This is a genomic window from Paraglaciecola sp. L1A13 (assembly GCF_009796745.1).
Lineage (GTDB): Bacteria > Pseudomonadota > Gammaproteobacteria > Enterobacterales > Alteromonadaceae > Paraglaciecola.
The window spans coordinates 1,844,583-2,075,268 of the sequence record NZ_CP047024.1 but is presented as its reverse complement, the minus strand read 5'-3'; the positions used below and the strand labels follow the sequence as shown (position 1 = coordinate 2,075,268).

Here is a 230,686-nt window from a genome sequence, read left to right as displayed (position 1 = left end):
CTCACACTATCGCTTTGAGCTGGTTGATAAAGTCGTTCGTATGTTTGGGTCATGGCCACTTCAAGTTGTGCTTGCTGTTGCACACTCAAATCATCGCCCACCGCATCCCTGTACTCTATAAGAACGTTTTCCACTACTTCTCTACTAAGGGGCAAAGAGGCAAGATCTCGAGCGAGTTTTTGGCCAACGTCCGTCCAACACGTCAGAGGTTCAATACACTTGCCAAATTCAATATCTTTGGCAACATTTCTGGTTTCAAGCAGATACTTAGCCGTTAAACCAATTAGGGCCAAATCTTCTGTGTTATCTAGTGTGAAGTCGCGAATTTCGCCCTCTTCGACCAACTGTGAACGAACTTGCTGATTTTTATCGGGAGTATTGAGGACACTCTGGATAAATTCAATGCCTTTCGATGCAATCAAAAATACCAATATGGCAGTAATAAACCTTAATGAGATGCGGGCTAAATTAAAACGCTTCTTTTGCTTGAGCCGATTACCTGCTCTAAAAAATGTAATTGCGGCGACTAACGCAAGAAGCACATCGCTGGCCTGACTAAGTAAACTGATTAAGGCTACATCGATTAAAAGCGCGATGCCACGCTTGAGCGGGCGAGCCAGTGGTGTTCCAAACAGAGATTTCGACACATGGAAGGCATAGGGTGTAACGATATTACGCGTTTCGTGTTGGCTTAATTGTGGCTGGTCATTGGGCACGTGTTCTGCTGATGATATTGTTGGTTCGCTCACGCGCCCACCTTTGTTTATTTTTTATGTAGCGCTTTTATTGCATCCCCGAGGCCGTCAATCGTCAACGGGAACATACGCTGTTCCATTATTTCCTGCATAATACCGATAGACGCATAGTAATTCCAATATTGTTGCGGCTGGGGGTTTAACCAAATACCGTGTTTAAAATGTTGCAAAATACGCCCCATCCATACAGCACCAGGCTCTTCATTCCAGTGCTCTACGCTGCCACCCGGATACGTTATCTCATAAGGACCCATAGTGGCATCGCCCACAAAAATAACTTTGTAGTCAGTGCCATACTTATGAATAACGTCAAACACTGACATGGTTTCTTTGCCACGACGCTTGTTGTCTTTCCAAACGCCTTCGTACAAACAGTTATGAAAATAAAAATATTCTAAATGTTTGAACTCCGTATGGGCGGCAGAAAATAACTCTTCACATTCTTTTATATGAGCATCCATTGAGCCACCCACATCAAAAAACATCAACACTTTAATAGCATTTCGCCGAATTGGCATCATCTGGATATCAAGCAATCCAGCATTTTTGGCCGTGCCTTCAATAGTATGAGGCATATCAAGTTCTTCACTGGTGCCGCTGCGAGCAAATTTACGCAATTTTCTAAGGGCGACTTTAATGTTCCGCGTACCCAACTCGACATTACCCGCTAAGTCTTTAAATTCCCGTTTATCCCACACTTTAGCTGCGGAAAAGTTACGATTGTTTTCTTGACCTATACGAACACCCTCAGGATTATAACCATTGGCGCCAAAGGGCGATGTGCCGCCCGTGCCTATCCATTTGTTGCCCCCTTGATGGCGCTTTTCCTGCTCAGCAAGACGCTCCTTCAAGGTTTTCATCAACTCATCTAGCCCGCCAAGAGCCTTGATCTTCGCTTTTTCTTCTTCGCTAAAATGACGTTCAATTTCTTTGCGAAGCCACTCTTCAGGTATGTCTTTACCGAACAAATCAATTTGCTGCACACCTTCGAAATAATCTGCAAAGGCACGATCGAACTTATCGTACTGGCTTTCATCTTTTACCAAACACAAGCGTGCTAAGTAGTAGAAAGCTTCAACGTCCGCGAAAACCACACCTTTTTGCAACGCACTAAGCAGATCCATCAATTCGCTCAAACTGACTTTAAGTTGGTGTTCCCTCAATTTAAAAAAGAAATCTACCAACATTAGCGACGCGCCATGAATACCAGTTTTTCAAAAAGATGAATGTCTTGCTCATTTTTCAAAAGCGCACCGTATAGCGGAGGAATGGATTTTTTATTGTCTTTTTCACGCAGTGCTTCTGGTGAGATATCTTCGGCGACCAAAAGTTTCAACCAATCTAATAGCTCGGAGGTAGAAGGCTTCTTCTTAAGACCAGGAATATCGCGCAGGTTGAAAAATGACTCTAACGCTTGATTCAACAAGTCTTTTTTAATGGTAGGGAAATGTACATCAACGATTCGACGCATCTCTTGCTGATCAGGAAACTGAATATAATGGAAGAAACATCGGCGTAAGAACGCATCGGGTAATTCTTTTTCATTATTGGAAGTAATAATCACAATGGGTCGCTGAATCGCTTTTATCGTTTCGCGGGTTTCGTACACAAAAAACTCCATTTTATCGAGCTCTTGCAACAAGTCATTTGGAAACTCAATGTCAGCTTTATCAATCTCATCAATCAATAAAACAGGACGATTGCCATTTTCAAACGCGTGCCAAAGTTTGCCCTTGACTATGTAGTTTTTAATATCGTGGACTTTATCGTCACCTAACTGTGAATCCCGTAAACGCGATACCGCATCATATTCATATAGACCTTGTTGCGCTTTTGTGGTCGATTTTATATGCCATTGGATTAACTCCGTGCCTAAACTCCCCGCTAACTCTTCGGCCAGCATGGTTTTACCCGTACCGGGCTCACCTTTTATTAATAGGGGACGTTCTAGGGTGATCGCAGCATTTACGGCAAGTCGCAGCTCATCGCTAGCAATATAATTACTCGTTCCATTAAAAGACATCAATACCTCAGTATATAATTTAGGTTAAAAGACGGCATAATCGCCTAGACATTGTTTGTTACTTTGAATAGCGCTCAAGACTGAACCAGCAACGCTCACAACTGTCATTAATTATGCAATAGTTAACCCTGTGATAAGGTCAATTACCAATGAATAATTCTTAGTGTTAACTATTTCCATAAGATATAGCGAAATAGCACTTTGAATTTGGCCAACTCGCCTTAACCTTAGTAACCTTATGCAGAAGGTAATCGACAGACCTACGGTATTAGACAATAAGTGCCATTAACTAAAATGTACAAATTTACGTTTGAGCTATAAAGGCGTATCCAATTAGGCACCATCACGACACCAGAAAGGAAAATATATGCAAGTTTATGACGACAATTCCCTCACTATCGGTAGAACACCACTGGTTAAATTAAACCGTGTTACTGGCGGCAACGTCTATGCAAAAATCGAATCCCGCAATCCAAGTTTCAGTGTAAAATGTCGTATCGGCGCCAATATGATTTGGGATGCTGAAAAACGCGGCATATTAACCAAAGACAAAGAATTAATCGAAGCAACCAGCGGTAACACGGGTATCGCATTGGCGTTTGTGGCCGCAGCACGGGGTTATAAAATCACCTTGACCATGCCAAGTTCAATGAGTTTAGAACGTCGTAAATTGCTTAAAGCATTAGGCGCCAACCTAGTATTGACCGAAGCAGCAAAAGGTATGAAAGGCGCTATCGCAGCCACAGAAGAACTAATGGCATCAGCCCCTGGTAAATACGTTCCGCTTGAGCAATTCGAAAACCCAGCAAATCCTGAAATTCATGAGAAAACCACTGGTCCAGAAATCTGGAATGACACAGACGGCACAGTAGATGTTTTTGTTGCTGGTGTAGGCACTGGTGGTACCATCACCGGTGTTAGCCGTTACCTTAAAAGCAAAGGTAAAACCATTACTTCAGTTGCTGTTGAACCGACTGATTCACCTGTAATTACTCAGGCCAAAGCGGGACTACCACTCACTCCGGGACCGCATAAAATCCAAGGGATCGGTGCCGGCTTCATTCCCGGTAACCTAGATCTAGACATCGTTGATGCCGTCGAGCAAGTAACTAACGACGAAAGTATGGAGATGGCGCATCGACTGATGAAAGAAGAAGGGATCTTAGTAGGAATTTCTTCTGGTGCAGCAGTAGTAGCAGCCAAGCGCTGGGCAGAAAAACCAGAAAACGCCGACAAAGTTATCGTTGTATTACTCGCAAGCGCCGCTGAGCGTTATTTGAGTAGTCCATTGTTCGCCGGTGAATTTGGCGATTCAGAAGAAGTTCAATAGGCATATTTAAGTCTGCTTGAATTTCTGTAAAGGGAGGCATTTTGCCTCTCTTTTACTTTGTACCGAACGCAGGTACACTTGCCTCTGCCATACCTTTATCTGCAGAGCCTTCATGACATTACTTCATCCGCTACATTTGCTTGTCTTATTGTTTTCCCTATTCCTTATTAGCGCCTGTGATGGCCCTAAAAGTACCGGTGCTGGTAAATATGGCATGATGGACAATAATATTCCTGAATACGCAGCCGTGGAATTTTTCTCTCATATATACGAAGATAAAAATTTGAATGGTGCATTGAAATTTGCTAGTCCGAAGCTATCCCGATTAATGAAATCGTACCGAATCAATCGTAACGTGCAGCGTCACGTATTAAACATGCCATACGATAAAGTCGAAATTAAACCTAAAGCTGCTAATGCTGGGCGAAATGAATTTGCTAAAGAAGCCACGGTTTCATTGTTTTTTGAGGGCACCTTAAACGGTCAAATTATCAAAGATTTACGTGTGGTGAAACTAATACGTACCAAAGATGGCTGGAAAGTTGACGAAGTCAGCGTTGAATAACATTAGGTTCTCGACCCCTGCCTAACGTAACAATCCTTTAATCTGGTTCTACAAACTGCTGTACAGTTTTATTACATTAATAATTGTGCATAGGCATTTATATCCAGTGACCATATAGAGTGAACATGGCTGAATCATTATCCCTACAACAAGCCAGAAAATTAGTCTTACACGCCCAGCGGCTCCCTACTACGCCCCCTAAAGGTAATGCAATCACTGCAACTTTAAATGCACTTGAAGCGATGAGTTATGTGCAAATAGATACCATCAGTGCGATTGAGCGTGCTCATCACCACACATTATGGAATCGTAACCCCAAATATCAGCCGCATCATCTTGAACAACTCGTCGAACAAAAACAGGTATTTGAATATTGGTCTCACGCAGCTGCCTATTTACCGATGCGCGACTATCGATTTACGCTTGTGCGCAAAACCGCCTTGAAATCAGGAGAGCTGGATCACTGGTATCCGCGCAATCCAAAACTGATGGCTCAAGTACTCTCGCGCATAAGCAATGAAGGGCCCTTAAAAGCAAAAGACTTCGATAATGCCCCTAGTAGTTTAAAAAAAACCAAACCAGCTGATTGGTCGAGTAAACCTGCTAAGCAAGCATTAGAGTACCTGTTCATGCAGGGTGATTTGATGATAATAAGACGAGAAAATTTTCATAAAGTTTACGAGCTTACTCAACGCGTATTACCTGATAGCGCCAATACGTTACTGCCAAGCCAAGAAGAATACTCACGTTTTTTAATCACCCGTTTTTTACAAGCTAATGGAATAGGTCAAGCCTCTGAAATCGCTTATTTACGTAAGAATACTAAAATAAGCATTCAGCACCATCTGAATGTTATGCAAGAGGAAGGTGCATTAATCGCACTCGATGTTGCCGGTAAACGCTACTTTTGCCTTTCTGAGCATCTCGATTCGTTGAATATGCCCCTAAGACGCAAAAAGTTGCATATTCTATCGCCGTTTGACAACTTGCTAATACAACGTAAACGTATGCAGGCCCTATTCAACTTTGATTATTTGCTCGAGTGTTATTTACCTGAAACAAAAAGGCAGTATGGCTATTTTTCATTGCCGATACTGTGGGATGCACAATTGGTCGCTAGAATGGACTGCCGTGTAGACCGAAAACGTAAGATATTGCATATTCACCATCTAGTTTTAGAACTTTCATTGAGAAAAAAAGTAAAGGCATTTCATTTAGCTTTAACAACAGGTTTGAAAGCGTTCCTAACACTTAATCAGTGTCAAGATTTTGTCTTGCACAAAACGACCCAATTATCGTAACGTACTTTTCAGGTAACGTGCAAAAGGTGGCATAAATGAATGGACGATTTAACGAGAATATTCGGTTTAGTATTTTGAAAGAACTTGTTTTGTCCCATAAATTTCGAAGTAATTCAGACTTTCAACAAGAGTTTATCCATTTAGAAAACGCTCACATACTAGGTCAGCAGTCAACGTACTGACATACGAAGGTGCATGTCTTAATGTTACTTTGGGCTAGGCGCCAAGCGAATAAAAAAGAGTTTATCGGCCAAATTATACGTATAGCCGAGGCGTTTACAAAAACGGCCGTCGGTTAGGTTCCCGAAGGCAACACGGGAGGCACTAATATTAGCCTCTTCAAGGTACTGCATGTAAATCCTAAGCACGCCAAAGCTATTGCCCGCGCAAAAGATCTGCGTTAAGGCTATTCATTGAACTTTAGACCCTGTTTAATATACATACTATTCAATTTCTTTTAGGTCGCCGTATACCTGTGTCGAAAAATGATATTAGGCATGCTTATTTAATTGGTTACTTTCAATAAATTTGAATATATCGCGCCAACTCAAGATACCAACAGGACGGTTGTCTTCATCAACAATAGGTAAACACGACACAGCGTATTGATTAAAGGTTTTAATCGCTAACAACAGGCCACTTTCAGCGGATAAGGTTACCGGATTACGGGTCATCACTTGGTGTACTCGCTTGTGCAAACACGCTACGTCTTTGGCAGTTTCTGCAGAGGTGCCCAGTGTAGGACTGATGGCTTTTAAGAGATCTCTATCCGATAGTACACCCACTAACTTGAGCTCTTCCACAACTAACAAATGATGGAAATTATGGTGCTCAAACAAACCTATGACTTGCGCTAATGTGTCATCCATTTTTATCGTGACTATATCTGCTGACATCATGTATTTAATTTGCATAACTTGCGCCCCTTCGTTGCTCATCAGTCGTTGCTATAATGAAAAATACGCTTGGCATACATTGCCTCTATCAAACTTTGAGTATACGTAAAATGGACATTTAGTGATCTGTAACTACCCTCAACTTCTTGTGTGGGTACCACACACCACTTTACCATTTTAATTTAAACAACGTGTAATCCACTAATTCGATCATCCATCTTAACCACATCCCCCTTCTTTGTTCGAGGTCGTTTTGCGATGTTAGGCAACAAATCAATCGATTATTACCTAATCAGCTAAAGAGTAATTTTTAACAGATGAAGGTTCGCGAACAGATCATAGTATGATCATGAAACAAATTATGTCATTCGTCGTTCCTTTAAGGCATATACATCAATTATTTATATGCGCAAATCCTATTTCATGTAGTGTCCTAGCCACACTCATGACATGGCCAACACATCTGGGTAAGATGACGTCTTTCAAACCCTTAATATTTCATCCCGATCTGAGAGTCCCTTTAATATGTTAAGACTGCCCTACGCATGGACACATTCCCTCGGCCCCATACTCGTATGCGTGATAGCCACTATGCTATATATTGCTGAGCCTACCAGTAACATGTGGCTTGCCTTTGACCGAGACTCAATTGGACAAGGTGAATGGTGGCGATTACTGACCGGGAATTTTTTACATACTAATCTGAATCACTTATTACTCAACCTTGCCGCTGTCGTTCTTTTATGGACCCTTCACGGTCAGTATTACCAAACCTTGCACTACTTAATGATGATCTGTATCTGTGGAATTGCCGTCAGTACCGGCATTTATTATTTAGACCCTCAATTGCAATGGTACGTAGGGCTTTCAGGCGTGTTGCACGGCATATTTGTATGGGGCGCATATCAAGATATAAAACACGGACTCGTAAGCGGATGGATATTAATGGCCGGGGTCTGGGCGAAAATAGCCAACGAACAGATAGCAGGAGCAAGTAATAGTGTAGCGGTTTTAATCGACGCGAATGTTGCAATTAATGCTCATTTGTTTGGCGCATTTTGTGGATTAGTAATGATCATATGTGCACTTATCAAGCAGCAAAAAAATAACTAAGTTAATCGAGTTATCACTTGCCATTTAAATTATCTTGCCCTCAACCAGGGGCCTATTTTTCTCAACCTAATAGGTTTGCAGCTTCACTTAGCATACAAAAAAGCCGCTCAATTGAGCGGCTACATTAATTTCATTTAATAAACGAAATGGACTAGGTTAAATCCATTTCTTGAATAATTTCGTGGGCTATATCAGGTGTAGTACATTCAGGTTTTTTATGTAAATCACCTTTCAACTGACCTTTGCGATGTTTCAGTGCCGCATCCAACTTTTTGGCTGCCTTAGAAATTGCGGGATACATCACAGAATTTTCAGCTGATGCAGAGATCCGAGTGCCTTCATATTGAGTGGTTATCTCAATAACATACTCGCCATGTTCTTTTGAAATAATGATATCCAAAGCAATTAGCGTTGGGAAATGAGATGCTAACTTAGAAAATTTTTCGTCGACGTGTTCTTTTACGGTATCGCTTAAATCTACATGGTGACCTGAAAGATTTATTTTCATAGGTTTTCCTTTTGAATTAACGTTACTTCTTTTCTTAACTGTACTTATTACGGTACATCTTCTTGGCACTAATAATAGAGCTTGGGGCAGCGTATTAAAAAACAAGTATTTCGCATGGGAATTTGCGTTTACTTACTACTACATAAACTATCTGCTTATTTAAAGCGCAAAATGTGTATTAACCACCCGATTAAATTATTTTCCTCTTCCCTATGTTCTTTATCGCATATATCAGCGTACAAACGCTAATAACCTCTTTATCATTGAAATGAAATTATAAGACCCCAGTGTTATTAGCCAATGAGCAAAAATATGTTCAGCCCAATAAAATCATACCGTCAGCATAAGCGGTTTGTTTACACGAGGAATATTAGACTTTAGGAGAATGACAAATGAATAAGACTTTAATCATAGGTGCAAGTGGACAAATTGGCAAAATGACCACTCAAAAAATGCTTAATAATGGTCAAAAAGTAGTGGCCTTAGTACGAGATAAGTCTAAGTTAGCAGACATTATCGACGATAAGTTGACTATCGTTGAGGGTGATTTAGAGCAAGATTTTAGTCACGCATTCAAAGACTGCGATCAGGTTATTTTCAGTGCAGGTTCCGGCGGCAGCACAGGCGCAGACAAAACCATGCTCATCGACTTATGGGCAGCATGCAAAGCCGCAGATTACGCCAAAAATGCCGGTGTATCTCATTTTGTTATGGTTAGTTCAATTGGTGCTGACAACCCTGCGCAAGGCTCGGACAAAATGAAACCGTATTTGGTAGCGAAGCATATGGCAGATGAACACCTTATTCAAAGCGGCCTGACTTACACCATCATACGCCCTGGCAGTTTAACCGATGATGACGCAAAGAGCGGCTTTCAATCGGCAAAGCCTGATAGCAAAGATAAAATGACCATTACCCGAGAAGATGTGGCAAGTGCCCTCGCCTACGTAGTAGGCAACAGTACCCTTAACAATAAAATATTTGAATTATTTAACGGTGATAAAACGTTGGAAAAAACATTAGTTTAAATTGGATAAACCATTTATGTCTTTATAAGGTTCGGTTGGCTTATCAACCGTAACCGCTAAACTTTTGGACCCTCGTAATTAGCGAGGGTTTTCTTTTTCATTTATCTATAACATGCCGGATTAATTTACGTTCTTAATTATTCACGTATTGGATTAGGTTGAAGTAATACACCTATCAACCAGCAAGGTTGCAAATACTGATGACGAGAATGTTAACCGGAGGAATGTAATCGTTAAGTTTACGGGTATTCCCTCCTCCTCTATTTCTGCCCTCACGCCCCCTATAGACCTAGTTATTACTTCTAAAGTATGAGTTTTTCTGTGCAAAGGGAGCATAGCGCCCATGCACTCGTTACCTCTATTCTAGCAACAAGAATAACGCATTGGCTTTCACCCTTTTGGGTCTGATGTTCAACCAAGCTAATCGCAGAACTTTTCAGTCAATGATACGAGGTACACTATGATTTATGCAAACCCCGGCAGCGCTGATGCTGTAATAAATTTTAAAGCACGGTATGAAAATTTTATCGGTGGTGAATGGGTAGCCCCAGTAAAAGGCGTTTATTTTAAAAACCTAACGCCGGTAACAGGTAAAGATTTTTGTGAAATTCCCCGCTCGAGCGCAGAAGATATCGAATTAGCATTGGACGCAGCCCATGCAGCCAAAGTAGCTTGGGGCAAAACATCGGTTCAAGATCGCTCTAACATGTTGCTTAAAATAGCCGACAGATTAGAAGAAAATCTCACTATGTTAGCGGTAGCTGAAACATGGGATAACGGTAAACCAATCCGTGAAACATTAAATGCCGATGTACCGTTAGCCGTCGATCATTTCCGTTATTACGCTGGTTGTATTCGAGCACAGGAAGGCACGCTCTCACAAATTGATGACGACACAGTTGCATATCACTTTCATGAACCGCTTGGCGTAGTTGGTCAAATTATTCCATGGAACTTTCCTATTCTAATGGCTGCTTGGAAACTCGCGCCGGCGTTAGCTGCGGGCAATTGTATTATCCTTAAGCCAGCGGAACAAACTCCTGCCAGTATATTGGTATTGGCTGAACTCATTGCTGATTTAATTCCACCCGGCGTATTAAACATTGTTAATGGTTTCGGTAAAGAAGCAGGTGAAGCGTTAGCAACAAGTACCCGGATTGCAAAAATTGCGTTTACTGGTTCAACCGCTGTAGGTGGACATATTTTAAAATGTGCTGCTGAAAATTTGATCCCCTCAACAGTTGAGCTAGGTGGTAAATCACCTAATATCTTCTTTAAAGATATTACCAATTACGAAGATGACTACCTTGAGAAATGTGCTGAAGGCTTCGCCCTAGGCTTTTTTAACCAAGGTGAAGTCTGCACCTGCCCTTCGCGAGCGTTAGTGCAGGAAGATATTTTCGATGAATTTATGGAATTGGTTTTAGAGAAAACCAAAAAAATCGTCCGGGGTAATCCGTTAGATGATTCTATTATGGTCGGTGCGCAAGTCTCTAAGTTACAGTTCGATAAAATCATGGGCTATATCGACATAGGCCGTAACGAAGGCGCGAAAGTGCTTACTGGTGGTTTTACTGAAAAACTAAACGAATCAATCGACAATGGTTTCTATGTTCAACCTACTATTCTAAAAGGTGACAATTCGATGCGGGTATTCCAAGAAGAAATTTTTGGCCCCGTAATCTCGGTCACCACGTTTAAAACACCAGAAGAAGCCTTAGCGATAGCAAATGACAGTGCATATGGTTTAGGTGCAGGTGTTTGGACGCGAGATGCAAACTTAGCGCATAGAATGGGCCGTGGGATAGAGTCTGGTAGAGTATGGACAAACTGTTATCACCTGTACCCTGCTCATGCAGCTTTCGGTGGCTATAAAAAATCAGGTATTGGACGTGAAACGCACAAGATGATGCTTGACCATTACCAACAAACTAAAAACTTGTTAGTAAGTTACAGCACTTCACCGCTAGGCTTCTTTTAAGCTGAACTTGTATCAGCCGCTTGTATATCTGCAAGCGGCTTAAAGAACAAGATCCGAGAGTATTATGTGGTTAGCCAAGCAACTTATATTTTCAAGCTACAAAGTTAGTATTTTGTTGCTTTGGCTTTTCTCTTTTCACGTTAGTGCAGATGACACTGCAGTCAGTGTTCCTGCTGATATCGCTCAGCTATTCCCCAGTGCGACACGCATCGGTACCCAAGACGCAGATATAGCAATTACCCCCGTATATCAACTCAACGAACTACTTGGTTATACCTTTGAGTCGGATGATTTCACGCATTTTATCGGCTTTTCAGGTCAGACTATCAACTTGCTTATTGGGCTAGACACACAAGGCGTCATTAGCGGCATAAAAGTCCTCAGACACCATGAACCTATTTTCTTACACGGTTTAGGTGAAGACGCCATGTTTGGCTTTATTGAACAGTATGTAGGCCACTCAATAAAAGAGCGCTTTATTATCAACAGTCGGGATAAACAGTCTTTTGAAGGAACCTACTTTGATGGTGTAACCCGCGCCACTATTTCAATTTTGATCATCAACGATACCATTATTGCCTCAGCATTAAAGGTGGCAAGACAGAAGTTAGACGGCTTTATAGCGGCGCAACCCAATCAGATCAATCCAACATTTTTTGAACCATTGACGTTCGAAAAACTCATTTCCAAAGGCTACATTTATCATTGGGTTGTCAGCACAGAAAGTGCCTCTGGGATAACGAATAGGCTATCCGACGCAGTTAAAGAAATCGCTCAGGATCAAGATGACTTTATCGATATCTATTTTGGTTTTGTTAATATACCTATCATCGGTAAAAATCTTTTAGGAGAAGGTGAGTATCAACGTTTACTAGAAGAGTTATCTCCTGGTGAGCACGCCTTGATGTTTTTTAATAAAGGGCAATATTCATTCGTAAGCGAGCAATTTGTACCACAAACTATCTCAAGTAGATTAAGCGCAGAACAAGGAGGGTTTCCGGTTGATGTACGAGATATCGATTTCTACAGTTATTACGATCCTAGTTTTGCTATCACTATGCCTGAGTTCAATGACCAACGAGTTTTTCGTATAAAGTCCCAATCCGGGTTCGATATCAGCCGCCCCCTTACTCTACAGCTATCAGTTGCCTATAATTCATCATTTTTAAGTAAAAAAGAACACGCATTTAAATATAATACAGCCCCAAAAGAAGCACTTTTTGAAGCCTCTCCACTTGATAGCAATCTAACAAACAGCCAACCTTTGTGGCAAAAAATTTGGTTGCAACGGCAAATAGAAATTGCGCTAGTTAGTCTGTATCTGGTATTCGTACTTTGGATATTCATCACCCAAAAAACGTTGGCCCGTAACCAAAGTCGAGTGCATAAAATCCGCTTATTCAGCCTAACATTTGTGATATTTTTCATTGGCTTTCATGCCCAAGGTCAACTCTCAGTAGTAAATATTTATACGTTATTATTAGCGCTGAAAAGTGGATTTAACATATCGGTTTTCCTACTCGATCCTGTTATTTTCATTCTTTGGGTATTTGTCTTTGCGACCTTATTTTTGTGGGGAAGAGGTGTATTTTGTGGTTGGCTATGCCCTTTTGGCGCGCTGCAAGAATTCGCGGGTCTGCTAGCCACCAAGCTGCGTATACGCCAAATTAAGGTATCTCATAAACACCATAAATTGGCGCAAAAATTAAAATATCTCATTTTGATAGCGTTAGTAGCTTGTTCGTTTTATTCACTCACTTTAGCGGAAAAGTTAGCTGAAATTGAGCCTTTCAAAACCAGTATCACCCTTAACTTTGTTCGCTACTGGCCATATGTTTTATATGCCACTTTGCTGCTGGGAATAAGCCTCAAAATCCATAAATTTTACTGTCGTTATGTCTGCCCGTTAGGTGCAGGTTTGGCTATACTCGGACGCTATCCTTTTTTTAAGTGGTTAACTAGGCGCAAAGAATGTGGCTCGCCCTGTCAGCTTTGTCACAGTAAAAAATGTGCCATTGATGCCATCAAGCCCACAGGTGAAATTGAATATCAAGAATGCATCCAATGTCTAGAGTGCTTAGTTACGATTGAGAACCCAACGCTTTGCGTAGTCGATAAATACAACAAGAAGCCCATACGCGTACGTGCTGTTAAATGACAGGAAAGATGTAAAAACCATTTAATTATCGCGTGAAGATAAGCAAGTACAGTGAATCGCTTTGGAATAAACTTTTAACACTATATGATTAGGCTAGTATCGGTCGAACACCACATTATTTTGTCCCGTATAACGATAAAAAGAACAAGGTTAACAAATGTCAGATGTAAAAACAGTCACAGCTATTAGCAGATCAGAAGATCCGTCCATAGCGAGCCATGAATTACGTCAGCAGTTGTGCGATTCTGACATCAGCTTTGTTTTATTTTACTGCTCTTCTATTTATCCTTTAGATGATCTCGCCCTACAAATGACATCCGCATTTACAGGTATTGATGTTGTGGGTTGTACCACAGCTGGCGAAATAACACCTAATGGCTATGAGCAGCACTCAATTATTGCGATTGGATTCTCGTCTAAATACTTTGCCATTAGTGCTCAAATTGTCGAGTCGATGGAGAAGTTTAGCCTTATTGATGCGCAAGAAACCGTAAATAAATTGACTGAAGCCTGTTACTTAAAAAAGCTTACACCGATTAAAAGTAACTCATTTATCTTGACCCTGTTGGATGGCTTATCATCTGACGAAGAACAATTTTTAGTAACGCTCAACTCTGCTTCTGCTGGCATACCCCATTTTGGCGGCTCAGCTGGGGACGACATTCATTTAGCAAAAACCCATGTATTTTATCAAGGCTCGTTTTTTCAAAACGCCGCCATCGTTATCATGGTCAATACAAAATGTGCATTCGAAGTGTTTAGTTGTAATCATATTAAAGAACCCATCAGTAAAGTGGTTGTCACCGCCGCCCATGCAGAAAGTAGAACCGTGTATGAATTAAACGCTGAACCTGCCGCCCTTGAGTACGCCAGACTATTAAATGTGAAAGTTGAAGATCTCAGTCCCGCAGTATTTGCACTGAATCCTCTGGCCGTCAAAGTCGGAAGCCAATATTACATTCGCGCCATACAAAAAGTGAATGAAGTAGATCATAGCTTAACGTTTTACTGCGCAGTGGATGTGGGCATTGTACTGAGCACAGTTGAAATGGATGATATATTCTCCACTCTCAATGGAGCGTTGAGCCGGATGGTCTCAATATATGGCGAGCCAGATTTAGTATTAACCTGTGATTGTTTTTTGCGTCGTTTGGAAATTGAGCAAAGGGGCCTGCTCAGCCAAGCAAAAACCCTACAAGAACGCTATAACATCAGTGGTTTTAATACCTATGGCGAACACATTGATGGCACCCATCTTAATCAAACCTTTACTGGGGTATTTATTGCTCGAGGTGACGGATGACTGAACGGGATATTGCGCTAGAATTACAGCAGTTAAAGGCTGAAAACAGCAAACTAAAAAAAATTAACGAAGCATTAATTTCTCGGGTCGAACAAGGTGGAGGTAATCAATACGCTCCTTACGCAGCGTTCGAGCATTCAGTCCATTTGGCTGAACAAGTCCGCGAAAAAACACAAATTCTTAATGAAACCCTCGCAGAGGTCGAGCATAGCCATCGGGCCCTGAAACAAGCGAATGAGCAAGCCAATATTTTCAGGCAACGATTTATTGATGCCATCGAGAGCATTTCAGAGGCATTTGTGCTGCTTGATCGTGATGGGTTAATCTTGTTGCAAAACTCAAATTTCGCTAATTTCTGGGGCAAAACTGGCATTTCAATTCAAGAAGGTGCCAACTTTAATGATTTAAAAGAGCGCGCTAAAGCGAGCGGTTTTATCAAACGAGCCACCCCTGGTAGCGAACAGAATAGTCCCGTATACCAGTTATCTGATGGAAGATGGTTTCAGCTCAACGAAAGGCGTACCAGTGAAGGTGGTTGGGTGATGTTATACACCGACATCACAGAAATAAAACAAGCCGAATCAGCCCGCTACGAACAAGGCATGACTCAGAAGTCACTGTTGTTACAAAGCTTAATTGATAATTTATCCCAAGGGGTTGTCTTAATCAGTAGCACGAACCAAATCGAAGTATGGAACAATCGATTTGCACAAATGAGCCAATTATCCCCTAACCAGCTGCGTTCAATGCCCTATTTCCAACATTTAACCAATCTAACCGAACTAGATTTAGGCGTTCACCCACGCAATAAAGATGGTTTTGATGTGCAGATATTATCTAACGGCACGGTACTGGAGATCCGCGATCATCGGCTTATCAACGGTAAGCTTATTAAAACCTATACCGATATTACCGTACGCCACCGCTATGCTGAATCTTTGGAGAAAAGTGAGCGCTGGTTAAGATTGATCACCGATAATGTACCAGCAATGATCGCCTATATTGGCAGTGATTTAAAATTTCAGTTTACCAACCAAGTGTATGTGAACTGGTATGGCTGGCCTCAAGGAAGCTTAGACGGTAAATCTATTAAAGACAGTCGCGTTGATTCCGATTACGAGCAGCTAAGGCCCTACATAAAACGCGCCTTACAAGGTGAAAGTCTCAGTTTTGAAATAGCCGAAAACGACAACGCCGGAGATGCGCGCTATTTATTGAAATCTTATGTGCCTAATCGCAGTAGCGACGGCGCAGTACAAGGTTTTTTTGTATTGGTAAGAGATATTACCGAGCGAAAACGTAACGCGGTAGCCTTGCAAAAAGCCCACGACCAACTAGAAGTGAGGGTTGCCGAACGTACATCTGAGCTTAAACTGTTGAACGACAAATTGTTGGTAGAAGCAGAAGAAAGACGACTCGCCCAAGTCAACCTGACCAATGCAAAACGAGAAGCTGAGTTTGCAAACGTCTCTAAAACAAAATTTCTAGCAGCCGTAAGTCATGATTTATTGCAACCGTTGAATGCAGCGCAACTCTTTACCAGTTCACTGGCTGAAGAAGTGCTAGAAGACCAATCAAAATCAGTTGTCAATTCGATTATTAACTCATTAGACGATTTAGAAAACCTGATTTGTACCCTAGTGGATATTTCCAAGTTAGACGCGGGTGTCGTGCACGCCGACAAAGGCATATTCAAGTTATCAGAATTACTCGGCAATCTAACCAATGAATACCAGCAAATAACTCAGCAGTATGGCGTTGAGCTGCGATATGTTCCATCGGACGTAATGGTTTTTAGTGACAGTGTTTTGTTAGCTCGTATATTACGCAATTTTTTATCTAACGCGTTTCGGTACACGGAAAATGGCAAAGTATTGTTAGGCTGTAAACGCCGCGGAGATCATATTGCTATTGAAGTATGGGACACAGGAGCAGGTATTGCTCAAGACCAGTTAAAAGAAATATTCAAAGAATTCAAACGCTTAAAAACCTCCCATACAGCCTTTAGAAATGGTCTTGGCTTAGGATTGGCTATTGTTGATAAAATAGCCGGTGTATTAAAACACGAGATTACCGTTAGTTCCGATCTAGGTCGAGGTTCTGTATTTTCGGTCATTGTGCCGATCGGTGCGCCAAATAACGTCTCACTGCCGCTAAAAGTTCAGCATAACGAGCAAAACCATAATGACTTTCCTGATTGTAAAGTATGGTTAGTGGATAATGATTTAAGTGTTTGTGCGGGCATGTCCCGTTTACTTGAAGGCTGGGGTTGCAGCATTGTAACCGCAGTAAGTCTCGATGACTTACGCACCAAAGTCGATATCAAGCATAGCAAAGTCGATATATTAATGGTTGATTACCATTTAGACTTCGATGAAACGGGTGTAGATGTTGCCCGTGACATTAATGGTCAGCGTGATACACCACTGCCGACCATTATGATTACTGCTAACTACAGCCAATCACTCAAAAATGAAATTAAAAGCAGTAAAATATTATTGTTGAACAAGCCAGTTAAACCGATGAAGTTAAAAACCTCTATGCTTTATCTGTTGCGCAATATTTAGCGTTTTAAGTATTGATTAAAGTCGATGTCGCCGCAACCTACAACTACCTTGACACGATTAGTCGCACCGAGCTTTTTAAGAATTGACGATACATGAGACTTAATGGTCGTCTCTGAGATATGCAAGTTATATGCGATTTGCTTGTTGGCTTCCCCCTTGGTTAAGTGCTTAAGTACAATTAACTCCCGACGGGTTAATGAAGATATTTTTTCAGGGGAAATTTCACATTCATTCGATGGGGTGGACACCGCTTGGGAACGCATAATATTGGGGGGTAAATAGACATTGCCTGCAAAAACACTTTGAATCGCCTCACCAATCACTTTTTTAGAAGACGACTTAGCAATAAACCCCACCGCACCATAGGAGAGCGTTTGAAGTATTTTTTGTTTCTCGGTTTCCGCTGAAACAATCACTACAGGGGTAGTTGGGCATTCATTTCTTACATCAAGCAAACCGTTAAGGCCGGTCATACCTGGCATATTCAAATCAAGCAATATCAAATCAACATCGTCATTGTCTTTCACAAGGGCGAGCGTCGACTCAATATCTTCAGTTTCATAAGTAGTAGAACCAGGAAAGGCTGTACTAATAGTATTGATTATCGCTTCACGGAATAAAGGATGATCATCAGCAACAAGAATTTTATACATGATGTGTAACGCCATGTTTTGAATAGCTTATTCTACCCTAATTATGACCTGCACGACCAGTTTTTTAACGCTTTTTTAACACTTGAAAATACGGCAAAATTTAAACCTTATTCGTGCCAACATGTGAGCTGTTTCTATTAATCTTCTCCTGGTAAAATACACGGGGCATCACCAGAGGAGATACGTCCAGCATCCATTGCTACTTCTTACATTTCGCTACTAATTAAGATCTTTTGCAATGCGTTCACAGATGAAAATTCCATCGTAAACATCTGATAATAGTTAGGGATTTCATCTCCTACCGATGTAAATCGCGTAACGGTATAGGGCACGTCAGCCCCATCTGAAATCCCCATTTTCTGGTGAAAAAATTTAAGGTGTTACCGATAATCCTCTTCGAAAGCGTCCGCGTCTGTGGATTAATACAACACTGTGAGTTCAACGTTTGTCATTATGTGTCCTTGTCATAAGTGGTAAAACTACGCCTATAAGAAAAGTCCCACTAAAAGGTCACCACGGCGCCGATAGATATAGTGTCGTTATCTTCTTTTGTCAGAGCGTCTGTAACATCCGCTTGAGTATGGTTATATTCCACGACCGCGGTCAGGCCTGAACGTATGGTGTTGAAATAAGCAACGCCAGTATTTCTATGTTTGGCATCAAGAATACTGTTGGTGTTTTCAACTTTCGTTTGTCCGTGGGTTAATACAAATCTGTGAGACTCCATTGTATAAGACGCCTGAACCAAGAATCCATCAGTCTCAATGGTTTCATCCCCGACAAATTGATCCAGCCCTGCCACAAACCCCAGTCCTTTGCTACTGTAACCTGATGCCGTCAATGCGATTCCGGCAAATTTAACATTGGCTCCATACCCGACGCCTGACTGATTATCATCTACTCCATCAAGTTCACTCGATTGACTCACACCACTTAACCATGCTTTAAAAGAACCGTCATCAAAGGTTGTGTTGTAAGTTAATTCCGCCTCAAAACGCGGAAGGTCTTCAGATGAATCAGCCGCAGATTTATTCGGATCCATCAAGCCAAGGGCAATTTTGAACCCGTTAATCTCTGGAGAGCGATAAGTAATTTGAGCTTTTGGAAACGGATAGGTATAGCCCGTACTAATATTTCCGAACGATACATTTCCACCGTCGACTAAGCCGAAAAAATCCGATGTTTGACCGAATCCCAGTAACAATTCGTCATTAAGAATATTCGAGCGGTTAAAAAGACCGAAATCTTTACCGAGTAATACTTCCCCCCAGTCTGCGCTGATTGTGGCATAAAATTGGCGAACATCGATAAGTGAACCCGTTCCTAAATCAGCCGGTGAAGCATCACGAAAGTTATCAGAATCATTGATTGATACCCAAAAAGATGAACGCATTTCAATTTTCATATCTGACATTTGATTAGCGAAATTAAAACCCACATTATTGGGTAAAAAACCCATGCGTACCCGAGATTGGTCTCTATCACTCGTCGCGCCAGTTGCATCTGTGTGCTCAATGGAGCTATTGGAGTAAAAGGCATTGACTAAACCGTCGGCACTAAAGCTAAAGCCTTCGTTTTCGTAAACTTCAATCTTTGCATGGCTACTGATACTACATGCGATTGCTGCTGATATGAGTCCGTATTTGATGATGTTTTTCATATTTGTGTTTCCCGTTTTTTTATTATCTTTCAGGGAAATAATATAAAGACGAGCGACATAGCAATATTCGTCAAGCTAACGAAATATCGTGTTATTTAGGATGATAAGAGAGGCGTAGTACTTAAGGAGGGAATCGATTCCCAGATACGAAATTAACATCAATATCGAACAGCTTTGCCCAAGTGATCAATGTGAATAAAATGATTTATTTAATACAAGCTTAGATAGAAGGGTGTTGGTATCAAGGCGCCACAATGACTGGGCAAGGACAACGCGAGAAGGAATGTATTTTATTTCACGCTACTGGCTGTTTCTTAATAACTTTCACCACGAAACGCATGATTAACCAAGTGAAAAGTAAAAATATTGGTACAGCTGCGCCTTTTACAATGGTTTTGTTTGTTGGCAACCCTGTAGAATTAAGTGCATCAAGTAAGTAATCCAGCAGCCCCATCGAATAGTAAACGATGGCCACTATTGATACGCCTTCAACCATTTGCTGCAGGCGCAACTGCACTGCCCCTCTTTGATTAATAGCCTGTAAAAGTTTTTGATTTTGCTGCTCAATGGATAAATCCACACGGGTTCGAAGTAGAGCACTGGCTCGTTCTATGCGGCAAGTAAGGTCGTTCAGTCGATGCGTCAACGCTTGGCATGTCCTGATCCCTGGACTTAACCTGCGTGTTACAAACTCACCAATACCTTCGACTCCACAAATATCTTCTTCTTTTAGCTGCTCGAGACGGGTACACACCAACTCATAATAGGCATTGGTCGCGCTAAATCGATAACTGATATCAGCAATCAGTTGTTCTGTTTGACTGGCTAAACTCGACAAGCTTTCCAACATTTGTCCGTCGTCGTGATGACATACTTGAGCCATTTTTTGATTAATACTAACTAGGCGCTGTTCCATGTCTGCCACTTTAGGCGCTAACCCTCGGGCGATCGGCAGACTAAGCAGCGCCATCATTTGATAGGTTTCAATTTCGAGTAAGCGCTGTATTAGTCGTCCAGCCTGGTATTTGTTTAACGCATGTGACTGAATGTATAAGCGGCCAAACCCGTCACTGTGCAAGCGAAAAGACGTGAACACACTCGCTCGGCCTTTAGCAACGTGACTACCGAGTACTTGGCTACCTTCAAACATTTTCTTGCGTTGCTGCTCGCTCAAAGCTGAATCACAAATAACAACATTAACGGCGCTGACCAACTCGCCAACTAATTCATCAAACCATTGCTGAGGTACGTATTCAATGGCATAACCATCAAATAACCCAGGACTCACACCCGCTCGAATAAAGGTATAACTTGAGAATTCAAGATGACGCTCCCAGCGTATATCAAATCCTTTGAAATGTTGGTAATAACAGCAGGCATCATGTGCTGGGGGGATCACATTGTAACTGGCGCATAATGCACAGAGCTTTACAAACTCTTGATGACGCTCAAGCTGAGAAACTCGCAGAGCAAGATGGCTAATTGAGGTCGAAATAGCAATTTTCGCGCAGGGTCTATTGTGTAATTCCTGGCCAATTTTTTGCCGAAGTTTCGATACGCAAAGCCGAGGTTGGCTAGATTTAACTGCTTGGTTGAATGAGTCTTTGCTAAGTTCAATGGACACTATTGGTTCACAACATTTTCATTGTCATATTAGCTAACCCGCCCAGCAAGCAATTGTGGATGGGATGCCATAAGTTGTGCTTGCCATTTGAGCTCATTAAGGCCAGATTCATTGCGCGGACGGGCAATACTCACAAGCTCTTGATGCACGATACGACTCGGCGATGGACTTAGAAACAGGATGCGATCGGCTAAGTAAATGGCTTCATTCAGATCATGGGTTACAAACACTACAGTGCATCCCTGACGTTGGCAGAATTCAATCAATAACAAACGTAAACGGGCGGCTGTTGGCGCATCCAGTGAGTTAAACGGTTCGTCAAGTAAAAGTAGTTGCGGATTAATTAAAAAAGCTCGGGCAATACTGACTCTGCGCTGCATTCCGCCAGACAGTTGCCGAGGATAATAATGGTCTTTATCGCCTAGTCCTACACTGTGCAGCAGGGCCCCTATTTCTTCAGACGTTGCTGATTCAGCAACAAGCTGCAGGTTTTGACGAACCGTTAACCACGGCATCAAACGTGGTTGTTGGAATATATAGCCAATATGAGGCTTGTTCTCTACCTCAAGCGGTTGTCCGTTTAGCATTATGCTGCCCGCAGAGGATGATTCAAGACCACTGATCATATTTAGCAGTGTGGTCTTACCGCAGCCCGAAGGGCCGACGATCGCCACAAACTCACCTGAGCCTAAAGTGAATTTAATATTTTCAATTACCGTTGTACAGTGAGAAAATTGTTTATCTTCAATGCGCACCTGCAACTCAATCATGGGCAATGCCTCTTGCAATCCACGTATCAAGTGGCCGGAATATCAATGCTTCAATGCACAGGATAATACTGATAAATGCACAGGTGTAGGCCAGTATTCCGCTAATATCAAAAAACTGAAATTGGGTATTAAGTGCAAACCCTACCCCATCGCTGCGACCAAGCAATTCGACAACGAGTACTATTTTCCATATCAGTGATAATCCAGAGCGAGCAGAGGCCATAATGTAGGGATAAAGCTGTGGTAGAAACACTCGAAAAAAGGTCGTTTTAGGTGAAAGGCGATAAACTTTGGCGACGGCGAGTAGATCTTGATCTACCACTCGCGCACCCTCTCGTATCATCACCACAACTGTTGGTACTTTATTCAAAATAACGGCTGCTATTGCAGCACTTTCTACCAAGCCAAACCATATATAACATAACAAAATAGTCACCAAGGCCGGTATATTCAATGCAATGATCAGGGCAGAATCAGCCAGTTTGTTGACGCGAGAATGGGTTCCCATCACCACACCTAGCAACACACCTAACAACATTGAGATAATAAAACTAATAATCACGCGATTTAGCGTAATCAGCAGATTAGCTGCCATATCCCCTTCACTCAGATGAAAATAGATGCTTTGAAGTACCGCTAAACAGCTTGGAAAATCGGGACTCGCTATTAGCAACGCAGCGAATTGCCACACTAATCCTAGACATGCGATGCCAAGTATTTGTTTAACCAACCAGCTTAAACAGGTATTTGTTATAGCCCATGCTTTCACTAAGGTACCCACCCAGAAAAGATGATGAGTTTTTTGACTTGAGCAACAATCGAAGTTACTGGCTTGGTGCAAATCACGGCTGACTTTCATAATCGACTGCTGGTATTAACGTCAGTTTGCTTTCATCCATGGTCCAAAACGTACCCATATCTAATGATGTCGCTTTTCCTACCAGATTTTGTCCGCCTTGTTCTGCTAAAACCGTAAATATCTGTTGGGTGGCATTACGCTCTTTTTCGCCAAACTGATGAAGCAATCCCGCGCGGTAATCACTTTTTAAAGTTGAAAATACAGAGTCATTCTCGACCTTGGTTAATTTTCGTATTTGTTGCCACTGTTCATCTGATGAATATAAAATTTGTTTCGCTTCAAGAGACGCCAACAAAAAACTCTGAATAAGCTGTGGATGCTGCTTCGCCCAATTTTCATCGAATACCCAACCTAACAGCGGAACATCATTAGCAATATTCAACTCTGCTAACATTTGCGGTACCGTAATAAGCAACTTGTAGCCTTGTGTTTTTAATCTAGTTCCGTAGTGCCAGAAGTTAATACCACCATCAAGTTCGCCTCTGCGCATCAATACATTAAGCAAGGCTGGAGATGTAAAGCTTGGAAGGGTTTCTTGCTTAATATCAAAACCATATTTCTTGCGTGAATAGGCTTGTAAGAGCAACCAATTTTTATCAACTTCACCACCGGCAATACCTATTTTAAGCCCGCGCAATCCAGTCACATTGTCAATTTTTGAGTCGCTAGGGACGTATAAACCGCCGGTGGCGATCGAGGTAGGAAATAACGTATAGCTTTTGTGGTTGAAACGTTGGCGATTAACCCACAACCAATCTGTTAAAATGATATCAACGGCATTGCTTTGTAACGCCACAGCAGAGGCGTTCTTACTGGCAAGTGATAGAACATGTAAATTAAAGCCATATTTTTCATCGAGTTTGTTTTGTTTAATAACCTCGACTTCCCAGTTCACTGTACCGTATTTCAATACACCTAAACGCACATTCTGCACGTTGTCCGCCACACTAAAAAAACTGGTGAAAAAAAGTAGAACAGCAAAAAATTTATACATCTTTTTTCTCTGCGTCGCATTAGAATTTTGCCGGATGTTCAATACTGGTGACTGACTACCAGTGACCCGGTTCATAATATTTTATCGGTTATCATCAAGTTAGGTATCTGTTTGGTGGAGCTAACAATCATCACATCAGCTCCACCGGCGATTGTCACTTCAACATCGTCTTCGATATCTGGTTCATTGTGGGCGATTTCAGCAAGCGGTGATAATGTAAATATAGGACGTAGATTTCGTATAGATCGTCGCAACATCGATTAACCCTCAACTTATCCAGTAATGAAGGCTTTATCCTATTGCTAGCCTCACGTTAATTCTTTCCTCCTTTAGTATGACTACCCTCGTCAATTATGGCGGCATCCCTGCCTTTGGTTGGAAAATAGCCGCCTAATGGCGAATAATTAAGCGTTAAAATGCAATGTGCATATTGACCGATACACTTCTAGGGGCGGCAGGTCCAATGAAATAAGGTTCGTCGATTTCGGGATGCACCTCACCTAATACTTCATCCGGTTCACCATAAGTGCCAAAGGTATGGTATTGGCGATCCAATACATTATCGACCCGGGCAGACAACGTTGTAGCCTGATTAAATTGATAGTTCACATACATATTTGCCACCGCATAGGAGGGTACTTTTTTGTGCTCATTCGCTTCATCACCACGGTAATATGATGATGACGAAAATATCCACTCGCCCCCTAAGCTCATCGCGTCGGTAATATCCCAGTTACTGTGGATTTTCACCTGATGTTTGGGTTGTCCAGGAATGTTATCACCCACCTCAACCTGACGATCACCACCAAACGGGTTATTAGGGCTAAACGATACAAAGGGCGATTCAAATGTTGCGTCCAAGTAGCTGTAATTCGCACCATAGGTAATGGTTTCTGCAATGCGTAAAAAAGACATTTCCGCCCCCTGACGATTCGTTTCATCAACATTGATAAAGTAGCCTTGGGATTGGGTCACACCCGCCTGTTGAAAAATAATATCGTCGGTGCTTTTTGTGCGATAAAGTGCTGCACTAATGGTGTTGCCGTTTGCTTCATAACCGAGTGTTGCTTCGATTGTTTTGGCGACAACTTTATTTAAAGGTGGATCGGCCACAAAGCCATTTGGCAACTTACATGGATCATCTTCATCGGCACAGCTAAGTTCTGCTGGGCTGGGCATACGCGATGATTCACTGTAGCTTAACGAAGCTAACCAGTGGGAATTAATGGTATATTGCAAGCCAATTGCAGGATTAAATCGATTAAAATGATGCTCGCCATTTAATGAGCCCTCACCCACATCAATACGATCATGCATGTCTATTTTACTGTCGTTGTAGCGCCCCGACAAGCTCAGTAACCAGCGTTCATCTAAGCGCGCAGAATATCCTGCATACAAATAATGTCCGTAGGTTTTCACGCCTAGTCTAACTTGTGAGTCGCTATCGAAAAATCCTGTAGCTGAAACCGAACGGTCGTCCTCAGGCGTGCTGTTATGTAAAATGCCAAATTCCGTATCACTGGCAAAATCAATATCCGCTCGATCAATTCCCCCACCTAACAACCACTCGTGTTCAGTTTTGGCAATTTTTTTGTTGTACAACAACTGCATGGCTAAGCCATAGCTTTCGTTTTCAGTCGCACTTTGATTAAGTGTGCCGTCAATTAAATCGGCATCGAGAGTAGAAATCTCACTAAAGAATGTATCGGGTGAATACCCAACAAAACTAACCTTCTCAAGATCGTCATCTTCCTCTTCACACAACGTAACTCTGTTGCCAAATTCACATTCTTCAAAGTCGCTATCGTCACCATTGGTGGTATCAATGTCATTGCGCCGATAGTAACTGTTGCTTTGAAATTTCAAGCCATCACCCAAGATTGACTCTGTATTTAAGGCAACCATTTGATAATCATTTTTGGTTTTATCTGGGTAGGTATAAATGGCTGCATTTCCCTCTACCGATGGCAGTTGTTGTGGGATCGCCCCATTACCAGTTAATTCGTTATCATTCGCCGAAAACAACATTTCCACATGATGTGTTTCCCCGCGGTAGGTAATCGTCGACAGAAATTGTGTTAAATCGCTGGTCGAAAAATCTCGCCAGCCGTCTTCGTTTAAACGATTTAGTAACACGTAGTATCCCCAGCGACCTTGACTACCGCCGCTTTGCACGGTGAGTTGCTTTTGACCGAAACTTCCAACTTGTAAGTCCACAGCATTTTGCGCATATTCGAAGCCATTTTTCACCCGCATGCTTAGCGCGCCGCCCAAAGTATTCTGCCCAAAACTAGGGTTTGAGCCAGAATACAATGCAACATTATCTAGGGCAGCTAATGGAATAAGATCCCAGTTAACCGTATCGCCAAACGGCTCATTAAACCTTACACCATTTAAGTAAACAGAAAGCCCTTGAGGCAAACCTAGCAATGGCGATGCGGTGAAACCGCGATATTGCACATCAGGTTGAAATGGATTGTTCTGTACGTCGTTGATATGAACGCTGGACAGACGATTTTTCATATGTTGTGACAGCGAGGTAACGTTACTTTCTCTTATTTCTTCGCCCGTGATTGATTGGATGCTACCAATTATACTCGTGGTAGTATGTTCACTAAAAAGTGGATTCTGACCCACGACACTGATGGTTTCTAAACTCGCAATTTCATTCGCTAGGGCATCAACACTAAATAACACACCTACTGCCACTAAATATTTCATTATCTTTACCGCTCCTTTATCTCTGTAGGCAGTGTAATGATATTAAAGAATAATTTAAGCGCCCCCAAATTGAGCATCGTTTAATAAATAGGAATAAGTTTAAATAAATCAATAGATTAAAAATAGAAGAAAGAATAGATAATACTAAAGTATGAGTAATATCCTGCCAAAGATATTGTTGAAAAACAGCGCTGTTTTTATATTTACTGTATCGCGTTTATCATCCTAGCCTTTACAAACATCGCAAACTAACTTTTTACACGCTATCGACGCCCGCGAAAAGTCGCAAGGGCAATGATTGCTGACACGATAGAAGCCAGTAACACGACACCAAGCGCTGGCAAATTAACTTGCCCATAAAGCGCAAAGCGCAGTAATTCGACGCAGTGGGTGAATGGATTGACTTGGCATATCCAATACAGTATCAAACTCGCTTCCTGCATTTTCCATAGAGGATACAAAGCGCTAGACAGGAAAAACATTGGGAAAATCACAAAATTCATCACCCCAGCAAAATTCTCTAATTGGGTAATTAAATTAGCTAACATCAACCCCAATGCACTGAGGAAGAACGATATTAAGAAAATCGCAGGTATTGCGGTGAAAAAACCCCATGGTTCAATTTCAACTCCGACAATTCGGGTAACAAATAAGAAAATAAGTACCTGCAAGGTCGACAAAATAGCCCCAGCTACCAGCTTGCTAAACAATAAAAATGTTCGAGGGATAGGACTCATCAATAAAACTTTCATGCTGCCCATTTCACGGTCATATACCATAGACAACGAGCTTTGCATGCAGTTGAAAAGGATGATCATCCCCCCTAATCCTGGGGTGATGTATTCTTGATATGTTATATACGTACCGTAGGGCTCCATTATAGATACCCCTAATGCTGAGCGGAAGCCAGCAGCAAAGACCACCAGCCATAACAATGGCCGCACTAACACACTAATTAAACGCGTTCGCTGTTGTAAAAAGCGTAAAATTTCACGTTTCACGATGCCGTTAAAACAATATAGGTAAGCAGATGAATTCATATTGCTTCCGTGCTCCCCGTCAACTTCCGATACAGTTGGCTCACAGTATCGACCTGATTTTCTTGGCATAGTGGCTCCGTAACGCCCTGCGCTTTTATTTTGCCTGAATGGATAACAACTAATGAATCGCTTGGCCTTATTTCATCGATAAGGTGCGTAGCCCACAATACGCATAGACTATCGCGGTCACCCAGTGCTCTAACATGTTTGAGGATCAGCGCCCGACTCTCAATATCCAACCCTACAGTGGGTTCATCAAGCAAGAGTACTTGCGGTTGATGGATAAGCGCTCTAACGATTTCAACCCGTCTGCGATGGCCTCCATTAAGCGTTCTAACCTTATCTTGTAACCTATCGTTTAACGCTAGTTCGACAAGCATAGATTCAATATTTTTTAATGCTTTGTCAGGTGCAATACCGTGCAACGAGGCAAAATAAAGCAAATTTTGCTGTACGGTTAAGTCCAGATCAAGGGTGCTTTGCTGGAACACCACTCCCATACTTTGCATTATGCTCGAGTGCTGTTTGTCAAAACTAAGCCCATTGACGTCAATTGCGCCACACGATGGGCAAAGCAGACCGGTAAGTAAGGAAAATAGCGTACTTTTACCCGCACCGTTTGGCCCAAGTATTATATTAATTCCTGACGTTACCTGCAGATTAATTGAATCAAGCGCCACCTTCGGGCCATAACGAAAGGAGACATCTTTAACTGTAATACTTGCTGAACGGGGGTTATTCATTCTTTAGCGTACTCTTTTTTGGGTGCATACAAGATTTGCTAGGTGACACAATAAGCCTTTACCAGCGATTCAGTGCTGACAACGTTTTGTTTATCACTGGGATTGACGCACGACCACTCCCCAAGGGTAACGCCCTACCTTAATCGAGCGGGTAACCTTCATTTTTGCCATATCAATCATAGACACATCACCGCTCACGCCGTTTGTTGTGAGTAAAATACTCTGATCATGATTAAACGCCAACTGCCATACTCTGCGACCAACCAATATGTATTTTTCTATGGTCATATTGGCAATATCGATTACCGCAACATGATTCGCTGGCCCTAACGCTACAAATGCATATCGGCCATCTTCACTCAATTCCACGCCAACTGGCTGCACCCTATCCCGGTGCACACCGGCAATTTTAAAACGAAAATCATGTATGACCTTTCGACTTTTAACATCGAATACGCTAAGGGTGCCTCCAATCTCAGAACTCACCCACAATAGCTTACCGTCTTGCGAAAATTTAGCTGAACGAGGCCTTGCTCCCACTAATGAATTATCGATATTTTGATAGGTTTGTGTGTCAATCCAGTGCACCATATTTGTGGTTTCTGACGTCACAACCGCTAATTTACCATCCGGACTGATTGCCAATCCTTCGGGCTCTACGCCCACATCTATTTGCGCAATCACGGAACGCGACGCGATATCGATTATTGTTAGTAAGGCATCGTCTTCATTAGACGTATAGATGGTTTTCCCGTTAGGGTGCAAGGCAATGGTTTCAGGGTCCTCTCCAGAGGGCAGTTCACCGATTACTTTCTCGGTTGCTAAGTCCACTACTTGAATGCTGTCTGACTCACTGGCACAAATGTATGCGGTTGAGCCATTGTGGCTTAATACAATACCTCTGGGTCGCTGGCCTACATCAAATTGACGCAATACTTTGTGTTCAGCCACATCAATGACAGAAACAGTGTTATCTTTTTCATTGGTTACATAGGCAAGTTCTGTCGCTTTCGCTGCCCCGCAAAATGCCCAGACACTGAGTATCGCTAACCCGCTTATTATTCGCTTATTCATATGTCACCTTAGTTCACAGTTATCTTCTATTATTGACACTTCATTTCAGGGGCATCGTACCCTAACGTGTCTAATTCATTTTCGGGGTGTAACATGCCTTCTTGGGGGGACTGTGAAACCAACGCATTGGGCTGTACCAACGCCATTGGCATTCTTAATTGCCCATTCCATTGGCGATAACTCAACTTACGACCTTTATAAGCAGCTAATTCAAATTGACTAGAATGAATATAATCAGTCAGTATTTGCGGTTGATTCGATTTAAGGTGCTGAGCGGCTTGCGCAACTGTTCGCAGCGCTAAATAGCCACTGAAATCCAACTCATTCATATTACGCGACGCCAATTGCACAAAACGGCTTTGTAGCTGAGCTGCGCCCCATTGCTCGATGACACGATGCCACGCGAGTGCCTCAAGCCCAGCCGAACCGATTACAGGTCGAGGTAGATAAGTATTAAAGGGTAAAAACTCGGCAAAATCTTTAGCTGGATCCGCCACGTATACAACGTCATATTCCGAAGAGGTTTGCGTGAACAGTGGTATTTCTTGCTGGGTTGTCCGGCGTAAATCAGTGGAAAAGTCCCATATTTTTTCATCGACAACCTTCAACCCAAATCGTTTTACTGAACGTTTAAAAGCGTTAGCGACTTGCTTGTCTTCATCTGATTTACCTCTGATCATTAATACTTTTTGTAAACGACGTGCTACCAGCCACTGAGCCAACGCATCAGATTTCATCGCATAACTCGGAATGGTATGTAACATCGACGATAAACACTGTTTATAACGTAACCCATCGGCGGGTTCACTTATATTAAACAGCAACACCGCTTTGTCTTTGGCCCAAGTATTAGCTGCAATAAGTAAATCGGCAGGTGCCTGTAATAAGAAAATCGTTTGGCCGTCTAAATAACGCTCATTTAAACCAGCCAATAGTCCATTTGCATGTTCGAATTGGGCGTATCGCAATGAAAATGTTTGATTGATGAATTTACCGGTGGAATTAGAATCATCAACGGCTAATTTAGCGCCGAGATAACCACTGTCTTCTGGCAATTGATTGATATTGGTAAAAGTCGCTCGTGCTTTTTGCGTTAATTTAAAATAGTTAATATCATATTTTAACGGCAATGATTGCGCCGAAACCTGCATAACGGAACCACTAATAAAAGCACTATAAAAAAGCAAAGCAATAACAAACCTACCCCACTTATGTTTGATGGATCTCTTCATCATCATCCTATTACCAACGTCTAAAACCAGCTTAGGGATTAGCATATAGAAGTATAAGAAAATTTGAAATTACAGCAGATAGAACCTAATCATTTGATATTGTTAAGATAATTGCAATTTTACGGAAAATAACCGCTAAAAATCATCCTAAAGGATGACTTATTATCTAGCTAAAGTGCAATGTGTACTTAGTGCTGACATCGGTAAGCTGATTCTCGTTGACTAATGACTAACGAGTTTCATAGAAAGAGGATTATCGGTGATGATTAAACATATATTAAGCCGCAGTATTTTTATAGCAGCCATAACAACCTGTTCTTTTGGTTTGTCTGCACATGGTTCAGTAACCCCACAAGCGATGGACACTTCAACTTTACCCGTGCTTGGCGAAGAATGGGCCGATACCAACCCATACCGTGAAATAGAAGGCCACGACCGCGAAGAGATACTTCGAGTTGGCTCGTCTGCGTATAACCAAAACTGTGCACGGTGCCATGGCTTAGGTGGTGTTTCTGGCGGTATCGCACCCGATTTACGCACGCTTCCTGCGGATTTCGATGGAGATGAGTGGTATGTGTATCGGGTTAAAAATGGCGCGGTTCGCAACGGCGCAGTCTATATGCCTAAAATGTCAGAATATCTAAATCAAGAAGCGTTATGGTCTATCCGTACTTGGTTAGAGTCAGTCAGTGAAGATCAATAAGCACGTACTTCATATCTTATGGGCTAGTTACTTGCTGGTTATCAGTCATGGAACCAGTGCCCTGAGCTTTGACGATATCATTGAGAAGAATGAAATTGTGGTGGCGGTATATCGGAATTTTCCGCCCTTTTCATTTCAACAAGATGGTAAAAGCAAAGGTATTGATGTAGCAGTCGCCCATCATATTGCTGACGCGTTAGGCGTTAACCTTAAGCTGAAATGGATGACTGCTGACGAAAATGTGGAAGATGACTTACGCAATAATATTTGGAAAGGTCATTACTTAACCCGCACCGTAGCTGACCTTATGCTAAGAGTCCCCTACGATAAAGCTTATGCTTTATTACGCGACGACATTGGTGAATTAGTGCACGCTAATGTGCATATGTTCGCCCCTTATCACGTCGAATCGTGGCAAATTATGTTTGATTCAACGGCTATCAAATCTGTTCCTACCATGGCTATTTTCCAATATCACGATATAGGTGTTGAGAATGATTCTATTCCTCAATTTTATCTTATGTCTGCGTTTTCCGGTCGAATGCGCGAAAAAAGTAAACAGTTCACCACTATTCCACTAGCCGTATCGGCCATGCAAGCAAACAAGGTGGATGCGGTTATGGGTATGCGCAGTCAAATCAGTTATTACCGCGGAAAATTAGATAAAGAACGCTATCTCCTTGCAGAAAATGCCTTCCCCATGATCGGCAAACAGAAGTGGGATATAGGTATGGCCGTTAAAAGTGACCATCGACAATTAGCCTATGCTGTCGGCGATGTTGTAGGGCAAATGATCAGTAATGGAACCATGGCCAACATATTTGACCAGTATCAGGTTACTTATGAAACCCCAGACTATTACGCTCCATGATTATTGCTACGCACTCTCATACTAAGTGATGAATTAAAATCCTTCCCCAGTGTTATAGAGGGGATTGACAACAAATATTAGTATATTTGCATCCTAATAGAACATTCATTTTTAGGGTGCGAAATTAATTAACCGCCGATAAACGGATGGTTTACACACAGCTAAAAAAGCAAAATTTCATGAGGAAATTACAATGTCCAGAAAAGCTATAACGAAAATATTGTCATTATCAGTGCTTATTGCACTGTCCACTGGAGTCAATGCAAAGGTCACCGATAAAGATATTTTGAACGACCAAGCCACCACAGACGACGTAGTTTCCTATGGAATGGGTCTTAAAGGGCAACGCTACAGCCCTCTGGGGAAAATCAGTACCGATACAGTAAAAGATATCCGTCCTGTTTGGGCGTTCTCCCTAGGTGGCGAAAAACAGCGCGGCCAAGAATCACAACCCATGATTAAAGACGGCGTAATGTATGTCACGGGCTCCTATTCCCGTGTATACGCCATTGACGCAATGACGGGGGATGAAATTTGGCAATATGACGCAAGACTACCTGATGGCATCATGCCATGCTGCGATGTGGTAAACCGTGGTGCCGCCTTGTACGACGACCTCGTTATTTTCGCCACCCTAGACGCAAAACTGGTCGCCCTAAACAAAGACACTGGCAAAGTAGTTTGGAAAAAAACCGTAGAAGATTATAAAGCAGGCTATTCCATTACAGCCGCGCCAATTATCGTTAAAGGTAAAGTCATTACCGGCGTGGCTGGTGGTGAGTTCGGCGTTGTCGGAAACGTTCGTGCCTATGACGCTAAGAATGGTCAAATAGTATGGGAGCGCCCCACCGTTGAAGGTCATATGGGCTACATCTGGAAGGACGGAAAAAAAGTTGAAAACGGCATTTCTGGCGGCGAAGCAGGTAAAACCTGGCCTGGTGACTTATGGAAAACCGGCGGCGCTGCGCCTTGGTTAGGCGGAACGTATGATCCTGATGTTGATTTATTATTTTTCGGTACCGGTAACCCATCACCATGGAACTCTCATTTGCGTCCAGGGGATAACCTCTTTTCATCCTCGCGTTTAGGTATCGACCCAGATACCGGAAAAATAGTTTGGAGCTTTCAATCTACTCCCCATGACGGATGGGATTTTGACGGTGTTAACGAACTCGTTTCATTTGACTATAAAGAGAAAGGTAAAACTATTAAAGCGGCTGGCTCAGCTGATAGAAATGGTTTCTTTTACGTTCTTAATAGAGAAAACGGAAAATTCATTAAGGGCTTCCCATTCGCCGATAAAATCACATGGGCCACAGGCTTAGATAAGAATGGCCGCCCTATTTACGATGACAGTAATCGACCTGGTGATCCAAGCAAGTCAGAAACCGGCAACCAAGGTAGTTCAGTTGTTTCAGCGCCTGCTTTCTTAGGTGCCAAAAATTGGATGCCTATGGCATATAGTCAAGATACGAAACTGTTCTATGTACCTTCGAATGAATGGCAAATGGACATTTGGAATGAACCTACCGCTTACAAAAAAGGCGCGGCCTACTTAGGTGCAGGTTTTACGATTAAGCCGATTAACGAAGAATACATTGGCGTATTAAAAGCGATTAACCCTGAGACAGGTAAAGAAGTGTGGCGTTATGAAAATTATGCTCCGTTATGGGGTGGAGTTTTGGCCACTGCCGGAAACCTAGTATTCATGGGTAATCCAGAGGGATATTTACTCGCATTCGATGCAAAGACAGGCGAAATTAAATATAAATTTAATACTGGTTCTGGCATCGTTGGCTCACCTGTTACATGGGAAATGGGCGGAGAGCAGTATATATCTGTATTGTCAGGCTGGGGCGGCGCCGTCCCGTTATGGGGTGGCGATGTAGCCAAGCGCATTAAGCATTTCAATCAAGGTGGTTCAGTTTGGACATTCAAGCTACCTAAATAAACTAACGCTTATATTGATAACAACAAAGGCCAGCAATGCTGGTCTTTTTTTTGACCTACGTTAATTGGTTTCTACCAACAAAAATGTAATATCCATTAAATTTAAGCACGAAATACCCGACTGTGGGACACTTAGGATATTCGGTATAATAAGATATGATTTAACAGTCATAAGCCTTTTTTGCTTAATCATGTGTACAATTGGGCTCTAAAATAGAGCCCAACTTCGAAATTCCATTCTGTCAGAGATGTCTTTTGCTAGACGTTAACACAACCGCTTAACCAAACTACGCATCATTGTGAAAGCAGTTATTAACACCGTGGCCAATATGCGTCACCGCTAAAAATAGGAAACCTAGATGTACTATTTATTGACCTACGACGTTGTGCAAGGATATTTGCAAAAGCGCGAAGCGTACCGTGAAGAACACCTGAAATTAGCAATATCTGCGGCTGACCGAGGGGAGTTAAGGTTAGGTGGAGCACTGACCGAGCCGACTATTGGTGCTGCGTTATTATTTGAAGGGAGCTCCTCAAAAGTAGCAGAAGAATTTGCTACACAAGACCCCTATGTGTTAAATGGTTTGGTGAAAAGTTGGCATGTAAATGAGTGGTCTATAGTTTTGGGGGCAGGTGTAGAATCAAAAAAAAACCATAACGCGCAACGATTTACTTAGCCCATAAGCGTGATTTTTAGCCTACCCATAGTGCTATATTTCAAAATGCAGTTTCCCCATCTCTCTCCCCTTTTTCTATTTCATTGATTACAATCACTATTATTTTTGAATTCGGTTATCAATTGAGCGGATTAACACTCGACAAAATAAAAACAATGATGTTACATTATAACAATCATGCAAAAAAATTCATTCCACTCACTAAGAAAACAGTCCACGATGTTGAAATACACACTCGTGCTTGTGCTGCTGCTTTGTGTTGCGGCCAGTGTTCTTTACGATTGGCATGATAATTCCCATAAATCACAGAGCGAAAATCATTGTGCTCTATGCTTAACGGTTCATAACCTTGATCATTCCATACCTGTTGGTTTCCCACCGGTATTAGCTTTGCCTCTTGCAGGGTTTACGATTGAAATAACGATTAAACGCTATATTCCGCTGTTTGTGCGCACAGCAGGAAATCGTGATCCCCCCTCAGTATTTTAGTTCGTATAAAACCCATTATTTTTCCGGTTATTTAACTATATACCGGCTGTTATTTAATATGCATGCAAGAGACAACACGATGAAAACTAAGCACTCAACCCTTTTATTGGCAGTATTAGCGGCTTTTACAGCTAACGCACACGCACAAGAGCACGATAAAAATATCCAAAAAGATGAGCAGGATATTGAAACCCTGCAGATCACCGCATCCCCCCTAAACAGGACAGTACTTCAATCAAGTACCCCCGTTAGCATTCTTAGTGGCGAAGAACTGGATCAAAATCAGGCAGCCACCTTAGGTGAAACCTTAAAAAATATGCCCGGTGTGCACAGTTCTTTTTTCGGACCTGTAGCAAGTAGCCCAATTATCAGAGGCTTGGATGGCCCGCGTATCAAAGTGGTACAAAATGGATTAGATGCCTCAGATGCCTCTCGGGTCGGCCCTGATCATCAAGTAGCAACAGAGACCTCAACAGCAACTCAAATTGAAGTGCTTAGAGGACCAGCAACCTTATTGTACGGCAGCGGCGCCATAGGTGGTGTTGTTAACGTGGTTGATAATCGTTTACCCGCCCAACGACAAGAAGGACTCACTGGAGAAGTTTTTGCCCAGTACGATAACGTCGCTGACGCAAAAACACTTTCAACCGATTTAAATGTGGGAAGTGGCGATTTTGTCTTCCATGTTGATGGCTATAATCGTAAAACCGGTGACTATAAAATTCCAGTACCGGCTGATATCAATGAATCAGGCGGTAGTGGCGAGCTTGCAAACTCATCTATCAGTGCTCACGGGTATAATTTTGGCGGAGGCTGGATCACCGATGATACACGCGTTGCACTTTCTTACGGTCGTATGGACTCTGAATATGGCTTACCTGTAGAAGAAGATGTGTATATCAAATTAAAACAAAATCGGTACCAGGGTGTGGTCGATTGGAACAAACTAAGTGGCTTTTTCAAGGCCGTTCATTTACAAAGTGCTTATACCGATTACCAACATACTGAATTTGAAGGTGCAGAAGCGGGTACAACATTCAAAAATGAAACCATAGAATCACGATTATGGGCTGAACATGAAGTCGTCGCAGGTTGGAAAGGCGTAATGGGACTTCACTATAACTATTTAGATTTTTCAGCCTTAGGTGAAGAAGCCTTTACCCCACCGACTAAAACCAACACGACCGCCGTATTTCTAATGGAAGAACATGAAATGGGGGCATTGTTGTGGCAGTTAGGCGCGAGAGCAGAAAACCTTAAACACAAGGTAAACAATGATTTCTATGCTGATTTAGAACAGCTAAGCAATCTCTCTTTTGATAATAAAGATTATACCGCAGTATCAGGTTCCGCTGGTGTTGTATGGAATCTTGATGATCATCACTCATTGGCCTTTAACTACGCCTATTCCCAACGAGCCCCCTCAGCTTCAGAGATATTTTCCTATGGTCCACATATAGGTTCAGGGGTCTATGAAATTGGTGGCGGCTTTACGATTGATGAACAAGATGGCGTGTATACCCTTAGCCAAGCCTCACAAGATATGGATAAAGAGGAATCTAACAATCTAGACTTTACCTATCGCTACCATGCCGATATTTGGAATGCGTCCGTGAGCTTGTTCCACAATCAGGTCGGCAATTATATATTTGAACAACGTACGGGCTTAGTGTCTGTTGACGGGCAGTTAATAACACAAGCGAGTTTTGATGCAGATGTCGCGCTAAATGGTGAACCTGAAGAAGAAACAGACGGTTTACCCGTGGTGCTTTTCCAACAGCAAGATGCCACTCTTTATGGATTTGAAGCCCAATTAGACTTACATATAACCGACGAACTGCGCTGGGAAATTTTCAGCGATTATACCCGCGCTAAATTGGATGAAGGTGGAAATGTTCCGCGTATTCCACCGATGAGAGTGGGCAGTTCCATACATTATGAACAAGGTAATTGGCACAGTGAAATTGAAGTCGTGCGCAATAATAAACAAGACAAGATTGCTTCAAATGAAACCGACACAGATGGTTATACCATGCTATCAGCCTCGGCTAATTATTATTTAGATCTCGATAAGATGGATATGACTATCTATTTGAAGGGTAATAACTTAACAAATAAAGAGGGTCGCGTACATTCTTCCTATATTAAGGATCAGGTACCGCTTTCGGGTCGCTCTGTTAGCCTTGGCGTAAGAGCTAAGTTTTAAAACAGTGTGCAAAAAAAAGCGGATGTCATAAGACATCCGCTTTTTATGGTGTGCCCAGCAGCTCAGTAACCGACAGATAAATCAACACATTTAGCCCGATTGTGGATCATATATCTGACAGTCTAAATGAATCGCCCTTAGCAGTAAAAACTCTTACACACTGCGCAGATTTCCCCCATAATATATCCTCTTCAATATTTGTACTCACGCAGGTATGCAGTCTATTAATGGTTGTTATGGAGTGGTCATGCGCAGATTATTATTCATAGGGATGCTTTGGTTAATGAGTGCTTTTCAGACACACGCGATATCGCTCTCTCCTTTATTTTCAAATCACATGGTATTACAGCGAGATAAACCGCTGAGGATCTGGGGGCAAGGCCCAGAAAATCACCCTGTTACCATAGCCTTGTTAGACCAAATTTATACTACTCAAACCGATACCAATGGTCATTGGCAAGTCATATTACCTGCGCATGCTGCAGCGGGTCCATTTTCGTTAACCATCAGCGCCGATGAAACCATTGCCATCAATGACGTATACTACGGAGAAGTATGGATAGCTGGTGGTCAGTCAAACATGGAATGGAAGCTTAAGGGGGACGTTATCGGCAACGAGCAAGCGATTGCCTCTGCGCAGCAACCCTTAATCCGTTTTTTTGAGGTACCCGATACACTGTCCCCTGTCCTTCAAAGTCAGTTGCCGGCCAGTAAATGGCAAGTTGCCACGCCAAGCACCGCTGGGCGATTTTCAGCCGTAGCTTGGTTCTTCGCCCTACAGCTTCAAAAAACAGAGGATGTAGCCGTTGGCATAATTGAAAGTAACTGGGGTGGTACACCAGCTGAGGCCTGGACAGATATCGATATCGTTGCCGCTACGCCAGGCTACGAAAAGGAAGCTGCCAAGGTTAAAGCAAAAACTGACTGGCCTGAATTACTGGCGGCGAATGAGAAACAACAACAGCTAAAATGGCAGCGTATCAATTCTCCCGATAAGACTATGATTAGCCATGCAGCCGCAGTAGATTATGATGATGAGCATTGGCAAGAGATTGACTTGCCAAATATGGGCCCGTTACATCATTTTGTATGGCTAAGAAAGACTTTTACTCTCGAATCAGTACCAACGGCGTCGATTACGATCAACTTGGGGACTATCCGACACAGTGCCCTTATCTTTATTAACGGCCAACTTATCGCCAAAACGCATGATGATAACGCAGCCCCCAGCACTGACTCCATTCACGAAATTGCCACACAATTGTTGAGAACGGGTAAAAATGTAATTGTTATTCGTGCAGCAAATGGCAATAGTAATCAGGTTTTTATCGGCAAAAAACAGCAAATGTGGGTCGATATTGATGGTCATAAGCAGCCAATCGAAAAAAAATGGCGTTTCAGTAATTCCGTTGAAATGCCCATGCCAAAAGTCGTGAACTATAGCTACACTCCCAGCTTTTTATACAACGCTATGATATACCCTTTGCTACCCTACACTGCCCAAGGCGTGATTTGGTATCAAGGAGAAAGCAACATTAATAAGCACACTTATTATCAAACGCTCTTTAGCAATTTAATTACCAATTGGCGTACTCGGGCACAATCTCCGAACATGCCGTTTTTATTTGTACAATTGGCGGCATACTTGCCTCAACAACGCTTGCAACCCGAAAGTGCATGGGCCTACCTACGCGATGCTCAACGTCAAACCTTAACCTTAGGCAATACAAGTATGGCCGTTGCTATCGATGTTGGTGATGCAGATGATCTTCACCCCAAGAATAAACGTGATGTAGGTGAGCGTTTATGGCACTTAGCCGCTAACAAAATATACGGTATACCAACAGTCCCCACAGGCCCAGACTTTACCCATATCGAATTAAAACAAAACGAAATAAAAATATACTTTGATAACGCAGAAGGTTTAAAAACCACCGATAATCAAGCAGTAGAAGGCTTTATTATCGCAGGGCAAGACAAAGTATTTCGAGTGGCGCAAGCATTTATCCAAGGTCAAACAGTGGTCGTCTCACACCCAGATATAAGCGAGCCGGTAGCCGTACGGTATGCATGGGCTGATAATCCTCTGGCTAACGTAATTAATAACGTTAGACTGCCGGCGGTGCCCTTTAGAACTGACGCTTGGTCCGCCAGCGACGTGCGTAAAAAATAAAGCACTGGCCTTGTGGAGGTTGATCTATGTGTATGCTGAGTTTTTTCGCAGCAAGGCTAACCTGAATGACGTTAACCGTTGCTGGAATAAAATGTTCTAATTAAACACGCTTTAACCAACTGATTTACTTCGTTATAAGTGCATCTATAGGCTCATCTAACATTCTAATCTGGATATTGCGATAAAACACCTCCGCGCCTTCAGATTGAAATTGGATCTTGCCCTTGGTTAACGGCACTATTTGCTCATCAATTTTTTGCCGAGAATTGGAAGCTCGGAACACTTCTTTACCGTTAATTTTATGTATGATGGTATTGTCATCGGCGAGAACTTCCATAGTGTCCCATTGTCCTATCGGTTTCTCAAAATCACCCCGTTTTAATACACGATTGGCAATATTTAGGCATAGGGGCATATCAGGTGCGTAACGATAAAAATGCCAGTCACCTTGATTAGCGGCGCCGCAATGTGCATCTATAATAACCCCGTCTAAACTGTGATAGTCACCACTGTCACCCACTTGAATTTGCATTTCGTGACTGCGCAACCAATGATTCATAGACGCCCCGGGCTTACCCGTAGCAAAATATAATACCCCGCTGTCTCGTGGTTGACGCTCTCTAGGTGGCCATTTTAGATCTCCCCATTTCACCTCGAATTTCAGATGAAATTTGCCGTACTCTTCAATCGTGCTAATACCACCCCACTCCTCTCCAGAAATGCGCATTAATCCGTCTTGCACACTAAATACATTTTTGGGGTCAATATTTAAGCCGCGTACTGGGACGTCCGCAGGATCCTGATACTTACTGTCTTTCGGTTGATAGCTCACATAAGTTTCCCAACCAGTAAAATCGTTACCATTGAAAAGTGAAGTCCATTGCTGTTTATGAAGTGGATGCTGTAATGATTGTTCTGCTTTGTCTTGAGCAAACGCTGAGCTACTTATGCTTAGAGTCATACAAGCTGCCAGCACCTTTTTTGGGATTACCATTTTTAATATCGCCCTCTTTGCTAAATGCTCAGTAATTTAAGCAGCAGCCAATTGTTGTTTTTTTGTAAACGAGCAATAAGTGTAGAGATAATCCTACTTAAATCGATAGTCAAAATTCGTAAAGGGTTTGTGTTATTAGCTATCAGGCCCAAATATTAAATTCAGTTGTCACCCAACAATTCACTGAGTGAAGCATTGGGGTGGATTAACAGGGTATATCAGCAGTATTTTTAGCGGAATAAATTGCTCTTGTGGCTTTGGAAATTGAGAGCACAGCCGTGGACAAATTGCGCAATATTTTGCTCTTGGTATAAATCGCCTTTTCCGGGTTGATTAGCCGCCAAGGGCGGAAACGCGCCGTAACCCGCTAATAGGCAATTCCAAGAGACTGCGTTAAAGTGCGTAGTAAGATCTTGACGTTTTATTTCGTTGTCAAGATCGCCACATTTGTACCACACATCGAGTATTTGCTTTAGAGACTCCGACAAATGAACGTTAGACCGATTTGCTCGCCAATAATCACTGTCGTCTCGGGTATTTAATTTATAGTGTGCAACAATGTAATCGCGTGTTCGTTCCAAACGTTTGTGCATCTTGTGGTTAAATTCATCTTGCAAGCGATTACTAAATTCACCCTCTTCAAATGCCATAATGAATTGTTCTATGGCGATCTGGGTTATGTGCAAGGCTGTTGCCTCAAGCGGTTCGATAAATCCTGCAGACAAACCCACCGCCAAACAATTGTTTTGCCATTGCTTCTCAAGTGCGCCCACGCGCATGGATAAATGCCGGCACTCTTGGTTATCCTCCAGTTGTAAATGCTGTTTGAGTTCACTCTCAGCCTGGTTTGCGTCGATAAAATCCGAACTATATACATAACCATTACCAAAGCGGTTAGTCAGGGGGATTTTCCAGCACCACCCTGCAGAAAGGGCCGTGGAAATCGTCTCGACGGGAATGTGTTCGCCCATAGGAGTCGGCACAACGACCGCTGCGTCGTTAAAAAGGTTGTCTTTGTAACTGATGAATTTAACACCAAGTGTTTTATGCATAAGTACACTGGCAAACCCGCTGCAATCTACAAAAAAGTGGCCATTGATGTCTCGTCCGTCCTTACATTGCAGACTCGCAATATCTCCATTTGGGTGACGCGTCACCGCCTCTACATTAGCTTGAACATGCATCACTCCTAGGGAAATAGCATGATCCTGTAAATATGCCCCCAACAGATGGGAGTCAAAATGGTAACCATATTCAATGCTAAATGGGAAATTATCAGGGGTCTGCGGCCCTTTCACCTGCTTGGCTAATGTACCATTTAGTAAGAAGTCTTCTGAGGCCGTATGGGTATCTAATCCCATGCGCCGGGTGCGACTATTAACCATAAACGCACGTTGGGTAAACGTATCAATTTGCGATATAAATGGGTGGCTATATCGCTCGATACCTGATGCTGGACTAAACCCAGTAAAGGCGATGTTCATTTTGTAAGTCGCATTACACTTCGCCATCCAATCTTTATCGGGAATGTTGAGCATTTCGAAAAAACGTTTCAAGGTGGGTGTTGAGCCCTCACCCACCCCAACTATTCCTATATCGGGTGACTCAATCAAACTGATCTGCAATGCTTTGCTTGCCACTTTATCCGCCCATTTATGGGCGAACAAATTTGCGGCCATCCAACCTGCTGTGCCGCCGCCGAGGATCACAATTTGAAAAGGGATTGACATATTAAACCTTACAATAGCGGGCTAAAAACTCATCATGAGACAGCATCTGGCTAAGAGGCTGCTGCTTGGCCGCTGCGATTTTGTCCATCATCGTGCGTAACTCAGCGACACCGGCTACCTTCGCCGCTGGGTGAAAATCCTTTGGCTCGATGCCTTGTCCTAACATCACCTGTAACCAAGAGGCATCCCGAAAGATGTCGTGGGCATCATTAAATATGGCGCCATTGCTGCGAAACAGCGCGATTTTGTGTTGCAAACGTGGGGGAATAGCCATGTTTCGTCTGTCTTTCCAAAAATCAGAGTCTTGGCGCGCATTGACGTGGTAGTGCAAAATAATAAAATCGGCGATGGTTTCAAACTCGATTTTTGACTCAGCATTGTAGGCATCGATGGTACTTTGCGCCATCCCATCATTGGGGAACATTTTCAGCAGGCGTACCACAGCTGACTGAATAAGATGAATGCTGGTGGACTCTAAAGGCTCTAAAAAGCCACTCGCTAAGCCCACCGATACCACATTTTTATGCCATTGCTGAGCCGTTCTGCCTGTTTGGAAACTGATCTTACGGGGCTCATCCAAAGCTTTAGTTTCTAGATTACCCATCAAAGTTTGATGGGCATCGTCATCTGATAAATACGCTGAGCTGTAAACCAAGCCATTACCGTTACGGTGAGTCAGTGGAATGCGCCATTGCCAGCCTGCAGCTTGGGCGATACTGCGAGTGTAAGGCAAGGTATGCTCGAAACGTTCGCTGGGCACCGCTAACGCGGTATCCGCCGGTAGATACTCATGCCAACTCTCAAAATCAACACCGAGCGTTTGTTTAATCAACAAACCTCTTTGCCCTGTGCAGTCAATAAACAAGTCTCCCTCTATTTGCTGACCGCTTTGTAATTGCAAGGCGGTGATATAGCCAGACTCTGCGTCACGCTGCACATGCTCTATCTTTCCTTCCGTTCGAACCACGCCGGCTTTTTCAGCCAGTTTACGTAAGAATTGACCATATAAACCTGAGTCAAAATGATATGCATAAGGCATGTCATATATGGGATTAGGGGTATTAATCTTATTGAATTTCTGCTGCTGACAAGCAAGGTAATTTAAATCGAAGTCCCACAAAGAAGCAGACATGCCGTCTTTTTTTGCTCGGAGCCAATAATGCTGAAAACTGCAAAAGCCCATGTTAGTACCAGGGGCACCGAACGTATGGAAATAGCTTTCGTCTTTAACTCGCCAATTCTCAAACTTAATACCTAGCTTGATAGTAGCCTTAGTTTCCCGCAAGAATTCCTTTTCATCTAAGCCTAAATACGTGTTGAACGTATGAATGGGCGGTATCGTTGCCTCCCCCACTCCTATGATGCCAATCTCTTGGGACTCAACCAACTGTATCTCAATTTGTCCCTGTAACACCTTGCTTAGCATGGCTGCGGTCATCCAACCTGCGGTACCCCCACCGGCAATGACGACTTTGCGTATTGGTTTCATCATTTGTTCAATACCTTGCATGTACTATTACCTTTAATACAGTCTATATCTGCCATCATACCCATTCTGTCTGCAAAGACGCACATTCAATCATAAAAAAGGCCTCTGCAGCGAAAACGCTGAGAGGCCCATTGCCCACGACTAATTAATAAAAGGCGTAATTAACATTAACCATATAAGACGGCCCGAATTGACGACGTGTGGTCACTATGCCATTGCCATCAACGGTTTCCTCATCCACATCGGTCAAGTTAGTGCCTTGCAGTGAAACACGTAAGCCTTGAAGATAATCGATGTCAGAATCTTCAAAGTCATAACTGATTTGCGCATCGAGTAAGGTCACAGCATTACGGGTAGACGTTTCAATTTTGTTTGAACCACCACGTTGATAAGTGCTGAATTCAGATCGGTCTGTCCCGGCCAAACGCACTTCAAAGCCACCCATCGCGTAATATGCTGTTACCGAGTAAGTGCGATCGGATTGCCCTGGAATAGCAGTGCCGTCATCTAGCTCAGCATCAATCAAGGTAGCCGAAGCTGCAATACCAAAGCCTTCTAAAGCATCTGCTAACATATTTAAAGGTACGTTTGCTGTTAGCTCCAAACCTTTTACTTCGCCGCTCAAACCATCTTCAAAGAAAGAGTAACTTCCGAAATCAGGCGGAGTGATCACATCTCCTGCTGAATAGAATGTTCCCGCAGGACCGTATTCACCATCTTCTGGCGCAATACGGTCATGGAATCCTGGAATGAAATAATCAGCCCCATCGTTGGTAATATCATTACGGAAATTAATACCTAAGTCACCGTCGCGCGTCCAGTTAACTAGGTCCTTGTAAAAGATAGCCGCCGAGACATAACCTTCATCTTCAAAGTAGTTTTCAAAAGACAAATCGAAGTTGTTGGACTCAAATGGTTCCAATAGCGGGTTGCCGGCAAACTTAGACCAAGGTGAACCGTACGTATCGACTGCTGCTTGGGTATTCTCTACCGCGATTTGATCGATGTTTTGATCAAATTTCACATAACCAGACGCTTTCATTTGATCAATTCGTGCCCGGCTAATGGTTTTATTAGCCGCAAAACGTACAAATTTATTGTCCGCCACTTCCACACTGACGTTTAAGCTAGGTAGTACATGACTGTAATCTGTACTTACAGATAAGGCGCAATCGGCATCGATTTGCTGATCGCTATCGGCATCACACACGGCAAAGTTAGCACCAACAACACCCGTATACCCTGATGAGGACTGATCGGTTTGCACATATTGCAGACCAATATTACCCATCACCGGAAAGCCGCCTAGCTCGGTATTAAAGTCGACTTTAGCGTATAGCGTGGTGACTTCTTCTTCTACCACGTAAGTGTCTCCTAAACGGTCAGGCTCAAGTAGGCCCGCATCATTAAGGGTGTATTCACCATCTTGGTAGGGTGCAAAACCATCATAAGCCACTACCTGGCCCAAACCAGCCCACGTTAAGTCGGTTAGGCCGCTATAAAGATATTCCTGAGGTATAGCGCTAGAGGATGGATACGATGAAGACGTGGCAAAAAAGCCTTTATTGACTTTGTCTTTGTATCTGTCGCTGTAATTCACACCCGCCGTCACTTTGGTGAACAGATCACCGTCGAGCAGACCAACGACTTCAAATTTATAGGTCGTAAGTTCTTCGCTAAAATCGGCGTAGTTTAAGAAACCATCTTGCGCATTAAGATAGCTATACGGCGTGCCATTAGCCGTTAATTCGGTACTGGTAAATTGGTCGGCTAAGTTGGCTAAACCACCGCCCCATCCCTGGGGGCCAGTCAACTGCAGCGCAGAGGGATCTGAAAATGCTTCTAATCCTGATGAATTAGTGAACGTCACGCCATCTGAGCTCATTTGGAATTCACGAGAGCCCAGCTCTGATGAATCCAATGCACCTGAACGCGCTAGACCCGCATAAGACTCACCACGCAAATCCCGCTTAGTAGATTCACTGTTGGCGATATCTAATTCAACTGACCAGTTGTCATTAATGTGATAACCCACGTTTAAACCGAACACCTGTAAATCTCCGTCTTTTTTCGACGGATCCGTTCTCAAAACAGGGTTGACGCCAACTTGCGTGCCTGTAGTGTTGAGACCAGTCCCTGTTACAGTACCCGTACTGAAAGGTTCTATAAAACCACGTATCACACCTGAATCAGAATAGCTGATGTCTAAGGCATCAATCACAATATCTAAATCCTCAGTAGGTCGGAACTGTAAAACAGCAGAAATTGTGTCGCGCTCTAATACAGAACTGATAGCTTGTGTGTCTAGACCAGATGGAGTGATTTGTCCATCGTCGTTTGTGTTATAGCCCCACACGCCATATTTACGTTGGTTGTTAGGTGACTCAGTTGTCGCCAATGCCACGGCTAAACCAATAGTGTCGTCAGCAAATTTTTCCACAAAAGATAAGGATAAACGATGGCCTTTGTTATCGAATTCTGGATTATCTGATTCACGACCTGAAATACCATAATTGCCGTTTATCGTTAAGGTTTCTTGTGCCTGTAACGGGCGAACCGTTTGTAAATCTACAGTACCACCGATACCTTGCACCATAAGGGCAGCATCAGAGGTTTTATAGATGGTTGCGCCGGTCATAATCTCTGACGGGTACAAATCATATTCAACACCACGGTTATCACCGATACCGATGAGTTCACGACCATTTAACGAGGTGCCAGTGAAATCTTCTTTAAAACCACGGACCGAAATACCTGACGTACGTCCGCCTACTCGCTCACCAGACATACCCGGCAAACGGGCCAATGACTCAGCGATAGATGAATCGGGTAATTTACCGATATCTTCGGCAGATATGGCTTCGACAATAGACGAGTTCTCCATTTTTACCGCTTGCGCCCGGATAAGTGATCCCCGAATGCCTGTTACCTGAATCACTTCAGTGTCTTCGCCAACGGCGTCCCCATTGGCTTGTTGAGCAAATGCGACAGGTGAAATACCAAACGCAAAGCCACTTGAGATAAGTGCAGCTTTAATTAAATTAGGTTTAAAATTTTTCATGTATGAGTGTCCCGGTTCTAGACCCAGAAATTAACCCGTTATTTTGGTTAACAACTTGTAGTCAATTGTTACAGCTTTGTTCTAGTTGCCGCGATAGTACCGTTTAGTCTTACCTTGCCTCAATGTCTTGCATACGTATTCAATGAAAATAAACAACATATTATTAACAGTCACTAAATAACACTATGCATGCAAAACAGATTAAGGCACTGAATTAAAGCTATATTTAATGCAACAGCGAAGGAGGAAGGATAAGAAGGTGATACAGCCATAAAAAATGCAGATACTCTATTCTTGAATAGTTTGCAGCGATAGCCTTGGGGTTAATGCTTTTAGATATACACTTTGTATTGAAAATGAATCAGCCCCCCAAAAAATAAATATCAGTTGGAAGCGCTTCCTTATCCCAGGGAAGTGTTTGATGTGACAGCCGAGAACTTCGCGCAAAAGGTGACGAGTAACTATTTACCAGCAGTGCTTTAAGGATTTGCCAAACATTGGCCCATTGTCGAGGCTGCAGGCCAATCAAATAAAGCTCTGGTGGACTACTTAAGTCAATTTGACCAGGCCCAGTCGCTACCTGTTATCGTCTTGCCGAAAGAAACTAAAGGACGTATGTTTTACGATGCCGCCATGATGGGGGGTATTTTCAACAAACTCAAGGAACCCTGCAGCAAGCACTGGCAAATATATAGCGCTATAAATCCCGTTTAGCTAGTGATAGCGTTTGCGTACAAAACGCACGAATAGGGGAAACGTTGCCTGGGCTGAGCTCGCAACTCGATAATCCGTTGCTATCTGGTAGTCATCTCTATATCTGGGTAGGGAATCCGATTACCGTGGCGGCGCATTTTGACGAAGCACATAATATAGCGGTAGTCACCGCCGGCAAACGCAGATTTACGTTATTTCCTGCGCAACAAATTAAAAACCTTTATATTGGCCCCTTAGATTTCCCCCCTGCAGGGCAGCCCGTCAGTTTGGTTGATTTAAGGGCCCCTGATTTACACAAATATCCTAATTATCCTCAGGCGTATTCCGCAGGATTATCAGCGGAACTGGAACCCGGTGATGCGAATTACATCCCCTCCCCTTGGTGGCATCACATTGAATCAATAAGCGATAAAACGTATTAATTATTGGTGGAACAGCGACTATGTTACAACGGCAAAGCCTTTTCCTATGCTTATTCATGCAATACAAGCACTAAAGAGCCAACCCTTAGATCAACAGCAAGCTTGGCAAAGTATGTTAGAACATTACCTACTTGAGAACGACCATGATCCTGCACGTCATATTCCCACAGCGGCGAGAGGAATATTGGGTGACTATACAGATCAGCTATCACTGAAAGTACATCAATGGCTAACAAAGCTATTAAGTTAAATCCCACCTGCGAATTTTCGTTATTTGCCGTGACTATAGACATAAAAAAACCCGCTTTCAAAGCGGGTTTTTATCAAGACTAAACGGGATTACCAACCAGTAATTTCGCGAAGACCTTTGCCGATGTCAGCCAATGAACGAACAGTCTTAACGCCTGCATCTTCAAGTGCTTTAAATTTATCATCAGCCGTACCTTTACCACCAGAGATAATGGCACCAGCGTGACCCATACGCTTACCAGCAGGTGCAGTTACACCAGCAATGTAAGAAACAACAGGTTTAGTGATATTAGCTTTGATGAACGCAGCAGCTTCTTCTTCAGCCGTTCCACCAATTTCACCAATCATTACGATTGCTTCAGTCTTAGGATCGTCTTGGAACATCTGTAGGATGTCGATGAAGTTTGAACCAGGGATAGGGTCGCCACCAATACCAACACAGGTAGATTGGCCAAAACCTTCATCAGTTGTTTGCTTAACCGCTTCGTAGGTCAACGTACCAGAGCGAGAAACAATACCAACTTTTCCTGGCTTATGAATGTGACCAGGCATGATACCGATTTTACATTCGCCTGGGGTGATAACACCTGGGCAGTTAGGACCGATCATGCGAACGCCTTTACCGTTTACGTATTCTTTAACGTAAAGCATGTCTAGCGTAGGAATACCTTCTGTAATACAAACGATCAACTCGATACCTGCATCAGCAGCCTCGACAATCGAATCTTTACAAAAAGGTGCTGGCACGTAGATAACAGTCGCCGTGGCGCCTGTTTCTGCTACGGCTTCGCGTACTGTGTTAAAAACAGGTAGACCTAGGTGAGTTGTACCACCTTTACCAGGTGTAACACCGCCAACCATTTGCGTACCGTATTCGATAGCTTGTTCTGAGTGGAAAGTACCTTGTCCACCAGTGAAACCTTGACAGATAACCTTGGTGTTCTTGTCGATTAGTACGCTCATGCAGCACCTCCGGCAGCTTTAACAACTTGTTTTGCAGCATCCGTTAAACTAGAAGCAGCGATGATGTCTAGACCTGAGTTAGCAAGAACTTCACGACCTAGTTCGGCATTTGTACCTTCTAAACGCACAACAACTGGGATAGTTACACCCACTTCTTTAACTGCGCCGATAATGCCTTCTGCAATCATGTCACAACGAACGATACCACCGAAAATGTTAACCAAAACTGCGGCCACATTTGAGTCAGAAAGAATAATCTTAAATGCTTCAGCTACACGCTCTTTAGTTGCACCGCCGCCTACATCTAAGAAGTTAGCAGGTGATCCGCCGTGCAAGTTAACGATATCCATCGTACCCATTGCTAGGCCTGCACCGTTAACCATACAACCAATGTTGCCATCAAGAGCTACGTAGTTAAGTTCCCACTTAGCTGCTTGTGCTTCGCGTGCATCTTCTTGAGATGGATCGTGCATATCTTGCAACTTTGGTTGACGGTAAATAGCGTTGCTATCAATCGCTACTTTCGCATCTAAACAATGAAGGTTACCGTCTTCTTTAATAACAAGTGGGTTAACTTCAATCAGTGCAACGTCTTTTTCTTCAAACAATTTAGCTAAACCCAAGAAGATTTGTGTGAATTGTTTGATTTGAACGCCTTTAAGACCAAGCTTAAACGCCATTTCGCGTGCTTGGTAAGGTTGAGCGCCTACAAGAGGATCGATCTCAGCCTTAAGAATTTTTTCTGGAGTTTCTTCAGCTACAGTCTCGATTTCAACACCACCTTCGGTGGATGCCATGAAAACAACACGACGAGAAGCGCGATCAACAACGGCACCTAAGTACAATTCTTGCGCAATATCTGTACAGCTTTCTACCAAGATTTTGCTTACTGGTTGGCCAGCTTCATCTGTTTGATAGGTAACCAAGTTTGTACCAAGCCATTTTTGTGCAAACGCCTTGATTTCATCTTTAGTTTTAACAAGCTTAACACCACCTGCTTTACCACGACCGCCAGCGTGAACCTGACATTTCACAACCCATTCAGTGCCGCCAATACGATCTGCAGCTTCAATTGCTGCCTGTGGAGTATCCACAGCATATCCTTCAGATACAGGTAAACCGTATTCAGCGAATAATTGTTTACCCTGATATTCATGCAAATTCATGGTTTTCTATCCGTTTTATTTAAACAAAAGCTGCGTTTAACAGCTTGATTTTGGTAGCCGAAATCATAGAAATAACAACGGCGAGATTCGGGGAAATCATTTGATATCCCCGTCTAGATCCGATTATACATCCAATAACAGACGTGTTGGATCTTCTAACATTTCTTTGATCGTAACCAAGAAGCTAACCGACTCTTTACCGTCGATGATTCTATGATCATAAGAAAGTGCTAAATACATCATCGGTAAGATTTCAACCTTACCGTTTACCGCCATAGGACGATCTTGGATTTTATGCATTCCCAAGATTGCACTCTGGGGTAAATTAATAATAGGCGTTGAAAGCAATGAACCGAACACACCACCATTAGTAATGGTGAAGTTACCGCCTTGCATATCTGCCATTGACAACTTACCGTCACGACCTTTAAGCGCAAGCGCTTTAATACCGCCTTCGATACCAGCCATACCTAACGTATCACAGTCGCGTAACACGGGTGTAACCAAACCCCGTGGGGTAGAAACCGCAATCGATATATCGAAATAGTTATGGTAGCAAATATCGTCGCCGTCAAGAGAGGCATTTACTTCAGGGAAGCGCTTAAGGGCTTCAGTTACCGCTTTCACGTAGAAAGACATAAAGCCTAAACGAATACCGTGACGCTTCTCAAACGACTCTTGATATTGCTTACGAAGATCCATAATAGGCTTCATATTAACTTCGTTAAACGTCGTCAACATCGCAGTTGAGTTTTTCGCTTCAAGCAAACGAGTAGCAATAGTTTTGCGTAGGCGTGTCATCGGTACGCGTTTTTCTGTGCGCTCGCCAGACAATGCTGGAGCAACATCAGCTGCTTTAGCTGGTGCAGCGGCTTTACTCGGCGCAGACAATGATTTCTCAACGTCTTCTTTGGTCACACGACCGCCTTTACCTGAGCCTTTGATGCTTGCAGCATCAATACCCTTTTCAGCCAACAAACGACGAACTGACGGGCTAAGCGCATCACTTTCTGCACCACTAGCATCATTATCAGCACTGGCCGGGGCATCAGCTTTAGCTGGGGCAGCACCCGCTTTAAAATTAGCAATCACTTGCTCACCCATTACGGTTTCGCCTTCTTGAGCAATGATATCGCTCAATGTGCCATCGGCTGGTGCAACGACTTCTAAAACCACTTTATCGGTTTCAATATCAACCAAGTTTTGGTCACGTGAGACCGCTTCGCCTGGTTGAACATGCCATGTTGCTATGGTTGCGTCTGCCACTGATTCGGGCAATACAGGTACTTTAATCTCCACTGACTCACCTTTATTACTGGATGTTTTCTCTGCCGCTGGTGCGCTTTGCTCTTTAGCTTTTGACGCATCAGCCCCTTCTTCAAATTTAGCAATTACTTGCTCGCCTAAAACCGTTGCGCCTTCTTCATCGATGATAGAGCTTAAAACCCCATCAGCTGGCGCAACCACTTCAAGTACCACTTTATCGGTCTCAATATCAACCAAGTTTTGATCGCGAGTAACCTGTTCACCTACCTTCACATGCCAAGTGGCAATTGATGCATCGGCCACAGATTCTGGCAATACCGGTACTTTAATATCTATTGTCATACTGGTTCCTTATTTAATCGTTAATGCATCATCAACCAAATCTTTTTGCTGTTGGTTGTGAACAGAAATATACCCTACCGCAGGCGACGCAGATGCGTTACGACCGGCATAGCTAAGTTTTGCGCCGTTTGGCACCGCAGACCAAAAATGATGCTGGCTACAATACCAAGCACCTTGATTCTGAGGCTCTTCTTGACACCAAACCCAATCGGTAACATGTTTGAACTTATTGACGATAGGTTCGATTTCCGCATGAGGGAACGGATACAACTGCTCAATACGTATTATCGCCACATCGTCTTGTTCGTTCTTACGACGTTGGTCAAGCAAGTCATAATAAACTTTACCTGAACACATCACGACGCGTTTTACCTTGGCAGGATCCATCTCATCAATTTCATCAATTACGTTTTGGAACACGCCAGTAGACAACTCTTCTAACGAAGATACGGCTAACGGATGTCGCAACAATGACTTAGGTGACATAACAATTAAAGGCTTACGCATGGGCCGAATTGCTTGACGACGTAACATATTAAAGACTTGCGCAGGTGTTGAGGGTACACAAACTTGCCAATTATGATCAGCACACATTTGCAGAAAACGCTCTAAACGTGCAGAGCTGTGCTCTGGCCCTTGGCCTTCATAGCCATGAGGAAGCAACATAGTTAAGCCACATAAACGGCCCCACTTTGCTTCACCTGAACTGAGGAATTGATCGATAACCACTTGGGCACCGTTGGCAAAATCACCAAATTGCGCTTCCCAAATCGTTAATGTACCGGGCTCGGCCGTCGCGTAACCAAATTCAAATGCCAGTACTGCCGCTTCTGACAACACCGAATCGTATATTTCCATTTTGCCTTGTTCGGCATGCAGATGAGTAAGAGGCATATACGTCTCACCGTTAGTCTGCCCATGCAAAACAGCATGACGATGGAAGAACGTACCACGGCCTGAATCTTGGCCTGTCATACGAATATTTGATCCTGCATCAACGATTGAAGCGTAAGCCAAATTCTCAGCCATTCCCCAATCAAGCAGTTTTTCACCTGCCATCATGGAACGTCTGTCTTGATATAGTTTAGCCACTCGCGACTGAAGTTTAAGATCTTCAGGAAAAGTACATAACTTATCGCCTAGTTCTTTAAGCTTTTCAACGCTAATTTCTTTCGCGTAGGGCGCGGTCCAGTCATGGCCTAGGAATGGAGTCCAATCAACTGAATGCTCAGTCATTGGTCGCCATTCTTCTACCACGCAAGCACCATGATCAAGTGCAGCACGATAATCTGACACCAGTTTTTCAATTTCGTGAGACTCAATTGAGCCTTCAGCTAACAATTGATCTGCGTACAATTGACGTGGAACTGCATGCTTCTTAATTTTCTTGTACATCAACGGCTGAGTTGCACTAGGCTCATCAGCTTCGTTATGTCCATGACGACGGTAACAAACTAAATCAATTACCACATCACGTTTAAATTTATTGCGGTAATCCAAGGCTAATTTAGTCACAAACATAACCGCTTCAGGATCATCAGAATTCACATGAAAAATAGGCGCTTGGACCATCTTAGCGATATCAGTACAGTATTGCGTCGAGCGTGTATCTTCTGCGTTCGACGTAGTGAAACCAACTTGGTTGTTGATAACAATACGTACCGTACCACCGACTTTAAAGCCTCGAGTCTGAGACATGTTGAATGTCTCTTGCACGACACCTTGACCAGCAATTGCCGAATCACCATGAATGGTAATTGGTAGCACTACTGAGCCATCATCACATTTTCTACGATCAAGACGTGCACGAACTGAACCGATAACCACTGGGTTAACAATCTCTAAATGAGAAGGGTTAAACGCCAATGCAAGATGCACATTACCACCTGGGGTTGCAAAATCTGATGAATAACCCGCGTGGTATTTCACGTCGCCAGCACCTAAGGTGTTGTCGTGCTTACCAGAGAATTCATCAAATAAGACAGATGGATTTTTACCCAGCACATTAACCAGAACGTTTATACGCCCTCGGTGAGCCATGCCGATAACCACTTCTTTCGTACCACAATCGCCAGCGTGACTGATTAAGCCCTTTAGCATGGGTACTAGTGCATCACCGCCTTCTAGAGAGAAACGCTTCGCTCCGGGAAATTTAGCGCCGAGATATTTTTCCATACCGTCTGCAGAAACAAGGCCTTTAAGAATAGACATTTTTTCGTCACGCGTTATTTGCGGTTTCGCTTGTACTGACTCGATTTTGTCTTGTAACCAACGCTTTTGTTCTGTATCGGTAATATGCATGTACTCAGTACCGATAGAGCCACAATAAGTATTATTTAGGGATTTAAATAAATCACCTAGTTTCATACTGTCTTGACCTATCGCGTAGGAGCCAACATTGAATACAGTTTCAAAATCTTGTTCTGACAATGAATGATGCGACAACTCTAAATCACGAACTCTGGGTTGCTTCCATAATTCTAGAGGATCTAGGTTGGCGTGCTGATGACCGCGAAAACGGTAAGCATTAATAAGCTGTAATACTTTGACCTGCTTCTCGTCACTTGCATTTGATGTTCCTGTTGGAACCGTGCCTGCTCGAGCGACAGGGCCAAGTGCAGCTAATGCTCGGAATTGATCACGAATTTCACTGTGCTTAGTCTCAAGCTCAGCTCCTTCGACCTTCGGTAATTTGTCGAAAATAGCACGCCATTCATCAGTTACGCTTTTCGCGTCATCGAGATATGCTTCGTATAGTTCTTCTACATAAGCAGCGTTGCCACCAGCCATGTGAGAAGACTCCCACCATGCTTTCATCACGCTTTGTTGCATTGTTGTCCCTTGATTTTTATTAAGACTCACAATTATATGTGCTGCTGCACACGACCTTTAAAGGTTTGCGGATGCTCACCTTAAACTACAGTTTATATACTAAAAAAATAGCCACCCTATTAGGGATGGCTATTTAGACATTATCATTCTGAAGACTTAACTTACAGAATTAAAAACTAAACAGCCCGCTGCAGCAAAAGAGATTTTATGTGCCCTATCGCTTTGGTCGGATTTAGTCCTTTTGGACATACGCTCACACAGTTCATGATTCCGTGACAACGGAACACACTAAACGCATCGTCAAGATCACTTAAACGCTCTTCGGTAGCTGTATCACGTGTATCAGCTAAAAAGCGGTACGCATGCAATAAACCGGCTGGGCCGATAAATTTATCAGGGTTCCACCAAAACGAAGGGCATGATGATGAACAACACGCACACAAAATGCACTCGTATAACCCATCCAATTTCTCACGCTCTTCGGGTGATTGCAAAAACTCACGCGGGGGCGGCTGATTATTATCGTTAATTAAAAACGGCTTAATTTTTTCGTATTGGGTGTAGAACTGAGTCAGATCAACGACCAAGTCACGTACAACTGGCATACCAGGTAATGGACGAACGATGATTTTTTTACGACCCAGTGTGGACAATGGAGTAATACACGCCAAACCATTTTTACCATTCATGTTCATACCATCAGAGCCACAAACGCCCTCACGACAAGAACGACGGAATGACAACGTTGGATCTTGTTCTTTCAACGCGATAAGTGCGTCAAGCACCATCATGTCTTGACCTTCTTCAACCTCAAGCGTGTAGTCTTGCATACGAGGAGCATTGTCTACATCTGGATTATAGCGATAAACAGAAAATGATAATTGCATATGCTTAACTCCTCTTAGTAAGTTCTAGCTTTCGGTGGGAAAGCTTCGCGTAGTTTAGGTGACATATTTACGTCACGTTTCAACATTTTGTCACCCTCAGGCAAGTAAACGGAGTGACATAACCAATTGGCATCATCACGGTCTGGGAAATCGAAACGACTGTGCGCACCACGACTTTCTGTACGGAAGTTTGCGGCAACGGCCGTGCTATATGCAGTTTCCATTAAGTTGTCTAATTCAAGACACTCAATACGCGCGGTATTGAAATCGCTACTCTTATCATCAAGACGAGCATTTTTTAAGCGGTCTCGAATTTTGCCAAGCTCTTTAAGTCCTTCAGCCATTGCGTCACCTTCACGGAATACCGAGAAATTAAGCTGCATACATTGCTGTAAATCTTTCTTAATTTGCACTGGATCCTCACCTTTACCCGGTTCAGAATTTTCCCAGCGATTAAAGCGCGCTAATGCAGCATCGATGTCTTCATCTGTGGCATCACGGCTGTCGATTTCATCGATAGCTTTGCCAAGGTGCAGACCAGTCGCACGACCAAATACCACCAAATCAAGTAATGAATTACCACCGAGGCGGTTAGCTCCATGTACGGATACACATGCAATCTCACCACAGGCAAAAAGACCTTGAATGGGTTTTTCATTGCCTTGGGCATCTATGCTTAAGGCTTGTCCATTAACGTTAGTTGGAATACCACCCATCATATAATGACAAGTTGGAATAACCGGAATTGGTTCTTTCACCGGATCAACGTGCGCGAACGTACGAGATAATTCCAGAATGCCAGGTAAACGAGACTCAAGTACATCTTTACCTAGGTGATCAAGTTTCAATTTACAATGCGGACCCAAAGGACCGTCAAAACCGCGACCTTCACGAATTTCTGTCATCATCGAACGGGCCACAACATCGCGACCAGCCAAATCTTTAGCATTTGGAGCATAACGCTCCATAAAGCGTTCGCCATCTTTATTGAGAAGGTAACCACCTTCACCACGACAGCCTTCAGTAACTAATGTCCCTGCGCCCGCTATACCCGTTGGGTGGAATTGCCACATTTCCATATCTTGCATGGGCACACCAGCACGAATCGCCATACCAACACCGTCACCGGTATTGATGTGTGCATTAGTAGTAGAAGCAAATATACGCCCAGCTCCACCGGTTGCTAATACAACTGCTTTTGCCTTGAAGAATACAACTTCGCCACTTTCAATATCGATAGCCGTACAACCGACAACATCACCGTCTTGGTTCTTAACCAAATCCAACGCATACCATTCACTGAAAACTTTGGTTTTGTTTTTAACGTTCTGTTGATACAACAAATGCAACAATGCATGGCCAGTACGGTCAGCTGCAGCCGCAGTACGCGCGCCTTGTTCGCCACCAAAATTTTGTGATTGGCCGCCAAAAGGACGCTGATAAATTTTTCCGTTCTCAAAACGTGAGAAGGGTAAGCCCATATTTTCCATTTCAATAATGGCTTCAGGACCGGTATTACACATATATTCAATAGCGTCTTGATCGCCAATATAGTCTGACCCTTTTACGGTGTCATACATGTGCCATTCCCAGTTATCTTCATGGGAGTTGCCTAACGCGACGGTAATACCGCCTTGAGCAGAAACTGTGTGCGAGCGTGTTGGAAAGACCTTTGACAATAATGCACAAGATTTCCCTGACTCAGAAATCTGTAACGCTGCACGCATGCCTGCGCCGCCAGCACCAATTACAACTGCATCATACTCGTGAACTGGAATACTCATTTATAGACCCCACAAAACAAATAAACCCACAGCGACATAAGAAAACGCTACTAGGTTAATAAAAAATTGCACTACAGCGCGAATACCTGGCGCTTTAACATAATCGGTTAGCACCTGCCAAAAACCAATTCTAATATGCATCATTAGTGATAGTAGTGCTGCAAACGTGAAGACTTTCATGGCTAACGAAGCGAATAAATCGTGCCAAATTTCATACGTCACCGTTGGGGTACTTAGAAAGAACCACAGCATATATAACGTAAAGGCGGTCATAATGATCGCTGTTGCACGCACCGTAACAAAATCTTGCACGCCATCGCGTTTAAAACTAGCTTGGTTGGTTAGCATAATAAAACTCCTACAACGATGGTCAGTACAATCCATAAACCGATAACAATCTTCGCGCTATTATTGCCTGACTCAAGTTCTTCCCAATGCCCCATGTCCATCACCAAGTGACGTAAGCCACCAAGAATGTGATAAGTCAGTGCTGAGATAGTACCGATTGCGATTATCTTGCCGATCACTCCTGACATCTGTTCTTGCACAAATGCAAAACCGTCTGGAGAAGATACAGATTCCGCCCAAGCCCAGATCACAAATAACAACGCAAAAAACATTGCGACGCCGGTAATGCGATGAAGGATAGAAGTTATAGCTGCAGGGGGAAAACTGATTGTGTTTAGTTGTAAATTAACTGGTCTCTGCTTTTTCACGTTTTGATGCCCGTTTTACCCGTAGGTTGTCTAGTCATTGTTTGTTAATGTGTTGCACATTAACAATCGCTTAAAGATTATGTGTCCTGCCGTCAAGCCTGTTAGTAAATTGTAAACAACTTGTTGCTTTAATTATTCGTGTTAACAATAGCTAGACGACCGTCAGGAGTATATCCAGCAGCGCCAATAAATACAATTGTTCTTCGATATTAACGGTTTATAATTGAACATAAATAACATACATAATTACGGTGAATAATCAGGGTAGAATGGAAGTGAATAATTATTAAGCAAAAATGGTTTTAAATTGACTTATGGCGTCAACCTGAGTACAAATAGCGCCAATTTTCCCCGATAAACATTATATAATACTGTCTATCGCAAACAGAACTTTTCTGAGGAGAGCAATAAATGGCAAACAATAAAGCCACTTTGAAAGCAGGTAACGTAGAGGTCGAACTTCCGATTCTATCAGGCACTGCAGGGAATGATGTGATCGATGTTCGTACATTAGGATCACACGGTTATTTCACTTTCGATCCGGGCTTTATGGCGACAGGTTCATGTGAGTCGTCAATTACATACATTGATGGGGCCAAAGGGATTTTGTTACACCGCGGCTACTCAATCGAAGAGTTAGCACGTGACGCCGATTACATCGAAGTGTGTTACATGTTGTTACATGATAAAACACCGACCACGGAAGAATATCGTGACTTTAAAGACACGATCACTCGACATACTTTGGTTCACGATCAAGTAAATAATTTTTTCCGAGGCTTTCGTCGTGATGCCCACCCAATGGCCATGTTGTGTGGCACTGTTGGCGCAATGGCATCTTTCTATCACGATGATCTAGATATAACTGACCCTGAGCAACGTTTACGCAGCGCATATCGCCTAGTAGCAAAAATGCCTACATTGGTCGCTATGTGTTACAAATATAACGTAGGTCAACCCTTCGTTTATCCGCGTAATGACCTCTCATATGCAGAAAACTTCCTGAATATGATGTTCTCAGTACCAGCTGAAAAATACAAAATAAGCCCAGTCGTCTCACGCGCAGTAGACCGAATCTTCACTTTGCACGCTGATCATGAGCAAAATGCTTCTACTTCAACCGTACGTTTAGCTGGTTCATCAGGTGCTAATCCTTATGCATGTATCGCTGCCGGCGTTGCGTCTCTTTGGGGTCCAGCCCACGGTGGTGCTAACGAAGCATGTTTGAACATGCTACAAGAGATTGGTACAGTAGATCGCATTCCTGAATTTATTGAGCGTGCAAAAGATAAAAACGATCCTTTCCGCTTAATGGGCTTTGGTCATCGCGTTTATAAAAACTTCGATCCACGCGCAACCGTCATGCGTGAAAGTTGTCACGAAGTGCTTGATGAGTTGAATATTGATGATCCTTTGTTGAATGTTGCAATGGAACTTGAGCGTATCGCTCTTAGTGACCCTTATTTCGCTGAGAAGAAGTTGTTCCCGAACGTAGATTTCTATTCAGGTATCATCTTAAAAGCCATCGGTATTCCGACTAATATGTTTACCTGTATTTTTGCACTAGCAAGAACCGTAGGTTGGGTATCTCATTGGCATGAAATGTTGAGCCAGCCAGGTCAAAAGATTGGCCGACCTCGCCAGCTTTATACTGGTGAAGTACAACGTAAATACAGTAAAATCGAAAAATAACCCTCGAACTTACTAACAAAAATAGCGCCAATTGGCGCTATTTTTTTTATTTAAAACAAGCTGACTATTAAAGCAGACACCCTCTTTTCAAAACGTGCTTAATACTATTTCAGCATGGCTAATAATTCTTTGGTTTTAGCCTGCATCAATTTGATATCCCCACGAGATTCAACGTTTAAACGAATAACAGGCTCAGTATTTGATTTACGTAAGTTAAAACGCCATTTATCAAACTCGAGACCAATGCCATCGGTGTAATCTACAACCTTGGCTTTATCTTCATATGCTTGCAAAATATTCGCGATAGCGGCATCAGGGTCCTGCAAAACTGAATTAATTTCACCGGATGAAGGGAAAGCTGCAATACGCTGAGCTACCATCTCTGACAATGGCTTGTTTTGTAAACACAAAAGTTCAGCAACCAGTAGCCAAGGGATCATACCTGAGTCACAGTAAGCGAAGTCTCGAAAATAGTGATGTGCACTCATTTCGCCGCCGTAAACTGCGTCATCTGCACGCATACGTTCCTTAATAAACGCATGGCCGGTTTTGCTTTTAATGGGTACACCGCCGGCGCTTTTAACTATATCTTCGGTATTCCAATACACTCTGGGGTCATATATAACCTTCGCACCAGGGTCTTTATCAAGAAACGCTTGAGCCAGTAAACCGACAATATAATATCCCTCGACAAACTCACCCGTTTCATCGAACAAGAAACATCGGTCAAAGTCACCATCCCATGCAATACCCATATTTGCCTTATGTTTGATTACCGCATTAGCGGTATCAGCACGACTTTCTGGTAACAAAGGATTAGGGATACCGTTAGGGAAATGGCCATCTGGTTGATGATGGATTTTGACAAACTCGATTGGTACACCTTTATTTTTAAAAGCTGCCTCGATCGCATCAAGTGCCTTGCCTGCCGCTCCATTACCTGCATTAACGACTAATTTAAGCGGGGTAAAGCCATCGGTGCTGACGTAGCTCAGCATATGTTCAACATAAGCATCCATGATAGACAATGTCTTATATTGACCGGTTGCTAACAACTTTTCAGTTAATACACTGCATTGACCTTGCACGAATGCATCTTGGCTAACAAAAGTATCAACATATTTTTCCAGATTTTTTTGGACATCTGCATCAGTGTAACTCTCAGCCAGTGCTTGAACGTCAAATAAGCCAGTATCACCACTGACAGGACGCGACCCCTCTTTGACCAATTTCATACCGTTGTAGTCAATGGGATTGTGACTAGCAGTTACTTCGACACCGCCATCCACGCCTAGATGCTTAGTAGCAAAGTATATCTCTTCAGTACCTGTCATGCCTAAATCACTGACTTGGCAGCCTCCATCAATCAGGCCCGCTGATAAAGCGAGTTTGAGAGGTTGTGATGTTAAACGGATATCACCACCAACCACCACTGTTTTAGCATTAAAATGCTCGGCAAATGCGCGACCAATTCGATAGGCCACACGCTCATCTAACTGATCAATAAGCTTTCCACGAATATCGTAGGCTTTAAAGCAAGTAATCTTCATTTAATTCATTCCTCGCGACAACATTTCACTACTTAGATTCAACACGACCGTAACGGTCTGAGAAACGAACAATATCATCTTCCCCTAGATAGGTTCCTGATTGCACTTCAATAAGCTCTAATGGAATTTTACCAGGGTTTTCTAAGGCGTGGATCACGCCAACTGGAATATACGTAGATTGGTTTTCACATAACAGCAGCGTTTCGCTACCATTAGTCACTTTTGCTGTACCTGCAACGACAATCCAATGCTCAGCTCGGTGATGATGCATTTGCACCGATAGTTTTTCACCAGGCTTAACCATGATACGTTTGACCTGAAAGCGCTCACCATTATCGATGGAATCATAGCTTCCCCAAGGGCGATATACTTCACGGTGAAACTCGAATTCAGGACGTTTGTCCGCCTTTAGTTTGTTCACCACGTTCTTAATATTTTGCACTTTATCTTTGTGCGCAACCAATACTGCGTCTTTTGTTTCAACCACAACGACGTTGTCTAAGCCCACAACTGATATAAGACGTTGTTCAGCGTTGATATAACTATTATGAACGTCATCTAAAATAGCATCACCAATGATCACATTTTGGTTTTCATCCTTATTTTTTGCCGTTTCCCATAAAGATGACCAACTACCTACATCACTCCAGCCAGCATCAAGCGGCACAACTGCTGCTGAATCGGTTTTTTCCATCACTGCATAATCAATCGAATCATCTGGGCAGGTTGCAAAAATATCGGCATCAACACGCACAAACTCTAAATCAGGGGCTTCGGTTGCGATTGCGCGCTTACATATATCAAGCATATCAGGCGCGTACTTTTCAAGCTCTTGCAAATAACGGCTGGCTTTGAACAAGAACATACCACTGTTCCAGAAATAATTACCCGAGTCGACATATTGCTGAGCCGTCACTAAATCTGGTTTTTCTACGAACTCAGCTACATCAAAACCCACGTCGGCTTGTGCAATTTTTTCGCCACTTTTAATATAGCCGTAACCGGTATGAGCACTGTCTGGCACAATACCAAAGGTGACTAACTTGCCCTGCTCAGCCAAGACTTCTGCTTGGGCAATGGCTTTGTGAAAGGCTTCTTTGTCATTAATAAGATGATCAGCCGCCAGTACCAACAACGTTGGATCTTCACCGTTTAAAGAGGCATGCAAGGCAGCCAATGCAATAGCAGGCGCTGTGTTACGTCCCATAGGTTCAAGTAAAATACCACCATGTTGCACATTCTGCTGTCTCAACTGCTCAGCTACCAGAAAGCGATGGGAATCGTTACAAATGACAATGGGTTTTTCAGATTTCGTCCCATCAAGTCTGGCAACGGTGTCTTGTAACATGGTCAAGTTTGAGGTCAAACGCAAAAATTGCTTAGGCAATGCTGCGCGAGACTTTGGCCATAAACGGCTTCCACTACCACCGGCTAGAACGACAGGTTTCATTTAACTTTCCTTTTTATAAATTTAAAATTGAATATGACTAAAATTTTCTGGGTGAATAGTATTAAAAGCGATGATCTTATTCAATGAACTATCGGTTTATATTATATTAAAATGGGACTTAGCGACCTTTAATCCCATTCATTTGATATACCACCTAAAATCATCCAGTGAATCAAGTGGCAAACGCTTGCAAAACGTGGCTCCTGCCCTAATATACTTGCCGTTTAACATTCTAATATAGTGATCCTGTTCTACCATGAGTCAATTTTCACAGCGCTTTGGCGGCACCCAACGTTTATATGGTGTAAATGAAACCGAAACATTACGAAATTCACATGTCTGTGTTGTAGGCATTGGTGGTGTCGGTTCTTGGGTGGCAGAAGCCTTAGCACGAAGCGCGGTTGGGCATATCACGTTGATTGATTTAGATGACATTTGCGTAACCAATACCAACCGGCAAATTCATGCTTTGCAAAACACCATTGGCGAAGCAAAAGTCGATGCCATGCGTGAACGAATTCAGCTAATCAATCCAGAATGTAAAGTGGATGTTATTGAAGATTTTGTCACGCCAGCAAACGTAATAGATCTACTCAATAAAGATATGACATACGTGGTGGAAGCGACTGACAGTGTTAAAGCAAAAGCGGCGATGATAGCGCATTGCAAACGCAATAAAATTCCTATCATCACCGTTGGCGGTGCAGGCGGGCAAATTGACCCTACGCAAGTTTCTGTTACTGATTTAGCAAAAACCATTCAGGATCCGCTGGCCGCTAAACTACGTTATATTTTGCGCAAGGAATATGGGTTTACGACTAATTCAAAACGCCGCTTCGCCGTTGAGTGTGTGTTTTCCACAGAGCAGCTACGGTATCCCCAACCCGATGGCTCAGTGTGTCAAACCAAAAATTTGACCGACGGTAGCGTTAAACTCGATTGTAACAACGGTTTTGGTGCATCTGTGGCAGTAACAGCCACATTTGGCTTTGTCGCTGCCGCTCGTGTTATGCAAAAAATTATTGATAAAGCGCAAAAGACAACGCTGACTGCCTAAGATAGATAAACTCAGTGGTTAAGTTTGCAACATAATAATCTTTAACCGGATTTCAACGAGCGATGCTTTTTAATATCTAAATACACACTAACCATTAGCCATACGCTGATGACACTGATTAAAAGCACACTATTCTCTGCGAGCTGCATGACCTCTTCACTTAATGTCGATGTAGCAAAAATCAACATCAGGTAATATGGCAGATTGAGTAACCCTGCAAACCATACCACTCTAAATGGACGTCCCTGAGCACCTTGCTTGAACATATAAAACGCCAGAGAATTGATGTGTATCATAGCGATCAACAGGTATTTGATTGAATATTGTTTTTTAGCGTTTTTTGGGGAGTGTTTGTTCACACTGTCACGGGTATCTGGACTATGGGCAAAGCGCCGACCGAGTGAGTAATTAATGATCGATCCCAACGTCGCTGCAATAACCATGGATAATGTCAGGTATATAATATCATTCCAATCCGGTTTAGCTAACACCACAAGCAAAACTGCAAAAAATTGTCCTGGAAAATAAAAACCAATATACACAACAGATTCAAGTAAAATAATCGCTAAAATCAACACATAAAAATAACCGTCAAAGGTGTTTTTTAGGTCCTCGAGCAATGTTATTCCCGGAGGAACCACCCCAAAATGTATTAGAATTAACATCAGCCCCAAAGAAACTAAGGCTGATAGTGGTAAAAAAGATTGATAGCGCATAGGTTTCAAATAGCTTTCAAATTGAAGTAAATCTGAATACAAATTACGTCAATTCAACGATTTAAGATCAACTTAAGTTGTTTTTCGGCACAACTCGCCCTAGCATAGAGCTATCCTTTCTAAAAATTAGAAACCTAATGTATCGTGCTAAAACGACTATAGAGCAATGGCGGATCCTACAGGCAGTTGTCGATTTCGGTGGTTATGCTCACGCTGCCAATAAATTAAATAAAAGTCAATCTTCTTTGAACCACGCCGTGGCTAAACTTCAAGATCAACTTGGCGTTAAGCTATTGGAAGTCAAAGGTCGTAAAGCCTTTTTAACTGCAGCGGGCGAAGTCATGTTGCGCCGCTCACGCCATCTGTCGCAAAACGTGCAAGATTTAGAAGAGTTAGCGGGTAATATCAATCAAGATTGGGAGCCTGAAATTACCATAGCTGTAGACTTGGCATATCCGAAAAAATTGCTCTATCCAGCATTAAAGGCGTTTTATCCGGAAAGCCGTGGAAGCCGTTTACGTATTATTGAAACAGTGTTAACAGGTACAGAAGAAGCCATAACCCAAGGCTGGGCAGATTTAGCTATATCACCTATGATGCCCAAAGGTTTTCTAGGCGAGCCGATTGCAGAATGCGCGCTGTATCCTGTTTGCCACCCAGACCACGAATTAGCATCACTGACCGGACCGATCGATTTAAACGACTTACAACAACACTTACAGCTTGTGATTAAAGATACATCCAGTTCGCCGAGTGAAAAGCAGGGGTGGCTTAAATCTGAACAACGCTGGACAGTCAGTACATTTGAAACCGCGGTAGATTTACTACGTGAAAACATCGGCTTTTGTTGGTTACCAGAGTTTATCGTAGACCACTTAATCGAGCGCAAAATTCTGCATCGTTTACCCATCAAAGGCAGTAGTTTTAGGCCTCTGATATGTTACGTCATAAAACCTAAGCCAGATTCTTGCGGCCCAGGTTCAAATTTACTGTATAAAACATTAGTAAAACAAAGTCCTTTTAATAACCCTTTAATAGAAGAATAAACCAAATTTGGAGACCAATATGCAAATGACCAGAGAAGAGTTAACCCAGTTAATGATCGATAGCGCACAAAATGCCATTGAAACGACAGAACATGAGTTTGGTATCGTACTCGATGAAACAGAGCAGAGTCTTGATATCGTTGACGATGTTATTCTAAGCTGGTTAGGTAAATATAAATCCCAGGCACTAGAAGACAACGCAGTATTTACTATCTGCAATATATACGGAGCCTATGTCGGTGAACTATTTCGCAATAAAGTAGGTGGATTTTGGAAGTATGACGAATCTGATAAACGTGCGCCCTATGTGGTATTAGAATACGCGGGGAATACATATGCATTTGCAGGTATTTGCTATCAACGGCTAGTGAATGATAGCCAGATCAGCGTCAAAAATTACTTCGAACAAGCGGTAGCAAACAATCTTCAGTGACATATATTGCACCAATTAAGGGGTTGGGTCAGAAGTACCCAACACAATCATGATATGGCTAAAGAAAAGAAAGACTTATTTAGATGGTTTGGTTAAGACTGGCGGTCTCGACCAGTCTTGACTCAAAAATGCTATATGTTTGTTCTTTTTTATCCAATAAAGGTAAATGCCATCAAGTAAAATAGTCAGTGCAATTAACCACGAAAAGCCCCAGTTCTGCTTCGATGCCATAACCAAATGAAAACCTATATCTGTCACCAAACTCAACAATATTAAAGGCTTGATAGCTTTAAATAATATCTTGGCGTAGCCATCCCAAATTTTAGTCCGAAAGCTGATCATCAATACAACTAAAAAGCTCGGAAGTGCGATAACTAAACTACTGTAAAAATAACTGTTATGGGGATAAAAAAGCGCTAATAATGCGCCACTATCTTGGCGAAAGGTTAAAGATGCGATAAAAACCCAGATTGGTCGACAAATGTAGAACAAGCACCAAAGCAGTGATTTAGATGGCTTAACGCGTCCTGCATCATCGTAGTATTTAAGGGGAAGTAATAAACGCATTAAACTTAGCTTACTCAATCGAACAAAGTGACTTCGCAAAGTGATGACTAGAAATCTCAAACCCTTCACGTAAGTAAAATTTATGGGCGGCAAAACGTTGTACACCGGAGTCGAGATGTAATTGCCCGCAACCTTGCTGTAATGCATTATTTTCTAACCATTTAAGCATCACCGCACCGATACCCATTGAACGCTGTTCTGTATCTGTAATTAAGTCGTCCACGTACATATGTTTGCCCCAAGCGAGCTTATGACCGATGCTAAATCCCGCGACACCGCTTATGGTTTTACCGCAAATAGCTTGCAGTAATTGGTAGCCATATTTTTGCTGGTGCAAAACCCGCGCAATAAACTCACTATGAGCGAGATTAGGCCGAAGCTGATACATTAATGGGTAGCATGCAGATATCTGCTTTTCGGTCGTGGCTATACTACAAATCACTTGTTTCATCGTTTATTGATGACTCTTTGCTGTAAATGAATCCCGCATATCAGATAATACCTCTTCAATGTCAGAGAACCCCTCGACTGATATATAAATACTCATTTGGCTTTCAATCGAGACATACTCGCCTACCCTTGCAAGAAATTGAGTGTCATTCAATGCGCTTTGCACTCGTTCAAAAAATTCACGGGCTAGGGTTTCATCTATGTTACGCAGGCACACCACAAATTGTTCGTTGCCCACTCGCCCGACTACATCTTCTTCTCTGGTGACTTTAAGCAAGCAATGGGATACGGCTAGCAGAGCTTTCTCACCTACTGTGTGGCCATGCTTCCCTTGTACTGTTCGAACGTTACTAATATCGATCAGTGCTAGCGCATTAGTTCGACCATTCTGCGCGTGCGGTAGGCGTCTCATCATACCTACAACCGCACGCTCGTTATATAAACCAGTCAATGTATCGCTACTGACATTTTTGATATAGCGCTTCACAATAAAGAAGTAAACCCCAGCCAACAACAAGATAAACGCGAGTGTTAACATCACAATTGAACGATATTTTTGCGTTTCCTGCTGTTCCAATTCATTTTCAAGGGAGGTAATTTGACTATGTAAATTTGCCACGCCCAGCACTCTGCCCGAGCGTTGCTGGTCTAATATCTGTTTATTTGTCAATTCAACATATAAATCGAATACGTCTTGGGCTTTTACAAGATTATCGGTGTAAAAATAGGCATTGGCCATCACCCAAAGATAATCTCGTCGAGCTAAAAACTTTCGGTGCTGAGAATCGCTCAATGCTTCTTGCTCTTGAATGAAGGTTTCTACACATGTTTTATTGTTATCATAAATGCATAGCGCAATTCCGTATAACTTGGCGTTACGGTGAATGATGTCACTACTGACTTTAGGTAAATAAAAATTCAGCTTTAATAAACTGTTGCGTAAATATTCATACTCTTGCAGACGAAAATAATATCGGCTTTCAGCATAATGCAACCAAGCATTCGTTAGCGGAGTATTAACCGTTAAATTGGCTCGTCTGAATATTTCGATATGCTGTTTAGCGGCAACAAAATCACCACTGGCCATATTGGCACTAATAGCACTGATAAGGGTCGCCAATTGGTTGTTCGTCGCATACACCTCAAGCCCCATATAATAAGACTTCAAGTACTGCTCCGCGGCTAGCTCATTTTGCCCAATACCGCCGTACAGCAATCCGATATTATTATGAATATGCGCAATAGCCGCGACGTCGCCCAATTCGACAAACTTTTCCAATAATGAATAGAGTTTGCCCAATTTCACCGAAATATCAGTGTTATTTTGATTACATACCGTGATCAAACCTAGTTGTGCACTGAGGTAAATATCCGAATAACGGTCTCGAGCTAACGACTCAGCTTGAGAATAATAATCACACCGTTTGGGGTTTTCCTGCACATCGTAAATAAAACCCAATTGATAAACGGCTCCGGCATATAAAGCACTGCTTTTGTCGATTGAGTCGTCGTTAAATAGCTGATTGAGAATATCTCGAGCATGTTCATATTGCCCAACACAGATCAGCGAATGAGATTTTATGAGATTCAGCCTATCGTGCTGGTCTTTGTCCAAATCATCAGATGCAAGATAGTTATCGAGCGCGAGCGTAATATCGCTTTTGGGGCAATCATAGGTAGCAGCTTGGGCGGCAATAATAAATTTTTCAATATCTTCGCTTTGCTCAGCATAAGCGTAAAACGTACTCAACCAAACAAAGACGCTTACCGCCAACAACACTTTCACAAAATCACCAAACCATTAGACTAAAGTAGGGGTAAACAATAGTGGCTCAAAAAAAATTTATCTACCACTATATCGGCTATATTGCACAAAAATCGTGCATTACAGCGATAAAACGAAACTGATATGTGTTAGTTACATTCAGACGTTCAAAAAACAAACAAACTACTGCAAAGCATCAGCATAGGCAAATATAGCTGGCGCACCACCGGTATGCCAAAAAAGTACATTGCTATCTGCTTTAAATTGCTTACGACGGATCATATCGATTAACCCGCCCATTGCTCTTCCGGTATAAACAGGGTCAAGTAAAATCCCTTCGTACTGGGCACATAATGCGATCGCTTCGCGTTCTAAGCTTCCAACCACGCCATATCCTTGACCAATATAATCATCAATCAAGTGTAGGTCGTCTATTGATCCGTTGTAATCAATAGCCAATTGAGACGCACTGTGCTCTATCAATTGTTGCAACTGACTTTTATAGGTATCTTTACCCTGTTCGTCTTTATCGATATTAATGCCGAGAATATTGCTGTTGCCATTGTTAATTTGCTTACCTAGGACTAGTCCACAGTGTGTTGCTCCAGAGCTTGAGGCAAATACAATGTCGGAAAACTGCACGTCCTGAGCGAAAGCATCGCACTGAATCATCAATTCTGAGTAAGCATGAATAAAGCCTAATGCACCAATAGTATTTGAACCGCCATAAGGGACAACGTAAGGCTTCTTACCTTGAGCACGCAACTGGTCAACCAACGCAGGGATATCCTCGCCTTTACGCTTTTCGCCACTCCAGTGAATATGCGCAGCAAAAAGTTGGTCGAGCAACAAATTGCCGTTCGCCAAATCAGGCGCCTGCCCTCCTAGCACTAAATGACAAGTTAACCCTAGTTTCGCTGCACCAGCAGCCGTTTGGCGGCAGTGATTAGACTGAGCTGCGCCAGCGGTGATCACGCAATCACATCCTGTCGCCAGTGCATCCGCCAGTAAGTATTCGAGTTTGCGAGTTTTATTGCCACCAAGGGCCAATCCGGTCAAGTCATCGCGTTTAATATAAATTTGAGGACCACCTAAATAAGCAGAAAGCCGGGGTAACTTATGAACAGGTGTAGGGAATACCCCCAATTCAATTTTCTCTATTGCATTTATCGACATATATGCCCCTGGAAATATCGCTTAAAAGTAAATGTTAGATGACCCATAAAGATCTGTTATCACTAATATAGATGTTTGATATTGGCAAGATAATGCTTTACAAATTCAAGTCGTAATACACGATTCTCACCTGTTGCAATATTTAACACCGTTTCACCCCTTAACCAGCCTAGTAATAAGAGACGTCAAAGAATGCTTGAGTCAGCCAATAACCGTTTCAAGTCTTCAGGGGTATCAATTCCCGTTGGTGGCGTTTGACGAGCAATATCCACATGTATTTTTTCACCGTGCCACAAAACACGAAGCTGTTCTAAGGATTCAATTTGCTCTAATCCAGAAGGTGACATATTCACATATTGCTTGATAAACCCAGCTCTATAAGCATATATACCCACATGGCGAAGATAATAGTCACCAATTTCATCGATGCTATCTTCATCTAAGAAACGGGCACGGTCGTAAGGAATCGTAGCTCGCGTAAAGTACATCGCGTAACCTTGCTTATCTAATACAACTTTTACCACGTTGGGATTAAACGCTTCTTCCACATCAACAATTTTAACGGCAAGAGTTGCCATTTCAGCCTGCTGGTGATGATGAAGGTTTTCAGCTACCTGTTGTATATTTGCTGCAGGGATAAAGGGTTCATCGCCTTGCACATTGACCACAATTTCTTGCGCCAACATATTTTGCATTTCCACCACTTCAGCAAGACGTTCAGTGCCTGATTCATGATGAGCACCCGTCATACAGTATTGTCCGCCAAAGTCACTGACAACTTTAGCAATCCGCGCATCATCTGTAGCTACAACAATATTGGATGCACCCGATTCTATCGCCCTCTGGTACACATGCTGAACCATCGGTTTGCCATTAATTTCAACTAAAGGTTTACCTGGAAATCGAGTCGATGCATAACGCGCTGGAATGATTACATTGAAATTCATGTTGTCGTCCTACTTGGTGATTTTCTCTAATTCTTCACTAGATAATGCCAGCGCTTCGGTTTCAAGCAGCACGGGAATATTATGCTCGATGGGATAAGCAAGACGATCAAATCGACAGACCAGACGCTCAGCTCCCGCCGCAGTTTTATCTAAAACGAGCACGCCTTTACAAACCGGACAGGCCACAATTTCAAGTAATTTTTTATCAAACGCCATGTTCATCTCACTTCTTTGTTGCGTAATTTTATTAATAATTGTCGGTCAAAATTTATATCAAGCTTGGCATTAACAGGTAAATACCACCAATCGTCGTATGCAAATTGCTGACACTTAACCGCGTCTTTTTCTGTCATTAACACGCGTTCTTGTGGCAAATCGCCCTCTTGGAAATCATGATGATCTGCGAAACTTAGGCATTCTTTTATCACCACTGCGTGTTGCTCGAGTAACCGATAAAAACGCTGCGGATGACCAATACCAGCCGCCGCAACTATCGGCGAATCAAGTTGTTCTAAGGACAAACGCTGATTTGGGTATTTCAAATTCACCAATTGCCCTGGTACAAGTTGCATCAGATGTTCATTTTCTGAAGCACGCTCGCCATTAATTACCACAAAATCGACTTCGGCAAGTCGAAATCTTGTTTCACGAAGTGGCCCACTAGGCATCAAAAAGTGGTTGCCTGTACGGCGCTTACCGTCCATCACCACTATTTCAATATCGCGTTGTAGTGCGTAGTGTTGTAGGCCATCGTCACAAATAATTACATCACAATGATGAGTATCTATTAAAAACTGCGCGCCTCTGGCTCGTTTGGGATCGACCACCATTGGGCAAGTTATATGCTGGCGCATTAATACAGGTTCGTCCCCTACTTCGGTCGGTTCGCTGGTTGATGTAACGGTGCATGGATATTGGTCACTGTGTCCACCATAGCCTCGACTCAACACGCCAGGCCGGTAACCATTTTCAGTCAAAAACTGAGCTAAATGGACTACCATAGGCGTTTTCCCATTACCGCCGACACTGATATTTCCCACAATAATAACCGGAGCGGAAACCTTAACAGATGCCTTTAATCCCATTGAATATGCCACTTTACGCGCGCGTGATACGGCCCAAAACAATATAGTTAAAGGAAAAAGCATAATAAAAACAGGCCATTTGTACCAAGGATGCTGATACCAAACCCTTTCTATTATTCTCACGACGCGATTGGTCCGTCACCAAATTGTAATTTGTGTAATTGCGCGTAGGCACCATCTTGAGACAGTAACGAACCATGACTACCCTGCTCTAAAATACAGCCTTTTTCGATAACTAAGATTTGGTCAGCACTTTCGATAGTGGAAAGGCGATGTGCAACCACTATACTAGTGCGGTCTTGTTGTAACGTTTCCAATGCATCCTGAATCAACCGTTCTGATTCGGTATCAAGTGCCGAAGTCGCTTCATCGAGGATCAGCACAGGGGCATCTAACAAGACTGCTCGGGCGATAGCTAGGCGTTGACGTTGCCCTCCCGATAACATCAAACCGTTTTCACCGATAAGGGTATCCATGCCTTTGGGTAATTGGTCAATAAATTCTAATGCATGAGCGGTTTTAGCCGCTGCTAGAATCTGTTCGGAAGTCACGCGCCCTTCAGAGCCATAGGCAATATTATTCGCAATAGTGTCATTAAATAGGGTCACATGTTGCGACACCAATGCAAACTGACGTCGCAAATCTTTCAGTTTGAAATCTTGCAGCGGTACATCGTCAAGTAAAATAGTGCCTTGGTCTACATCGTAAAAACGTGTCAGCAAACTCGATATGGTCGATTTACCACTGCCAGAACGGCCCACCAACGCAAACATTTTACCGGGTTCAACAGTGAACGACATATCCGTTATAGCCGCATCATCTTTATTAGGATAGTGAAACGTCACGTCCCTAAATTCCAATTTACCTTTGGCTTTATCCAGTGCTTTAGTCCCAGTGTCTTTTTCGATAGGATTATCAAGTATGGAAAAAATACTCACACAAGCCGCCATACCTTTTTGAAACTCACTATTGACGGTAGTGAGCTGCTTCAACGGTTTAAGTAACATGGTCATCGCCACAACGACGGTAACAAAAGTCCCGGGGGTCAAATCAGTAATAAAATTAGGTTTACTAGATATGTACAACACCACCGCAAGTGCCACAGATGCGATAACTTGAATCGATGAAACACTTAAAATTTGCGCTATGACCAATTTCATATTCTGTTGACGGTTATGATTATTCTTCTTAGCAAAGCGCGATGCTTCTAAGTCTTGGCCACCAAACATGAGCACCACTTTATGACCTTTAATTATCTGTTCTGCAGAAGAGGTTAAATTGCCCATCGCGTGCTGAATATTTTTACTGACTAAGCGAAAGCGTTTACTGACGCTCGAGACTATCACTGCCACCAAAGGACCAATCAGAATAAACACTAACGCTAATTGCCAAGAGTGGTAGAACATCCAAAATAATAATCCAAACACCAAAGCGCCTTCTCTGACTAAGGTCAAGAACGCTTTGCCGGCAGCGCCAGCTACCTGTTCAGTATCGTAGATTACTTTTGAGATAAGCTGACCTGATGGGTGATGGTCGTGGAATGCAACGGGCAAATGCATGTACTGGTGAAACAATTGCTCACGCATTTTCATCACAACCTGACTTGATATCCAAGAAAGGGTGTACGTACCCATAAAATTAAATATGCCGCGGGCCATAAACACCGGTATGACGAAATATGCAGCTAAGCGCAGGTAGTCATAATCCCATTTACCGCCATTACCATCAATGATTGGTTGCAGCAGTGATATCACGTAAGCGTCGATCAGCGAGTAGCCCACCATGCCAATAACGGCAACAGCAAAGGCCAACTTGAAGTCTTTTAGGTAAACGGCGAAGCGTTTGAATACATTTTGAGACGGTAAATTATGTGTCATGAAAGCGTTATAATTCGACTTAGTTAAGGTTATACGATGATATTGTAACTGTTAGGGGGAATTTCCCCAACTATCAATTATTTAATGCTTAATTTTCAATCAATCTAGTGATTTGCATACCAATAAGGATATATATCCTCTCGAAATTTTTTCACTTTAATCGCTCCATTACCGATAGTTAGCTGTATTTGTCCCTGCTCTGAGGTACGAAACAACGTGGCATCGGTTTGTTGATAGCGTTTAAGCACTTCGTTTCTAGGAAATCCCCAACGGTTCATAAAGCCCTGACTAAAAATGACATAATCAGGCGCCACCGCATTAATAAATTCCCATGACGATGAAGTATTGCTTCCATGATGAGGCGCAAGCAAAATATGTGATTGCAATAACTTCCCATAGTGGCTCACCAGTTTTTGCTCCACGGACGCATCTATATCCCCAGTTAACAATACTTGAGTAAAACCATCCGTTATTTGCAGTACACATGAGCTATTGTTATCGCTATGCAACGTTGGATCATCGGGCCATAAAGCAAATATATTAAGTCCTTGCCATTTAAGCTTCCAGCTCTGACGGCACACATCTTTTGTGGTGTAGGTTTGTGATATTGGCATAGCACGTCGAAGTGCTGGTAAGCTGCCACTATGGTCGTTATCAAAATGGCTGAGTACCAACGCGTTAACTTCACTTATGCCTCGGCTTCGCAAATAAGGTACAAGCGCACTATCGGCCATATTAAAACCACTGGGATAAGACGCACCTACATCGTATACCAACGCTTTATTGTATCTGCTTATGACTACCGACAAGCCCTGACCTACATCTAACACATTAACCTGCCATTGTGTTGATTGGGTACGCAAACCAAAACTCAGCAGAGGTATACAAAGCACCAACACAGCGATCTTTGGAACCAACCCTTTAGGTAACAACATAGTGACGGTTGCTAATGTGAAACCAATCCATGCTAATGCTGGTATAGCTTGAATATTTAGCGCCGCACCTGACCAGTCACTGGCAGCTGTTAAAATATCAAGCGAGAAAATCAGTCCTTTATCAACTAAGCTCAATACTGCTTGATATTGCGATAATGAAAACAGCATCATCATGATTGCCAGCAAACATAAAGGGACTAAAATCAATGTCACTATTGGCACCGCAATTAAATTGACCAAAGGTGCAACCAACGAAATAAAAGAAAATTGCCAAGCAACCAATGGCAGCATCAAAATGCTTAAGGCCAGTTGTAAACGGCACATTCCTGCAAACCATGCCTTAATTGAAAATCCAATATGTCTTATTGGCCATCGCCAAAAAACAAAGCCAATAATCAATATAGCGCTGAAACTCAGCCAAAAACTTTGACCAAATAAGCTTAAAGGGAATAGTAAGATAAACCCGCTGACACTGACCAAAAAAATACGTTTAAACGCCCAATGTGTCCGCGTAAAGAGTAAAAATGCGGCCAATGTTAACATCAACCATGCTCGCATTGCGGGTAATCCTAACCCCGCTAAATAAGCATAACCAAGGGTTGCCAATAAGGTAATGCCGACGCTAGTAAGGTAGAAATTTACTTTTTGCGAGTTGATTAACACTCGGTAACAAAAAAGTAAGACTGTGGCGATAAATAAATAGCATAGGCTTGCCACAAGCGCTAAATGCAATCCAGAAATGGCAATTAAATGGGCAATACCAGTTCGCTGTACTAATAGCCAGTCATCAGGGGTAAGTAAACCTCGATGCCCCAATGCTAATGCAGCTATCCAAGGTACAGTGGTAAGGTGTGTCGCCATAATCTGATCAAGTAAACGTTGCCGTAAGCTAACGCTTGATTCAAGTAAGCTATTGTTTTTATTTGCTTTAACGTAGCCTGTAGCCACTATTCCTTGACTAAATAACCATTGTTGATAATGAAAAGCGCCTTGATTGGCTAAACCATGAGGTGGCTTTAGTTTTACCCATAACTGCACCACGTGACCTTGTTTTATCGGCCACATAGGCTTGGTCCAACTTACTCTGATACGTCTTTTGGGTATCAATAACCGCTCATCAACATTCGAGATATCAAGGTTAAAACGTGTGTTTGTTTGACTATCAATTAAGCTGGCAACTTTCCCCTTAACCCAAATCCCTTGCGTAAAATCATCTTCTTGGAGTTGCCAAGTTTGCTGCCAATGGCCTACACTTGCCATCCAAAAAATGCCAAGTAAAAAGCAAATACTCAGGTTTTTAACGCGCTGGTAATTTGAAATAATGTGCGACCAACGCCACAGCAGTATGATAAGACATAGGATTATTGGTAGAATGAACAACGCAGGAAGCGACAACCAAAATAAGGCGGACATACTGGCTGCAATAAAACTGAAAAGTCTACCGTCCATAGTGCTAGGCACATCCTTTGTATCACTTCACAACTTATTATAGAGAATTATGCTGAAAAAGTTTATTAGACGCTTCTTACCTGATCATCATAAAATTAAAAAGCAAAAAGCATTGAAGGTATTTGGTACTCTGTTGCACGATCCTAATCTTTGGCATCTGAATCGTCGGTCAGCATCAGGGGCTTTTGGCGTTGGGCTATTTTTCGCATTTTGGCCTGTCCCGTTTCAAATGTGGCTGGCCGCAGGGGCAGCTATCCCTCTAAGAGTAAATTTACCGCTTTCTGTGGCAACCGTGTGGATAACAAATCCTTTTACGATGCCACCTATTTTTTATGGTGCATATCTCGTCGGCGCCACTATATTGGGGACTGATACTCAAGCCTTTCATTTCCAGTTAAGTTGGGATTGGGTCGTACAGAGCATTGAGACTATTGGACCTGCATTTTTGCTTGGTTGTGGTGTATGTTCTATTGTCTTTGGTTTAGCGGGCTTTTTCGGATTGAATTACATCTGGCGTTGGTCAGTGGTTAAAGCATGGCAAGTCCGCCAAGCTAAGTACGCTGCAAGCAGAGCCAGACTCAAAAAATAATAAAAAGCCAGCGGAAAATGCTGGCTTAAAACCGTCAACTTCTTCTAGAACGAGGCAGACACGACATACAATTATTATCTGCCTAATATTGATATCACCGCCTAAACCGCGCGTTAAATATAGCGCCTGTTCTCCGCTAAATACCCTAACATCAAAAATACACTAATAATGCATATACCCCGATACAAGCTGGGGATCATCAGCAGTACGAGCTTCACGTGAGGCGTGGTGAATATAACAAGTGCCCCATAACCGAATGCACAAATAAGGACAAATACCAAAGTGCGCACAATAAAATGATATGGCGCCAAAATATGCTTAATTTTTTTGTTGAGTATATCTCCATAAATCACCAGTACAGTAGCGACTATGGTCATGGCAATCTCAGCATAATACGGGCTCACCCAACGCGTTAAACCAGCTAAGGCTTCAAATATAATTGAGGTATCCATGGGTTAACCTTCGAGTTCAATAAACATTTTCAGCATCTCGTCTTCATTCATAACTTTGACGCCTAAATCCTGTGCTTTAGTCAGTTTTGAACCCGCTTTTTCGCCAGCAACTAAACAACTTGTTTTCGCTGAAACGCTACCGGCGACCTTGGCTCCAAGGGCTTGTAATTTAGCTTTCGCCTGATTTCGATCCATGACGTTTAACGTGCCTGTTAAAACATAAACTTGTCCGGCGAGGGGTAACGTATCCAGTGCAATTTTACTAATTTTTGGCCAATGCACACCTGCTGCTAACAGTGCTTTTATAACATCAAGGTTGTGCCCTTCGCGAAAAAAGTTAAACACATGCTGTGCAACGATAACTCCGACGTCGGAGACAGTTTGAAGAGATTCAATATCCGCTTGTTCGATGTCTTCTAAGGTTAAAAAGTGTTGTGCTAAATTTTGAGCCGTTGCCTCACCCACCTCCCGGATACCAAGAGAATAAAGGAATTTAGCCAATGTTGTTTTTTTACTCTTTTCTAAGGCATTAACCAGATTAACGGCAGATTTCTCGCCCATGCGCTCCATACTCGACAGAGGAGCGATGTCCAAGTTAAAGAAGTCTGCAGGGCTTTTTACCATGTCAGCATCAACGAGTTGTTCAATTAGCTTATCCCCTAGCCCATCAACATCAAGGGCTTTGCGGGAAGCGAAATGTTTCATCGCTTCTTTTCGTTGTGCTTTGCAATAGAGACCGCCTGTACAGCGAGCAACGGCTTCACCTTCGAGCTTTTCTATTGCTGACTCGCAAACTGGGCATACTACTGGAAACACAATCTCGCGCGCGTCTTCGGGGCGTTTGTCAGCCACTATCGCTACGACTTGTGGAATAACGTCTCCTGCCCGGCGAATAATGACTGTGTCACCAATCATGATGCCGAGTCGGTTAATTTCATCTTGGTTATGAAGTGTCGCATTCGATACTGTAACGCCACCAACAAAGGTTGGTGCAAGACGCGCAACAGGCGTGATTGCGCCGGTCCGCCCTACCTGAAACTCAACATCTAGCAAGGTGCTCATTTCTTCTTGCGCTGGAAATTTATGTGCTATGGCCCAACGCGGTGCACGCGCAACAAAGCCTAAAGCTTGTTGCATCTCGATATTATCAACTTTGAAAACCACACCATCAATATCGTAGCTTAGTTGACTTCGCAGCCCGCCTATTTTGTGAAAATAGGTTAAGCATTCACTCGCCCCTTGGGCAGTTTCCAGCTCTTTGCTTAACGGTAAACCCCACTCGCTTAATTGCTTCAAGCGTGCTGAATGAGTGATGTCCAAAGGCTGTTTTTCATTCTCAACTAATCCCAACGAATAACTATAAAACAACAGCGGTCGCGCTGCTGTGATTCGAGGGTCAAGCTGACGTAGGCTCCCCGCTGCCGCATTCCGTGGATTCACAAACGGTTTTTTTCCTTTGCTAATTTGCGCCTCGTTTAACTTAATGAAACCCGAGCGAGTCATAATCACTTCGCCACGCACTTCCAAACGACTCGGGTATGTATCGCCACGCAGGCTAAGGGGTACATTGGCTATAGTGCGTACATTTGAAGTAATATTCTCACCAACGCGACCGTCACCACGAGTAGCTGCGCGCACTAACTTACCGTTTTCATACAAGATACTGACCGCTAAGCCATCAAGCTTAGGCTCACAACTAAAGCTGATCTCGTCAGTGATGTTTAATCGGTCTTTTATACGTTTTTCAAACGCTACCATATCGCCTTCATCGAAGGCATTGTCAAGAGACAACATGGGCACTTCATGCTCAATTTGTTCAAATGCGCTCAGCGCAGCTCCCCCTACTTTTTGTGAAGGAGAATCAGGGTTACGTAGATCAGGATGGGCGGTTTCTATTTCAAGTAATTCGCGCATTAAACGATCATACTCGGCATCGGGTACGGTCGGATTATCCGCAACGTAGTACTGATAATTATATTCGCTGATCGTATTGATGAGTTGCGTCAACCTTTGGGCAGGTGACAAAGCATTAGACATATAGATGTTCCAAGATATTCAAAGAAAATAGGGAGCCTAAGCTCCCAGATTAGCGACGTATCATTCGCTTACGTTCGAACTCGCGAATGCGTTCAACGTATTGCTGCAAGCCTTGTTTGGTCAACATACTCCGACGTCCATCAAGAATTTGACCATTAAATTCATCGGCGATTTTGCGTGTTGCATTATGCATCATATTGAAAACCTGATGAGGGTCACCTTCAATGGGCAAAATCATAAATAACGACACACCCTGTGTGGTGAATGTTTCAAGATGATCGATATCAAATACGCCTGGCTTAAACATATTTGCTAAGCTAAATAATACAGGGCCTTTACCATTGGCATTTACATGACGATGAAAGATATCTTGATCACCAAATTTGAATCCGAGGGTAAGCAACATTGGTAATAAGCTCGCACCTTGGATAGGCTCGTCATCTGGAGTCTTAACGTTTAGGACCAAAACTTCTTGAGGCTGTTCAGCTACGTTCGCCTGAGTTTCATTGGATTGAGCATTAGCAGGTGCTTTACTATTGTCAGCTTGCTGCTCATCGAAATCGATATTCAATTGATCATCAGCGAATTTAGGTTCTTTTCGCTTGCGATTCGCAGTCTCATTTTTGCGGCTATGTAACGCACGTTCCGTCACATCGGCTTCAACCTGCTGCGTGGGTGTAACAGACCTAGGGCTATATTGTACACTAGCATTACTTGGCTTTGAGACTTGAGGCTGCGCACCTGAATTTTCAGCGATATTATCAGAAACATGTTGCCCTCCCTTTAACAAAAACGTAGGGGGCTCAGGTATGTCCCGTGATTGCCGTGCGCCAGCATGAGTGTAATGATTAGCCTGCGCCGCATATTCAGGCTTAGGTTGGGTTACTACCGAGGCGTACACTTTACCTGGCGCCACAGCAACCTTAGGTTCAAGGTGCTCAGCGGGTGATGCCTCGGACGTAGCCGACTTTAGTCCATCTTCGTTGTCTTTTTCGAGTACGACTTCGCGGTTTAATTGAACCTGCCTGTCATCTTCATGTTTGGTATCGAACTGCGTTTGCTCAACCGCGGTATCGACTAAGTCATTTTCAAGATTTGGTTGAGATTGCTCGCCCGAAGTTTGAGCGCTGCTGACCACCCGCACAGGACCAACACCTAAATCATCAAAATCACGCTTACCCGTTGCGCTTTGATTTAAATCGACATCCTCATCCAACGAGAATCGCGGTTCAGGCGCTTCGTTATTAGAGCGCCTTACTTTGCCTTTGCTTGTGTGCTTGTCCGAAGACTTTCGAGAAACCCACAAACCATGAACTAACACCCCAGCAATCGCGCAGGTGCCTACTATAAATAACGTCCAACGTAATACATCTTCCATCGAATTAACTCATACCCTTTTGTTATGCTTGCGCAATAGCTAACGCTTGTTCAACATCAACAGCTACCATACGTGAAACACCTGGTTCCGCCATGGTTACTCCCGTTAAGTGACTCGCCATTTCCATCGCAATTTTGTTATGGGTGATATAAATAAATTGCACACTACTTGACATTTCACTGACCAACTTACAAAAACGCCCCACATTAGCATCATCTAATGGCGCATCCACTTCATCTAATAAACAAAATGGTGCGGGGTTCAGTTGGAAAATAGCAAACACCAATGATAAAGCGGTCAAAGCTTTTTCTCCACCAGAAAGCAGATGAATTGTACTATTTTTCTTACCCGGTGGTCTTGCCATAATACTCACCCCCGTTTCCAATAAATCATCATCTGTTAATGCCAAATAAGCCGAGCCACCACCAAACACCTTGGGAAACAAAGTTTGTAGACCATTATTAACCTGATCAAAGGTATTTTTAAAGCGACTTCTGGTTTCTTTATCAATTTTACGGATAGCTTGTTCTAATGTCTCAAGTGCTGACTCAAGATCTTGATTTTGTTCATCTAAGTGTTGTTTACGTTGAGCTTGAACATCGTACTCTTCCACCGCAGCCAGATTAACAGCCCCTAATCTCGCAACATCTGCGACGGTTCGTTCTAAGTATTTTTGCCATTGTTTTTCATCAGCGGCGTCACTAAGAGTCTCAAGCAATGGCTCGAGCTGAACTTTCATCTCATTTAACTGATCGACAATACTATTGGCTCGAACGCGATAACCTTCGCATTCCAATTTAGTGTTTTGCACATTTTGCTGCATTTGTTGAATCTGAGTATTTATTCCTTGCTGACCTTTTTCTATCAAACCAAGTTCATGCTCGATTTCGCCCAGCATAATCTGCAGTTTTTGCTGTTTTGCGTCCAACTCTTTGTGTTCAAGCAACAATGTTTGCAGCAAATCCACTTGTTCATCCAGTGGGGTAGATAATTGCTTAAGCTCGGTGGCCAGTTGCTCTTTTTTGTAGAACATGTTTTGTAACTGAGCACTTTCCCGGGCCTGTATAACTTGCAAATTTTGTTGTTCGGCTTGTTGGCCTTTTAACGTCAATGCATGTTGATGCTGTTGATTTTTTAAATTATCCAGCTGATGCCGCTGCTCTCTTATTTGATTGTTCAGCGAATCACGCTGTTGCTCAATTACGATTTGCTGCTCTTGCATTGTCATCAAAGTATCAGCCAGCTCTTCGGTTTGCGCAGTAAATTCAGCGAGCTGTAACTCTTCTTGGTTAAGTACTTCCTGCTGTCGGAGCAATTCAGCCTCGAGTTTACGCTGTCGATGACTATCGCTTTGCTGTTGTTGCACTAACCACTGAACGTGATTTTTGCTTTTATTCAGCTCATCAGAACAGTCTGCAAGGGATCGGTTAGCGTCCTCTTTTTCTTGGTTTAATCGGTCAACATCCTGCACTGCTTGTTCGCTCGCATCTACAGCAAGAGCCAAGACAGATTGCCTATCTGGGCGTGTCGTTTCAAGTACTGTGATGGCATTTGCCCTTTGTATAGTGCCACTGTGCTCATCTGCACAACCATCAAATAACCAATCACGACCAGCCCATAACCCATCAGGACTTATTACACTTTGACCAGTATCTAATGTAACGCGCTCAGCCAGTGCTTCTTCTCGGGTTAGCGCAATTTTGATATCCCCCATCCACTTAGGATAATAACAATCATTGAGCACTGAACTTAAGGTATTTACTTTTGTTTCGAGCGCTTTAGCATCCTCAAAGACCACTACTAATCCATGCATTTCATTTTGTAGCAGCACGCTGTCAATATCGTCAGCGTGCTCAACCAGCAAGGCATTCTGCCAGTGCGCGGTAACAGTTTCGAGCGCTTTTTCCCACCCAGGAGTGACCTTTATTGAAGTCTGCCACGGCTTAGTTGCTATGTTTTCGTCATGAAGTGCCTGTTGCAGGTCCTGATGCCCATTTGCCAAATCTTGCACGCTTTGTAGCGCAGCTATTTGCGCATCTACTGCATGGAGCTCGCCACTCGCTTGGCTTTTGTGCTCGCTACATTCACGCCAATTAAGCTCAGCTTGATGAAGCTTTTCACTAAGGGTTTGATAACGTAATTGTGCGTCATCAAACTTTACTTTTTTATATTGTTGGGCCTTGTTTGCAACTTCAATTTGCAGTTCAAAATCAGCAATCTGCAAACTTTTTATCTCAGCGTTTATTTCACTTATACGTTCTTGAGTACGCATCTGCATGGCCATGGTAGATTGAATCTTGCCATGATAGCTTTGTGCTTGCTGTTTATATTTCTGATGGCTTTGTTCTTGTTCTCGCCACTGATGTTGCTTGCCCGCTAATCGCTCTTCACCACTTTGCAATTCCCAAGCGGCATCTTCTAATACCTGTTCAGTTAAAGCATGTTCTGGCTCATGTTGATCAATGATGGCCGTTAAATCTAATAGCCGCTGGGCGCTATTACCATGCTCTTTCTCGCTCTCCATTATGGCCTCTTGTAACGTAACAAGCTCTTGATTAATTTGCGCTATGCGCTGCTTGTTATGCAACTGATTTTGCTCGAGACGCGTGATATCGTTACTCAAACGAAAATAAGCTTGCTGGGTGTCTTGTAACTGCAGTTTGTGCTCTTGCTGGCGAGTTCGGTAATTTGTAATTTCTTTTTCATCGCCTCGTTGACGGGCAATAAAAGCTTCAAGATCTGTTTCTTGCTGCTGTGCTTGGCGTTCTAACTTCACGATGGCGTCGTTAAAATTTAACCAGCGGATAGCCGCTAATTCTGAGCGGTATTGGCGTTCTTGATGTTTTAGCTCTTTATAACGCTTAGCCGCTAAGGCTTGTTTCTCAAGTTTTTGCAATTGAGTACCAAGTTCACCTCGCACATCTTCCAGGCGCTCTAGGTTTTCCTTAGTGTGCCGAATACGAGTTTCGGTCTCACGACGGCGCTCTTTATACTTGGAAATCCCAGCAGCTTCCTCAATAAAAACCCGCAATTCCTGTGGTTTAGATTCGATTAAGCGCGAAATAGTCCCTTGCTCAATAATGGCGTAACTACGAGGACCTAACCCCGTTCCAAGAAACAAATCGGTTACGTCTCTGCGGCGGCACTTACTATTATTTAGGAAATAGTTAGATTGCCCATCTTTACTCACCAAACGCTTAACTGAAATTTCATTATAGCTGGCGAATTCACCTTGAATACGCCCTGAGGTATTATCAAAAACCAGTTCGACTGTGCATTGGGAGACAGGTTTTCGTGCGCTTGAACCGTTGAAAATAACGTCTACCATCGCATCGCCGCGGAGGTTTTTGGCTGAGCTTTCCCCTAAAACCCAGCGCACAGCGTCAATAACGTTTGATTTACCGCAGCCATTAGGCCCGACAATCGCAGTCATATCTTCTACAAAGGGAATACTGGTAGGGTCAACAAATGACTTAAACCCCGCAAGCTTTATTTTCTTTAAACGCATGAATAAAAAGATAATTCCAGTTTATCGTTATTATGGGAAACAGTGAAAATGTAGCAAAACTCACTCCGTGTAACAATTGACGTTTTGCTGCACAGTACTTCGTGGGTATAATACCTTAAGTTCGCATCGATATTTGCCAATTAATTCAAGGTATTAGATAATTTTTGGCCAGCGACAATTAAATGCACAATTTGTATACAAAAGAGGTTAAACCGTGAATTACTTCCTACAAGGCTTTTCTCTTATCCAGACTAAGGGCCTAAAGCGCTTCGTATTTATTCCCTTAACAGTGAATCTAATTTTATTTGCTGTCGCTCTCTATGCCCTTTTTGGTCAAATAGATGGTGCAATCATTTGGTTGGTGGGGCTGATCCCCGACTGGTTAGGTTGGTTGAAAACGGCATTAAGCTACATTATCTGGCCGTTAGCAGTGGTAAGCATTCTATTAGTTTTTGCACTTATCTTTGGCACATTAGCCAACTGGATAGCAGCACCGTTTAATGGTTTATTGGCCGAGAAAGTAGAAAAACACCTTACGGGACAAGATTTGGGAGATACTGGCGTATTGGACGTAGTAAAAGATATTCCCCGCACATTAGGCCGTGAATTTTCAAAGTTAACTTACTACGTACCGCGCGCTATTGGCTTTCTATTATTGTTCTTTATCTTACCTGTGATTGGGCAAGTGTTATGGTTTTTGTTTAGTGCCTGGATGATGGCTATTCAATATTGTGATTACCCCTTCGATAATCACAAAATATCCTTTAAAGATATGCGTAGAACGCTCAATCAAAGCCGTGGGAACTGTTTTAGCTTTGGTTTTGCGGTCAGCATTTTTTCGATGATCCCCATAGTGAATTTTTTGGTTATGCCCGTCGCAATTTGTGGCGCTACGGCTATGTGGGTTGACAACCTTAAACCAAAGTTACAAGGCGGAATCTAACGTTTTCGGATAAAATTTTGTAGCTGTTTAGCACTAATAGGGCGGGCAAGATTAAGTAAATCTTTTTTCGCTCCGTTTGAGCTAGTCAAAGATTCTATTAATGTCACAATGCGTTTATTAGCAGGAGCCTTCTTCCCTAACCTTTCGGCAGAACTTACCACTGCTCCATTAAGATAATGGATCTCAGTAGGTTTCCCTTGCGACATATCCCACCACATAGAAGTTCTCACAGTTGGATCGACGGCTAACATCTTATTGGCAACAAGCGTAAATAGAAAGTTCGGAAGCTTAAGTACATAAGGCACTATTTTTGCCGGTACTGAAGTCACTTTCGGTAATTCTATTCCAAGCTCGTCAGTTACCGTCAACAACTCTTGCATAAGTGTAGCAATAACAACGCGATATCCGCGCTGTTGCAACATACTTTTTACCGGGATGTCGGCCAGAGCGTTGATACTATTCCCCAAGTTTAACTGAAGTTTTGCCCACAATAGCGCCTGCATATCATGAGTCTGTGCGACAGGTAATAACGGGCTATTAAGCCTTTCTTGCAAAATTTCACTGACTTGCCCCTTGATAGTTTGCTCAATGGTTAAGTGCCCTTGTGAGCCGCGGTGTAAATGTCCCGCTTTTAGTTCAACAACATTAAACGGCACCATAACGCGTAACACCACGTTATTAGGAAAGGCATTTTGCACTGGTTTTTCTGAACCTAAGCCATTTTGGCAACACAGAATGACCGTTTTATCGCTCACTAATGGCGCAATATCTTGTATTGCTTGCGCTACGCTTTGACACTTTACCGTCAGCCACAGAAAATCACATTTTAATTGGTCGGGCTCAAGACGCGCTAATACATCAGTGTCTAGAAAGTTAAGTCCTGTAACATTTGCATGATGTTCTTGATAATCAGTTAGCGTTACCCCCGATATCAATTTATGTTTTATCGTAGGACGGCAAACTAACGCTACATTTACGCCCAATTGGTGCATGCATGCACCTATATAACTGCCAATTAGCCCGGCTCCAAAAATCACATGAGACGACATACGGCTCCTTTTAACAGATTGATAATATTCATTTAATTTGCTCCAAATTAACACATGCTCTTATGGAACAAACAAAAATTTCATACAATAACGGTTTACACAAAGCTAGAGCCTGACACTTTGATCCACTTACACAATATTTTCCGCCATATCTTTGTTTATGCAGCGCTGTTAATTCTTGTTGTTTATTTTGTAGCAACACAACGTTCGTTGCTAATCGACTGGTTCGTTCCACTACCATGGATTGGGTACTTAGCATTAGCGGTTGCCGCCGTCGTTGCATTGCTGTTTGGCCGTAGTCGATTATTCTGGTGCTGTAATTTACTCGTTATATTACTGTTTTTTACACATGGAAAAATAGCCATTTCAGCTGAATTTTCCCGCCGCTTACCGCTAATAACATTAATGCTATTGAGTTATTTAAGCTTTGCGAAAGACAGTGGATTTTCCCTATATAATATGGTCATTGCGCTGGTAAAAATACTCTTTATTGTTGGGTTTAGCTGGATAACGCTCAGCTATTTACCTCACGTCGCACAAAACCTACTTAGCCCAATATATACTTTTGCTAATAATATTGATCCACAGTTAAATGCGCTATATACCCCGTTTGAATGGTTAATAGTGTCTTTAACACTGACTCTTTGTTTTCTAAGATTTATCTATATCTCTGACAACAACCACGGTGCGCTGCTACTTGGCGTTGTGCTGGTTGCCATGATGCCAGCGTATACACAATTTGAATTGCATAACGTACTAACGCTAACACTAGCGACTAGTTTTCTATATGCCATATTAAAGGACAGTTTCAATATGGCATATAAAGATGAGCTCACCACGATTGCGTCGCGTCGTGCTTTGATGCAATACGTGAATACGCTCGGGCGAAAGTATGTTGTAGTGATGGCGGATATCGACCATTTCAAAAAATTTAATGACACATATGGACATGATGTAGGTGACGAAGTACTAAGGCTTGTGGCTAGTCGTTTAAATAAAGTTGGCGGTGGCGGCAAAGCTTTCCGCTTTGGTGGGGAAGAATTCGTATTGATATTTCCCCGTAAAACTCCCCACGAAGCCCTGCCCTTCATTGAAAAAACACGTCAACTAATTGCCGATTATCCGATTGCTTTACGAGATAAACCTCGCCCCAAGAAAGCCCCAAAACGTTCCTCGAGCAATCAATCCCAAGGAAAAACAGTTAAGATTACCGCCAGCTTTGGTATTGCCCAACGCAACAAACAAAACAGTCAGTTCAGCGACATAATGAAGCAAGCTGATGTCGCCTTATATGCGGCCAAAAAAGCAGGCCGAAACTGCGTTCAACTGGCGAATCAACTGGGATAACACTATGTCAATTCAACAGGTATTAGTCATCGGCTACGTTTGGCCAGAACCAAATTCGTCAGCAGCAGGCCAGCATATGATGAGCCTATTAACACTTTTTCTTGAACAAGGTTGGTCGGTTAGCTTTGCGAGTCCAGCGCTTCAAGGCGAACATAAAATAGATCTCACCCAATTAGGAATAAATGAGCACAGTATCGTGCTGAATTGCGCTAGTTTTGATGACTTTATTTTGAGTCAAACCCCCGATATGGTGTTGTTTGATCGCTTTATGCTAGAAGAGCAATTTGGTTGGCGAGTAGCTAAACATTGCCCTGACGCATTGCGAGTTCTTGATACAGAAGATATGCACAGTTTACGAAATGCTCGCCATCAAGCGTTGAAACAAAAGCGGCCAGTAACTGAACACGATTTGAAAAGCGATATAGCGCTGCGTGAGGTGGCATCGATTTACCGCTGTGATTTAACGTTGATTATTTCTGACTATGAACTCGCATTACTACTTAAAACCTTTAATGTGCCAGATTTTCTGCTCTACTATTGTCCTTTTATGCTTGATATCGCAAATACAGACACTCAAATCAACAACAAAACTTTTTCACAACGTCAGCATTTCATCAGCATAGGTAATTTTCGCCATGAACCCAATTGGAATGCCGTATTGTGGCTTAAAGCGGAAATATGGCCACGCATAAAACAAGCCCTCCCAGCGGCAGAATTACATGTGTATGGCGCATACCCACCGCCCAAAGCTACCCAATTACACAACCCTAAACAGGGTTTTCATATTAAAGGTTGGGCAGAGGATGCTAAGGCAGTTATGAGCGAAGCACGGATTTGCTTGGCTCCTTTGCGTTTTGGTGCTGGTATCAAGGGTAAACTGGCTGAAGCCATGCTGTGTAAAACCCCTAGTGTCACAACTTCGATTGGTGCTGAAGGTATGTGCATTGAAGCAAATTGGCCGGGCTTGATAGCCAATAGCGCGCAAGAGATTGCCAACCAAGCCATCGCTTTATACCGAGATCCGACGTTGTGGCATAGCACACAAATAAAAGCTAACAAAGCATTGGCCCGTTTTGATAAACGACATATTGGACCTGCTCTTATTAATCAACTACAACAATTAAAAAGAAACTTACCCGAACATCGCCTAAAAAACTTTACAGGTAGTATGTTGCAACACCATCAACATAAAAGCACCCAATATATGGCCCAATGGATTGAGGCCAAAAACAAATCTTTGTGAAAGCATTAATACATCATAAATAATCAAGCCTAAATTTTGGCTGTTTTTTTATTCAAAAACTACCACTAAAATAGTATTCAAATAGGTTGGAAGAACACGTAGTATCTGCTACCTGTTTTTATCTCGGATTTTACTGTTGAGCACACACAATCGAAGTAGCTTGCCCCGTTTTGGCTTCAAAGTGCCCATCATGTTGTTTATTATGGCTATTGCCGTTGGCATCAGTGGCTATTTTACCTTATCCGATTCAGTGGAAGAGCAAAGCCGTCTTCAGCAGCAGTCTATGTCACCCGCTTTCGATTTAATTACCGAAGAATTAGTCAAACCTTTGCATACCGCGCAAGTTATTGCCAATACTCAAACACTGCGTAATTTAATGAGTGCCGATACCATTGACGATAGTGCGCTACTTGCTTTAGTGAAGCGCATGTCAATGGATTACAACATGACCTTTTTTGTTGCCAGCGAAACCAGTCGTACACAATACAATTCTAATGGCACAACACTGGCGTTAAAAGAAGGTGAAGTCGAGTGGTATTTTCGCGTTAAAGAACAACCACTAAATGTGGCCGCAGCGCTAGGTAATCGACAAGACGTGCATATCTATTTCGACGTCAAAGTGTTTAATGATCAAGGACAATTCCTCGGTTTTATAGGCGTTGGTAAACGCCTAAAAACATTCTTAGATGCTTTTGATAGATACAAAGACTCATTTGGTTATGACTTTGTATTTGTAGATAACAAGCAAGACATAGTATTGGCGTCTGACCCAAAGTTACTCGCTAACGGTAAGCGTATCTTACAAGTCAAACAGTTACCTTGGTTCCAAGCATTAACCCCAAAGCAGCAAGCCCTACCTAGCCTAAATAATATTATTGTTAAAACCCCCGACTATACAAGCTTAATTGCGCAAATAGATATCAAAGTATTGCGCTGGAAAATGTACATACTAACACCGTTGTCATCGCGTAAAGATGCCAGTACCGAGGCGTTTACCAGCCATACCTCTTTTGTAGTATTGATTATCTTCTTAATCTTTGTTGTCGCGCACTTGGTCATTCGCTTTTTTGAACGTGAGACCGCCAAAAAACATCAACTTGATCCCCTTACTCAACTGCATAATCGAGCTCATATTCAATGGCGTTTTGATAAAATTGTCAGGGCAAATCAAGAGGCTAGCCTTATTATGGTAGACGCTGACAACTTTAAGAAAGTCAACGATACCTTCGGTCATAATATAGGTGACAAGGTACTGATTAAAATCGCCCAGCTGCTGCAAAATGAATTACGTGAGTATGACGCTATCGCGCGCTGGGGAGGAGAAGAATTTGTTATTTTACTTCCGTCGACCAAACTTGAAGAAGCAAGGATCATTGCTCAGAGAACCTGCTCTATGATCGCTAGTCATCCGCTGTCTGTAGATAATATTGATATGTTTATTTCAGCGAGTTTTGGGGTAACACATTCGCCTAAACCCCGCTCTTTAGAGCGCCTTATCAAGGTCGCTGATGATGCGTTATATGAGGCTAAGCACGCAGGGAAAAGTTGTGTCCGAGTGCATGAAAGTTAGCACTAAGCTAGCAGCGATCGTTCTAGCTAAGGGTTAAGTATATTAAAAAGCGATTACCGGTGGATGTTATAATCTATTTTTAACTATTTAGTCATGGAGTTCATCTTGCTCGCTCGTGTTCGCAACAAGGTATTATTTACGTCCAAACGAATATCTGCATACTTAGTCACCTACCCTAATCAGCACAAAGTGATGACACATATTGATCCTGTGCCTAATGGTAAATACTACAAATTTAACATCGTGTTGAAGCAACCTAAAGTGGGTGGCGTTTTTCGCTGTCAGAAATGCATCCTAAATCTATTCGGACGCATTTATTTTTTCAGGCCAGATAAATATGAGCATAGCGTGTCACGTATTGAACAGGGCGAACGTAAGATACTAAGTATCTCATTAACACTTTAGTCTTTGTGTTAAAAGCTAAAATACACTTCTATTGACCCACCAACCCAATAACAAAGCACATGAAAAACTCAACAAAGTGCCTAGCATCATATATTCAGTTAGTTTCATGTCCTTTTCCTTGGTTAAATCGCCAAAGCGAAAAATTGTTTTGGCTGCAAGTAAGAATCCTACTCCAGCAAATTGACCTATTAGGATAAACGAGATAATTAGACAACGTTCCAAGTAGCCGATCCAGCGCCCAGCAGAAGCCAGTCCAGACTGTTTGTCAGCCAGTTGTGCTGTATAACTCCCTAATGCCACAGAGATTGCAATTGATGCTGGGCGACAGGCGATAACATAAGCACAAACGAGTGCCAAATATTTTACGTTGAGCACCAGTAACAACTGCGCTTTAATATCAGCCAAGGTAAAACCTGAAAGTACTGACCAAGCGATTAAAAGAACTAATACGTGAAGCACCTGATCTAATAAAAAGTAATATAAATTATCGGTTTTATAGGACTTCCATAAATCAATTAACAGATGGGAAAAGCCAATCAAGGCAATGGCAATTAATCCTTGTCCTGATAGCGCCCCGCCAATCCACAAAACAATAATCAATAGCACAATGTGTGACAGCAAATGTTTGAGCAAGCCCCAAGATGCCAAATGATGACGTTTCCTGCACGTTACCCAAGCGTCTTTTTGAATATAAAAGTCACCTAATATATGGGCGACGATCATCAATAAAAATAATTCCATTAATTGTTCACCTTGGCCTCGTATAAGGTTAAATACTGTTTAACTAGCTCGGCACCCATTCGGGTTAAATGCTTAGTCACATTTTGCTGACTAGTGCCCAGAGCTGTTGCCAACTCCGAATGAGTTGGGTAATCCGCCAGTAAGTAGTGGTACAACACATTGGCTTGTATTTTTGTATGAGAACACAATAAATGATCTAGAAATTGCGTAGCCAATACAAGGGCATCATAAAAGTCGCTCCCTTCATGATGCAAACTCATGTGGCCGCTAGGGGTAATGTCCAATCCTCTCCCTGATAACGTAAAAGCAGAGCCTTGAGATACGCTTGGTGTGCTACCTTCAATCAGTTGATCACCTAAACCAACAGACAGGGTAATACCGATGGGCTTTGTTGCATCAGGTGCCGAAATAAGTAAGCTTTTCAATTCAATCGCGACACGCATTGCATATTGAGGCTGACTGAAAATCAGTTGTATTGCATCTCCCCGATATATTTCCCCTCGTGTATTGAAGCGTTTTTGACACACTTGAATATAATGCTCCATCAATCTGATCGCCAGTTGATAATCTTGTCGCGACATATTTGTCGAGTCCACCAGATCTCCTGTCAAAACAGCAATCATGCATTCCACCTTTGGCTGTCGTTGCGTGTAATTTAAGCCCAGTGTATAACCATGTTTGTTCAACGCGCAACACAAACAACCAAATTTGATTGTTAAAGCCATTAACAACCTAAAAAGGATGTTAGCAAGTAAAGCAACCTAAAAAGGTTGTATACTCGTTGCTGCCGTATCAAATGCAGGATGGTAATAGGGTGCTTTGCAATAGCCCACGTGCAAGCAATTAAATATAAACACAAAGGGAGAACATCATATGCAACAAGCTATCATAGGATTCACTCAAGACGATGAATCAGATTGGGTAGCAAAACTGGCCTGCGGCCATCATCAACATGTACGTCATAATCCCCCATGGACTAACAGACCTTGGGTCGTCACACCACAAGGTCGCCAACGTCATCTGCATGCCATACTTGAATGTAAAAAGTGTGATGAGGGAGCACCAATGGACTTTATATTGACCAACTAATTCTTCGCACTTACATGGTATGCCTGCGCGGGAAAAGCATTAGATAACAAGGCAATGAAAAAGGCAGGCAGCCCGTTTCATTACCTAGACTAATGAAAAGTGTAATTTCACGCTATTCGGTCTTAAAACCATTTTTAAAATCAGGCCACTTGTCCACTATAGTATCGACAACATTTGCCCCCACGAACACGATATTTTCTACTGTTTCAGCAAAACCGCCCGCGGTTTCGCCAGGCGCAGGATCAAGGTGCGCCAAGGTGCTTTCATTGGGGTTTCCTTGATCAAAGTTAACCGCCCCGCGCAAACTCAGCATTCTATCAATACCCACTGTACGGGATAATACCTGCGCTATCGCCACGCCTTCCATTTCAGCAATCATGTAGTCATCAGCCCCATATAGCTGACTAATATACTGAGCTTCAGCCGACAATCCAGGACCATGAAAGAATGTATCCCCAGCGATATGTGAACCGACAGTTACCGCTGGCTTACGACGCGCTTGAGTTTGAGGGTAACGCATGCGATATGCCTGAGCATCTGGTGAATCCATTAATTGCACATTTTGTGTTAACATCACAGCCCAGTTCACCAAAGCACTATTAAGCTGATAACGGCGTATGTCTTCATAGCCTTGCCTTGGCATAAAAACCGGCTCTCCCGGTTTACCTTCTGCTGGCATCCAGCGATGTCCCAAATCATAGTCAATTAACCAACTTCCCCAATTTACATCTCCAATTGTACCTTTTGATGGTGGAATACCACCCACACCACTAATAACAAAATAACTGTGTGTAAAGTCCAATTGCTCATTCAAAATTATGGCCTGCATAGACGAAGAAGATGCGACTTTGCCCATTCCTAGAACTGAACCACACACACCATCTTGATTACAAAAAACTGGCCCTAACGCGCCTTTAACTATGAGCGGTTCACTGTTAGTAAAGTAGCGCTCAAACCAATGCTGAAACTCACCTGCTTTATCCCCTTGATTAGCGCCAATTTCAAACATGCCCGCGATAAAAACCTTGACGGCAATGGGCTTTTTTTCGACGCCATAAGTCGACACACTCACCAATAAACTCAAGGCTAAAAATACATACTTCAACTGACTACTCCTAAAAAATAAATTAAGCGGGTCTTACTAAAGGCACCCTGTTTGCATATTGGAGAGTGATAAAGCAAAAATCAAACCCTTTAAACTTAAAATATAAGTAATTTAAATCAATACGTTAAGAAAAAATACTGCGAGCAGCTATATTACCAAGCACCAAGATGACGCACCGGCGCACTAATTTGTATTGTCATATTGTTACAGCTTCGCTAACGTACTATGACAACTTAAGTTATGGGTGCTTACATGTTAACAATACAAAACACTGGCCTTGTTGTAGTCGATATACAAGGTAATTTGGCGCATATGGTTCACCAAAGCGATGTGCTAATCCGCAACGCACTTGCTATGATAAAAGGTGCAAAAGCGTTACAGCTACCAATAATTCATCTAGAACAAGCCCCACAAAAATTAGGCTCGACCGTTACTGAACTCGCCGATGAATTGAAGCCTTACAACGCTATAATCAAACATACATTTAACGCTTGTGACGTCGCTGAATTCCCACTCGCCTTAAAGGCAGCAAAAAGAGGCCATTGGTTAATATGTGGCATCGAAGCTCACATTTGTGTCTATCAAAGCGCAATGGGAATGATGGATTTAGGTTACACCTTGGAGGTTGTTTGTGATGCAATTTCAGCCAGAAAGGAAGAAAACAAAATCCTCGCCATTAATAAACTGAGCGCCAATGGTGCATCTATCACCAGTGTAGAAATGATTTTGTACGAACTAGTAGGTGATAGCCGTTCACCTGCCTTTAAAGCCATTTTACCCTTGATAAAGTAGCCATGAGCCACTTATTGGCTCATATTTCTCTGCTAAATGACTCACTTAACATAGACTTTAATCTGCTCAATCACAGCCTGTAAGCCATTGCCACGTGACTGGCTAACATGTCGGCCTAAACCCAAATCATCTAAATAAGCGTGCAAATCAAACAGCTTAATCTGCTTAATCGTTAAATGAGTCAATGGCTCAAAAATAATAGCTAATAACCCCCGTACAATTTTACTGGGTGAATAAGCGGATAACGCCAAATAGTTACCTTGCTTTTCACACTTAAGCCAAACCTGACTTTCGCAGCCCATCACTTCGTATTGACCGATATGATCATCACTTGGAAGTTTATTTAACTGCTTCCCTGCCAGCATGATTTGGCGATAAATTTCGTCCCAACTGCTCGCCTGACGAATACTTAATGCAAGAGGCATTGTTGTGATATCCACCCTGCTCTTCTTATCCTTAACAGCGCTAACGGATATTGGCGCACAATCGAGATTAGACGAGACGAATGGTTTTGAAGCCGCATTTTCTGATATCGGATTGAAATGAAAATGCGGACGAAGAGTTTGCACTATCCCTTCCAGTACCTGCAGAAAATGCTGCACTTCATGTAATGTGTTGTAGCAACTCAACGAGGCTCTTACCGTACCATCTATGCCTAACGCCTGCATCAGCGGCATGGCACAATGATGGCCTACTCGAACTGCAATATTATGCTCGTTTAGCAATACACCAATGTCCTGATTATTCACCTCAGCAATGCTAAAGGATTGCACGCAAATACTGTTGTCTAAATCTCCCCACAAACGTATACCGTCAATCTTCTTAAGACCATCAACCAGGACACGATATAATGCTTGTTCAACTTCATACATAGCACACTGATAAGTGCGCACAAAAGAAATTGCCGCGCCCAAACCTAGCACTCCAGCGATGTTCGGCGTACCGGCTTCAAATTTAAACGGTAAGCTTTGAAAGGTTGTGCCGGAAAAGCTAACTTTTTCTATCATTTCTCCGCCAGTCTGGTACGGCGGCAAGCCTTCCAACAGAACTTGTCGTCCGTACAACACTCCTATTCCCGTGGGGCCAAATATTTTATGTCCGCTGAAAACATAAAAATCACAATCCAAAGCCTGCACATCGACAGGCAAATGCGCAATCGCTTGCGCGCCGTCAATCAAAGTAAGGGCGCCATGCTTTTTTGCAAGCGTAATGATATGAGCAATTGGATTAATATTGCCCAGCGCGTTAGACACATGACCAATAGCTACCAGCGCTGTTTTATTGTTGATAAGACCTTTGGCTTTGTCGAGTTGCAACACACCGTCTTCGTCCACGGGGATCACTCGAATACGCAATCCTAGCTCTATAGCAATTTGTTGCCAAGGCACAATATTGGCGTGGTGTTCCAATGCCGTAAGTACAATTTCATCCCCCGCTGAGATATGCCCCTTAGCTAAGACCGTCGCCACTAAGTTAATACTTTCTGTGGTGCCTTTCGTCCAAATGATTTCCTTTTCACTGGCGGCATTAATAAAAGCAGCCACTTCTTTGCGCGCCTGCTCAAATGACTCGGTGGTTGCCGCAGAAACCCTGTGGCTAGCACGGTGAACATTGGCGTTTTGCTGAGAATAGAATTGGTTGATTGTGTCGATCACTGACTGAGGTTTTTGCGTCGTCGCCCCGTTGTCAAAATATAGCCAAGGAAATTCGCCATTTTGCTGATTAAATATGGGAAATTGCTGACGCAGAAACGACTCGGACATAACACTCTCAAAGGAAGAAATAGCAGGTGCAGATTGTTGTTAAAATCAACGGCTTAATCAAGTCAATTCGCAAATTTATAACACGACTAGCCCTAGACATTTGACTGAAGGCCTAAGGGTGGTTTCCTTCACGCGATAACGTGTTACTGGCATATGGATACTATAAGGATATTAATATCTCAACGAGGCGAATAATTTTAGCATTGGATAACTGGCGGTAATCAAAGTACGGGCATACCACTACACGCTGGACAGTGTCATAAGCAAATTCCTCGTCAAGCCACACTAAATTGATGCTCGCTGCGGTAGCGTTTTTGGGCGCTGTACTTAACAACAAAGATTTAGCATATGTGCGTCCCATGATTATATTATACGTATTATTGGCGCCCAAACGACACTCATCAGGTGAATCAAATTGATTACGAAATATAGGAGGGCTAAAAAGCAACGAGGTTTGACTTCCTGCTTGTAGCAAAAAATTGTCTCGATAAGTTTGCCAATTAAGGCATTTTGCGCCAGGTAGCTCCTTAGCTAATTTAGGATCCGCGCTTCGCCAAGCAAATAGCAGTTTGGCATACACGTTGAAAACCTTTCGCCACCCATTACCACAATGTCGATTGAGCGCTTCAATATCTCCATCACTTAGCTCTTTTAGCCCACTGATGGTTGCAAAATCTTGATAATTTGGCCGATTAGCTATGTACACATTAATACGGGCATTGCGATCACCTAAGCCCGCATTAAATATAATGGCGTTTGTCACAATTACTCGGGTTGCAGTTCCTCATCAATACACTCTAGCATTTCTTGTGCTTCAAGCATGATCCCCTCTTCATCTTCACTCAAAGGGAAGACCAAAACCAAGGTGTTATTTTTTTGCATACCCGGTAACCATAATTGATGCCACTCAGCAAAATCAATTTGCTTAGGCTTACAATCTGGAAAATCATTTTTTACCCATGCCTCGGCAAATTCTGCATAAGGCCACACAGGAATACAGGCATCATCTTCGGCTTTCAGCATTAACCAGCCATTATCACCAAAAAGCCCCCACAAATGTTGAGTCTCTATCATATGGCTGATCGCATAATCAAAGCGCTCCTCGGGCAACAATTTACTAAGGGCAATAAAGTCTTCCGCTGAAATTTCCGTCATATATAATTCCTGAAATAGTGAGTGTGTAATGAGTTTTTTGCGCTAACGAACACGTTATATCAGTGAGAGCCTCACATCAACATTGTGCGAATTTTAACCAGAAACATGATTTTTACGCAGTTATGGGCTGTCACTTAACAACACATGGAAAAGGTGAAAACCAATGTCGCAAAATCGGTGGCGAAGAATACACTATCCACCCAAAAAACGCCAAAAAGACGTGTGTTTTTGTTGTTTGTTATCCTGCTTTCAGCCGCGGGTCTGCACACGTATTTGTATTACAGCAATATAGAAGAGGGATCGAGTAATAATAATCTCTATCGAATACTCTACGAAGCGTCCAACACGCTGAATGCAAACCTAGATAAAATTAAGCGCGGTCGCGATTATAATGAAAGCTCAACGCGACTAACGTATCAACCGTTTTGCTAAGCCACTGCCCCGCCTACAACGCCGTGAAATACTAATCGATAAAGCCTGCTCATCACTGTACAACGTAAAAGACTTCTTGGCTCTAGTAAGGCCAGTGTAGAGCAACTCTCGACTTAGCAAACGTGCCTGTGAGCGCGTTTCAATACGCGGTAGACACAGATATACGTGATCAAATTCAGAGCCCTGACTCTTATGAATAGTCATCGCATATACTGTTTCGTGAGGCGGTAAGCGGCTAGGCAGCACTCCGCGCAACGTCCCTTGCTCTGTTACAAACCAAACTTTCACTAAGCCCTCTTTTTGACCATCAGGCATAACAATGCCTATATCACCATTAAACAAGCCCAAACTGTGATCATTTTGTTTGAGCATAATAGGCCGACCAATATAAAAATCACGACCAAGATCAATCAACCCTCGTTTGTTTAACTCAGACTCAATCAAAGCATTTACTTGGTATACGCCCCAGTTCGCTTCTTTTTGCGCACACAATACTTGTTGCTGCTGCAATAACGCGAATACGTCGGTGCCTTTAGTTTCTACCTCACCTTCAATACACACTTGCTGAACACGCTTAAAATAGCGTTGATAACCAGCGAGTAAGGTATCCACTAATGCTTTTGGCTCATTACTGATATTCCACGTTATATCTGGGTAGGTTGCATCAGCAAACAACGTTTTAGAAAAAGGTAAATTGCCAGTATTGATCGCCCTGGCCAAGCGACCTATGCCACTGTTTTCACTAAACCGGTAACTCTTATGCAACAGGGCAAGACTATCACTGATCTTTGCCTTATTTGTACGACGGCTGGGTAGATCGATCTGACACAGACTTTTAATCACGTCTAGGGCGTCATTACTATACGGCGGCGGTTGATTATAAATCGAAGGCGCGTAATCCAACGCGGCTGAGCAAATGTCTGATAACACACTACCAGCCTCAACTGATGCGAGCTGATCTTTGTCTCCTAGTAGAATAATTTTTGCTCGCTCTGGCAACGCTCCGAACAATTTGCTCATCAATGGCAAGTCGACCATTGACGCTTCATCGACTATCAGCACATCTACATGCAACGGGTGCTGTTCATTAAAACGAAAGTATGGACTATTCGGAACACTGCCTAACAAACGATGTAAGGTGCTGCACTGAGTGGGTAAGTCTGCTTGTAAAGTCTCAGGTAAAGCTGACATAGCTGCGCTGATAGATTGACTCAAGCGCGCAGCCGCTTTACCTGTCGGAGCGGCCAACTTAATTTGTAAACGCTTTCCTTTGTGTCTTGCTAACCCTTGTAGTAATGCCATAAGACGAATAACAGTCGTAGTTTTGCCTGTGCCCGGTCCACCTGTTATCACGCTAACATTTTGGCTCGCAGCTAAGCATACGGCGACTCTCTGCCAATCAATCTCTGCATCTGAAAAACTCACAGTATCATGCGCATTGCCGTTAGTAGTCGGCGTTTGTGCACCAAATAGCTGTTTTAGTAACCTGCGGCCCTCATCAATGTTTAGCGCAGACGAGCGACCGCTCATACTATTAATCTTCTCAGCTAAGCTCATCTCATATTGCCAATAGCGCTGCATATACAATTCATCGCCCTCGAGTATCATAGGCTTGTTGATCTGCGCGTCTGGTTGGTCAGCAGCAAAATTGGCCACACAAGTCGATACTGACAACATACCAATAAGCTCTGCAGGCGAACCAAAACGATAGTAAGGTAAGAACGGCTGATAAAAACTATTCAGCGTTAGGCAACTATCTTGTTCACCTAATCGACTGCTTAAGTACGCAGCTATCAAGCCAACCATATGAATACCCGCACTATCAATGGCTGAATCGTTGTGTTCATGCAGCATAATAAACTCAGCAAATGCAGCATCTAAAGGACGTATGCGACCAACGCTGAGCAAGTCGTGCAAAATAGTCTCAGTGGTAGATGATTTAGCTGGCGTGTTTTGTAGTGCGAATACCTCAATGCTATCTACTGCCCCAGGATCACTTTTTGTGCTTGTGACTACCATAAATTTAGTTGTCCTTGTTCCATGGGATCATCTTTACCTGAGCCGCCATCATGGTCGTTTGCATCATTACCTTTTTTGTCCAGCATTTGAACGCTACCCGATGTATTACTAGCATAGTCATCACCTTCGGAATATTGCCCATTAAACAGTGCATCAAGATCTTCAATGAGCGCTTGAGAGGGCTTCATATAAAACACACCATTACCCGGTTTATCACTGTGCATACCACGTAAAAAGGTGTAATAAGCACCGCCTATATCTCGGTCAAAATCATAATCAAGCCATTTATTTTTCAACCAACGATGCAGCGCTAACGTGTATAAAATAGCTTGCAGGTAATAATCATGCTCTTGCATGGCATTGGCCATCGCTTCCCCGTGGTAGTCTGAATATTCAGCACCTAAATAATTTGACTTATAATCCAAGACATAAAATTTGCCTTCATATTGTAAGGTTAAGTCAATAAAGCCTTTCAACATGCCGTTAAGTTGCTCAAATTGGTAATGATGTTTTCGTTCGAGAATGTGCCGATCTAGTATGTGATTAAATGTCTTGGCTTGCACGTCAATCAGAGGCAAATGAAATTCCATTTCAACGAGTATTTGTTGTTTGTTTAATATGGCTAGGCACAGATCATTTTCATCCGTCAATTTGGCTTGCAACAAGTCCCGTATCCATTGTTCAACCATGCTAAACCATTTTTCATCGATCCCGTACCAGATCCCTTTTTGCGTAATCACTGTGGATAGCTCAACGGGGTTGGTAAAATCGATAGACTCCAACACCCCGTGTAAAAATGAGCCCACTTGAGCCCCCTTAACAAACGTAAATTGATCCAACACTTCTTGCTCATCTATATCCTCAATGCCACTATCCAAGCCGTCAACATTGGGCAGGGATATTTCGGCATCAGATAACATGTCGCTGCTGTCAGCGCTTATTGGGGCAGATGTGTTCACAGTCGGTAGCGACGTTCCTAACGTTTCGCTCTGTGAAGATAAGTTCGTGCGTACGTTAGGGTTTAACCCAGATTGATGGGGGGCAGTTTGCTTGGCAATAGTGCTGGCTAAATCGACTTTATCCGTACCCTCATCTAGCCCAGGAGACAAAAATTCATGATGCTGCTGACTGCTAATAGCGGAATAACTGGTCAAGCGCCAACGCCGTGTAATCGCGCGTGATAAATGAGCAGCCTTCAACCGAGGTGACGCCTCTGTTTGGGCAGTATTAGCATTTTGAATTTGTAGAACAAGTTTAAAGTCATTTACCGCTCGTTCAGCCTCTGTTGCGTTAAAGGCGTGGTATCCCACATCGATATCATTGCCTAAATCACTCAAACGTTTAGCAATCATGGCATCGTTTATCTGCGTACCTTGATTAAATAATACTCGTCCCAGTGCCGTTTGCATCAGCTGAGACTCTTTCTTACGTTGAGGATGACCGTTATTCCATAGGCCAATAAAGCAGTAGTGCACCGCACGAGTTAACGCCACGTACAACAGCCGAATGTCTTCCGCTAAACGTTCGTGATCTGCTAAAGCAAGGTTGGTGTCACCACCTAAGAAGTCAATAACAAGACCCTCTGTATCACTATGGTAGATTGCCTCTTTCATCTCACGGCAACGGGCCGCGAAAGGAATAAACACCATGGGGTATTCCAACCCTTTACTGGTGTGCTGGGTAATGATTTGGACTAAATTTTGTTCCGTTTCCAAGCGAATTTGCTGACCTTCATTGTCATTATCCGGTTCAGCCAAATGTTCTTGAAACCAATGTAAAATCTGACTTTCACCAGACATTAACTGACTTTGCACTTGCAATAATTCAATTAAATGACGCAAATCTGTTAAACGCCGTTGCCCATCTCGAAACTGTGCTACCAACCGCTGGGCAATATCGAAATGACGCAGTAAAATATTTAGCGCCATCATCAAGCCGTGTCTCTGCCAAAGCTGATGCCAGTATGCAAATTGCTCAACCAATTTCTGCCATTGCCATTCTTCGCTAAACAATTGGTCAAGCGCTTGCGCGTCATAGCAAAACAATTCGCTGCTAATGGCGGCGCGTAAGTATCTATCATTACTGGGGTTGGCAAGTGCTTGCACGATGGAAAATAAATCAATGGCCGTTTGACTAGCAAATACACTTTTGCGTGCCAAAAACATGCTATCCACCCCCAGTTCAGCTAAGGCTTGCTTGATGGTGTCTGCTTCGTTGCGATCCCTAACCAGCACACAACAATCTCCGGGCATCAATGAACGCTCAGCTATTTTTGCATCACCTTGGCGACCCTGTTCAATAAAATTTGCGACACGCCATGCGCAGTGTTTAGCCATAGCGGCTTGCGCTTCTCCCCACGGTAGTGGACTGCCTTGTTCACTGACCAAATGCTGGAAATCCAAACTGCTATGTGTTTGCCCTATTACCTGCAAACCAGATTTTTGGGTAACGCTATTCACTGCTTGAAACGGAATACTGTCTTTGAATAAAAAACCGGCTTCACTTTGGCTGAAGAGCGTGTTGACCCCTTCAACCAAACTAGGTTGAGAACGCCAATTGGTGCCTAAAGTGAATTGATGGGACTCATCTACCAACGCTTTGGCAGTAATATAGGTATGAATATCGGCCCCACGGAAGGCATAAATGGCTTGTTTAGGATCGCCAATTGCTACCCAACAAGGCGTTATATCAGAAAACTGCTGAGTATAAATAATTCTAAAAATATCAAACTGAACCGGATCGGTATCTTGAAACTCGTCAATAAGCGCCGCGGGATAACTAAGCTGAATGGCTTTCGCTAACGACTGCTGAGCCCCTGTTATTTTTTTATTGTCAGTATCATTAGGTTCTGCTTCTGACGCACAGATTAAGGCGTCGCTTTGCTGTTGTTGTTCTATAAGGGCTTGGTGCAGGTTACTCAGTAAATCATCTGGCGACAATAACTGCAAACGCTGCTTATTTGTCGCCAAGTTAGCTGCAATATTTTTTAACGCATCCAAACTATAAGCAAGTAAAAGCGCTTCATGGCACTGTTGTTGTAAGCGCGCTAACGTTTCGAAACGTGAAAAATCTAAGTGCCCTAAACTCTTTGATGTTTTCTTCATTGCTCCAGTGACTTTTTCAGGGCTAAAGGCTTGCCACAGGTCTTTATCAAAATCAGCTTGGGTATTATCGCTAACACAAAAAGCCTGCATTTTTGTAATGAAGTCCGCTTTGCCCAGTTTGGTATTCGCTTTAAGGTCGGCGTCGATAAGTTGCTGTGCAACGTTGTTGTCTAGCCACCAATGCTTAGTGTCATAAACGGATTCGATATAGCGCATAACACTTTTGTGACTGGTCGCAATATCAACCGTTTGCAATGGCGTAACATGACGATATAACAAAGACCGCAGGTTAGACTGCAGTGCAGACGGGCCTTTCCATATCTTCAACAGTTCTTTGAGTATCTGGGCCGGAATATCCACGATATGGCCCCGCCAGTAATCCTCTACCGCCAGCTTTAACCACTGGGATTCATCCAGCACCAGACTTTGTTCATACATTGCGCCACTTTCAAACGCGTGCAAGCTCAGCATTCGCTGACAAAAACCGTGGATGGTAAATACCGAGGCATCATCCATTTGCTTTATCGCCAACAATAAACGGTGACAATCAAGTTCGATATTAGCGCTACGCCCAATCAAATGTTGGGTGAACTCATCACTACTTTTGCCAGCATAAAAATCTAAATAAGCGCTGTGCAAACGTTGTCGAATACGTTGCTTTAGCTCAGCAGTCGCCGCATTGGTAAACGTCACGACTAAAATTTTATCTACGCTAAGTGGCTCGCACTCATCGCCTAATAACAAACGTAAATACAAGTTAACAATGGTGTAGGTCTTGCCTGTTCCAGCGCTCGCTTCAATTAACGATGCGCCCACCAAGGGAAAAGTTCTTGTATCTAAGGGGATCATGACTCAGCCTCTATACTGTCAAACAACGGACCAAGCAAGGCGTGACTAACATGGCCAAAGGCATCAAAATGTTCTGCTAAATCAGGGCACACTCGGCGAATGTGGGGCTCTTCCCCTTCACCTTTTGCAAAATAACTGCCATAAAACGTGTTCTGCGCTTTTAGTAATGCCTTTTTTTCATCACTGCCACTTAACCATTCATACGCGGTTTTAGGATAGAAATGCAGTACCTGCTGCAGGCCGATGCGCCAGTAACGTATAAAAATGGCAAGCTGAGTTTTCGCCTCATCCATGTCTATGGCGCTGATGCTAAATGGTTCTTTGTCGTCAATACCAATAAAATATGCTCGCTTGTCACTGGCCACGGTGCCATTGGCACACAAGGCTAACCACGTTAACCATAATTGAGTAATGTTATTACCTTTAACTTTACCGGGGCGCCAAAAAACCAAATTTCCATTATATAAATTATCAACCCAGCCCGTTATTTGTATTGCCTGACTGAGTCCGCTGACTTGCTCAGTCTGTATTGCGCTTATGTCATCGTTGGACTGCCCCCCTTCTAGCATATAGCTCAGCGCAAAGTTAACCTCAGTCCGCTTTGCAGACACCTCCTCTAGTGAGCCGCCTATAACGGCAGCGATGGCGTCAATTAAGGCCTGCGATTGTTTGCGGATGGGTTGTAAGCTGATATCCGCGATATTGCCTGTTGGTAATCTCCCCTCTGCCCGCAGGCGTGCCGTCCAATCGTCTTGCTGGGTGGTAACAAACCGCTCGTTCAACACATATCGCGATAAGGCATCAAGCTCAAAAGGTTCATCATCACTTTGCACATCATAAATACGGGTTAGACGGGTCTGCCAGCGCTGGGTAAAAAATGCTTTAGCCGGATTACTGAAAAACTGCAAAAGCTCATCTAATTCAACGTCCGTGGTTTGCGCTAAATCTGGCAAGGGTGATAACGGATTAGGGCAAAAGTCCATTGGCTTGTCGCTAACAAGGTGCCCTTCGGCTAACTGCTGAGCCAAAGCTAACCAATGTGTTTGAAAACTACGCTGTAAAGATGCCTGAATAGACGACGTTTCATCTTTATTAATATTAGATTGCCCATCCTCTACATCAAAATATTTAGGATTAAAAGGCTGCAGCGCATGTACGTGGTAAATATGTTGATACAGATTCTGACTACACGCTTGTGGCGTGAGTATATCGTCACCCGCTAAACAAAAAGTTTGCTCAGTGTATTCCAGTAATTCACTGAGTAGTATTGACGGAGTACGTGCTGAGTTATCCTTAGCGCTAAACCCTTGAAAACTCAAATAAAGGCGCTTGCGAGCCGATAATATCGCCTCTAAAAATAGATATCTGTCATCTAATCTACGTGAACGGTCTCCCCGTCGTCCTTTGCCAATTCGCATTAAATCAAAGCCCACAGGTACTACCTGACGCGGATAATCGCCGTCGTTTAAGCCTAATAAACACACCACCTTGAATGGCACGCTTCGCATAGGCATAAGCGTACAAAAATTTACGTACCCAGCTAAAAATCGCTGACCAACGCCTTTACTCGACAGATTTTGTTCAAGCTCAGCAAAAAAAACATCATGCACAATTTCACCGTCATACTGGCATTGGTGCATACTCATTTGTTCGATAGATTGACGCAGTTGTAAAAGATATGATTGGTCGTCATCGTCAGGCAAATAAGTATTTTCAATCAGTTCAAGCGCCTCAGTTATTTTACCTTTAAGGCTACCTTTAGATTGGCAAAACGTTAATGCTTTACCCAACTCACGACTGAACATGTAAAACTTACCCAAGGCGATAACATGCTGCCCTTCTATATGCTCGTACGGCGCAATTTGCTGCGATGAATCATCGAACATACCTTGTCCGCCCATTGCATAACCGGCCAACAAACGCTGTAAACCAAATAGCCAAGTATTTTGTGATTCCCTAGGCAATGCCCAACGAGATTTATCATCACCATCCCAGCCCCATCGCACACCAGCATCTGCTAGCCACACACTGAGTAGTTCAAATTCGTCAGGCGTAATATCAAATTTACGTTGAATTGCCGGCACTTCGCATAAAGCGAGAACATCAGATAAGCCAATACGACTTTGATGCAGAGACATTAATTGAATAAAACTATTGAGTAAGGGAGATTCTTGCTGTGCGTTGCGATCAGAAATTGCATAAGGAATGCTTAACGCTTTTTCCGTGCCGCCAAACACACCATCAATGATGGGCGCATAGGCAGCGACATCGGGCATCATTACAATCACATCCCCTGGGTGCAGTTCAGGATCTTGGGCAAAAAGGTGCAATAACTGATCATGCAGTATTTCAAGTTCACGTACCCCTGAATGACACGCATGCACTTGAAGTGACGTGTCGTCATGCTCAATGGCTATTTTAGGATATAGTGAACCGTTCGACAGCAACTCTTGGGCCGGCAAGGGTTCGCTAGCCCCCCGATGGGTTAACGCTAAAACCTCATGTTGTATATGCCCTAACAAACCCTCAGGCTCCTGTTCGATGAAGGCCTCATGTTGCTCTACATCTAGGCCTAAGATCATGTCTTGATAGTCTCGGCCTTGCTTACCCCAAGATGCCAATAACGGATTACCTACCAGCAAGTAATCGTCCATACCGTTGATACCACCAGTTGATTCGTCATTGGCTTGCTTTAAGAGGTTGTGCAATTTGGCCTGTAAAACCTGCTTATTATCCACTATATCGCCCCAATAATGGGCGCTGGGATTAAACCAAAATATGATAACTTCACGACTTTTTGCCAATGCTGCAAAAATTTCCAACTGCTGTACTGGCATTGCAGATAAACCAAAGACAAACAGCGGTTTTTGCTCGGTGCTTTGACCGCTGACTTTTTCCAGCTCAGTGAGCAAACGTTGATGCAGATTTGCCCGATGATAAGGTGATTCGTCGAGCTCCTTGGCGAAGTCGACCAATGCACGCCACAAAATGGGTTGCCAAGGCTGTGATGTTACATCGGTATCAGGTAAGGCATTTTCACCTTTCTCCCAGGTTAGGATCCATTCAGGACGATAGACTAAGTATTGATCATAGATATCAGCGATTTTCTGACACAACTGGTACAACTTAAGTGGCTGCTTGTCATTTAAATATTGGGCGATACTGGCAAACTCATCCCTGTCACTCATAGCGGGTAAAATGCTCATAAGCTTCCACGTCATATTGTCTTTAGTAAAAGCGGATTGTTCGGGCAAGTCGTTTACATGGGCTTTATACAATTGCCAAATGTAACTCGATGGTAAAGGGAAATCGATATTCGCGGCAATGCCAAGCGCTTGACCTATCTCTATTTTCAACCACTGAGCCATTCCAGGGCTTTGTACCAATACTACATCCGGGGAAAATACGTTCGTCAGCGTACATTTACTCTCGCCAAGCCAACCAATAAGGTAGGCAGCAAGACTTTCCATTTTATTAGACTGAACCAGATGTAACATAGGGAACTTCACTTGGGAAATTGATGCCCAAGTGTAGCAAAAATACTGTTTATAAAACCATTATTGTTTGGTCATTGAATAGTGTCTAAGCAGACGGAAAAGTGAACTAGGTCAACAAGTTGAATTAGCATTCAACTTGTCCAAGCATAAGCTCATAAAGGCCACGTTTTATTTTGCTGAATTATATTTTCAGCCCAAAATACGCATTGCACAGACTGCTTTCTACGCGCGATATGTCTTTAATGCAGTAAGTATATCGGCTGGCTCAGCACGTGTTCTGTAATCCACATCAACATAACGCCAAAGTACAACACCATCAGCACCTAAAACAAACGTACCGGGGATGGGTAACACACTGCCATTGCCGTTATTAATATGCGCTAAATCGAGGCCTCGGTCTTTACGCATATGCTGTAAAATAAGCTCTGGCACCTGCCAAGCAACACCATAAGATGATGCAACTCGGGCATCTTGATCTGATAGAACATGAAATGCTAATGCACTTTTTTCACTTCGCGACAGACTTTCATCAGGCACTTGTGGACTAATGGCAACCAATTTGGCGCCAAGTTGATGAATGTCACCGAGGATAGCCTGAAGCGCTCTAAGTTGTAAATTGCAATACGGACACCAATCACCTCGATAAAATGTCACCACAACAGGGCCGTTGACACATAAATCACTGAGTGTAATTGTCTCACTTTGGGCATTAGGTAAACTAAAGTTAGGTGCCTTTTGACCGACTAAAAGCGCCGCGTTACCTTGTTCAAATTCACGTGCTTTTTCCATCAAGTTATCCATCGCCTGCATAAACTCAGGTTTGGCTTGCCTCGATTTTGCTATTTGCGCATCAGTTTGTTGCTTAAGGCTGGTCAACTTGTCTCTCCTATTAAATTAAAACTTAACTATAATCCAATATCCATAGCTTAAAAAAACCATATCAATTATTTCAAATACGAGGGGACTAAACTTTTGGCATTGAGTCAATTTTATTTTGGTAACGTAAAATAACAACGCCCAGTACACTTGATATGAGCGACCAAGACGTCATCGACTCAGAATAACTTGATTTAATACTGAATCCCTAGAAAGGCTCAATTAACGATCTGTTTCACTTGTTGCCAATACGGGAAAACGCATCACTTTAAACTCCCCTTTACTGGCATTTACTCCACCATTTAATACAGGAGAACGATACAACTCATTTACGGTAAAATAGATATAACCATCTGGTCCATTCGCAAAGCCGTCAGGCCAAACTATGCGCTGGTCTTTGTATAATGTGTGGCTATCACCTGAGCTGTCAGTTACTTCAATAGCCCCTTGAGTCACCGAAGTTACATATATGTTCCCAGCGCCATCAATGGTCATTCCATCAGATAGAGACTTGTCACCATACCTTTCGATATTGTCTTCAAGGGCCGCCATATTCAAAGTATTATCAATTATATCGTCTGTTAATACGCGATAGATTGACGTACCAGACATAGAGCCGAAATATAGCCACTTCGAATTTGGATCAATCGTAATAGGGTTAACACCGAGACGCACTGGTTTCCCACTCAGTGTGATCACTCGGCCTTCAATTGTCATATCCACATCTTCAGCTTGAGTGAACTTGCTCCCCTCAAGTACCCGTCTTATCTGGCCGGTTTTTATATCAACCACCACAATCGCCGCTTGACCATTGCCTGCGGTATCGGCTAAATAAATCTTGCCGTTTTTATTGTCGATGGCTAGGTCATTTAAAAATGAACTAGCCCTTATCATCGGCTTGGCGATATAAATTATTTTTTCAAGGCTTTCAGTGCGTGTATTCCAGCCCACTAGGCGACCAGCATGCTCTTCATCAGATGTATCTAGCATCCAAAGTACACCATTTTTATCCACATCAACGCCCAATACATTGTACAAACCAATCTGATTTTCATCAGGTGACGATGCCCATGCAGTAGTAGGATAAGGCTTAACTGAGCCGTCATTAAATAGTTCAACCATTTTTACTGGTTGGCCATAAAAACCATGTACGCTCAGAAACTTGCGCCCATCAGGACCTATCGCAATATTGCCAGGAGGCGTATTTGCATCGAACGAAGCATACGTCTCAAGTTCCTGACCTATCTCTTGTTCAGCACTGCTTTGTGAATTAACTGATTGGCTTTGTCCGTGCGCTTGCCCCATCATCAACCCAGATCCAGCCACCAAGGTAAAGAGTGTTAATGCAGTGGCAATCATGCCCCCAGAGCTCAATTTTAGATTCATATCTATTCTCTCATTTATATATTTGAGTTCGTTAATACCACCGACACAAAGCAGGTGTATATCACGTCGTATTACGTAAATCGAAATTATACTGGGTTAAATATCAAGGGACCCATTTCAAGGGACAAATTTTAAGGCTTAAAAACCTTCCAAAACCAACTTACCCACCGAGCTTTGTGATTCAAGTTTCTTATGGGCCTTGATTAAATTTTCGACCGTTATTCGACCTAAATTTTCACCCAACGTAGTGACAAGAGTATGGTTATCAATCAACTGCGCGATTTGAGTCAATATGTCGTGTTGCTTTTGCATATCGTCTGTTTGGAACAGCGAGCGGGTAAACATAAATTCCCAGTGCAGCGACACACTCTTTCGTTTTAAAGCCCCCACATCGATAGCCCCTGGGTCATCGATTAGTGAAAACTTACCTTGCGCTGTGATGCACTCAACAATTTCAGCAAAGTGATCGTTGGTATTGGTTAGACTGGCAATATTATCTACACTATCGAATCCGAGCTCGGCGAGTTGTTTGCTCATTGGCTCGTGATGATTAATCACGTGGTCAGCACCTAATTTTTGCACCCATTTAGCGCTTTCTTCCCTAGACGCGGTGGCAATAATGGTAACATCGGTCAGTTGCTTAGCCAGTTGAACCATTATGGAGCCCACACCACCAGCGGCACCAATAATTAACAATGTTTGCTTGCTGTCGCGGGTCAGTTGCAGGCGATCAAATAGCAATTCCCACGCAGTAATAGCGGTTAACGGAAGTGCGGCAGCCTGAGCATCCGAAATCGAGATAGGCGCTAAACCGACGATCCGCTCATCCACTAATTGAAATTCTGCATTGCTACCTTGACGCGTCATATCGCCTGCGTAATAGACACGGTCACCTGCTTTAAATAAGCTTACATCTTGACCTACGGACCGCACGATTCCCACACCGTCGAAGCCAAGAACTTTAATCTTCGGGTCTGGGTTAACTCTTCCGCGCAGCTTTGTGTCCACCGGATTAACAGAAATAGCTTTGACTTCGACCAGTAAATCTCGACCCGTTGCTGCTGGCATATCAAATTCGTATTCTTGTAACGCACCATCGAATAACACTTCGCTAGGCTGTTTATAGCCAATCGCCTTCATCAAATTCTCCAATACTGCCAATAACGCATCATTATCATCAATTAATGGTGCCATTTTAATTCACTTCAATAGTTTAAAAAGCTATGAATATATAAAACAACTTCAAATACTATTTGAAAATCTATATTTATTAAACAAAACCACAATAAATTGAAGGTAAATTATTTACCAGAAAAAATGTATACACGTATATACATTTGATATACGCTAAAAACAGGTAGATCGTGATTCGGTTCGGGCAATATATTGAGTGCTAAGAAAGCAAAGAAGAAAAATAGTCAGTTTATTGTTCGCATTAATGATCAAGAGCGTGCTGAGTTTGTAAACTTATGCGAAGAGCTTGATACGAGTGCAGCCCGAGAAGTTCGTCGATTTATTCGCGAGTTCATGACTCAGCACAATCGCCCTTCCTCTCAAGAGTAATGGCTGAGTAGATGACAAACTAAACTTAATATAAAAAGGAAGATCCCATGGCAAAAGCAAATGCAAAAGCCCTTAAGAAAGAAATCAAAAACCGCAAAGCTAAAATTGCTAAGCAAGAAGGCAAAGTGAAAAAGTTGAAAAAACAACTTAAGAAAGCTAAGTAGTCACGCGGAATTGACTAGCCGGATAGAACTTGTTCTTCCGGCTATTTTTATTCTGTTTTAGCGTCAGGAAAAATCGCGTTCACGAACCTAACTTTATTCTTAAAAAAATAAAAGCTCAGCTATTTTGGCCTAGCAATTTAGCAAACGTGAACCCCATTACCGCACCAAATACAATATGTAGCATAAAAGTTATTATTGGTGCCATGATCCCCATGGAAAGACCAAATAACCCGGCGCCGCTCATTGGCATAGGGCCAATCATCATTAGCAGCCACGCGGCAATACCTAAAATAATGCCTTTTACAATTTGTGAGCGACCCGGTATAGCAGCATTAAATACGGCAAACGCACCACCCCAAGCAATCGAACCGATAGCAAAATGCATGATCCAACCTGTGGTAAGGCTCACTTGGGTACCCATTTTTTCAGCTGCCATGGTAGACAGCATATGGACGGGATCTAAGTCGGGCATCACGCCCATATTTTTTTTAACCATCATTAACCCCGTTAGCACTAGCGTCCCAACAAACCCAGCGATAATACCTTTAAAAATAACTGATACATTAAATGACATATCTATAACCTCGCTATTTGAATATTTGCACTCAACATTACGTTTGTATCACGCTAAGTCAAGTTTATAACCGCTCAACGGATTGAAAACTAACTGGATATTCCTTTGAAAACCAAGTTAATTTATAACTAATCGACACCGTCAAGTCATGCAGTTGAACGCAGATAACCTTGCATTATTACGAAACCAAATAATAACCCTATTACCTACCGACCTGCTTATAAGGCGCTTACGGGTATTTACATCACAAATTTAATGCTGCTATTGGCGAAAAACGTTTAGTCAAAAACCTAATTTATATAATATGCTATGGCAGATATTTAAAAAAACCTCAGTATCAATTCGTTCGGTATATGCCAGCCCAATCGGTATAGCAAACTTGGCGTATTTTCACTCACTTAAGGGGTTACTAACGGCACTTTCGCCGCGCTGGAAGATATATGGCTCAAGAATTAACCGCAAATACCCAACTAAATTTTATGTCCGGTGGTGGAGAAATGGGTGCGCGTATCCGCGCCTATGACTGGAAAACAACCCCATTGGGCGAACCAGAGGGTTGGCCACAACCCTTGAAAACCAGTTTACGTTTACTCTTATCTACCGGACACCCAATGCTGCTCTGGTGGGGAAAGGAGTTAATTCAATTTTATAACGATCCCTATTCCCTCACGCTAGGATCTGAGCGACACCCCAGCTCATTGGGACAAAGAGGACGTGAATGCTGGGAAGAAATTTGGCCACAAATTAGGCCACAAATAACTCAGGTCATGTCGGGAAACGGACATACTTGGAATGAAAACCAACTGCTTCTCATTACCCGAAACGGTAAACGTGAAGAGATGTATTGGACGTACAGTTACGGCCCGGTTGATGATCCTAGCGCTGAGTACGGTGTCGGCGGCTTATTGGTCATAGCCACTGAAACCACAGAGCACGTGCTCGCCGAACAGAGAATGAAAGCCGCGGAAGCCCGCTGGCGCTCGCTATTTGATCAAGCGCCAAGTTTTATGTGTGTACTACAAGGTCCAGAACACTATTTTGAATATGCCAATCGCAATTATCTTGAAATGCTTAATCAACATGATATTTTAGGCCGCAAGGTAATAGACGTAATACCCGAAGTCGCCTCGCAAGGTTTTATTGCCTTGCTCGATGAAGTATACGTAAGTGGTAAAAGCCATCACGGTGTGGCGGTTCCATTAACTTTCAGCGCAAAAGACCCCATTTATGTTGATTTTATTTATCAACCCATATCGGCGCCAAACGGAAATGTCAGCGGAATATTAGTCGAAGGATTTAACGTAACAGAGCGCGTAATGGCGAATAAATCACTACAGGAAGAAGACCGGCGTAAAGACGAATTTCTTGCCATGTTAGCCCATGAATTACGTAATCCATTAGCCCCTATTCGAAATGTAAGTGAGATGCTCACCCAGTCCGTCCAGCAAGATAGTAAATTACAAAACATAGGCAATATTTTAGCCCGACAGGTCACTCATATGACTCACCTGATGGATGACCTATTGGATATCTCACGGATCAGCCAAAATCGTATTACTCTGCAACACGAGCCGGTAAGCTTATTTAGTGTAGTCAATGTCGCATTGGAATCATTGCATAGTGCAATAGCCGCGAAAAATCACCATATTAACCTTATCGATATCGAACTTAGGCCTTATGTCAGTGGTGACATGACCAGACTAGTGCAGTGCGTCACCAACGTCATTAATAATGCAGTTAAGTACACCCCGACAGGGGGTAAAATATCCATTCAAATAGCCAGTACTTCGGACCAAGCAGAAATTATCGTTTCTGACAACGGTTGTGGTATCGCCCCTGCCATGCAAAACGAAGTCTTTGAGTTATTCACCCAAGCAAACCAAACCTTGGATCGTTCACAAGGCGGATTGGGCATTGGTTTAAATATAGTCCAGCGCCTAGTGCATATGCATGGAGGAGACGTCATAGTTCATAGCGAAGGTTTGGGCTGCGGCTCACGATTTAGCATTCGTTTACCAAAAATAGCCAGCCCAAAATTAGCAAAACAAGGGCCGGACAATCACCAAAATACCCTGAAGCGTATTTTAGTGGTCGATGACAATACAGACTCCGCTGATACGATGGCAGAATTATTAACTTTCCAGGGTCATGACGTCCGCACAGCCTATACAGCTCGACATGCCTTAAAAGCGGTGGATGATTTTGACCCCGAAGTAGTATTACTCGATATAGGTTTGCCAGATATGAATGGCTATGAAGTGGCAGAAAAAATCATTCATAAAAATAAGCAACGACTTCTTGTGGCGTTAACGGGCTATGGTCAAGCCGAAGACGTGCGCAAAGCCAAAGCCGTTGGGTTTGATTTTCATTTCACTAAACCGGTGAATATAGCGGATCTTAGCAAGGTTTTCAGTACACCAGTCACAAATAGCGTGGAAAAGGAATAAATACAGCGTGGACTTGCACGTATCTATACAACCCTAATTTGTCACTGGCCCAAGCTATGTTTATGACAAACATAGCTGATTTACGTTAATGACCGCCCCATTAATCGGGTATTCATTAGCGTAAACCGTGGTTGTATAAAAATGCTAAAGGCTAGCGTTAAACGCTCTGTCAATACTGATGCCTCAAGGTAAATTTTCTGGGTTAGCTCCTAGCGCAATACTAACTGCGCTCATCTGAGCATTTTTCCGAGAGAAAAATGCTATCCCCTACCCCTTAGGATAAACCTAATGCATGCGCTCGCTCTTATAGCTTGCATCATATTTAGCACACTTAATAATCGCTATCATATCTTCATTATCGTCGTCCATTCCCATCTCAACGAATCCAAATGTGGCGTAAAAATCTTTCGCAACGGGGTTTTGAGGATCGTAACAGATTTCAATTTCAGCAACACTCGGATTTAAACGTATGTCGTTAAGCACTAACGCTAACGCCTCTCGGCCGATGCCTCTTTGCTGATGTCTGTGATCTACCATAAACCGCCAAATCGACACTTTTTCAACGGATTCAAACACCCACATAAAAAAGCCTACCGGCTCTTCAGCAAGATAAATGACCCGAGTTTCAAACCCGTCATTATAACTCGACTCAACCAAAGACCACATATTGCATGCCACATAATCTTCCTGGGCGGGTGTTACATCAAGATCACACACTGCCTCGTAATTATCTTTAGTGACTTGGCGAAGCGATACATCCATTTTATTTCCTAAACATTAGATTATTACTCGTGCGCTCGATAGGCATAGTTTGCGTAATCTAAGGATAATTGTCAGATTTACTTTGCTGGCAATCATAAACGAAGTTAAAACATCGTTTATGATTTTTCATACTTTGCGCACATTATTTACTGCATATTACTTACTGCACATGGCTCAGTGAAAATAATGAAATCCGCTTTCACGTGTTTATCGCTTATTATTCGAAGGATTCTGGCCGTAATTTTCTAATTGAGTTTGTTGGACTAATCTGCAGTGTGAATAAACGAAGGCTATTGAATCGGTATTTTTTATTTTTAGAAGAAAGTAAAGACTAACGTCTTTTTCAATCAACTTCGCTACATATTTTGAACACATTTAGTCATTTCCAGTTTTTAAGGGTAATTATAGAACTACAAAAATGTCATTAAGTGATTAAATTTCCTACATAATATCATTCCCCACCTTGCTAAGTGAGCAAAGTACAACCAATATGTGTTAGCCCTCGGCAACCTTTGTTCAATGTGATTTAAAAAAGGAATGTTTAATGGCCAGATTATATTCTTGGCGTTCCGTCAAAAAGACAATTTATAAAAACGGGCTGATTATCACATTGGTGCTATCAGTGTCATGCACGAGCCTCGCCCAACAGCTGCCTAAGTCGCTAACCGAAAAGAACAAAGAATACGAAGTCGTTGTCGTTACAGCACAAAAGCGCGCGCAAAAATTATCTGAAGTTCCGATAGCTATTTCATCTTTTAATGCTGCCAATATTGAGCAAACCAGCATTACTCAGTTAACGGAACTAGCTGATTTCATCCCGAATTTGTCTATTACGCGCACAGCCGATATTAGTTCCTCCATTACCATCCGAGGTATTGGTTCGAATAGTCGTAATATTGGCTTTGATACCCGAGTAGGTGTTTATTTAGATGGAGTATATTTAGGGCAATCTCCCGCTCTTAATCAAGAGCTACTTGATTTAGCGAGGATTGAGGTGTTGCGTGGTCCACAAGGTACACTGTTTGGTAAAAACACCGTGGCAGGCGCCATTAATCTGATATCCATAAAACCCTCGGATGAATTAGAAGGCCAAATCAGCGGATCATTGGGCAATATGAATGCCCGTGAAATTCAAGGACAGATAAACCTGCCTATTTCTGATACTAGTGCCGTGAAATTAGCCGCCACTAAGCTGGATAGAGACGGCTATATTAAAAACTTGCTCACTGGACATGATCTTAATGGACGTGACGCTCTAGCTTATCGAGGCCAGTTTTTGAAACAATTGTCGGACAAACTGGAATTCAATTTTAGCATCGATGGCCTGAACACCGAACGTCTCTCTTTCTTGGGCGAAGCAATATCCGATACCTTAGGGAATACACTCGATACCGGCGCCCCGAAAAAAAATGAAGTCGCCACCACTATTGATACCTACGAAAAACGTGATATCTGGGGAGCAGCAATAGATTTTACCTACCGTACGGACAACGGCTTCGATGTTAAATCGATTACCGCTTACCGAGATACCGATAGCTTTTATCGCAATGACTCAGATTATGTTGCAGCGGATTTATTAGTGATTGAATACGCAGATCAATATCAGCAATGGTCACAAGAACTTCAGTTAATTTCCGAGCAAAATAAATCACCACTCGATTACATAGCGGGAATTTACCTTTACCGGCAAGACGCTGACACCCAAAGAGATGTGATAAATGGCTCCCTGTCTTTTATATTTGGTAATGTGCCGGGTACGTTAGTCAGTAACAGTGGTTTGGTCACGACCGACAGTTATGCGGCCTATTTTAATAGTGGATACAACCTAACTGACACAACTTCACTCGCATTTGGCCTGCGCTATACTGATGAAACCAAAGACATCGATTGGTTACTAGATGGATCAAACTCTGGCACTTTCCGTATTGGCAGCACCGATGGTAGATTCACAGACTCACGCGGTGACCGTTATTTATCTTACGCATTAAGCGTCAATTATGCCCTTAATAACAGCCTCAACAGCTATGCCAAATATTCGACCGGTTTTAAAAGCGGTGGCTTCAATCTGGACTTTATCACTAGCAGTGATCTTGCAGCTGGTATCGAGTTTGACAAAGAAACAGTAGGGAGTGCCGAACTGGGTTTAAAAGGTAATTTTTACCGAAATAGCTTAATTGTTAACTTCGCCGCATTCAGCTCGGTATTTAAAAATTATCAGGTTAATCAATTTATTGACTTAGGTAATGGTGCTTCATCTATTTCAATCCGTAATGCTGCGCAAGCCAACTCTCAGGGGATTGAGCTTGAGATGACTTACCGACCCATCAGCAATTTAGAAATTCAAGCCAGCATGGGATTATTAAATACCGAGTTTGATAGTTTCCCCGGCGGTTTAACTGGCGGAGGTGACGCCGAAGGTAACAATCTTATCAATGCACCTGACAGCAACTTTTCAATCGGTGTGCAATATTTAACTCAAATTAACGCTTTAAACGCAGACCTTTCTTGGCGATTAGATATTACCCATAGCAGCGGATTTTTCACCACCGTAGATAATGTAAAAACTGAAACACTGAGTGATAGCACGGTTGTAGACTTCGGTCATGTAAACACCCTTACACTGATTAATGCTCGTATTGGTTTACTGAACAACGACAATGGCTGGGAAGCCTATCTTTGGGGCCGTAATCTAGCCGACGTTCGTGACCCTATCGATAATCGCAAAGACTTTTTCGGCACGGTTACCGCCAACTACCAAGAGCCCCGCACGTATGGCGTGGAAGTAAAATATAGCTTTTAGGAGAATCAAATGCGCATTTATTTATTCTGTTTTTCAATTGCGACGTTTGCCTGTATGTCTGAGGGTTATATTATGGGAGCAGATAAACCCACCCACGCGCTAGCCAATATATTGCTCGAGCAATATACCCAGACCTATTTACTCAAAAAATAACAGTATAAAAGGTACCAACGATGAAAAGATTATTCATTTTATTTAGCACAACGTTGCTGTGTATATCCAGCAACGCACATCCACAACCTGATCACGCAATAACACGTCTCAGTTCTGATGCATTTAAACAGCACAATCTGCCGTTTTCACAAGCGGTACGCGTCAACGATATATTATATCTATCCGGTGAATCAGGTGTAATTTCAGGTCAATTAAAACGAGTTGAAGACGGCGTTATTCCAGAGACACGCCAAGCATTAGACAACATTAAAAGCACGCTAGAAAGATTTAGCTCAGGGATGGACAACGTCATTGCTGGCAGTGGTTTAGGCTTAGGCGGTAGAGTTGAAATAGAATTTATTGCGCTAGCCCCAAATGCTCAACATCAGTCTCCTGCTGGCTAGCCAATCATTTGCGATTAGTCATCTGTATTGTGAACACCATACTAGCTTACTGTTTAGTCGCCAAAAGTAAGTAACCTGATAAAATAACCGAGTTGCAGATTTCCACACGGTCATGACACAATGCCCAGCCAATCTGGTTTTATAACGACTACGTCCGATGTTAAATTTCGCGGTAATTAGCAATATAGGCAGATTACATTTTGCTATATTGGAACCCTATCGACTGTGTTATATGCTTGTCCTATCACACTGATAATCTTCGCATTAGCCTCTAGGAATGAAATGAAGTTATTTCGTAAGCAATACAACCAACCAGGTACACGTCCTGGTGTCATCAACGAAAATAATAAGGGCGAATTAACCCTATCGGTATTTGATTACAATGCTAATCAACTCGTTGAAAGGCACGATGCGACCGCCGAGCAATGCACAGCCCATATCCATAACGACAACATAACGTGGGTGCATGTTCAGGGCGATCCAGATAAGGTCACATTAACCCAGTTAGCGAGTGATTTTGGTATTCCTGAACTGTTTATTGAAGATGTGGCCAGCATGGGACAAAGACCTAAGATTGAAATGCAAGAGGAGCAAATTTTTACAATCCTTACACTTCCGTTGCAAACAAAAGAGGGTGTGAGTCTGCAACAAATTAGTTTGTTTTTGATGCCAAACACGGTGATTTCTTTTTGTGGTGGTAAGTTTAACCCATTTGCAGGGGTAAATAGCCGATTAAGCGCGCCGGCAGGACGACTCAGAAAACGCCAAGCTGATTACTTATTTTATAGTTTGGTGGATACGGTCATCGATTGGGGCTTTCCCGTTCTTGAAAATTACGCTGACCGTATCGATGCAACTGAGGATTTACTGTTAGATAACCACGATAAAAACATATTACAGAAAATACACAGCTTGCGCCGCGAAATATTGATCCTGAAACGACAAATATGGCCACAACGCGAATTAATTAATACCTTACTGCGCGACGATATCTCTGATTTAATTTCGCCTGATACTAAGGTGTTTTTACGAGATTGCTACGATCACTGTATTTCTATCCTCGAATTGATAGAGACCTACCACGAAATGACTAATGGCTTGATGGAACTCTATATGAGTATCGTCAGTTTAAAGCTCAATGAAGTCATGCGTGTGCTCACTATTATCGCCACCTTATTTATTCCCCCCACCTTTGTTGTGGGCATTTACGGTATGAATTTCAGTCAAAGTGCTGGGCCATTAAGTATGCCAGAACTCTATTCTCCCTATGGCTATGTCGGCGTTTGGCTGGTCATGCTCGGTATGATTGGCGGCATGTTGCTGTTCTTCAAAAAACATAAGTGGATTTAATTCGCACTAATAAAATCGGCCAAAATAGTTGTCCCCATAGCGATTGAAAAGTTTATGCAGTTAAAAACCGTTATCGTTTAGGCCATTTTGGTTAATATTCGTCACAAAGCTCAGATGAATCCACCTTATGAAGAACACCATAACATTACCTTTCAGTTGCTCGTGATTAAGCTCATACTGAAATGACTATGTATCAACATCATCATCGTTTTCATGATGTTAATTCTTAGCAAGGTTCTCAGGTTGGCTCAAACTGACTTTAGGTTAATAAACTTATAACGAGTGAAAAATATTATGAGCAAAGGACAAGACAGTAAAAAAGATTCTAAAAAGAAACCGCTTTTAACGACAAAAGAAAAGAAAGCGGCAAAACAGTCGAAGAAAACTAACAAAAATATACTAGGACGTTAAGTCCCAAAAAAAGTGGCATTTTGCCTAAAATCATCAGTATAAGATTAGTAACATAAGGTTAGAACAAGGTTACATTGTGAGTGATTTTGTTCTAACCTTCATTATTCTCCACTCATATTTCCTTTTGTTTCCTTGCCTTTCCTAGCACTGTGTTGCCCGTTTTTTTTACTGAAGGGATCCCGCTAAAAAGCAGTCGTGCCGAGAAGTTGGCCTATGCCGTAAGTGGTCGCCATCGCTAACGCGCCACCGACCAGCAGTCGTATAACGGCCGAGCGCTTGCTAGATTGTCCAAGGTACGCGCTTAACCCCCCGGTTAATGCAAGACCAATTAATACCCCAATGAAAGTCACCTGGATCCGCAAATCCGTCGGCGATAATAGCATCGCGATCACGGGTAACGCGGCGCCAAACGAAAACGACAGCAAAGACGATCCCGCCGCCACCCAAGGGTTCGCGATTTCTTGTTCATTAATGCCAAACCCGTGGCGAATAAGCGCCCGTAACACCTCGCCGTCGCGAAACTCTTCAATGACGAGGCTCGCCGTTTTTGCACTGACGCCACGCTCACGCAGAAACGAGGCAATCCATTCTTTCCCTTCATCGGGATGCGCTTTTAGTAGACTTCGTTTCTTTGCGATCAACGCCGTTTCGGTGTCTCGTTGCGTACTCACCGAGACATACTCACCAAGTGCCATCGAAATGGCCCCAGCGGTAAGTCCGGCTATACCAGCAGTGGTGATATCTTGAATATCAGCTGATGCGGCCGCGACACCGACTACCAGCCCAGCGGTCGAAATAAGTCCATCATTGGCACCGAGAACTCCTGCCCTCAACCAACTTAGCCGAGTAACAACCAAGCTGCGGGTGTGTTCGTTTACTTGTTTCTCATCGCTCATACTGGCGATCCTATTTAATTTTCAATACAACAATTAATGTGGCTGTGACGTTATTGGTTTTATTAGTGGTCTATTGAATTTTGACAACTGCATAACAAGCGCATGTATCACTGCAAACCTACGGACTATATGCCCCTTTTTCTGAATCGTAACAGTGCCTGAGGTATTCCCTTAAAAATAATATTAAGTATTGTTAGTAAAGTTGATGAAGGTCAACATGTTACTAATGATTTGAGACAGTATATCGTTAGGGTGAAACTAATATACCAAAACACGTAAATGCCGAGTCGATTTAAGTCTAGTTCAATGCCACAAAACCTCAGTGACAACACCGTAAATACCGGTGTAATTGCTGCTGTGCGGGGCAGTATTGTGGATATTCTATTTAGCGCTCAAGTGCCCGCTATCCACAATATTATTTATGCACAAAATCGCAGCGTTACGCTAGAAGTGGTGTCACAACTTTCCCATCAAAAAGTGCGCACCATTGCGTTAAGCCCCACCCAAGGATTGGCCAGAGGTATGGTTGCTGAAGATTCAGGTGGCCCCTTAAAAGTACCCGTCGGGCCCGCTACTCTTTCGCGTATGTTTAACGTGTTTGGTCACGTAATAGATGGCAAAGAATTCACCACTGATATGCCGTCACGTAGCATCCATCAATCCCCCCCCGCTTTGATGAGAATATCGAGCCAGTTGCAAGTATTCGAGACAGGTATCAAAATTGTTGATGTATTGTGCCCACTTGAACGAGGCGGAAAAGCAGGCTTATTTGGTGGTGCAGGTGTGGGTAAAACAGTCTTACTCACAGAAATGATCCACAATATGGTCAGCCATCAACAAGGTGTGAGTATATTTTGCGGTATTGGTGAGAGATGTCGTGAAGGCGAAGAGTTATACCGAGAAATGAAACAGGCCGGTGTATTAGATAATATGGTTATGCTCTTTGGTCAAATGAATGAACCTCCTGGAAGCCGATTTCGTGTAGGCCATGCTGCTCTCACCATGGCTGAATATTTCCGCGACGACGAAAAGAAAGACGTTCTTCTACTCATCGATAATATTTTTCGTTTTATTCAGGCAGGCTCTGAAGTATCCGGCCTAATGGGGCAAATACCGTCACGGATGGGTTATCAGCCCACTCTTGGAACAGAGTTATCAAGTCTTGAAGAGCGCATTGCCAATACAGAAAATGGCGCTATCACATCGATTCAAGCGGTATATGTACCTGCGGATGACTTTACCGATCCTGCGGCAGTTCATACATTTTCACATCTTTCCGCAACGTTGGTATTATCGCGAAAGCGCGCCAGCGAAGGTTTTTACCCATCTATTGACCCATTACAATCAAATTCTAAACTAGCTTCATCAAGCGTAATTGGCGATCGACATTACAGTGTTGCACAGCAAGTTCGGCAAATCCTCGCACAATATAATGAATTAAAAGACATCATTGCAATGTTGGGTTTAGAGCAATTATCGAAAAAAGATCGCGATATTGTTATGCGAGCTCGACGCTTAGAGCGCTTTTTCACCCAACCATTTTTTACCACAGAGCAATTTACTGGCTTGCAAGGCAAGTTCGTCACCTTAGAGCAAACATTGGACGGCTGTGAACGGATTTTAAGCGGCGAGTATGATGATTATCCAGAAAGTGCTTTGTACATGATTGGCGAAATCAGCGAAGCGGTTAATACCCAACCGAAAAAACCGAGCCAGTCCTCAGATGAGGCTAACCATGAACATTAAAATTCTGCTACCCAATATGGTTTTTGCTCAACTAACTCAGGTCATCAGCTTAGTAGCGGAAACGCCTCAAGGCAGTTTTGGCATTCTTCCTCAACGACTAGACTGTGTTACGCCCCTTGTGCCGGGTATTTTGACTTACCAAACATCCTTGCAAGACAGCCATTATATTGCCGTTGATCAAGGCATACTCGTAAAAACAGCAGACCAAGTCATTGTGTCTGTGCGTCGAGCTATCCGCGGCAGCTCTCTAGAAGAGCTACAACAGGCTGTTAAACAAGAATTTTTAAAGTTAGACCAAGAACAACAAGCGTTACGCAGTGTACTCGCTAAGTTAGAGACGGGTTTTTTAAAACAATTTTCAGCCTTGTCGAGACAATAGCCCAATGGATGAGGATAAAAGCAGCTCTGATCCCAGCAACCACAATCCTGGGAAACCGTCATTTTTAGTTGAGCAAGTCGATGCAAAAGTCGCATTGAAGCTACTGGCAAAAAGACGCAAACACGCTGGCATTTGGTTTGGTCTTGGCACAATGGGCATCATTGGCTGGTCAATTACCGTCCCTACGCTAATCGGTGTTGGTTTAGGTATTTGGCTAGACAAACATTATGGCGACCAACGCTCTTGGACATTAGCGTTGTTGCTAGCGGGCTTAGCCATAGGGTGTTTTACTGCGTGGAGTTGGATAAGTAAAGAATATGCGGCAATGCATAACGACGATAGGAACAGTGACGATAATGATGAGTAATTTCGAACCTCATATGTTGAATTTGATATTTCCTTTTATGGTAGGAATAGTCTTGGGCTGTTGTTTTTTTTACGTTTTGTGGCTAACGGTAGATAAAGGCTTGAAATCTGATCACCCAGCAGTGTGGTTTTTAGGCGGTATATTAGCGCGTATGGGCACAGCAGTTTCGGTATTTTACTGGATATCCGACAACGACATGTGGCGACTTGTGGCGAGTTTGATTGGCTTTATAATAGGTCGCATATTTATGACAAAATGCCTCGCTAAGACAGATAAAAATCAACTAGAGAAAAAGGCTATTAGTAATGCACATTAGCCCTGACGAAATAATCTACTGGCAGTATGGTTTTATCAAACTTAATGCCACGCTGGTTTTTACGTGGGCAGTAATGCTTGTTTTAGTCATTAGTGCATACTTAATCACCCGAAAATTAAATAGAAAAGTGCACCGTTCTCGTTGGCAAAACGGTCTAGAAATTATCGTCATCACTATTATGCAACAAATTGCGGAGGCGGGTTTAGCCAAGCCTAAACAATACATGGGGTTTCTTGGCACCTTATTTCTATTTATTGCTATGACCAACTTGCTGACCATTATCCCTAATTTTGAGCCCCCAACGGGCTCTTTATCGACGACTGTGGCATTGGCTTTCTGTGTATTTATTTCGGTACCCTTTTACGGGATCAAAAACAAAGGACTCAAAGAGTACTTGTTGTCGTACACCCAACCGACGCTATTTATGTTGCCCTTTAACATTATTGGTGAGTTGTCACGCACGTTAGCTCTAGCCGTACGCTTATTCGGCAATATGATGAGTGGCGCAATGATCATCGCCATATTACTGGTCATTTCTCCACTAATATTTCCGGTTATTATGTCTATTCTCGGCCTACTCACTGGCATGGTTCAAGCCTATATATTTTTTGTATTAGCTTCTGTGTATATCGCGGCAGCCAGCGTCATAAACAAACATCAATCTCTTACACTACATCCGCCTAAACCAATGACACCGAAGGAAAAATAATGGATAGTCTAACCTTGATAGCAATGTGCTCAATCATTACCGCTGGCCTGACGATCAGCATAGGTGTATTAGGCCCATCACTGGCTGAAGGTTCAGCAGTGGCCAGCGCACTCAATGCTTTGGCACAACAACCTGATGCATCTTCGACCATCACTCGCACCTTATTTGTGGGGTTAGCGATGATCGAATCCACAGCAATTTATTGTTTTGTTGTCTCGATGATCGTGTTGTTTAGTAATCCTTTTTGGAACCACTTTATTGCACAAAGTGGAGGCTAGTCCATGCCGATAGATTGGTTCACCGTTATAGCCCAAGCGATTAACTTTTTAATCCTTTTATGGTTGCTTAAACGCTTTTTATATCGCCCCATTATCGACGGGTTAGATGCCAGAGAAAGTAAAATAGCAGGCGTTCTCGCTGACGCCGATAATAAGAAAAAGCAAGCTTTGGAATTGCAAAACCAGTATGAGAAAAGTCTCAATTCTATTGAGCAACAAGGCACTAAAATCGTTGCCAGCGCCAAAAAAGAAGCCGAATTAACCGCGAAAAACATACTCGATGAAGCACGTCAAAGTGCTGATATTTTATTGAAAAAACGCTTAGCAGCCATGCAACAAGAAATTTCACAGTCAAGGCAAGACGTGTTGCAAGAAAGTATGCGCGAAGTGTATGCCCTATGTCGCAAAGTACTTGGTGATTTAGCAGATAACGAACTCGAGAGCATGCTGTTTGAAAAGCTTATTCAGCGTCTTAACACCTTAGAAGAAAATCAAAGTTCAGAACTCAAACATGCATTGGTCAACAGTGGCAACCGTGTTTTGGTTCGCAGTGTTTTTTCCTTGAGCAATGTTCAATTATCGCGCCTGCAACATTGTCTGCAAGACAAATTTGTTACAGATAAACAACAGACAATCGAGGTTACGCAAAGTCTAGTGCCGCAACTTATCACCGGTGTAGAACTCACGCTTAATGGCTGGAAAATATCCTGGAGTGCACAAAACTATTTAACCGAATTACAGCAGCAAGTTGAAGCGGCTCTCGATTTATCGCCCTCTAATAACAATACCGATGAACACGCGGAGTCAGCAAACTAACGTGCGTAGAATCAACGCACTGGGAACAAGGAAATTGCATGAAACTCAGCTTTGAAAACGAATTAAAACAAAGCTATCAACAGCTATTTGAACAATTCAAGCATAGTCGCGAGACAGCACAACCAAGCTGCGGATTGCAAGAAATAGGAACAGTTAAAAGCGTTTCAGCGGGCGTAGCTATTGTTGACGGCTTGCCTGGCGCAGGTTTTGAAGAATTATTACTCTTCCCTGGTAATATTCACGGCATTGCCTTTAATATTGATGAGCATGAAATTGGCGTAATCATGCTCGGCGATTATAGCCTGTTAAATGCAGGGGATGAAGTGCTGCGCACTGGCCGTGTAATGGACGTTGCCGTAGGTAATGATCTAATTGGACGAGTGATTGACCCCATCGGGCGCGCACTTGACGGTAAAGGCCAAATATTCAGTACCCAGCGCATGCCTATTGAACGTCCCGCTCCGGCGATAATGGCCCGTTCTCCCGTAACTGAACCATTACAAACCGGCCTAAAGGTATTAGATGCCCTTTTACCCATTGGGCGTGGCCAACGTGAGCTGATAATGGGTGACCGACAAACGGGTAAAACCTCCATTGCCATTGATACCATTCTCAATCAAAAAGGCAAAGACGTGATATGTGTTTATTGTGCAATAGGTCAAAAAGCGGCTTCAGTTGCAAAAATACTGGCTACCTTAAAACTTCACAATGCCTTTGATTATACTGTGGTAATGGTAACTGAAGGTAACGATCCGCCTGGGCTTGATTATATAGCCCCTTATGCCGCGACCACTATTGGTGAGTTTTTCATGAGCAGCGGCAAAGACGTGCTCATCGTGTATGACGATTTAACACAGCATGCCCGCTCATACCGAGAGTTATCATTACTACTACGCAGACCTCCGGGACGTGAAGCATTTCCCGGTGATATATTTTATCTTCACTCGCGATTACTTGAGCGCTCCACCCACCTAAATGATGAAAATGGTGGCGGCTCACTTACTGCATTGCCCATTATTGAAACAGAAGAACAGAATATGTCGGCCTATATTCCGACTAATTTAATATCAATCACCGATGGACAAATTTACTTGTCGCCAACATTATTTGCCCTTGGAGTGTTGCCGGCCGTTGATGTAGGGAAATCTGTTTCACGAGTCGGTGGTAAAGCCCAACGCGCAGGGTTTAGAAAAGTATCTGGGGCGTTGAAGTTAGCCTATGCCCAATTTGAAGAATTAGAAAGCTTCGCCCGCTTTGGTGCGCGTTTAGACGCTAATAGTTTACTGACCATCGAACATGGTCAACGCATACGGGCTTGCCTTAAACAGGCTGAATCTCGTCCTTTACCAGTGGCTGCGCAAATCGTGATATTGCTAACATTAACCAATGGCCTTTTCGATACAATATCACTGTCCTCCATCAATGAGGCTCAGACAGCGGTTGTTGCTGGCTTAGCCTCGCTGTCACCACCTATAGTGGCGTGCTTAGAACAAGCGGACAGTTTAACTGATGACAATAAACAACAAGTGCTCAACATGGTGAAAACAGTATTGCAGCCCTTTATGCTTACAGATCCACAATTGCCTCTTAAGACGCAACCAATAAGTGCGGGTACACATGAGTGAATCGAGTAGTGGTTTACAGCATAAAATCAATAGCGCCGGTGATTTAAAATCAGTTGTGCGTACGATGAAAGCCATGGCCGCGGCGAATATCAATCAGTATGAAAATGCCGTTCATGCCCTTGATGATTACTATCGCACGGTACAATTGGGGTTAATGGCGTACTTTCGCAACGTAGGTAAACAAGTTGCATCAGCGCATTTTAAACATTCCTCAACAACCGCTAAAAAAAGTAAGACAGGTATTATTGTTATAGGCTCTGATCAAGGGTTGGTAGGCCAATTTAATGACACTTTAGTGTCATTTATGACAACTAACATAGCCAACATGGCCGGCGATAAACTTATATGGACCGTAGGTGAGCGTATCCAAGCCCATCTCGAAGATTTCGAGTATCCGCTACAACGTCGGTTCACATTACCTAACTCCATCGACTCAGTGACCACATTAGTCACAGACATTTTGCAAGAAATCCACTTACAACAACAAACCAACCAACTTCAAGAGGTGTATTTGTTCTTTAATCGCACACTTGCTAATGCGCAATACGAGCCTACGTGCCAACGTATTTTACCCTTAGATAACGTATGGCAACAGACGATTTTAGCCGAGCCTTGGCCAACTTCCTGCCGACCACAATTATTAGCCAACACAGAAATTACCTTTGGTGCCTTAATCGGTGAATATCTCTTTACCTCATTGTACCGTGCCAGCATTGAATCATTGGCCAGCGAAAATGCTAGTCGGCTTATCGCCATGCAACGCGCTGAAAAAAATATTGAAGAAATTCAAAGTCTATTATCACGCCAGTATCATCGCCGACGACAAGGAGCGATTGATGAAGAATTGTCTGATTTAGTGGGTGGTTTTGAAGCCCTAATCGGCGTAACCGAATAGCGCGACATCACGCCAAGATGAGGTGCCATACTATTGTTGTTTCAGGTAATGCCGAAAATAGTTTTATCTTTATATTCCTACGTTGTTGATCATCATCAATTGGTTAATAGCGAAATGCTCCATACTTAATTCGCTACTTACGCAGTTTAAGTGCCAACGATGAACATGATACACGTCAGCAATTTATTTCAAAAAATAATTTAAAATGTAGGTTTGGGAATAAATGTGTATTTATGCGTTCCCTTGACAATTGGTAAGAAGCTTAGACGCCCAGTGATTCATTTCATTAAGCACATGACAGGTACGATCCCTGTTAAAGCGTGCCACAAATGCTCAACGTAATAAATGGGATTATCTGAGGCGAAGTGATTGTATAACACAGTTTAAAATCAACTTTAAATGGAAACCGCAATGCAACCAACTGATCACATAAATACCTATCAAAAATTGCAAGAACTCAGTGCAAAATTAATCGCTGAAATTCCAGAAACAATGGCCGGCTTCGGCGAATTACACGTTAACGCAGTGAGCAAAGGTGCCTTAGACGGCAAAACAAAAGAATTAATTTGCTTGAGTATTGCGATATCAGTGCGTTGTAACGGTTGTATTGCGTTTCACGTTCATGATGCCTTAAAGGCAGGTGCTAATAGACAAGAAATAGTTGAAACAATAGGCGTAGCAATATTGATGGGCGGCGGGCCGTCAATGGTATACGGTTGTGAAGCGTTAGAAGCCTTGGATCAATTCGAGCTAAATGAAGATTTACCACTGTAAATGCCCCATCATTAACGGCTAGCAATCATCGCTAGTCGTTTTTTTAAGACGTTTATGGCAGACCTTAGCTGCCTTAGTATTCATTCCTCGGACTATTGAACGATAAAGATGATAAGTATTATATCGACGTCATTATTTATGCAAACAACCTATCTAAAGCCCGTCTTGCACCATTTGTTTAATTTTTTGTGCTTTCACAAAATGATCCAACGCATGGGTTTGTATCCACCACGTTGCCGCTTCCATCAATAACTCAGGATTATCATTTTTATTGGTAAAAAAAGCATAAAAGGAAAGGCCGACATTACCGCCTTTACTGTCAATTTTTTTATCACACACATCGATTATCTTCGCTCGTAATTCTGCTCTCATATTCCCCCTCAACATGTTAAATCTGCTATTCTTAAAAGCGTAGTCATAACTCGCTGTAGTATTCACCAAAAGAGGTTAAACCCAAAATAGATATGACTTCGAATACAACTATAAATGAGCAGATGAATGTATGATTTTGGGTGCGGTTATTCTTGTATTAAAGTCTATATATGCGCTGAAACGTCATGCAATACCAGAATGAATTTTCCATATTATTTACCGTACTTGAGACAGGCAAATATTCAACAAATTAAACTACGACCATTCTGTTTGGTACAATAGTATTCGCTTTAATATTAGTAACAGCAGCAACGGGGGAATGAATCAACTCTCCGCGCCAATGTTGCAAAGACTGCTCTAGTGTCGTCACGCGTTTAATAATATCAAGCATACGCATAGTGGCGTCAGACATAGCCAAACTGTTATTGGTCGCAGCAATGACTAAGCGTTTCATTTCAGGCTGTACTATTTTAATCGTTTTTATCACATTACTCTCCTCCAGATGATACATGGCTGAAGAAGGCAGAATCATAAGTCCTTCGCCCTGAATCACTTGACGCAATCCTGTCATTAACTGACCTGAATAAGCTTTGTCGTGCTTTAATGCGACACCGGTTTGGCGCTCATACTTATCAATGAGCCTGCCAAGGGCATCCTTCAATCCTGGTGTTAATAATTCAAATTGACTCAATTCCCAAAAGTTAACTGAATCGCGCTCGCGTAATTGCTGATAGTTTTCGGCACTATCGCTCACACCAACGACAAGGTACATACACTCTTCGATAAGTGGTTCTGTCACCATAAAACCGGGATCAACTTCTTGCTCATAGGTTAGGGCAATATCGACTTGATTAGACTGTAACCATTCTTTTACCGCATATGAGGGGCCTGTACTTATTTCGATTTTAAGGTGTGGGTGCCAACGATTGACTTCGGCAATCAGCGGCATCGACAGCACGTTTCCAATAGAAGGCAACATCCCAACTCGCACTTTTCCTAACTTACTTGCAGCTAGTTGTTGCAATTCCATCTTAGCGGCATTGATATCTTCGCTGAGTTTGCGGGCATGTTTTATGAAGACATTACCAGCAGGCGTCAAAGTAACACCACGGAAACTCCGTTCCAACAATTTAGTGCCCATTTCTCTTTCAAGATTGGCCAATTGTTGGCTAATTGCGGGTTGGGCAATATCTAAATCGCGAGCTGCTGCCGCAATACTACCCTTTTGAACACTCACTAAAAAATACTGTAACTGTTTTGAATTCACCGACTGCTATCCTCCCGGATAAGGCTAAATGAAGCGTTTACCAACAAACTCCCTTACACTAATTTAATTACATTCTTGTTGAATCGGCATTTTTAACTCTAAATAATTGTAAAATAAGCATTTTTTACACCAAGATTAAATCTTTAAACTGAAATACTTGTAATGAAAATGTTACACAGCTTTTATTAATAAAATAATGAATCTTTTTGAAATGATTTAACCTATTGTTTTTAAATAGCTTTCCTGTTGGGTGAATACTTTTGCGATAACCCTCACCAATCTTTTATCTTCCGTGCGGCTGCCATTTTTCTTAGTCTTTTTATGGCAAGAAGCTCCAGCAAAGCGTAAGTCATGCAAGTTAAGCTGCTTACTTATGGTGCTCTAGCTAGCCATTTTTGGTGAACCCGAGGAAAGTAGTTATTTAACCGCCTTATGAAATGTACTACAAAAAAACAAAAAAAATTAAGGCCATTTAGGAACACATGATGAAACTCAAAAAGATTAATGCAGCGGTACTGGCTGGTCTAGCCAGTTATGCGCTAACGATACCACTGGCAAGCTCTGCTATTGCAGAAGAAGCTGAAGAAATTATGGAGAAAATCGCCGTTGTTGGCGCTCGTGGTGCCCCACGTTCAGTAACGAGTTCCCCTGTTCCTGTTGACGTAATCAGTCAAGATGAAATTACATCCGTGTCGTTTTCTGACATGAATGACATCATGATGACGCTGGTTCCTTCGTACACTGTAAGTAGACAGCCCATATCTGATGGTGCGTCATTTATTCGTCCAGCTAGCTTACGTGGTCTTCCTACCGACAAAACCTTAGTACTGATTAACTCAAAGCGTCGTCATCGTTCCGCACTTGTTTCAACAGGTGGTTCAGGTACGCAAGGTCCAGATTTAGCAACAATTCCAACCGCAGCAATCAAAGGTATCGAAGTTTTACGTGATGGTGCAGCCGCACAGTATGGTTCTGATGCCATAGCAGGTGTTATCAACTTCAACCTTAAAGATAATACTGAAGGTGGATCATTCAGCTCTGAAATCGGCCAATATTTTGAAGGTGATGGCCAGCAAATCACGATTGGTGGCAACAAAGGTTTCTCACTAGGCCAAGATGGCTTCCTCAGTATTTCTGCCGAATACGTTGACCAAGAACGAACAGATCGTTCAGAACAATATTGTGAAAGCTGGTTCTGTGTAACTGATCAATCTGCAGAATATCAAGCCGCAGCGACCTCTGCGTCACAAGAACTTTACGGTACAGACCATGTTCAGCCTTGGGGTCAACCAGAAACAGAAGCTGCGCGCTTATTCTTTAATACGGGCTATACCATCAATAGCAATCTAGACTTATATGCTTTTGGTAACTATTCATGGAGTGACGGCTCAACTAACTTCTTCTATCGGTACCCTGGCAACGGCACCATGGAAGATATTCGTTTAGAAGATGGTTCTATTTGGAACCCTACTGAAATATTCCCAGGCGGCTTTACCCCTAAATTTAGGGGTGAAATTACCGACTACTCTTTAGTATTTGGTGGCAAAGGTGAGCTGGATAGTGGCCTAAGCTATGACCTAAGTGGTCGTTACGGCTATGATGAAATTGAATATACCTTAGAAAATACCATAAACCCTTCAATGGGCAATGCTACACCTACTAAATTTAGTCCTGGTTCCTTATCTAACGAAGAAGTGCAATTCCAAGCCGATTTCTTCTATGACATTAATCAATATGTCGTTGCGTTTGGTCTAAGTTATATGGATGAAACCTATGATATCAGTCCCGGCGAAGTAGATTCATACACTGCTAGCACCTACTCTGTCTCAGATCCTTGGGGATTCTGTGACAATGGCTCAACATCTGATGCAGGCATCGCAGTCATTGCGACCGGTTCAACATTAGATTGTTCTGATAGTGATGATGCGGTTTATCAAATTATGGGCGTCGGCTCTAACGGTTTCCCTGGCTATGATCCTGAATACTCCGGCGATTATAACCGTGATTCATACTCAGTTTATGGTGACGTAAGTGGCGATATCACTGACAAGTTCTTTGCTCAAGCATCACTTCGCTATGAAGACTATTCTGATTTTGGTTCAGAGCTAGTATACAAATTAGCGGGAATTTACCAAGTAACTGACGAGCTCGGTATTCGTGGTTCTTTCGGTACAGGTTTCCGTGCACCGACGCCAGGCCAACAAGGTACGACAAACGTTTCAACAACATTGCCCAATGGTTATCCTGTAGCACAAGGTCTATTCCCTGCGACCAGCACTGTTGCTCAAGCATTGGGGGCGGAAGATCTCAAAGCTGAAAAATCAACCAACGTAACGTTAGGGTTAACTTACACAGCAGGTAACTTCTCAGCAACACTTGATTACTACAACATCCTTATTGAAGATCGCTTGTATGCCATATCCAGTTTAGATATTTCATCTGACGAAGATGGTGATAGCGAGGCATACACTAACTACCTTGCTCTTCTTGCTGCAACGGACCAAGTAACTGCTGATTCAATTGGTGCGGTTATCTATTTCCAAAATGCATTTGATACAGTAACAGAAGGTGTAGATTTCGTTGCCGCTTACAACATGGAATCTGAATATGGTGATACCAAATTCACCGTTAGTGTTAACTATAACACTACAGAGTTTGATTCGGATCCTAGTGATTATTTGAACGCAGAATCTATGTATGACTTTGAAAACGGTACACCAAAAACACGTGGCGTATTTTCGGTTGCACATACTTTAGATGATTTCCAAATAACCGCGCGTGTAAGCTATTACGGAGAATACGAAAATATCGACTCTGTTGATACCGACGACAATGGCGATATCATCTGGTCAGATACGGCGAAGCAGACATATGGTGATGAGTACATGTTTGACCTAGAAGGCACTTACCATATGACAAATGACCTATCGTTTGTATTGGGTGTACGGAACCTTTTTGACAACTACCCAGATAAGGTTAGTGACGCAACGTCAGGCGACGCGTGTTGTGGTCGGGTCTATAGTTCTGGTTCAGTCGTTGATTGGCAAGGTGGTTACTACTACGCGAAGTTCCTAGCTACCTTCTAAGCTTAAACTTAGCTGGATTATAAGGCTCTCAGGTTCACAGCTTTGTCACTCACTACCCTTTTAAATGCGCTTTGGAAATCTGAGGCGCATTTATTTCATTTATGATAGCTTTAAAATATTTCGTTGCGTATTCGATATGGGTTTAATCACAGACTGCTCTGTCACTTTGTCTACGCTATTTTTATATGTGCAGAACGAGGACTTTTATTGATCAGCGAATCGATATCCCCCCTAAACTAAAGCCTGATACCGATAAAATGTATCGCGCAATTCAGCCATTATTTTGCAGATGTTGAAACCTTTTAAGTTCTTCTGTTAACACCAAGCGACTTTGTTGTATCGCTATGACCTGTCTATCCCAGCTATAACCAATTTAGTCAGTTTGCGACTCCCCGTCTTCCTGGATCACTACTAGGGTGAAATCGTCCTGCAGACTCCCAGCGGAACGTATCGCCGCCCCTCTAATCGATTCGATCATTGCCTGAGGATCCCTAACCTCTATCGCTTTTTCCCGTATCTGGTCCCAACCCGCAAACTTCCACACCCCGTCAGTCATAGCTAGTATTGTCCAAGGGGGCGCCAAGGGGAATTTGAAACCAAACGCTGCAGCGCGACCTGATCCCACAGGAGGATTCTTCATTTGTCCTTTGGTCAAAACCTGAACATCGCGGGCAGTGACAGCCATTAAAGCGCTGTCACCGCATGCTGCCCCAAATAGCCTATTACGCTTTACCGCGAATGCTATCAAAGTGGTAAACCCAGCGTCAGCGTCTGCCCGCAACGCCCGGTCGGTTCGCCCCAACAACCGCTCCCATTTTTGTGTCCACAACAGGCTCCAAGGCCTGCTATCAGCAGCGGCTTGCAATATTAATCGACAAGCTTGTTGCGCGGCGACCTTAGCGCCCGGTTGTCCCCCTTGCCCGTCGGCAATCGCAACGAGTAACAACTCTGGTGCTTTGGGGTGCCATTGCACCATAAATACATCCTCGTTTTCACCATATCCGGGACGGGTATCGCTGACAATATTCAACATAGCTGGCTATCCGCAGATCAGCACAGGTAGATTGCTTTTTTGCAATACCGGTGCCACTGCACTACCAACATTGATATACCAAGGTGCATTCCTGCCATGTGCCCCCATAAGGATCAGATTACTATTCTGTTCTTTAGCTGTATTAAGGATTGCTTGGACAATGGCGACTTTTTTCTCAATTATATAAATTGCTTCAATGCCGTGAGACTCCAAATAATGACGGGCCCGTTGCTGAATTTTATCCGCCGAGACCTGCTCGTCGTGAACGGTAAGCACCGCTAGTTTTATGCCCCACTGACCGGCCAGATAGGCGGCAGTATAAAGCGCCTCTCTGGCTAGACCACTGCCGTCATATGCTAGCAATATCCTATCCAAAGGAGATTCTTCCTGGGTTACCACTAAAACAGGTCGTGGGCAGGAACGTAACAAAGTGCGCAGACCCTCACCGAGCTTGGTCTCAGCCTGTCCACCGGTAAAACATATTACCGTTAAATCAGTATAGCGAGCACGTTGACAGATCCGTCTAATACGCTTACCCGCATCAATCGCTAGTCGACCAGACAAATCCAATTTGCGGCAACGGTCACTGAAATTGTTTTGCAGTTCTTCCATCTTCGGTCCTTGACGTTCGCTTCGTGCAGGAACGATATGTAGACCATGCAAGCGGGCACCATTTTCACGCTGAGCAATCAGCGCTGCATGGGCCAGACTGCTCCAGCCGCTGTCACAACCGTCGATCGCCACCAGTATATCGACAAACAAGCGACCTTTGACCAATGCAGATTGTGGTTTTGAATTACCTTGGTGTTTATAAATATTACGCATAGGTTCGCTGGTCGGCCTATAACCAGATGAGCGGGGTTCAATATCACTGGCGGCAGTTTCTGCGGTAATATCCCATCCCAAGCGTTCTTCGAGTTCAGATCTGTGCTGAGTGATATATAGATAGAGGTCGGTATCAGTGCGTCCAGAAAATTCCTGCAGCATCCCCTGCTTATGAATGATGTCAACAACGGGTTGGTAGAGGGTATCATACCAATGCATCACCGCTTCGGCGTAGGTAATTTCTCGACGTTGTTCGAGCCCCATATAATAACGATGAACATTGATATGCTCGAACAAAGCGACGTACTGGCCAGGAACGGTCACGGTCAAGTCAGCGCCAGGACGAATGTGATCGAGACGTGTTTTCTCGAGGAACTCAGCAAGCTCGGCCTTAAGGATCAGTTCGTCAGGCTCCACATCTAGCGCCAAGGGCACTTTAGTCCGCACTTGGGTAACGTAAGCCTGAAAATGACTGAATCCCATTTCCCGGGCCACCGATACTCGATGATTACCGTCTTTAACAAAGTAAGCTTCGCCAATCTGATAGACTTCGATGGGCGGTACCCCTTTGAGTCCCGTCATCGCCATTTTTACTCGTGCCCACCGTTCCGAATTGATACCATCACGTGGCAGAAATCGGCGGTTAAAATCACGGTAGCGACCGACGCTACCAACAATCGAATCAATTGGGATATCCTTGAGCAGTTGCGCTGAGACCTCCAGTCCCTTGAGCTTGTGAACGACATCGTCATAGGACAACAGGTCGGAAGACTTTCCTTTGAATTGGAAAACAATTTCTTGCAAAGCCGCGCGACGCCGGGCGCGGCGAAAGTCCTCGCGAGCTCCCAAGGGGTTGTTGCTGAATTCGAATGACATCAGTCAATGCTCCTGAGTTACTGGGTAATGCGTACCGACCATGCGGCACAAATAAACCTATCTTCAAACATTACACGCTTTACCAATTGATAATATCGAGTCGTTTTTAAACGTTTGAACAACCGTTTTTTAAAACTATAAATTTATTAGTTATTGTTAATTATGCATTATTGAATTGAACTTGGAACGTTTCATTAAGAGTTCCTAATATAGGCGGCTGGTAAAATCAGTTAATTTACGTCCGATAAAACTAAAATTACATCTTATAGCCAGTAGATTATAAAGCATGATTAACTTACAAAATCTGGGCGAAATAGCAAAACAATTTAGCTCGTTTCGACGACGTAAACCACGTGGTTAAAGCCCATAAATTAAAGGCTATTGATTACGCTAATTAAGCGACCTCTGAGGATAACCATAGTACAATTATTGATTAGTTCCCCGCCTTATCAGCTCAATGCAGAACAAAAATGGACAATTTTAAAATGGGTGTCTATTTTACCTTTGCCATGTATATTGTTCATTATAGACTCTTTTATTTTCAATACATTAGCTAATTACCCAGTAATATTTGCACAGATAACCCCCATGAATAGGAAGCGGATCTAGTATGACGGTTAAAATGGAACACCGCACTTTAGAAGACAAAATTCTATTAACAATTACCGCTGCGGCAACCTTAGTATTATTTCCCTTTCTTATCACCAGCTTTTTCGCCGATGATAAAGAGCATATAGCAGTTGATTTCGTAGCAGTTGGGGGTATTTTCACTATATTTCTTGGTGTTTGGTTCACTAGTAAGATTAAATTGTTTAGTGGTTTATTTGCGGTTCTCGCTCAGGTCACTATTTTAATGGGCATCTATTTAAAAGGTGCAGGTTTAATCTATTGGCTTTTTCCGATAATAATCGCCGGCTTTTATTTATTACCAATCCTTTTTGCTAGCATATTTAATATCCTACTAATTACTGTTGCCTGTTTGCTTACCTATGAGCAATTTGACAGTTTTACGTTGCCCCGGATTATTGCGGCGTTTGTCGTCACGAATATATTTTCCTTAATATTTTCAATGTTTATGCAAAACAAAAATCGCCAATTATCAGAAAAAGATAAAATAAGTCAACTCCGTAATAATATTCTTGAGTCGATCGCCAGTTCAAGTAAGTTGTCAAAAGTATTACCTGCTGTTGCTCACGCTATAGAAAATGAATTTCCTGATGCTATTTGCAGTATTTTATTATTAGATAAAACAGGCAAACGTTTAGTACTAGGCGCCGCCCCTAGCTTGCCTGATTTTTATAATAAAGCTCTCGACGGCTTAGCGATTGGTCAAGGTGTTAGCTCAAGCGGCACGGCAGCCTTTACCGGAAAACGAGTCGTTGTCGCGGATATAGCAACTCACCCGTATTGGGCGTCTTGGAAGGCTTTAGCGCAAAAAGCGGGATTAGCGGCCTGTTGGTCAGAACCCATCATTGGTAACCAAGGAAACGTGCTAGGTACTTTCTCTATTTATCATCGTAAAATATCGGCACCAAAACCGTCTGAATTCAAACTTATTGAGCAATTTGCAAGTCTTGCCCGTATCGCAATAGAACGAGAAAAAGCAGATCAGCTCATATGGCAACAAGCTAATTATGACAGCTTAACCAACTTACCAAATCGTAATCTATTACAAGAACATCTAGCGAATGCAATAGCCAATGCCCAACGTGAGAATAAGCAACTCGCTATTGCGATGTTAGATCTCGATAAATTTAAAGATGTTAATGACTCATTAGGCCATGGTGCAGGAGATACTGTACTTATCGAGTGTTCAAAACGTATTAAAAGTGCCATTAGAAAGAATGATATTGCGGCACGCCTTGGGGGGGATGAATTTATCATTGTTCTTGTGGGTACAACAATACCTGAAGATATCGACAATATTGGCCAGAAGCTATCAAACGTACTAGCCCAACCCTATATCATTGAAGAAAAAAAAGTTTATTGTACTGCCAGCATAGGTATTGCATTTTATCCAGATGATGCGCTTAGCAGTGACGCACTGTTGAGAAATGCCGATCAGGCTATGTATCACGCCAAAATGCGTGGGCGCAATAGCGTTCATTATTTTACTGATAATATGCGGACCGACTTTATCAAACGAATGGAAATTATTCAGGACTTACGCATTGCTATTGTACAACAACAATTTCATATGGTTTATCAGCCTATTGTGAGCTTAGCAAACAACCAAATAATGAAAGCCGAAGCACTTATTCGCTGGCAACATCCGGAAAAAGGGCTGATTTCACCATTGGATTTTATTCCTGTGGCGGAAGAAATAGGGCTAATTATTGAGATCAGTGACTGGATTTTTAATGAGGTCTCACAGCAAGCTAAACATTGGCGTAATACATACTGCAGTGATTTAGCAATAAGCATCAATACATCCCCAGTGCAATTCCAAAATGAAGGTGAACAATTTAAAGCCTGGACTAAATCACTGATAGCCCAAGACATACCGTGTGAAGCAATTGCGATCGAAATTACTGAAAATCTATTAATGGAGAATCAAGCTGAAGTTGTCGACACACTTGATAAAATTCGCCAGCAAGGCATTACCGTATCGATTGATGATTTCGGTACCGGCTATTGCTCTTTTTCTTATCTTAGGAATTACGCTATTGATTTTTTAAAGATTGATAAAAGTTTTGTGCAAAACATGTCTGCTGATAACAAAGATGTCGCACTATGTGAAGCCATCATTGTCATGGCAAAAAAACTTAATATCGAAGTAATCGCAGAAGGCATAGAAACAGAACAACAAAAACACTTACTTATTCAAGCTGGCTGTGTTTTAGGACAAGGATACTTATTGGCACGACCGCTTTTAGTCGATGATTTTGAAAAATTACTTATTAAACAAAAAGTCTAAATTATAAAATTCAGGCCAAAGAAGCTTAATTCGTTATTGTTAATGTGCGTATCCATACCATGCTCATCATATTGCACACATTCTGTTGTGCTCGGCACTATTGTGGTTATATTTCATTTTCTCGCCTAGCGCCCTACCGAAAGAAGTCATGAATGAAGTGAGCCAATCAATAAGTTTTGTGCTACGAAATCGTCTTATTTTCTTGTTTTTTTATCGCCACTAATGACATCGTTGAGATGCCGCACACTTATAAAAACGTAAACAAATAGAGGGTTATTACCCCCTCTATTTTTAAAATAGTAGAGCAAGACCTAATGCCATTTAATTCAACTTCACCGCTAAATAAGATACATTGTTACCCGATGATTGAGGCAAAAAATAAATATCCTTATATGCAAAATACTGCTGACCGTTGACGGTTACAGATTGAGCACCTAGGGGTAATGAACGGTAGGCTTTGCCAAGCTGAAAATTCTTCCTATTAACACCTGCGCCCTGCTGCGTTTCAACTGATTCGGACACAACCTGTGATACGCTATCACTATATGTAACGTCACTGATTGGTTCATCTATTACTCGGTAATAACCGTTATCAAAAACATAGTAAATACCTAAAGCGAAGTAGCATGGTTTTCCTCGAACAACAATGCGCTCGTATCCTTTGGGTAAACTACGGACTTTCAAGCCAACGGGTGGACGCACGACTGTATAGCCGTTGTTTATATGACGATAATACAGGCCATTATTGAATATAAATGACACACCATCAAAGTGTATTGGTAATCCATTCGTCGGAGCCTTGCGTACGACCTTACCTGTTTTGTATACCACCCGCTTGTGCTTAACTGCCGGTGCATGCTTTGAGGCCACTACGTGATGAACTTCAGGTTGGCGTTGGGCTGAGCTGATATTTGGCAGCATCGTTAAACTTATTAAAATGGGTAATAGGGTGTATAATTTCATGTTAATTCCTCTTTCAAAACGCTAATATCACGACTGATATTAGGCTTGAAAAATGAATCTAAACTGACTAAAGACGAATTTTCTGAAGCTTTACACAACCTTTAAATATCTTAACACTTATTAACTGTTTGGCGTTTTCAACGTGGTTTTATTGCTCTTATTCATACGTCGGAGTTTAACGGTAAATAGGTTTCTAACCTTAATAGTCAAACTATCTCTGTGGTGGGAAAATATCATTTAAAATTTTACTTGTTAGCGAGTGCTTGTAGGTAACATGATATGGTTTCGGCGGTTATGTGCAGGACTTCGTTATTCGTCACTTTGTTGCTTCGACAATATTTCACTTTAGCCAGCGCTAAGCTCATACGTATAAAGTGACTGTCTTCACTTAACATCAATAAACAACTCGAGAGTTCTTCGACCCAACTCACTGGATTAACATCGAAAGCGCTATATATGGCGAGGTACGCCGAGTTTTCAATCGCGAGTGCTTGCGTTGTATAGCAAAAACCTTGACAGCGTCGTGCTAAAAATATCGGGGCTGCGCTAATAATATAACTCGAAATATTAGCAACCTCTTGCTCACTTTCAGCAATACTCGCTAACCATAAGACATTACTTTTATCAGTCACACTAACATGAACTGTCTGCTGGTATATTTCTTTAGCAGGAATATCATGGATATTATTTTTACAGCTCAGTAGACCGTGACCAGATAGCTGCGCCTTTGCTTGTTTGAACAATTTGCTAAACAATTGGGGGAGTAACGTTTCACTTGGATATTCCCCCGTAGCTCTACTTGCTGCTTGCTCATTGAGAGTTTCTGTTACCAGTTTATTCGACAACGCTAGTAAAGGAGTGATCAACCGCCCCTCTGGCGCATCAATTAAAATACGAATATCATTTTCCAAGGTTTTATTAGCCTGCGAAATTGTAATGCTGTTATCGACCTCTAGATAATGAGAGCTTTGCAAGCTTGCGTGATAGACGTCAATAAGCGCGCTGATGGCTGACGAGTACTTAGCTTTCGAGGGCACCATAAGGTCTTTTTTTGCTGCGGGCTCTTGGTATTTATTTAACTCAGGTTTTGATTGGTTTAATTTATTATTCGACTCAACTGATCCGTTTACTTTAGGCGACATGGGTAATAGAGAAATTAAATTCGACATTTTTTCAATATCAGCATTAGCAGTCACTAAGGTGATATTGTTTGCTTGATAAAAGCGCTGATGAAAATCCCTTAAATCGTCAACAGATAAAGCACCAATTGTGCTGCTATTGCCACCATAGCAAAACGCATCTGCTTGGTGACGTTTAACCCGTTTATTATGCTCTTGTTCTATACCAAGCAACTCTCTATAAATAACCCCTCTATCATTCCCATCATGAATTTCAAAGCGCAAATCACCTGTGTCAAAAAATGGTGAAAACAAGCCATGTAATAAATAGTCAATGGCCAGCAAAAAAGTATCAGAACACTGACTTTGACAATGATAATAGGTCGTATCAGTAAGCGTGGATGCATTAATTTTCACATCAGTTAGTGCAGATAATTGAAATAAGCTCTCTGGCCTTGGAAAAGCCAAGCTACGGCGAAACACACCATGTTCAACACCATGAGCAACGCCGCTATTATCAAATATGGGCGTGTTAACAACAAAAAGCGCGCTAAAACCTACCCTATTGACGATATTAATATGGCGTAAGCCATTTTTATGACGATAGATTTCGTCTATCGATGCTAAAGCCAAGCTCATACTTTTACGGTTAAAATATTTAACTCAACGTTGCTAGCGTGTTTTTGTGCCGTACTTAGGTTAACACGTTCAACGATGGCTTTTGATGGATGAGTGGCGCTTGCAATAGCTTGCTGAATCAAATGATGATCTTCAGATTTACTACAAACTGGATCAGTTTTATGCATGTCTCCAGTCATCATAAAGGCCTGGCACCGACAACCACCAAAATCCTTTTCTTTTTCATCACAACCTTTACACGGTTGAGGCATCCAATCATTGCCTCGAAAATAATCAAACGAAAAGTCCTGCTGCCATATATCAGCGATAGATTTATGTTTAACATTAGGGAATATCAGGGGCAACATTTTTGCGCTGTGACAAGGTAACGCTGAACCATCCGGCGTAACCGTTAAAAAAGTGGTTCCCCAGCCGTTCATGCAGGCTTTTGGTCGCGTTTCAAAGTAGTCGGGTGTGACGAATATAAAATGTGGCCCTTTACCCTGCTGCTGATCTCTAAAATCATTGATAATACTTTCAGCTTCGAATAATTCTTGTTGCGTGGGTAATAAGTGATCTCGATTTTGATATGCCCAGCCATAATATTGGGCGGTGGCTAACTCTACATAATCAGCTTCTAACTCGCAGCTAAGACGCATAACTTCGGCAATTTGATTGATATTCTGCTTAGAAATAACAAAGTTAAGCACCATAGGATAACCTTGTGCTTTAACTGATTTAGCCATCTTAAATTTTTGCTCGTAGGCGTTGCCACGACCTGCAATCGCATCATTAACTTCGGGATCTGCACCTTGAAAACTAATTTGAATATGATCCAAGCCAGCTACTTTTAATTTAGCAATTCTTTTTTCAGTTAAGCCAATGCCTGAGGTAATTAAATTAGTATAAAACCCTAAATCTCTAGCATGTTTTACCAGTTCTTCTAAATCTTTGCGTAATAACGGCTCGCCACCAGAGAAACCTAACTGAACAGCCCCCATGTCGCGTGCTTCAGTAAATACTTGGCACCATTGCTGCGTAGTCAGTTCATCTTTGGTTTCCGTTAACTGCGTCGGATTAGAGCAATACGGGCAATGCAACGGACAATCGTAAGTTAACTCAGCAAGCAGCCAAAGTGGCGGGCCAACAGTTTTGGCACTACTGCTGGGTGCTTGACTCATTGAGGTTTGATTACTCAAAATAAAGCCACTTTTTTTCAACCGCGGTGCTAATAAATTCATTGACGTCCGTGGACAAGTCACCGGCATCAGGAAATTTTTCATGCAATGAATCGGTAATTTGCAAGACGCTCTTTTCTCCGTCAATCAGCTGCATAATTTCGCCCGCGGCGCTATTTAGCTTAACCATGCCTTCAGGAAACAATAGCACAAAACAGTTTTGTGCCTTTTCCCACTGAAAGCGAAACATGGCGTTAAGTGACGGTGCTTTGTTTGCAGCTAATATACTCACTTAAATATCCCCTTGTGGTAAATCGGATCCGATATTGCGTCTTGGCCCAGTATCGCTTGATACGGCGCCCTACCTTGTTGATAAGCTAACGAAATTGAATCTAACATGCTCCAAAGAATATCTAGCTTGAATTGCAAAATATTCAACGCGTCTTCTTGTGCTTCACGGCGTGTAAAATGGTCTAGTGTTATTTGCAATCCATGATTTACATCACGGCGAGCTTGAGATAAGCGCATTTGAAAATACTGTAAACCTTCCGGTTTTACCCACGGATAATTAGTCGGCCAAGAATCAAGACGACTTTGGTGTATTTCAGGCGCAAACATTTCAGTTAATGATGAACAAGCCGCTTCTTGCCAATTTGCTCGTCGGGCAAAATTAACATAGGCATCAACAGCAAAACGAACACCAGGGAGCACAAATTTTTCATCCAATAAGTCCTGTCGCGCTAAGCCAACCGCTTCACCTAAGCGTAGCCAAGCTTCAATGCCACCTAGAGTCTGTTCACCAACGCTTCCATCGTGATCAAGAATACGCTGGATCCACAAACGCCTAGTTTCGATATCGCGGCAGTTGGCCATAATGGCCGCGTCCTTAATGGTTATATTTGCTTGATAATAAAAGCGATTAGCAACCCAGCCTCTAATTTCCTCTTTGCTGCACTCGCCTTTGTGCATAGCAATATGGAATGGATGATGGATATGATAAAACTGACCTTTATCTTTTAGTTTTTTTTCAAACTGCTCTTTGGTCCAATCTTGCATAAAAAAAGGATCCTATTTAGTGACGTTAAATCGTTATTTGCATGCCATCGGTGGCAATTTCGACACCATTGTCTAAAACAAATTTATGCTCTGCAGACTCTTCATTCAAAATCGGGTTAGTGTTGTTAATATGAATAAGAATTTTTCGCTCTATCGGAAACTTGTTTAGTAAAGCAACCGTGCCAAACTCACCATTAACAGGCATATGTCCCATTTCTGAGCCTAGCTTTGTTCCAACACCTTGCGCAATCATTTCATCGTCGAGCCATAATGTTCCGTCAATAAGAACACAACTGGCTTTAGACAAAATTTGCTCAACTTCTACGTTGCTTTCAACGATACCGGGTAAATAAAATAGATATTTTCCGCTACTTGTATCAACAATTTTTAGGCCGATATTATTACCGTTAACGACTTTATCGCGGTAGCGTGAATAAGGAGGTGCGTTGGACTCTATAATGACAGGCTCAAATACGATGCCGTTTACACCGCTAACATTAAACGCCGGTCTTCTTTCGGTATCTATTTTGTTGAAATGGAGTCCGCCATGCCAATGCGCTAACAGATTAAATAGCGGATAAACTGTCGATAAGTCTTCATAGACAACATCGCTGCAATAGACTTCCATTGGCAGTCCTTCACGCAGGGTCAATAAACCTGTGGTGTGATCTATTTGGCTGTCCGTTAAAATTGCACCACGAATATTAGTTCCACGATTACCTTGCTCTGGCCAAAGTTGTGGGGATTGATTTATTTGTTGTCGAATATCAGGAGAGGCATTAATCAAAACCCAATCTTTACCATTTGGACTGACAGCGATAGAGGATTGTGTACGTGCGGTTGCTTTAATTGTTCCATCACGTAACCCTTTACAATTAGCGCAATGACAATTCCATTGTGGAAACCCGCCCCCTGCAGCTGAACCTAGCACTAAAATTTTCATATGTGCCTTGAAAGTAATTAAATGATAAGTTGGAAATTAACGAGTGATAATGAATTACTTCAGTTTTTTAAGAATTGGAGATAACTGAAGTAATTTCTTATTAATAGCTTAAAAATTAGCGATTACTGATGTAAAGAGTGACTTCAAATCCTAAACGCATTTCTTCAAAATCAGGCTTAATCCACATAATTTATTCCTCTTGGGTTAATAAAGTCTAGCTGCAATACTGCTTGCCTAGTTACTCTATTTAATTCCCCTTTAATTAAAAATCATACTTTAGAAGGAAAAATATAGGCGCATGTATGGATAAGGTGCTAGTTGCTTATTCAACCTGATATCTGCTGGGGTTTTATTTAGTTTCGTTTTGCAAATTCGTTAGTGGCTCGTACTAAAGCATCAATGATTTTTGGCTCATTTGCTACGTGCCCTGCCATTTCAATAACGGCTAAGTCTGCTTCAGGCCAATGTACTTTCAATCGCCATGCTTGCTCAAGTGGACACACCATATCAAGCCGCCCATGGATTATTTTTGTCGGTATATGGCGAATTTTATTTATATGTTTGAGTAAAGGCTCATCCTGTATAAAACATTGATTAATCGAATAATATAATTGAATAATTGATGCTGATTTGTTGGCCTCACTTATTGGAACATCATCGGGACTAATCGACTTTTGCCAACAAATAAGGTTAGTTTCCCAGTGCTGAATTTTCTTAAGCATACCGTTTGCCACCTTATTATCAGCACTGGAAAGCCGCTGATAAATTGCAGATAATGGCTGCTCTTGTTGAGAAATAGGCAAGTGTTCGGTTAAGTAATCCCAAGCATCTGGGAAAAATTTAGCGGCACCACCTGCGCGATAAACCCAATCAATATCCTGTTGACGAGCCAAAAATACCCCGCGTAATATTAACCCCGTAACCCTTTTTGCAAAGTGTTGGGCATAATACAAACCGAGAGTAGCCCCCCAAGAACCACCAAAAATCAACCACTGTTCAATACCGATGTGCTGCCGAATTAACTCCATATCTTGAATAATATCAGCGGTCGTATTGTCAGTTAATAAACCCTGAGGGCGAGAACGTCCAGAGCCTCGCTGATCGAACAAAATGATATGGTAAATCTGAGGGTCAAAATAACATCGATGTGATGGTCGGCAACCTGACCCCGGCCCTCCATGTAAAAACACCACAGGGATCCCTAACGGATTACCACATTGCTCGATGTAAAGCTCATGCTCTTGCGCAGAGCCTTCAACAGTTACAACATTACTAGCGACAGTTAAGTAATATTGTGCGAAAGGTTCAATGGCTGGGTACAGTGATAACATTTACGTAAACCTACAATTTGCGACTTGTGCTTATCAATTGAAATTCGAAATAAATCCCCTAACGACACTTAAGTCGTGGCTAATGGCTGTTACCTTCTCATTATGAAAAATCCGTTTTAAATACCAGACTTTTTAAGTAGGAAGAAAGGCTGCAAATATGCAGCCTAATCTAATTTGCTGTTACCACCAAGTAGCGTATAAGCCAATTAAGATTAAGACACATCCAATACCAGCGATATTAAAGCCTTTTGTGGTGCTAAAACTCACGTCGCTTATGCTAACACTGTGATCGTTTTTCGGTGCTGATTCACGCAGCGATACTACGCAGGTCAATGCCAGACACATCAAAAATACAATACCGATGCGATCCATAAACGGGATCTCAGGTAAGAATACCGCAAACAGCACTGAGAAAAGCGCAGAGCCAATGGCGGCAGCAAGTGCGCCAGCTGACGTAGTGCGTTTCCAGAACATGCCCATTAAGAAAATAACGGTTATGCCAGGAGAAAATAGCCCAGTGAACTCTTGAATATATTGAAATGCCTGCTCCGATTGTCCAATCAATGGTTGGGCTACGCACACTGCGACAATCAATGAGGTGACGGTTGAAATACGGCCCACGTTAACATAGTGATTTTCGTTTTCGTTATGACGTATTGGGCGGTAAATATCCATGGTAAATATAGTAGAGATGCTGTTTGTCATCGACGCTAAAGATGAGATGATCGCCGCGACTAATGCCGCAAATACTAAGCCTTTAATGCCTACTGGCATTAACGACATCATGGATGGGTACGCCTGATCTGCCTTTTCAAGATCAGGAAACAAGATCACCGCGGCGATACCCGGTAAAACGACAATAATGGGCATAAGTAACTTTAAATAAGCGGCGAATGCAATACCCTTCTGGGCTTCTTGAATACTCTTTGCAGCTAATGCTCGCTGAATAATATATTGATTAAAGCCCCAATAACCGACGTTCATCACCCATAAACCACCCACTAACACTGAAATACCGGGCAGATTCATATATTCGCTATTGTCAGGGCTTAGGATCATATCGAAATGCCCAGGCACTTTTTCAGTCAATATACTGAAGCCTTTGACCACTCCCTCTCCACCGGAGATTTGTTGCAGTGCTAAATAACTCAGGAAGAACCCACCGAAAACCAGCAGTACAACCTGAATAATATCAGTATAGGCAACCGCTTTCAGCCCCCCATAAGTGGAATAAGCAACCGAAAATATCGCAAGAAAAATCATGCCATATAACCAATCAATACCGGCTACGCTTTGAATGGCTAACCCCCCTAACCATAACACTGAGGTTAAGTTTACAAAGATAAAAACCCCTAGCCAAAACAGTGCCAAGGTCGTTTTCACCCGACTATCGAAACGCTGCTCTAGATATTGAGGCATGGTATAGATGCCGTTTTTAAGGAAGATAGGCAATAAGTACTTACCCACCAAAATCAACGTAATTGCTGCCATCCATTCATAGGACGCAATCCCTAGGCCCAGTGCGAATCCTGAGCCTGACATACCAATAATTTGCTCAGCAGAGATGTTAGCAGCGATTAAAGACGCCCCTATGGCCCACCAAGGTAATGACTTACTGGCCAAGAAATAATCTTGGGTTGTTCTATCATGAGATTTTTCGTCACGAGAAATCCACAGGGCTATCGACAATAAGCCTATGGCATATACGATAAATACGCCCAAGTCTATCGGGTCGAGTGAGTAGTTCATTTATTATTATCCTTACACACGTTTGTTGAAACTCAACACTCAACGTTATGACCAAGTCGAGTTCTTTTATTAGAACAACCTACACGGTGATGCAAAAAGTGTTACATCAATATATTTTAGGTAAAAACTATGGGCGAATAGAATAAAAAAACTCATGAATAATGAAATCGGCTTACCTACTATATTGATACTTTTATTTAGGTTAGCCCAATGACTTATTACAAGCGCAGACAAAGCGTTTTCCATATCTTTACCTACATTATTAGTCGCCATATGGAAAGAGCCGCAGATGCAGCTCTTCGGAGGTTTTCAACTATCACACGTTTGCGTTATAACTCACGTACCCAAATATTACGAAAACTAACCAAGTTGCCGTGATCTTGTAACTGCAGTGGTGCACAACCATGAGCTTCATAGCTAGGTGCACCTATCCATTCTGTTTTGCCTTGTATCTCAGTGTGGTTTTGTAACAACACACCGTTATGCATCACAGTCACGTATCCTGGCTGAGTTAATTCTTGGCCTTCGAAACGTGGGGCTGTGTAAATAATGTCGTAGTACTGCCACTCTCCTGCAGGACGCGTGGCGTTTGCAAGCGGAATAGTTTGTTTGTACACACTGCCAGCTTGACCGTTCGCATAAGTTGGATTGTCATATGAATCAAGTATTTGTACTTCATAACGCTGTTGGAAGAACACACCGCTATTGTTGCGTTGTTGCCCTTTCATGCCTTCTACTTGGGTCGGTGTACGCCATTCCATGTGCAACTGTACATCGCAGAAGTTTTGCTTAGTTTTAATATCACCAGCGCCAGGCTTAACCGTTAATACATCACCCGCAATGCTCCACTTAGCATCGTGACCTTTTAGCGCTTCCCATGCACTCAAGTCATCGCCACTAAACAATACAATAGCGTCTGACGGTGCTTTGCCGACAGGGGTTGATACACTAGCAGGTACAGGTTCCCATACTTCGGTTTTCTCAGCTAATTTCTCGCGCTCAGCCTGAGTTTGATCTGCTTGAGCGTAACTGCTGATTACCGCTGAACTGGCAAGGAGTAACGTAAGGTTGAGCAGAGTTTTATATTGCTTCATGATGTAATCCGTTTTGGTTAAGTTCATTTTCTACTGAGCATCGCTTTCCCATTGAAATAATTAACAGGGAAGCTAATTTTCTTAGCAATAAAATGGGCGAATAACGCCCATCTTACCTAAGCATTAATACATTAAATAACGAGCTCGTAAGCTTACGTTGCCCAGGCTTTATCACCTTTTTTATACGGAAAATCACCGTCATAACGGCCGGGAATCGCCACATAGCGCAGCACTTTATTCGCGCCTACTTCAGAGGTGAAAAAGGTAAACAGGGTTAACTGTTTAATCAGTGTAAATGAGTGTGGTAACTGGTTTTCTTCGCCTGTAAAATCTTTGCTCGCAAGCTTCTGCTTTTTATCAAACACGCCCGCCTCATCATCCAGCGAAGCCAACAAAGTGGCACGCTCGTCGCTACTTAATAACAAAAAGTCTTTACCATAAGTAGATTTAGCTAAGGTTTTAATTGACGCCATCCCCTCAGTGAATGCTTTACGCTGATCAGAGGTATAACAGTCGGTAACCATAATCGCCATCATAAGCCCAACGTTGGCGTCTTTTGCCCCTGGGGTATCAGTGCGAGGGATAATCACTTCCCCTACTTCATTGAAAAAAGCCACATCATCTTTAGAAAAGGCTGTTTGATTAAGGTTTTTCATCGGTAGCGTAATGTATGCCATGGCATTGCTACTGATAAACGCCGAGCCTGTGGCAGCGGCTATCATTTTTAATAAGTCTCGTCTGTTCATACTCATGATCACAGGTTCCCTTTTTTCAGCTCTTCAACTGCGAAGTCTGCCGCACGTGCGGTTAACGCCATGTAAGTTAAAGAAGGATTAACACACGAAGCCGAGGTCATACACGCACCATCGGTGACAAACACGTTTAGCGCATCCCACACTTGGTTATGACCGTTTAACACGGATGTTTTAGGATCTCGGCCCATACGTGCCGTACCCATTTCGTGAATGCCCTGACCTGGGAAATATTCGGCATCGTAACCTTTTACATTTTTCATGCCGGCCGCTTCGAACATGTCGATAGCATCTTGCATCATGTCTTTACGCATACGCTTTTCGTTTTCTTTTATCTCTACATCCATAGCTAAAACAGGTAATCCCCATTTATCACGTTTATTCGGATCCAAGAAAATTCGGTTGCTGTGATCGGGTAACATTTCACCAAATGCAGTCATACCAATCTGCCAAGAGCCTGGTTCACTGACCGCATTTTTTAAATTAGCGCCGATGCCCATTTCGGCCACGTCGCGCCCCCAACCCTGTCTGCTAGCAGAACCTTGATAACCAAAACCACGCACATAATCACGCTTATCCCCACCCCAGTTACGAAAACGTGGAACGTAAAAACCGCTTGGGCGACGACCATAGTGATATTTATCTTCATAACCATCGACCATGGCATGAGCACCAATTCTGAAATGGTGATCCATTACATTGTGGCCTAATTCGCCACTGCTGCTGCCCAAACCACCCTGCCAAATATCAGTGGCTGAGTTCATCAGCAACCAAGTCGAATTAAACGACGAAGCATTAACAAACAAAATTTTACTCGTGAATTCATATGTTTCATTGGTTTCTGCATCAATAATGGCTACGCCTGTTGCGCGCTTTTTATCTTTATCGTACAAAATTTCGGTCACGATCGAATGTGGACGAACCGTTAAGTTACCGGTTTTAACCGCAGCAGGTAACGTAGATGACTGAGTACTGAAATAACCACCGAACGGACAACCCAACCAACATTTATTTCGATATTGGCAGTTAGTGCGCCCTTCTTTCGGCTTTGGCTCAGTCATGTTCGACGTACGCCCAGGGATCAAATGACGCTGGCCTTTAAAGGACTTTTGAATTCTTGCAGCTACATCTTTTTCTACGCAGTTCAGCGGCATAGGCATTTGGTATTGACCATCTGGCAACACATCTAAACCGTCGCGGCTACCACTGATGCCAGCAAAACGTTCTACGTAATCGTACCAAGGCGACACATCTTCATAGCGAATAGGCCAATCAACTGCAATGCCTTCTTTACCGTTAGCTTGAAAGTCTTCTTTGTTCAAACGGTAGCTTTGACGACCCCAAGTTAACGAGCGTCCACCCATATGATAACCGCGGTACCAATCAAAACGTTTTTCTTCGACGTAGGGACTGTCTTTTTCATTTGCCCACATACCTAGTGTCGGTTCATTCAATGGGTAATCACGCTTCAGTACGGGATAGTTCTCTATCATCTCTTGGGTGCGTTCACCCCGATGAGGATAGTCCCACGCTTCTTTATGAGCGTTGGTATAGTCCTTGATATGCTCAATGTTTCTGCCGCGTTCTAGCATTAACACTTTAAGCCCTTTTTCAGTCAACTCTTTTGCTGCCCAACCACCGCTGATTCCTGAGCCAACGACGATTGCGTCATAATGATTATTTGCCATTTTTGGTCCCTAATTGCTTGCTGCGTGATGTCCCAATCGGGTTAAACATCACAAATTTGAATTGCATCGCGTAACGATTCGATTTTGCCTGTTCTAGTTCCAGGGGTCGGTATAAACTCCTGAGCAAGATAGCCGTTAAAACCAACATCCTTGATCGCCCGCGCAATTGCCGGATAATAAAGCTCTTGGTTATCGCCTATTTCATGGCGTCCTGGCACACCAGCGGTGTGATAATGGCCAAAGTACTGATGGTTATCCTTGATAGTGCGAATAATATCGCCTTCATTAACTTGCATATGATAAATATCGAACAACAATTTGAAGTTTGGCGATCCTAAAGCTTTGCACAAAGCAACACCCCACTGGGAGCTATCCGCCATACAATCTGGATGATCGATTCGACTGTTAAACAATTCCATTTGAATGATCACACCTTTTTCTTCCGCGTAAGGCATAATCCGTTTAAGGCCTGCTACCGCGTTTTTAAGTCCTTGCTCTTTGCTCGTTCCACGGGCGTTACCGCTAAAGCAAATGAGGTTCTTATATCCAGCTTTAGCAACTAGGTCGATGTGCGTGAGATAACGTTTTTCTAGCTCATCATGAAACTGAGGATGAATAAATCCATCAACTAAATTAAGTTCAGCGCCATTGCACATAGAAGAATCAATACCATGGCGTTTAAGCACGGGCCAATCGTCTGGCCCGACTAAATCAATAGCGGAAAAGCCTAAAGATTTTACCACCTGACACAGCTCTTCTATTGATAAATCACCATACGTCCAACGTGCAACAGAATGATTGATATTACCTTTAAAGTGCGGCATTTCCGCTTTACTCGCTTCCTTGGCTGTACTGACGCAGCCACTTACCACAGTGCCTGCGGCTAATGCTGCGCTGGTTAACGCCATACCTTTGAGCATGCTTCGACGAGGGTTATTCATTACCTGATACCTTTTCATCTTTAAATGTGAACATAAAAAGAACGAACACGACTAAGGCAAACGCAGCAGGGAATAACCAAATGTCGTGCCATGAGTGCATTATTCCATTTGTGTATCTTTCGGTAATTTTTCCAGCAACCCAAAAACCAATCAACATACCCACACCGTAAGTGGCCAATGTGATTAAGCCTTGTGCCGCGCTTTTTACTTTCTCACCTGCTTTTGAATCGGTATAAATTTGCCCTGAAACAAAGAAGAAGTCGTAGCAGATACCGTGCAATGCGATACCCACGAGTAACAATGCAACCCCGCCATCAGCATCGCCGTAAGCAAATAGCGCGTAGCGCACAACCCAAGCCAACATACCGATCAATAAAGTAATTTTGATACCGAAGCGGTTTAAGAATACAGGTAGCGCTAACATAAATAATACTTCAGACACCTGTCCTAAGGTCATTTTACCTGTGGCATTATCCACCCCAATTTCCGTTAAAAACGGATTGGCATTTTGGTAATAAAACGCCAGAGGGATGCAAATCAGCACCGAGGATAAAAAGAACACCAGGAAATTTCTGTCTTTTAATAAGGCTAGGGCATCAAGGCCAAGTACTTCTTTGAGCCCAACTTGTTCACCGGCACTTTTGGGAGGTGTTTTGGGTAAGGTAAAACTAAATAACCCCAGTATTAACGATGCCCCTGCACACAGCAAAAACGTATTGCGTAGCATGCCATCTTCGATAGCTTGTTTTGAATCCCATGAGAATGCATAACTGATAGCCAAACCAGCTACAATCCAACCAACTGTGCCCCATACGCGAATTTTGCCGAACTGCTTAGAAGGGTTGTCCATTTGGGCAAATGATACAGAATTAACCAAGGCCAACGTCGGCATATAGGCAATCATGTATCCCAATACAAAGGGGTAGAATGCATCGAAATCCGGTGCTTGATACAAACAATACATCAACACGGCACCAATCAAATGCAAAACACCTAGAATACGCTCGGCGTTAAAGTATCGGTCAGCAATCAAACCAATCACGAAAGGCGCAATAATTGCGCCCCAAGATTGGGTCGAAAAAGCCATACCAATCTCGCTACCAGATGCTTCTAAGGTATTGGCTAAGAAGGTACCTAAGGTTACGAACCAGCCACCCCAGATAAAAAATTGCAGGAACATCATCACGCTTAATCGCGCTGTTATCGTATTCATTTGTTAACCCTTGATTATGGCACTGGCAAAATTGTGTCTGCGCCGCCCCCATCATTTATGTGCTGTACTGACGAGCGCTATTGCCCGTTCATAGCGCCTTTACTTTGTTACAACCCTAAAATTCGACGATTACGTTGCTCGTCACTATTTGCACCGGCAAAATCATCAAATGCGCGCCCTGCTGGGGTAATAATATGTTTGGCAATAAATGGCGCGCCCTCAGCGGCACCTTGATCTGAATCTTTCAAGCAACATTCCCATTCAAGTATCGCCCAGCCTTCAAAACCGTATTGCGTCAGTTTGCTGAAGATCCCATTGAAGTCCACTTGACCATCGCCCAGTGAGCGAAAACGCCCAGGACGCTCCTTCCAATCTTGATAGCCACCGTATACCCCTGAACGACCATTAGGATTAAACTCAGCATCTTTAACGTGAAACATCTTGATGCGCTCATGGTACAAATCAATAAACGCAAGATAATCCAGTTGTTGCAACACAAAATGGCTTGGGTCGAATAAGATATTAGCTCTAGGGTGATTATTCACCGCAGCTAAAAACAACTCGAAGGAGGCGCCATCATGTAAATCTTCGCCTGGGTGAATTTCATAACACACGTCCACACCTGCCTCATCAAACGCATCTAAAATGGGCAACCAACGTTTAGCGAGCTCAGCAAACCCCTGTTCGACTAGACCCGCAGGTCTTTGCGGCCAGGGATAAACCAAGTGCCATAAGAACGCACCAGAAAATGTAGCATGAGCCGTTAATCCTAAGCGTTGGCTGGCCTTGGCAGCCCACAGCATTTGTTCTATAGCCCATTCAGTTCGCTGGGCAGGTTTACCGCGTAATGCTTCAGGGGCAAAGTTATCAAATAATTCATCATAAGCAGGATGCACTGCAACCAACTGGCCTTGTAAATGGGTAGATAATTCCGTTATTTGCACACCGGCCTTAGCACATATTGCCATCACGTCGTCGCAATATTCTTGGCTTTTAGCGGCCCGTTCTAAATCAAAAATCCGATTATCACCGGTAGGCACTTGAATGCCCTTATAACCTAAAGATGCTGCCCAAGTCGCAATCGATTCTAAATTATTAAATGGCGCTTCATCGCCCATAAACTGGGCTAAAAATATTCCAGGGCCTTTGATCGCTGGCATTGCTTTTCTCCTTTATTGTTCGGCTTACTGATTACGCGCTTATGCAGTAATCGTTTATTTGGTATTCGCTACGGCATGCCATTTGGTTTCGCTGTCGCTACTAACAAGCATCGCATCAATAAACGCCATTCCCCTCAAGCCCGAATCAATCCCTGGCACGCCAGGGGCTTTACCGAGTTCACTGATTGTGCCGTCAGAGGCTGACGCAGCGTTAATGGCCTTGGCAAAATAGCTATATAAATTGGCCATAGCTTCTAAATATCCTTCTGGGTGTCCCGCAGGTGTGCGGCATCGCGCAGATGCCTCTCCGCATAAACCTGGTTGCCCCATGCCGGCACGGAATACGCGATAAGGTTCGCCCAACGGACGATGAATAATAGAATTAGGTTCCATTTGCTGCCACTCAATAGCGCCTTTATCTCCATAAACACGTATTTTCAAAGCATTCTCTTCACCGGCGCATACTTGGCTGGCAATCAACACACCACTCGCGCCGCCATCGGTACGAATAAGGGCAGCACCATCGTCATCAAGTCTGCGCCCCTCAACATGAGTTTGTAGATCAGCACAAAGAGACGTCACTTGTTGTTGCAGTATGAATTCGACTAAACCAAAAGCATGAGTGCCGATATCGCCCATTGCACCACTGCCACCAGACTGGGCTGGATCAGTACGCCACGACGCTTGCTTGTTATGACTTTCTTCATTAGCGGATAACCAACCTTGCGGATATTCCACATACACTTTACGAATATTGCCAAGTAACCCACTGGTCACCATATGTTGTGCTTGCCACACCATTGGATAACCCAGATAGGTATGAGCCAAACCGTATAAAGCGGCGGTTTCTTTTAGTTTGGTTTTTAATGTCTTTGCTTCGTCCAACGATATCGCGGCGGGCTTTTCACAAAAAACATGAAATCCTGCATCTATCGCTGCAATTGAAATTGGCACGTGTAAATGATTGGGGGTCACAATAATGAGCGCTTGCATACGTTCATTTTCAGGTAGCCCTTGCTCACCTTTAAGTAGCGCGTTCCAGCTCGGATAAATCCTATTATCGGCTAACCCTAAACTATCTCCGGTACGCTGGTTGTTCTGGTTGTCGCGACTAAATGCTCCGCAAACCAATTCAATTTGGCCATCTAATGCTAAAGCGTGACGGTGCACAGCACCAATAAAAGCACCTTCTCCACCGCCCACCATTCCCATGCGTACTTTGTTCATTTTTGCCACTTAATCGCTCCCATATTGCTTCGCCTACAGCTATTTGTTACGCAAATGTATAATTTCGTTAAAATGTAACGGGTTTCATTTGGTTATGTCAACCAAATTTGCGATTAAGTATGATAAAACATCGCAATTTGTTAATTATACGTTGCTATAATATGTAAATTAAACACTATTTTAGACGATTTAACTAGATTTTTAGAATTACTTCAGTATTATTTCGCCATCAAATGCTAACGGTTACATTTTAGATTAATGCCATGAAAATCACGTTAATAGGCCCACATGAGTAATATACGACAAGTTGCCGCTTTGGCGGGTGTATCTGTCGCCACAGTCTCAAGGGCACTGCAACAACCCGAGCGCGTATCCCCAAAAACGCGTAGCAAAGTGATGGTTGCTGTGAACGAAGTGGGCTATAAGCCCAATTTAATGGCGGTTAAGTTTCGGTCTGGAAAAACCCACAACTTAGTGGCGTTAGTACCCACTGTGGCGAATGTATTTTTTGCTCGGGTGATCAGTGGAATGCAAATAGCAGCGGCAAAAAGGGGTTACGTCATATTACTTGCCAACACCCTAGGTGACGAAAGTATAGAAGCCAGTTACGCCAAGATGGTACAAACCTCACAAGCAGATGGCCTCATTCAGTTACGCGCACATAACCCATTTGATTCATCGATTAATAAGCCTGGTGAGCTATTGCCCATGGTCAATGCGTGCGAAGTCATGAATGACATTAATTGTCCAGTCGTTACGCTGGATAACCGGGCGGCAGCGAAAGCCATGACTCTGCACTTAATTGAACTAGGCCATCGGCGAATCGCTTTAATTAAAGGTCCGCAATCAAGTCCTCTAACTTGTGAGCGTTTAGCTGGCTATCGCGATGCGTTAAATGAGGCCGGCTTAATCTTTGACGACTCGTTATTGTATCCTGGTAATTTTACCCTGCAGTCAGGCCATGATGCGGCAAGTGAAATTCTGACTAATGACCATCGACCTAGCGCGGTTTTTTGTGAAAATGATGAAACCGCTATAGGTGCTATGCAGTGCTTTAAACAGGCTGGGCTGCGTATCCCCCAAGATATATCTATTGCCGGATTTGATGACATTTCATTTTCCGCATTTTGCGACCCTCCGCTGACCACCATTGCCCAACCTGCCGAAGAATTTGGCCAAACAGCTGTTTCACTGCTGGTCGATTTACTCGAGGGTAAAATTACAAAAGCCCCTAAAGTCATCATGCCGTTCGAATTGATTTTACGGGCCAGTACTGGGCCTGCACCAGACACCACAGCAACGTAATACCGAGTATATCTGCTCGTGCATTCACTGGACGTAATGCACCTGCATGACGTGAACACTTACATGGAGAATCAACATGAAAATTAACACCCATAGCGCACCAAACGCCCTAAGTACAAGTATTGAAGCCGAGTCCCAAAGCAGCCGCCGACGTTTCGTCAAACTCAGTGCCGCCGCTATGGGCCTTACTGTCATGCCTGGCTCTTTGGCGTTTGCCGCAAACATAATGGCAAAAAGCGCTACCGTGGGTCTTCAGCTTTATACCCTTAGGGACATGATGGCCGTCAGCTTACCTGCCACCTTGAAATTAGTGGCGGCAGTCGGCTATAAAGAATTGGAGTTTGCGGGCTATTACGATCACAAACCGAGTGAAATCAAAACGATTTTGCACAACGAAGGATTAACAGCGCCGTCGGCACACATACCACTGACAGCCTTTGATAACGGCGTCAACAGCGTGATTGATCATGCGTTAGAAGTGGGACATAAATACATCGTTATTCCGTATTTGACCGAAGAGCAACGCGGAACAGGAATTGGTGTGTACAAAGCATTAGCACAACAATGCAATGTCATTGGCGAAGCGTGTAATAAAGTTGGGCTAAAACTGGCCTATCACAACCATGATTTTGAATTCGAGATGCGTGATGGCCAATTGCCATATGATGTTTTGCTAAACGAAACTGACAAAGATGTCATGGCCATGGAAATGGATTTATTCTGGATGGTAAAAGCCAAGCAAGATCCCCTCGCCTATTTTAGAAAACACCCAGGTCGCTTTAAGTTATGGCATGTTAAAGACATGGATGAAGCAGGTAATTTTGCCGATGTTGGCACTGGCACCATAGATTTTGCGCCTATCTTTGCCCAATCTGCACTTTCAGGCGTAGAGCATAGGTTTGTTGAGCGGGATAAAACTGACGACAAATTAAAAACCATACAGCAAGGTTATAAAGCCGTCTCTCAATTACTGGCCTAACCTTTTAGCCGTTACATATCTGAACCGAGTATGTTAAGTAAGAAAGCCACAAAGCCCGCACGCTCTGTGGCTTTTTCATATTTACTTATCATTTAACAACAAGGTCATATAACAACTATTTGGATCCAATGCATAATCCGCAAATGGGCCACAATATTCAAAGCCGAATTTATGGTACAACCGTCTTGCCGGAGCAAAATATTCCATGGTGCCAGTCTCTAAACTTAGTTGTTGAAAATCACGCTGTTTGGCCTGTTGAATCAGATGCGTTAATAATGCAGATCCCACACCCCGGTTACGCCCTGAATCTGCCGTTCGCATCGATTTAATTTCGCCATGGATAGGCGTCAGCGCTTTTAACGCAACGCATCCCAGCACAATGCCGTTTTCCCGTGCAGACCAAAACGTAATAGCAGCATGCTTTAAGGCGTTCATATCCAAAGCGTGTACGCTGTCTGATGGAGAAGTAGCATACATGTCTGCTAGATGTTCTTCCAATAGCCCGCGTACGCCATCACACACAAGCCTGTCTATCGTTATTTCCATTCAATCGGCTTCTTCATTTATGTTGTAATTGGGATTAAGTGACAGATAAAAACACCATCTTTTTCGACAACCGAATAGTCGAAATCGTGCTTACTATTCCAGCCTATGCCTATGATATATAATTCATTTAATATAATTTCACAGGAAAGTTAAGTTAAGTAATCGGTGGCGCCTTAAGTGTAGGATTAGGCAATAACTGCCAGTTTAAACCATCAGGAGCACGCAGTATAAAACAACTTCCACTAAACTCATTTTTTTGCATTTATGGGGTAGTGATACCTTGCTTGCCCACTAGCAGGTTCATCTGCAAACAAGGAATGCGTGGTGGTCCTCGTAACCAGGCCGTTGATCAGTGCCACTGATCAGATCGCTGCTGCGGATTGTTAAAAAATTTTCGCTGACCTGAAATATTATTTTGGCTAACAAACCCACGATAGTAATGCTACTGGTGACCAGTAAATCAACTGCTCGATGTCTCCACTAATGCGATTTATGCCTCGATTGACTATCAATTTAGCAATAAGATAGACGGCACATTCGAAGCTCGCTGGGCAGAAGAAGAAAAATCCGTTACCGAGTTCGACCTAGAGGGTGTTTGACGTTTGATGCAGATGGTAGCTGGAACAACTTTACCCCAAGAGCGACATTAAATTATAGACATGACAATAACACCATCTTTTACGGCATCATTGCCCAAGGCGTTAAACCCGGAGGAATTAATGGTTCAGCGGGTGCCGATACCGGCAAACCCACCTACGAGCAAGAAGAAATAACCACTTACGAACTTGGTATAAAAAGCAGCGCGATTAACAATGTGTACGCCACCATATCTATGTTTTACAACGATGTAAGCGACATACAACTAACGACGCCACTAAATGTACCGTCAGGCAATATCACGTCTGTCGCTACGAACCAAGGTGAATGTCAAGTATTTGGTATTGAACTCGATGTTAACGCCCAGTTTAGCGAACAATTATCTGGCCGTTTTACCTACGCATTAGCTGACACTAAATTTACCCAGGGTTGTGACGATTTTTAATGGGCTCTCACCAGCGGTGGCGGTGTATTAACACCAGGCACAACAACCGGCACTGATTTTCGCAGTGACTTTGGTATTACCACTCCTGCCAGTTGCTCCATTGAAGGTAATTCATTCCCATTGAGTTCTAAACATCAGGCAAGTGCATTCTTAGAGTACATCACCCCTATCACAGGGGAACTAGAAGCCTTTTTTAATATAGATGCCAGCTACGAATCTAAAAAATACGTGCAGGTGCATAACTTAGCCTACGTACCGAGCGCGATTATAATGGGTGCTCGCATGGGCGTACACAGTGAGAATTGGCGCGTGAGCTTATATGCTCGAAACCTAACAGATGAAGACGCGCCTATTTTGACATCTCGCTGGTGAGGTATTCCTTATTTTACCTTCTCATCCATCAATACCGCACCGGATGGTGCAGACAATGGTTCACCTCGCGCATTTTTCAGTGCAGCGCGTCGTGGTCGCCAAGTGGGCATTGATATGACATATCGCTTCTAGCGTTCAAACTTCTAAATATCGGTTCAAAAACGGAGCCAAACGCTCCGTTTCCACTCCATTTCAATTAGATTGTTGACAGTAGAAGTCAGGTAATATTTGCAAAGTAAAGAAAATAGTCATTTTTACAATTGGCCATTGTTAACTATTTGCGGTGCGAAGGTTTCTTATACGCTTCTACAGGTTTCGGCTTCGTATACCAATATCCTTGTTGTAACGCTATACCTGCTTTTTTTGCATTTTCTGCTTGCTGTTCAGTTTCAATACCTTCAACTACGGAGCGCATGCCTAAAGAAACAATGACATTGTTGATTGCACTTAACGTTGCAAACAAATTATCGTCATTATTCACAAATCCCTTATCGATTTTCACAGAAGTCGCTTTAATTTTTTGCAAGTAAGCCAGAGATGAATAGCCGGTACCAAAATCATCAATACTAATATTTATACCTGTTGACGTAATCGCGGTCACTGGATTATTGGTATTGTCTAAGTCATCTAACAGTACGCTTTCGGTAATTTCAATAATGAGATCACTAGGACTGAGGTTATATTTATGCAATGTGGACAATAAATAAGGTGTCAGTCCCTTGTCCACCAAATGGATACTCGAAATATTCACCGCAATGCGAGCTTGGCTATTGGTATACTGCCGTAGTTTACTTAAATTCGAAATAGCGGTATTTATCACCCAATTTTCTATTTCATGAATCAATCCAGTGCGCTCAGCGATATCAATAAGCTCTTGAGGTGATACATTGCCTAGTTCAGGATTAAACCAGCGAAGTAGTGCTTCAAACGAATAGATACTGTTATCGTAAGGGTCCACAATCGTCTGATAGTGCAGTGACAATTCACCGTTTTCAATGGCTTTATTTAAATATTGGGTCACAATACTTTTTCGTAAAATTTCTTTTTCCATACCCGCAACGAAAATAGTCGAACGTTTTTTACCGCGTTTTTTAGAGCAGTACATTGCCGCATCGGCAAAGCGAATTAACTCGATTAAATCAAGGCTATCGTCCGGGCACCTTGCCACCCCAATACTGGCCGAAACAGCCAATAAACTGCCGCAGTCATCTTCATAAGGTATTGATAATTTATTCACAATGGATGCGGCAATTTCATTTATATCTAGCCCACGGTTGGTGTCAGGTAAGACGATGACAAACTCATCCCCCCCAAAACGACAGCACTCTAAATCAGTAAACTCAAGAGTCGTTAAGCGGCTAGCCACTTGTTGTAAAACTAAATCCCCAATGCCATGACCAAGAGAATCGTTAATCATCTTAAAGCCGTCAAGATCGATATAAAAAACGACGATATCTTGTTTAGCCTCTAGCATGGGTTGAATGTTTTCGCTAAATCCTCTGCGATTCAATAAACCAGTTAATGAATCTGTGTGCGCTTGTTTAAGCAGCAGGAATTCGCGTTTTTTGCGTTCATCGATATTGTGTAATTGACACAACATCGACGTATTGTTTGCCGTGTCTTTTGATGCACTGAATGAGGCTCTAAACCAGGTTTGACCTGATAATGCCTGCAATAATAAATCCGCCTCAAACTTTTTATTGTTATGAATATTTTTCTGTACTGCAGCGAATAATTCGGGTTTGCAGAGTAAACGAGATAAACTCGGTCGCGCTTTGCCAAATTCTTTACTAAATGGCGGATTACAGCTTTGAAAATGGCCGTGCATATCAAAGGTCGCCATAATTGCGATGGCATGCCCTTGGAAGAGTTCTGGAATGATATGTGAGGGTGTTGCTTCGACTTGCATGCCCATACGGTTATCGGGTAAGCGAATGCCCGACAACCAACAGTACGCCTTCTTTTCTGTTCCGTTGGGTGAAAAATGCCACAATTCGATTAGGCTCTCATTGTTACAAAACTTATTTTGATATTCTCGCAGGCCCTCTTTAACAGCTTGCGAAGCGCCTTCCTCAAAATTTCGTCGTTGTAATTCCTCAAGACTCGGGCTTTCCCACCAATCAAGAGCCGACTGATTAGCCCAGACAATGCACGATTTATCTATGTCGTAAATCCACACTGCTGTTTTGAGCTCATCCTGGTGAAGCATAAATTGATATTCTCCAGTCGTCGTACACCAAATTGTTACACACTTTTACTTTACCAGACCAGCCTCCAATTACTAGGCACTAAAGGAACATACCTCATACCGCACAAAGAGAACGACATAATCAAATTAGAATGTTGCTATCGCCTATTACCATTCAATCAAATGACTATCATCATTTGGCAATATCAATATCGGCCGTATTAAGTTTTCTGTCGATGTATTAACCAATCTAACGGCAAACAATGTGGACGACGAGCAACGACGCTCAGCCTTGGCTCATTTCAATTAAACGACTATACGTGCGCCGAAATTCGAAAGTCAGCGCGCCTTCAAGATAAAGCTCTGTCAACGGCACATCAGTGCTTAAATATAGCGTCACTTTTTGATCATAGAACTCATCAATTAGGCTAATAAAACGCCGCGCCATATCATCATTCGCCGCATAAGATAAAACTCGCTCGCCGGTACTGGTGGCTTGGTTTTCACCTGTACCATCTTCAGTGCCGCGGGCCTTAATCCATCCCCGAACTTGACCACCTAATTGTGGCACACCACTTAACATCACTGTGTTAAAGCGAGTCGCAATCTCCATATAATCAAGTTGTGAACGAGGGCCTTCACATAAGTCGTAAAAGTCGAACCACACAATAGTATTTACGGTATTGATGTCGGTGGCACCCAATACAGGGATATCACGATGGCAGATATGTATACTCGAGTCATTTATCTTTACGGCACCGGTTACTTGGATGAGCTCAGAAAAAATAGTTCCAAAATCCATTTTAGCGGTGTTACCCACATACTTGGATGCGGTGCTAAATTCGGCTTCACCCGGTTGTGCAGGTAATTGATGTAAACGGTGATCTTGTTCCCCAGCAAGGTGCAACATGCACGTATGTTGTTGTAGCAGAGCAATAAAAGGCAAAAATTTATGCCTCGCTAATCCATTTTCATATAAACGTTCAATGGGAATATTCGAGGTAGCAACTAATACCACGCCCTCTTTAAACAAGCATGCAAATAAACCCGCCAATATCATGGCATCGCCAATATCCGACACAAAAAATTCATCAAAACACACGACTTGGTGCTCTTTAGCGAGATCTTTGGCAATGCACACCAAAGGATCTTGTTGACCAGTTTGCTCTTTAAGCGCGTGGTGAATACGTGCCATAAAACGATGGAAATGCAGCCTCAACTTGCCCTTTTGCGGCAAGCAATCATAAAACAAGTCCATTAAAAATGTTTTCCCCCTACCCACATCCCCCCAAAGATAAAGGCCTTTGATTGGCTCAGGCGAGGTTATGCTGTGCTGACTTAATTGCCAAAACAATGCATCTAGTGCCTTAATAGCTTGTAGTTGTGAGGGATCATCAACAAGCTTACTGCCTAATTGCGCTTGGTACACTCGAAGGGGATAATTAGACGTTGTTGTGAGGTTTGACCCATCAGGCATAGGGGGTATTTCCAATAGGTAACGAAAATCAGACGAGAATGTTAGCTATTTTTGGCACTGTCGCCAAATGTAATTTGCTGTTGCCCCGTAAAGTTGAATTTTAGAGTGAGCACAATTGCTAAGTCTTACTTTGTCGATACTCTCAAGAAAAAGAGCAAATTCAAATTCCAACGTAACTTTGCAGGATTTTTTCTATTTTCCCTTCACGTTTTAAGGCTTCTATAGCGCTATTGAACTCTGGTAATAAATAACTGAGTTGTTTACGTATGCGTATAACAATGCCGCCTTGTGAATGAACGCTCGCCAAAGAAATGGGGACCCGATAAACGTTAGCCCAATACTGCGCCGTTATTCCCTCTAAAATAACCATATCAAAACGACGTTTGTTTAATCCTTCAATCAACGCACTTTCTGACAAAAAATCAACTCTGATGAATTTGTCTTCATCATAATAATTATAACCCGCCACAGTACCTACTCTTTTACCCTCGATAGATTCAGGTTTGGAATAACGCGATGCATTGTCAGGTAATGTCACAACATATTCGGTCAAACTAAAAATGGTGCTGGTAGTCACATAATCATCGCCCATATCACCGTTTTTAAACCAACTTGGGCTCATAAAGTCTAAATCTAAACGACCTTCTTTAAAGGCTTTCCCTGCACGTTTAGGCGGATAATAATAGAATTGGTAAGGGTCCCCAGTACGTTGCAAAATTAATTCAATCACTTCCGCAAAAACACCTGGACGATCAGGATCACCAAAATAACCGTAAGGGACCCACGATTGTGTTCCACCCAAATTGTATCTAAGGACTGCTTTAGGTTCTTGCGAACTAAAGGCAGGCTGAGATGCGCAAATAGTCAAAGTTGCGATTGTTGTAAGGCGGGTTAAGCACCTCAAAATACAATGTGCCAATGTCATAAAAAACTGCCCATAAATAAAAGTGAACACGGGACTGACTAAACTTGATTTAGCAACACTTTTAGTAAACATAGTCATGTGGCATAAAACCATATTATTTTAACCAAATATCCAATGCCTTTTTTGAATCTATTTCTCGTTAATTGTAAGATAGTTACTTTTTATTCATATTGAGAATTGATGATAATGCCTAAATTCACTGAAATCGCTCTACTAAAGCATGCTGTCACCGTGAAACTCGGCAGACGATTGAATAAAACAAGCGATTTACAATATTTCATCTATTTTAGGGCGACACCACACATTAACAATTAATTCTTACTCGCTTTTAAATGATTATTTTAGGATATATATCGATAAATCAGTTATAAGCGAGCCAGTTTATCGAACTTCTTTTTTCTTATGTTCATACATCGCGGCATCAGCATCTTGAATCATTTCCTCTACTGATTTTTTCGTATCATATTGAAAATGGGCTAACCCTACACTGAATTCAATTGTGTAGGGTTTGTTCATAACTGAATTGGCTTCATCTACAGCTTCAACAAACCTAGCTAAAATATCGTCAGTATTTTCCTTATTAGAATCGGTCAACATGGCAACGAATTCATCTCCGCCTAGTCGGCCGATTACATCACTATTTCTAAACGTTTTACGCATTAATTGCGCAAACTTGGTCAGCACACAGTCACCTTCATGGTGTCCATACGCATCGTTAATCGCTTTAAATTTGTTTAAGTCAAATAATAAAAATGACATTGGTGCTTTGTTTCGTCGACATATGCTTAAGCTATGTTCGACAAGCGTTAAAAAACCACGTCTGTTGGAAATTAACGTCAACTCATCCAGCGTCGCTAATTGTATCGATTTAATTTCTTGTTCAACCATAGCGCCTAGATCTTTGAGAAGTTGCTGGTCTTCTGCATTCATGACTCTTGGTTCTTGATCGATAAGGCACAAAGTACCTATATTCACGCCTTCTCTAATTTTTAAAGGATAGCCTGCATAGAAGCGAACTTTTGGATCATCCTTAACAAATGGATTATCAAAAAATCGTTCGTCTTGACTAGCGTTCGAAATGATAAAAAGTCCATTTTGATTGATCGCATGTCCACAGAACGAAACATCTCTTGGCGTTTCAGTAATATCAAGTCCTTGCTTAGACTTGAACCACTGCCGATCCTCGTCGATAAGGGTAACAAGCGACGTTGACACGCCAAACATTCGTTTAGCCATACGAGTCACGCGATCAAATCGTTCCTCGTGAGAAGTATCGAGTATTTGTAAGGTTCTTAGTGCATGTAAGCGTTCCGCTTCATTCTCAGGTATAACAGGTTTAATCATTGAGCTACCTTTGATTTACAGCTAAATAGGATGATTACACAATGCCCTAACCTATTAAAAATAGGTTTTTTTAAGTTTTATTGTTGCTATAAACGCATACAAATAAATTGATGTAAAAGCATTCTAAGAGAATTTATTCTTTACCTAGACTTATGTTGTTTTTTTTTATAATCAAGCCATGCAACGTATTAAATATAATGACTGCATTGGCTATTAACCTAACCACGGGGCCATCATGCACCTAATAAAAAGCCTGTCAACTCCCCAGCCCGATACGGCTGACTGTTACTCCACAACCACAACAAACCATACCCAACTCCAACTTAATGCAGCATTTCCACAGCGTAGGCAGTCTTCCTAAAAAAAGCGTTATTATGTGTGTTGTCGTACAGACTGAATCAATCAGTACAACCAAACTGCACTAAGTTTTTTATAGAGGAACATCAAGCCCACTATTTTTATCTGTTCATTGCTCGCGCATAGTCGTCTAGAGAAAAGCTATGCCCTACTCATTCCCAGCCGGAGAAAACATGCAGACGGATCACCAATTAAGAGATGATGTTCTTTGCGAAATCGATTGGCGGCCTAATCTTGATTCGTCACATATCGGTGTAACAGCGAAGGATGGCATCGTCACCCTCACTGGCCGAGTGACACATTTGGCTGCACAAATCTCAGCAGTATCTGCGGCCGAAAGTGTTTATGGTGTCCGGGCAGTCGCTAACGACATTGAAGTCGAGATACTCGATATACATAAGCGTAACGATTCCGACATCGCCACAGCTGTCGCCTATGTACTAGAGTGGAACGTTGAAATACCAATCGACAAAATTTCTGCCTTTGTTAAACATGGTTGGGTCACACTGAAAGGTGAGGCTGATTGGCAATTTCAGAAAAATGCGGCTCAACATTGTGTCGATAGATTAATGGGCGTCACTGGCGTAACGAATGAGGTTTTGATCAAATCGTCAAATAAATGGGTCGACGTCAAAAACAAAATCGAAGAGGCGTTCAAACGTAATGCAGATTTACAAAATCACCGAATTTCGATCAGCACTAACCATGACACAGTCACTCTTACAGGCAGTGTGACATCTTCGGCTGAGCGCAATCAGGCTTTGCGGGCCACGTGGGCATCGCCTGGTGTTAAATCTGTTATCAATCATATCACTATCGTGCCTTGTTAAACCGATGACTGCTATTTAAAGCCGTTTTACGAGGCCTTATACCGCACGTTTTTTTGTCATTTAGCAAAGACAGCATGCTCGCAATGCTATCTTTTAAATAACAATGACCATGGCGATGAAATTTTCATAGTAATAAAAACCAACTATTTTTGATTGGAGATTAATATGCAATTCAATGAATATTGCCGGACCCTTGACGTTAAACTCAGCGCGTCTGCACATGAGATTAAGCAGTCTTATCGCAGACTAGCACGCAAATACCACCCCGACGTCTCTACCCAGTTAAATAGCGACAACTTGTTTAGAGAGATTTCTGAAGCATATGCTGGACTAAAAAACGCATACAGAAATTCAATATCCAGACAGTGGAAAGAACCTATTAAACGTATTACGTTAAGGCACTAGGCAGCTTGCAAAAGTAGAGCTTAAGATTTCTACGATTACTATGTTTATGTAGAATACCAGCGGTTCGAAGCCAAGTAAGGTACGCCATATTCACGTTTAGCAAATAGAAAGGAATTTATTAAATCAGACTTTTTATCGTATATAAGATTCTAATCGATCAGTTTCACTTTTAACCACTTGGTAACACTCACAGGAATGGTCTTCTAAGCGAGCTCGATCGATTACGCTAATATGACCGCGTTTATAGGTAATAATGCCAAGTTTTTGAAGTTTTCCGGCAGCTTCTGTCACCCCTTCACGCCTCACTCCCAACATGTTTGCGATCAGCTCTTGAGTCATTATAAGATTATTGCTGGGTAAGCGATCGAGAGATAATAGCAGCCAGCGGCAAAGTTGCTGATCAATACTATGGTGACGATTACAGACTGCCGTTTGCGCCATTTGGGTAATCAGCGACTGAGTATAACGTAGCAGCAACATACGTATATCAGAATGACTATTAAATTCACTACGCAATTCAACTGACGGTAATCGATAGGCCGATCCTGCGCTTTGCACTACCGCGCGGCTAGGTGTGCTCTCACCACCCATAAACACCGCGATACCAACGAGCCCTTCATTTCCAATGACGGAAATTTCAGCAGACGACCCGTCAGCCATAACATACAATAAAGAAACAATACTATCGGTTGGAAAATATACATAATCCAATTTTTCACTGGCCTCATAGATGACTTTTCCTAAGGGTAGATTGACCAGTTTCAGATGGGGGAAGATCCGCTGCTGCGCATCAAGTGATATGGCGTTAAGTAACTTGTTTTTTAAACGCTCCATTGCCGATCTATTTCCTTTTACGGTTTAAATAGTGCCATCATGCGCGTAAAAATTGATTTGTGCAGCGGTATATCGGTATTTGGAAATATAAGATGTTCAGGTTCAAGTATGCTGTTCGTGGATGCACGAGTCGGTAAAACTTGAGTAACCTGTGCTTTTGGCCAATACGGGTTAACTTCCTGGTCTAAGTCAGCATAAATATATCGTTGACTACTTGTCTTATTGAGGTTTTGGCTTGTCATTTTAATCTATACATCCTTTATTTATTAAGACACTAACTTGGTGCCTTGCGACAAAGATGACGCTAACAAATTTGTCCAAGATGATATGTGCGCTATCCCACATACTTTGGGCTGCGGACAATCCGCTAAGCGTCATTGGCGAGCCTATGGATATTGTTAATACATGGAAATGAAGATAAAAATCTGCATGAATTCGTTCTAGCTATCGAATTGGCAAAAAAAATTCGCTGTTTTCAAAACGCTATCTCAACAAAATAGATACGACTGCAATACCCATCACCTTTAAAAAAAGCGGTTTTTTATTGATGGGCTCAAATATGCGGCCATTAGTTTTACGGCTGACTTTGAATATTTGCCCGACGTTTCACTAACATTTAGTCCCGAACGCTAACGTGTGCACTAACCGCCCTTACATACTTCGCTAACAGCATTCTCTAATTGGCAAAAATAGCATGCTGATTATTGACAATGTGTGCTAACGAACCGACCAACCGTTTGCCAAGTTTTATACTCAACAAGGTATTTTATCGGTAGCTAGTTCATTTCTAAATATTTACGCCTTCGCTCATATTTTATGTCTTGAAGCGGAGCCTCCTTTGTCTGTTTTGATGAGCCATTCAATTATTACCCTGCTCATTCACCATAAGCGGTTCCAATGAATTTACGTATGCGGTTCACAGGTTTTCTTCGTCATTTTCTCTGGTTTAAATCAACGATGATACAAGAACAAACGCCTCTTAGAGCGGAGCTTTTAAGCACCTATCAAATGGCGCAACACGCAATTCTTCTGGCAGAAACTCATGTATTGGATTCCTCCAACACGCGCGATCATTTGCTTAAAAGGCTAGACGAAAACGAACAGGTACTTATATCAACCAACCGGTTGCTGACACTTGCAGTGAAGGCTAAACAACGTATCTCTCCATCAGGCGAATGGTTGCTCGACAATTTTTACCTAATCGAAGAGCAGATCCGCACAGCACGCCATCATTTACCTAAGGGCTATAGCCGTGAACTACCTCGTTTGGCACAAGGCACATCCTCAGGCTTACCTCGTGTATATGACATAGCACTAAATGTTATTTCTCATGGTGACGGACGCGTGGATTCTGAAACCCTAGAGCATTTTGTGGCAGCTTATCAAACAGTAACGCCTCTCACGCTAGGAGAATTGTGGGCGATCCCCATTATGCTAAGGTTGGCCCTAATTGAAAATTTACGCCGCGTTAGTGCCCGTATTACCATTGCCCGTCAATATCTGAATTTAGCCGAAAAATGGGCTAATCAAATGCTGGAAACAGCTGAACATGATCCTAAAAGCCTGATCCTTGTCATAGCCGACATGGCGCGTTCTGATCCACCAATGGAAAGCGCGTTTGTAGCCGAACTAACACGTCAACTGCAAGGACATGGTCCCGCTTTAGCACTGCCATTGACGTGGATTGAACAGCAACTAGCGGAATCTAGCCTAACCATTGAACAGTTAGTTCAAATCGAAAATCAGCAACAAGCTGCTGACCAAGTATCCATTAGTAACACTATTGGTAGCCTTCGCTGGCTGACAGCAATGGACTGGCGTAATTTTGTTGAAGACAATAGTAATGTCGAGAAAATATTGCGCCAAGATGCTGACGGTTTATATAACGCCATGGATTTTGCCACTCGGGATAGTTATCGACAGGCGGTCGACAGGCTAGCCAAACGCAGTCCTTTATCCGAAATAGACATCGCCCAAAGCGCGCTGCAATTAGCCCAACAAGCCGTCAACTCCAAGAGTAAAAACAATGATGTTGCAAACACGGCCCGCCCCCATCCACAAGCACACGTTGGTTACTATTTGATTGACCGGGGAATAACGCAGTTAGAAGATATCATCAATTCGCACACTACAGTGTTCACCAAGCTGCGCTCCCTAGCTCGGCGGATGCCATTGTGTCTATATCTTGGCTCTATCCTATCCCTAACGCTTTTAGTCACCGCCGGCATACTGGTATTAGCTAATCAACAAGACATCACAAGTTGGCGCTTTATATTGCTCACGATATTTACCTTGTTGGGCGCGAGTCAATTATCCTCTGCATTGGTGAATTGGATGGCCACCCTCTTGATAGAGCCACAGCGCTTGCCGCGCATGGATTACGCCAAGGGCTTGCCGTCTGACATGCAGACTCTAGTAGTCATACCCACCATGTTAAGCAGTGCTAAAAACATCGAACAATTGTTGGAAGTACTGGAAGTGCGTTTTCTAGGCAATCGCGATGAACATTTGCATTTTGCACTGCTTACGGATTTCCAGGACGCACCGCAGCAAAATCAGCCTGAAGACGAAGCGCTACTCAAACTGATGTGCAACGGCATCGAACACCTCAATGCTAAATACCCTGAACACACTCGGCCCAATCTACAAGTAAAGTCCGCCTCACAGCTAAGAGATCGCTTTTTTTTACTCCATCGTCCTCGATGTTGGAATAACCAAGAACAGCTTTGGATGGGACACGAACGTAAACGAGGAAAACTAAGCGATCTTAATGCCCTACTTCGCGGACAACATGCTGAGCGATTCTCAACAATTGTCGGTAACATTTCAACGCTTTCCCATGTCAAATATGTCATTACTTTGGATACCGATACACAACTGCCTCGCGACTGTGCGCGCCAACTAGTCGGCGCCATGGCACACCCACTTAATCAACCTCGTTTTGGTACAAATAAGCTACGCGTCATTGCAGGATACGGCATTTTACAACCTCGTATGGCGGCCAGTCTATCTGGGCAGAACCTTTCACGTTATGCGCAGTTATGCGGTGAAGAGCCCGGTATTGATCCCTATACACGATCGGTATCAAACGTATATCAGGATGTGTTCGCTGAAGGTTCATATATCGGTAAAGGTATTTACGATGTGGATGCGTTTGAACAAACATTGAACAATTGTTTACCTGAAAATCTGATACTCAGCCACGATTTACTGGAAGGTTGCTACGCACGCTCAGGTTTACTCAGTGATGTACATTTATACGAGCAATATCCCAATCGCTATGACGTCGACATGTGCCGACGCGAACGCTGGATCCGCGGTGACTGGCAAATTGCTCATTGGCTGCTGCCCTGGGTCCCAAATGCACAGGGGAAAAAATGTCGCAATCCATTATCCTCACTGTCTCGCTGGAAAATATTTGACAATCTGCGCCGCAGCATCGAACCTTTAGCCTTCTTACTGCTTTTTTCCATGGGTTGGTGGTGGATATCCTCGCCCCTTCTATGGACGCTCGCTATCATCACTATTTTCTTGCTTCCGCCTGTGTTGACCGGCCTGCTTGCCGCTTGGCGTAAACCGGCTGAAATGTTGCTTTATCATCACCTGCATAGCGTACTAAAAGATGTCGGGCAGCAGATTACCCAAGTTGGATTTCGCTTAGCCTGTTTGCCATACGAAGCCATATTCAACATGACGGCCATTATTCGTAGTCTTGGCCGTATGTTTCTTACCCGTCGGCGGTTGCTCGAATGGCATGTAGCCGACCACAAATCGCTTCAGTATACAGACGGAATTTTGGCTTCGTATTGCACCATGTGGGCAGCTCCATGCATCGCAGTCGTAATAGCCAGCGGCTTGATATGGCTGCAAGCCGATTCGTTACACCAAAACAACTTATTAGCTTCACTGCCTATTCTATTGCTATGGTTTATGAGCCCCATGATTGTTTGGTGGTTAAGTGAGCCTCAACTTGATGCAGAGCCCACTCTTAGCCCTAAAAATAAGACGTTTCTAAAACGGATTGCCCGTAAGACCTGGGCCTATTTCGACCACTTTAGCACCGCAGAAGACCACTGGTTGATCCCAGACAATTATCAAGAACAACCTGGTCCGGTGACGGCTCATCGCACCTCCCCAACCAATATTGGCCTGTCATTACTGGCTAACGTTAGCGCCTATGATTTTGGCTTTATCCCAATCTCAGATTTACTACGACGCACTGACAATTGCTTTGGGACTCTGGATAGACTAGCGCGTCATGAAGGACATTTTTACAACTGGTACGACACTCAGACGCTGCTCCCTCTGCCACCGCGTTATATTTCGTCGGTAGACAGCGGCAACATGGCCGGACATCTGTTGACACTGCGTGCGGCCTTGCAGGAATTACCACAGCAACGTATTTTGCATCCGCGCTTTTTTGACGGGCTTTTTACCACGGTTGATATTATGGCTACGTGCTTTGCAGACCGCCAGCAGGGATCTTCGACCTCCTTACCGTTAGATACACAGATAAACAAACCACAAAGGGTCGACACGCAAGTCATATTGACTGCACTTCAATCTATGCGCACTTTACTAACCAATCCCGAAGGAAAAGTACCATTAAGCCTTTTCGAGGTCGTGACACAGCTAACTCAGTTAACAGGTTGTGCAAAAGTATTGGCCGATTGTTTCCAAATCGAAGAGGTTGTTCAAATCTATACTCAAGAAACTCACTGGGCAGTCGACTTACATGCGCAAAGTTATGCAGCGCTGCAAGAATTGCACTTACTGCTGCCTTGGCTGACACTACCTGACGCGCCAATAAGTTTGGCATCATTTGCAGCATCATTGACCCAAGAAAGTGATATTCCCACCCTACAACAGTTGATAACAAACACGAATACCAATTTAGTCGCTATCGATAAATGCTTATCTTCAGTGTCGTCAGCGACAGAAAAAACATGGCTTTTAGCCTTACGTGAGAAAACACAAGCGGGTGCTGAACAGGCTAAGAAACGCATTATATTGTGCGAACAACTGGCACAAAAAGCATTTGAGTTTGCGGCCATGGAATACGCATTTTTGTATGACAGCACCCGCCATATGTTGGCAATTGGCTATAACGTAGACGAAAAACGCCGGGATACTAGTTTCTATGATTTACTCGCTTCGGAAGCGCGTTTAGGGACATTCATCGCAATTGCCCAAGGCCAAATACCACAAGAAAGTTGGTTTGCTCTTAGTCGTTTGCAAACCACCGCAGGTGGCGATCCGGTGCTTGTATCATGGAGCGGCTCAATGTTCGAGTATCTGATGCCAATGCTCGTTATGCCCAGCTACACTGGTACCTTACTGGACCAGACGAGTCACGCCGCTGTAGCCCGACAAATTGCCTACGGTAAGTTACGCACGACCCCTTGGGGCGTGTCAGAATCTGCTTATAACACAGTTGACGCCAATCTTAATTATCAATACCACGCCTTTGGCGTACCTGGTCTTGGTCTTAAACGAGGTCTGTCCGAAGATTTGGTTATTGCACCCTATGCGTCGGTCTTAGCGTTGATGGTGGCGCCAGAAGCTGCCTGTGAAAATATGCAAGACTTAGCGGCCAGTGGAATGGAAGGTCACTATGGTTTGTACGAAGCCGTCGACTACACTCCATCTCGGTTACCTCGGGGTCAAACCAGCGAAGTGATCCATTCCTTTATGGCCCATCATCAAGGTATGAGTCTACTCGCACTGGCTTATCAATTGTTAAACCGTCCTATGCAGCATCGCTTTGAATCTGACCCCTTGTTGCAATCCACGTTGTTGCTGTTACAAGAAAGGGTGCCTAAAACATCGGTCTTCCAACCTCACGTTGACCAACATGCTGAAAGTGGCGCGCTGTTTGATCATGAAAAAGAGTTGGTGAATATCCCTATTTCTCCTGAGACACCGACGCCAGAAGTGCAGCTATTATCAAATGGCCGTTACCACGTGATGCTTACCAATGCAGGTGGTGGTTACAGTCGCTGGCAAAATTTAGCCGTAACCCGTTGGCGTGAAGATCCTACCTGCGACAATTGGGGTACTTTTATATATGTACGGGATACCGCCAATGGCGAATTTTGGTCAGCCACCCATCAACCTACGCTCAAGTCGGCCCAGACTTATAGCGCATTTTTTTCAGAAGGGCGCGCTGAATTTCGACGCAGTGATCAAGACATCGAAACCTATAGTGAAATTGTGGTTTCACCGGAAGACGATATCGAACTACGCAGGGTTCGCCTGAGCAATCACTCAAATAATCGCCGTACCCTTGATCTCACCACCTATGCCGAAGTGGTGATGGCATTACCTGCAGCTGATATTACCCAGCCTTCATTTAGCAATTTGTTTGTACAGACTGAAATTATTGATGGAGGTCATGCAATATTGTGCACCCGACGAGCCCGTTCGGCTGATGAAAAAACGCCTTGGATGTTTCACTTACTGACGGCCCACGAAAATGGCGGGGGGGGGCAAGTTGGAACTATTTCAAGTACGACCGACCGCATGCAGTTTATCGGTCGTGGACGCACACTGGTATCACCACTGGCTTTGGTTACGCCAGGCGATTTAGATGGTAGCGAGGGCTCGGTACTCGACCCTGTGGTTGCCATACGTTGCCCAGTAACCTTGGAGCCCGGTAAGACAGTTACCCTGGATCTGATTACTGGTATGGCCGACAGTCGCGCAGACTGTCTGTCACTAATTGCTAAATACCAAGATCGCCATCTAACCGACCGCGTGCTCGATTTGGCTTGGACTCATAGTGGCGTGACATTGCGTCAGATTAATGCCAGCGAAGCTGATGCACATCTTTATCGTCGTCTCGCAGGGTCGATTTTGTATGCCAACGCAGCACTGCGTGCTGACAACGCAACGTTAATACAAAATTGTCGTGGTCAGTCTGGCTTGTGGGGTTATTCAATCTCCGGCGATCTGCCGATTGTGTTATTGAAAATTGCTTCTAGCAATCACATTGCGCTAGCACGACAACTGATCCAATGCCATGCCTATTGGCGCTTAAAAGGTTTAGTGGTTGACCTGGTTATCTGGAATGAAGAACAAGTTGGTTACCGGCAACATCTGCAAGACCAAATTATGGGCTTAGTGTCCACAGGCACTGAAGCGCATTACATCGACCGACCAGGCGGCATCTTCGTGCGCTCCGGCGAACAAATATCAAGTGAAGACCGCATCCTGCTAAAGGCCGTTTCTCGCGCCATTATTATTGATACCCGCGGCTCGCTAGCGGAACAAGTAAACCGCCGCACTTTGGGAGAAAAACGAGTGCCCCTCTTAATACCCACTCGTACTTTTAGATTAAAGCAGGCTACGGAGCCGACTAAACCTAGACGGGATCTGGTGTTAGGTAACGGTTTGGGTGGGTTCTGCAAAGACGGTCGCGAATACATTATTACCACCACGTTGGCGAATCAAACCCCCTTGCCATGGGTGAACGTACTGGCCAATGCCCAATTTGGTAGTGTGGTAGCAGAAAGTGGCCTAGCTTATACTTGGAGTGAGAATGCCCATGAATTTCGCTTAACACCCTGGAGTGAAGACAGCGTGGGTGCAACGGGTGGCGAGGCATTCTACCTGAGGGATGAAGACAGTGGTTATTACTGGTCGCCAACCCCCATGCCCAGCCGCGGTGCCACACCTTACGTAACTCGTCACGGTTTTGGTTACAGTATTTTTGAACATACCGAAGGCGGCATTCAATCTGAACTATGTATATACGTAGACCTAGAAGCCGCTGTGAAGTTTTCGGTGCTGAAAATACGTAATTGTTCTGGCCGTCAACGACGTCTAACAGCCACCGGTTACGTAGAGTGGGTACTCGGTGACTTACGCTCAAAATCTGCCCTTCATGTGGTAACAGAAATAGACGCCAGCAGCGGCGCTTTATTTGCGCGCAATGCATATAACTCCGAATTTGGTGGCCGGGTAGCCTTTTTCGATGTTGATGATAAGGCCCGCACACTGACGGGTGACCGCAGTGAGTTTCTAGGCAGAAATGGCACACTACGACGCCCCGATGCGATGACTCGTGAAAAACTGTCGGGACGTTTGGGTGCGGCGCTCGACCCCTGCGGAGCAATCCAGGTCCCCTTTGAACTGGCTGACGGTGAAGAACGCAGCATCATTTTTCGTTTGGGTGCCGGACGCGATATTGAACAAACACGTGCGCTGGCACAACAGCTTCGTCAGCCTGGGTCCGCGCGGCAGGCGTTAGAAAGCGTTCACCACTTTTGGCGAGACACTCTTGATGCAGTGCGAGTAAATACTCCCGACCCAGCCATTAATTTTCTAACTAATGGCTGGCTGGTGTATCAAACTCTAGCTTGTCGTTTTTGGGCCCGTAGCGGCTTTTATCAAAGTGGCGGCGCTATTGGTTTCCGCGACCAGTTGCAGGATGCAATGGCCTTGCTGCATACCCAGCCTGATATATTGCGTCAACACTTGTTGTTGTGTGCAGGGCATCAATACCCAGAAGGGGATGTGCAACACTGGTGGCATCCGCCCGTTGGACGAGGCGTACGAACCCGTTGCTCAGACGATTATTTGTGGCTTCCGTTGGCTACCTGCCGTTATGTAATCGGCACCGGCGACACAGACGTACTCAATACGGCCGTTTCGTTTATTGAAGGGCGTACGTTGAATGATGATGAAGAGTCTTATTACGATCTGCCCACCACCAGCCACGAACAATCTAGTCTCTATCAGCATTGCGTACTGGCTATTGTGCATGGGCTACGCTTTGGAGAGAAGGGCCTACCGCTAATGGGTTCTGGCGACTGGAATGACGGCATGAGTCTGGTCGGGATCCACGGTAAAGGTGAAAGTGTTTGGCTAGGATTCTTCCTTTACAAAGTATTGCAAGAATTCGCCGCTGTCTCACGTCTGCATAATGACCCTGACTTTGCGAAACACTGCCTGGATGAAGCAAAAAAATTACGTATCAATATCGCTAAACACGCATGGGACGGAGCATGGTATCGCCGTGCGTGGTTTGATGATGGAACACCATTAGGTTCTAGCGTTAATGCGCAATGTACCATCGATTCTATTGCTCAAAGCTGGTCTGTTCTTTCTGGCGCTGGTGACGCAGAACGAACGCGCCAAGCAATGCAATCACTTGACCAATATCTCGTGCGCCGTGACAGTAAACTAATCCAATTGTTAGACCCGCCATTTGACAAATCAGATATGAATCCAGGCTACATTAAGGGTTATGTTCCTGGTGTACGCGAAAACGGGGGCCAATACACTCATGCGGCTATTTGGGCAACCATGGCTTTTGCTGAACAGGGTAACAGCACACGTGCATGGGAACTGATGGACTTGATTAACCCACTCAACCACGGCAGTGATGCGGAACAAGTCGCCATATACAAAGCAGAACCTTATGTGGTTGCTGCCGATGTATATGCCGTAGAGCCTCACATAGGTCGAGGTGGTTGGACTTGGTACACGGGTTCTGCAGGGTGGTTATACCGGCTAATACTGGAATCTCTGCTTGGACTTAAACGTGAAGGCAATCAACTGCGTCTTGTACCATGCATACCTCCTAGTTGGAAAACATATTCAATTCATTATCGCTTCGGTACGACCCAGTATCACATCGTTATCAACCAGATAGGAGAAGACGATACGCAAGGAAACACAAGCTTGACGCTGGATGACGTGGCACTGCAACCTCCTATCATCCCCTTAAAGGATGATCAGCAAGAACATGAGGTGGTATTTACCATACGCAGAACACCACCTATAGATGAGCAAAATTAAGAGCTAAAACATATAGCTGGTAATGTCAGTAATATGCAAAATAGATGTAGTTGCTTTATAGCAGTGATAAATGAAAAGACGATATAACTCCCAGTAAGACTTGTATCTCGCACTATATCTATCCGTGAGTGTTGTATCACCAGCAAAAGAGCTTTAGCAAATGGGTAAATGCGCTGATCCCATGGCTTAAAAAATACTAAATCGGCAATGCCGTTGTTTTTACGGGTGATTTCAGTACAAATGAAGAATGTACGCCGCTTACTCCTTCAATCCGCGTAAGCTTATTGAGTAAAAATTGCTGAAAGTCGTCCATATCTTTAACGATCACTTTAAGCAAGTAGTCCGCAGTTTGCCCAGTAATTAAGTGGCACTCTAATACTTCAGTAAAACCAGCGATACTGTCTTCAAAAGTGGCAAAGCGTTCTGGGGTATGCTTATCCATAACGATCTGGATAAAAGACAATAACGTTAAGCCTAACTTACGAGAATTTAATAACGTCACATAACCATCAATCAACCCACTTTCTTCAAGTTGACGCACACGACGTAAACATGGCGAAGGGGATAAATTAATGGCATCCGCTAATTCTTGGTTAGATATCCGCCCTCGATGCTGAATTATTTCAAGAATTTGGCGATCATACTTATCAAGTTCCACAATTTTGACCTCTTACAAAGAAAAAAAACGATAATTAATATAACTCAGCAATATTATTGCGCAACAACATTAAAAACTAGCGCTTTACGCAATCATCTATGGGTCTTATCGCGTTAAGCTTAATAACCGTTTTCATCTCATTATTAGGATCCCCAAATGATTAGCCAACCGCACACAAAATATCAACGCTTTGCTGGCGTCAGCTTGCCTGACCGTCAATGGCCAAATAATCATATTACTCACCCACCTATTTGGATGAGCACGGATTTACGGGATGGTAATCAGGCGCTAATTGATCCGATGTCGATTGAAACTAAATTGCGTTTTTTCAAACAACTGGTGGCAATTGGTTTTAAACAAATCGAAGTGGGATTTCCTTCTGCGTCTGATATTGACTTCAACTTTGTGCGTTTGCTTATTGAAAATAATCATATTCCAGATGACGTAACCATCGAAGTTTTAGTACAAGCACGTTATGACTTGATTGAACGGACGGTGGAAAGCGTGCGCGGTGCCAAGCACGCTATATTGCATATGTACAACCCATTAGCGCCAGCCTTTCGCGAAATCGTGTATAAAACAAATAAAGCTGGCGTTAAAGATATTGCCCTCCAAGGTACAACTTGGGTTAAATCTCTTACGGAACAAGCACCAGAAGTAAAATGGACCTATCAGTATTCACCTGAAGTATTCTCAAGCACGGAAATTGAGTTTGCAAAAGAAGTGTGCGACGCCGTGGTGGAAATCTGGCAGCCCAACATTGATAACAAAATTATTATTAACCTACCCGCCACCGTAGAAATGAACACACCCAATACTTACGCGGATCAAATTGAATGGATGCATCGCCATCTAAATCAGCGGGAACACATCATATTAAGTGTTCACCCACATAATGATCGCGGTACGGCTGTGGCCGCCGCTGAGTTAGCTATAATGGCCGGTGCCGATAGAGTCGAAGGTTGCTTGTTTGGAAATGGTGAACGTACAGGTAATGTTGACTTAGTCACCCTAGCCATGAACTTATACACGCAAGGCGTACATCCGCAATTAGATTTTTCAAATATTGATCAAGTGCGTAAATTAGTTGAGGAATGTAATCAACTGCCGGTACACCCCCGCCACCCCTATGCGGGCGAACTCGTATTTACGGCGTTTTCAGGATCACACCAAGACGCCATCAAAAAAGGCTTGGCCATTCAAAAGCCCGACGAAATATGGCAAGTCCCTTATTTACCGATTGATCCAGCAGATTTAGGTCGCAGCTACGACGCTGTTGTCCGTGTGAACAGTCAATCAGGTAAAGGTGGGGTAAGCTTTTTACTTGACCGTCAAGCCGGTTTGCAGCTACCGCGTAAATTACAAATAGAATTCAGTCGCATTGTGCAACAACACAATGACAGCAGTGGCAAAGAAATGAGTGCGTCCGATATCGTTGCGCTTTTCGAAGCAACATATTTAACCCAGTCTGACTGGATTGAGTATACCCAAAGCCAAATTAAAACCGTTGAGGATAATCAACAACAGGTAGATATACAGTTGGTACATAACGGTTCGAGCGTTAACATTAGCGGTGTTGGCAACGGCCCCATAGACGCGGCGGCCAATGCTATACAAAGTTTTATCGGCGAACCACTCGAAATAGTCGACTACCACGAACATGCTATAGGTGAAGGTTCAGGCGTGTCCGCGGTATGCTACTTGGAGTTAAAGACCAACAATAACAGTAGCCGCTTCGGCGTCGCTAAAGACAACAACATCATGACCGCTGCTATAAAGGCAATGTTAAGCGGAATTCACAGAAAAGTTGCTGAAATAGCTGATGTAGCCTAATTATTCATGGGCAGCCATAATTCTTTAGGCTGCTCTCTTAAACAGGCATTTGATTTATGGCTTTTACGGTAAATTGACAGGCTGATTGAACCACATAATCAGGGACAAAAAAGTCTGCAATCAACTCGTTCCAATTAACAGCCATATAAATGCTGGTTAAAGTGAGCGTACCTAGCCACGCTAATTTACACTATGCGAGGGACAAATTGAGATTGCCCTCTGCTGGCCTATGATGTTGCACCGGTATGACAAAACGTATTTTAGCAAATGAACGGTTAATTTATTTGGGGGCTCTAGCTAACTTAGCAACCGAACTCGCTGTGGCTGTTAGCACATTGTTCTCGTCGTATATATGGCCTTCCATAAAAGCAATTTTATAACCTTTTTTTATCGCCCATCCTTCAACACGTAATTTCCCCGCACGAGTGGGCTGCAGATAAGTGGTTTTTATTTCCAAGGATGAAATATTACTAATATCTTGATTCATCGCCATTACAGCATGACTCATCGTTGCGTCTAGCATGGCTGTAACAAAGCCCCCTTGTACTACGTCTATAGAATGGCAGTAGTCTTTACTAATATTGAATTCAAATGTGCACGCATCTTTTTCAATATCGAAATCAACTAATTTCCCCCCGAGCAAACTGATGAACTTGGGACCGTGCTGATTAATCTTTGCCATTACTTGTTCTTTACTTGTCATAAAAGTAGCTACCTGTTCTTTTAGTTTATTCGGGCTTGCCTCGTTATGGGTAAATGCAATTATTATAGATACAATGAACAATGGATAATTTCATCTAATGATGAGTATTTATAATGCAATAAAAAGTTTGCAAACTTGAGTACTTCATAGACTTTGATTAATTTTAAATAGCGACCCACAAATTAAAAATCGCGATTAAACAGCATAAGAGGTACCTCAGCCTGTTGGCATCCCTCTTTAATTCATCTTTTTTGAAAAGCCAATTTCCTAATAAATACCAACTATAAGCGAGTATAAATTTCAATCGTTAGTTTACCGATCTCAAGGCGGCTATACTCTGGCTTTATTGAAGGGATAATACTTATTTTTTGACCTTTGATATTCACATAAATCTCCACTCAATACCCTGTATCCAGATAGGTGAAAATGCGTGATTGGATCCTTATAATGAACGTTATTTTTAACCTAGCTAATTTTCGTCGCTTCTTTAAAGCTGTTTATCAATGGGTATTTAGTTTTCTAACTACCCCCTAATTTAAATATCGAGAAAAAAGTGTCTATACCAAAAGTTATGCAAGGACGTCTCTCCATCCCGGTTGTTGGCGCCCCACTATTTATTATTTCAGGTCCCGAATTAGTGATCAGCCAGTGTAAGGCTGGAGTCGTTGGTTCGTTCCCCGCATTAAATGCGCGCCCAGCGGCAATGCTAGATACCTGGCTGACCAGAATTAACGAAGAGCTAGATGCCTACAATCAAGCTAACCCAGATTGTCCAGCCGCACCATTCGCGGTTAATCAAATAGTGCACAACTCCAACGACCGACTAATGCACGATGTGGAAATATGCGTAAAGCACAAAGTCCCAATTGTCATCACATCACTAGGCGCAAGACCAGAGGTGTTTGATGCGATCCATTCTTATGGTGGGATCTGTTTGCACGACGTGATTGACAATCGCTTTGCAAAAAAAGCGATAGAAAAAGGAGCCGACGGGCTTATATGCGTAGCGGCCGGTGCTGGCGGTCATGCAGGAACTATTTCACCCATGGCTTTTATTCAAGAAGTACGAGAGTGGTTCGATGGTCCTGTTTTGTTATCTGGGGCTATTTCTGCCGGCCAAAACATATTAGCGGCTCAAGCTATGGGCGCTGATTTAGCCTATATTGGGTCCGCCTTTATCGCCACGAAAGAAGCTAACGCAGACCAAGCTTATAAGCAGGCCTTAGTTGACTATGCGGCTAGCGATATCGTATATACCAATTTATTTACTGGTGTTCACGGTAATTACTTAAAGCCTTCTATTGTAGCGGCGGGCATGGATCCCGATAACCTCCCCCAAAGCGATCCTTTAAAGATGGACTTTGGCTCAGGCAGCAACTCCGAAGCGAAAGCTTGGAAAGATATATGGGGCTGTGGTCAGGGCATTAACGCTATTAAGGAAGTTCAATCTACCCAAGACCTTGTAAATAAATTGAAGTCTGAGTATGAAGCAGCGAAAAAAAGGCTACTTTCCATTTAAAGAATATTGCGACTGATAATGTCTCGAAAACCAAAATGGTAACGGTGTACAAAAGAGATGATATTTATCCAATCACCTTAAACTGTCGGTCAAGCCGAAGTGTGATAGAGACATAAAAATAGCGAAGGTGAAATGCGAGTTTTATTGTGTTTGGAGCAATTGTAACGAGTGAACTTTCGTTAAAAATATGCAGCTAAACGAGCAATAAGCATCTCTATCACAGGCATACATTTGAAAAAAAAAGCGAACCTCGTTAGGTTCGCTTTACATTAATAAAGCTAAAGTCAGTATTTACTGACTAATCTCACTAATTTGAATACTAGGCGCCGTGTTCGTAAAGTTGGCCAAGTCGGCTAAAATTACAGCTTGATGAGGTCCAAATGCTTGTTGGAACGATTCAACAGAGTCAAAAACGAGATGGCCCATGGCGATATACATTGGAGCTTCACCTGGCGCCCCACCCGCTAAGCCAAGATCTGCATGAGCGGAAATAAGTGCACTACCAACCAACTCAGCAACAAGTGGTAAATGGGTGCTTCGGTAGTAATCCATATCGAAGGTAGCGCTATCACTATTTGGGTACAATACACTGACTTTAATCATTTTATGCTCTCTTTTATGTTGAGGTAAAAATACGCCTTGCGCGGCTTATCAACTTTTCAAAGTAGAATAGACACACAATATGAACGATCGTTCAATTATGTATTACCGCAACTCAATAAACCAGCATTTTGTTAACCATGCTAAATTTTAGGCTAGTAACTTAGCGTTATCACCGAACCTCCGATATACAGTGACTGATAACAAGGCTTTACATCTCTCAATACTACATCTCTCACCACTACATTGCTCGGCAGTTGATTGGCGACATACGGCCTATCTGCACTGACAAATCATCCCCTTTTCCGCGAATGCTATTACTGTACAAAAAGCCCGAGGCTGTGCGTGCTTGTTTCAGCTCAATGTCTTCGTTATTGCGGGTCATCACAGCACGGTCGCTATCAGTGAAAAAGCGCACAGTAATCGCCTCATTACGTTCACATTCAAATATTATTTGGGTGGATTTCCCTGCCTCCTCAGCGCTTTTTTGCTGTTTTGTATCTTGTTGGCCATTTGGACTGCACGCCATAAGCCCACCAGCGATAAACGAGATAACCAGAATAAATTTCATCTTTGTACTCCTTATAAATATCGCAACACAGGGAATGTTTAGTCGTTCGAAGACTTCTTGTGTTGCTCGTAATCCCGATACTATTGCAGACTCCATTCCCGAGTACATAAACTCTGTGTGCTCTCCAGCAAAATGTAATTTGCCGTCGGTGTTCGCCATATGTGGGACCAATGTTTGCACTTGTCCCAGAGCGAATTGAATATACGCACCTTTTGAAAACCGCTCATTACCCCATGACTGATGATGCACATTACGAGTATTACTAAGTGGCTACGCTATTGCATTGAAGAAACGAAGGTAATACTTGGCTTACACTTCACACTTGAAACAAGCGGTAGAAACTTACGACTCCGTCAACGACGTGCAATATGTCGCACTTTTCATGCAGTAGCATTTTCGAACGGCAACATCACATAGATAACCAGCGCTGACATCAACTTGTATTATTGACAACAGATTAGGATTTAACGATACCTGCTTTACTAACGCGCCAATGTTTTAAATGCTAACTAAGTTACGTCAGCCAAAATGCGTAATTGGGATGATTGTTCACATTTTCATATCTCGGATTCCAAAAAATATCATTTACGTGCATTATTTTTCCCAAAAAATATTGAAATTTTTTTAACATCTCATAACAAAGATAAAAAAATAACTGTTACTCACGGCACACCATTTTATTTTAAGTGAAGAATTTTAACCTCAGGGTTTACGGCTCGTAGCGGAAATACGTGAAACGCCCAGCCACTCTATGGTAGCGCTTTCATTTAAGTTACAAAACACGCCCACATGTTAATTTTAACAGCGTAAAATGTTGCAATTATATTAATTAAAATGACTGTTTTCGTTGCATTTGTAACAAAAAAACATTACTTTTTTAAAGTACCATAATGTAACCGGTTACAAAAACTTGTTACTTTTTTTACTAAGTAAATAAAAAATTAAGGGCACATGGATATGAAAACACACCAAAAGTTTACCCGATCACTTCTCACACAAAGTATCGCAATTTTACTCGGTAGCGCAGTTGTCCTTCCAGCGATTGCACAAGAAGATACAGAGAACACCGAGGTCATCCAAGTTAAGGGTGTTCGCGGCAGTTTGTCTCAGTCAATGAATATTAAGCGACAATCATCAGGTGTGGTTGACGCCATTTCTGCCGTCGACATGGGGAAATTCCCTGATACTAACCTTGCTGAATCTTTGCAGCGTATAACGGGTGTATCAATTAACCGTGTTAACGGTGAAGGATCTGAAGTCACGGTGCGCGGCTTTGGCGGCAACTTCAACCTAATCACATTGAATGGCCGTCAAATGCCTGCAGCTAATGTGTCGACGATTACCGGTAACCCACAAGATAAAGGGTCAACCGGTTCGAGCCGTTCATTTGATTTTTCCAATATCGCGTCAGAAGGGGTTAGCGGTATTGAAGTGTATAAAACAGGCCAAGCAGCTATTCCCTCAGGCGGCATTGGTGCAACTGTAAACATCAATACACTTAAACCATTAGCCGCAGGTAAAAACCGAGCATCTGTTGGTGTAAAAGCTGTCAAAGATGAAAGTGGTGATGGCGTCACGCCGGAAATCAGTGGTTTAACCAATTGGGTCAATGACGACGGCAATTTCGGTATATCCCTGTTTGGCTCATACCAAGAACGTGATTCTGGAAGCCGTCACGCCAGTGTTGAACAGTTTCAATTACGCGAATGGGCAGAAAGCGATATCGACACATTCACCGCACCCGGTGTGCAAGTGGTAAACACACCCAATGTGGGTCAAATTGTTGCCATCCCTTCTAACATAGGCTTAGGCGTCAACGAAGATAATCGTGAGCGAACAAATGCCATGTTAACGGTTCAGTTTGAACCGATGGATAATTTAACCTTAACGGCCGACGTCACTTACGCTAAAAACGAACAAGACTCCCGCTCACTGATTGACGGCATTTGGTTTTCACAACAATTTAATAGTGTTGAGTTCGATGGTAATCCAGTGGTCTCTACCCCAGTCAAATTCTCTGAAGACATTGATGGCGGTAAAGATTTCTTTTTCCAGAATCTAGCCTTAGCAACAAAAGATGAATTGAAATCGTTTGGCTTCAACGCAGACTTTTGGGTCAATGATTCATTAAATCTAAGTTTTGATGTCGCAACGTCACAAGCGAAAAGTGGTGGTAACGGCCCCATGGGTCAAAACTCAATCCGCTTCAACATGGCGGGTTCAAACGCCGGTTGGCAAGCTGCTGACTTCACAGGTTCTATTCCTCAAGCCAGCATAGTTATTGACGATTTAGTGAAAGGGAATAACAACGGAATTTTTGATAAACCTGATGTTGGCTCGCAAGTCGTACAAACCGATAAATCCAATCAAGTTACCGATGTCGATCAGATACGCTTCGATGGCGAATGGGTTAAAGATGAATACAAGGTCGATTTTGGTGTGGGTTATCTGACGACTGAAATGAGACAAACCCGCGAATCAACCAGTGAAGCATTGGGTGGCTGGGGTGTGGATTTCCCAGGTGATATTCCAGAAGGTTTGTTTGAGCAAAGCTGCACAGGTTGTGCCTTTGAAGACCATAACATGTCAGGTGTTGAAGGTGCTGATGCACTCGCATTGCCTGCTGGGTCGTCAACAATTGCCTTAGGTAGTGTGTCATTTAGTGGAGATCCGGTCGAATTATTGAATGAAATCGGCCCCCTTTATGGACTTACCCTCGCCACGTTACCGATCAATGGATTTGACGACAATCTGATTGAAGAAGATATATTTTCGGCCTATGTTCAAATTAGTACGGATTATGAAATAGGTGAAATGCCGTTAAACATAGTGGCGGGTTTACGTTATGAGCAAACAGACGTAACCTCAACCTCCAATCAAATTGTACCGTTAGCGATCATTTGGGAATCTGATAACGATTTCTTGGTCCAACCGAGTGCCGACTCACAAAGCTTAGTAGCAGAACATGACTATACGAACTTGTTACCGAGTATCGATTTAACGCTTGACGTGTCAGACGAAGTGAAAGCCCGAGTTTCATTTAGTAAAACACTGGCCCGCCCGGCATATAATCAATTATTTAATTCTACGACTGTTTCAGCACCGGCTCGTCCCACTGCGTTAGGCGGCACGCCGACGGGTAATTCAGGGAATGCTCGATTAGCCCCCCTTGAATCCACTAACGTCGATTTATCATTAGAATGGTACTACAGCGATTCAAGCGTTATTTCTATCGGTTATTACAGGAAAGACGTTAAAAACTTTGTCGGCACTGCGCAAACCAGCACTCCATTATTTGGCTTGCTAGATGCCTCTTCTGATGTTGCCGGAACCTTGTCAGCCCAAGCTGCCGTTGAGTTAGCAGCCTTAGGTTTTGACAATAACGAGCGCAACTTATTTACCATGACCGCGATGTTGCAAAATCCGAGTGCTTTCCCTGGTGGGGCGGCCGATTTTGAAAATACTCAAGTGTTTGCTGACGGCGTATTCAGTGCATATGATGTTTTTCCTGAAGCGGGTGATCCAGAATTAAACTTTCAGGTAACCCGCCCTGTTAATAACCAAAGCGCAGTGATCGATGGCTTCGAACTAGCATGGCAGCACTTCTTTGGCGAAACCGGATTCGGCTATCAAGCTAACTACACTATTGTTGATGGCGATATTGGCTACGATCTTGGCGGGGCAATCAATCTAGACCAGTTCGCTCTGGAAGGCTTAAGTGACACAGCTAACTTGGTGTTGATCTACGAAAAAGATGGTCTATCAACTCGTATCGCCTATAACTGGCGGGATGAGTTTTTAAGTCAAGTAAACCGTGGTTTTGGTAACCGTAACCCGGTATTTGTTGATACGTTCGAGCAAATTGATATCAATGTCAGTTATGAAGTGAACGATGACCTATCTGTTAGCTTAGATGTCATCAACTTAACTGAAGAAGGTCAACGTCAGTTTGGTCGTAGTTATAATAATGTTTTCTTTGTTCAAGAAGCAGATAGACGCTTTGTATTAAGCGCAAATTATAACTTCTAAGGACTAGAGATGTAATTCTCCTGGGCAGGTCCTCTGACCGAGGGGATGAAACACCACGACAATATCCAAAAGTGAAACACTCAAATGATGTTTCACTTTTGTTCGTTGCCTGGCCATTTTTAGCACGTTAGTATGGTTAAAATGCCATTTTAAAACATAAATAGTGAAGCGAAGTATGCTTATGAGTAATCCGACAGTCTTAAATAATGTTGATCATAAAGATTTGAAGGTTGATACACGACCTGAATATTCTCAAACCCAAAATGTTAATCGCACTTTGGTGCATGCCACCGAAATAAGCGAGCTACATAAAGAATTTCCACTGGTGTTTTTCAAACATCCGGAAACCGGACAAACCCAATTACACGCGATCCTTGGTCTTGCAAAAGATGAAAATCTATTTTTTGGGAAAAACGGGTGGACAACCCGGTTTGTACCCGCCTTACTTGCCAGAGGCCCTTTTAGTTTGGGCTATAAAAAAACCGAACAAACAAGCACCCTGCCCGCTGAGCCAATTATCTGTATTGACCTACAAGATCCGCGCGTCAACACGGAGCATGGAGAAGATATATTTTTGCAATTTGGTGGTGAAGCCCCTTATCTTACTTATATTATGAAGGCCTTAAGAACCATTGAACAAGGTTTAGTGTTTGATAAAACGCTATATACGCTGGTCGAATCAATGGATTTATTAGAGCCAGTTTCCATTCAAATTAAACTGAGTAATGTCGATGAAGTGAATTTCAGTCATTACCATACGATAAACCAAGAAAAGCTAACCCAATTGGATGGCGAGAGTGTTGCCAAACTGCACCAATATGGCGTTCTGAGCCTATTGTTTTTTGTGCTCAACTCAATGGGAAATTTTCAGCAATTAATCGCTCTAAAAAATGCTAAATTGGCGATGTTTTGACTCTCATTTCACTAAGGTCGAGCCCACATGTCAACCAGCAAAAATAACGTTATCGTACTCGAAGGGATCACGCCTCACTCTATACCTTATGATGAGCTTTTTTCAATGGCTCAGCCGGTAATACTGAAAGGTTTAGTAAAAGATTGGCCCCTCGTCAAAGCGGGGAAATCGTCTTCTGACAACGTAATGGGGCTACTAGAACAGCATTATAGCCAGCGTCCGACAGTCGTGTATAAAGGTCCTGCTGCAATCAACGCTCGGTTTGGTTACAACTCATCCTGTACCGGCTTTAACTTTACGAGTGAGCCTGGGACCATACCCGACGTATTCGCCGCAATACGCGCTCAATTGGCTCGAGAACAACACGATTACTTCTATATCAATTCACTAAGATTAGATGAAGGTTTCCCCACCCTGAGCCAAACCCATCAATTAACGTTTAACCATGCCGAATTTAACAATAATCAGCCAGTCGCTAAAATTTGGCTGGGCACGGAATCGGTTGCTGCAGCGCATTTCGACCAGCCCAAAAACATTGCCTGTTGTGTGTTAGGAAAACGACGTTTTACCTTGTTCCCACCGGAGCAAGTGCACAATCTATATCCGGGGCCTTTAACACCCACACCCGGCGGACAAGTTGTCACCTTAGCGAACCTTGGCACACCTGATTTCGCGCGTTTTCCGCGTTTAAAAACCGCTCTTGAAAACGCCTACATTGCCGACCTTGAACCTGGGGACGCCTTATATTACCCCAATATGTGGTGGCACGAAGTAGAAGCTTTTGATCGTTTCAATGCCATGGTGAACTTTTGGTGGATGACGGCAGCACCTTATTTAGGTAACCCGATGGATGCGTTAATGCACGCCATGATGAGCGTAAGGGATCGCTCGAACAGAGAAAAAGAAGCGTGGAAGGCGTTATTTGATTACTACATTTTCGCCGATAGTGAGCAGGTACTCGAGCATCTTCCCCCAGAAAGTCACGGATTGCTAGCTACCATGGACGACAACCAAGCTCGACGCTTGCGTGCCATGTTACGCAACAACCTAAACCGCTAAAGATAAGAGACCAACATGCAAGCAAAGACCAAAGTAGTAGTGGCGGGAGGCGGAACGGCCGGTTGGCTAACAGCATATAGTTTAGTAACTCGCCTCGGTAAATTGCTCGATATCACCTTGGTTGAATCTGACCAAATAGGATCAGTAGGCGTTGGTGAGGCCACTATTCCCACTATGCGTACCTTTCATCGCTTAGTAGGTATCGACGAACAAGAGTTTATGGCAGCCACTCACGCCACATTTAAACTGGGGATCCAGTTTAATAACTGGGGTCAGCAAGACGAAAGCTACTTTCATTCATTTGGCGAAATAGGCCAACGGTCATGGATGGCTGAGTTTCATGAGTTTTGGCTTGAAGCGAAAGCCCAAGGCTTTGGTGGAAGCTTAGACGATTATTGCCTAGAACTTAAAGCAGCGAAAGCCAATAAATTTGCCACAATGGCAGGTAACAAACCCCTCAATTTCGCTTATCATTTGAATGCTACCGCATACGCCGCCTATTTACGCACAAAAAGTGAAATTGCTGGGGTCAAACGCATAGAGGGGCGCATAGAAAAAATCCAAAATGACCAGACGGGTAATATTGCGTCGATTACGTTAGATAATGGTAGTACGGTATCGGGTGATATTTTCATTGATTGTACCGGCTTTCGCGGTTTGCTCATTGATGAAAATTTACAAGTTCAGTACGAGGATTGGAGTCACTGGTTAGCAGCCGATAGCGCTATTGCGGTGCAGACGGAAGCAGTTGAAGCCCCCCGCCCATACACGCAAGCTATTGCCCATTCAGCTGGCTGGCAATGGCGCATCCCCCTACAAAATCGCGTGGGTAATGGCATAGTTTATAGTAGTCAATTTTTGTCTGACGATGAGGCTCGCAGTACGTTGATGGGAAATATCAAGGGATCAACCATTAGCGAGCCGCGACAACTTCGCTTTACCACTGGAAGACGTAAAAAAGCTTGGCACAAAAACTGTATTGCTATTGGCTTATCAAGCGGATTTCTCGAACCCCTAGAATCAACCAGTATTCACTTGATAACCACCGCTTTAGTGCGGTTGATGAAATTATTTCCTTTTGGGGGCAACACTCATCTGCTTAGCGAACAATTTAATCGCGAAACCCAATTAGAACTCGAAACTGTACGCGATTTTATTATTTTGCATTACCACTTAACGCAGCGTAACGACAGTCCATTTTGGCAACATTACCGCACCATGGCTATTCCCGATTCGCTTGCGCATCGTATGGCAATGTTTCACGAAAACGCTTATGCCTGGCCCGATGATGTAGCGTTATTCCGAGTAGACTCATGGGTGCAAGTGATGATGGGACAAGGTTTATTACCCAAGCAACATCATGGGGGGAGTCGCATGTTAACACCTGAAAATTTACAACAACAAATGATGGCGCTGTCAAAAACGATTAATCATTCTGTTACGCAATTACCCGCCCACGCAGACTTTATTCATACGTATTGTCCCGCTCTGGACCGGTAACTTATCCACTTTTTAGGTAATACCCATGAAGACTAAGATTGTGATTGTTGGCGGCGGCACCGCAGGATGGCTAACGGCTGGCATTATTGCTGCCCAGCACCGTAGTGAAAACCCACAGACTCAAGACGTCGAAATTGTTTTAGTGGAGTCCCCTGACGTTAAAAATTTGGGTGTGGGCGAAGGAACTTGGCCCACCATGCGCGACACCCTGCGGCAAATCGGCCTATCTGAACGCGCATTTTTATCCTGTTGTGATGCCAGCTTCAAGCAAGCCTCTAAGTTTGTAGGCTGGACGAAAGGAAAAGGTGAGCACTATTATCACCCTTTCACGACGCCAATTGGGTACGGTACTGTGAACGCGGCCCAGCATTGGTCGGGTTCTGTAAAAGACAGTAATTTTGAAAACTGGGTATGTGCACAAGGCACAATTTGCGAGCGCAATTTATCCCCTAAGTTACCGCAAATGCCAGAATATGCGTTCAATCTCAATTATGGTTATCACCTTAACGCGGAAAAATTCGTTAGCATGCTGCATGAACATTGTGTTGGTATCCTTGGCGTTAACTATCTGCAAGGCCATGTAGCAAACGTAACATCGGAACCTAACGGTGATATCGCTACCGTCGTATTAGCTACTGGGGAGTCAATTGAGGGCGACTTATTCATAGATTGCAGTGGTTTTGGCGCTATATTGATAGGTAAACATTATCAGATCCCATTCATCTCAAAACAACACATTTTGTTTAACGATACTGCCTTAGCCTTGCAGATAGAACACGCTTGTGACGAGGTGCCCATTGCATCTTGTACCGTCGCAACTGCGCAAAAGAGCGGCTGGATTTGGGACATTGCCCTGCAAAACCGTCGAGGGATTGGACATGTATTTTCCAGTGATTTCACCTCTGCTGACGAGGCAGAAAACACTTTGCTTCGTTATGTGCAAAACGACCCCTACCTTGCTAAACAGGAGATTACGCCGCGCTGCATCAAATTCATTCCGGGTCACAGATCAAGCTTCTGGCATCAAAACTGTGTCGCGATTGGCGTATCGGCAGGCTTTGTCGAACCCCTAGAAGCAACCGCTTTGGTTTTGATTGAAAAGTCAGCACAATGGGTTAGTGAACAACTCCCCCGTGAACGCGCTGCAATGACGGTACTCGCCAAGCGATTTAACAAACTGACCTTACAACGTTGGCAGGAAATTATTGATTTTCTTAAACTGCATTATCTACTTACTGAGCGCCAAGACAGTGCTTATTGGCGTGAACACCAGCAGCCTGAATCTATCCCTGAAAGTTTGCAAGATGCTTTAACATTATGGCGTACCCAAGCGCCGGGCGTGTATGAAAGTGACCAACGTTTTGAGCTGTTTTCTTCGGCAAGCAAACAATACGTACTGTATGGAATGGACTTTATTACGACCCAACAATGCAGCGGCGCATTCGCCAAAAAAGAAGCGATACTGATAGACCGTTTGCGCAATGAAACCCGGCACAATACCGAGAAGCTACTCAGTGGTTTACCCACTAATCGACAATTTTTGCATAAAATCCGCTCGTCATAATCCACTTGAACACGGCGAAAAAATAACGAATCGAATAAATGTGGAAAAATAAAATCATTAAAAGGTAAAAATAATGCTTACCTACCCTGCATATAAAAAGGCATTTTTGTTATAGTCGCTGATCTTTAGCGAACGTAATTTATATTTTTCGGATGGCCTACTAATTCATGTCACTATCACTTTTACACCCTAGACATTGGGGCAGCTGGTTAGCTGTGTTTTTACTGAGAATAATTTCCATACTCCCCTTCAAAGTGAAAATGTTGGCGGGTAGTGCATTTGGTAAAATTGGCTATCGATTGCTTAAACGCCGTCGCCATATTACCACCACAAATATTGCCCTGTGTTTTCCTGAAAAGTCTGCTGCTGAGCAAGCGCAATTGGTCAAAGATATCTTTGTTGCCAACGGTATTGGTTTTTTTGAAATAGCTTGGGCTTGGTGGGCTAATCCAGATTCATTGCGCAAGCGTTTTACGGTCAATGGGTTAGATGTCCTAAAGTCTGCGACAGAAAATGGCCAAGGCGTGTTGCTAATTGGCGGGCATTATACGCATTTAGATTTAGCGGGCATGATGGTCAACTTGGTGGCAGATATTGATGTTGTCTACCGTAAAAATAACGATCCTGTTTTTGAATATGTCATCACCAGCGGCAGAAAACGTGTTTTTAAAAACGTATTTGAGCGTTCTGACATGCGGGCAATTATTCGCACTTTGCGTGAAGGACGCACCGTATGGTTTTCTCCCGATCAGGATCACGGGATCAAAAACTCAGTGTTTGCTCCCTTTTTCGGCATACCTGCTACGACGGTGACCTCAGCAAGTAAATTAATGAGATTAGGCAAAGCCAAGCCGGTATTTGTGTCACACAAACGAGATCTTAAAACGAACCAATATCAAGTTACTTTTGCGGTACCAGAGACTGAATTCCCCAGCGGAGACGAGGTTCAAGACGCTACGATCATCAACCAGATGATCGAAAACGCTATCAAAGAGCAGCCTGACCAATACATGTGGGTGCACCGCAGATTTAAAACACGTCCGGCGGGTGAACCTTCCGTGTATTAATCAGCAAAAATAAGCATAAAATTTGTAGAATGGGTTGTGACTCCAATTGCGCAATATTGGTGCTTGAATACCAACCCTTTTTAACTACAAACGTCGTTTGAAAAAAAGCGTTTTTGTATCAGGCGATACAGAGATTAGTTCCCAACCAGAATGACCAAATGCATTAATTTTCGCATGATATTCAGCAAGCAGAGTTTCAGCAGTAACGCCCTCTTCGGCAATTTGAAAAATGTTTTTTCCGTCAAGAGGGTCGAGCACCACTCTTTTGTACTCCCACTTTTGTGCGCTAGAAGGTGAAATAGCGCATCCGCTTAACATGTTAATAAAACTCATCAGTAAAACAATTTTAAAAACACTCTTCATAGTTAAATATCCTTTTAATAATACGTCTATTACCCTGACTGAGTTGTCGGCGCTTTTTTCATATCCCTGTTTGACTCTATTAAGGAGGCAGTCTAAGCGTTAGATCACCATAAATGAGCGATACATTTAATCACTCACTTTAGTCTGAAAAATTAACGGGAAATTCATTATAACAAATTAATACAACATGCTCGATAACGATTTTTTGAGCGACTAAATTATGACGTCAGTTATCAAGAGGGCTTTGCTATGTATTTTTGCTACATACGGTTCCAAATGGCTAAGAATTAAGATTGGTGTCTTAATCATTTCCATTTAAAAACGATGTGGCGTCGTTCCGCTAAAAAGTGGCTTTTGTAGATCCCCCAATTGAGACAATCACAAATAGGTTATCTGCACTTATCTACATTAAAATGACTAACACGGGATGGCTAAAAAATGACTGACACGGAATGGCTAACGTCTATTTGCCCCACAGCATAATCAAAACAGTAATCTTGATTAAACCGGCGCGATGCAATACTTTAGCGCGCACACAATTTTGCAAAAGAGTCTCGCGTGTTTTATTTAGTCGCCGTCACAGTTTTATGGGCATTTTCGTTTTCTCTAATAGGCGAGTATTTGGCGGGCGCCGTAGATAGCTATTTTTCTGTTCTTACTCGAGTATTACTCGCATCTCTCCTGTTCTTACCCTTTCTGAAGTTTTCGCTACTGAGCGCTAAGCAAAAGCTAGCTCTCGCCTGTTTAGGCGCATTACAGCTAGGTATAATGTACATTTTTTTCTACCATTCATTTCTTTATTTATCTGTACCGGAAGTACTCCTGTTTACTATTTTCACTCCGCTTTATGTGACTATGCTCAACGATGCGCTATTCAAGCGGTTCTCTCCTTTTCATATGTTGTGTGCGCTAATTGCCACTGTTGGCGCGGCAATCATTCGTTTTGAGGACGTCAGTGAGCACTTCTGGACAGGCTTTATTATTGTGCAAGGGGCTAATCTTTGCTTTGCGCTTGGTCAGGTTGGCTACCGGAAACTGGCATCCACATTCCCGCCCTCCATTTCTAACCATAATATATTCGCATGGTTCTACATTGGCGCCCTTGCCGTGGCTTTACCTGCCTTCGTTATGTTCGGAAATACCAATCAATTACCGCAAAATACAACCCAGTGGGGCGTGCTGTTATGGTTGGGTGTGATGGCATCTGGAATGGGTTACTACTTTTGGAATCAAGGTGCTCTGAAGGTCTCGGCAGGTACGTTGGCCATTATGAATAATGCACTCATACCCGCTGGGCTGATTGTCAATCTTGTGCTTTGGCAAATAGATACAGATTTTAGCCGGCTTGCGCTTGGCGGTTTCATTATTGGCATCGCACTGTGGTTATCACAAAGGCGCAGTACAATTGATACGGTGTAAATTGGCACATAATTACGGATTAGCCTGAGGACGCGTTTTCAATTAGGCATAAAACACGTTATGCCCGTTGATAAAGACTTATCATCTTGTAGTCTTTTCTTGGGCCTTTTACCTGCCATGTTGACTCCCATCTTGGCCAATGATCAAAAACATAATTCACCACATAATGATCGTCGCCACACAGGTGTTCTGCACAGGGTTCAGCCGCACTAAACGTGTGAAAATATCGGTTATCATCAAATAACACATCAATTTTACCGCCTGCTTGCTGTCGCCAAACATAGGTGCGTTCAGCTTGCAGTGCCCTTCTATCTGGCCCCGTGACCAAGCCAGATTCATGGTAAAGCAAATGAGAATCCAACCACGTAAAGTTCGCCTGCCCCGCGAATAGGAACGTTTCACCACTATTTTGCAGGATCTGCCGGTTAAGCTGCCATGCCCCCCAAAAGTCCTCAAGGCTAGAAGGCGAACCGTTACGTGAAATCAGCGCAGTTCCGAGATCTTGACCAGTACTGTTGTTGCTATTCGCCAAAGTTAATCCTTACCAAAGTTACTTTTCATCACGCCTAACCCTTAGCGAAATGACTTATTACCGAAGTAAACGCTGCCCAATTTGTCTAGGCTATAAGGGCTAGGCATGTGTTCTTTCATCTTGTTACCAGAAATAGCTGGCAGTAGCAGATAATTGATCTGAACGCCCCGGAGTGCCGGGAATTTCTTCAAAGGATTCGTCCCACAGGTTATCGACAGCCAGCACAACATTGAGGCCTTCAAACTGCGGCGGCGAGTAGGTCAGTGTAACGTGAGTGAAAAACGCCGTATTGTCGCCCTTTCTCAACACGTTCTCTTCTTGTTTACGCCATTCGTTGTCTACTCTTAATTCAAGCGATTCCACAGGATACCAAATCACCCCAAGTGTAAAACGATGGGGAGGATAGTTTAACGCGTAGAAGCTCGCATCTATATTCTCATCCCGGTAGTTTTCGGATTTATCAAGATAGGTATAGCTTGTTACTAAATCAGCATTTTCGAAGCGCTTAATGGCGATAAATTCAACCCCTACTGTTTCGATGTCTACTGGGTTTGCCACTCGCGCGGATGTAGAGTCAAAGCTGTAAGTCCAGTCAGTTAGCTCGTTATCCCAGCGGTAAAAAACAGCAGAGTCTACGCGCCACGTTGCTTCATCTAATGAGACGCCCAATTCCAAGTTTTTGCTCGTTTCTCGCTGAAGTTCGTCATTACTTCTGAAAAGTCCGCTCGACGTACTTCCGCCAATCGCAGTGTACCCTGCCACTTGTGTCGCTTCAGAATAGGATAAATTAACCGTGCGTGTAGACTTGTCTGTGTTTATTTTATGCCAGACAATATCACTTATCACTGATACGCTTGAATCATCGCGATTGGTATCGTCATACGCAGCCCCAACACGAAGCGTTATGTGCTCATTGTCTTTTAAGGCTATGGCGTATTCAGGCACAACACTTAACTTGTAGTAATCGCGAGAGGTAAAGTTGTTTTCAAGGGTAGTGGATTCAATCTCATCAGCCGTGAACTGCGCAGCGTAGTTCACGGCAAGTTTTGCACCGACCCCATGGCGACCAGTTACCGCAACTGATTTTACCTTGGTTTCGTGAAACGCTTGAAAGCTTTCAGGATTTTCTCTTGAAAAAACGTAGTGGTCATTGTGCTTTCGATAATAGGCAGACACTTCAAAGGCGCTATCCTGCGCATATTGCTGCTGGTGATTAAACATCAACAAACGGGTTTGTAAGTCCTCAGTCTCGTTTACATTAAAGGGGGTATACAAGTTAGGCCACCCAAAGAACTTGTCTTGATAGCCGAAAAACACATCTGTTTGCGACGTGTCGCTTATCAGTTGTATACGGCCTGATGCCCGCTCAAAATTATGATCACCATTTTCTATGGTTCCATCGCTCTCAGAGCGCGAGTACTCACCTTCAACTCCAGCGCTCCACTCGGGGGATCCATTGAGAGACCAAGTAATCGCGTTGTGAACCCTTTGCATATTGAAGTTATTGTCGCCAATACCTAATGAAACACTGCCTGCGGTTTGAATAGGTCGCCATTTATAGGCAACCGAACCCACCGAGCTATTTACACCGTAAAGTGAATTATCTGCGCCTGTTAAAATAGCGGGTGCACTTAGCATTTCTGGTGCAATAGGAATTTCTGCAAAGTAATGCCCAGTTTGTGGGTCGATAAGGGTTGCACTTCCCACGCTAAAGCCCGTGTTTTCGAATATACCACCGCGGATAGTGACGTCAGCCTGGGCTTCTGCCATATTTCTGGATTGAAGATCGACTCTGGGATCGTATTCTAAATTAGAGATGGGCGAATTAAAGGTGCCAACAGGTGATTCATTCGCTGTTGCTGCGCCTTCGATGGTAATTTTTTCAACATCGTTTTCAGTGCCTTTTTCAACAAGAGCAGCACCGTAAGAAGATATTGAGAAGGTAGAGGCCATACATACAGCAGTCGTCATTACAGCGCGAATCATTGTTTATCCTTGTTGCATATTTTGTTGCGCATTTCGTTGCGCATTTCGTTGCATATCTTCAAAAATACCGTCTCCTGATCACCAAGCCATTAGCCTGAAACCAGCCAATATAATGTATTTTTAATCGTTAGGGTGTTCGTTAACCCGATAATAAACGGGCGAGGATTGTATATGATTAAGAGATACCTAGGAAGGTAGGACAGAGTGGAGAATGCGCTATAAGGCTAATCACTAACAGAAAACTGTTTGGTGTTATCGATACCTACAGGCTTTAGTTTAATTTATTGCCGTGATGCTATTACAGCCCCATCGTATTAGCGCCCTTGGCCGGGTATTGGAAAACGTAATGGACCAAGATGTCTGCAGTGCGTGCGCCAGTGAAATACTCGACGCATATACATCCCAGATAAAAATTTAACCGCAAAATGTTGGATTAGGGCAGCATAAACCACTGGTTTTTTAAAGCTGCCCTGATGTAATGTAAAGTGAGTCAAGCTAACTTATTGCTCGCCTGTTGCCTAATCAGCGTAACCACTGCCAATCGCCCGAAATGGCATATCTAATTCTAATTCAGGGACTTGCAAGCCTACCCATGCAGGAAAAGTATTACTGTTAGGGCCAGGAAATAACGTGTATTCATTTGCCCACGGATAGCGATTAACCGCAGCGGTTACTCTAGGGATAAGCTCAGCGGCTTTTTCACCTTGGATCGACAACACCTTTTCAGGCTTTGCACCATACCAAAAGCGATCGGGTGTTGCAGTTTGGTATTCACGCAAAGCTGGCACCCCTTCTTTTATCGCCCAACCCACTACTTCATATACAGTGTACTCTGGCTCATTTTCTTTTTTTATCGCCAGCCAAGTATGCACAGCAAACCAACCACGCCAGCTAAAGGCATCAGCAGCATAAATTTCAATAGATGCTTGTGTATCAATTGATGGGTCAAGGGCTAACCCTGCAGACTCACGAGACGCCGTGCGCCAGTCACTATTTGTGCACGCCGTAAGCAGGCCAAGCATGGCCAGTACCAGTACTACTCTCATTTATTTCCTCCTGAGTTTATTTAAATCTCACTGCTTTTATAGCATTAATAAAGCAAATCTAGACAGTGTACGCAATGTGACAACTGTTACCAATTTCGTCATAACACAGCTATAGTCGCTTTTGATGACTAAATTAGCTTATTATCGTCAAAACAGCACATACACTAAACGCGTCGGTAGACGCGTGTTAATTATCGAGACGGTAACATGAAGGGATACACAATAAGCAGCAACCTTGAGGACATGGATATCGCAGTGATCCACGAGTTTATTTCCCACACGTACTGGGCCAAAGGTATACCGAAAGTAACGTTACAAAAAGCCATGGTAAATTCAATATGCTTCGGGGTATTCGATGGTTGCCAGCGACAAGTCGGTTTCGCTCGTGTTGTCAGTGATAAAGCCACATTTGCTTACTTAGCAGATGTATTTATTTTACCTTTGCACCGAGGAAATGGCCTAAGCAAATGGCTTATGCAGAGCATCGTTCACCACTCAGATTTACAAGGCTTACGCCGTACAATGCTCGTCACTAAAGATGCCCACAGCCTTTATGCCCAATTTGGTTTTACTCAAGTAGAAAATCCTCAAGGGCTCATGCAAATCTGGCAACCCGATGTTTATCAATCTTAAATGACGAATGTTAGATCCGTATGCAATACCCTTTTTTAGGTGAATCTCGACTTCGTTACAAATATAAATGCCTGTGTTGCGGTGCCTACATAAAACGCGGTACTAGGCAGTGCTACCGTTGTAATAGTTGGTTTTCTCAAGACGATATTTCCCATATGCAACAGAACTATAGGCAGAATAGTAAACAAAACTGGCATCTTATTATTTACTTCATTATTTTTGTCGCGCTGGTTATCGGTCTATTTGTTGGAATACGATACTGAGTTATCAGCTTTCCTATAAAAGTCGCCAATAACAATGCAGCGCCTAAATATACGCTAATTTCAAAGGCGGGTGAGCAGTGACTGCCACTGACATACTCGTTAAATTACCGGACCTTGGTTTGACTACCCCATGGGCCCTGCACTTTCGATACGTCAAAGAATGGCGCTTTCGCCTGCTTTTGCCCATAGGTTAGTCCAAGGCTTATGTTCGACAGGATATTGAGAAATGCCTTCTTTATAGCTTCGTATTTAGCAGCATGAACGTCACTTGAAGCGCAATTTTATGTGCTTTTGTGCTCATGGATATATCGCCTATGACTCAGAACGCCACATTGAGTGGCTAACGACCGTGAGCAAGAATGTAAAGAACGAATTAAGTAAATTGTTAGCCGCCAACTCAAATATTTTTATAGCGTAAGTGGCAAAGGTGGTACTTTATATTCTTATAATTTTAGGTTTAAGGAAGAAACCAATCAAACTACCAAAAAGGTGTTTGTACATAGCTTCTATTTCCTCTTTGTTAATACTGCCGCCGAATATAAGCATCTCAAGTTGCTCCCCAGGCTCTTGAACAATATAACCTGATGAGCGAAAGCCGTTTTTCTCATAAAAAACTTTGCGCTTAACCCGTTGTTGGTAGTTATCTGCTCGTTTATCCAGTTTTTCAATATTCAATACCACGCGTTTTCCGGCGGAGGTAATCTTCATTGAATCCATTACTTTAGTGCCATATCCACCCGAGCGATAAGATTCTGATATGGCTAAAAAATGTATCAACACAATATCCTCATATTCAGAGGTATAAATGAGGCCAATCCAAGTATGACCTGAATAAATAACGTTAAAGCCTTCTTTACCGTTTCTAAGTTTAAATCTAAGGAACCAAGTTGGAATATACCGAGCGGTGGTAAACGCTTTTTTATACAAGTCGATAACCCTCAAATAGTTATCGTCATATTGTGTTAACGGTCGTAAGTTAATGCACATATGGGTACTCAAGGGATCCCGTTAAGAAGAAAATTAGCAGGCCGAAAGTAAGGAAAGCAACAGCTTACTGTTTTAGTCCTTGTTAATGACTTGCCAATTGGAATTGATAATTAGTTATTATCTTGCTTTTCTTTCGCATCAAGATAATCGCGGTTTGCTTGTGTATCACAATGTTTAGCATTCGATTGATGAGCTTTCGCGCCAACAGATGCAGAAAAATAATTATCTTGGCACCATTGCATACTTCTTTTTTGTGAGTACTTTTGAGGACTCAATTTATTTTCGTTGGGCCCTACCGAATTCGAGCATGCTGCAGAAAGTGATGCAACAACTATCAAAGAAATGATTTTTAAATTATGCATATTACGTCCTTATGAATATAACGCCGTTTAGCGCGGCGTATAAAATGGCGAAAGATCTTTGCTTAAAATCTGAAGTAAAGCGGAACAAAGGGTTACGTGACGAATTACCAAGCTACATTGTTGGGTAGTATTTTTAACCGCCATAGCTAGTTTCTCAATACCGTGTGATGGTGTCCATCGTTTAAATTCAATAAAACCATATTTCTTGTACAGACTAATTGCTGGACTATTTAACACAGCCGTTTCTACAATGGCTTCTGAAAAATGAAATTCATTTAGAGCATAATTTAATGATTTTTTTGCGATACCCTTTAGTAATTATAGACCCACGTCCGTCTCGCTATAGTCGCTTTACATAGTTACTATAGAGGCACTAATAAATATCAAAAAAATAACCAAAAAATCATAGCGCAACAGATCTAAAAATAAACGATGACTTGAGCGCAGAGGGAGTTCGCTACCTATTTACGTTACTCCTAAGCTTAAGTCCGAAAACGAAATCACAGACTATAACGGTGGGCAACCCGTTGTATAACGTATTGAGTTATACAAATTTTTTTGCAATGACGACCATTTAGCAAAAATGTCATAAACGTTGATTAGATAATGTAGCTTTCCACATTTCGACCCTCTTGATTAAGATTGAATTTTGGGATTATTTATTACAGAAAAATGTCATTACCACCAATCTTTATTGGCTGTTTTCATATAGAATCCCCAGCGTAATTTTTACCTGTTAAGTATTTTCTATCTTTAGCCTATATCTGACGTCACCTTCCCGTTCCTTTCTAAAATGACAAAAAATAATGAATGATAAAATAGTAGTAACGCACAGCGGTAATTTTCATGCTGACGATGTTTTCAGTGTTGCGGCGCTCAAGAGCATTTTCTCTTCTTTTACCCTCATTCGCACCCGTGATTTAGAGGTTATCGCCAAGGCAGATATCGTGATCGATGTAGGGGGCGAACACGACCCAGCAACAGACCGCTTCGATCATCACCAACGCGGCGGCGCTGGTGAGCGAGAGAATGGCATTCCCTACTCTTCATTTGGTTTAATTTGGCAGAAGTATGGCCTCACCATATGCGATAACAGCCAAAGCGTAGCCAATGCCCTTGATGCAGGGCTGGTTTCCACCATTGACGCTATCGACTGTGGGCATGTTAAAGGTGTTGCTGAAGGCATTAGTCTTAGTCAAACCATTTCAATGTTCAACCCAACATGGCAAGAAGAAGGTGACTTTGACAGCGGCTTTAATGAAGCGGTTGATTTCGCTGCCCGCGTATTAGCACGCGCAATAGCAGCGGCCAGCGGAGGTTTAAACGCAAAAGCCATCGTCGCCGAAGCGATAAAAAACGCACAAGACCCAAGGGTGATTGTATTGGAAAAATATACCCCGTGGAAGAAAACGGTTCACGCATTGTCTGACCAAGCGTTATATATGGTTTACCCCTCTCAGTCTGGGCAATGGATGATCCAAACCGTACCTGTTGAACCCGGCTCATTCGAAGACAGAAAACCGCTACCTAAAGAATGGGCTGGCTTGTCGAATGCAGAACTGCAAGATAAGACGGGAATTGTTGACGCGATGTTTTGTCACAACGGTTTATTTATTGCCGGTACCGCATCATTTGAAAGCACGATGAAAATGGCATCGCTAGCACTTCAAGAATAGTGCAGCCAATGAAGATAAACACGTGGATGAAGTGATTTAACGCCCATCATTCACGTTGTTCTTCATTTTATCGCGGTGTGGCGATGGCAAGAAAACCATCATTAAATTGTTCTCGCATTGATCGGCATGTAGTTTGTGTATGGTTAAGTCAACGTCACAGTCAAGCTTGAACAGTTTTATTTTTTATCTGAAGAAAATATTTCAGCCACACAGCCCACCTCGTCAGCCATTTAAGATGCTGATTTCAAAACTTTATCTGACGCTGATACTTCGTTATTTCGACCACTAACCGCCAGTTCATCCCTAAAATATTTACTTAATTACACACTTTCAGTTTTAGTTGCACAATTTGAGAAAAGGACAGTGACCGAAAAAAGTGAAGGACTTGGTAGCCAAATTTTAAACAAATCCTTAAACCTATTTTTTGCGTTATCCCCAAACTAGCGTTGCTACAAATCCTAAGACTTTTAAACAAACTGCACGAATATTAACAACACATCACAGATAACACTTTTCAAAGAAAACCATATTTTGCTTGCGTTGCCCCTTACCCTGTTGAGTCATGTTTACCTTGTAATATCGATTTTCACTTTCGGTGTAATAAGCAAAGTGTCTGTTGGCATTAACGAAAATATGACCAAGCGCTCGCCTAAATTGCAATAAAAGGTGACACGTTCGATGATATAAACGAAGTCATTGCCGCAGCGTGCGAAGCAATATCAGATGATGCAGCCATCTCTATATAACGATTTCTGATTACCAAGTATAAGGATAGTTGACTTCGCAATGTCTATTTTTTGTTTTAATTTTGAACAGTCTTATTTATAAAGCTTGCGAGATAATATGCCAGTGAATGCGAATGACCAAAAACAGCTATTAAGCGACATGGAAGTGATGCAGAGAATTTTTGCTCATATCGACAATTCCACCACAGATTTGGGCAAGCAAAGCTGGAAGGAACCCACAGATAACTACCGCTCAAAAGCGCGGCTAGATGCCGAGCTTAAAATACTGCAAAGCAGAAGCATCGTCTTTTGCCCGTCAAGTGCGATTGACAAAGTGGGGGATTATATTGCCCGTGACGCAGCCAATATACCTTTGATAGCCGTGCGCGGATTAGATGGCGTTGTTCGTGCATTTAGGAATGCCTGCCGGCATCGAGGGGTTCAACTTGCCGATGGCCAGGGTTGTGCACGAGCATTGGTTTGTCCCTATCATGGGTGGGCTTACAGTCTTGACGGAAGCCTGCGAAGTATTCCTCATGAGCATGGATTTCCTGATGTTGATAAGACAACACGAGGACTTGTCGCGGTAGCCTGTTTTGAGCGTAATGGCTTAGTATTTATCAACCAAAACCCGCTGGCAAATATAGAGCAGGATATTGCTTCTATACCAAAACTTATTCCTGACAACTACCGTTTGTTGAATTCAGCCACTGTGATAGTCAACGCGAACTGGAAACTATATCTAGAAAGTTCTCTCGAGGGTTACCATATTCGGCAGACTCACAAAAGTACCTTCTTCCCTGTGCAATACGACAACCTCACGGTGGTTGAAGTTTTTGGAGAAAATAGCCGCGTAGCATTTCCCTATCAATCAATCGAGGGATTAAGACATAAAAAGCACGCTGACATCTCGGTTGATGGGCGACTGACCTACGTCTACCATCTATTTCCAAATGTCGTGATTTCAACTTTTCCCGGATGTATGCAAGTCAATGTGCTTGAGCCAATAGATGAGTCAACGACTCGGCAACATACTTATCTTATCAGTGCTATTGGTGAGAACGAGACAGCATTGCTTGATACCGTTTCCCAAGGGCAACGTTTTGCCGCCAAAGGCGCCATTGAAGATCTACAGATAGTCTTATCAGCCCAACGAGGACTATTAAGCAAGGCAAATGAATTTTTAGAATTTGGCTTGTTTGAGAGCGCTATTGTTCGTCTGCATTCACACCTTGCAAAAGAAATTGAACAAGTAAATAGCGTAAACGAATAGAAAATGTGTCTTGGTATTTTCTAAGATGGATATCTTAGTACTCGTATTTGTAATCAATGTGCTCTCAGCAGCTCCCTATGAATAACTGACTGAAGGTTAATATGTCTATTAACAAACCATATGTCCTTAACAATACGCCAGCCAGCGAAATGCGTTTGCAAGGACGTGCCGTAAAACCCAAAGATGCGGCAACATTGATCATTGTTCGGCGGGACAGCGCACAACCCAAAATCCTGATGGGTAAACGCGCCGCCGAACACAAATTTATGCCTAATAAGTATGTGTTCCCTGGGGGTAAGGTTGACGCCGGAGATAGTCGCATTCGACCGCCTAACGATCTTCATCCCAGCGTACTGAAACGCCTAATGAAGGGATGCTCTGAGTCTCGCGCTAGATCGCTTGCACTGGCGGCAATTCGTGAAACCTTTGAAGAAACCGGATTAATCCTCGGCGAAACTAATAGCTTGACCATAAAGACCCGTTCTCCTCAGTGGAAGGCATTTTTACAGCACGGTATTAACCCGCGTCTTGATACCCTGAATTTAATCGCCAGAGCAATTACCCCACCTTATCGAAACCGCCGCTTCGATACGCGTTTTTTTATGGTTGAAGCAGATATTATTCAAGGCGATGTACACGCAGCACCGCTAGGCTCTGGGGAATTACTCGCTATGCACTGGGTATCACTTATCGATGCCGAAAAGCTCGATTTGCCCATAATCACGCGGATGATACTTAAAGAAGTTGAACAACGTTTAGCCGGTGACCACTCACCCGATGTGGAAGGGCCTTTTATATACTTTCGCAATGGGAAACCCGTCATAGATAAGATATAGAACTAAAAATTGGGCTGCAATAACGTAAACAAATTAATAAGACTACATCGGCAAGCCATATATCCTGACACAGGGCTTTAAAAACAGCTTAAGTAGTAGTTCAGTTTTTGCGCTAGCCTTAGCACGCCAGTGCTAGCAATTGGTGCTGTGCCAAACAAAAGAAAATAATATTACATCCTACTTGTACTGCGCCCCATTAATATGATGACTTTGGTGCCAGGCAGTAATAATTTATGTAGGGTTTGATTTTCATCAGGTAGAATACCGATTCTCCAACATTTCTACTATTCATTTTCCTGGACAATTTCTCGATGCAAATCAATCGTATACTTCTGACGGCCATCGGCAGTGTTTTGCTGGCTATGGTGACCATTCAGTCCGGCGCATCTTTGGCCAAACAACTTTTTCCGTTGGTTGGGCCAGAAGGCACCACTGCCCTAAGATTAGGTTTTGCCGCGGCGGTGCTTTGGTTGGTTTTTCGCCCATGGCGAGCATTACCTCAAGGGCGAGATTGGCGCAGCATTATTATTTACGGCTTATGTTTAGGCGGGATGAATATTCTGTTTTACTTAGCCATTGAGCGTATTCCTTTAGGGATAGCCGTTGCCCTTGAGTTTACCGGCCCCTTGGCGGTGGCATTATTTTCATCTAAGCGAAAGAGTGATCTCGTTTGGGTGGCTTGTGCCATAGCAGGGATTTTTCTGCTTATGCCTGATTTATCCAGCGCACAAGGGCTTGATCTGACGGGCGCATTAATGGCATTAGGAGCGGGGGCATGTTGGGCTGGTTATATCTTGTTTGGTACCCGCACTGGCAAGCAAGCATCCGGTGGGATTACCGTGGCACTGGGCATGACGGTGGCAGCCGCAGTGCTTGTACCTATTGGCGCAGTAAGCCAAGGTTTAGCGTTAATTAGCTGGGAAGTTCTGCCTCTTGGATTATTAGTGGGGGTGTTATCCAGTGCCCTGCCTTATTCCTTGGAAATGATCGCCCTTAGAAACATGCCAACTCAGGCTTTTAGCGTGCTAATGAGTTTAGAGCCAGCGATCGCCGCATTAGCGGGCTTGGTAATTTTAGCTGAGCAACTTACCGTGCTGCAGTGGGCTGCCATCGGGTTGGTCATTATTGCTTCAATCGGCAGCAGTTTTACGCCGAAAAAAGCCATCGATATGGGAGTGTAACCCCCGTTTCTAACTTGTGTTGCTCGTTTAATTACCAAATAAATTAGCAGTACAATAAACATACATGACCTCATGCTAATGTCTTTCAGAGCCATTGGGTGATGGGTTCGGTTATCTTCTGTATGCCAACTTACTATTGTAGACATACCGCGCCCATCTTGGCACAAAGACGAATAATGTTCCTTGGTGCTTCATATTCCCCCAAAGGGCATCTCTAAGTCATGACGCCCTTGGGATTGGTGAAAACTGCGCCTTTGCTGCTTATTTTTGCAAATGTGGAATGCAAGCGTCACTTACTTTAGCGGCGTCGAAAATTTCAATCCAATACCCGTCTGGATCTTTGATAAACGCGAGCCCTTTCATCGCGCCATCATTTGGGCGCTTTTGAAAAGGTACATTTAGTGCCTCAAAACGTTGGCAAGCTTCATGTAAATCAGGCACGTGAAATCCGATATGACCAAACCCTTTTGGCTCACTATTGCCATTGTGATACTGCACACTGTCAGCAGTATCATCCCAATTGTGGGTAAGTTCTAGCATGGCTGGGCGGCCGAAGGTTTGCGCTGTACGAGTGCTATTATCATTGCTAATGTCTGAAAAATCTTCGCCTGCGCTCAAAAAATACAAGCTAAACTTCATTTCAGTGAAATCAAGGCGCTTCAATAATGTCATCCCCATCACCCGAGTATAGAAATCTAACGAACGTTTTGGCTCAGCAATACGCAACATAGTTTGATTAAACACATAACCAGTAGTGGCAACATCTTTATTTTCACAAAGGCCCTCGGCCTTTTCAAAATGACGACTCATAGAATTAGATCCTTAAACAATTTTTGATTTATTTATACAGAATGGGGATAATTAGCTTTGTTCACAACAGTGTTTAACAAAAACAGTATACCCACTGTTGAAATGGTTAACGGACTGGTTAAATAAGAAACGATTCTATCGATTACATAACAAGCGCAGCTGATACTGTCAGACCAACACACTGCATTATATAAACTTGCACATACCATTGCCCAGAGTTTCACTGGGCCGTGGTATATAGCCATAACGACCATAAAAAGCCTCTTTTCCTGTTGCTGCGAGCAACCCAATGGTCGCGCCTTTTTTAGCCATTTGGTGCAGGTACGTCTCGATTTTAATCATTATGGCGCTCCCCAAACCTTGGCCTTGAAAGTGCGTATCCACGATAATGTCTTGAAGATAAAAAATACATTGCGCCGTCGCCTATGACTCGTCCCATTGCCAACAATTGAGATGACTGACGAATGCATACGCAGTATAAGGTGTTCGCTAAACTAAGTTCAGCCAAATATGCATCTGTATCGCCCCAGCCTGCTTGTTTACGCAAAGAGCAAAACTCTTCCACTGTGGGCAGTTGTTCAAACACGTTGTAATCTGAAGTATTCATTTTGCCTCCTGCTGTTATCGTCATACATGCATCCTTTTAACAGTTACCCTATGCATAAAAAATAATCATTGCAATTAAATAGACGATCGGTCTAATATAAATTTATGAAAACATTACCCGTAAAACCCAGACGTGGTCGCCCGCCTAAAGTGGCCCGTGAAAATCAAGATACCAAAGCGGAACTTATCCGCAGTGGTCTTGAGCACCTAACCGAATTTGGCTTTGCTTCATCGGGTATTGAACCAATTTTGAAGAAAGTCGGTGTGCCTAAAGGTTCCTTCTATCATTACTTTGCCAGCAAAGAAGCCTTTGGCGAAACAGTATTGGCCCACTACGACGTATATTTCTCTAATAAGTTAGCGTTACATCTTTCAAATAAAGCCTTTACGCCTATTGAGCGTCTTGAACATTTCGTCAATGACGCAGCACAAGGTATGGCGCGTCATGATTTTAAGCGCGGTTGCTTGGTAGGTAATTTAGGGCAAGAAGTGGATGCATTGCCAGCGGCATTCCGCAATCAGTTAAGCACAATATTCTGTGGTTGGCAGCATCGACTTGAAGCCTGTTTGAATGAAGCGAAAATCACGGGCGACATCGCTAACACTTCTAATTGTGCCCAACTGGCAGAGTTTTTTTGGATTGGCTGGGAAGGCGCCGTCAGCCGAGCAAAGCTGGTGCGAAGTCCTCATCCTCTTCAGCTATTTTTACATTATTTTTTACAAGCACTACCAAAATAAGCGGTTTGGTTTTTTTTAATTATTAATAGACGATCGGTCTAAATTGGAGAACTTATGTTTAAGGGTATTTTAATCAACAAAGACGAACAAGGCTATCACGCTGCATTACAAGATATTGACGATGGCGTATTGCCAGAGGGCGATGTGAGCGTAAATGTATTATACAGCACCCTGAATTACAAAGATGGCCTCGCGATCACTGGCAAGGCTCCGGTTGTGCGCGCGTTCCCAATGATCCCAGGTATCGATTTAGTCGGTATCGTTGAGCAAAGTAACAGTAAGCAATTCCATGTTGGTGATGTGGTGATCCAAAACGGATTTGGTGTAGGCGAAAACCATTGTGGCGGTTTAGCCCAAAAAGCTCGCTTAAAAAGTGAATGGCTGATTCCTTTGCCCGCGGCATTTACCCCAAAACAATCCATGATCATTGGTACCGCAGGCTATACAGCCATGTTATGCGTTACCGCGCTTGAGAAAAACGGCGTGTTACCGGATCAAGGCGAAATACTGGTGACCGGTGCCAATGGCGGTGTGGGTAGTTTTGCTATTTCGATACTCGCTAAATTGGGTTATACCGTGGTGGCCTCAACAGGTCGTATGGAAGAAGCTAGCTATTTAAAGACACTTGGTGCCAGTGACATCATTCACCGAGACACCTTATCAAATCCAGGCAAACCTTTAGCCAAAGAGCGATGGGCTGGCGTGATTGATTCAGTTGGCAGTCACACCTTGGTCAATGCCTGTGCCAGCACCAAATACGGTGGCACTGTCACCGCTTGTGGTTTAGCCCAAGGGATGGACTTTCCAGCATCTGTTGCGCCTTTTATTTTGCGAGGTATAACGTTGGCCGGTATCGATAGTGTTATGCGTCCTATTGCAGATAGAAAAGAGGCATGGCAACGTCTAGGAGAAATTCTTAAATCAGATGATTTTGACAATATTGCTCAGGAAATAAACTTAGAGCAAGTCATTGAGGCTGCTGGAAATCTGCTTAACGGCCAAGTTCGCGGGCGCATTGTTGTTAACGTGCAGGCTAACTGATTGGTATTTTAATTTAAAAATGCTTTTAGATAAAAACGATGTCGCCTTGCATCGTTCCTTAGCTAATATAGATGAGTACAATTAGATTTTATATCTACGATGACGTGACGCCAAACCTAATCCAAGTGCCAGCAAACCTATTCCTGTTAGCACTGGAATATCTTAATTAGGTTTTACATCGTTTTATTGCAAAGCAATTATCGCGACCTTCAAGCAATACAGGACTGACATTTACGTGCTTTTTAGCGCTGTATTATTCTTATAAAAAAGATTAAATAATGGAATTGGCATTACCGACTCTGGTAAGATAACAGCCGTTTTAGTGTTTATTATAATTGGCCTTCTATGAAAATAATTTCTTTCAACATCAATGGCATACGTGCTCGCCTTCATCAACTTCAAGCGTTAATCGACAAACACCAGCCAGATATAATCGGACTTCAAGAGATCAAAGTGCACAACGATATGTTTCCGGTCGCGGATGTAGAAGCCATGGGTTATAAAGTTTACTTTCATGGACAAAAGGCCCATTACGGTGTCGCTATGCTATGTAAAGAAGAGCCCACCGATGTGCAATATGGTTTCCCTACTGACGAAGAAGATGCACAGCGACGCATGATTATGGTGAGTTACCCTATGCCTAACGGTGAAACAGTGCGCGTACTCAACGGCTATTTTCCTCAGGGCGAAAATCGTTCTCACGAAACGAAATTTCCTGCTAAGCGCAAGTACTACGAAGATTTATCGACTTATTTAAATACTCACTTCACCCCAGATGACAACGTCATAGTTATGGGAGATGTGAATATTTCTCATACGGATTTAGACATAGGCATCGGTGAGCCAAATCGTAAGCGGTGGCTGCAAACCGGTAAATGCAGCTTCTTACCAGAAGAACGTATATGGCTAAATGATCTTATCGATTGGGGTTTTATTGATGGTTTTCGTAGCCTCAATCCAGAAACAAACGAACGTTTCAGTTGGTTTGATTATCGCTCTAAAGGTTTTTTAGATAATCGCGGCTTGCGCATTGATTTGATCCTAGCGACTAAAAAACTGCATGAAACATTAGTCGATGCAGGGATCGACTACGAATTACGTGGTATCGAAAAACCCTCTGACCATGCGCCTATTTGGGCGGTTTATAAGCCATAAATGAGGAATCAAGTTTGTTAGATTACACCACGAATATCCAGTATCTTGCATGGGTGGGATACGTAGCTTGTCTGGCTTTAGTTGTGCGCAATTTATCAGTGGGCACGTTAGTTAAAGACAAAAAAATCCAGCATTTGGTGTTTGGTTGTGCCGCCAGCGTATTCTTTTTATGGATATTTCAAACCGGTATTTTCCCTGGCTTGCAGGTACACTTTTTGTGGTTGACCGCGTTAATGCTCATACTTGGCTTCCGCTGGGCGATGATCAGTGCCTGCTTAGCGCTCGTAGGAGTTACGCTGGTAGGCGAAGAAAGCTGGCGTATGCTAGGCGTAAACGGATTATTAGGCGTGTTAGCACCGCTGGGCTTAAGCTATTTGATATATAGTTTTGCCTTCCATAAATTATCTCGTCATGTGTTTGTCTACATCTTCGTTTGTGCCTTTTTACCCGGTGCATTAATGATGGCTGTGAAAATGTATTTGCTCGGAGGGTATTTTTATTTAGACGGCCAATACGACTGGCTGACCATTGAAGACAATTATTTAGTACTAATTTGGTTGCTCTTATTCCCAGAGGGTATGCTCAATGGCATGACCATGACCCTAATGGTTATTTATAAACCTGAATGGGTGTATACCTTCTACGAAAAGTATTACATTGATCAAAAGTAAGCTCTGCCGGTAGCAACCTTGCATGAAACAAAAGAACCCGCTTATAAAGCGGGTTCTTATTTTCAAGTAAAGATGCTGATCCAAATTAACAAATTCGTCAGTGTTGATGCATTCGCAGTCTACCGCTGGCGTCAATTTACTGGGCTAAACGCTCAACCATTGCTTGACCAACTGCGCCAGCTGAAGCAGGGTTTTGGCCGGTGATCACGCGGTCCTGTTTAACCACATATTCTCCCCAAGGGGCGATTTTAGAGTATTGGCCAGCTCTTCGCGTCAGCGCTTCTTCTAACAAGAAAGGGATTTTGTTGATGGTGTCATATTCCACTTCTTCTTCACGAGTGAAACCGGTCACCATAATGTCTTCAATTAGGTATTTGCCATTAGACAATTTAATCGGTAATAAACCTGCTGGGCCGTGACATACCGCACCCACAACTGCGCCATTCTCAAACAAGGTGGCCGTTAGCTTCGCAACATTTTCGTCTTCGGCCAGATCAGATAATAAACCGAAACCGCCTGGATAAAATACCGCATCATAATCATCTGTGTTCACATCACTGGCTTTTTTGGTATTGGCTAATTTGGTAGCCAGATCTTCAGCTTTGAACACATCGCTGTTTATCTGGTCGTCGTCCATTTCAACACCATAGACCGGTGCATTTCCGCCCTTGATAGAAACCAAGTCGTAGCGATAACCTGCTGCCAAAAATGCATGTAATGCATGGGTCAATTCAGGAGAGAAGGTTCCGTTAGCTTCGTCAGTTGTTCCTAGCGTGCCATGGTTAGTCAAAATAATAAGTACATTTTTCATTTGTATCTCCTAGTGTTGAATTGAGTGGTCTCTTTACGATGAAGAGAGTCTACCGCCTTGGTGGATGTTTGATAATCCCGATAAATAGCAAATGATTATTGCAAATATGCAATAATCGTCTTCTCGCATTACAATAATCAATAGCGGTTATATGAGTATTAGCTTCAATGGGATCATCGAGTTTGTGGCAGTAGCTGAAACACAGGGATTTTCTGCCGCCGCACGTAAACTAAACGTCAATGTGTCACACATTAGCCGAAAGGTAGCTGCCTTGGAAAAAGAACTTGGGGTATCACTGCTGGCCCGTAGCACACGAACAGTGCGCTTAACCGATGCGGGACAAGCTTATTTCAGCCGTTGCCAAGAGTTAGTGAACGGCTTACAAGAAGCCAATGAAACCGTATTCGATAAGCAGGTAGAATTAAGTGGCACCTTAAAAGTTTCAGCCGCGGGGGAATTTGCCGAGCAACATATTGCCCCATTACTAATGGAGTTTGCTCAATTGCATCCCAAACTAGCCATAGAAATGGACTTCAATTCGCAAATGGTCAACTTCATCGACGATGCCTTTGATTTTTCTATTCGATATGGGCCGATGAAAGACTCAAACTTGATTGCCCGAAAGTTAACCAACCGCTCCTTGGTTGCCGCTGCCAGTCAAGCCTATCTCAACAAACAGGGTACTCCTGTTCACCCTGATGAACTTCCTAAGCATCACTGCCTAATGACGAACAACAGTACCTGGTTTTTTACTCACCAAGAAAAACAACTTGAGGTAAAGCTGGATGCTAGATGGCGTTCAAACAGTGGCCGCAGTGTGGTATCAGCCTGTGAACGCGGTCTAGGCATTGCCTATATGCCCCGCTCAAGCTATGGCGATGCGCTAAAAAATGGCAACTTAGTACCCATTCTTGAACCGTTCTGGAATCGGGATATTGCCACATGGATTGTTTATGCTAATCGCAATTTTCTGCCAGCCAAGGCTCGCCTAGCGATTAATTTTTTACTGAAAAAATTTGCTCACTGGCAAGAGTAAACCCGCCTGTTAACGACCAAACGGGTTGAATCAACGCTATGCCTAGGCTTATTGTTGAAGAGTATTAGTAGGCTCCAGCGGCGTACGTCAACTCATAGCTGTGGCTGTATATTTCTAAAATATTACCAAACGGGTCTTCCATATAAATCATGCGGTATGGTTTTTCACCTGGATAGTAATAGCGAGGTTCTGCCATACGTTTTTTACCCCCGGCGGCAACAATAGCGTCTGCGAGTTCTTCAAGATTGGGATCCTGTACACAGAAATGGAAGACACCGGTTTTCCAGTACTCAAAGTTATCCTCTGGGTCTTTCTGGTTTGCAAACTCAAATACTTCAACCCCCACCCTATCACCTGTAGACATATGAGCAATTTTGAACTTCTTCCAGTTTGCGCCAAAAACGTCGGTACACATTTCACCGATTGGGCTATCGTCTTCAACGATCTCTGTTGGCTGCATAATCAAATACCAGCCAAGGACTTTAGTGTAAAACTCAACGGCTTTTTCAACATCGGGAACAGAAATTCCGATATGAGAAAACGTACGTGGATAAGGATTCGTCATAATGTCTCTCCTGAATAATGGGTCTAATGGCGCACTATCAATGGGATAAAGCATCCCCTAGCTGATTGATGGCTTATCCATCAAGTGACGCTACTGTATCCTTTATGATAAAGTATGAAAAATTATGATTTAAAATGAATATAAGTACGTTTCGTTATGATAAATCCCATCTGGTTAAAAACATTTTGCACCTTAGCGGACTTGGGTCACTTTACCCAAACGGCCCACGCTCTGTTTATGACCCAATCTGGCGTTAGCCAGCAAATCAAAAAATTAGAACAGCAACTGGCCACTCCCTTACTCATTCGTGATGGTAAGTCTTTCACCTTGACCGACGCAGGTATGCAACTTCATCGCGATGGTCGAAAGTTATTACAAGCGACTGAATTACTTGAGCAAAATATTAAGCAGGATGATCCATTTAGTGGGCAAGTACGCATAGCCACGCCGGGTAGCGTAGGTCTAGCGTTATATCCATTTTTACTCGGCTTACAACAACAACATCCAAAGCTGAGTGTGTTTCACTCATTCGCGCCGAACAAGAGTATCGAACGAGATGTCAGTCAAAGACAAGTTGATGTAGGCATAATGACCCAGCCCAGTTCGACTGCTGAGGTACTCACTGATGCCATCGCCCAGGAGTCGCTTGTATTGGTAACAAACAATCGCACCCAAGATATTAACTGGCAAGTTTTGCAGCAATTGGGCTTTATTTCTCATCCAGACGGGCACCATCATTGCCAAGCGCTTTTGAGCAAAAACTTCACTCAATTCGAACACCCTACTCAGTTTCAAGAGAAAGGTTTTTCCAATCAAATAAGCCTGATATTAGAGCCGGTCAGTCGCGGTTTTGGCTTCACTGTTTTGCCTCTGCATGGAGCCAAGGCATTTCACGACCAAACCCGTATTCGCATTCACCCCTTAGCACATCCGGTCAATGAAACTTTATATCTTTGTCGTCACGCGCAGGTCACGCAAAGCCAGCGCCTACACTATGTCAGCAAGCAAATTAAAGCCGTTTTACAATCAAAAAATAATTCACAGCACTAGGCAGTAAACGCTAGGTATTAGGTATTAGGTATTAGGTATTAGGTATTAGGTATTAGACACTTGATAACATCATGGCCCCTTAATCGCGCGGCGTTGAGCAGGTTAAAATCTTCTTTTTCGCACGCCCAAAATAATTGTACTCACCCAAGACCTACTCGTGAAAAGCACCTGTTCACTCATAATCGTAAAGACCTATTCGTTGAACGGTTTAATACTCTGCCCGATGAACGACGCCACGTGTAAGCGTGTTCATCTTGATCTTATCCCATTTATGCAACGCTGTTCGCACTAACCGTTTATGACTCAGCGCAGCACATGTTGTGTATTAGGATTCGTTTTTTACTTAATACAACCAGCTAATCACCGGCCGCTAGCGACAATTAAACCTATACGCTAAGAAAACTCATGAACTTAGCCTTGTTGATGTTGGCCCTTATCTCAGATGACACGATAAGCATTGTTACAATCGTATATTTCTTTACAAAAAATAGCGGCGACTAGCATTGTAAATAACACCTTCAAGAGCATGATCATTGAACCTTAATTTTTAATGTTCACTTGTTAAAAATTTTCACCGCGCATTTTCGATCAACTTTCAATCATTAGGAGCGTCTTTTTATGAGTCAAAGTATCGCAAGTTTTATCACTCAAACCCTTGAGCAAGCCGGCGTAAAACGTATTTGGGGGGTCACTGGCGATTCACTTAATGGGATCAGTGATAGTCTGCGGAAAATGGGAACAATAGAATGGTTAGGAACACGCCACGAAGAGTCCGCAGCTTTCGCTGCTGGGGCAGAAGCACATATCTCAGGAGAACTCGCCGTCTGTGCAGGTTCTTGTGGTCCGGGCAATCTTCATTTAATTAACGGCCTGTTCGATTGCCATCGCAATAAAGTGCCCGTATTGGCGATTGCAGCTCATATTCCATCATCTGAAATTGGTAGCAATTATTTTCAAGAAACGCATCCACAAGAATTATTCAAAGAATGCAGTGTTTTTTGTGAATTAGTGTCTAGTCCTGAACAAATGCCATACCTGCTCGAAACTGCAATGCGCCAAGCCATATTGCACAATGATGTGAGTGTGTTAGTGCTTCCGGGTGATATCGCACTGAAGGCGATGCCTGAAACGACTAAACAAAAATGGAATGTCCCAAAACCCGCAACGTATAACCCTGCTTTAGCTGATATCGAAGCCATGGCAACTCATTTAAACAACAGTCGAAAAGTAACCTTACTGTGTGGTGCTGGTTGTAAAGATGCCCACGATGAAATTATTGCTTTAGCGGCTAAGCTTCAGGCTCCCATTGTGCACGCGATGCGCGGTAAAGAGTTTCTGGAATACGACAACCCTTACGATGTAGGAATGACGGGATTTATCGGCTTTTCCTCTGGCTACCATGCTATGCAACAAGCAGATACCTTACTGATGATAGGCACCAGTTTCCCCTACCGAGCCTTTTATCCAGAAAATAGCATCATCTTGCAAATTGATAATCAACCAGCATCGCTCGGACGACATGTGCAGATTGATTGTGGTGTATTGGGCGATACTAAAAGTACCGTGACCACACTACTCGAGCAGATTACAGGTGAGCGCTCTAGCGCGCATTTAAACCAGTGTGTGAAAAATTATCAGCGCTCCCGAAAAGAGTTAGATCTACTGGCAACGGGTAAAACGTCGCAAAAGTTGATTCACCCGCAGTACCTAACACGTCTAATCGATGAACAGTCCGCGGAAAATACCATCTTTACCTGCGATGTTGGCACACCAACAGTTTGGGCTGCCCGCTATTTAACAATGAATGGTCGACGCCGTTTAATTGGATCTTTTAACCACGGCTCAATGGCGAATGCACTGTCACAAGCTATGGGTGCGCAGTCTATCGACCGCAGTCGTCAGGTGATTGCCATGTGTGGTGATGGCGGATTCTCGATGTTGATGGGAGATCTACTCTCATTAAAGCAACTTAACTTGCCGATTAAAATCGTTGTATTTAACAACCGCTCTCTTAGCTTTGTTGCCATGGAAATGAAAGCCGCTGGCTTCTTATCAAGCGATACTGACTTAGACAATCCAAGCTTTGCCAAAATCGCTCAGGCCTGTGGTCTGAAAGGGATCCATGTGGACGACCCAGAAAAATTACCTGCCGCCATAACCGAAATGATGACGCATTCAGGGCCGGTCGTCCTTGAAGTGGACACAGCAAAACAAGAGCTTGTGATGCCACCGGAAATAAAGCTTGAACAAGCTAAAGGTTTTAGCGTTTACATGATGAAAGCACTAATAAATGGTAAAGGTAATGAAATTATCGAGCTAAGCAAAACGAACTGGCTACGCTAACAAACACACCTCGCTAGGCTAACTCACGCGAACCTCTGTTTAAACAGGATGTGCACCGTCTTATCTGGCAATAAATATTGAGCGTTAAGCAGGCAACTGTGGTCAAACAAAAGGGTTATTTGACTAACTTGTGGCGGATGCAATCAAGAAAATAGGTGCTTGAGATGGTCACTCCAAAGGCATTAAAACCTGCCATGATTGAAAAGTTATCAAGCAATATCAATCAATTAATGGAGTGACCGAGATGAAATGTAACCTAGTTAGCATTGATTTAGCAAAGAATGTGTTCCAGTTATGCGCCTTAGATGAGCAAAACAATGTGATATTCAATAAACAAATAAGAAGAGATAAGTTGCTCCATGAGTTGCGCCAAATAGAGCCGACCTTAGTTGTGATGGAAGCTTGTTATTCAGCTAACCCTTGGGGTCGTAGGTTCAAGGCGCTAGGCCATACGGTAAAATGCATTCCTGCTCATGTGGTTAAGCCTTTTGTGCGGGGCAATAAAAATGATGCCAACGATGCGCTAGCGATTGCCGAAGCCGCACGGCGACCCAATGTGCGTTTTGTTGAAATAAAATCTGTTGAGCAACAAGACGTTCAGTCGCTACAGCGTATCCGTGAACGATTACTCAAGAATAGAATTGGAGATAGTAATCAACTCAGAGGACTACTAGCTGAATACGGTATTGTCTTACCCGTTAAACACGGTGCGCTTAAAAAGTATGTGCCGGATATCCTAGAAGATGCTGAGAATGAATTGAGTATTACGGCCAGGCATTTCATTGAGCGTTTACATAACAATGTACAGGCGTTAACGACGCAAATAGAAGAAGTGGATGGAATATTAATTTCACTACTCAAAGATAATAAGGCTTATCAACGTATATTAAACGTGCCTGGTGTCGGGGCTAAAGTGGCTGCGACATTCTTAGCCAGCGTGAACGATATCCACGTCTTTAAAAATGGTCGGCAATTTGCTGCCTGGATTGGTTTAACCCCTGCACAGTATGCCAGTGGGGATAAATCACGCATGGGAGGTATCACCAAACGGGGCAACCAAAGCTTACGTAAAATGTTAATTTTGGGCGCTCGGGCGGTATTGAATTGGTGCGACAAAACAAATGACAACCTGAGACGCTGGGCACAACATATCAAAAAACGCATGCATGGCTGTAAAGCTGTAGTGGCATTGGCGAATAAACTGGCAAGAATTATTTGGGTAGTCATGGCAAAAGAAGTCGAATTTGACGTCAAAAAAGCATGTGCATAACACGCAACACACATAGTAAACATAACAGTACTAAGCGGTAAAAAGCATTGATGATTTAAACGGTTATGTCTTATTTGGAACCTCAGCAAGACAACTGCCTTCGAGGCAATATGGGTGCAAAGGCTTATAAGACTTCAATTGAAACTCATGAGGGCACGGCGAGTATGAATATCGCCATAAAGATGCCGGATATATGTCACAAGACCGTATTTCATTTTATGCAAAAGCTGTTTGGAAAAGGCCAATTATGACAACGTAACGCTTAAACGTTTGTGAAAGAAAAACGAAAACCTGTTGATAACACGGGAGTGACCATATATGTCTTTGTAAGTTCACAGGTTTTATAAGTTCTATGGGCAAAAACTGCACGCAATTCGAGCACCCTAGTCAGTTTGAGGACAGAGGCTTTTCTAGTCAGATAAGCCTTTTTCTGGCGCCTGTCTGTTGTGGCTTAGGGTTTAGCGTGTTGCCATTGCACGCGGCGTGGACATTTCATAAACAAGCCGTATTCGCATTCATCCCTTAGCAGATCCGGTCAATGAAATCCTATATCTATGTCGCCACGCACAAGTCTAGCCCAATAATCGCATGGCCTACGTCAGCGAAAAAATTAAAACCATGTTGCATCAAGGCAGCAAATAACAGCCAGCCATTAGCAAAAAACATAATCGTCTTAACAATCTATTACATTCACTATAAAGGCATAATTAACACTTCATTAACGAGATAGATTATGTTGAAACCCGTTTATCTGCTACCAAAAAGCGCTACGATTGCCCTAGGATTTGTATCGCTTATGGTAAGCTCAATCACCTTGGCATCGACACTAAAAGAACATTTTGCGGATCAGTTTCTATTGGGCAGTGCCATCAATAGCGCTCAAGCCCAACAAAGTGAAGAAGACACCGACACCGTAATTCAACAGCAATTCAATACCATCACCCCAGAGAACGAACTCAAGTGGGAACGCATTCACCCCAAACCTGATAGCTTTGATTTCACCTTGGCTGACCAATACGTTCGTTACGGGGCTGCCCACCATATGTTTACCATAGGACATACGTTAGTTTGGCACAGCCAAACACCTGACTGGGTATTCGAAGATGAGCATGGTCTGCCCTTAACCCGAGACGCATTGTTGGCGCGAATGCAACATCATATCAGCACCGTAGTCGGCAGATATAAGGGGAAAATCAAAGGTTGGGATGTCGTTAACGAAGCATTAAACGAAGACGGCACGCTACGAGACTCGAAATGGCGCCAAATCATCGGCGATGACTTTATTGAAAAAGCCTTTGTATATGCTCATGATGCTGACCCTGATGCCGAACTGTACTACAACGATTACAACCTTTATAAACCTGAAAAAAGCGCGGGTGCAGCAAAATTAATTAAGTTGTTGCAAGACAAAGGGATTCAAATACATGGCGTTGGCTTGCAAGGGCATTATTCACTCACTCATCCAGCATTGAATGAGTTAGATGACGCCCTTAATCTTTTCGCTAGTCTTGGCATAAAGTCAATGATCACCGAGTTGGATGTATCGGTATTACCTTTCCCCAGCGAAGCTGAACAAGGTGCCGATATTAGCCAAGATTTAGCCTTACAAAAAACACTAAACCCCTACCCAGATGCCTTACCAAAGGCAGTACAAGACGCGTTAGGCGAGCGTTATAAAGATATCTTTGCACTATTTTTAAAACATCAGTCAACCATCTCTCGCGTGACATTCTGGGGAGTAAATGATGCAAATAGTTGGCGTAATAACTGGCCAATGCGTGGACGGACCGATTACCCTCTTTTATTCGATCGAAACAATCAGCCGAAAGTGGCTTATGATGCGCTGTTGAGTATGCCAGTACAAAACCTAGCCGACTAACATGGAGGCCAAGCTGGGTTGTCGTTCAATCGGTAAGGTGCTATTCGCATTTGAATATAAAAGCTAATCTAACGGTCTGCTATACACGTAAACCAGTGATACGATTTACCGATCGCCTTGTCCGATGGTTGGACAAGGCGAAGATCCGAGGCGTCGAAAATCCTGAGCTTTGATTGATTCGACCAATTTATACGCTAAATTATTCAATATCCTTGGTTTGTTCGAGCAAATTTCGATTCCGCCTTTGCGCTTTAAGCGCCTGAATGACCACATAAATGTTGTAGATAGTTAGCAGCAGACAGACTATTGCAATAACCACAGTAGACACGAACAGCGGAAGTATTAGGTCATAGGTATAATAGGCAAAAGCGCCACAAATAAGTCCAATAAATAATTCAATAAAACCAGCTTCAATACAAGTTTTAACATTGGTATCAATTGGTTGGGCGTAATGATTGAGTTTAACAGACACTTAGAACCCCTCCTTGTAAGTGTAACGCTAATTACGTAAAAGCCTCAGTCACGCTAAGCTCTCCACTGTAAATCTTGATACCAACTTAACCAATATTCGATAAATAGCAAGTGACATGGGTTTTGAAACCACCTGAAACATACGGGCATTACTAAGTCTTATCGATTGTTAATTCAACCGATTGTAGCGCTTTAAAGAAGTCAATATTAAGGATTTATGTGAAGGATTTAGACAGCGCTAACGTAAAAAAAATAAACACTCGCGTATCACCATTTCGCACTTCACTATGAAATAACGAACGAATAGTTTAGAGCGAAACCCCACGCAATATCGACCTTTATAATGCTGTAAAATATCGAAATTACTATATGAAATAGCATCTAAAACATAGACTTAATAAAAATAATAATGTATCTACCAGACAAGCTTTTGTAAAAAAATTTAGCTGTCTAATGCACTTTACTATTCCCATTAACAAAAAATTATCATGAATTTATAACATAACTAAGCATATTATTAACACTAAATGCACTAAGCACTTCAAAAAAGAAGCACTTTCTAAATAATAGGGATCATATATGAAAAATTTATTTTCAGTTACCGGCAAAGTCGCCGTAGTGACCGGTGGGTCAAGCGGAATAGGCGCCATGATTGCGCGTGGTTTCGTCGAAAGTGGCGTCAAAACCTATATTACTGCACGTAAACTTGAACAGCTTGAGCAAACTGCTACTGAACTATCTGTTTTAGGCGAATGTATAGCCATTCAATCAGATTTATCAACGATGGCCGGAGTTGACGCTTTTGCAGATGAAATGCTTAAAAGAGAGCCTAAAATCGACATACTAATTAATAATGCAGGGGCGGCCTGGGGAGCGCCCGTTGAGGAGTTCCCTGAAGCAGGTTGGGATAAGGTAATGGATTTAAACGTGAAATCTATTTTCTTTCTAAGCAAACGTTTATTGCCGGCATTACGCTTAGCTGGCGACGCAGATGAACCTTCACGGATTGTAAATATTGCGTCCGTCAATGGGCTCACCCATCCGCACATGAACAATTATTCTTATTCGGCTAGTAAAGCTGCTGTGATTCAAATGACACGTCATATGGCAGCAGATCTTCGTCCAAGCAACGTTAATATTAATGGTATTGCTCCTGGATTTTTCCCTAGCAACATGACGAAACACGTTCTACCACATGAACAGGAAATCGTGAAAAATCTACCCGCTCGAAAAATTGGCGAACTAGCTGATATTGCCGGCACTGCAATTTACCTTTGCTCCCGTGCGAGCAACTATGTTTGCGGACACACTGTTGTTTTAGATGGTGGCCAAGTAGCAAATGCAGGTTAAGCTCAGCTAAAATTTTAGGCCTGAATACCACTGTTCATTTCAGGATCGTACTGAGCTTGAACAAGTAGACGGTATTTAAGCCAGCGTTTGTCGCTGGCTTTTTAGTATATGCACTTTGCAAAGCACATTTATATCTAAACTAATCTGCGACTTATAACAAAGTAAATAAGACTAATATAACGCACTGCTTCTCAAAACAGTGCCCTATATCTTTTGGTCTGAATGGTACGAATATTTAGACAATGGACGTTTGCCAGCCTAAGTATCAATAACGAACCAACTAGTCGCTGATTGCATAATACGTATTGATGTTACGGCGATTAAAGCCAACACAAGCGAAAGTCTTCGATGTGAAATGTTTTATAAAACACCTTAAATTCAAATACTTATAGGGATGGTACACCTGCGGATTAACTTTGAATTAACGTTTATAGCCATAAATAATAACCATTCATCATTTTTTACAATGGCTAATATGCTTCCGAAAAGCAATGAATATGTTCAACTAACGGTTAATCAATTAATCACAGTGAGTAGGATTTCAGTATGTCAATATGTAAATCGTGCAGTCGTGTTAGCTAAAAGGCCAAATGGCGAGCCGCAAAATGAAGACTTTAGAATTGAAGAGCAACCCCTGTCAGAACTAGCTGAAGGTGAAATACTCGTCCGTACTCTGTGGTTATCTTTGGACCCTTATATGCGCCCACGTATGAATGACATGAAGTCATATGCAGCGCCAACTCCTATCGGCGGCACCATGACGGGCGAAGTTGTTGGGGAAGTAATGGAGTCTCGTTCAGATAATTATGCTGTGGGCGACCGTATTACTGCTTATGGCGGCTGGCAGGAATATTTTATCAAACCCGATGACGCGCCAATGATGTATAAAATACAGGCTGCTGGCATTCCTCTGCAAGCTTACCTTGGTGCAGCAGGCATGACTGGTCGTACAGCTTATTTCGGACTAAACGAAATCGGTAAACCACAAAAAGGCGATACGTTAGTAGTCTCAGCTGCCTCAGGTGCAGTTGGCGGGATTGTAGGTCAATTAGGCAAGATGCATGGCTGCAAAGTCGTTGGTATTGCAGGTGGCAGTGAAAAATGTAAATTTGTTGTTGAAGAGCTAGGCTTTGACGCCTGCGTCGACTACAAAGCAGGAAACCTCGAAAAAGACTTACAACAAGCCTGTCCTGATGGTATAGATATATATTTCGAAAATGTTGGTGGCGCTGTAACGCGCGCCGTTGCTAAATTAATGAATCCTGGCGCAAGAGTTCCAATATGTGGTTATGTTTCTAATTATAATGATACCGACCTAAGTAAGGTACAAACGCCTCAAGATATTCTAGCGAAATCCCCCAACCCACCAGCAGCCCGCTTTTTTGTACAAACTGAATGGCAAGATCAGCACCAAGAGACTACCCAGAAATTGGCGCAATGGGTCAAGGAAGGCAAACTGGTATACCGTGAATCCATAGCTGAGGGCATTGAACAATCAATACCGGCGTTTCAAGGTATGCTGACAGGCAAAAATTTTGGCAAACAATTGGTGCGTATTTCAGCTGAGTGATCGCATTTTTATTGCCGATGGCTGCAAAAGCTGTTTATCGGCAATAATTAGCCCTAGTAAAGGTGAGTGAAATAGTATTCATCAGCCGCACAAAAGATGAGTATGAAGTAAGCTCTTTTTAATAAAACAGGCGATGGGTATTTTTTGGCAAACTATGTACAGGCGTCACTGTCTGCAATGGAAGCAAAACCATAAAGCAGAATATCTTTTAATCAAAACAGCGCTTGGTAGGGATTTGCACTGACCTGATATTCATATTTCGTCACATTCCCTTTTTGGAGCATAAAATATTGAACGCTGGTTAATTCAAATAATCGGTTTTAAGCAAACTTTTCTAACATTGAATATAATCGTGTCTGTTCTACAGGTTTAGACAAATATTCATTCATACCACAGGCAAAACACTTTTCACGCTCTTCTGACATTGCATTGGCGGTCAAGGCTATAATAGGAATGGACGCAACGGAGCTTGTTAGCTGCCGAATATGTTGCGTAGCTTGATAGCCATCCATGTTTGGCATTTGGCAATCCATTAGTATCAACGAGAAAAAGCGAGCTTGTTTTGACTCATGCTCAAGTATGGCTAAGGCTTCTACTCCATCGTTGACGATGTCATAGGAAATGTCTCGTTGCTTTAACATTTCACTTATCACCACTTGGTTGATTTCATTATCTTCAACGACCAACACTCTAAGATGGTGTAAATCGGTCGTTTTTGATTGCAAAGAGGATGAACCTATTGCTTGTGCTTCTTCGAGGCGAATACCCACCTCAACATTTGCGCTGAAGGTGCTGCCTTTATTTGCAATGCTCTGAACACTGACATCTCCCCCCATTAATTGGCATATTTTGCGAGTAATAGACAGGCCAAGTCCGGTGCCACCGAATTTGCGGGTAGTGGATACATCTGCTTGGCTAAAAGGTGAAAACAGGAGTGCTTGTTGCTTTTCAGTGATCCCAACTCCCGTGTCTTTTACTGTGATGGTTAACGAGGCTTGGTTTTGGCTCCGCAAGGTCAGTTGGGTGGCTATACTAACCTGCCCATGATGAGTGAATTTCATTGCGTTTGACAGCAAGTTAGAACAAATCTGGCGTATACGCGTTGGGTCAGTAACAACGACAACATTATTAATGTCATCAAAGTTTTTTATTACCTCGATTGATTTATCCTTCGCTATAGGTTTGAAAATATCGACACAATTATTGAGCACGTGTTTAAGATCAACCGGCACATTTTCGAGCGTTAAATTACCTGAATCAATCTTAGTAAAATCTAAAATATCATTGATAATGCCGAGTAAAGACGTGGCACTATCTTTGGCTAAGCCTAAAAAACGTTGTTGTTCAGGAACAAGTGCAGACGCTTCCAATATTTGTATCATGCCGAGCACACCATTAATCGGCGTGCGAATTTCATGACTCATATTAGCTAAAAATAAACTGCGGGCCTCAAGCGCTAATGACAGTTCTTGGTGTCTCTTTTCTAATTGCTCCCGATAATAGATTTGTTCTGTTATATCTTGGAATGCGCCAACTAACCTAACACATTTCCCATTTTCTAATTCTGCTTTGCCCTTCACAGCGGCCCATTTAGCCGTTCCTTTTTGGGTAATAATCTCAAATTCGCCAGAAAAATGCCCCCCCCGTTCAATCACTTTTTGAACCGATGCGGTAATACGCGCTTGATTTTCTCCCTTTTTATAAAAATTTAATCCGTTTACTAAATCCGGTACAAAATCATCGTCTACCTCATGGATTTTTTTAGTTACAGCTGACCAAAACAATTTCCCTTCAATTAAATCAAGTTCCCAGGCGCCCACTCCTGCTACCTGCCCCATTTGTTCCAAGACATCTTGCTGACGAGCCATCATTTTCTGTTGTTCTTGCAGCAGGGTAAACTTTTCATGCCCCGCTATTTCGTTGCCGACCCAGTGTGAAAGTATTTCTATAAAGTCGTGTTCTTCTGCGCTAAATGGCTGATTACGGGGGGCGCTTGCTGAAAAATTAATCGTACCAAAACGCTTTCCTTCGACCAAAAGAGGGGCGCCGATATAGCTCTCTAGTCCAAAGTTTAAGTAGCATGGGTGCTGGGCAATATGACTATTGCCTGCATGGTAAAAAGATAGCGCTTGATTAGTGCCTAACGTATGCACACAGTACGTATCGGCTAGGTTGAAAGTGGTACCACTAAGAAGCGAATTATCTGGGGAGATAGCATGACGGACAATGTAGTCTGCATCCCGAATTTCACTAATAATACCCATTTCAAGCTGAAAATAATCCACACCTAATTGCAGCAATGCCACCATTTTGTCGGTGTATGGCAAGCTACTATCTGAAGTAATTTGATACAGTGGCTTTAAATTTTGCACCGCAATCTCTCTCCGTTTTTTAATTAAGCTCATGATTAGCTTAAAACTGCGTTATTAGTTTAGTAGAGATATCTATCACACGACTATATCGTTTAAATCAATAGCGGCAAAGCGCGGCTTTACTGAAAAAACAATATGCGTTCAAGGGGGATTAGTCTGTTATTCCATGAGGATTGAGTAATCGATGCGTTATTAAGAGAGATATGCTCCTTTTGATAACATTATCTCGCGAATCATTAATCGAGGGGCTGGGCCGTTAACGAACTATGCCCCTCAGTTTATTTTAGGATTAACGTGGTTGAATATCTCGATTCTCACCCGTTTATTATCCTACATGCGGCCTTAGATAGTACGACATAATGATGAATAGAAAAAAGCCTGTCCACAGCAGGCTTTTTAGCCATCAATGCATCTAAGGGTTAGTCGCGCCCGTGTAGGGAGTCCAAACGCGCTTGGATCCATGCTCTGGCACTTTCTAACGGATGACTGTGTTCAAACATATCGCGTACCGATTTTAACTGTTGCTCAAACAAACCCGATTTATGCAGATCTGCGGGGCTTTCATTTGGTCCAAGCGGCAAGATATGTTCGAAATACGTGCCACTTAAGAAATGACGCAACAACCCTTCACCTAAAAACGCATCATCATTGTTTAAGGTGCGGGTCGCCCGTAACAATCGGCGTATATCATATTGACCTGGGTAGATATCGGGCACTTGTTTTTTAATGCCTAATAGGCTGTAAACACCTATCCGTGCGGTTCTAACAGAGCTCTCAAGGGTAAAGACCACATCATTGTGGGTTTCAACAAATTGCCCCATACAAGCAATATTGGTGCAGCCTTGCGGCACTACCCACGGCCTATCTCCTTTGGCTCGAGGCATAAATTGGCTAGTAATATACGGCATTAATGCGATACGGACTTTAGTGGCTGCCATTACGTCGTTAACTTGTTCGATTAGCCCTAAGTGATAGCAAACTTCCGCAAGGATTTCTTTGCCCGTGCATTGAGGCATTGGCTTTTTAATATAATTACCGTCTTTGTCCATAATCAGTCCGTAAACCCAAATAACAACCACATCTTTAGGCTGGTCACGAAAATGAGGCTGACGGTTTACGGTGAAACTCATTAACCAATTAGAATCGGTAAATGTAATGATCCCACCGGTGACCGTTTTACCCGAACTCGGATCATTCACTGAGAGGGTTTTCAGCTTGTCTATTAGTGGGGAGGGTTTACACGTTAAGGTGGCAGATTGCCATGTGGATGCATCTACATTGCCGCAGAATTTTTCTGGGCGCCCAAATACTGCAGATTTTGCGGCGAGGTTTCTCCATAATTGCCAACCCGACCCTGTATTTGGATCCTCGCCTTGTAACTTTAGTTCAGCCGCCGTGTCATCATTGCCATAGGCCGTATCTTCAACAATGGAACCGGTGGTAACAAACACAAGATCGCGTTCATTAACCTTTATTGTATCAGCACCGTTAATACCAATGGTTTTGATACCGGTTGTCGTCATTACATCGTCTGTGGACTCAATATCGAGATCCGTTACCATGGTGTTACACGTTATCTTCACACCCTGCTCTACCAGCCAGGTCTTCAGCGGAAGAACAAAACTTTCGTATTGGTTATATTTAGGAAATACCAAAGCTGTCATGTCACTCAAACCATCCATAAGATGTAAAAAACGATGCATATACAATTTCATTTCAAGAACCGAATGCCAATTTTGAAAAGCAAACATGGTGCGCCAAAACATATAAAAATTGGAATTCAAAAAGCCTTCACTGAACCACTGCTGCACAGTGATATCGTCTAAATCTTCTTTTCGTGCCAATAACAACTTGACCAATTCTATTTGTTGCAACTTGGTCAAACCCATAATTGAAGAATCTTTTAGCTGCCCCTGCTTTTCTAATAAACGTGCTTTAGACCAGTTTTTATCCACATCATTAACAATTCGATACTCGTCCAATACGGTAAACGGCGCGGGTAATTCCAACGCTGGGATCTCTGAAAAAACATCCCAAAAATTCTGATAGGCCATTTCCATTTCTCGACCGCCTCGAACGAGGTAACCGTCTTGTGCATTCCCCGCACCATCAAGCGCACCTCCTTCTATATTATCGGCCTCTAAAAAGGTGATATTCTGTGGAGGCATATGGCCATCACGGATAAGGAAAAAAGCGGCCGATAACCCTGCGATCCCCGTACCCACTATATAGGCATGGCGTTGTTCAATTCCGGGTGTTGGCAGTGGCCGATGGTTAGTATAACTGCCATGCAAATCAGG

The 230,686-nt window shown here is 42.9% G+C and carries 186 protein-coding genes and 3 pseudogenes (2 of these 189 only partly in view); 81 read left to right on the top strand and 108 right to left on the bottom strand.

Going from position 1 to position 230,686, the window contains the following annotated elements:
• The 3 genes in view from GQR89_RS08660 to GQR89_RS08650 are tightly spaced (at most 14 nt apart) and all read right to left on the bottom strand, a layout consistent with a single transcriptional unit that may run on beyond the window.
• Positions 1-749, bottom strand: partial view of an RDD family protein gene (locus GQR89_RS08660; RefSeq protein WP_158769677.1) — the 5' portion only. Its footprint begins 565 nt before the window's first position; 749 of the gene's 1,314 nt are visible here — the first part of the coding sequence; it begins with the start codon at positions 747-749; the stop codon falls past the left edge of the window.
• 14 nt (positions 750-763) lie between these two features.
• Positions 764-1,942: a VWA domain-containing protein gene (locus tag GQR89_RS08655; RefSeq protein ID WP_158769676.1), complete on the bottom strand. Its 1,179-nt coding sequence runs from the start codon at positions 1,940-1,942 to the stop codon at positions 764-766.
• Positions 1,942-2,778 (bottom strand): MoxR family ATPase, encoded by an 837-nt coding sequence (locus GQR89_RS08650; RefSeq protein WP_158769675.1) that lies wholly within the window; start codon positions 2,776-2,778, stop codon positions 1,942-1,944. The genes GQR89_RS08655 and GQR89_RS08650 overlap by 1 nt, the downstream gene beginning before the upstream one ends.
• A gap of 367 nt (positions 2,779-3,145) precedes the next feature.
• Here GQR89_RS08650 and cysK point away from each other — a divergent pair, with 367 nt between their 5' ends.
• From cysK to GQR89_RS08630, 4 genes and pseudogenes are all read left to right on the top strand, one after another.
• Entirely contained in the window at positions 3,146-4,108 is a 963-nt protein-coding gene (cysK, locus tag GQR89_RS08645) for a cysteine synthase A (protein ID WP_158769674.1), read from the top strand.
• Positions 4,109-4,220: 112 nt separating this feature from the next.
• Entirely contained in the window at positions 4,221-4,673 is a 453-nt protein-coding gene (locus GQR89_RS08640; RefSeq protein ID WP_158769673.1) for a hypothetical protein, read from the top strand.
• Positions 4,674-4,798: 125 nt separating this feature from the next.
• A complete protein-coding gene (locus GQR89_RS08635; RefSeq protein WP_158769672.1) occupies positions 4,799-5,974 on the top strand; it encodes a winged helix-turn-helix domain-containing protein in 1,176 nt (391 codons plus the stop codon).
• Between the two features lie 35 nt (positions 5,975-6,009).
• Positions 6,010-6,273 (top strand): annotated as a pseudogene (locus tag GQR89_RS08630) (DUF3703 domain-containing protein).
• 192 nt (positions 6,274-6,465) lie between these two features.
• On the opposite strand, the gene GQR89_RS08625 reads toward GQR89_RS08630, so the two are convergent.
• Complete coding sequence (locus GQR89_RS08625; protein ID WP_158769671.1) at positions 6,466-6,888, bottom strand: CBS domain-containing protein; 423 nt, start codon at positions 6,886-6,888, stop codon at positions 6,466-6,468.
• A 507-nt stretch (positions 6,889-7,395) separates the two neighbouring features.
• On the opposite strand from GQR89_RS08625, the gene rrtA reads away from it, so the two are divergent.
• Positions 7,396-7,983: a rhombosortase gene (gene rrtA / locus GQR89_RS08620; RefSeq protein WP_158769670.1), complete on the top strand. Its 588-nt coding sequence runs from the start codon at positions 7,396-7,398 to the stop codon at positions 7,981-7,983.
• A gap of 151 nt (positions 7,984-8,134) precedes the next feature.
• Here rrtA and hpf read toward each other — a convergent pair whose 3' ends face one another.
• Complete coding sequence (hpf, locus tag GQR89_RS08615; protein WP_158769669.1) at positions 8,135-8,491, bottom strand: ribosome hibernation-promoting factor, HPF/YfiA family; 357 nt, start codon at positions 8,489-8,491, stop codon at positions 8,135-8,137.
• A gap of 392 nt (positions 8,492-8,883) precedes the next feature.
• Between hpf and GQR89_RS08610 the strand changes: the two genes are divergently transcribed.
• The 5 genes from GQR89_RS08610 to GQR89_RS08590 all read left to right on the top strand — a co-directional run bounded on the left by GQR89_RS08610 (position 8,884) and on the right by GQR89_RS08590 (position 17,528).
• Positions 8,884-9,519: an SDR family oxidoreductase gene (locus GQR89_RS08610; RefSeq protein WP_158769668.1), complete on the top strand. Its 636-nt coding sequence runs from the start codon at positions 8,884-8,886 to the stop codon at positions 9,517-9,519.
• Positions 9,520-9,979: 460 nt separating this feature from the next.
• Complete coding sequence (locus tag GQR89_RS08605) at positions 9,980-11,500, top strand: aldehyde dehydrogenase family protein (RefSeq protein WP_158769667.1); 1,521 nt, start codon at positions 9,980-9,982, stop codon at positions 11,498-11,500.
• 64 nt (positions 11,501-11,564) lie between these two features.
• A complete protein-coding gene (locus GQR89_RS08600) occupies positions 11,565-13,658 on the top strand; it encodes a 4Fe-4S binding protein (RefSeq protein ID WP_158769666.1) in 2,094 nt (697 codons plus the stop codon).
• Positions 13,659-13,815: 157 nt separating this feature from the next.
• Positions 13,816-14,961: a nitric oxide-sensing protein NosP gene (gene nosP / locus GQR89_RS08595; protein ID WP_158769665.1), complete on the top strand. Its 1,146-nt coding sequence runs from the start codon at positions 13,816-13,818 to the stop codon at positions 14,959-14,961.
• Complete coding sequence (locus GQR89_RS08590) at positions 14,958-17,528, top strand: PAS domain-containing hybrid sensor histidine kinase/response regulator (RefSeq protein ID WP_158769664.1); 2,571 nt, start codon at positions 14,958-14,960, stop codon at positions 17,526-17,528. The genes nosP and GQR89_RS08590 overlap by 4 nt, the downstream gene beginning before the upstream one ends.
• On the opposite strand, the gene GQR89_RS08585 is transcribed toward GQR89_RS08590, so the two are convergent.
• The 12 genes from GQR89_RS08585 to GQR89_RS08530 all read right to left on the bottom strand — a co-directional run bounded on the left by GQR89_RS08585 (position 17,525) and on the right by GQR89_RS08530 (position 30,898).
• Complete coding sequence (locus GQR89_RS08585) at positions 17,525-18,181, bottom strand: response regulator transcription factor (protein WP_158769663.1); 657 nt, start codon at positions 18,179-18,181, stop codon at positions 17,525-17,527. The genes GQR89_RS08590 and GQR89_RS08585 overlap by 4 nt on opposite strands.
• A 502-nt stretch (positions 18,182-18,683) precedes the next feature.
• The gene (locus GQR89_RS08580; protein ID WP_158769662.1) at positions 18,684-19,841 is read right to left on the bottom strand and encodes a porin; all 1,158 of its coding nucleotides are present in this window, start codon (positions 19,839-19,841) and stop codon (positions 18,684-18,686) included.
• Between the two features lie 295 nt (positions 19,842-20,136).
• On the bottom strand, positions 20,137-21,465 hold the full coding sequence (locus GQR89_RS08575) for a DUF3422 family protein (RefSeq protein ID WP_158769661.1): 1,329 nt from the start codon (positions 21,463-21,465) through the stop codon (positions 20,137-20,139).
• Between the two features lie 29 nt (positions 21,466-21,494).
• On the bottom strand, positions 21,495-22,235 hold the full coding sequence (locus GQR89_RS08570; protein WP_158769660.1) for an ABC transporter ATP-binding protein: 741 nt from the start codon (positions 22,233-22,235) through the stop codon (positions 21,495-21,497).
• Positions 22,228-23,094: an ABC transporter permease gene (locus GQR89_RS08565; RefSeq protein WP_158769659.1), complete on the bottom strand. Its 867-nt coding sequence runs from the start codon at positions 23,092-23,094 to the stop codon at positions 22,228-22,230. Before GQR89_RS08565 ends, GQR89_RS08570 begins: the two co-directional genes overlap by 8 nt.
• On the bottom strand, positions 23,078-24,088 hold the full coding sequence (locus GQR89_RS08560; RefSeq protein ID WP_158769658.1) for an ABC transporter substrate-binding protein: 1,011 nt from the start codon (positions 24,086-24,088) through the stop codon (positions 23,078-23,080). The genes GQR89_RS08565 and GQR89_RS08560 overlap by 17 nt, the downstream gene beginning before the upstream one ends.
• A gap of 71 nt (positions 24,089-24,159) precedes the next feature.
• On the bottom strand, positions 24,160-24,345 hold the full coding sequence (locus GQR89_RS08555; protein WP_158769657.1) for a hypothetical protein: 186 nt from the start codon (positions 24,343-24,345) through the stop codon (positions 24,160-24,162).
• A 154-nt stretch (positions 24,346-24,499) separates the two neighbouring features.
• Entirely contained in the window at positions 24,500-26,809 is a 2,310-nt protein-coding gene (locus tag GQR89_RS08550; RefSeq protein WP_158769656.1) for a TonB-dependent receptor, read from the bottom strand.
• A 263-nt stretch (positions 26,810-27,072) separates the two neighbouring features.
• Positions 27,073-27,849, bottom strand: coding sequence for an ABC transporter permease (locus GQR89_RS08545; protein WP_158772199.1), 777 nt, complete (start codon positions 27,847-27,849; stop codon positions 27,073-27,075).
• Entirely contained in the window at positions 27,846-28,592 is a 747-nt protein-coding gene (locus tag GQR89_RS08540; protein ID WP_158769655.1) for an ABC transporter ATP-binding protein, read from the bottom strand. Before GQR89_RS08540 ends, GQR89_RS08545 begins: the two co-directional genes overlap by 4 nt.
• A gap of 93 nt (positions 28,593-28,685) precedes the next feature.
• Positions 28,686-29,666, bottom strand: a complete 981-nt coding sequence (locus GQR89_RS08535; RefSeq protein ID WP_158769654.1) for a YVTN family beta-propeller repeat protein — start codon at positions 29,664-29,666, stop codon at positions 28,686-28,688.
• Between the two features lie 29 nt (positions 29,667-29,695).
• Complete coding sequence (locus GQR89_RS08530; protein ID WP_370461053.1) at positions 29,696-30,898, bottom strand: ABC transporter substrate-binding protein; 1,203 nt, start codon at positions 30,896-30,898, stop codon at positions 29,696-29,698.
• A 262-nt stretch (positions 30,899-31,160) separates the two neighbouring features.
• On the opposite strand from GQR89_RS08530, the gene pedF reads away from it, so the two are divergent.
• The 7 genes from pedF to GQR89_RS08495 all read left to right on the top strand — a co-directional run bounded on the left by pedF (position 31,161) and on the right by GQR89_RS08495 (position 39,967).
• Complete coding sequence (pedF, locus tag GQR89_RS08525; protein ID WP_158769652.1) at positions 31,161-31,601, top strand: cytochrome c-550 PedF; 441 nt, start codon at positions 31,161-31,163, stop codon at positions 31,599-31,601.
• Positions 31,588-32,472 carry an ABC transporter substrate-binding protein gene (locus GQR89_RS08520; protein ID WP_158769651.1) on the top strand — a complete coding sequence of 295 codons (885 nt, stop codon included), beginning with the start codon at positions 31,588-31,590 and terminating at the stop codon, positions 32,470-32,472. Before pedF ends, GQR89_RS08520 begins: the two co-directional genes overlap by 14 nt.
• A 193-nt stretch (positions 32,473-32,665) precedes the next feature.
• Entirely contained in the window at positions 32,666-34,423 is a 1,758-nt protein-coding gene (locus tag GQR89_RS08515; protein ID WP_158769650.1) for a PQQ-dependent methanol/ethanol family dehydrogenase, read from the top strand.
• Between the two features lie 358 nt (positions 34,424-34,781).
• Complete coding sequence (locus tag GQR89_RS08510) at positions 34,782-35,099, top strand: YciI-like protein (protein ID WP_158769649.1); 318 nt, start codon at positions 34,782-34,784, stop codon at positions 35,097-35,099.
• Positions 35,100-35,318: 219 nt separating this feature from the next.
• Entirely contained in the window at positions 35,319-35,588 is a 270-nt protein-coding gene (locus GQR89_RS08505) for a hypothetical protein (RefSeq protein WP_158769648.1), read from the top strand.
• 79 nt (positions 35,589-35,667) lie between these two features.
• Positions 35,668-37,794: a TonB-dependent receptor gene (locus GQR89_RS08500; protein WP_158769647.1), complete on the top strand. Its 2,127-nt coding sequence runs from the start codon at positions 35,668-35,670 to the stop codon at positions 37,792-37,794.
• Positions 37,795-38,041: 247 nt separating this feature from the next.
• A complete protein-coding gene (locus GQR89_RS08495) occupies positions 38,042-39,967 on the top strand; it encodes a sialate O-acetylesterase (RefSeq protein ID WP_158769646.1) in 1,926 nt (641 codons plus the stop codon).
• Positions 39,968-40,091: 124 nt separating this feature from the next.
• On the opposite strand, the gene GQR89_RS08490 is transcribed toward GQR89_RS08495, so the two are convergent.
• From GQR89_RS08490 to GQR89_RS08475, 4 genes are all read right to left on the bottom strand, one after another.
• A complete protein-coding gene (locus GQR89_RS08490; RefSeq protein ID WP_233269126.1) occupies positions 40,092-40,928 on the bottom strand; it encodes a DUF1080 domain-containing protein in 837 nt (278 codons plus the stop codon).
• Positions 40,929-41,191: 263 nt separating this feature from the next.
• On the bottom strand, positions 41,192-42,691 hold the full coding sequence (locus GQR89_RS08485) for a tryptophan halogenase family protein (protein ID WP_158769644.1): 1,500 nt from the start codon (positions 42,689-42,691) through the stop codon (positions 41,192-41,194).
• A gap of 1 nt (position 42,692) precedes the next feature.
• Positions 42,693-44,183 carry a tryptophan halogenase family protein gene (locus tag GQR89_RS08480; RefSeq protein WP_158772198.1) on the bottom strand — a complete coding sequence of 497 codons (1,491 nt, stop codon included), beginning with the start codon at positions 44,181-44,183 and terminating at the stop codon, positions 42,693-42,695.
• A gap of 142 nt (positions 44,184-44,325) precedes the next feature.
• Complete coding sequence (locus tag GQR89_RS08475; protein ID WP_158769643.1) at positions 44,326-47,241, bottom strand: TonB-dependent receptor; 2,916 nt, start codon at positions 47,239-47,241, stop codon at positions 44,326-44,328.
• 758 nt (positions 47,242-47,999) lie between these two features.
• Between GQR89_RS08475 and GQR89_RS08470 the strand changes: the two genes are divergently transcribed.
• Together GQR89_RS08470 and GQR89_RS08465 are read left to right on the top strand one after the other, a co-directional pair.
• Complete coding sequence (locus tag GQR89_RS08470; RefSeq protein ID WP_158769642.1) at positions 48,000-48,377, top strand: cupin-like domain-containing protein; 378 nt, start codon at positions 48,000-48,002, stop codon at positions 48,375-48,377.
• Positions 48,378-48,423: 46 nt separating this feature from the next.
• A complete protein-coding gene (locus GQR89_RS08465; protein WP_158769641.1) occupies positions 48,424-48,627 on the top strand; it encodes a hypothetical protein in 204 nt (67 codons plus the stop codon).
• Between the two features lie 89 nt (positions 48,628-48,716).
• Here the strand turns inward: GQR89_RS08465 and sucD are convergent, their stop codons facing one another.
• From sucD to sdhC, 8 genes are all read right to left on the bottom strand, one after another.
• Positions 48,717-49,589, bottom strand: coding sequence for a succinate--CoA ligase subunit alpha (sucD, locus tag GQR89_RS08460; RefSeq protein WP_158769640.1), 873 nt, complete (start codon positions 49,587-49,589; stop codon positions 48,717-48,719).
• Entirely contained in the window at positions 49,586-50,755 is a 1,170-nt protein-coding gene (sucC, locus tag GQR89_RS08455) for an ADP-forming succinate--CoA ligase subunit beta (RefSeq protein ID WP_158769639.1), read from the bottom strand. The genes sucD and sucC overlap by 4 nt, the downstream gene beginning before the upstream one ends.
• Positions 50,756-50,878: 123 nt before the next feature.
• Positions 50,879-52,363, bottom strand: a complete 1,485-nt coding sequence (odhB, locus tag GQR89_RS08450; RefSeq protein WP_158769638.1) for a 2-oxoglutarate dehydrogenase complex dihydrolipoyllysine-residue succinyltransferase — start codon at positions 52,361-52,363, stop codon at positions 50,879-50,881.
• Positions 52,364-52,372: 9 nt separating this feature from the next.
• Complete coding sequence (sucA, locus tag GQR89_RS08445) at positions 52,373-55,195, bottom strand: 2-oxoglutarate dehydrogenase E1 component (protein ID WP_158769637.1); 2,823 nt, start codon at positions 55,193-55,195, stop codon at positions 52,373-52,375.
• Positions 55,196-55,371: 176 nt separating this feature from the next.
• Complete coding sequence (locus tag GQR89_RS08440; RefSeq protein WP_158769636.1) at positions 55,372-56,082, bottom strand: succinate dehydrogenase iron-sulfur subunit; 711 nt, start codon at positions 56,080-56,082, stop codon at positions 55,372-55,374.
• A 14-nt stretch (positions 56,083-56,096) separates the two neighbouring features.
• Positions 56,097-57,866, bottom strand: a complete 1,770-nt coding sequence (gene sdhA, locus GQR89_RS08435) for a succinate dehydrogenase flavoprotein subunit (RefSeq protein ID WP_158769635.1) — start codon at positions 57,864-57,866, stop codon at positions 56,097-56,099.
• Entirely contained in the window at positions 57,867-58,214 is a 348-nt protein-coding gene (gene sdhD, locus GQR89_RS08430) for a succinate dehydrogenase, hydrophobic membrane anchor protein (RefSeq protein ID WP_158769634.1), read from the bottom strand.
• A complete protein-coding gene (sdhC, locus tag GQR89_RS08425) occupies positions 58,208-58,582 on the bottom strand; it encodes a succinate dehydrogenase, cytochrome b556 subunit (RefSeq protein ID WP_158769633.1) in 375 nt (124 codons plus the stop codon). The genes sdhD and sdhC overlap by 7 nt, the downstream gene beginning before the upstream one ends.
• Positions 58,583-58,993: 411 nt before the next feature.
• Between sdhC and gltA the strand changes: the two genes are divergently transcribed.
• On the top strand, positions 58,994-60,274 hold the full coding sequence (gltA, locus tag GQR89_RS08420; RefSeq protein WP_158769632.1) for a citrate synthase: 1,281 nt from the start codon (positions 58,994-58,996) through the stop codon (positions 60,272-60,274).
• A 104-nt stretch (positions 60,275-60,378) separates the two neighbouring features.
• On the opposite strand, the gene GQR89_RS08415 is transcribed toward gltA, so the two are convergent.
• Together GQR89_RS08415 and GQR89_RS08410 are read right to left on the bottom strand one after the other, a co-directional pair.
• A complete protein-coding gene (locus GQR89_RS08415; protein ID WP_158769631.1) occupies positions 60,379-61,824 on the bottom strand; it encodes a phosphomannomutase CpsG in 1,446 nt (481 codons plus the stop codon).
• A gap of 28 nt (positions 61,825-61,852) precedes the next feature.
• The gene (locus tag GQR89_RS08410) at positions 61,853-63,274 is read right to left on the bottom strand and encodes a mannose-1-phosphate guanylyltransferase/mannose-6-phosphate isomerase (protein ID WP_158769630.1); all 1,422 of its coding nucleotides are present in this window, start codon (positions 63,272-63,274) and stop codon (positions 61,853-61,855) included.
• A gap of 256 nt (positions 63,275-63,530) precedes the next feature.
• On the opposite strand from GQR89_RS08410, the gene tcdA reads away from it, so the two are divergent.
• The gene (tcdA, locus tag GQR89_RS08405; RefSeq protein WP_158769629.1) at positions 63,531-64,331 is read left to right on the top strand and encodes a tRNA cyclic N6-threonylcarbamoyladenosine(37) synthase TcdA; all 801 of its coding nucleotides are present in this window, start codon (positions 63,531-63,533) and stop codon (positions 64,329-64,331) included.
• A 41-nt stretch (positions 64,332-64,372) separates the two neighbouring features.
• Here the strand turns inward: tcdA and GQR89_RS08400 are convergent, their stop codons facing one another.
• Positions 64,373-65,047 (bottom strand): hypothetical protein, encoded by a 675-nt coding sequence (locus tag GQR89_RS08400; protein ID WP_158769628.1) that lies wholly within the window; start codon positions 65,045-65,047, stop codon positions 64,373-64,375.
• A gap of 137 nt (positions 65,048-65,184) precedes the next feature.
• Between GQR89_RS08400 and GQR89_RS08395 the strand changes: the two genes are divergently transcribed.
• Both GQR89_RS08395 and GQR89_RS08390 read left to right on the top strand, forming a co-directional pair.
• Positions 65,185-66,093: a LysR family transcriptional regulator gene (locus GQR89_RS08395; protein WP_158769627.1), complete on the top strand. Its 909-nt coding sequence runs from the start codon at positions 65,185-65,187 to the stop codon at positions 66,091-66,093.
• A 19-nt stretch (positions 66,094-66,112) separates the two neighbouring features.
• Positions 66,113-66,526: a hypothetical protein gene (locus GQR89_RS08390; RefSeq protein ID WP_158769626.1), complete on the top strand. Its 414-nt coding sequence runs from the start codon at positions 66,113-66,115 to the stop codon at positions 66,524-66,526.
• A gap of 75 nt (positions 66,527-66,601) precedes the next feature.
• Here GQR89_RS08390 and GQR89_RS08385 read toward each other — a convergent pair whose 3' ends face one another.
• The 9 genes from GQR89_RS08385 to GQR89_RS08345 form a co-directional block, all read right to left on the bottom strand.
• Positions 66,602-67,093, bottom strand: coding sequence for a DUF2919 family protein (locus tag GQR89_RS08385; protein ID WP_158769625.1), 492 nt, complete (start codon positions 67,091-67,093; stop codon positions 66,602-66,604).
• A gap of 10 nt (positions 67,094-67,103) precedes the next feature.
• Complete coding sequence (locus GQR89_RS08380; RefSeq protein WP_158769624.1) at positions 67,104-67,544, bottom strand: GNAT family N-acetyltransferase; 441 nt, start codon at positions 67,542-67,544, stop codon at positions 67,104-67,106.
• Between the two features lie 3 nt (positions 67,545-67,547).
• Positions 67,548-69,329, bottom strand: coding sequence for a GGDEF domain-containing protein (locus GQR89_RS08375; RefSeq protein WP_158769623.1), 1,782 nt, complete (start codon positions 69,327-69,329; stop codon positions 67,548-67,550).
• A 162-nt stretch (positions 69,330-69,491) separates the two neighbouring features.
• Positions 69,492-70,484 carry a D-cysteine desulfhydrase family protein gene (locus GQR89_RS08370; protein ID WP_158769622.1) on the bottom strand — a complete coding sequence of 331 codons (993 nt, stop codon included), beginning with the start codon at positions 70,482-70,484 and terminating at the stop codon, positions 69,492-69,494.
• A 185-nt stretch (positions 70,485-70,669) separates the two neighbouring features.
• Complete coding sequence (kdsB, locus tag GQR89_RS08365) at positions 70,670-71,431, bottom strand: 3-deoxy-manno-octulosonate cytidylyltransferase (protein WP_158769621.1); 762 nt, start codon at positions 71,429-71,431, stop codon at positions 70,670-70,672.
• A gap of 9 nt (positions 71,432-71,440) precedes the next feature.
• Complete coding sequence (locus tag GQR89_RS08360; protein ID WP_158772197.1) at positions 71,441-71,647, bottom strand: Trm112 family protein; 207 nt, start codon at positions 71,645-71,647, stop codon at positions 71,441-71,443.
• Between the two features lie 2 nt (positions 71,648-71,649).
• A complete protein-coding gene (lpxK, locus tag GQR89_RS08355; RefSeq protein WP_158769620.1) occupies positions 71,650-72,639 on the bottom strand; it encodes a tetraacyldisaccharide 4'-kinase in 990 nt (329 codons plus the stop codon).
• On the bottom strand, positions 72,636-74,393 hold the full coding sequence (gene msbA / locus GQR89_RS08350; RefSeq protein WP_158769619.1) for a lipid A export permease/ATP-binding protein MsbA: 1,758 nt from the start codon (positions 74,391-74,393) through the stop codon (positions 72,636-72,638). The genes lpxK and msbA overlap by 4 nt, the downstream gene beginning before the upstream one ends.
• 104 nt (positions 74,394-74,497) lie before the next feature.
• The gene (locus GQR89_RS08345; RefSeq protein WP_158769618.1) at positions 74,498-76,777 is read right to left on the bottom strand and encodes a DNA internalization-related competence protein ComEC/Rec2; all 2,280 of its coding nucleotides are present in this window, start codon (positions 76,775-76,777) and stop codon (positions 74,498-74,500) included.
• Between the two features lie 49 nt (positions 76,778-76,826).
• On the opposite strand from GQR89_RS08345, the gene GQR89_RS08340 reads away from it, so the two are divergent.
• The gene (locus GQR89_RS08340; protein WP_158769617.1) at positions 76,827-77,366 is read left to right on the top strand and encodes a DUF2062 domain-containing protein; all 540 of its coding nucleotides are present in this window, start codon (positions 76,827-76,829) and stop codon (positions 77,364-77,366) included.
• 113 nt (positions 77,367-77,479) lie between these two features.
• Here GQR89_RS08340 and GQR89_RS08335 read toward each other — a convergent pair whose 3' ends face one another.
• The 4 genes from GQR89_RS08335 to smc are packed head-to-tail and all read right to left on the bottom strand — an operon-like array spanning position 77,480 to position 84,741.
• Positions 77,480-77,818: a DUF3392 domain-containing protein gene (locus GQR89_RS08335; protein ID WP_158769616.1), complete on the bottom strand. Its 339-nt coding sequence runs from the start codon at positions 77,816-77,818 to the stop codon at positions 77,480-77,482.
• Between the two features lie 3 nt (positions 77,819-77,821).
• Entirely contained in the window at positions 77,822-79,855 is a 2,034-nt protein-coding gene (gene ligA / locus GQR89_RS08330; RefSeq protein ID WP_158769615.1) for an NAD-dependent DNA ligase LigA, read from the bottom strand.
• A gap of 49 nt (positions 79,856-79,904) precedes the next feature.
• On the bottom strand, positions 79,905-81,233 hold the full coding sequence (gene zipA / locus GQR89_RS08325; protein WP_158769614.1) for a cell division protein ZipA: 1,329 nt from the start codon (positions 81,231-81,233) through the stop codon (positions 79,905-79,907).
• Positions 81,234-81,255: 22 nt separating this feature from the next.
• Positions 81,256-84,741 carry a chromosome segregation protein SMC gene (smc, locus tag GQR89_RS08320; RefSeq protein ID WP_158769613.1) on the bottom strand — a complete coding sequence of 1,162 codons (3,486 nt, stop codon included), beginning with the start codon at positions 84,739-84,741 and terminating at the stop codon, positions 81,256-81,258.
• A 214-nt stretch (positions 84,742-84,955) separates the two neighbouring features.
• Between smc and cysZ the strand changes: the two genes are divergently transcribed.
• Entirely contained in the window at positions 84,956-85,684 is a 729-nt protein-coding gene (gene cysZ, locus GQR89_RS08315; protein ID WP_158769612.1) for a sulfate transporter CysZ, read from the top strand.
• On the opposite strand, the gene GQR89_RS08310 is transcribed toward cysZ, so the two are convergent.
• A complete protein-coding gene (locus GQR89_RS08310) occupies positions 85,681-86,733 on the bottom strand; it encodes a 2-dehydropantoate 2-reductase (RefSeq protein WP_158769611.1) in 1,053 nt (350 codons plus the stop codon). The genes cysZ and GQR89_RS08310 overlap by 4 nt on opposite strands.
• A gap of 120 nt (positions 86,734-86,853) precedes the next feature.
• On the opposite strand from GQR89_RS08310, the gene GQR89_RS08305 reads away from it, so the two are divergent.
• The 4 genes from GQR89_RS08305 to GQR89_RS21510 all read left to right on the top strand — a co-directional run bounded on the left by GQR89_RS08305 (position 86,854) and on the right by GQR89_RS21510 (position 91,298).
• A complete protein-coding gene (locus GQR89_RS08305) occupies positions 86,854-88,080 on the top strand; it encodes a GGDEF domain-containing protein (RefSeq protein WP_233269125.1) in 1,227 nt (408 codons plus the stop codon).
• A gap of 4 nt (positions 88,081-88,084) precedes the next feature.
• Positions 88,085-89,323, top strand: a complete 1,239-nt coding sequence (locus tag GQR89_RS08300; protein WP_158769609.1) for a glycosyltransferase — start codon at positions 88,085-88,087, stop codon at positions 89,321-89,323.
• 190 nt (positions 89,324-89,513) lie between these two features.
• The gene (locus tag GQR89_RS08295; protein WP_199271426.1) at positions 89,514-90,893 is read left to right on the top strand and encodes a sensor domain-containing diguanylate cyclase; all 1,380 of its coding nucleotides are present in this window, start codon (positions 89,514-89,516) and stop codon (positions 90,891-90,893) included.
• 105 nt (positions 90,894-90,998) lie between these two features.
• Complete coding sequence (locus tag GQR89_RS21510) at positions 90,999-91,298, top strand: 2OG-Fe(II) oxygenase (protein WP_158769608.1); 300 nt, start codon at positions 90,999-91,001, stop codon at positions 91,296-91,298.
• Positions 91,299-91,313: 15 nt separating this feature from the next.
• Here the strand turns inward: GQR89_RS21510 and GQR89_RS08285 are convergent, their stop codons facing one another.
• Positions 91,314-92,039 carry a DUF3307 domain-containing protein gene (locus GQR89_RS08285; RefSeq protein WP_158769607.1) on the bottom strand — a complete coding sequence of 242 codons (726 nt, stop codon included), beginning with the start codon at positions 92,037-92,039 and terminating at the stop codon, positions 91,314-91,316.
• Entirely contained in the window at positions 92,039-92,662 is a 624-nt protein-coding gene (locus GQR89_RS08280) for a MarR family transcriptional regulator (protein ID WP_158769606.1), read from the bottom strand. Before GQR89_RS08280 ends, GQR89_RS08285 begins: the two co-directional genes overlap by 1 nt.
• Positions 92,663-92,912: 250 nt before the next feature.
• Here GQR89_RS08280 and GQR89_RS08275 point away from each other — a divergent pair, with 250 nt between their 5' ends.
• Complete coding sequence (locus tag GQR89_RS08275; protein ID WP_158769605.1) at positions 92,913-93,128, top strand: DUF3565 domain-containing protein; 216 nt, start codon at positions 92,913-92,915, stop codon at positions 93,126-93,128.
• A gap of 112 nt (positions 93,129-93,240) precedes the next feature.
• Here GQR89_RS08275 and GQR89_RS08270 read toward each other — a convergent pair whose 3' ends face one another.
• Positions 93,241-94,233, bottom strand: coding sequence for a purine nucleoside permease (locus tag GQR89_RS08270; protein ID WP_158769604.1), 993 nt, complete (start codon positions 94,231-94,233; stop codon positions 93,241-93,243).
• A gap of 252 nt (positions 94,234-94,485) precedes the next feature.
• Between GQR89_RS08270 and GQR89_RS08265 the strand changes: the two genes are divergently transcribed.
• A complete protein-coding gene (locus GQR89_RS08265) occupies positions 94,486-95,025 on the top strand; it encodes an isochorismatase family protein (RefSeq protein WP_158769603.1) in 540 nt (179 codons plus the stop codon).
• A 41-nt stretch (positions 95,026-95,066) separates the two neighbouring features.
• Here GQR89_RS08265 and GQR89_RS08260 read toward each other — a convergent pair whose 3' ends face one another.
• From GQR89_RS08260 to GQR89_RS08220, 9 genes are all read right to left on the bottom strand, one after another.
• Positions 95,067-96,788: a SufS family cysteine desulfurase gene (locus tag GQR89_RS08260; protein WP_158769602.1), complete on the bottom strand. Its 1,722-nt coding sequence runs from the start codon at positions 96,786-96,788 to the stop codon at positions 95,067-95,069.
• 160 nt (positions 96,789-96,948) lie between these two features.
• The gene (locus GQR89_RS08255) at positions 96,949-97,551 is read right to left on the bottom strand and encodes a hypothetical protein (protein WP_158769601.1); all 603 of its coding nucleotides are present in this window, start codon (positions 97,549-97,551) and stop codon (positions 96,949-96,951) included.
• A gap of 2 nt (positions 97,552-97,553) precedes the next feature.
• The gene (locus GQR89_RS08250) at positions 97,554-97,943 is read right to left on the bottom strand and encodes a DUF2750 domain-containing protein (protein WP_158769600.1); all 390 of its coding nucleotides are present in this window, start codon (positions 97,941-97,943) and stop codon (positions 97,554-97,556) included.
• 408 nt (positions 97,944-98,351) lie between these two features.
• A complete protein-coding gene (gene recD, locus GQR89_RS08245; protein ID WP_158769599.1) occupies positions 98,352-100,394 on the bottom strand; it encodes an exodeoxyribonuclease V subunit alpha in 2,043 nt (680 codons plus the stop codon).
• Positions 100,388-104,347: a UvrD-helicase domain-containing protein gene (locus tag GQR89_RS08240; protein WP_158769598.1), complete on the bottom strand. Its 3,960-nt coding sequence runs from the start codon at positions 104,345-104,347 to the stop codon at positions 100,388-100,390. The genes recD and GQR89_RS08240 overlap by 7 nt, the downstream gene beginning before the upstream one ends.
• The gene (gene recC, locus GQR89_RS08235) at positions 104,344-107,844 is read right to left on the bottom strand and encodes an exodeoxyribonuclease V subunit gamma (RefSeq protein WP_158769597.1); all 3,501 of its coding nucleotides are present in this window, start codon (positions 107,842-107,844) and stop codon (positions 104,344-104,346) included. The genes GQR89_RS08240 and recC overlap by 4 nt, the downstream gene beginning before the upstream one ends.
• Before the next feature lie 222 nt (positions 107,845-108,066).
• Complete coding sequence (locus tag GQR89_RS08230) at positions 108,067-108,720, bottom strand: peroxiredoxin-like family protein (protein WP_158769596.1); 654 nt, start codon at positions 108,718-108,720, stop codon at positions 108,067-108,069.
• 222 nt (positions 108,721-108,942) lie between these two features.
• Positions 108,943-110,028 (bottom strand): L-dopachrome tautomerase-related protein, encoded by a 1,086-nt coding sequence (locus GQR89_RS08225; RefSeq protein WP_370461069.1) that lies wholly within the window; start codon positions 110,026-110,028, stop codon positions 108,943-108,945.
• Positions 110,029-110,244: 216 nt separating this feature from the next.
• On the bottom strand, positions 110,245-111,246 hold the full coding sequence (locus GQR89_RS08220; RefSeq protein ID WP_158772195.1) for a zinc-binding alcohol dehydrogenase family protein: 1,002 nt from the start codon (positions 111,244-111,246) through the stop codon (positions 110,245-110,247).
• 246 nt (positions 111,247-111,492) lie between these two features.
• Between GQR89_RS08220 and GQR89_RS21310 the strand changes: the two genes are divergently transcribed.
• The gene (locus tag GQR89_RS21310) at positions 111,493-111,669 is read left to right on the top strand and encodes a hypothetical protein (protein WP_199271392.1); all 177 of its coding nucleotides are present in this window, start codon (positions 111,493-111,495) and stop codon (positions 111,667-111,669) included.
• A 279-nt stretch (positions 111,670-111,948) separates the two neighbouring features.
• On the opposite strand, the gene GQR89_RS08215 is transcribed toward GQR89_RS21310, so the two are convergent.
• The gene (locus GQR89_RS08215; protein ID WP_158769594.1) at positions 111,949-112,407 is read right to left on the bottom strand and encodes a DUF6789 family protein; all 459 of its coding nucleotides are present in this window, start codon (positions 112,405-112,407) and stop codon (positions 111,949-111,951) included.
• A 440-nt stretch (positions 112,408-112,847) separates the two neighbouring features.
• On the opposite strand from GQR89_RS08215, the gene GQR89_RS08210 reads away from it, so the two are divergent.
• On the top strand, positions 112,848-114,854 hold the full coding sequence (locus GQR89_RS08210) for an ATP-binding protein (RefSeq protein ID WP_158769593.1): 2,007 nt from the start codon (positions 112,848-112,850) through the stop codon (positions 114,852-114,854).
• Positions 114,855-115,139: 285 nt separating this feature from the next.
• On the opposite strand, the gene GQR89_RS08205 is transcribed toward GQR89_RS08210, so the two are convergent.
• Positions 115,140-115,616, bottom strand: a complete 477-nt coding sequence (locus GQR89_RS08205) for a GNAT family N-acetyltransferase (RefSeq protein WP_158769592.1) — start codon at positions 115,614-115,616, stop codon at positions 115,140-115,142.
• Positions 115,617-116,160: 544 nt separating this feature from the next.
• Between GQR89_RS08205 and GQR89_RS08200 the strand changes: the two genes are divergently transcribed.
• The 4 genes from GQR89_RS08200 (at position 116,161) to corA (ending at position 120,323) form a co-directional block, all read left to right on the top strand.
• Entirely contained in the window at positions 116,161-118,416 is a 2,256-nt protein-coding gene (locus GQR89_RS08200; protein ID WP_158769591.1) for a TonB-dependent receptor, read from the top strand.
• 9 nt (positions 118,417-118,425) lie between these two features.
• The gene (locus GQR89_RS08195) at positions 118,426-118,569 is read left to right on the top strand and encodes a hypothetical protein (RefSeq protein ID WP_158769590.1); all 144 of its coding nucleotides are present in this window, start codon (positions 118,426-118,428) and stop codon (positions 118,567-118,569) included.
• A 20-nt stretch (positions 118,570-118,589) separates the two neighbouring features.
• Positions 118,590-118,973: a RidA family protein gene (locus GQR89_RS08190; protein WP_158769589.1), complete on the top strand. Its 384-nt coding sequence runs from the start codon at positions 118,590-118,592 to the stop codon at positions 118,971-118,973.
• Between the two features lie 282 nt (positions 118,974-119,255).
• Positions 119,256-120,323, top strand: coding sequence for a magnesium/cobalt transporter CorA (gene corA / locus GQR89_RS08185; protein ID WP_158769588.1), 1,068 nt, complete (start codon positions 119,256-119,258; stop codon positions 120,321-120,323).
• A gap of 593 nt (positions 120,324-120,916) precedes the next feature.
• Here the strand turns inward: corA and GQR89_RS08180 are convergent.
• The gene (locus GQR89_RS08180; RefSeq protein WP_158769587.1) at positions 120,917-121,630 is read right to left on the bottom strand and encodes a VIT family protein; all 714 of its coding nucleotides are present in this window, start codon (positions 121,628-121,630) and stop codon (positions 120,917-120,919) included.
• 306 nt (positions 121,631-121,936) lie between these two features.
• Here GQR89_RS08180 and atpD point away from each other — a divergent pair, with 306 nt between their 5' ends.
• The 10 genes from atpD (at position 121,937) to GQR89_RS08130 (ending at position 129,535) form a co-directional block, all read left to right on the top strand.
• Positions 121,937-123,376, top strand: coding sequence for a F0F1 ATP synthase subunit beta (atpD, locus tag GQR89_RS08175; RefSeq protein WP_158769586.1), 1,440 nt, complete (start codon positions 121,937-121,939; stop codon positions 123,374-123,376).
• Positions 123,366-123,755 (top strand): F0F1 ATP synthase subunit epsilon, encoded by a 390-nt coding sequence (locus GQR89_RS08170; protein WP_158769585.1) that lies wholly within the window; start codon positions 123,366-123,368, stop codon positions 123,753-123,755. The genes atpD and GQR89_RS08170 overlap by 11 nt, the downstream gene beginning before the upstream one ends.
• Before the next feature lie 4 nt (positions 123,756-123,759).
• Positions 123,760-124,122, top strand: a complete 363-nt coding sequence (locus tag GQR89_RS08165) for an AtpZ/AtpI family protein (protein WP_158769584.1) — start codon at positions 123,760-123,762, stop codon at positions 124,120-124,122.
• The gene (locus GQR89_RS08160; protein ID WP_158769583.1) at positions 124,112-124,438 is read left to right on the top strand and encodes an ATP synthase subunit I; all 327 of its coding nucleotides are present in this window, start codon (positions 124,112-124,114) and stop codon (positions 124,436-124,438) included. Before GQR89_RS08165 ends, GQR89_RS08160 begins: the two co-directional genes overlap by 11 nt.
• Complete coding sequence (locus tag GQR89_RS08155; RefSeq protein WP_158769582.1) at positions 124,428-125,147, top strand: F0F1 ATP synthase subunit A; 720 nt, start codon at positions 124,428-124,430, stop codon at positions 125,145-125,147. The genes GQR89_RS08160 and GQR89_RS08155 overlap by 11 nt, the downstream gene beginning before the upstream one ends.
• Positions 125,147-125,425 (top strand): F0F1 ATP synthase subunit C, encoded by a 279-nt coding sequence (locus GQR89_RS08150; protein WP_158769581.1) that lies wholly within the window; start codon positions 125,147-125,149, stop codon positions 125,423-125,425. Before GQR89_RS08155 ends, GQR89_RS08150 begins: the two co-directional genes overlap by 1 nt.
• Positions 125,426-125,428: 3 nt before the next feature.
• Positions 125,429-126,241 (top strand): F0F1 ATP synthase subunit B, encoded by an 813-nt coding sequence (gene atpF, locus GQR89_RS08145; RefSeq protein WP_158769580.1) that lies wholly within the window; start codon positions 125,429-125,431, stop codon positions 126,239-126,241.
• A 38-nt stretch (positions 126,242-126,279) separates the two neighbouring features.
• Positions 126,280-127,866, top strand: coding sequence for an alternate F1F0 ATPase, F1 subunit alpha (locus GQR89_RS08140; RefSeq protein ID WP_158769579.1), 1,587 nt, complete (start codon positions 126,280-126,282; stop codon positions 127,864-127,866).
• Positions 127,859-128,761, top strand: a complete 903-nt coding sequence (locus tag GQR89_RS08135; RefSeq protein ID WP_158769578.1) for a F0F1 ATP synthase subunit gamma — start codon at positions 127,859-127,861, stop codon at positions 128,759-128,761. The genes GQR89_RS08140 and GQR89_RS08135 overlap by 8 nt, the downstream gene beginning before the upstream one ends.
• A 411-nt stretch (positions 128,762-129,172) precedes the next feature.
• On the top strand, positions 129,173-129,535 hold the full coding sequence (locus tag GQR89_RS08130) for a carboxymuconolactone decarboxylase family protein (RefSeq protein ID WP_158769577.1): 363 nt from the start codon (positions 129,173-129,175) through the stop codon (positions 129,533-129,535).
• Between the two features lie 153 nt (positions 129,536-129,688).
• Here GQR89_RS08130 and GQR89_RS08125 read toward each other — a convergent pair whose 3' ends face one another.
• Together GQR89_RS08125 and GQR89_RS08120 are read right to left on the bottom strand one after the other, a co-directional pair.
• Complete coding sequence (locus GQR89_RS08125) at positions 129,689-129,907, bottom strand: DUF6500 family protein (protein ID WP_158769576.1); 219 nt, start codon at positions 129,905-129,907, stop codon at positions 129,689-129,691.
• A gap of 250 nt (positions 129,908-130,157) precedes the next feature.
• Positions 130,158-131,174, bottom strand: coding sequence for a LysR family transcriptional regulator (locus GQR89_RS08120; protein ID WP_158769575.1), 1,017 nt, complete (start codon positions 131,172-131,174; stop codon positions 130,158-130,160).
• 485 nt (positions 131,175-131,659) lie between these two features.
• Between GQR89_RS08120 and GQR89_RS08115 the strand changes: the two genes are divergently transcribed.
• Positions 131,660-134,260: a TonB-dependent siderophore receptor gene (locus tag GQR89_RS08115; protein ID WP_199271425.1), complete on the top strand. Its 2,601-nt coding sequence runs from the start codon at positions 131,660-131,662 to the stop codon at positions 134,258-134,260.
• A 373-nt stretch (positions 134,261-134,633) separates the two neighbouring features.
• On the opposite strand, the gene GQR89_RS08110 is transcribed toward GQR89_RS08115, so the two are convergent.
• Together GQR89_RS08110 and GQR89_RS08105 are read right to left on the bottom strand one after the other, a co-directional pair.
• Positions 134,634-135,293, bottom strand: coding sequence for a PP2C family serine/threonine-protein phosphatase (locus tag GQR89_RS08110; RefSeq protein ID WP_158769573.1), 660 nt, complete (start codon positions 135,291-135,293; stop codon positions 134,634-134,636).
• Between the two features lie 6 nt (positions 135,294-135,299).
• A complete protein-coding gene (locus GQR89_RS08105; protein ID WP_158769572.1) occupies positions 135,300-136,706 on the bottom strand; it encodes a universal stress protein in 1,407 nt (468 codons plus the stop codon).
• 898 nt (positions 136,707-137,604) lie between these two features.
• Here GQR89_RS08105 and GQR89_RS08100 point away from each other — a divergent pair.
• A complete protein-coding gene (locus tag GQR89_RS08100; protein WP_199271390.1) occupies positions 137,605-139,911 on the top strand; it encodes an EAL domain-containing protein in 2,307 nt (768 codons plus the stop codon).
• A 321-nt stretch (positions 139,912-140,232) separates the two neighbouring features.
• On the opposite strand, the gene GQR89_RS08095 is transcribed toward GQR89_RS08100, so the two are convergent.
• From GQR89_RS08095 to GQR89_RS08020, 16 genes are all read right to left on the bottom strand, one after another.
• Positions 140,233-140,874, bottom strand: a complete 642-nt coding sequence (locus tag GQR89_RS08095) for a DUF6515 family protein (RefSeq protein ID WP_158769571.1) — start codon at positions 140,872-140,874, stop codon at positions 140,233-140,235.
• 245 nt (positions 140,875-141,119) lie between these two features.
• Positions 141,120-142,631, bottom strand: a complete 1,512-nt coding sequence (locus GQR89_RS08090; protein WP_158769570.1) for an insulinase family protein — start codon at positions 142,629-142,631, stop codon at positions 141,120-141,122.
• Positions 142,628-143,791: a pyrroloquinoline quinone biosynthesis protein PqqE gene (gene pqqE, locus GQR89_RS08085; protein ID WP_158772193.1), complete on the bottom strand. Its 1,164-nt coding sequence runs from the start codon at positions 143,789-143,791 to the stop codon at positions 142,628-142,630. The genes GQR89_RS08090 and pqqE overlap by 4 nt, the downstream gene beginning before the upstream one ends.
• Before the next feature lie 10 nt (positions 143,792-143,801).
• On the bottom strand, positions 143,802-144,080 hold the full coding sequence (gene pqqD, locus GQR89_RS08080) for a pyrroloquinoline quinone biosynthesis peptide chaperone PqqD (protein WP_158769569.1): 279 nt from the start codon (positions 144,078-144,080) through the stop codon (positions 143,802-143,804).
• On the bottom strand, positions 144,077-144,844 hold the full coding sequence (pqqC, locus tag GQR89_RS08075; protein WP_158769568.1) for a pyrroloquinoline-quinone synthase PqqC: 768 nt from the start codon (positions 144,842-144,844) through the stop codon (positions 144,077-144,079). The genes pqqD and pqqC overlap by 4 nt, the downstream gene beginning before the upstream one ends.
• A gap of 25 nt (positions 144,845-144,869) precedes the next feature.
• Entirely contained in the window at positions 144,870-145,787 is a 918-nt protein-coding gene (gene pqqB / locus GQR89_RS08070) for a pyrroloquinoline quinone biosynthesis protein PqqB (RefSeq protein ID WP_158769567.1), read from the bottom strand.
• Between the two features lie 115 nt (positions 145,788-145,902).
• Positions 145,903-145,974 (bottom strand): pyrroloquinoline quinone precursor peptide PqqA, encoded by a 72-nt coding sequence (pqqA, locus tag GQR89_RS08065; RefSeq protein WP_158772192.1) that lies wholly within the window; start codon positions 145,972-145,974, stop codon positions 145,903-145,905.
• Positions 145,975-146,140: 166 nt separating this feature from the next.
• Positions 146,141-147,118 (bottom strand): prolyl aminopeptidase, encoded by a 978-nt coding sequence (gene pip / locus GQR89_RS08060; protein ID WP_158769566.1) that lies wholly within the window; start codon positions 147,116-147,118, stop codon positions 146,141-146,143.
• Between the two features lie 180 nt (positions 147,119-147,298).
• Entirely contained in the window at positions 147,299-148,867 is a 1,569-nt protein-coding gene (locus GQR89_RS08055) for a sodium/sugar symporter (RefSeq protein ID WP_158769565.1), read from the bottom strand.
• Positions 148,868-149,196: 329 nt separating this feature from the next.
• The gene (locus GQR89_RS08050) at positions 149,197-149,961 is read right to left on the bottom strand and encodes a DUF1080 domain-containing protein (protein ID WP_158769564.1); all 765 of its coding nucleotides are present in this window, start codon (positions 149,959-149,961) and stop codon (positions 149,197-149,199) included.
• A 152-nt stretch (positions 149,962-150,113) separates the two neighbouring features.
• The gene (locus GQR89_RS08045) at positions 150,114-150,713 is read right to left on the bottom strand and encodes a gluconate 2-dehydrogenase subunit 3 family protein (protein WP_158769563.1); all 600 of its coding nucleotides are present in this window, start codon (positions 150,711-150,713) and stop codon (positions 150,114-150,116) included.
• A 2-nt stretch (positions 150,714-150,715) separates the two neighbouring features.
• Positions 150,716-152,401: a GMC oxidoreductase gene (locus GQR89_RS08040; protein WP_158769562.1), complete on the bottom strand. Its 1,686-nt coding sequence runs from the start codon at positions 152,399-152,401 to the stop codon at positions 150,716-150,718.
• A gap of 41 nt (positions 152,402-152,442) precedes the next feature.
• Positions 152,443-153,342, bottom strand: coding sequence for a hydroxypyruvate isomerase family protein (locus GQR89_RS08035; RefSeq protein ID WP_158769561.1), 900 nt, complete (start codon positions 153,340-153,342; stop codon positions 152,443-152,445).
• On the bottom strand, positions 153,335-154,555 hold the full coding sequence (locus tag GQR89_RS08030) for a nucleoside permease (protein WP_158769560.1): 1,221 nt from the start codon (positions 154,553-154,555) through the stop codon (positions 153,335-153,337). The genes GQR89_RS08035 and GQR89_RS08030 overlap by 8 nt, the downstream gene beginning before the upstream one ends.
• 107 nt (positions 154,556-154,662) lie before the next feature.
• Positions 154,663-155,715 carry a sugar phosphate isomerase/epimerase gene (locus GQR89_RS08025; protein ID WP_158769559.1) on the bottom strand — a complete coding sequence of 351 codons (1,053 nt, stop codon included), beginning with the start codon at positions 155,713-155,715 and terminating at the stop codon, positions 154,663-154,665.
• 54 nt (positions 155,716-155,769) lie between these two features.
• Entirely contained in the window at positions 155,770-156,942 is a 1,173-nt protein-coding gene (locus GQR89_RS08020) for a Gfo/Idh/MocA family protein (RefSeq protein ID WP_158772191.1), read from the bottom strand.
• A 288-nt stretch (positions 156,943-157,230) separates the two neighbouring features.
• On the opposite strand from GQR89_RS08020, the gene GQR89_RS08015 reads away from it, so the two are divergent.
• Complete coding sequence (locus tag GQR89_RS08015) at positions 157,231-158,247, top strand: LacI family DNA-binding transcriptional regulator (protein ID WP_158769558.1); 1,017 nt, start codon at positions 157,231-157,233, stop codon at positions 158,245-158,247.
• Positions 158,248-158,323: 76 nt separating this feature from the next.
• Positions 158,324-159,226, top strand: coding sequence for a sugar phosphate isomerase/epimerase (locus GQR89_RS08010; protein WP_158769557.1), 903 nt, complete (start codon positions 158,324-158,326; stop codon positions 159,224-159,226).
• An 81-nt stretch (positions 159,227-159,307) separates the two neighbouring features.
• Here the strand turns inward: GQR89_RS08010 and GQR89_RS08005 are convergent, their stop codons facing one another.
• A complete protein-coding gene (locus tag GQR89_RS08005) occupies positions 159,308-159,772 on the bottom strand; it encodes a GNAT family N-acetyltransferase (RefSeq protein WP_158769556.1) in 465 nt (154 codons plus the stop codon).
• Between the two features lie 595 nt (positions 159,773-160,367).
• Between GQR89_RS08005 and GQR89_RS21730 the strand changes: the two genes are divergently transcribed.
• Together GQR89_RS21730 and GQR89_RS21725 are read left to right on the top strand one after the other, a co-directional pair.
• Positions 160,368-160,814 (top strand): TonB-dependent receptor domain-containing protein, encoded by a 447-nt coding sequence (locus tag GQR89_RS21730; RefSeq protein WP_370461051.1) that lies wholly within the window; start codon positions 160,368-160,370, stop codon positions 160,812-160,814.
• 120 nt (positions 160,815-160,934) lie between these two features.
• On the top strand, positions 160,935-161,186 hold the full coding sequence (locus GQR89_RS21725; RefSeq protein WP_370461050.1) for a hypothetical protein: 252 nt from the start codon (positions 160,935-160,937) through the stop codon (positions 161,184-161,186).
• 274 nt (positions 161,187-161,460) lie between these two features.
• Here the strand turns inward: GQR89_RS21725 and GQR89_RS07995 are convergent, their stop codons facing one another.
• The 4 genes from GQR89_RS07995 to GQR89_RS07980 form a co-directional block, all read right to left on the bottom strand.
• The gene (locus tag GQR89_RS07995; RefSeq protein ID WP_158769555.1) at positions 161,461-163,395 is read right to left on the bottom strand and encodes an EAL domain-containing protein; all 1,935 of its coding nucleotides are present in this window, start codon (positions 163,393-163,395) and stop codon (positions 161,461-161,463) included.
• Positions 163,396-163,660: 265 nt separating this feature from the next.
• Positions 163,661-164,851, bottom strand: a complete 1,191-nt coding sequence (gene zapE / locus GQR89_RS07990) for a cell division protein ZapE (RefSeq protein ID WP_158769554.1) — start codon at positions 164,849-164,851, stop codon at positions 163,661-163,663.
• Between the two features lie 160 nt (positions 164,852-165,011).
• On the bottom strand, positions 165,012-165,854 hold the full coding sequence (locus GQR89_RS07985) for an ABC transporter substrate-binding protein (RefSeq protein WP_233269123.1): 843 nt from the start codon (positions 165,852-165,854) through the stop codon (positions 165,012-165,014).
• A gap of 303 nt (positions 165,855-166,157) precedes the next feature.
• A complete protein-coding gene (locus GQR89_RS07980) occupies positions 166,158-167,120 on the bottom strand; it encodes a sensor domain-containing diguanylate cyclase (protein WP_158769553.1) in 963 nt (320 codons plus the stop codon).
• A gap of 530 nt (positions 167,121-167,650) precedes the next feature.
• On the opposite strand from GQR89_RS07980, the gene GQR89_RS07975 reads away from it, so the two are divergent.
• Positions 167,651-168,307 (top strand): BON domain-containing protein, encoded by a 657-nt coding sequence (locus GQR89_RS07975; RefSeq protein WP_158769552.1) that lies wholly within the window; start codon positions 167,651-167,653, stop codon positions 168,305-168,307.
• Positions 168,308-168,472: 165 nt separating this feature from the next.
• Complete coding sequence (locus GQR89_RS21720; protein ID WP_158769551.1) at positions 168,473-168,712, top strand: DnaJ domain-containing protein; 240 nt, start codon at positions 168,473-168,475, stop codon at positions 168,710-168,712.
• Between the two features lie 132 nt (positions 168,713-168,844).
• Here the strand turns inward: GQR89_RS21720 and GQR89_RS07965 are convergent, their stop codons facing one another.
• Both GQR89_RS07965 and GQR89_RS07960 read right to left on the bottom strand, forming a co-directional pair.
• Positions 168,845-169,546: a Crp/Fnr family transcriptional regulator gene (locus tag GQR89_RS07965; protein WP_158769550.1), complete on the bottom strand. Its 702-nt coding sequence runs from the start codon at positions 169,544-169,546 to the stop codon at positions 168,845-168,847.
• A gap of 17 nt (positions 169,547-169,563) precedes the next feature.
• Entirely contained in the window at positions 169,564-169,788 is a 225-nt protein-coding gene (locus GQR89_RS07960; RefSeq protein WP_158769549.1) for a hypothetical protein, read from the bottom strand.
• Between the two features lie 655 nt (positions 169,789-170,443).
• On the opposite strand from GQR89_RS07960, the gene GQR89_RS07955 reads away from it, so the two are divergent.
• Positions 170,444-179,350 (top strand): GH36-type glycosyl hydrolase domain-containing protein, encoded by an 8,907-nt coding sequence (locus GQR89_RS07955; RefSeq protein WP_158769548.1) that lies wholly within the window; start codon positions 170,444-170,446, stop codon positions 179,348-179,350.
• Between the two features lie 196 nt (positions 179,351-179,546).
• Here the strand turns inward: GQR89_RS07955 and GQR89_RS07950 are convergent, their stop codons facing one another.
• Entirely contained in the window at positions 179,547-180,008 is a 462-nt protein-coding gene (locus GQR89_RS07950; RefSeq protein WP_158769547.1) for an Lrp/AsnC family transcriptional regulator, read from the bottom strand.
• Between the two features lie 156 nt (positions 180,009-180,164).
• Here GQR89_RS07950 and leuA point away from each other — a divergent pair, with 156 nt between their 5' ends.
• Positions 180,165-181,841: a 2-isopropylmalate synthase gene (leuA, locus tag GQR89_RS07945; protein WP_158769546.1), complete on the top strand. Its 1,677-nt coding sequence runs from the start codon at positions 180,165-180,167 to the stop codon at positions 181,839-181,841.
• A 280-nt stretch (positions 181,842-182,121) separates the two neighbouring features.
• Here leuA and GQR89_RS07940 read toward each other — a convergent pair whose 3' ends face one another.
• Positions 182,122-182,544, bottom strand: a complete 423-nt coding sequence (locus GQR89_RS07940) for a PaaI family thioesterase (RefSeq protein ID WP_158769545.1) — start codon at positions 182,542-182,544, stop codon at positions 182,122-182,124.
• A 553-nt stretch (positions 182,545-183,097) separates the two neighbouring features.
• Here GQR89_RS07940 and GQR89_RS07935 point away from each other — a divergent pair.
• Positions 183,098-184,063 (top strand): nitronate monooxygenase family protein, encoded by a 966-nt coding sequence (locus GQR89_RS07935; protein WP_158769544.1) that lies wholly within the window; start codon positions 183,098-183,100, stop codon positions 184,061-184,063.
• Positions 184,064-184,354: 291 nt separating this feature from the next.
• On the opposite strand, the gene GQR89_RS07930 is transcribed toward GQR89_RS07935, so the two are convergent.
• The 3 genes and pseudogenes from GQR89_RS07930 to GQR89_RS07920 all read right to left on the bottom strand — a co-directional run.
• The gene (locus tag GQR89_RS07930) at positions 184,355-184,666 is read right to left on the bottom strand and encodes an EthD family reductase (protein WP_158769543.1); all 312 of its coding nucleotides are present in this window, start codon (positions 184,664-184,666) and stop codon (positions 184,355-184,357) included.
• 238 nt (positions 184,667-184,904) lie between these two features.
• The gene (locus GQR89_RS07925) at positions 184,905-185,234 is read right to left on the bottom strand and encodes an MliC family protein (RefSeq protein ID WP_158772189.1); all 330 of its coding nucleotides are present in this window, start codon (positions 185,232-185,234) and stop codon (positions 184,905-184,907) included.
• A gap of 63 nt (positions 185,235-185,297) precedes the next feature.
• Positions 185,298-185,483 (bottom strand): annotated as a pseudogene (locus GQR89_RS07920) (FAD-dependent oxidoreductase); the annotation flags it as partial.
• Positions 185,484-186,191: 708 nt separating this feature from the next.
• Between GQR89_RS07920 and GQR89_RS07915 the strand changes: the two are divergent.
• The 6 genes from GQR89_RS07915 (at position 186,192) to lpxL (ending at position 195,366) form a co-directional block, all read left to right on the top strand.
• The gene (locus GQR89_RS07915) at positions 186,192-189,263 is read left to right on the top strand and encodes a TonB-dependent receptor (RefSeq protein ID WP_158769542.1); all 3,072 of its coding nucleotides are present in this window, start codon (positions 186,192-186,194) and stop codon (positions 189,261-189,263) included.
• Positions 189,264-189,438: 175 nt separating this feature from the next.
• Positions 189,439-190,176, top strand: coding sequence for a SapC family protein (locus tag GQR89_RS07910; RefSeq protein ID WP_233269122.1), 738 nt, complete (start codon positions 189,439-189,441; stop codon positions 190,174-190,176).
• A 27-nt stretch (positions 190,177-190,203) separates the two neighbouring features.
• Positions 190,204-191,235, top strand: a complete 1,032-nt coding sequence (locus GQR89_RS07905; protein ID WP_158769541.1) for a cupin-like domain-containing protein — start codon at positions 190,204-190,206, stop codon at positions 191,233-191,235.
• A 15-nt stretch (positions 191,236-191,250) separates the two neighbouring features.
• On the top strand, positions 191,251-192,735 hold the full coding sequence (locus GQR89_RS07900; RefSeq protein WP_158769540.1) for a tryptophan halogenase family protein: 1,485 nt from the start codon (positions 191,251-191,253) through the stop codon (positions 192,733-192,735).
• A gap of 25 nt (positions 192,736-192,760) precedes the next feature.
• Positions 192,761-194,299 carry a tryptophan halogenase family protein gene (locus GQR89_RS07895; RefSeq protein WP_158769539.1) on the top strand — a complete coding sequence of 513 codons (1,539 nt, stop codon included), beginning with the start codon at positions 192,761-192,763 and terminating at the stop codon, positions 194,297-194,299.
• Between the two features lie 167 nt (positions 194,300-194,466).
• Positions 194,467-195,366 carry an LpxL/LpxP family Kdo(2)-lipid IV(A) lauroyl/palmitoleoyl acyltransferase gene (gene lpxL / locus GQR89_RS07890; protein ID WP_158769538.1) on the top strand — a complete coding sequence of 300 codons (900 nt, stop codon included), beginning with the start codon at positions 194,467-194,469 and terminating at the stop codon, positions 195,364-195,366.
• An 84-nt stretch (positions 195,367-195,450) separates the two neighbouring features.
• Here the strand turns inward: lpxL and GQR89_RS07885 are convergent, their stop codons facing one another.
• Complete coding sequence (locus GQR89_RS07885) at positions 195,451-195,729, bottom strand: hypothetical protein (protein WP_158769537.1); 279 nt, start codon at positions 195,727-195,729, stop codon at positions 195,451-195,453.
• A 558-nt stretch (positions 195,730-196,287) separates the two neighbouring features.
• Here GQR89_RS07885 and GQR89_RS07880 point away from each other — a divergent pair.
• Positions 196,288-197,148, top strand: coding sequence for an EamA family transporter (locus GQR89_RS07880; protein WP_158769536.1), 861 nt, complete (start codon positions 196,288-196,290; stop codon positions 197,146-197,148).
• A 58-nt stretch (positions 197,149-197,206) separates the two neighbouring features.
• On the opposite strand, the gene GQR89_RS07875 is transcribed toward GQR89_RS07880, so the two are convergent.
• The 3 genes from GQR89_RS07875 to GQR89_RS07865 all read right to left on the bottom strand — a co-directional run bounded on the left by GQR89_RS07875 (position 197,207) and on the right by GQR89_RS07865 (position 200,712).
• Complete coding sequence (locus tag GQR89_RS07875; protein ID WP_158769535.1) at positions 197,207-197,680, bottom strand: DUF6314 family protein; 474 nt, start codon at positions 197,678-197,680, stop codon at positions 197,207-197,209.
• A gap of 123 nt (positions 197,681-197,803) precedes the next feature.
• Positions 197,804-199,666 (bottom strand): TonB-dependent siderophore receptor, encoded by a 1,863-nt coding sequence (locus tag GQR89_RS07870; RefSeq protein ID WP_158769534.1) that lies wholly within the window; start codon positions 199,664-199,666, stop codon positions 197,804-197,806.
• Between the two features lie 518 nt (positions 199,667-200,184).
• Positions 200,185-200,712: a DUF3750 domain-containing protein gene (locus GQR89_RS07865; protein WP_158769533.1), complete on the bottom strand. Its 528-nt coding sequence runs from the start codon at positions 200,710-200,712 to the stop codon at positions 200,185-200,187.
• Between the two features lie 207 nt (positions 200,713-200,919).
• Here GQR89_RS07865 and GQR89_RS07860 point away from each other — a divergent pair, with 207 nt between their 5' ends.
• Complete coding sequence (locus tag GQR89_RS07860) at positions 200,920-201,345, top strand: GNAT family N-acetyltransferase (protein WP_158769532.1); 426 nt, start codon at positions 200,920-200,922, stop codon at positions 201,343-201,345.
• Between the two features lie 698 nt (positions 201,346-202,043).
• Here GQR89_RS07860 and GQR89_RS07855 read toward each other — a convergent pair.
• The 3 genes and pseudogenes from GQR89_RS07855 to GQR89_RS21715 all read right to left on the bottom strand — a co-directional run.
• A complete protein-coding gene (locus tag GQR89_RS07855; protein ID WP_233269121.1) occupies positions 202,044-202,607 on the bottom strand; it encodes a GNAT family N-acetyltransferase in 564 nt (187 codons plus the stop codon).
• A 98-nt stretch (positions 202,608-202,705) separates the two neighbouring features.
• Complete coding sequence (locus GQR89_RS07850) at positions 202,706-202,957, bottom strand: hypothetical protein (RefSeq protein ID WP_158769531.1); 252 nt, start codon at positions 202,955-202,957, stop codon at positions 202,706-202,708.
• 27 nt (positions 202,958-202,984) lie between these two features.
• Positions 202,985-203,269 (bottom strand): annotated as a pseudogene (locus tag GQR89_RS21715) (hypothetical protein); the annotation flags it as partial.
• A gap of 494 nt (positions 203,270-203,763) precedes the next feature.
• Here GQR89_RS21715 and GQR89_RS07845 point away from each other — a divergent pair.
• The 4 genes from GQR89_RS07845 (at position 203,764) to GQR89_RS07830 (ending at position 208,648) form a co-directional block, all read left to right on the top strand.
• Positions 203,764-204,633: an MYG1 family protein gene (locus GQR89_RS07845; protein WP_158769530.1), complete on the top strand. Its 870-nt coding sequence runs from the start codon at positions 203,764-203,766 to the stop codon at positions 204,631-204,633.
• A gap of 843 nt (positions 204,634-205,476) precedes the next feature.
• Positions 205,477-206,631 carry an aromatic ring-hydroxylating dioxygenase subunit alpha gene (locus GQR89_RS07840; RefSeq protein ID WP_199271388.1) on the top strand — a complete coding sequence of 385 codons (1,155 nt, stop codon included), beginning with the start codon at positions 205,477-205,479 and terminating at the stop codon, positions 206,629-206,631.
• A gap of 101 nt (positions 206,632-206,732) precedes the next feature.
• A complete protein-coding gene (locus GQR89_RS07835; RefSeq protein WP_158769529.1) occupies positions 206,733-207,467 on the top strand; it encodes an NUDIX hydrolase in 735 nt (244 codons plus the stop codon).
• Positions 207,468-207,778: 311 nt separating this feature from the next.
• Positions 207,779-208,648, top strand: coding sequence for a DMT family transporter (locus GQR89_RS07830; protein ID WP_158769528.1), 870 nt, complete (start codon positions 207,779-207,781; stop codon positions 208,646-208,648).
• Positions 208,649-208,909: 261 nt separating this feature from the next.
• Here GQR89_RS07830 and gloA read toward each other — a convergent pair whose 3' ends face one another.
• The 3 genes from gloA to GQR89_RS21705 all read right to left on the bottom strand — a co-directional run bounded on the left by gloA (position 208,910) and on the right by GQR89_RS21705 (position 210,065).
• Entirely contained in the window at positions 208,910-209,458 is a 549-nt protein-coding gene (gene gloA / locus GQR89_RS07825; RefSeq protein WP_158769527.1) for a lactoylglutathione lyase, read from the bottom strand.
• Between the two features lie 186 nt (positions 209,459-209,644).
• Complete coding sequence (locus GQR89_RS21710) at positions 209,645-209,842, bottom strand: GNAT family N-acetyltransferase (protein ID WP_370461046.1); 198 nt, start codon at positions 209,840-209,842, stop codon at positions 209,645-209,647.
• Complete coding sequence (locus GQR89_RS21705; RefSeq protein WP_370461045.1) at positions 209,793-210,065, bottom strand: hypothetical protein; 273 nt, start codon at positions 210,063-210,065, stop codon at positions 209,793-209,795. Before GQR89_RS21705 ends, GQR89_RS21710 begins: the two co-directional genes overlap by 50 nt.
• A 104-nt stretch (positions 210,066-210,169) precedes the next feature.
• Here GQR89_RS21705 and GQR89_RS07815 point away from each other — a divergent pair, with 104 nt between their 5' ends.
• The 4 genes from GQR89_RS07815 (at position 210,170) to GQR89_RS07800 (ending at position 213,669) form a co-directional block, all read left to right on the top strand.
• Complete coding sequence (locus tag GQR89_RS07815; RefSeq protein WP_158769526.1) at positions 210,170-210,802, top strand: TetR/AcrR family transcriptional regulator; 633 nt, start codon at positions 210,170-210,172, stop codon at positions 210,800-210,802.
• Positions 210,803-210,856: 54 nt separating this feature from the next.
• Positions 210,857-211,843: an MDR family oxidoreductase gene (locus tag GQR89_RS07810; RefSeq protein WP_158769525.1), complete on the top strand. Its 987-nt coding sequence runs from the start codon at positions 210,857-210,859 to the stop codon at positions 211,841-211,843.
• Between the two features lie 345 nt (positions 211,844-212,188).
• The gene (gene xthA, locus GQR89_RS07805; RefSeq protein WP_158769524.1) at positions 212,189-212,998 is read left to right on the top strand and encodes an exodeoxyribonuclease III; all 810 of its coding nucleotides are present in this window, start codon (positions 212,189-212,191) and stop codon (positions 212,996-212,998) included.
• Between the two features lie 14 nt (positions 212,999-213,012).
• Positions 213,013-213,669 carry an energy-coupling factor ABC transporter permease gene (locus GQR89_RS07800; RefSeq protein WP_158769523.1) on the top strand — a complete coding sequence of 219 codons (657 nt, stop codon included), beginning with the start codon at positions 213,013-213,015 and terminating at the stop codon, positions 213,667-213,669.
• A gap of 136 nt (positions 213,670-213,805) precedes the next feature.
• Here GQR89_RS07800 and GQR89_RS07795 read toward each other — a convergent pair whose 3' ends face one another.
• On the bottom strand, positions 213,806-214,480 hold the full coding sequence (locus GQR89_RS07795) for a type 1 glutamine amidotransferase domain-containing protein (protein WP_158769522.1): 675 nt from the start codon (positions 214,478-214,480) through the stop codon (positions 213,806-213,808).
• Between the two features lie 151 nt (positions 214,481-214,631).
• Here GQR89_RS07795 and GQR89_RS07790 point away from each other — a divergent pair, with 151 nt between their 5' ends.
• Entirely contained in the window at positions 214,632-215,516 is an 885-nt protein-coding gene (locus GQR89_RS07790) for a LysR family transcriptional regulator (RefSeq protein WP_158769521.1), read from the top strand.
• Between the two features lie 64 nt (positions 215,517-215,580).
• Here GQR89_RS07790 and GQR89_RS07785 read toward each other — a convergent pair whose 3' ends face one another.
• Positions 215,581-216,081 (bottom strand): lactoylglutathione lyase family protein, encoded by a 501-nt coding sequence (locus GQR89_RS07785; RefSeq protein WP_158769520.1) that lies wholly within the window; start codon positions 216,079-216,081, stop codon positions 215,581-215,583.
• A 156-nt stretch (positions 216,082-216,237) separates the two neighbouring features.
• Between GQR89_RS07785 and GQR89_RS07780 the strand changes: the two genes are divergently transcribed.
• The 4 genes from GQR89_RS07780 (at position 216,238) to GQR89_RS07765 (ending at position 222,623) form a co-directional block, all read left to right on the top strand.
• Complete coding sequence (locus tag GQR89_RS07780; RefSeq protein ID WP_158769519.1) at positions 216,238-217,131, top strand: LysR family transcriptional regulator; 894 nt, start codon at positions 216,238-216,240, stop codon at positions 217,129-217,131.
• A gap of 618 nt (positions 217,132-217,749) precedes the next feature.
• Positions 217,750-219,474: a ubiquinone-dependent pyruvate dehydrogenase gene (poxB, locus tag GQR89_RS07775; protein ID WP_158769518.1), complete on the top strand. Its 1,725-nt coding sequence runs from the start codon at positions 217,750-217,752 to the stop codon at positions 219,472-219,474.
• Between the two features lie 244 nt (positions 219,475-219,718).
• Positions 219,719-220,744, top strand: coding sequence for an IS110 family transposase (locus GQR89_RS07770; protein ID WP_158769517.1), 1,026 nt, complete (start codon positions 219,719-219,721; stop codon positions 220,742-220,744).
• A 796-nt stretch (positions 220,745-221,540) separates the two neighbouring features.
• Entirely contained in the window at positions 221,541-222,623 is a 1,083-nt protein-coding gene (locus tag GQR89_RS07765) for an endo-1,4-beta-xylanase (protein ID WP_158772185.1), read from the top strand.
• 199 nt (positions 222,624-222,822) lie between these two features.
• On the opposite strand, the gene GQR89_RS07760 is transcribed toward GQR89_RS07765, so the two are convergent.
• Positions 222,823-223,095 (bottom strand): hypothetical protein, encoded by a 273-nt coding sequence (locus tag GQR89_RS07760; RefSeq protein WP_199271387.1) that lies wholly within the window; start codon positions 223,093-223,095, stop codon positions 222,823-222,825.
• A 578-nt stretch (positions 223,096-223,673) separates the two neighbouring features.
• On the opposite strand from GQR89_RS07760, the gene GQR89_RS07755 reads away from it, so the two are divergent.
• Both GQR89_RS07755 and GQR89_RS07750 read left to right on the top strand, forming a co-directional pair.
• Complete coding sequence (locus tag GQR89_RS07755; protein WP_158769516.1) at positions 223,674-224,444, top strand: SDR family NAD(P)-dependent oxidoreductase; 771 nt, start codon at positions 223,674-223,676, stop codon at positions 224,442-224,444.
• Between the two features lie 571 nt (positions 224,445-225,015).
• The gene (locus GQR89_RS07750; protein ID WP_233269119.1) at positions 225,016-226,014 is read left to right on the top strand and encodes an NADP-dependent oxidoreductase; all 999 of its coding nucleotides are present in this window, start codon (positions 225,016-225,018) and stop codon (positions 226,012-226,014) included.
• Positions 226,015-226,334: 320 nt separating this feature from the next.
• Here GQR89_RS07750 and GQR89_RS07745 read toward each other — a convergent pair whose 3' ends face one another.
• Entirely contained in the window at positions 226,335-228,323 is a 1,989-nt protein-coding gene (locus GQR89_RS07745; RefSeq protein ID WP_158772183.1) for an ATP-binding protein, read from the bottom strand.
• A 482-nt stretch (positions 228,324-228,805) separates the two neighbouring features.
• Positions 228,806-230,686, bottom strand: partial view of an oleate hydratase gene (locus GQR89_RS07740; RefSeq protein ID WP_233269117.1) — the 3' portion only. Its footprint extends 135 nt past the window's final position; 1,881 of the gene's 2,016 nt are visible here — the last part of the coding sequence; the start codon falls outside the window, past its right edge — the gene reads right to left on this strand; its stop codon occupies positions 228,806-228,808.

Coding starts and splice junctions, on each gene's coding strand:
- GQR89_RS08125 (WP_158769576.1), bottom strand. CDS start 129,907: ATGAGAGCAGAATTACGAGCGAAGATAATCGATGTGTGTGATAAAAAA.
- ligA (WP_158769615.1), bottom strand. CDS start 79,855: ATGTCTAATGCTTTGTCACCTGCCCAAAGGTTGACGCAACTCATCAAT.
- GQR89_RS21705 (WP_370461045.1), bottom strand. CDS start 210,065: ATGAATACTTCAGATTACAACGTGTTTGAACAACTGCCCACAGTGGAA.
- GQR89_RS07840 (WP_199271388.1), top strand. CDS start 205,477: ATGCCAGTGAATGCGAATGACCAAAAACAGCTATTAAGCGACATGGAA.
- GQR89_RS08380 (WP_158769624.1), bottom strand. CDS start 67,544: ATGAAACAAGTGATTTGTAGTATAGCCACGACCGAAAAGCAGATATCT.
- GQR89_RS07915 (WP_158769542.1), top strand. CDS start 186,192: ATGAAAACACACCAAAAGTTTACCCGATCACTTCTCACACAAAGTATC.
- msbA (WP_158769619.1), bottom strand. CDS start 74,393: ATGACACATAATTTACCGTCTCAAAATGTATTCAAACGCTTCGCCGTT.
- GQR89_RS08105 (WP_158769572.1), bottom strand. CDS start 136,706: ATGGCGATGACGGGACTCAAAGGGGTACCGCCCATCGAAGTCTATCAG.
- pqqE (WP_158772193.1), bottom strand. CDS start 143,791: ATGAGTCAAGCACCCAGCAGTAGTGCCAAAACTGTTGGCCCGCCACTT.
- GQR89_RS07995 (WP_158769555.1), bottom strand. CDS start 163,395: ATGCTTCACCAGGATGAGCTCAAAACAGCAGTGTGGATTTACGACATA.
- pip (WP_158769566.1), bottom strand. CDS start 147,118: ATGTTATCACTGTACCCAGCCATTGAACCTTTCGCACAATATTACTTA.
- GQR89_RS08655 (WP_158769676.1), bottom strand. CDS start 1,942: ATGTTGGTAGATTTCTTTTTTAAATTGAGGGAACACCAACTTAAAGTC.
- GQR89_RS08605 (WP_158769667.1), top strand. CDS start 9,980: ATGATTTATGCAAACCCCGGCAGCGCTGATGCTGTAATAAATTTTAAA.
- gltA (WP_158769632.1), top strand. CDS start 58,994: ATGGCAAACAATAAAGCCACTTTGAAAGCAGGTAACGTAGAGGTCGAA.
- poxB (WP_158769518.1), top strand. CDS start 217,750: ATGAGTCAAAGTATCGCAAGTTTTATCACTCAAACCCTTGAGCAAGCC.
- GQR89_RS08505 (WP_158769648.1), top strand. CDS start 35,319: ATGTTGAAATACACACTCGTGCTTGTGCTGCTGCTTTGTGTTGCGGCC.
- kdsB (WP_158769621.1), bottom strand. CDS start 71,431: ATGAATTTCAATGTAATCATTCCAGCGCGTTATGCATCGACTCGATTT.
- GQR89_RS08555 (WP_158769657.1), bottom strand. CDS start 24,345: ATGTTGCGACGATCTATACGAAATCTACGTCCTATATTTACATTATCA.
- GQR89_RS07845 (WP_158769530.1), top strand. CDS start 203,764: ATGAATGATAAAATAGTAGTAACGCACAGCGGTAATTTTCATGCTGAC.
- GQR89_RS08610 (WP_158769668.1), top strand. CDS start 8,884: ATGAATAAGACTTTAATCATAGGTGCAAGTGGACAAATTGGCAAAATG.
- GQR89_RS07930 (WP_158769543.1), bottom strand. CDS start 184,666: ATGATTAAAGTCAGTGTATTGTACCCAAATAGTGATAGCGCTACCTTC.
- GQR89_RS08030 (WP_158769560.1), bottom strand. CDS start 154,555: ATGAATACGATAACAGCGCGATTAAGCGTGATGATGTTCCTGCAATTT.
- GQR89_RS08015 (WP_158769558.1), top strand. CDS start 157,231: ATGAGTAATATACGACAAGTTGCCGCTTTGGCGGGTGTATCTGTCGCC.
- GQR89_RS08635 (WP_158769672.1), top strand. CDS start 4,799: ATGGCTGAATCATTATCCCTACAACAAGCCAGAAAATTAGTCTTACAC.
- recD (WP_158769599.1), bottom strand. CDS start 100,394: ATGGTAGTCACAAGCACAAAAAGTGATCCTGGGGCAGTAGATAGCATT.
- GQR89_RS07940 (WP_158769545.1), bottom strand. CDS start 182,544: ATGACAAGTAAAGAACAAGTAATGGCAAAGATTAATCAGCACGGTCCC.
- GQR89_RS08385 (WP_158769625.1), bottom strand. CDS start 67,093: ATGCGTTTATTACTTCCCCTTAAATACTACGATGATGCAGGACGCGTT.
- GQR89_RS08205 (WP_158769592.1), bottom strand. CDS start 115,616: ATGGATGTATCGCTTCGCCAAGTCACTAAAGATAATTACGAGGCAGTG.
- GQR89_RS07960 (WP_158769549.1), bottom strand. CDS start 169,788: ATGACAAGCCAAAACCTCAATAAGACAAGTAGTCAACGATATATTTAT.
- GQR89_RS08100 (WP_199271390.1), top strand. CDS start 137,605: ATGACGGTTAAAATGGAACACCGCACTTTAGAAGACAAAATTCTATTA.
- recC (WP_158769597.1), bottom strand. CDS start 107,844: ATGTTACATCTGGTTCAGTCTAATAAAATGGAAAGTCTTGCTGCCTAC.
- gloA (WP_158769527.1), bottom strand. CDS start 209,458: ATGAGTCGTCATTTTGAAAAGGCCGAGGGCCTTTGTGAAAATAAAGAT.
- GQR89_RS08400 (WP_158769628.1), bottom strand. CDS start 65,047: ATGCGCTATCAATCTTTTTTACCACTATCAGCCTTAGTTTCTTTGGGG.
- sucD (WP_158769640.1), bottom strand. CDS start 49,589: ATGAGCGTACTAATCGACAAGAACACCAAGGTTATCTGTCAAGGTTTC.
- GQR89_RS08415 (WP_158769631.1), bottom strand. CDS start 61,824: ATGAAGATTACTTGCTTTAAAGCCTACGATATTCGTGGAAAGCTTATT.
- GQR89_RS08500 (WP_158769647.1), top strand. CDS start 35,668: ATGAAAACTAAGCACTCAACCCTTTTATTGGCAGTATTAGCGGCTTTT.
- GQR89_RS07865 (WP_158769533.1), bottom strand. CDS start 200,712: ATGAGAGTAGTACTGGTACTGGCCATGCTTGGCCTGCTTACGGCGTGC.
- GQR89_RS07895 (WP_158769539.1), top strand. CDS start 192,761: ATGAAGACTAAGATTGTGATTGTTGGCGGCGGCACCGCAGGATGGCTA.
- GQR89_RS08035 (WP_158769561.1), bottom strand. CDS start 153,342: ATGAATAACCCTCGTCGAAGCATGCTCAAAGGTATGGCGTTAACCAGC.
- GQR89_RS08040 (WP_158769562.1), bottom strand. CDS start 152,401: ATGGCAAATAATCATTATGACGCAATCGTCGTTGGCTCAGGAATCAGC.
- GQR89_RS07780 (WP_158769519.1), top strand. CDS start 216,238: ATGATAAATCCCATCTGGTTAAAAACATTTTGCACCTTAGCGGACTTG.
- GQR89_RS07770 (WP_158769517.1), top strand. CDS start 219,719: ATGAAATGTAACCTAGTTAGCATTGATTTAGCAAAGAATGTGTTCCAG.
- sdhA (WP_158769635.1), bottom strand. CDS start 57,866: ATGAGTATTCCAGTTCACGAGTATGATGCAGTTGTAATTGGTGCTGGC.
- GQR89_RS07985 (WP_233269123.1), bottom strand. CDS start 165,854: ATGACTATGTTTACTAAAAGTGTTGCTAAATCAAGTTTAGTCAGTCCC.
- GQR89_RS08165 (WP_158769584.1), top strand. CDS start 123,760: ATGGATGAGGATAAAAGCAGCTCTGATCCCAGCAACCACAATCCTGGG.
- GQR89_RS08140 (WP_158769579.1), top strand. CDS start 126,280: ATGAAACTCAGCTTTGAAAACGAATTAAAACAAAGCTATCAACAGCTA.
- GQR89_RS08090 (WP_158769570.1), bottom strand. CDS start 142,631: ATGAGCTTGGCTTTAGCATCGATAGACGAAATCTATCGTCATAAAAAT.
- GQR89_RS07910 (WP_233269122.1), top strand. CDS start 189,439: ATGCTTATGAGTAATCCGACAGTCTTAAATAATGTTGATCATAAAGAT.
- GQR89_RS08240 (WP_158769598.1), bottom strand. CDS start 104,347: ATGATCCCCTTAGATACAAGAACTTTTCCCTTGGTGGGCGCATCGTTA.
- atpD (WP_158769586.1), top strand. CDS start 121,937: ATGCCACAAAACCTCAGTGACAACACCGTAAATACCGGTGTAATTGCT.
- GQR89_RS07785 (WP_158769520.1), bottom strand. CDS start 216,081: ATGACGAATCCTTATCCACGTACGTTTTCTCATATCGGAATTTCTGTT.
- GQR89_RS08565 (WP_158769659.1), bottom strand. CDS start 23,094: ATGAAAGTCAGCCGTGATTTGCACCAAGCCAGTAACTTCGATTGTTGC.
- GQR89_RS07850 (WP_158769531.1), bottom strand. CDS start 202,957: ATGCATAATTTAAAAATCATTTCTTTGATAGTTGTTGCATCACTTTCT.
- atpF (WP_158769580.1), top strand. CDS start 125,429: ATGCCGATAGATTGGTTCACCGTTATAGCCCAAGCGATTAACTTTTTA.
- GQR89_RS08340 (WP_158769617.1), top strand. CDS start 76,827: ATGCTGAAAAAGTTTATTAGACGCTTCTTACCTGATCATCATAAAATT.
- GQR89_RS08095 (WP_158769571.1), bottom strand. CDS start 140,874: ATGAAATTATACACCCTATTACCCATTTTAATAAGTTTAACGATGCTG.
- GQR89_RS08650 (WP_158769675.1), bottom strand. CDS start 2,778: ATGTCTTTTAATGGAACGAGTAATTATATTGCTAGCGATGAGCTGCGA.
- GQR89_RS08160 (WP_158769583.1), top strand. CDS start 124,112: ATGATGAGTAATTTCGAACCTCATATGTTGAATTTGATATTTCCTTTT.
- GQR89_RS08150 (WP_158769581.1), top strand. CDS start 125,147: ATGGATAGTCTAACCTTGATAGCAATGTGCTCAATCATTACCGCTGGC.
- GQR89_RS08480 (WP_158772198.1), bottom strand. CDS start 44,183: ATGATGAAACCAATACGCAAAGTCGTCATTGCCGGTGGGGGTACCGCA.
- GQR89_RS08540 (WP_158769655.1), bottom strand. CDS start 28,592: ATGAATAACCCCCGTTCAGCAAGTATTACAGTTAAAGATGTCTCCTTT.
- GQR89_RS07870 (WP_158769534.1), bottom strand. CDS start 199,666: ATGATTCGCGCTGTAATGACGACTGCTGTATGTATGGCCTCTACCTTC.
- xthA (WP_158769524.1), top strand. CDS start 212,189: ATGAAAATAATTTCTTTCAACATCAATGGCATACGTGCTCGCCTTCAT.
- sucA (WP_158769637.1), bottom strand. CDS start 55,195: ATGCAACAAAGCGTGATGAAAGCATGGTGGGAGTCTTCTCACATGGCT.
- GQR89_RS08395 (WP_158769627.1), top strand. CDS start 65,185: ATGTATCGTGCTAAAACGACTATAGAGCAATGGCGGATCCTACAGGCA.
- tcdA (WP_158769629.1), top strand. CDS start 63,531: ATGAGTCAATTTTCACAGCGCTTTGGCGGCACCCAACGTTTATATGGT.
- GQR89_RS08155 (WP_158769582.1), top strand. CDS start 124,428: ATGCACATTAGCCCTGACGAAATAATCTACTGGCAGTATGGTTTTATC.
- GQR89_RS08215 (WP_158769594.1), bottom strand. CDS start 112,407: ATGTCATTTAATGTATCAGTTATTTTTAAAGGTATTATCGCTGGGTTT.
- GQR89_RS08130 (WP_158769577.1), top strand. CDS start 129,173: ATGCAACCAACTGATCACATAAATACCTATCAAAAATTGCAAGAACTC.
- hpf (WP_158769669.1), bottom strand. CDS start 8,491: ATGAAAATAAATCTTTCAGGTCACCATGTAGATTTAAGCGATACCGTA.
- GQR89_RS08295 (WP_199271426.1), top strand. CDS start 89,514: ATGTTGTTTATTATGGCTATTGCCGTTGGCATCAGTGGCTATTTTACC.
- cysK (WP_158769674.1), top strand. CDS start 3,146: ATGCAAGTTTATGACGACAATTCCCTCACTATCGGTAGAACACCACTG.
- GQR89_RS07925 (WP_158772189.1), bottom strand. CDS start 185,234: ATGAAATTTATTCTGGTTATCTCGTTTATCGCTGGTGGGCTTATGGCG.
- GQR89_RS08390 (WP_158769626.1), top strand. CDS start 66,113: ATGCAAATGACCAGAGAAGAGTTAACCCAGTTAATGATCGATAGCGCA.
- GQR89_RS08280 (WP_158769606.1), bottom strand. CDS start 92,662: ATGATTGCTGTTTTGACAGGAGATCTGGTGGACTCGACAAATATGTCG.
- GQR89_RS08360 (WP_158772197.1), bottom strand. CDS start 71,647: ATGGCGTTTGATAAAAAATTACTTGAAATTGTGGCCTGTCCGGTTTGT.
- GQR89_RS08225 (WP_370461069.1), bottom strand. CDS start 110,028: ATGATGGGGCAAGCGCACGGACAAAGCCAATCAGTTAATTCACAAAGC.
- GQR89_RS07965 (WP_158769550.1), bottom strand. CDS start 169,546: ATGGAGCGTTTAAAAAACAAGTTACTTAACGCCATATCACTTGATGCG.
- GQR89_RS07885 (WP_158769537.1), bottom strand. CDS start 195,729: ATGAAGAGTGTTTTTAAAATTGTTTTACTGATGAGTTTTATTAACATG.
- GQR89_RS08585 (WP_158769663.1), bottom strand. CDS start 18,181: ATGTATAAAATTCTTGTTGCTGATGATCATCCTTTATTCCGTGAAGCG.
- GQR89_RS07955 (WP_158769548.1), top strand. CDS start 170,444: ATGAATTTACGTATGCGGTTCACAGGTTTTCTTCGTCATTTTCTCTGG.
- GQR89_RS08600 (WP_158769666.1), top strand. CDS start 11,565: ATGTGGTTAGCCAAGCAACTTATATTTTCAAGCTACAAAGTTAGTATT.
- pqqC (WP_158769568.1), bottom strand. CDS start 144,844: ATGCAAGATTGGACCAAAGAGCAGTTTGAAAAAAAACTAAAAGATAAA.
- GQR89_RS08195 (WP_158769590.1), top strand. CDS start 118,426: ATGCGCATTTATTTATTCTGTTTTTCAATTGCGACGTTTGCCTGTATG.
- GQR89_RS08250 (WP_158769600.1), bottom strand. CDS start 97,943: ATGACGGAAATTTCAGCGGAAGACTTTATTGCCCTTAGTAAATTGTTG.
- GQR89_RS08275 (WP_158769605.1), top strand. CDS start 92,913: ATGCAACAAGCTATCATAGGATTCACTCAAGACGATGAATCAGATTGG.
- GQR89_RS08495 (WP_158769646.1), top strand. CDS start 38,042: ATGCGCAGATTATTATTCATAGGGATGCTTTGGTTAATGAGTGCTTTT.
- GQR89_RS08055 (WP_158769565.1), bottom strand. CDS start 148,867: ATGAACTACTCACTCGACCCGATAGACTTGGGCGTATTTATCGTATAT.
- GQR89_RS07745 (WP_158772183.1), bottom strand. CDS start 228,323: ATGGTGGCATTGCTGCAATTAGGTGTGGATTATTTTCAGCTTGAAATG.
- GQR89_RS08310 (WP_158769611.1), bottom strand. CDS start 86,733: ATGTCGTCTCATGTGATTTTTGGAGCCGGGCTAATTGGCAGTTATATA.
- corA (WP_158769588.1), top strand. CDS start 119,256: ATGAAGTTATTTCGTAAGCAATACAACCAACCAGGTACACGTCCTGGT.
- GQR89_RS08265 (WP_158769603.1), top strand. CDS start 94,486: ATGTTAACAATACAAAACACTGGCCTTGTTGTAGTCGATATACAAGGT.
- GQR89_RS07975 (WP_158769552.1), top strand. CDS start 167,651: ATGCAGACGGATCACCAATTAAGAGATGATGTTCTTTGCGAAATCGAT.
- GQR89_RS07830 (WP_158769528.1), top strand. CDS start 207,779: ATGCAAATCAATCGTATACTTCTGACGGCCATCGGCAGTGTTTTGCTG.
- GQR89_RS07810 (WP_158769525.1), top strand. CDS start 210,857: ATGTTTAAGGGTATTTTAATCAACAAAGACGAACAAGGCTATCACGCT.
- leuA (WP_158769546.1), top strand. CDS start 180,165: ATGATTAGCCAACCGCACACAAAATATCAACGCTTTGCTGGCGTCAGC.
- GQR89_RS08020 (WP_158772191.1), bottom strand. CDS start 156,942: ATGAACAAAGTACGCATGGGAATGGTGGGCGGTGGAGAAGGTGCTTTT.
- GQR89_RS08570 (WP_158769660.1), bottom strand. CDS start 22,235: ATGATTGAGTTGCAGGTGCGCATTGAAGATAAACAATTTTCTCACTGT.
- GQR89_RS08640 (WP_158769673.1), top strand. CDS start 4,221: ATGACATTACTTCATCCGCTACATTTGCTTGTCTTATTGTTTTCCCTA.
- GQR89_RS08170 (WP_158769585.1), top strand. CDS start 123,366: ATGAACATTAAAATTCTGCTACCCAATATGGTTTTTGCTCAACTAACT.
- GQR89_RS08135 (WP_158769578.1), top strand. CDS start 127,859: ATGAGTGAATCGAGTAGTGGTTTACAGCATAAAATCAATAGCGCCGGT.
- GQR89_RS08285 (WP_158769607.1), bottom strand. CDS start 92,039: ATGGAATTATTTTTATTGATGATCGTCGCCCATATATTAGGTGACTTT.
- GQR89_RS08110 (WP_158769573.1), bottom strand. CDS start 135,293: ATGTTGAATATTGTCAGCGATACCCGTCCCGGATATGGTGAAAACGAG.
- GQR89_RS08440 (WP_158769636.1), bottom strand. CDS start 56,082: ATGCAATTATCATTTTCTGTTTATCGCTATAATCCAGATGTAGACAAT.
- GQR89_RS07905 (WP_158769541.1), top strand. CDS start 190,204: ATGTCAACCAGCAAAAATAACGTTATCGTACTCGAAGGGATCACGCCT.
- GQR89_RS08465 (WP_158769641.1), top strand. CDS start 48,424: ATGCTTATTCATGCAATACAAGCACTAAAGAGCCAACCCTTAGATCAA.
- GQR89_RS08200 (WP_158769591.1), top strand. CDS start 116,161: ATGGCCAGATTATATTCTTGGCGTTCCGTCAAAAAGACAATTTATAAA.
- GQR89_RS21720 (WP_158769551.1), top strand. CDS start 168,473: ATGCAATTCAATGAATATTGCCGGACCCTTGACGTTAAACTCAGCGCG.
- GQR89_RS08050 (WP_158769564.1), bottom strand. CDS start 149,961: ATGAAGCAATATAAAACTCTGCTCAACCTTACGTTACTCCTTGCCAGT.
- GQR89_RS07815 (WP_158769526.1), top strand. CDS start 210,170: ATGAAAACATTACCCGTAAAACCCAGACGTGGTCGCCCGCCTAAAGTG.
- GQR89_RS08210 (WP_158769593.1), top strand. CDS start 112,848: ATGGCTCAAGAATTAACCGCAAATACCCAACTAAATTTTATGTCCGGT.
- GQR89_RS08545 (WP_158772199.1), bottom strand. CDS start 27,849: ATGAATTCATCTGCTTACCTATATTGTTTTAACGGCATCGTGAAACGT.
- GQR89_RS08535 (WP_158769654.1), bottom strand. CDS start 29,666: ATGAATAAGCGAATAATAAGCGGGTTAGCGATACTCAGTGTCTGGGCA.
- GQR89_RS07835 (WP_158769529.1), top strand. CDS start 206,733: ATGTCTATTAACAAACCATATGTCCTTAACAATACGCCAGCCAGCGAA.
- GQR89_RS08115 (WP_199271425.1), top strand. CDS start 131,660: ATGAAACTCAAAAAGATTAATGCAGCGGTACTGGCTGGTCTAGCCAGT.
- lpxL (WP_158769538.1), top strand. CDS start 194,467: ATGTCACTATCACTTTTACACCCTAGACATTGGGGCAGCTGGTTAGCT.
- GQR89_RS08410 (WP_158769630.1), bottom strand. CDS start 63,274: ATGAAACCTGTCGTTCTAGCCGGTGGTAGTGGAAGCCGTTTATGGCCA.
- GQR89_RS08510 (WP_158769649.1), top strand. CDS start 34,782: ATGTACTATTTATTGACCTACGACGTTGTGCAAGGATATTTGCAAAAG.
- GQR89_RS08335 (WP_158769616.1), bottom strand. CDS start 77,818: ATGGATACCTCAATTATATTTGAAGCCTTAGCTGGTTTAACGCGTTGG.
- nosP (WP_158769665.1), top strand. CDS start 13,816: ATGTCAGATGTAAAAACAGTCACAGCTATTAGCAGATCAGAAGATCCG.
- zipA (WP_158769614.1), bottom strand. CDS start 81,233: ATGGAAGATGTATTACGTTGGACGTTATTTATAGTAGGCACCTGCGCG.
- GQR89_RS08345 (WP_158769618.1), bottom strand. CDS start 76,777: ATGGACGGTAGACTTTTCAGTTTTATTGCAGCCAGTATGTCCGCCTTA.
- odhB (WP_158769638.1), bottom strand. CDS start 52,363: ATGACAATAGATATTAAAGTACCGGTATTGCCAGAATCTGTGGCCGAT.
- GQR89_RS08580 (WP_158769662.1), bottom strand. CDS start 19,841: ATGAAAAACATCATCAAATACGGACTCATATCAGCAGCAATCGCATGT.
- sdhD (WP_158769634.1), bottom strand. CDS start 58,214: ATGCTAACCAACCAAGCTAGTTTTAAACGCGATGGCGTGCAAGATTTT.
- GQR89_RS08300 (WP_158769609.1), top strand. CDS start 88,085: ATGTCAATTCAACAGGTATTAGTCATCGGCTACGTTTGGCCAGAACCA.
- GQR89_RS08180 (WP_158769587.1), bottom strand. CDS start 121,630: ATGAGCGATGAGAAACAAGTAAACGAACACACCCGCAGCTTGGTTGTT.
- GQR89_RS08550 (WP_158769656.1), bottom strand. CDS start 26,809: ATGAAATATTTAGTGGCAGTAGGTGTGTTATTTAGTGTTGATGCCCTA.
- GQR89_RS08025 (WP_158769559.1), bottom strand. CDS start 155,715: ATGCCAGCGATCAAAGGCCCTGGAATATTTTTAGCCCAGTTTATGGGC.
- GQR89_RS07980 (WP_158769553.1), bottom strand. CDS start 167,120: ATGATTAAACCTGTTATACCTGAGAATGAAGCGGAACGCTTACATGCA.
- GQR89_RS08005 (WP_158769556.1), bottom strand. CDS start 159,772: ATGGAAATAACGATAGACAGGCTTGTGTGTGATGGCGTACGCGGGCTA.
- GQR89_RS07765 (WP_158772185.1), top strand. CDS start 221,541: ATGGTAAGCTCAATCACCTTGGCATCGACACTAAAAGAACATTTTGCG.
- pqqB (WP_158769567.1), bottom strand. CDS start 145,787: ATGAAAATTTTAGTGCTAGGTTCAGCTGCAGGGGGCGGGTTTCCACAA.
- pedF (WP_158769652.1), top strand. CDS start 31,161: ATGATTAAACATATATTAAGCCGCAGTATTTTTATAGCAGCCATAACA.
- GQR89_RS07860 (WP_158769532.1), top strand. CDS start 200,920: ATGAAGGGATACACAATAAGCAGCAACCTTGAGGACATGGATATCGCA.
- GQR89_RS07790 (WP_158769521.1), top strand. CDS start 214,632: ATGAGTATTAGCTTCAATGGGATCATCGAGTTTGTGGCAGTAGCTGAA.
- GQR89_RS08190 (WP_158769589.1), top strand. CDS start 118,590: ATGAAAAGATTATTCATTTTATTTAGCACAACGTTGCTGTGTATATCC.
- GQR89_RS08260 (WP_158769602.1), bottom strand. CDS start 96,788: ATGTCCGAGTCGTTTCTGCGTCAGCAATTTCCCATATTTAATCAGCAA.
- sucC (WP_158769639.1), bottom strand. CDS start 50,755: ATGAATTTGCATGAATATCAGGGTAAACAATTATTCGCTGAATACGGT.
- GQR89_RS08010 (WP_158769557.1), top strand. CDS start 158,324: ATGAAAATTAACACCCATAGCGCACCAAACGCCCTAAGTACAAGTATT.
- GQR89_RS08590 (WP_158769664.1), top strand. CDS start 14,958: ATGACTGAACGGGATATTGCGCTAGAATTACAGCAGTTAAAGGCTGAA.
- GQR89_RS08220 (WP_158772195.1), bottom strand. CDS start 111,246: ATGAAGGCGATTGGCTATAAACAGCCTAGCGAAGTGTTATTCGATGGT.
- GQR89_RS08515 (WP_158769650.1), top strand. CDS start 32,666: ATGTCCAGAAAAGCTATAACGAAAATATTGTCATTATCAGTGCTTATT.
- zapE (WP_158769554.1), bottom strand. CDS start 164,851: ATGCCTGATGGGTCAAACCTCACAACAACGTCTAATTATCCCCTTCGA.
- rrtA (WP_158769670.1), top strand. CDS start 7,396: ATGTTAAGACTGCCCTACGCATGGACACATTCCCTCGGCCCCATACTC.
- GQR89_RS08530 (WP_370461053.1), bottom strand. CDS start 30,898: ATGAAGAGATCCATCAAACATAAGTGGGGTAGGTTTGTTATTGCTTTG.
- GQR89_RS08370 (WP_158769622.1), bottom strand. CDS start 70,484: ATGTCGATAAATGCAATAGAGAAAATTGAATTGGGGGTATTCCCTACA.
- GQR89_RS08490 (WP_233269126.1), bottom strand. CDS start 40,928: ATGACTCTAAGCATAAGTAGCTCAGCGTTTGCTCAAGACAAAGCAGAA.
- smc (WP_158769613.1), bottom strand. CDS start 84,741: ATGCGTTTAAAGAAAATAAAGCTTGCGGGGTTTAAGTCATTTGTTGAC.
- GQR89_RS08485 (WP_158769644.1), bottom strand. CDS start 42,691: ATGTCAATCCCTTTTCAAATTGTGATCCTCGGCGGCGGCACAGCAGGT.
- GQR89_RS08475 (WP_158769643.1), bottom strand. CDS start 47,241: ATGAAAAATTTTAAACCTAATTTAATTAAAGCTGCACTTATCTCAAGT.
- GQR89_RS08045 (WP_158769563.1), bottom strand. CDS start 150,713: ATGAGTATGAACAGACGAGACTTATTAAAAATGATAGCCGCTGCCACA.
- GQR89_RS08625 (WP_158769671.1), bottom strand. CDS start 6,888: ATGCAAATTAAATACATGATGTCAGCAGATATAGTCACGATAAAAATG.
- GQR89_RS07900 (WP_158769540.1), top strand. CDS start 191,251: ATGCAAGCAAAGACCAAAGTAGTAGTGGCGGGAGGCGGAACGGCCGGT.
- GQR89_RS08560 (WP_158769658.1), bottom strand. CDS start 24,088: ATGTATAAATTTTTTGCTGTTCTACTTTTTTTCACCAGTTTTTTTAGT.
- GQR89_RS07755 (WP_158769516.1), top strand. CDS start 223,674: ATGAAAAATTTATTTTCAGTTACCGGCAAAGTCGCCGTAGTGACCGGT.
- GQR89_RS07795 (WP_158769522.1), bottom strand. CDS start 214,480: ATGAAAAATGTACTTATTATTTTGACTAACCATGGCACGCTAGGAACA.